This is a genomic window from Pseudoalteromonas sp. NZS11, assembly GCF_015864765.1.
Taxonomy (GTDB): Bacteria; Pseudomonadota; Gammaproteobacteria; order Enterobacterales; family Alteromonadaceae; genus Pseudoalteromonas; species Pseudoalteromonas arctica.
On the sequence record NZ_JADYWP010000004.1, the window covers coordinates 230,686 to 461,371 of the forward strand.

Annotated in this window: 201 protein-coding genes, 1 tRNA gene, 1 other RNA gene, 1 pseudogene and 1 other annotated feature (1 of these 205 cut by a window edge); of the genes and pseudogenes, 128 read left to right on the forward strand and 76 right to left on the reverse strand. The window is 38.4% G+C overall.

Annotated features, from left to right (window positions below; translation table 11 throughout):
* Positions 1-40: 40 nt before the first annotated feature.
* From I6E82_RS10650 to bcsR, 6 genes are read right to left on the reverse strand one after another with little or no spacing between them, the layout of a single operon-like run.
* On the reverse strand, positions 41-3,859 hold the full coding sequence (locus I6E82_RS10650; protein ID WP_197117860.1) for a cellulose synthase subunit BcsC-related outer membrane protein: 3,819 nt from the start codon (positions 3,857-3,859) through the stop codon (positions 41-43).
* Positions 3,850-4,980, reverse strand: coding sequence for a cellulose synthase complex periplasmic endoglucanase BcsZ (bcsZ, locus tag I6E82_RS10655; protein WP_010555125.1), 1,131 nt, complete (start codon positions 4,978-4,980; stop codon positions 3,850-3,852). Before bcsZ ends, I6E82_RS10650 begins: the two co-directional genes overlap by 10 nt.
* The gene (bcsB, locus tag I6E82_RS10660; RefSeq protein ID WP_182682245.1) at positions 4,980-7,226 is read right to left on the reverse strand and encodes a cellulose biosynthesis cyclic di-GMP-binding regulatory protein BcsB; all 2,247 of its coding nucleotides are present in this window, start codon (positions 7,224-7,226) and stop codon (positions 4,980-4,982) included. Before bcsB ends, bcsZ begins: the two co-directional genes overlap by 1 nt.
* Positions 7,219-9,888 carry a UDP-forming cellulose synthase catalytic subunit gene (gene bcsA, locus I6E82_RS10665; RefSeq protein ID WP_101217796.1) on the reverse strand — a complete coding sequence of 890 codons (2,670 nt, stop codon included), beginning with the start codon at positions 9,886-9,888 and terminating at the stop codon, positions 7,219-7,221. The genes bcsB and bcsA overlap by 8 nt, the downstream gene beginning before the upstream one ends.
* A 1-nt stretch (position 9,889) precedes the next feature.
* Positions 9,890-10,606 (reverse strand): cellulose biosynthesis protein BcsQ, encoded by a 717-nt coding sequence (gene bcsQ / locus I6E82_RS10670; RefSeq protein ID WP_165721319.1) that lies wholly within the window; start codon positions 10,604-10,606, stop codon positions 9,890-9,892.
* A 20-nt stretch (positions 10,607-10,626) separates the two neighbouring features.
* Complete coding sequence (gene bcsR / locus I6E82_RS10675) at positions 10,627-10,815, reverse strand: BcsR/BcsP family cellulose biosynthesis protein (RefSeq protein ID WP_007581346.1); 189 nt, start codon at positions 10,813-10,815, stop codon at positions 10,627-10,629.
* A gap of 114 nt (positions 10,816-10,929) precedes the next feature.
* On the opposite strand from bcsR, the gene bcsE reads away from it, so the two are divergent.
* The 3 genes from bcsE to tyrR all read left to right on the forward strand — a co-directional run bounded on the left by bcsE (position 10,930) and on the right by tyrR (position 16,052).
* Complete coding sequence (gene bcsE / locus I6E82_RS10680; RefSeq protein ID WP_024589431.1) at positions 10,930-12,552, forward strand: cellulose biosynthesis protein BcsE; 1,623 nt, start codon at positions 10,930-10,932, stop codon at positions 12,550-12,552.
* A gap of 169 nt (positions 12,553-12,721) precedes the next feature.
* A complete protein-coding gene (bcsG, locus tag I6E82_RS10685) occupies positions 12,722-14,302 on the forward strand; it encodes a cellulose biosynthesis protein BcsG (protein ID WP_024607285.1) in 1,581 nt (526 codons plus the stop codon).
* Between the two features lie 193 nt (positions 14,303-14,495).
* Positions 14,496-16,052: a transcriptional regulator TyrR gene (gene tyrR, locus I6E82_RS10690; protein WP_010555118.1), complete on the forward strand. Its 1,557-nt coding sequence runs from the start codon at positions 14,496-14,498 to the stop codon at positions 16,050-16,052.
* 28 nt (positions 16,053-16,080) lie between these two features.
* On the opposite strand, the gene I6E82_RS10695 is transcribed toward tyrR, so the two are convergent.
* The gene (locus I6E82_RS10695; RefSeq protein ID WP_197117861.1) at positions 16,081-16,575 is read right to left on the reverse strand and encodes a hypothetical protein; all 495 of its coding nucleotides are present in this window, start codon (positions 16,573-16,575) and stop codon (positions 16,081-16,083) included.
* Positions 16,576-16,680: 105 nt separating this feature from the next.
* Between I6E82_RS10695 and I6E82_RS10700 the strand changes: the two genes are divergently transcribed.
* Positions 16,681-17,214 carry a thioesterase family protein gene (locus I6E82_RS10700; RefSeq protein WP_002958217.1) on the forward strand — a complete coding sequence of 178 codons (534 nt, stop codon included), beginning with the start codon at positions 16,681-16,683 and terminating at the stop codon, positions 17,212-17,214.
* An 80-nt stretch (positions 17,215-17,294) separates the two neighbouring features.
* Here I6E82_RS10700 and I6E82_RS10705 read toward each other — a convergent pair whose 3' ends face one another.
* Positions 17,295-17,948, reverse strand: a complete 654-nt coding sequence (locus I6E82_RS10705; protein WP_002958218.1) for an OmpW/AlkL family protein — start codon at positions 17,946-17,948, stop codon at positions 17,295-17,297.
* Positions 17,949-18,211: 263 nt separating this feature from the next.
* On the opposite strand from I6E82_RS10705, the gene dapE reads away from it, so the two are divergent.
* Positions 18,212-19,396, forward strand: a complete 1,185-nt coding sequence (gene dapE, locus I6E82_RS10710) for a succinyl-diaminopimelate desuccinylase (protein WP_197117862.1) — start codon at positions 18,212-18,214, stop codon at positions 19,394-19,396.
* A gap of 69 nt (positions 19,397-19,465) precedes the next feature.
* Here the strand turns inward: dapE and I6E82_RS10715 are convergent, their stop codons facing one another.
* The gene (locus I6E82_RS10715; protein ID WP_197117863.1) at positions 19,466-21,172 is read right to left on the reverse strand and encodes a GNAT family N-acyltransferase; all 1,707 of its coding nucleotides are present in this window, start codon (positions 21,170-21,172) and stop codon (positions 19,466-19,468) included.
* A 129-nt stretch (positions 21,173-21,301) separates the two neighbouring features.
* On the opposite strand from I6E82_RS10715, the gene I6E82_RS10720 reads away from it, so the two are divergent.
* Both I6E82_RS10720 and I6E82_RS10725 read left to right on the forward strand, forming a co-directional pair.
* The gene (locus I6E82_RS10720; RefSeq protein WP_197117864.1) at positions 21,302-22,222 is read left to right on the forward strand and encodes a 2-hydroxyacid dehydrogenase; all 921 of its coding nucleotides are present in this window, start codon (positions 21,302-21,304) and stop codon (positions 22,220-22,222) included.
* 97 nt (positions 22,223-22,319) lie between these two features.
* Positions 22,320-22,466, forward strand: coding sequence for a hypothetical protein (locus I6E82_RS10725; RefSeq protein WP_197117865.1), 147 nt, complete (start codon positions 22,320-22,322; stop codon positions 22,464-22,466).
* 178 nt (positions 22,467-22,644) lie between these two features.
* Here the strand turns inward: I6E82_RS10725 and I6E82_RS10730 are convergent, their stop codons facing one another.
* Together I6E82_RS10730 and I6E82_RS10735 are read right to left on the reverse strand one after the other, a co-directional pair.
* The gene (locus I6E82_RS10730) at positions 22,645-22,890 is read right to left on the reverse strand and encodes a hypothetical protein (protein ID WP_002958222.1); all 246 of its coding nucleotides are present in this window, start codon (positions 22,888-22,890) and stop codon (positions 22,645-22,647) included.
* Between the two features lie 106 nt (positions 22,891-22,996).
* Entirely contained in the window at positions 22,997-23,440 is a 444-nt protein-coding gene (locus I6E82_RS10735; RefSeq protein WP_121954439.1) for a hypothetical protein, read from the reverse strand.
* Between the two features lie 113 nt (positions 23,441-23,553).
* Here I6E82_RS10735 and I6E82_RS10740 point away from each other — a divergent pair, with 113 nt between their 5' ends.
* Positions 23,554-23,937 carry a response regulator gene (locus tag I6E82_RS10740; RefSeq protein WP_002958224.1) on the forward strand — a complete coding sequence of 128 codons (384 nt, stop codon included), beginning with the start codon at positions 23,554-23,556 and terminating at the stop codon, positions 23,935-23,937.
* A gap of 75 nt (positions 23,938-24,012) precedes the next feature.
* Here the strand turns inward: I6E82_RS10740 and rpsT are convergent, their stop codons facing one another.
* On the reverse strand, positions 24,013-24,273 hold the full coding sequence (rpsT, locus tag I6E82_RS10745; RefSeq protein ID WP_002958225.1) for a 30S ribosomal protein S20: 261 nt from the start codon (positions 24,271-24,273) through the stop codon (positions 24,013-24,015).
* Positions 24,274-24,568: 295 nt separating this feature from the next.
* Here rpsT and murJ point away from each other — a divergent pair, with 295 nt between their 5' ends.
* The 13 genes from murJ to I6E82_RS10810 all read left to right on the forward strand — a co-directional run bounded on the left by murJ (position 24,569) and on the right by I6E82_RS10810 (position 39,469).
* Positions 24,569-26,107: a murein biosynthesis integral membrane protein MurJ gene (gene murJ / locus I6E82_RS10750; protein WP_033012718.1), complete on the forward strand. Its 1,539-nt coding sequence runs from the start codon at positions 24,569-24,571 to the stop codon at positions 26,105-26,107.
* A gap of 84 nt (positions 26,108-26,191) precedes the next feature.
* Positions 26,192-27,142 (forward strand): bifunctional riboflavin kinase/FAD synthetase, encoded by a 951-nt coding sequence (gene ribF, locus I6E82_RS10755; protein ID WP_197117867.1) that lies wholly within the window; start codon positions 26,192-26,194, stop codon positions 27,140-27,142.
* Positions 27,143-27,147: 5 nt separating this feature from the next.
* Positions 27,148-29,976, forward strand: coding sequence for an isoleucine--tRNA ligase (gene ileS, locus I6E82_RS10760; protein ID WP_024589422.1), 2,829 nt, complete (start codon positions 27,148-27,150; stop codon positions 29,974-29,976).
* Between the two features lie 12 nt (positions 29,977-29,988).
* On the forward strand, positions 29,989-30,489 hold the full coding sequence (lspA, locus tag I6E82_RS10765) for a signal peptidase II (protein ID WP_197117869.1): 501 nt from the start codon (positions 29,989-29,991) through the stop codon (positions 30,487-30,489).
* Positions 30,486-30,926, forward strand: coding sequence for an FKBP-type peptidyl-prolyl cis-trans isomerase (fkpB, locus tag I6E82_RS10770; RefSeq protein ID WP_002958231.1), 441 nt, complete (start codon positions 30,486-30,488; stop codon positions 30,924-30,926). The genes lspA and fkpB overlap by 4 nt, the downstream gene beginning before the upstream one ends.
* Entirely contained in the window at positions 30,926-31,855 is a 930-nt protein-coding gene (gene ispH / locus I6E82_RS10775; protein ID WP_007581370.1) for a 4-hydroxy-3-methylbut-2-enyl diphosphate reductase, read from the forward strand. The genes fkpB and ispH overlap by 1 nt, the downstream gene beginning before the upstream one ends.
* Positions 31,856-31,894: 39 nt before the next feature.
* On the forward strand, positions 31,895-32,929 hold the full coding sequence (locus tag I6E82_RS10780; RefSeq protein ID WP_197117871.1) for a sensor histidine kinase: 1,035 nt from the start codon (positions 31,895-31,897) through the stop codon (positions 32,927-32,929).
* Positions 32,926-33,627 carry a LytR/AlgR family response regulator transcription factor gene (locus tag I6E82_RS10785; RefSeq protein ID WP_197117873.1) on the forward strand — a complete coding sequence of 234 codons (702 nt, stop codon included), beginning with the start codon at positions 32,926-32,928 and terminating at the stop codon, positions 33,625-33,627. The genes I6E82_RS10780 and I6E82_RS10785 overlap by 4 nt, the downstream gene beginning before the upstream one ends.
* 183 nt (positions 33,628-33,810) lie before the next feature.
* Positions 33,811-34,371: a type IV pilus modification protein PilV gene (gene pilV / locus I6E82_RS10790; protein ID WP_197101531.1), complete on the forward strand. Its 561-nt coding sequence runs from the start codon at positions 33,811-33,813 to the stop codon at positions 34,369-34,371.
* 1 nt (position 34,372) lies between these two features.
* Positions 34,373-35,368 carry a PilW family protein gene (locus I6E82_RS10795; RefSeq protein WP_007581375.1) on the forward strand — a complete coding sequence of 332 codons (996 nt, stop codon included), beginning with the start codon at positions 34,373-34,375 and terminating at the stop codon, positions 35,366-35,368.
* Entirely contained in the window at positions 35,356-35,859 is a 504-nt protein-coding gene (locus I6E82_RS10800; protein ID WP_007581376.1) for a hypothetical protein, read from the forward strand. The genes I6E82_RS10795 and I6E82_RS10800 overlap by 13 nt, the downstream gene beginning before the upstream one ends.
* Before the next feature lies 1 nt (position 35,860).
* Positions 35,861-39,043, forward strand: coding sequence for a pilus assembly protein (locus tag I6E82_RS10805; RefSeq protein WP_197117875.1), 3,183 nt, complete (start codon positions 35,861-35,863; stop codon positions 39,041-39,043).
* Between the two features lie 9 nt (positions 39,044-39,052).
* Positions 39,053-39,469, forward strand: a complete 417-nt coding sequence (locus tag I6E82_RS10810; RefSeq protein ID WP_024607276.1) for a type IV pilin protein — start codon at positions 39,053-39,055, stop codon at positions 39,467-39,469.
* 6 nt (positions 39,470-39,475) lie between these two features.
* Here I6E82_RS10810 and I6E82_RS10815 read toward each other — a convergent pair whose 3' ends face one another.
* Positions 39,476-40,006 carry a GspH/FimT family pseudopilin gene (locus I6E82_RS10815; RefSeq protein WP_024589415.1) on the reverse strand — a complete coding sequence of 177 codons (531 nt, stop codon included), beginning with the start codon at positions 40,004-40,006 and terminating at the stop codon, positions 39,476-39,478.
* Positions 40,007-40,085: 79 nt separating this feature from the next.
* Entirely contained in the window at positions 40,086-40,637 is a 552-nt protein-coding gene (locus tag I6E82_RS10820; RefSeq protein ID WP_121954429.1) for a GspH/FimT family pseudopilin, read from the reverse strand.
* Between the two features lie 160 nt (positions 40,638-40,797).
* Here I6E82_RS10820 and glnB point away from each other — a divergent pair, with 160 nt between their 5' ends.
* Entirely contained in the window at positions 40,798-41,136 is a 339-nt protein-coding gene (gene glnB / locus I6E82_RS10825) for a nitrogen regulatory protein P-II (protein WP_002962211.1), read from the forward strand.
* Positions 41,137-41,183: 47 nt separating this feature from the next.
* Here glnB and I6E82_RS10830 read toward each other — a convergent pair whose 3' ends face one another.
* On the reverse strand, positions 41,184-41,948 hold the full coding sequence (locus tag I6E82_RS10830; protein ID WP_007581382.1) for an outer membrane protein assembly factor BamD: 765 nt from the start codon (positions 41,946-41,948) through the stop codon (positions 41,184-41,186).
* Positions 41,949-42,089: 141 nt separating this feature from the next.
* Here I6E82_RS10830 and rluD point away from each other — a divergent pair, with 141 nt between their 5' ends.
* The 3 genes from rluD (at position 42,090) to clpB (ending at position 46,471) form a co-directional block, all read left to right on the forward strand.
* Positions 42,090-43,067, forward strand: coding sequence for a 23S rRNA pseudouridine(1911/1915/1917) synthase RluD (gene rluD, locus I6E82_RS10835; protein WP_007581384.1), 978 nt, complete (start codon positions 42,090-42,092; stop codon positions 43,065-43,067).
* Positions 43,067-43,798 carry a peptidoglycan editing factor PgeF gene (gene pgeF / locus I6E82_RS10840; protein ID WP_197117877.1) on the forward strand — a complete coding sequence of 244 codons (732 nt, stop codon included), beginning with the start codon at positions 43,067-43,069 and terminating at the stop codon, positions 43,796-43,798. The genes rluD and pgeF overlap by 1 nt, the downstream gene beginning before the upstream one ends.
* A 96-nt stretch (positions 43,799-43,894) precedes the next feature.
* The gene (gene clpB / locus I6E82_RS10845) at positions 43,895-46,471 is read left to right on the forward strand and encodes an ATP-dependent chaperone ClpB (protein WP_101164058.1); all 2,577 of its coding nucleotides are present in this window, start codon (positions 43,895-43,897) and stop codon (positions 46,469-46,471) included.
* A 52-nt stretch (positions 46,472-46,523) separates the two neighbouring features.
* Here clpB and I6E82_RS10850 read toward each other — a convergent pair whose 3' ends face one another.
* A complete protein-coding gene (locus I6E82_RS10850) occupies positions 46,524-48,071 on the reverse strand; it encodes a methyl-accepting chemotaxis protein (RefSeq protein ID WP_197117879.1) in 1,548 nt (515 codons plus the stop codon).
* A gap of 587 nt (positions 48,072-48,658) precedes the next feature.
* Between I6E82_RS10850 and gshA the strand changes: the two genes are divergently transcribed.
* Together gshA and I6E82_RS10860 are read left to right on the forward strand one after the other, a co-directional pair.
* On the forward strand, positions 48,659-50,236 hold the full coding sequence (gene gshA, locus I6E82_RS10855) for a glutamate--cysteine ligase (protein ID WP_010554628.1): 1,578 nt from the start codon (positions 48,659-48,661) through the stop codon (positions 50,234-50,236).
* Between the two features lie 144 nt (positions 50,237-50,380).
* Positions 50,381-50,992, forward strand: a complete 612-nt coding sequence (locus I6E82_RS10860; protein WP_010554629.1) for a transglycosylase SLT domain-containing protein — start codon at positions 50,381-50,383, stop codon at positions 50,990-50,992.
* A 48-nt stretch (positions 50,993-51,040) separates the two neighbouring features.
* Here I6E82_RS10860 and I6E82_RS10865 read toward each other — a convergent pair whose 3' ends face one another.
* Entirely contained in the window at positions 51,041-52,309 is a 1,269-nt protein-coding gene (locus I6E82_RS10865; RefSeq protein ID WP_007581396.1) for an HlyC/CorC family transporter, read from the reverse strand.
* 61 nt (positions 52,310-52,370) lie between these two features.
* Complete coding sequence (locus I6E82_RS10870) at positions 52,371-53,177, reverse strand: cytochrome C assembly family protein (RefSeq protein WP_007581398.1); 807 nt, start codon at positions 53,175-53,177, stop codon at positions 52,371-52,373.
* A 253-nt stretch (positions 53,178-53,430) separates the two neighbouring features.
* Here I6E82_RS10870 and ffh point away from each other — a divergent pair, with 253 nt between their 5' ends.
* The 6 genes from ffh (at position 53,431) to tyrA (ending at position 58,437) form a co-directional block, all read left to right on the forward strand.
* Complete coding sequence (ffh, locus tag I6E82_RS10875; protein WP_007581399.1) at positions 53,431-54,810, forward strand: signal recognition particle protein; 1,380 nt, start codon at positions 53,431-53,433, stop codon at positions 54,808-54,810.
* A gap of 260 nt (positions 54,811-55,070) precedes the next feature.
* The gene (gene rpsP, locus I6E82_RS10880; RefSeq protein WP_002962192.1) at positions 55,071-55,319 is read left to right on the forward strand and encodes a 30S ribosomal protein S16; all 249 of its coding nucleotides are present in this window, start codon (positions 55,071-55,073) and stop codon (positions 55,317-55,319) included.
* Positions 55,320-55,336: 17 nt separating this feature from the next.
* On the forward strand, positions 55,337-55,873 hold the full coding sequence (gene rimM, locus I6E82_RS10885) for a ribosome maturation factor RimM (RefSeq protein WP_010554631.1): 537 nt from the start codon (positions 55,337-55,339) through the stop codon (positions 55,871-55,873).
* Complete coding sequence (gene trmD, locus I6E82_RS10890; RefSeq protein WP_007581405.1) at positions 55,873-56,640, forward strand: tRNA (guanosine(37)-N1)-methyltransferase TrmD; 768 nt, start codon at positions 55,873-55,875, stop codon at positions 56,638-56,640. Before rimM ends, trmD begins: the two co-directional genes overlap by 1 nt.
* Before the next feature lie 33 nt (positions 56,641-56,673).
* A complete protein-coding gene (gene rplS / locus I6E82_RS10895) occupies positions 56,674-57,033 on the forward strand; it encodes a 50S ribosomal protein L19 (RefSeq protein WP_007581406.1) in 360 nt (119 codons plus the stop codon).
* A gap of 270 nt (positions 57,034-57,303) precedes the next feature.
* Positions 57,304-58,437, forward strand: a complete 1,134-nt coding sequence (tyrA, locus tag I6E82_RS10900) for a bifunctional chorismate mutase/prephenate dehydrogenase (protein ID WP_197117881.1) — start codon at positions 57,304-57,306, stop codon at positions 58,435-58,437.
* A 127-nt stretch (positions 58,438-58,564) separates the two neighbouring features.
* On the opposite strand, the gene I6E82_RS10905 is transcribed toward tyrA, so the two are convergent.
* Positions 58,565-59,722: a chorismate mutase gene (locus I6E82_RS10905; RefSeq protein ID WP_007581410.1), complete on the reverse strand. Its 1,158-nt coding sequence runs from the start codon at positions 59,720-59,722 to the stop codon at positions 58,565-58,567.
* Between the two features lie 44 nt (positions 59,723-59,766).
* Positions 59,767-59,884, reverse strand: a sequence feature (Phe leader region).
* 192 nt (positions 59,885-60,076) lie between these two features.
* Here I6E82_RS10905 and I6E82_RS10910 point away from each other — a divergent pair.
* On the forward strand, positions 60,077-63,091 hold the full coding sequence (locus tag I6E82_RS10910) for a bifunctional diguanylate cyclase/phosphodiesterase (RefSeq protein ID WP_024589409.1): 3,015 nt from the start codon (positions 60,077-60,079) through the stop codon (positions 63,089-63,091).
* A 12-nt stretch (positions 63,092-63,103) separates the two neighbouring features.
* Here I6E82_RS10910 and I6E82_RS10915 read toward each other — a convergent pair whose 3' ends face one another.
* Positions 63,104-63,433: a translation initiation factor gene (locus I6E82_RS10915; RefSeq protein ID WP_007581414.1), complete on the reverse strand. Its 330-nt coding sequence runs from the start codon at positions 63,431-63,433 to the stop codon at positions 63,104-63,106.
* A 135-nt stretch (positions 63,434-63,568) separates the two neighbouring features.
* Here I6E82_RS10915 and I6E82_RS10920 point away from each other — a divergent pair, with 135 nt between their 5' ends.
* From I6E82_RS10920 to I6E82_RS10935, 4 genes are all read left to right on the forward strand, one after another.
* Entirely contained in the window at positions 63,569-63,874 is a 306-nt protein-coding gene (locus I6E82_RS10920; RefSeq protein ID WP_002962948.1) for an STAS domain-containing protein, read from the forward strand.
* A complete protein-coding gene (locus I6E82_RS10925; protein ID WP_197101543.1) occupies positions 63,874-65,523 on the forward strand; it encodes a SpoIIE family protein phosphatase in 1,650 nt (549 codons plus the stop codon). Before I6E82_RS10920 ends, I6E82_RS10925 begins: the two co-directional genes overlap by 1 nt.
* Positions 65,524-65,579: 56 nt before the next feature.
* Positions 65,580-66,239, forward strand: coding sequence for a GAF domain-containing protein (locus tag I6E82_RS10930; protein ID WP_197111200.1), 660 nt, complete (start codon positions 65,580-65,582; stop codon positions 66,237-66,239).
* Between the two features lie 80 nt (positions 66,240-66,319).
* The gene (locus tag I6E82_RS10935; protein WP_010554636.1) at positions 66,320-67,510 is read left to right on the forward strand and encodes an amino acid aminotransferase; all 1,191 of its coding nucleotides are present in this window, start codon (positions 66,320-66,322) and stop codon (positions 67,508-67,510) included.
* A gap of 80 nt (positions 67,511-67,590) precedes the next feature.
* On the opposite strand, the gene I6E82_RS10940 is transcribed toward I6E82_RS10935, so the two are convergent.
* The gene (locus tag I6E82_RS10940) at positions 67,591-68,793 is read right to left on the reverse strand and encodes an aromatic amino acid transport family protein (protein ID WP_197117882.1); all 1,203 of its coding nucleotides are present in this window, start codon (positions 68,791-68,793) and stop codon (positions 67,591-67,593) included.
* A gap of 215 nt (positions 68,794-69,008) precedes the next feature.
* On the opposite strand from I6E82_RS10940, the gene I6E82_RS10945 reads away from it, so the two are divergent.
* Entirely contained in the window at positions 69,009-69,902 is an 894-nt protein-coding gene (locus tag I6E82_RS10945; RefSeq protein WP_101216606.1) for a DMT family transporter, read from the forward strand.
* Positions 69,903-69,970: 68 nt separating this feature from the next.
* Here I6E82_RS10945 and I6E82_RS10950 read toward each other — a convergent pair whose 3' ends face one another.
* Positions 69,971-70,849, reverse strand: a complete 879-nt coding sequence (locus I6E82_RS10950) for a flagellar protein MotY (protein WP_197117883.1) — start codon at positions 70,847-70,849, stop codon at positions 69,971-69,973.
* A gap of 202 nt (positions 70,850-71,051) precedes the next feature.
* Between I6E82_RS10950 and rnt the strand changes: the two genes are divergently transcribed.
* On the forward strand, positions 71,052-71,738 hold the full coding sequence (gene rnt, locus I6E82_RS10955) for a ribonuclease T (RefSeq protein ID WP_197117884.1): 687 nt from the start codon (positions 71,052-71,054) through the stop codon (positions 71,736-71,738).
* Here the strand turns inward: rnt and I6E82_RS10960 are convergent.
* A complete protein-coding gene (locus I6E82_RS10960) occupies positions 71,722-73,347 on the reverse strand; it encodes a DUF342 domain-containing protein (protein ID WP_197117885.1) in 1,626 nt (541 codons plus the stop codon). The genes rnt and I6E82_RS10960 overlap by 17 nt on opposite strands.
* Before the next feature lie 263 nt (positions 73,348-73,610).
* On the opposite strand from I6E82_RS10960, the gene ssrA reads away from it, so the two are divergent.
* Both ssrA and I6E82_RS10970 read left to right on the forward strand, forming a co-directional pair.
* Positions 73,611-73,967: a transfer-messenger RNA gene (ssrA, locus tag I6E82_RS10965) on the forward strand.
* Positions 73,968-74,114: 147 nt separating this feature from the next.
* A pseudogene (locus I6E82_RS10970) lies at positions 74,115-74,339 on the forward strand (tyrosine-type recombinase/integrase); the annotation flags it as partial.
* 122 nt (positions 74,340-74,461) lie between these two features.
* Here I6E82_RS10970 and I6E82_RS10975 read toward each other — a convergent pair.
* From I6E82_RS10975 to I6E82_RS10985, 3 genes are all read right to left on the reverse strand, one after another.
* Positions 74,462-75,250: a hypothetical protein gene (locus I6E82_RS10975; protein WP_197117886.1), complete on the reverse strand. Its 789-nt coding sequence runs from the start codon at positions 75,248-75,250 to the stop codon at positions 74,462-74,464.
* 108 nt (positions 75,251-75,358) lie between these two features.
* Complete coding sequence (locus tag I6E82_RS10980; protein ID WP_197117887.1) at positions 75,359-75,949, reverse strand: imm11 family protein; 591 nt, start codon at positions 75,947-75,949, stop codon at positions 75,359-75,361.
* 4 nt (positions 75,950-75,953) lie between these two features.
* On the reverse strand, positions 75,954-76,562 hold the full coding sequence (locus I6E82_RS10985; RefSeq protein WP_197117889.1) for an AHH domain-containing protein: 609 nt from the start codon (positions 76,560-76,562) through the stop codon (positions 75,954-75,956).
* Positions 76,563-77,579: 1,017 nt separating this feature from the next.
* Here I6E82_RS10985 and I6E82_RS10990 point away from each other — a divergent pair.
* Positions 77,580-78,395: a hypothetical protein gene (locus tag I6E82_RS10990; RefSeq protein WP_197117891.1), complete on the forward strand. Its 816-nt coding sequence runs from the start codon at positions 77,580-77,582 to the stop codon at positions 78,393-78,395.
* A gap of 157 nt (positions 78,396-78,552) precedes the next feature.
* On the opposite strand, the gene I6E82_RS10995 is transcribed toward I6E82_RS10990, so the two are convergent.
* Both I6E82_RS10995 and I6E82_RS11000 read right to left on the reverse strand, forming a co-directional pair.
* Positions 78,553-79,704: a site-specific integrase gene (locus tag I6E82_RS10995; RefSeq protein ID WP_197117893.1), complete on the reverse strand. Its 1,152-nt coding sequence runs from the start codon at positions 79,702-79,704 to the stop codon at positions 78,553-78,555.
* 104 nt (positions 79,705-79,808) lie between these two features.
* On the reverse strand, positions 79,809-80,000 hold the full coding sequence (locus I6E82_RS11000) for a hypothetical protein (protein WP_197117895.1): 192 nt from the start codon (positions 79,998-80,000) through the stop codon (positions 79,809-79,811).
* Positions 80,001-80,647: 647 nt separating this feature from the next.
* On the opposite strand from I6E82_RS11000, the gene I6E82_RS11005 reads away from it, so the two are divergent.
* The 3 genes from I6E82_RS11005 to I6E82_RS11015 all read left to right on the forward strand — a co-directional run bounded on the left by I6E82_RS11005 (position 80,648) and on the right by I6E82_RS11015 (position 83,155).
* A complete protein-coding gene (locus I6E82_RS11005) occupies positions 80,648-81,040 on the forward strand; it encodes a hypothetical protein (protein ID WP_197117897.1) in 393 nt (130 codons plus the stop codon).
* Positions 81,041-81,171: 131 nt separating this feature from the next.
* Positions 81,172-81,456: a hypothetical protein gene (locus tag I6E82_RS11010; RefSeq protein ID WP_197098563.1), complete on the forward strand. Its 285-nt coding sequence runs from the start codon at positions 81,172-81,174 to the stop codon at positions 81,454-81,456.
* A 736-nt stretch (positions 81,457-82,192) separates the two neighbouring features.
* On the forward strand, positions 82,193-83,155 hold the full coding sequence (locus tag I6E82_RS11015; RefSeq protein ID WP_197117899.1) for a replication initiation protein: 963 nt from the start codon (positions 82,193-82,195) through the stop codon (positions 83,153-83,155).
* A gap of 24 nt (positions 83,156-83,179) precedes the next feature.
* Here the strand turns inward: I6E82_RS11015 and I6E82_RS11020 are convergent, their stop codons facing one another.
* The gene (locus tag I6E82_RS11020) at positions 83,180-84,058 is read right to left on the reverse strand and encodes a hypothetical protein (protein ID WP_197117901.1); all 879 of its coding nucleotides are present in this window, start codon (positions 84,056-84,058) and stop codon (positions 83,180-83,182) included.
* 812 nt (positions 84,059-84,870) lie between these two features.
* Between I6E82_RS11020 and I6E82_RS11025 the strand changes: the two genes are divergently transcribed.
* Entirely contained in the window at positions 84,871-85,080 is a 210-nt protein-coding gene (locus tag I6E82_RS11025) for a hypothetical protein (protein WP_024601272.1), read from the forward strand.
* Between the two features lie 330 nt (positions 85,081-85,410).
* Here I6E82_RS11025 and I6E82_RS11030 read toward each other — a convergent pair whose 3' ends face one another.
* Together I6E82_RS11030 and I6E82_RS11035 are read right to left on the reverse strand one after the other, a co-directional pair.
* On the reverse strand, positions 85,411-86,160 hold the full coding sequence (locus I6E82_RS11030; protein ID WP_024601274.1) for a hypothetical protein: 750 nt from the start codon (positions 86,158-86,160) through the stop codon (positions 85,411-85,413).
* On the reverse strand, positions 86,157-86,996 hold the full coding sequence (locus I6E82_RS11035) for a hypothetical protein (RefSeq protein WP_024601275.1): 840 nt from the start codon (positions 86,994-86,996) through the stop codon (positions 86,157-86,159). Before I6E82_RS11035 ends, I6E82_RS11030 begins: the two co-directional genes overlap by 4 nt.
* 467 nt (positions 86,997-87,463) lie before the next feature.
* Here I6E82_RS11035 and I6E82_RS11040 point away from each other — a divergent pair, with 467 nt between their 5' ends.
* The 15 genes from I6E82_RS11040 (at position 87,464) to brxL (ending at position 117,342) form a co-directional block, all read left to right on the forward strand.
* Complete coding sequence (locus tag I6E82_RS11040) at positions 87,464-88,075, forward strand: DUF1819 family protein (protein ID WP_197117902.1); 612 nt, start codon at positions 87,464-87,466, stop codon at positions 88,073-88,075.
* Positions 88,075-88,680: a DUF1788 domain-containing protein gene (locus I6E82_RS11045; protein WP_197117903.1), complete on the forward strand. Its 606-nt coding sequence runs from the start codon at positions 88,075-88,077 to the stop codon at positions 88,678-88,680. The genes I6E82_RS11040 and I6E82_RS11045 overlap by 1 nt, the downstream gene beginning before the upstream one ends.
* 35 nt (positions 88,681-88,715) lie before the next feature.
* Positions 88,716-92,405 (forward strand): BREX system P-loop protein BrxC, encoded by a 3,690-nt coding sequence (brxC, locus tag I6E82_RS11050; RefSeq protein WP_197117904.1) that lies wholly within the window; start codon positions 88,716-88,718, stop codon positions 92,403-92,405.
* 135 nt (positions 92,406-92,540) lie between these two features.
* Complete coding sequence (locus tag I6E82_RS11055; protein ID WP_197117905.1) at positions 92,541-93,782, forward strand: hypothetical protein; 1,242 nt, start codon at positions 92,541-92,543, stop codon at positions 93,780-93,782.
* Entirely contained in the window at positions 93,779-95,881 is a 2,103-nt protein-coding gene (locus I6E82_RS11060) for a RecQ family ATP-dependent DNA helicase (protein WP_197117906.1), read from the forward strand. The genes I6E82_RS11055 and I6E82_RS11060 overlap by 4 nt, the downstream gene beginning before the upstream one ends.
* An 85-nt stretch (positions 95,882-95,966) precedes the next feature.
* Positions 95,967-97,706, forward strand: a complete 1,740-nt coding sequence (locus tag I6E82_RS11065; protein ID WP_197117907.1) for a DNA-processing protein DprA — start codon at positions 95,967-95,969, stop codon at positions 97,704-97,706.
* A gap of 83 nt (positions 97,707-97,789) precedes the next feature.
* The gene (gene pglX / locus I6E82_RS11070; protein ID WP_197117908.1) at positions 97,790-101,434 is read left to right on the forward strand and encodes a BREX-1 system adenine-specific DNA-methyltransferase PglX; all 3,645 of its coding nucleotides are present in this window, start codon (positions 97,790-97,792) and stop codon (positions 101,432-101,434) included.
* Between the two features lie 23 nt (positions 101,435-101,457).
* Positions 101,458-103,584, forward strand: a complete 2,127-nt coding sequence (locus I6E82_RS11075) for an McrB family protein (protein ID WP_197117910.1) — start codon at positions 101,458-101,460, stop codon at positions 103,582-103,584.
* A gap of 2 nt (positions 103,585-103,586) precedes the next feature.
* Entirely contained in the window at positions 103,587-106,160 is a 2,574-nt protein-coding gene (locus tag I6E82_RS11080; protein WP_197117912.1) for a nuclease domain-containing protein, read from the forward strand.
* A gap of 215 nt (positions 106,161-106,375) precedes the next feature.
* Positions 106,376-108,307: a DUF262 domain-containing protein gene (locus I6E82_RS11085; protein ID WP_197117913.1), complete on the forward strand. Its 1,932-nt coding sequence runs from the start codon at positions 106,376-106,378 to the stop codon at positions 108,305-108,307.
* Positions 108,308-109,393: a hypothetical protein gene (locus tag I6E82_RS11090; RefSeq protein WP_197117914.1), complete on the forward strand. Its 1,086-nt coding sequence runs from the start codon at positions 108,308-108,310 to the stop codon at positions 109,391-109,393.
* On the forward strand, positions 109,393-110,604 hold the full coding sequence (locus tag I6E82_RS11095; protein WP_197117915.1) for a hypothetical protein: 1,212 nt from the start codon (positions 109,393-109,395) through the stop codon (positions 110,602-110,604). Before I6E82_RS11090 ends, I6E82_RS11095 begins: the two co-directional genes overlap by 1 nt.
* A complete protein-coding gene (locus tag I6E82_RS11100; protein WP_197117916.1) occupies positions 110,589-112,361 on the forward strand; it encodes an Hsp70 family protein in 1,773 nt (590 codons plus the stop codon). Before I6E82_RS11095 ends, I6E82_RS11100 begins: the two co-directional genes overlap by 16 nt.
* A gap of 43 nt (positions 112,362-112,404) precedes the next feature.
* Positions 112,405-115,143: a BREX-1 system phosphatase PglZ type A gene (gene pglZ / locus I6E82_RS11105; RefSeq protein WP_197117917.1), complete on the forward strand. Its 2,739-nt coding sequence runs from the start codon at positions 112,405-112,407 to the stop codon at positions 115,141-115,143.
* Positions 115,144-115,155: 12 nt separating this feature from the next.
* Complete coding sequence (gene brxL, locus I6E82_RS11110) at positions 115,156-117,342, forward strand: protease Lon-related BREX system protein BrxL (RefSeq protein ID WP_231616923.1); 2,187 nt, start codon at positions 115,156-115,158, stop codon at positions 117,340-117,342.
* A 347-nt stretch (positions 117,343-117,689) separates the two neighbouring features.
* Here brxL and I6E82_RS11115 read toward each other — a convergent pair whose 3' ends face one another.
* The 3 genes from I6E82_RS11115 to I6E82_RS11125 form a co-directional block, all read right to left on the reverse strand.
* Positions 117,690-118,796: a hypothetical protein gene (locus I6E82_RS11115; protein ID WP_331459159.1), complete on the reverse strand. Its 1,107-nt coding sequence runs from the start codon at positions 118,794-118,796 to the stop codon at positions 117,690-117,692.
* Positions 118,797-118,952: 156 nt separating this feature from the next.
* Complete coding sequence (locus I6E82_RS11120) at positions 118,953-119,249, reverse strand: hypothetical protein (RefSeq protein ID WP_169043866.1); 297 nt, start codon at positions 119,247-119,249, stop codon at positions 118,953-118,955.
* A gap of 35 nt (positions 119,250-119,284) precedes the next feature.
* On the reverse strand, positions 119,285-120,289 hold the full coding sequence (locus tag I6E82_RS11125; protein ID WP_197101547.1) for a YHYH protein: 1,005 nt from the start codon (positions 120,287-120,289) through the stop codon (positions 119,285-119,287).
* A 186-nt stretch (positions 120,290-120,475) separates the two neighbouring features.
* Here I6E82_RS11125 and I6E82_RS11130 point away from each other — a divergent pair, with 186 nt between their 5' ends.
* Positions 120,476-121,234 (forward strand): sulfite exporter TauE/SafE family protein, encoded by a 759-nt coding sequence (locus I6E82_RS11130; protein ID WP_197117919.1) that lies wholly within the window; start codon positions 120,476-120,478, stop codon positions 121,232-121,234.
* 179 nt (positions 121,235-121,413) lie between these two features.
* Here I6E82_RS11130 and I6E82_RS11135 read toward each other — a convergent pair whose 3' ends face one another.
* The 3 genes from I6E82_RS11135 to mnmC all read right to left on the reverse strand — a co-directional run bounded on the left by I6E82_RS11135 (position 121,414) and on the right by mnmC (position 124,632).
* On the reverse strand, positions 121,414-122,049 hold the full coding sequence (locus I6E82_RS11135; protein ID WP_007581997.1) for an NAD(P)-binding oxidoreductase: 636 nt from the start codon (positions 122,047-122,049) through the stop codon (positions 121,414-121,416).
* A gap of 182 nt (positions 122,050-122,231) precedes the next feature.
* A complete protein-coding gene (locus tag I6E82_RS11140; protein ID WP_165721355.1) occupies positions 122,232-122,555 on the reverse strand; it encodes a hypothetical protein in 324 nt (107 codons plus the stop codon).
* A gap of 67 nt (positions 122,556-122,622) precedes the next feature.
* Positions 122,623-124,632, reverse strand: a complete 2,010-nt coding sequence (mnmC, locus tag I6E82_RS11145) for a bifunctional tRNA (5-methylaminomethyl-2-thiouridine)(34)-methyltransferase MnmD/FAD-dependent 5-carboxymethylaminomethyl-2-thiouridine(34) oxidoreductase MnmC (RefSeq protein ID WP_197117920.1) — start codon at positions 124,630-124,632, stop codon at positions 122,623-122,625.
* Positions 124,633-124,810: 178 nt separating this feature from the next.
* Here mnmC and fabB point away from each other — a divergent pair, with 178 nt between their 5' ends.
* Positions 124,811-126,022: a beta-ketoacyl-ACP synthase I gene (fabB, locus tag I6E82_RS11150; RefSeq protein WP_007582000.1), complete on the forward strand. Its 1,212-nt coding sequence runs from the start codon at positions 124,811-124,813 to the stop codon at positions 126,020-126,022.
* A 103-nt stretch (positions 126,023-126,125) separates the two neighbouring features.
* On the opposite strand, the gene I6E82_RS11155 is transcribed toward fabB, so the two are convergent.
* Entirely contained in the window at positions 126,126-126,491 is a 366-nt protein-coding gene (locus I6E82_RS11155; RefSeq protein ID WP_008169794.1) for a hypothetical protein, read from the reverse strand.
* 51 nt (positions 126,492-126,542) lie between these two features.
* Between I6E82_RS11155 and I6E82_RS11160 the strand changes: the two genes are divergently transcribed.
* A complete protein-coding gene (locus tag I6E82_RS11160) occupies positions 126,543-127,091 on the forward strand; it encodes a GNAT family N-acetyltransferase (protein WP_197117922.1) in 549 nt (182 codons plus the stop codon).
* Between the two features lie 86 nt (positions 127,092-127,177).
* Positions 127,178-128,851 carry a gamma-glutamyltransferase gene (ggt, locus tag I6E82_RS11165; RefSeq protein ID WP_197117924.1) on the forward strand — a complete coding sequence of 558 codons (1,674 nt, stop codon included), beginning with the start codon at positions 127,178-127,180 and terminating at the stop codon, positions 128,849-128,851.
* A gap of 48 nt (positions 128,852-128,899) precedes the next feature.
* Here the strand turns inward: ggt and I6E82_RS11170 are convergent, their stop codons facing one another.
* From I6E82_RS11170 to I6E82_RS11210, 9 genes are all read right to left on the reverse strand, one after another.
* The gene (locus I6E82_RS11170; RefSeq protein ID WP_197117926.1) at positions 128,900-129,760 is read right to left on the reverse strand and encodes a Tim44 domain-containing protein; all 861 of its coding nucleotides are present in this window, start codon (positions 129,758-129,760) and stop codon (positions 128,900-128,902) included.
* Between the two features lie 164 nt (positions 129,761-129,924).
* Positions 129,925-130,677, reverse strand: a complete 753-nt coding sequence (locus I6E82_RS11175; RefSeq protein ID WP_007582005.1) for a DUF3379 family protein — start codon at positions 130,675-130,677, stop codon at positions 129,925-129,927.
* Entirely contained in the window at positions 130,677-131,234 is a 558-nt protein-coding gene (locus I6E82_RS11180; RefSeq protein ID WP_032827217.1) for a sigma-70 family RNA polymerase sigma factor, read from the reverse strand. Before I6E82_RS11180 ends, I6E82_RS11175 begins: the two co-directional genes overlap by 1 nt.
* A 61-nt stretch (positions 131,235-131,295) precedes the next feature.
* Entirely contained in the window at positions 131,296-132,954 is a 1,659-nt protein-coding gene (locus tag I6E82_RS11185; protein ID WP_197117928.1) for a BatD family protein, read from the reverse strand.
* On the reverse strand, positions 132,948-134,870 hold the full coding sequence (locus tag I6E82_RS11190; protein WP_197117930.1) for a VWA domain-containing protein: 1,923 nt from the start codon (positions 134,868-134,870) through the stop codon (positions 132,948-132,950). Before I6E82_RS11190 ends, I6E82_RS11185 begins: the two co-directional genes overlap by 7 nt.
* Positions 134,870-135,856 (reverse strand): vWA domain-containing protein, encoded by a 987-nt coding sequence (locus I6E82_RS11195; RefSeq protein WP_024604469.1) that lies wholly within the window; start codon positions 135,854-135,856, stop codon positions 134,870-134,872. Before I6E82_RS11195 ends, I6E82_RS11190 begins: the two co-directional genes overlap by 1 nt.
* Positions 135,849-136,283: a DUF4381 domain-containing protein gene (locus I6E82_RS11200; protein WP_004335624.1), complete on the reverse strand. Its 435-nt coding sequence runs from the start codon at positions 136,281-136,283 to the stop codon at positions 135,849-135,851. The genes I6E82_RS11195 and I6E82_RS11200 overlap by 8 nt, the downstream gene beginning before the upstream one ends.
* A gap of 2 nt (positions 136,284-136,285) precedes the next feature.
* Entirely contained in the window at positions 136,286-137,230 is a 945-nt protein-coding gene (locus I6E82_RS11205) for a DUF58 domain-containing protein (RefSeq protein WP_010554656.1), read from the reverse strand.
* Between the two features lie 3 nt (positions 137,231-137,233).
* Positions 137,234-138,190, reverse strand: coding sequence for an AAA family ATPase (locus I6E82_RS11210; protein ID WP_004335627.1), 957 nt, complete (start codon positions 138,188-138,190; stop codon positions 137,234-137,236).
* 306 nt (positions 138,191-138,496) lie between these two features.
* Between I6E82_RS11210 and fadI the strand changes: the two genes are divergently transcribed.
* The 3 genes from fadI (at position 138,497) to I6E82_RS11225 (ending at position 142,597) form a co-directional block, all read left to right on the forward strand.
* The gene (gene fadI / locus I6E82_RS11215) at positions 138,497-139,807 is read left to right on the forward strand and encodes an acetyl-CoA C-acyltransferase FadI (protein WP_004335629.1); all 1,311 of its coding nucleotides are present in this window, start codon (positions 138,497-138,499) and stop codon (positions 139,805-139,807) included.
* Positions 139,807-142,014, forward strand: coding sequence for a fatty acid oxidation complex subunit alpha FadJ (fadJ, locus tag I6E82_RS11220; protein WP_197117932.1), 2,208 nt, complete (start codon positions 139,807-139,809; stop codon positions 142,012-142,014). The genes fadI and fadJ overlap by 1 nt, the downstream gene beginning before the upstream one ends.
* A 73-nt stretch (positions 142,015-142,087) precedes the next feature.
* Positions 142,088-142,597 carry a GNAT family N-acetyltransferase gene (locus I6E82_RS11225; protein ID WP_197117934.1) on the forward strand — a complete coding sequence of 170 codons (510 nt, stop codon included), beginning with the start codon at positions 142,088-142,090 and terminating at the stop codon, positions 142,595-142,597.
* Between the two features lie 36 nt (positions 142,598-142,633).
* Here I6E82_RS11225 and I6E82_RS11230 read toward each other — a convergent pair whose 3' ends face one another.
* Positions 142,634-143,020, reverse strand: a complete 387-nt coding sequence (locus I6E82_RS11230; protein ID WP_007580596.1) for an MmcQ/YjbR family DNA-binding protein — start codon at positions 143,018-143,020, stop codon at positions 142,634-142,636.
* A gap of 194 nt (positions 143,021-143,214) precedes the next feature.
* On the opposite strand from I6E82_RS11230, the gene efpL reads away from it, so the two are divergent.
* A complete protein-coding gene (gene efpL / locus I6E82_RS11235; protein WP_007580599.1) occupies positions 143,215-143,787 on the forward strand; it encodes an elongation factor P-like protein EfpL in 573 nt (190 codons plus the stop codon).
* Positions 143,788-143,929: 142 nt separating this feature from the next.
* The gene (locus I6E82_RS11240; RefSeq protein ID WP_007580601.1) at positions 143,930-144,124 is read left to right on the forward strand and encodes a hypothetical protein; all 195 of its coding nucleotides are present in this window, start codon (positions 143,930-143,932) and stop codon (positions 144,122-144,124) included.
* On the opposite strand, the gene I6E82_RS11245 is transcribed toward I6E82_RS11240, so the two are convergent.
* Both I6E82_RS11245 and I6E82_RS11250 read right to left on the reverse strand, forming a co-directional pair.
* A complete protein-coding gene (locus I6E82_RS11245; RefSeq protein ID WP_007580604.1) occupies positions 144,121-146,373 on the reverse strand; it encodes a sensor domain-containing protein in 2,253 nt (750 codons plus the stop codon). The two genes, I6E82_RS11240 and I6E82_RS11245, sit on opposite strands and share 4 nt — an antisense overlap.
* A 54-nt stretch (positions 146,374-146,427) precedes the next feature.
* Positions 146,428-149,151, reverse strand: coding sequence for an insulinase family protein (locus I6E82_RS11250; protein WP_010554661.1), 2,724 nt, complete (start codon positions 149,149-149,151; stop codon positions 146,428-146,430).
* Positions 149,152-149,343: 192 nt separating this feature from the next.
* Between I6E82_RS11250 and sixA the strand changes: the two genes are divergently transcribed.
* On the forward strand, positions 149,344-149,814 hold the full coding sequence (gene sixA, locus I6E82_RS11255) for a phosphohistidine phosphatase SixA (RefSeq protein WP_024608902.1): 471 nt from the start codon (positions 149,344-149,346) through the stop codon (positions 149,812-149,814).
* A gap of 24 nt (positions 149,815-149,838) precedes the next feature.
* Entirely contained in the window at positions 149,839-150,189 is a 351-nt protein-coding gene (locus I6E82_RS11260; RefSeq protein ID WP_197117936.1) for a RidA family protein, read from the forward strand.
* A 52-nt stretch (positions 150,190-150,241) separates the two neighbouring features.
* Here the strand turns inward: I6E82_RS11260 and I6E82_RS11265 are convergent, their stop codons facing one another.
* Together I6E82_RS11265 and smrB are read right to left on the reverse strand one after the other, a co-directional pair.
* Entirely contained in the window at positions 150,242-151,183 is a 942-nt protein-coding gene (locus I6E82_RS11265) for an AEC family transporter (RefSeq protein ID WP_197117938.1), read from the reverse strand.
* 27 nt (positions 151,184-151,210) lie between these two features.
* Positions 151,211-151,768 carry an endonuclease SmrB gene (smrB, locus tag I6E82_RS11270; protein WP_007377742.1) on the reverse strand — a complete coding sequence of 186 codons (558 nt, stop codon included), beginning with the start codon at positions 151,766-151,768 and terminating at the stop codon, positions 151,211-151,213.
* 152 nt (positions 151,769-151,920) lie between these two features.
* Between smrB and prmB the strand changes: the two genes are divergently transcribed.
* From prmB to I6E82_RS11315, 9 genes are all read left to right on the forward strand, one after another.
* Entirely contained in the window at positions 151,921-152,856 is a 936-nt protein-coding gene (gene prmB / locus I6E82_RS11275; RefSeq protein ID WP_007377743.1) for a 50S ribosomal protein L3 N(5)-glutamine methyltransferase, read from the forward strand.
* 65 nt (positions 152,857-152,921) lie between these two features.
* Positions 152,922-154,019 carry a chorismate synthase gene (aroC, locus tag I6E82_RS11280; protein ID WP_008138551.1) on the forward strand — a complete coding sequence of 366 codons (1,098 nt, stop codon included), beginning with the start codon at positions 152,922-152,924 and terminating at the stop codon, positions 154,017-154,019.
* A gap of 120 nt (positions 154,020-154,139) precedes the next feature.
* Complete coding sequence (locus tag I6E82_RS11285; RefSeq protein ID WP_024591638.1) at positions 154,140-154,517, forward strand: DUF4112 domain-containing protein; 378 nt, start codon at positions 154,140-154,142, stop codon at positions 154,515-154,517.
* 106 nt (positions 154,518-154,623) lie between these two features.
* Positions 154,624-155,271 (forward strand): glutathione S-transferase family protein, encoded by a 648-nt coding sequence (locus I6E82_RS11290; protein ID WP_197117940.1) that lies wholly within the window; start codon positions 154,624-154,626, stop codon positions 155,269-155,271.
* A 61-nt stretch (positions 155,272-155,332) separates the two neighbouring features.
* Positions 155,333-155,794 carry a zinc-ribbon domain containing protein gene (locus I6E82_RS11295; protein WP_010554668.1) on the forward strand — a complete coding sequence of 154 codons (462 nt, stop codon included), beginning with the start codon at positions 155,333-155,335 and terminating at the stop codon, positions 155,792-155,794.
* Positions 155,795-155,911: 117 nt separating this feature from the next.
* On the forward strand, positions 155,912-156,466 hold the full coding sequence (locus tag I6E82_RS11300) for an elongation factor P hydroxylase (RefSeq protein WP_010554670.1): 555 nt from the start codon (positions 155,912-155,914) through the stop codon (positions 156,464-156,466).
* Positions 156,456-157,619, forward strand: coding sequence for an ATP-NAD kinase family protein (locus I6E82_RS11305; protein ID WP_197117942.1), 1,164 nt, complete (start codon positions 156,456-156,458; stop codon positions 157,617-157,619). The genes I6E82_RS11300 and I6E82_RS11305 overlap by 11 nt, the downstream gene beginning before the upstream one ends.
* The gene (locus tag I6E82_RS11310) at positions 157,616-157,891 is read left to right on the forward strand and encodes a YfcL family protein (RefSeq protein ID WP_002962183.1); all 276 of its coding nucleotides are present in this window, start codon (positions 157,616-157,618) and stop codon (positions 157,889-157,891) included. The genes I6E82_RS11305 and I6E82_RS11310 overlap by 4 nt, the downstream gene beginning before the upstream one ends.
* Positions 157,892-158,035: 144 nt before the next feature.
* Entirely contained in the window at positions 158,036-159,592 is a 1,557-nt protein-coding gene (locus tag I6E82_RS11315; protein WP_197117944.1) for an AbgT family transporter, read from the forward strand.
* A 92-nt stretch (positions 159,593-159,684) separates the two neighbouring features.
* On the opposite strand, the gene I6E82_RS11320 is transcribed toward I6E82_RS11315, so the two are convergent.
* Together I6E82_RS11320 and I6E82_RS11325 are read right to left on the reverse strand one after the other, a co-directional pair.
* Positions 159,685-160,272, reverse strand: a complete 588-nt coding sequence (locus I6E82_RS11320; protein WP_197117946.1) for a hypothetical protein — start codon at positions 160,270-160,272, stop codon at positions 159,685-159,687.
* 26 nt (positions 160,273-160,298) lie between these two features.
* Positions 160,299-160,715 (reverse strand): hypothetical protein, encoded by a 417-nt coding sequence (locus tag I6E82_RS11325; RefSeq protein WP_197117948.1) that lies wholly within the window; start codon positions 160,713-160,715, stop codon positions 160,299-160,301.
* 175 nt (positions 160,716-160,890) lie between these two features.
* On the opposite strand from I6E82_RS11325, the gene I6E82_RS11330 reads away from it, so the two are divergent.
* Positions 160,891-161,904, forward strand: coding sequence for an IS110 family transposase (locus I6E82_RS11330; protein WP_197117950.1), 1,014 nt, complete (start codon positions 160,891-160,893; stop codon positions 161,902-161,904).
* A gap of 353 nt (positions 161,905-162,257) precedes the next feature.
* Here the strand turns inward: I6E82_RS11330 and I6E82_RS11335 are convergent, their stop codons facing one another.
* Together I6E82_RS11335 and I6E82_RS11340 are read right to left on the reverse strand one after the other, a co-directional pair.
* The gene (locus I6E82_RS11335) at positions 162,258-164,123 is read right to left on the reverse strand and encodes a DEAD/DEAH box helicase (protein WP_007585469.1); all 1,866 of its coding nucleotides are present in this window, start codon (positions 164,121-164,123) and stop codon (positions 162,258-162,260) included.
* 160 nt (positions 164,124-164,283) lie between these two features.
* Entirely contained in the window at positions 164,284-164,547 is a 264-nt protein-coding gene (locus I6E82_RS11340; protein ID WP_007585470.1) for a GrxA family glutaredoxin, read from the reverse strand.
* 257 nt (positions 164,548-164,804) lie between these two features.
* Between I6E82_RS11340 and I6E82_RS11345 the strand changes: the two genes are divergently transcribed.
* The 9 genes from I6E82_RS11345 (at position 164,805) to I6E82_RS11385 (ending at position 174,352) form a co-directional block, all read left to right on the forward strand.
* Complete coding sequence (locus tag I6E82_RS11345) at positions 164,805-165,842, forward strand: response regulator (RefSeq protein ID WP_165721375.1); 1,038 nt, start codon at positions 164,805-164,807, stop codon at positions 165,840-165,842.
* Between the two features lie 22 nt (positions 165,843-165,864).
* On the forward strand, positions 165,865-166,473 hold the full coding sequence (locus I6E82_RS11350) for a cysteine hydrolase family protein (protein WP_197117952.1): 609 nt from the start codon (positions 165,865-165,867) through the stop codon (positions 166,471-166,473).
* Complete coding sequence (locus I6E82_RS11355) at positions 166,466-169,276, forward strand: PAS domain-containing hybrid sensor histidine kinase/response regulator (RefSeq protein ID WP_197117954.1); 2,811 nt, start codon at positions 166,466-166,468, stop codon at positions 169,274-169,276. Before I6E82_RS11350 ends, I6E82_RS11355 begins: the two co-directional genes overlap by 8 nt.
* A gap of 336 nt (positions 169,277-169,612) precedes the next feature.
* The gene (locus I6E82_RS11360) at positions 169,613-169,903 is read left to right on the forward strand and encodes a hypothetical protein (RefSeq protein WP_007585474.1); all 291 of its coding nucleotides are present in this window, start codon (positions 169,613-169,615) and stop codon (positions 169,901-169,903) included.
* Between the two features lie 427 nt (positions 169,904-170,330).
* Positions 170,331-171,143: a putative bifunctional diguanylate cyclase/phosphodiesterase gene (locus I6E82_RS11365; protein ID WP_139016253.1), complete on the forward strand. Its 813-nt coding sequence runs from the start codon at positions 170,331-170,333 to the stop codon at positions 171,141-171,143.
* A 108-nt stretch (positions 171,144-171,251) separates the two neighbouring features.
* Entirely contained in the window at positions 171,252-171,626 is a 375-nt protein-coding gene (locus I6E82_RS11370) for an Hpt domain-containing protein (RefSeq protein ID WP_101216632.1), read from the forward strand.
* Between the two features lie 9 nt (positions 171,627-171,635).
* The gene (locus I6E82_RS11375; protein WP_197101590.1) at positions 171,636-173,033 is read left to right on the forward strand and encodes a sigma-54-dependent transcriptional regulator; all 1,398 of its coding nucleotides are present in this window, start codon (positions 171,636-171,638) and stop codon (positions 173,031-173,033) included.
* A 112-nt stretch (positions 173,034-173,145) separates the two neighbouring features.
* Positions 173,146-173,676 (forward strand): peroxiredoxin-like family protein, encoded by a 531-nt coding sequence (locus I6E82_RS11380; protein WP_007585494.1) that lies wholly within the window; start codon positions 173,146-173,148, stop codon positions 173,674-173,676.
* A gap of 229 nt (positions 173,677-173,905) precedes the next feature.
* Complete coding sequence (locus I6E82_RS11385) at positions 173,906-174,352, forward strand: Hsp20 family protein (protein ID WP_007585496.1); 447 nt, start codon at positions 173,906-173,908, stop codon at positions 174,350-174,352.
* Positions 174,353-174,412: 60 nt separating this feature from the next.
* On the opposite strand, the gene I6E82_RS11390 is transcribed toward I6E82_RS11385, so the two are convergent.
* Both I6E82_RS11390 and I6E82_RS11395 read right to left on the reverse strand, forming a co-directional pair.
* Complete coding sequence (locus tag I6E82_RS11390; RefSeq protein ID WP_197117956.1) at positions 174,413-175,969, reverse strand: cryptochrome/photolyase family protein; 1,557 nt, start codon at positions 175,967-175,969, stop codon at positions 174,413-174,415.
* A gap of 191 nt (positions 175,970-176,160) precedes the next feature.
* The gene (locus I6E82_RS11395; protein WP_007585499.1) at positions 176,161-176,622 is read right to left on the reverse strand and encodes a globin domain-containing protein; all 462 of its coding nucleotides are present in this window, start codon (positions 176,620-176,622) and stop codon (positions 176,161-176,163) included.
* Between the two features lie 430 nt (positions 176,623-177,052).
* Here I6E82_RS11395 and I6E82_RS11400 point away from each other — a divergent pair.
* The 25 genes from I6E82_RS11400 (at position 177,053) to I6E82_RS11520 (ending at position 202,215) form a co-directional block, all read left to right on the forward strand.
* Positions 177,053-177,129 (forward strand) — tRNA-Met (locus tag I6E82_RS11400).
* A gap of 281 nt (positions 177,130-177,410) precedes the next feature.
* Positions 177,411-177,866, forward strand: coding sequence for a ribosome maturation factor RimP (gene rimP, locus I6E82_RS11405; RefSeq protein ID WP_002958482.1), 456 nt, complete (start codon positions 177,411-177,413; stop codon positions 177,864-177,866).
* Between the two features lie 39 nt (positions 177,867-177,905).
* A complete protein-coding gene (nusA, locus tag I6E82_RS11410; protein ID WP_007585502.1) occupies positions 177,906-179,405 on the forward strand; it encodes a transcription termination factor NusA in 1,500 nt (499 codons plus the stop codon).
* Positions 179,406-179,430: 25 nt separating this feature from the next.
* Positions 179,431-182,091, forward strand: a complete 2,661-nt coding sequence (gene infB, locus I6E82_RS11415) for a translation initiation factor IF-2 (protein WP_007585504.1) — start codon at positions 179,431-179,433, stop codon at positions 182,089-182,091.
* 156 nt (positions 182,092-182,247) lie between these two features.
* Positions 182,248-182,733, forward strand: a complete 486-nt coding sequence (gene rbfA / locus I6E82_RS11420) for a 30S ribosome-binding factor RbfA (protein WP_007585506.1) — start codon at positions 182,248-182,250, stop codon at positions 182,731-182,733.
* A complete protein-coding gene (gene truB, locus I6E82_RS11425) occupies positions 182,717-183,676 on the forward strand; it encodes a tRNA pseudouridine(55) synthase TruB (protein ID WP_007585508.1) in 960 nt (319 codons plus the stop codon). Before rbfA ends, truB begins: the two co-directional genes overlap by 17 nt.
* 154 nt (positions 183,677-183,830) lie before the next feature.
* On the forward strand, positions 183,831-184,100 hold the full coding sequence (gene rpsO, locus I6E82_RS11430) for a 30S ribosomal protein S15 (protein WP_007585509.1): 270 nt from the start codon (positions 183,831-183,833) through the stop codon (positions 184,098-184,100).
* A 620-nt stretch (positions 184,101-184,720) separates the two neighbouring features.
* Positions 184,721-186,847: a polyribonucleotide nucleotidyltransferase gene (gene pnp / locus I6E82_RS11435; protein ID WP_007585511.1), complete on the forward strand. Its 2,127-nt coding sequence runs from the start codon at positions 184,721-184,723 to the stop codon at positions 186,845-186,847.
* 141 nt (positions 186,848-186,988) lie between these two features.
* Entirely contained in the window at positions 186,989-187,867 is an 879-nt protein-coding gene (nlpI, locus tag I6E82_RS11440) for a lipoprotein NlpI (protein ID WP_197117957.1), read from the forward strand.
* A complete protein-coding gene (locus I6E82_RS11445) occupies positions 187,854-189,029 on the forward strand; it encodes a hypothetical protein (protein ID WP_197117959.1) in 1,176 nt (391 codons plus the stop codon). Before nlpI ends, I6E82_RS11445 begins: the two co-directional genes overlap by 14 nt.
* A gap of 215 nt (positions 189,030-189,244) precedes the next feature.
* Positions 189,245-192,037 (forward strand): monovalent cation/H+ antiporter subunit A, encoded by a 2,793-nt coding sequence (locus tag I6E82_RS11450; protein ID WP_033012429.1) that lies wholly within the window; start codon positions 189,245-189,247, stop codon positions 192,035-192,037.
* A complete protein-coding gene (locus I6E82_RS11455) occupies positions 192,037-192,390 on the forward strand; it encodes a Na+/H+ antiporter subunit C (protein ID WP_010554685.1) in 354 nt (117 codons plus the stop codon). The genes I6E82_RS11450 and I6E82_RS11455 overlap by 1 nt, the downstream gene beginning before the upstream one ends.
* Positions 192,387-193,904 (forward strand): monovalent cation/H+ antiporter subunit D, encoded by a 1,518-nt coding sequence (locus I6E82_RS11460; protein ID WP_010554686.1) that lies wholly within the window; start codon positions 192,387-192,389, stop codon positions 193,902-193,904. The genes I6E82_RS11455 and I6E82_RS11460 overlap by 4 nt, the downstream gene beginning before the upstream one ends.
* Complete coding sequence (locus I6E82_RS11465; RefSeq protein ID WP_197117961.1) at positions 193,904-194,440, forward strand: Na+/H+ antiporter subunit E; 537 nt, start codon at positions 193,904-193,906, stop codon at positions 194,438-194,440. Before I6E82_RS11460 ends, I6E82_RS11465 begins: the two co-directional genes overlap by 1 nt.
* Positions 194,434-194,703, forward strand: a complete 270-nt coding sequence (locus tag I6E82_RS11470) for a K+/H+ antiporter subunit F (protein WP_007378493.1) — start codon at positions 194,434-194,436, stop codon at positions 194,701-194,703. Before I6E82_RS11465 ends, I6E82_RS11470 begins: the two co-directional genes overlap by 7 nt.
* A gap of 9 nt (positions 194,704-194,712) precedes the next feature.
* Positions 194,713-195,045 (forward strand): Na+/H+ antiporter subunit G, encoded by a 333-nt coding sequence (locus I6E82_RS11475; RefSeq protein WP_007585525.1) that lies wholly within the window; start codon positions 194,713-194,715, stop codon positions 195,043-195,045.
* A gap of 130 nt (positions 195,046-195,175) precedes the next feature.
* Positions 195,176-195,673, forward strand: coding sequence for a DUF2059 domain-containing protein (locus tag I6E82_RS11480; protein ID WP_010554687.1), 498 nt, complete (start codon positions 195,176-195,178; stop codon positions 195,671-195,673).
* Between the two features lie 510 nt (positions 195,674-196,183).
* Positions 196,184-196,627, forward strand: coding sequence for a MerR family transcriptional regulator (locus I6E82_RS11485; RefSeq protein WP_010554688.1), 444 nt, complete (start codon positions 196,184-196,186; stop codon positions 196,625-196,627).
* Positions 196,617-198,863 carry a heavy metal translocating P-type ATPase gene (locus I6E82_RS11490; RefSeq protein ID WP_197117963.1) on the forward strand — a complete coding sequence of 749 codons (2,247 nt, stop codon included), beginning with the start codon at positions 196,617-196,619 and terminating at the stop codon, positions 198,861-198,863. Before I6E82_RS11485 ends, I6E82_RS11490 begins: the two co-directional genes overlap by 11 nt.
* Before the next feature lie 20 nt (positions 198,864-198,883).
* Complete coding sequence (locus I6E82_RS11495) at positions 198,884-199,237, forward strand: cupredoxin domain-containing protein (protein ID WP_007378488.1); 354 nt, start codon at positions 198,884-198,886, stop codon at positions 199,235-199,237.
* A 70-nt stretch (positions 199,238-199,307) separates the two neighbouring features.
* A complete protein-coding gene (locus tag I6E82_RS11500; RefSeq protein WP_197117965.1) occupies positions 199,308-199,523 on the forward strand; it encodes a TIGR02450 family Trp-rich protein in 216 nt (71 codons plus the stop codon).
* A gap of 615 nt (positions 199,524-200,138) precedes the next feature.
* On the forward strand, positions 200,139-200,351 hold the full coding sequence (locus I6E82_RS11505) for a calmodulin (protein ID WP_007585535.1): 213 nt from the start codon (positions 200,139-200,141) through the stop codon (positions 200,349-200,351).
* A 178-nt stretch (positions 200,352-200,529) separates the two neighbouring features.
* The gene (locus tag I6E82_RS11510; protein WP_169059900.1) at positions 200,530-200,736 is read left to right on the forward strand and encodes a calmodulin; all 207 of its coding nucleotides are present in this window, start codon (positions 200,530-200,532) and stop codon (positions 200,734-200,736) included.
* 95 nt (positions 200,737-200,831) lie between these two features.
* Positions 200,832-201,047, forward strand: coding sequence for an EF-hand domain-containing protein (locus I6E82_RS11515; RefSeq protein ID WP_002958509.1), 216 nt, complete (start codon positions 200,832-200,834; stop codon positions 201,045-201,047).
* Positions 201,048-201,267: 220 nt separating this feature from the next.
* A complete protein-coding gene (locus tag I6E82_RS11520) occupies positions 201,268-202,215 on the forward strand; it encodes a PDC sensor domain-containing protein (protein ID WP_197117967.1) in 948 nt (315 codons plus the stop codon).
* Between the two features lie 35 nt (positions 202,216-202,250).
* Here I6E82_RS11520 and I6E82_RS11525 read toward each other — a convergent pair whose 3' ends face one another.
* Positions 202,251-203,870: a M28 family metallopeptidase gene (locus I6E82_RS11525; RefSeq protein WP_197117969.1), complete on the reverse strand. Its 1,620-nt coding sequence runs from the start codon at positions 203,868-203,870 to the stop codon at positions 202,251-202,253.
* 142 nt (positions 203,871-204,012) lie between these two features.
* Between I6E82_RS11525 and I6E82_RS11530 the strand changes: the two genes are divergently transcribed.
* Positions 204,013-204,162, forward strand: coding sequence for a hypothetical protein (locus I6E82_RS11530; RefSeq protein ID WP_165783596.1), 150 nt, complete (start codon positions 204,013-204,015; stop codon positions 204,160-204,162).
* Between the two features lie 106 nt (positions 204,163-204,268).
* On the opposite strand, the gene I6E82_RS11535 is transcribed toward I6E82_RS11530, so the two are convergent.
* Complete coding sequence (locus I6E82_RS11535; RefSeq protein WP_007585551.1) at positions 204,269-204,508, reverse strand: RNA recognition motif domain-containing protein; 240 nt, start codon at positions 204,506-204,508, stop codon at positions 204,269-204,271.
* Between the two features lie 256 nt (positions 204,509-204,764).
* On the opposite strand from I6E82_RS11535, the gene I6E82_RS11540 reads away from it, so the two are divergent.
* Positions 204,765-206,051 (forward strand): VCBS domain-containing protein, encoded by a 1,287-nt coding sequence (locus I6E82_RS11540; RefSeq protein ID WP_101216166.1) that lies wholly within the window; start codon positions 204,765-204,767, stop codon positions 206,049-206,051.
* An 80-nt stretch (positions 206,052-206,131) separates the two neighbouring features.
* On the opposite strand, the gene lipA is transcribed toward I6E82_RS11540, so the two are convergent.
* The 13 genes from lipA to leuS form a co-directional block, all read right to left on the reverse strand.
* Positions 206,132-207,097 (reverse strand): lipoyl synthase, encoded by a 966-nt coding sequence (gene lipA, locus I6E82_RS11545; protein WP_002958515.1) that lies wholly within the window; start codon positions 207,095-207,097, stop codon positions 206,132-206,134.
* Positions 207,094-207,747 (reverse strand): lipoyl(octanoyl) transferase LipB, encoded by a 654-nt coding sequence (gene lipB / locus I6E82_RS11550; protein ID WP_010554695.1) that lies wholly within the window; start codon positions 207,745-207,747, stop codon positions 207,094-207,096. Before lipB ends, lipA begins: the two co-directional genes overlap by 4 nt.
* A gap of 19 nt (positions 207,748-207,766) precedes the next feature.
* Positions 207,767-208,045, reverse strand: a complete 279-nt coding sequence (gene ybeD / locus I6E82_RS11555; protein WP_002958517.1) for a DUF493 family protein YbeD — start codon at positions 208,043-208,045, stop codon at positions 207,767-207,769.
* A 175-nt stretch (positions 208,046-208,220) separates the two neighbouring features.
* Positions 208,221-209,384 (reverse strand): serine hydrolase, encoded by a 1,164-nt coding sequence (locus tag I6E82_RS11560; RefSeq protein ID WP_010554697.1) that lies wholly within the window; start codon positions 209,382-209,384, stop codon positions 208,221-208,223.
* 99 nt (positions 209,385-209,483) lie between these two features.
* Positions 209,484-210,248: a septal ring lytic transglycosylase RlpA family protein gene (locus I6E82_RS11565; protein WP_101216138.1), complete on the reverse strand. Its 765-nt coding sequence runs from the start codon at positions 210,246-210,248 to the stop codon at positions 209,484-209,486.
* Entirely contained in the window at positions 210,248-211,354 is a 1,107-nt protein-coding gene (gene rodA, locus I6E82_RS11570; RefSeq protein ID WP_197117971.1) for a rod shape-determining protein RodA, read from the reverse strand. Before rodA ends, I6E82_RS11565 begins: the two co-directional genes overlap by 1 nt.
* The gene (gene mrdA / locus I6E82_RS11575; protein WP_033012431.1) at positions 211,351-213,219 is read right to left on the reverse strand and encodes a penicillin-binding protein 2; all 1,869 of its coding nucleotides are present in this window, start codon (positions 213,217-213,219) and stop codon (positions 211,351-211,353) included. The genes rodA and mrdA overlap by 4 nt, the downstream gene beginning before the upstream one ends.
* Positions 213,220-213,228: 9 nt before the next feature.
* A complete protein-coding gene (gene rlmH / locus I6E82_RS11580; protein WP_007585562.1) occupies positions 213,229-213,699 on the reverse strand; it encodes a 23S rRNA (pseudouridine(1915)-N(3))-methyltransferase RlmH in 471 nt (156 codons plus the stop codon).
* A 37-nt stretch (positions 213,700-213,736) separates the two neighbouring features.
* Positions 213,737-214,054, reverse strand: coding sequence for a ribosome silencing factor (rsfS, locus tag I6E82_RS11585; protein ID WP_007585564.1), 318 nt, complete (start codon positions 214,052-214,054; stop codon positions 213,737-213,739).
* A 55-nt stretch (positions 214,055-214,109) separates the two neighbouring features.
* Positions 214,110-214,745, reverse strand: a complete 636-nt coding sequence (nadD, locus tag I6E82_RS11590; RefSeq protein ID WP_165721389.1) for a nicotinate-nucleotide adenylyltransferase — start codon at positions 214,743-214,745, stop codon at positions 214,110-214,112.
* A 21-nt stretch (positions 214,746-214,766) separates the two neighbouring features.
* The gene (holA, locus tag I6E82_RS11595; RefSeq protein ID WP_165721390.1) at positions 214,767-215,804 is read right to left on the reverse strand and encodes a DNA polymerase III subunit delta; all 1,038 of its coding nucleotides are present in this window, start codon (positions 215,802-215,804) and stop codon (positions 214,767-214,769) included.
* Positions 215,804-216,295, reverse strand: a complete 492-nt coding sequence (locus I6E82_RS11600; protein ID WP_101164089.1) for an LPS-assembly lipoprotein LptE — start codon at positions 216,293-216,295, stop codon at positions 215,804-215,806. The genes holA and I6E82_RS11600 overlap by 1 nt, the downstream gene beginning before the upstream one ends.
* Position 216,296: 1 nt before the next feature.
* Positions 216,297-218,885, reverse strand: coding sequence for a leucine--tRNA ligase (gene leuS, locus I6E82_RS11605; RefSeq protein ID WP_165721391.1), 2,589 nt, complete (start codon positions 218,883-218,885; stop codon positions 216,297-216,299).
* 196 nt (positions 218,886-219,081) lie between these two features.
* On the opposite strand from leuS, the gene I6E82_RS11610 reads away from it, so the two are divergent.
* The 5 genes from I6E82_RS11610 (at position 219,082) to I6E82_RS11630 (ending at position 223,495) form a co-directional block, all read left to right on the forward strand.
* The gene (locus I6E82_RS11610; RefSeq protein WP_007585575.1) at positions 219,082-219,540 is read left to right on the forward strand and encodes a zinc ribbon-containing protein; all 459 of its coding nucleotides are present in this window, start codon (positions 219,082-219,084) and stop codon (positions 219,538-219,540) included.
* A gap of 77 nt (positions 219,541-219,617) precedes the next feature.
* Positions 219,618-222,053, forward strand: a complete 2,436-nt coding sequence (locus tag I6E82_RS11615; protein ID WP_197117973.1) for a Lon protease family protein — start codon at positions 219,618-219,620, stop codon at positions 222,051-222,053.
* A 2-nt stretch (positions 222,054-222,055) separates the two neighbouring features.
* Positions 222,056-222,532 (forward strand): FKBP-type peptidyl-prolyl cis-trans isomerase, encoded by a 477-nt coding sequence (locus I6E82_RS11620; RefSeq protein WP_007585579.1) that lies wholly within the window; start codon positions 222,056-222,058, stop codon positions 222,530-222,532.
* Between the two features lie 25 nt (positions 222,533-222,557).
* Positions 222,558-222,812, forward strand: a complete 255-nt coding sequence (locus I6E82_RS11625) for a hypothetical protein (RefSeq protein WP_101164092.1) — start codon at positions 222,558-222,560, stop codon at positions 222,810-222,812.
* A 146-nt stretch (positions 222,813-222,958) separates the two neighbouring features.
* The gene (locus tag I6E82_RS11630) at positions 222,959-223,495 is read left to right on the forward strand and encodes a hypothetical protein (RefSeq protein WP_197117975.1); all 537 of its coding nucleotides are present in this window, start codon (positions 222,959-222,961) and stop codon (positions 223,493-223,495) included.
* A 21-nt stretch (positions 223,496-223,516) separates the two neighbouring features.
* Here the strand turns inward: I6E82_RS11630 and I6E82_RS11635 are convergent, their stop codons facing one another.
* Entirely contained in the window at positions 223,517-224,041 is a 525-nt protein-coding gene (locus I6E82_RS11635; RefSeq protein ID WP_197117977.1) for a CIA30 family protein, read from the reverse strand.
* A gap of 82 nt (positions 224,042-224,123) precedes the next feature.
* Positions 224,124-224,891: a hypothetical protein gene (locus I6E82_RS11640; RefSeq protein ID WP_197117979.1), complete on the reverse strand. Its 768-nt coding sequence runs from the start codon at positions 224,889-224,891 to the stop codon at positions 224,124-224,126.
* 180 nt (positions 224,892-225,071) lie between these two features.
* On the opposite strand from I6E82_RS11640, the gene I6E82_RS11645 reads away from it, so the two are divergent.
* The 4 genes from I6E82_RS11645 to I6E82_RS11660 all read left to right on the forward strand — a co-directional run bounded on the left by I6E82_RS11645 (position 225,072) and on the right by I6E82_RS11660 (position 230,125).
* A complete protein-coding gene (locus I6E82_RS11645) occupies positions 225,072-226,157 on the forward strand; it encodes an alkene reductase (RefSeq protein WP_197117981.1) in 1,086 nt (361 codons plus the stop codon).
* A 152-nt stretch (positions 226,158-226,309) separates the two neighbouring features.
* Positions 226,310-227,320, forward strand: coding sequence for an RDD family protein (locus tag I6E82_RS11650; RefSeq protein ID WP_197117982.1), 1,011 nt, complete (start codon positions 226,310-226,312; stop codon positions 227,318-227,320).
* 74 nt (positions 227,321-227,394) lie between these two features.
* Positions 227,395-227,646 (forward strand): type II toxin-antitoxin system Phd/YefM family antitoxin, encoded by a 252-nt coding sequence (locus I6E82_RS11655; protein WP_076924822.1) that lies wholly within the window; start codon positions 227,395-227,397, stop codon positions 227,644-227,646.
* A gap of 133 nt (positions 227,647-227,779) precedes the next feature.
* A complete protein-coding gene (locus I6E82_RS11660) occupies positions 227,780-230,125 on the forward strand; it encodes a P-loop NTPase fold protein (RefSeq protein ID WP_197117983.1) in 2,346 nt (781 codons plus the stop codon).
* Positions 230,126-230,195: 70 nt separating this feature from the next.
* On the opposite strand, the gene lnt is transcribed toward I6E82_RS11660, so the two are convergent.
* Positions 230,196-230,686, reverse strand: the end of a protein-coding gene (lnt, locus tag I6E82_RS11665) for an apolipoprotein N-acyltransferase (protein ID WP_197117984.1). The gene runs 1,072 nt beyond the window's last position; the window shows 491 of its 1,563 coding nt (coding positions 1,073-1,563); its start codon lies off the right edge, out of view — the gene reads right to left on this strand; its stop codon occupies positions 230,196-230,198.

Here is a 230,686-nt window from a genome sequence, read left to right on the forward strand (position 1 = left end):
TGCTAGGGGAAGTGTTCGCGGTGTATCACCTTATGCCAAGTTAAAACTCAGCATAAGGAACAATAGGGGTGCCTGGAAACTCAAGTGTTCCGTACACAGGATTAAAGTAGTAACGTATATAAAGCTGACCAAAATTTGGTTCGTAAAAGTCAGAACGATCGATGGCTAAGTAACCACCAAAGAACCAATTCGGCGTTATTCTATACTCAAAACTACCTTCAAGATTATATGAAACACCAGAACTTGTTTCACCTTCAAATACAGGATCAACACCTGTTATTGACTCTCTATCATATGCAGCTATTTGCAAATCGCCATCATTAGGGAAGAAATCAATAGATTGAGTTTTTGTTTGCGAGTACGAAACACCGGTTTTTAATCGATAAACAAAATCATCTCCCCAACGCGCGTCATAAGTGAGTGGCACAGATAAACCTACATAGTTTTGTGGGCTGTAATAACCACCATGACCCCATGTTTCTTCACTTAAATTATACTTGTATGCCCAATGTAATAAGCTAGCGCCTGCGGTGAATTCACGCTCTTGATTGCTAATTACACGGTAATAAGTACCGCCCATCATACGATAGCGTTGGTTGTCTTTTACATTTTGGCCTTTATATAGGGTAAAGTCGGCGCTTGACCAAAAACCCCATTTTCCGCCTAAGTCGTGTGATACATTAGCAGTTAGGCCTGTAGAGCGAACACCACCCCAAACTTCACCTGTTTTTACATCTTTAAGACCTGCATAAGAAAGTACTGAGCTCGTAACTGGGCGTTTTTCAAGTTCTAGGCTGTATCCAAAGTCGCCAAAACTGTCTGCGTAATTTACACCCCATACAATGTCTTCAATTAAAAAGCCAAGTGGGGTAGTGCCTACATCTACACGCCAGTTTTCATTTTGCCAACCAATACCTATATCTACACCACTTTCCTCAGGTGTTACTTCATCGATTGAACAGGTAAAAATACACAGTGCACCTTGTCCATAGCGGCTGCCAGCAAATTGCTCATCAAAGCGCGTTGTTTGTGCGCTAATAGTAGTTGGGTCTACTTTAATAAACCCTTGGCCTTGCCAAAGCGGAAAGTAAGCTTCAATCGGGACTAAGCCCGCACCAAGTGTTGCTTCGCTTTCGGTGCTTGTTTGCCCACTAAAGTTAACACCAATAGCAATGTATGCTTGGTTTTTGTTTTGCTCGTTTATTAGCTCTCTTTTAGCACCGTTTACATACCATTCATCGTTTTCATCTATTTTTGAAAGCGCTCCGTAAAGCTCTTTTTCATTTAATGTACGATTAGGAAATAGGGTTTGCGTGTACCAAGATTGTGCTTGTTCGGTTTCGTTGAATTTGCTGGCTACTTGAGCGCCTAAATAACGTAGTTCTTGATCGTTGGGTGACTTTTCAACAAGTTGCTTAGCTAAGTAAAGTGCATCCCCTGAGTAATTAAACTCATTGAGAGATGACATGATTTGGCGTTGCAAATAACCTTCTTGCGATGTGGTTTGCGTAATCGCTTTTTGCGTAACTTCTTTTGCTTGAAAGTCGTCCCCAAGTTCTATGTATGCATTAGCAATAGCGAGTAGTGCTTGAGGCTCAATGGTTTGTTTATTTTGTACTTTTTGCTGGTACAAAATAACGGCCGCTTCGCGTTGTTCAAGTGCTAAATTTGCATTAATAAGGGCAGTAGTTGTTGCTGGAGTATGTTTATATTTTTGATCCAGCTGGTTAAGCTTAGCGATTAAATCACTACCATTGTAATACTGAGTAATATAGCTATTTTGTAGCTGTACATATTGAGTTGTTTCGTTTTCAGTTGCGCTCTCTGGTAATACGTACTTTTCAAACCATTGCTTCGTTTTATTTTCATCACCTTGCTCTAAAAGCCACTCACCATAAAGTGTATGCCAATAAGCAGAAAGAGAAGGCTCAGCTTCCAGTGCTTTGTTTATAAGTTTTATAGCGTGTTTTTTTTCATTAATTCGATACCAGCTTCGCGATAACTCTGCCTGCATAGCGGGTGTTAAATTTTGTGCCTCTAGGTTGCTTAAATGATAGATTGCAGTGGCTTTATCTTTAGCATCAAGGTGGCGCTCACTTTGTGTTAAAGACTCATTAAGTTGCAGCTGCTGTTCAAGCGCAATAATGTCTTTATCTCTGGATTTAAATGGAATGTACTGCAATGTTTTAATAGCACCTTGATAGTCATCAAGAGAGCGTAAAAAAAGCGCGTGGCTGTAACGAATCTGAGGGTTTAACGGAAATTGCCACAGCACATTATTAAATAAAGCGCGGGCCTCTTCTGTCAGCCCCTTTTGTTGGTATATAAAGGCTAAATCGTAGTATAACCAAGGCTGTTCTGGCGCTATTTCAATAGCGTCTTTTAGTACTTTTTCGGCTTGCTCTAAATCTCCCGACTGTGCAAACGTATTTGCCTTTGCGCGGTACTGACTACTTAAAGATACAGAATAAGATTCTTTAATTAGTTTCTTTTGATTAAACGATAAACTGTTGTAAAAAGAGGTTAGGGCTTTTTCATTCTGCTCTAATTCAGCTATTTCAAGTAGACCTATTAAAGCGCTGCTATTAAGTGGATCACTTCTTAGAACAATTTGATATGTAAGTGCAGCCTGTGAATATTGCCCTTGAGCAAATTGTAATAAACCTTTGTTATATATTACTGTATTAGTTTCTTGTTCTAAGGTGGCTGCTAAATCAAGCTTAAGCTTAGCCGTTTTAAATTCTTTATTATTAATGGCATTTTTAGCTTCGCGTATATAAAGCCAAAGCTTAGCTGTTTTTGCTAATTCTTGTAGTGTTTCACGTTCAGCGAACTCAGTTGTGTACTTTTGTGCACGAGTAAAATATTGATACGACTTTTGGTTTTCACCAAGGCGTAAATAGAGTGTGCCAAGGCTTCGCATTATAGCGCCGTCTTGCGGTCGGCCTCTTAAAGCTTTTAAAAGTAAAGGCTCTGCGGCAGCAAGTTTATTTTTCTCAAGTAATCTATCGCCCCTAACCCAAAGCTGATAGGCGGGGTCGGCAAGAAGTGTTTGACGTTTTTTATAATCTTTTAGAAAATCTTGGTATTGTAATTCACCTTTACTACTAAAGGGATAAAGAGTGAAATAGCGCTGATACTGCTTAACTGTATCATCCGTTAAGGGCATTTCTAGCAAAGCACTAAGCCAAATATATTCTACTTCATTAATAAAAGTAGGGCCTGCGCCATATTTACTTAAAATATCAATCGCTTTTTTATCTGTCAGATTACGTCTAAGTAGGTGACGGGCATAAGCAATTTCTATCTGCGCAATACTTGGGTAGCTTTGAGCTAATTTATTATAGCCTTTTTTAACACTTTCCCATTGGGAGCTATCTTGTCCATACCAGCTTAAATGCTCAAGCTCGTAATCTAATGTAGGGTAGACGTTTTTAAAAATATTATTATAGATTTCGCGAGCTTGTTCATAACGACCCGCGCGAGCCAATAATTTAGCTTGCTGAATTGAAGATTTGTCTTTTCCTTCAGTACGAGAAAGGACTTTTAGCTTTTCAACGCACGGAGCTTGTTTGGTAAGCCCATTATCTATTTTACTTAGTAATTGGTTGGCTTTCGCTGATTCGCCATTGGCAAAATCATAACGCGCTACCGCGCACTGTGTTTCTATGCGGGCAGGGGCAATAGCGACTAGCTTTCGTAAGCTATCTTCAACTAGTTTTTTATTTTGCTGTGCTTCACCAATACCTATTTGGCTTAGTAACCAATCAACAGATTGCGTATCAATATCGTTGACTGTGTTAGCGCTTAATCCAGAGCTAAGCGCTAATGTGCAAGCGAGGGCAAACCTTAACGGCATTCAGTGCTCCATACCGGTTGTAGCGTCCCATCTGCTGTAATTGAAAAACGCTTATTTAAAGCACTTGTACCAAACAAGTTAAGTACGCTGTCGTAATAACGAGTCTGGGTAAATGATTTATCAATCATTAGTTTTTGCTGGATCGCCATTACTGTAGAATTATCGTTATTAGTCGCTAGTAAAGGTAATAGAGCTGAGTTAAAGCCTAGAGGGCCTCTTTTTTCAGATTTTCCTGATTTAGCAAAAGTATTTAAAGGCACGTAACCACGTTTATTAATTGTTTCTATAAAAGGGTTAAATTGCGCTAATAGCTCTTTTTTATAAGGTGCGTTGTCTGCCATCATACTTGCCCATAAATACACTCTAATAGCGTTGTAACTGCCCAAGTCGCTCGTTTTTTTATCGTAATAAAAGCCGTTATTTGCATCAAACATTACCCAGTCAGGGCTAACACCTTGCTTTGCTGTATCTAAAATCAACTTTGCTGAGCCTTCGTGCAGTTGATGCCAAGGCGAGTGTGGATAAAGCTTTTTAAACTGCTGATAAATAAATAACGGTGAGTAGCTTGGGTTTAACTTAAAACGCTCATTATCAAATTCAAAACCAGTAGGGGCGGGTAGTAATGATAAACCTAAGCCCGAAATATAGGCGGTTTCTTCACGCATTATCCGCTGTGCAAGTACGGCTGCTAATATGCTGTAGCGGCGGTCATCCCAAAGAATAGCAGCTTGCGATAAACTGTATGCTATCCATAAGTCAGAATCAGACGCTGGATTTGAATCTAAAATTCCGCCAACATTTTGATTGTTAACACCCCATTGCCATGCCGGTAAACGAGTGCTTAAATCACCTTCTGATAAATGTTCTTGCGTCCAATCAAGCACTAAGTCAAACATTGCTTTGTCATTTGCTACAACAGCAAAAAATAAGGCATAAGATTGGCCTTCAGAGGTTGTGACTTTTTGCTCACTCCCCAAATCAATAACGCGACCATCTTGGCTTATAAAGTTACTTTTAAACGTTTGCCATGCATCCCATGGTTGGCATTGCTCTATTTGTGCATTGGCATTAAAGGTAAATAATGCAATCACGGTAAAAAATACATTAATGAGTGACTTCATTACTTATCTCCTTCAGCTAATCGCTTGTATGTTAATGCTTGCAGTAATCGCCATATTATAAATGAGATCAACAGTAGTGTTAAAATAGACAATAGTGCCAGTACAAATGGGTGATCCGATAAATGGAACCAAATTAGGGTATGCACAGGAATGTGACCAACAAAATATTGCTCATCAGTTTTAATTGTTTTAATGCCTTGAGAATTTATGACCGCAGCACTGCCTTTAATTTGCGCAAGAGCTTCTGAACTCATTAACGCATCATCAAGTAGAGTAAAGGCTTTTTGTGATGTTGCACTAAGCGATACAATTGAACGCTCTGAATCAAACGGTGATTGAAAGCCAGTAATAACGGCCATATCACCACTACTTTTTATACTTACTTGGACTTTATCTGTTGTCTGCTCATCGTAAGCACCATTGTATATGGCTTGTTTTATAGCGCGCTGATTATTATCAAGCAGGATATTGGTTTGCGCATCTTCATCTAAGTTATTAGCAATGCTATTAGGTTTTGCGATTACTAAGATGTCTTTATCATCTAAGTTGGCATCTTCGTTTAAATGAGCAACACTTATTCTATGAGCGGGGTAGCCTGTAATAGCACCAAAGTGGCCTGTTAAATTAAACAATACAGATAGTGCTTTAGGTGATGGAACTTCATCTATCAATACTAAAGTTTGTTGTAAGTCTGCGTATTTTGTAAATGGGAATCCGCTGTTTGCAAATACATTTAAATCAGGTAAAGCCATGTAATGATCAAACCCACTTACATCAATGTTAGAGTTTCCATCAATTACCCCGTACTCGCCACCAGGTGGAGCAACGGCACATTCGCCTTTTTTAAGTACTGCAAATCTAAAGTCAAAATTTAACTCATTTCGGCTGGCAAGATTAATACCGTCTAATGAAAAGTCTTCAGCGCTTTGCGTTGTGTCTGTATTAGCAATTAAAGGCAGCAACGTTTTAGCGGTAGTTAACGATGTGTCTTTTTTATCAAGTAAAAAACCACTTATAAATTCTTGGTTTATTAACATGTTTAAACGTGAATTTAATGTTTCGCTCTCTGGCGTATTACGGTATTGCAAAGTAATAGGAATACCTTTTTCACGCCAAGTAAATAAATCAGGTGCAAAACGAACATTTAATTTTATAGGGCCGTTGTTAAGACCCTCAGCTTGTAACTGAGTTGGGTAGTCAATAAGCTCGTCAAAGTGCACGGGACGATCGTTTCTTAGCCATCTCGGCGCATCATAAGCTTTACGCAGTGGGAGTTTGTTAATTGCTTCGATGCTTGCACTTCGGCCAGTCATAATTTTATGACCAAACACAAGACCAGTGACCGCTGTTTTTAAGTCTTTTTCATCACGCCCCAAAATTAACAGCATTTTATTGTATCTGTGAATAGGGCTTGAAATTAGCTCGACGGTTGGCTTTTCAACATCTGGATAATCTTTTAAAAAATCAGGTTTTGAGTCATTAGTAATAAACACCACACTATGCTGCTCTGGTGCTTTATTTAAAACGACTGGAAAGTTAGCGCCACGCCAGTCAGCTTGTGCGCCAAACCAACTAGATAAAGTGGCTGCAGCTTCTATTGCTTGTGTATTAGGTGTACTTGCAAATACAAAAGGTAAGTTTAATTTGTTGTAATCTTTAGCATCAAAAAATGGTTCTGGTAAATATTCAAGGCGGCTATCAATTGCTAACTGTTTTTGATCAAGCGTGATGTGGCTTGATTTGTTTATTTCAGTCCAAATTGAGCGGCTAAAGTAATCTTGGCATCGTAAGTCGTAGTAGCCAACTAGTTCAAAGCGAATTTGGTTGTAGTCTTGAATGTATTTAGCATTTAGGTCTAGGCTATGACTTACCGTATTTTTTACAATACTTAATTGCTCATTAATAGGTAAAACAGTAACTAAGTTATCGTTAAAATAAACTTTTAAATGCGATACATTAGCCAGCAATGAAGGTGAGTTGGTGTACGAAAAGTTAAGCTTTAGATTAGTGCTTAATTTATCAATTCTATTTGTGAAATCGACTCGAGAATTATTATTCACGCCGTCGAGTTTATAGTCGTTGAACCCTAACTTTTCAAAGCTAAGACGTAAACTAGAAACCTGAGCGCTCTCAGGGTAGCCATTTACAAACATAGTTTTGTCGTGCATAGGCTCGATAGCGAGCACTTGATATGCGCTACTAATAAGTAACAATGTTAGAAATGTATTAAGTAACTTTTTAATCATAATTATTATGCACTATCGGTTTTTTTGGAGTAAATGAATTTATGTAAATGACAGTATTAGTCATAAACTTAATTATAGGTTGTAACGCTCTTGGGGCATGAAACAATAAATTACTAAAGCCCCGTAAACTGGTTTTTTGCACTTCTTTGAAGCTATACGATGGACGGTCATGTCTAAAGTTATTTTGCCAATCTAGCCAAGCATCTGCTCTGGAGAAAGTACATTGTATAAAAGCTCTTTGCTTTTCGAGAGATAAATCTTTAAGTGTAAGGCCAATTTGTTTTTTACGGGTATTACATACATAAGTTGTAAACGAAAATTGCTTGTTACCGCGACTCATTAATAATTCGATTTTATCGTTAACGCGGCATAAATGTGCGTGTTCAGTCTCTATACCTACACCGTTATCTGAATAATCCGTTATTTTTACTTTTAAAGTATGACCATTTGCTAAACGAACGCCGGCAGGAAAGTTTGCCTTTATACGATGCGAGTGCCTCACTTGGCGAGCCTCAGCAGCAACCGCAACCGCAGCACCCAAAATAATAATATTATAAAAAGCCCAACCCATACTTATTATAAGTACGCCAATCTGGCTTGAATCACCTAAAAACAGACGTAATACACCCACTATTATTCCAAGTAAGTTAATAAGTAAGAGAATTAAATACGGTTTAGAAATCCCCCAGTCATAATGCTCTTCATCATTTAAACCGCCTTTTTCGGTTACGTTAAATTTACCTTTATTAGGATTAAATAAAGCAACGGTAGTTGGTTTTAGTATGTACCAAGCAAGTACTGACTCATACACTTCACCCCAGAAAGAGTAACGGTATTTACCTTGAATACGTGAGTTAGTCGCTTTTATTTGAATTAGTGTCGGTACCACATAGATAAAAATAGCAATAAAAGGAGCATAAATTATGTAGGCATTAAAATATATTAGCGCTAAAGGAGCTGTTAAAAATACAATACGAGGAATACCCGAAAGGAAATGCAACATTGCGTTTATATAGCATAATCGTTGAGGAATGCTTAAACCTTTACCCATCAATGGATTATCAAGCCTAAATATTTGTGCCATACCACGCGCCCAGCGAATACGTTGGCCTATATGCGCTGACAAGCTGTCGGTTGCAAGGCCTGCGGCTTGTGGGATGTTTATATATGCAGTTTTATAACCTGCGCGCTGCATACGAAGGGCCGTGTGAGCATCCTCAGTTACTGTTTCAAATGCAAAACCACCAATATTATCAAGCGCTTCTCGTTTTAATACGGCGCAAGAACCACAAAAGAAGGTTGCATCCCACATGTCGTTACCATCTTGAATCAGTCCATAAAACAACATGTTTTCGTTAGGGATTTGACTGTGATTATTAAGATTTCGCTCAAATGGATCGGCAGAAAAAAAGTGATGCGGTGTTTGGACCAAACACACTTTACTGTCTTTTAAAAACTGTCCCATTGTCATTTGTAAGAACGAGCGAGCAGGAACGTGGTCACAATCAAAAATTGCGATATATTCGCCATCGGTATAACGCATAGCGCTATTCATATTACCGGCTTTAGCATGATTGTTATCCGAACGCGCTAAATAACCCACTCCAATCTCGGCTGCAAAATCCTTAAACTCTGAGCGCTTACCATCATCTAATATATAAACATTTAGCTTGTCTGCAGGCCAATCGATACTTAAAGCAGCGAGAGTAGTAGGTCTTACAACGCTTAACGGCTCGTTATAAGTTGGAATATATACATCAACAGTTGGCCATAGGTCAGTGTCTTTAGGTAAAGGCACTGGTTTTCGCTCAAGCGGATTAACTGTTTGAAAAAAACCTAAAATCAGTACAAGCCATGCATATGTTTCAGCAAGTAGTAAACCGCCACCTAGTGCAAGTGCAAGCGGATCATCCCAGTTTAAAGTCTCAGTGTAACGCCACCATAAGTAACGAGAAGAGGTAGTTACTGACAAGGTGATCATGACAATGGTTGCCATTTGGCCTTTTACTCGTTTAAGTGCATACGCAACTAATAAAATAAAGCTTATAAATACGGCTTGAGCTTCCAAGCTAAAAGGAATTGTAATGAATATTGCTAATAAAAATAAAATAAACGCGAGGATGACGTATTTAACTAATTTATTTTGCCATACACGTGCATCAGCCATGGCTTTAAATGCACTTTTTTTAGGGCCTTTTTTGTTTTTTGATAGTAGGCGTTTTAATAATTTACCTAACTTTAAATCAAACCAACGTAATTGCCTTAAAAGGTAGCTAACGCCATCATAGAAATAATTAACTGCATCTTCTTTTACTGAACTAGATTTAAGCTGGTTTTTGAAAAACACTAAAAATACACTTTGAATAATAAAGCGTAATATATTTGAGTAAATATAGGTTCGGTAAGGCAACCTTAAATGAGGGTAGTAGTCATAAAGGGTAAACTCAAAGCTGATTTTATGCTGTTTAATGTTTATAAATAGCGAGCTTAAAAGCGTAATAAAAGGCATTGAGAAAGCTTCAATTACATTTACTTTATGTTGATTAAAGTAGCTATGAAACTTGAATAAAATGTACCGAACTAACTTATCAGTAAATAAAATGCTCAGCAGCAAGTATAAAGTGCTGTGAATAGGGCGCTGATAAAATAGTGTAATGCTCATTTTATAAGGCCGCTTTACTAACTAGCCAACCAGCTAGTGTTTCAAAGTCATCGTTTGCGACACTATATGGCGCGCAATTAAGTGCTACATTTCTGTATGCGGTTGACTCTTTAATAACTTCGTCACTATTAATAAAAAAGGGAGCCATAAGGGGAAGTGTCGATTGCCATAGGGAAAATAAGTCAAATTCTAGCGTTGATGCAGAGTTATAGCGGTTAACTAAAAAGTAATGTTTCCAATTGGTATCTGAATTTTTAAGTCTTTGCAGGCGCCTATAAATTAAGCTGTGACAAATAGCGTCGCAATTAACAAGTTCAATTACAATATCGTCTTTCTCTAATGGGTAGTGAGAAAGGTTAATATGTGAAGGGCAGTCAAAAAGTATCCAGGCTTCGTTGTTATAATTTAGGTTTTTGCATTTATTGACCATTTTAGTGATGTTATCGGTGCTAGTGTCGTCGTTATCACCAAATGGTAAAAATATAATGCCATCGTTATCTTGGTGAAAATGCGTAAGTGCATCTTCAAAGCGCACTTCATTACTCCAGCCTTTGGTGTATTTCCACGGTAAACCAAAATGTAAACCTAAGTCACTTTTTGCATCTAAATCGATAGCAACAACGTCAACGTCAGACTTTTTTAGCACGCATGCAAGATTGGCAACTACAGAAGTACTGCCTAAACCGCCTTTGATACCTTTAATGAAAACTCTTTGCAACGGGGTTACCTATCCTTAGTTTAACTAGTGTATGTGTTTAGTTCGTTGTTTATCTCTTTAAGCAATGCATATTTATTAATTGTATTATTATTTTGCTGCTTGTTTACTATTTCTATGTAGTCATCACTCTTTCCACCAAAACGCAGTGTAAGGTTTTCTATATCACTCGATGTTAACGTTTGTGAGTTTTTAGATGTTAAGTTGTTCATCTTTACCTTTACAGTTACTTTAATTATTTTGATTAAAAGTGGACAATATTTGGCTATTATATATAGAATAACGGTTAAAACTAGTAAAAAAGTATTTTTTATAGGGCATTTTAAGTGCATAACTTTAACATAACGGGATTAGAGCCTGCTGCAAAAGAGTTAAAATCGGCTTCAAGTTATGCTGTTTTAGCCCCTTTAGACAATTTTGCAATCGAATTAGCGTTACATTCAATTAACCAAAGTTTGGCTAATGATATATATATAGTTTCTCAAGAGGCTGAATCATTTTTTGATTCTTCTTTTTCTGCATCGTTAAATTATGCTTATGAACATAATCGAGTACATCCTTTTTCGTTGGCCCCAGAAACACAACACTATTCAATTGAGCGAATCAATTCAGGTATTATAAAAGAGATAAGTGCTTATAAACGTCTAAACGAAGCGCTCATTTTTGTCCATTTTAATACAACACAGTTAAACAGCGCTGGCGAAAAAAGCTTGAAACTGATGATGAATGAGTACAACGATTTTGTTCGTCGTACCGGAGCTACATTACTATTTTTAATATCTGGGCCTGATATTGCTAACTACCGTTTTTTAGTTAGACGATTAAATAATGTATTTGATGGGCTGGTTTTTGTTGATAATGATTCTGCAATGCGAGTTCTTGAATATGATTATTGGCGCCATAGCACGGGTGTTATTGCTGGTGAACATTACCCGTTATTATTAAGTAATAATCAGTTTGTTGTTCAAAAGGGAATAATAAGCGAGAGCAAAGCACCTAAAAGTTCAGACTTTTCCGATGAAGACGATGTTTGGCTTGTGCAAAGTGCGGTGCCCGAAGGTACTAAATTACCAATGCACTATAAAAGTGTAAAAGATAATAATGACTTATTTAATAAAGGACCAAAGGTAGAAGCAGCCACCTTAATTTTTGCAGTAACGCGCTACACTGATTTAGCGTTATTAGGTAAGCAGTGTTTTGAACTTAGAAAAAACTGTGGGCGCTGGTTAAAGCTTGTTATTCAAAATGTTGATGGTGTTATTCGCCATCAAGATGAATGTTTATTTTTAACATTGGGTGTAAACCTTATTCTATATAGCTTTTCAGAGCCTTCTCGGTTGCTCTCACAAATTCAATCTATTCAAGGTTTTCAGTTTTCTAGGCCTTTACCTCCCTCAGTTGAGGACGTATTGAAATACACTGAAAACACTTTTTCGAAAGGATATTTACCTTTCATTGAGTTTACAAAACAAGTAGAAATTCATAGTGACTCAGCCGTTAATTTAGGTGTGAGTGGTGTGCTAGTAAAGCTTGAATTACTGCCACGAATCGACCCAATACACCCTTTGCATTTATTTCATATTAAACGCGAAGGTGATGTATTTAGTATTGCAGATAATACAGTTTATTTATATTTGCATGCTTGTAGAGAGAATGACGTTGATAATGCGATTAAGCATTTGTTTAAATTAAAAACAAGCGATTTTTTTGTACAGCAAAATGTAATTTCTGATCACTTTTACATTCAACAAGAATGTAAACAATTAAGGCGTTTTTATAAAGGTAAGAGTGTTGTAGATTTCTCGCAAAAACTTGCCGAGAATGATAGCTATAAATTTGCACCTGATATAGCAAACAGCGTTACTGAAAATATTAACACACCTGAATTTTCTAGCAAAAGCCGCCCAGATGCTAAGCCTTTTATAATGAAATTAAGAGATAACTTATGAGTATGAATCAGCTTTTAATTACCGTGTTTCTTGCAATGGTGCTTGGCGCGGTGCTTTGTATGCTAGGCAAATACATTTTATCTCAAATAACAAAATATTATTATAAGCTTACTTTTAAACATGAAGTACTAGAGCCTTATACACCAAATACAGTAAAAAAGGATAAGAAGTGAAATTATCAGGTTTAGGGGTTTGGAACCTTTATTTTTTAGTTAAGTTTGCTCTGTTTTATTATGGTGCAATTGATTTTAACGTATTAACTAATGCGGCTTTTGCTGCATTGCTTGCGATTAAATTTAAACAGCCATTAATAGAGAAGGCAAAACATATAGTAGGTGCTGTGTTTGCTGTGGTATTACTTTACCAAGACTCATGGTTGCCACCAATAAACAGGTTGACTAAACAAGCGGGTAACGTTCAAGATTTTAGTTTTGGTTACTTTATTGAGTTATTAACCCGTGTTATTAACATTGATATGTTATTGGCTTTGTTCGTAATTAGTGTGTGTTTTTGGTATACATCGCAATGGATACGCTTTACAACAGTCACTATCGTTGGGCTGTTAGTTGTAGGATGGCAAGGGGGTAACTCTCAATCACAATTTGTTAATAATGTGGCTAACCCTGAGCCGGTTACACAGAGTCAAAGTAATCCTCAAACACAAGTGATCACTCAGGCAGCACAATCTCCTGATCAAAAATTAGCTGATTTTTATCAACAACAAAGCTTATTAATGAGTCACTTTCCGAACCAAGTAAATGGTGAACTGTTTGATGTAATTATTTTGAACATATGCTCAATGGCTGTTGCTGATTTAAATGCCATTGGTGTAAGTGTTACTGATATGTATAAAGACTTTGATGTGGTGTTTTCAGACTTTAACTCGGCTACATCATACAGTGGACCAGCTGCGGTAAGACTGCTGCGCGCTAGTTGTGGGCAAACTAGTCAAACAGCATTATTTAAAGAGGCACCTGAACAATGCCACTTGTTTAAAAACCTTGAGAAACTAGGTTATCAAAATAATGTTGTGATGAATCACGACGGACATTTTGATGAGTTTAAAGGTTTAATAAATAAGTACGGTGGCCTAGATAGCACGCCATTTAATATCGATTCAATGCCAGTGGCGCTTCGAGGTTTTGATAATAGCCCTATTTACTCAGATGAAGCTGTGCTGGATGGTTGGTTAGAGCAAGCTGATGATTGTAAGCCGTGTGCAATGTATTACAACACCACAAGTTTACATGACGGTAATCAGCTAGAGAATCAACCAAGGGTGAATAGTAAAGAGACATACCCAATCAGACATAAAAACTTGTTTGCTGATATTAACCAATTTGTAAAAAAATTAGAAAAGCGTGGTCGCAACGTTATGTTAATGATAGTGCCTGAACACGGCGCTAATTTAAAAGGTGATAAAGTACAGTTTGCAGGATTACGTGAAATCCCTAGTCCAGCAATTGTGTCGGTACCTGTAGCAATTAAATTTATAGGTCCTGATGTACAAAACTACTCGCAAATTGTGGTTGATGATTCAACAAGTTACTTTGCGCTTTCAGAGCTGGTAAGTAAGGCACTGCAAACTGATGTGTTTGGTGGGAATAATAGTGTTGCTAATTTACTTGAAAACCTACCTAAAGCACCTAAAGTTGCTGAAAATGAAGGCACAATAATGATGTATGTTAACCAACGACCATTCATACAATTAGATGGTGGTGATTGGTCAGCTTACCCACAAGGTAAGTAGTCTCATAATAAGATTTAATAAACAGCACTGGTATAGTTAAATATAGATATCAGTGCTGTTTTTCTTCGTTTAATTACATCCCACCCTTTGGCTCTAAAAGCTATTTTGTCCAAAAATGTTTACAATAAACTACCTTCTCAAAGCGACTTAGCGTATTATTCGGCTAATATAGTTTTTCCTTCTTTGAGGATGTATGCGTCTAGATATTCACTGTGCTGATCGAATTGGTATTGCTCAAGAAATCCTTAATATATTAGTTAACTACAGCGTTGATTTGAAAGGAATTGAAGTCGATTCTGTAAATTGTCGTATGTACGTTAGTTTTCCCGAAATTGAATTTGAACAATTCCAAAAAATTATGCCATCGATACGTTTAATCGACGGTGTACATGATGTGCGTACCACTGCATTTTTACCATCTGAGCGCGAACACAACGAATTAAATACTTTACTACGTGCATTGCCTGATGGGGTTATCTCTATTGATGCCAAAGGTTGGGTGCGTTTATGTAACGATGCAGCATGTAAAGACTTACAGCTAATTGAAAAAGACGTGATTGGTGCAAATATTAATAACCTGCTTAAAGGCTTTAACTTTACACGCTGGTTAGAAGGTAAAGAAGTACTCGGACAAACCACTCGCGTTGAAGTTGCTGGTGAGGATTTTATTGCAGACATTTTGCCAATTGCAGTGCCTCAAGGTAGTGAAGGTGATGTGCTTGCTGGTGCGGTTATTAACATTAAATCGCAAAGTAGGTTAGGGCAGCAAGTCAGTGCATTTAGACGTTACGGGCAAGAAAGCTTCGCTACTATTCATAACTTTAGTACGGCAATGCGCCGAGTTGTGCGCGAAGCACGCAAAATGGCGCAACTAGAAGCCCCTATTTTGATTACTGGTGAAACAGGAACAGGTAAAGAGTTATTAGCTAGAGCTTGCCATTATGCATCTAATCGTTCTGTTAAACCTTTTATTGCACTGTCGTGTGCTTCACTTCCTGATGATGTTGCTGAGTCTGAGTTATTTGGTTATGCCGGGTACGAAGAAAATGCAGCGCCCAAGCGCGGTGTATTAGAGCAAGCCGATGGTGGAACTGTATTTTTAGATGAAGTTGGCGAAATGTCGACTCAACTACAAACTAAGTTACTGCGTTTTTTACAAGATGGTACGTTTAGAAAAGTAGGCGATGAGAACGAAGTTAAAGTAAATGTACGTATTGTTGCCGCTACTCAAAAAGACTTACCTGCAATGGTACAAGAAGGGGTTTTTAGAGAAGACTTATATTACCGTATAAACGTGCTTACTTTAGAAATAGCACCACTAAGAGATAGAAAAGCAGATGTAGGACCACTTGCAGAGCATTTTATTCAAAAATATGCGCAACAAAATGGTCATGCAATTCCTGTTTTATCACAAGAGTGTTTGAGCTTTTTACAAGAGTATCCGTGGCCAGGAAATGTTCGTCAGCTGGAAAATGCAATTTACCGTGCAGTGTCGTTACTAGATGATAGCGAGCTTCGCGTAGAGCATTTACAGTTACCAACTTTTACCCATGATTTAGGGTATTTAGAGTCTGATTTTGAAGGCTCACTAGATCAAGCTGTTAAACGTTTTGAAGCGACCTTACTTCGCAAACTCTACCCAGCTTATCCAAGCTCACGTCAGTTAGCTAAGCGATTGGGTCTAAGTCACACCGCGGTAGCTAATAAATTACGTGATTACGGGATTAACCGAAAAACAGTAAAAGTGTAATTGACATAAAGAAATTAAAATATGGGGACTAATTTTTAGTGCCCATATTTTTTGTTACCCCATCAACTGCAATCGTCTCAATACCTTCTTCGTTAAAGTTCATTACGATACTGGCGTTATTACGAGTGAAAAAATAGCTACGGCCATTTAGCTCAATAACATAGTCACCTTTTACCGGATCGCTAAACTGCTGCTTTTTTAAAGTGATCTTATGTTCGCCAATTAGCCATTCAAACTCTTCAATAAACCCATTATTAAATTCTTGCACCCATATTTGGCTGTCATCCTTTGAAAGCGTTATAGCTACCGAGTAAGAGCTAGGGATCTGCTCCATATTGTAACTTTTAGAGCCAATAGTGAATTTTTCAGCTTTTTGCTGCCATTCAAAACCAAATTTAAATTCTTTAACTACACCAGTAGGGTAAGTAACAGAGCCTTTACCCGGTAATGAAAAATCGGCAAAAGCATTATAACTAGGCGCTAATAGAGTTAGCGCAGTAATAATTTTTAGTTTTGACTTCATGAGTTATCTTTTTATTGTAATAGTGATTTAAGATTAAAGTAGAATATTCGTCTTCGCAAGGGGCTATGCTACACTCGAATAAATTTAACTGGTAAGACCTTTTTTGTGAACTTATATATTCGACTTTTATTATTGTTTTTTAAAATTAAACGTAACAAGCAATATCAAAATTTACTTGATACGGTAGATATTGATTACAAAGCTCTACCTACTGATTGTGACATTAATTTACATTTAACAAACTCACGTTACCTCGCGATGATGGATTTATCTCGCACGTGGATGACGGAGCGTGTTGGCTTACTAAAACAAATAATGAAGCGTCGTTGGTTTCCGATTGTTAACGCAACTGCTATTACTTATATCCGCGATATTAAACCTATGCAGCGATATACAATAAGTACTAAGTTAGTTGGCTGGGATCATAAATACTTTTATATTGAGCAAAAATTTCACTCAGAGCGAGGCTTACATGCTATTGCTTATGTACGCGGTGTATTTAAGAGTAAAAAGGGTATTATAAGTATTGAAGAAATGCTTGAAGTGGCTGGTTTTGATGGGCAAACACCTATATTGCCAAGTGAAGTAATGCACTGGAAAGAAATGTTAGAGCAGAAAAAGTTAAGTAACCTGCCCTAATCTCTACAAATGAAAAAAAGGCCTTTCGGCCTTTTAACACACATTGTAATTGGGTAACTACGTACTACTTTATATATGCTTTAAAAGCTGTATCTAACACCGAACATAGCAACAACGGGGTCAAGCTCAACAGTTGATGTAAGTGCTTTTGCACCATTAGCATAAACAGTGGCATCGGTATCAATATCCATAATTGATACCATAGCGTGTAAACCCCAGTTTGCATCAATTTTATAGTTAGCGCCTACCTGAGCCATAAAGCCAAACGAATCATCTAATTTTACTTCTACATCGTCTGTTCCTAGTGTTGCTTTAAGTGCTTGAGAGGGTTGCTCATCAAAAAATGCAGTGTAGTTTATGCCTACGCCTATAAAAGGTCTTAGCGCATAGCTTGTATCTAAAAAGTGGTATTGCGCAACTAAAGAAGGAGGAAGCTGTTTTATATCTGCAATTTTGTTGCCTGCTAAGCCGCCTGCGCCATTTACATCGTGTGAAAAAGGTGTTGCTGCTATTAGTTCTAACACCCATTGATCGTTAAATGCATAATCTACAGTGATACCTAGTTGAGTATCTGAATCACCTTTAAGGCCCAGCGTAGGTGCTTCATTAATTGCTGAGCTACTATTATCAGGGTTTACGTTAATAGCGCCAACATTTACGCTAAAGTTAGCGTGTGCAGCTGGAGAGAGTGCTAATAAAGAGGTTAATAATGCGATGCTAATTTGAGTTTTCATGTTGTTCTCCAAGAACTACTGTTTGATTGGCGCTATTATTACCGAGCAATAAAAAAGAAAACTTGTTCTAGATCAAAGTTTAAAAAACATTTTAACCTTGTGGAATGCTTTATTGATTTAGATTAAATTTAGCGTCGTTCTGCTTTTGAAAAGATTGACATATTTATTTCATCAACAGTCATATGAATGTATTAAGGCTGACATCGCTTAGTCATAAACTCACGTTTTAATAAAGGCACATTAAATAATAAAGTGTGTTTAACATGTTTTTAGAAGCATTCGAAAAAAAATCAAAAACAACGGATATTCAAAAAGAAGTTGTAGAGCACTTACAAACACTAATTCGCTTTGAATCAGTAACCCCTAACCAAGCGGGTGCAATTGATTGGCTTGCAGATAAATTGGTGGATTTAGGGTTAAGTTGCGAGCAATTTACTATAAATGGTGTAACCAATTTAATTGCCTGCATAAAATTCAAAGATGGCCCATGTGTTGCTTTTTCAGGGCACATTGATGTAGTACCAGCAACAAGTAGCGGTTGGTTAAGTCCTCCTTTTGAAGGGCGAGTGCGCAATGATGCAATATACGGTAGAGGGGCGGCCGATATGAAAGGGGGTGTTGCCGCCATGCTTAGCGCCACAAAACAGTTAATTAATAGTGAATCCGCTAAAGCAGGGACACTTTACTGGCTTATCACGTCAGATGAAGAGGGAGAAGCTGAATTTGGTTCTCAAGAAATAGTTAATAAGCTTGCCAAGCAAGGTGTTGTATTAGATGGCTGTATTGTAGGGGAGCCATCAAGTGTGGCACAAGTTGGCGATACGGTTAAGAATGGCCGTCGTGGTGCGCTTTCAGCTCGGATTTTAGTTACTGGTAAGGCAGGTCATGTAGCTTATCCTCAAAACACAGTCAATGCTGCTCATATTGCTGCAAAAATAGTAAATAGCTTGAGTGATCAGATCTGGTTACTCGATGTGGCTAGCTCAAAAACCACACTGCAAGTGACTGGAATTAACATAAATAATGTGGTCGATAATTTAGTGCCAAGTCATTGTGAGATTACATTTAATGTACGTTATAGCCACGGTTACAGTAGCGCAGCAGTTAAAATGCAATTAATGAATACCCTAAACAAGTTTGCTGAGCATTTTACAATTGAGTGGGAACGCCCATGCGAGCCTTATTATACAAGCCATAATACGGGTTGGAGTTTACTTACTCATATTGAGCAGGCTATTTACAAAAACACTTCAAGTTACCCATTACTAAGTACAAATGGAGGGACATCAGATGGACGATTTTTTGCCAGCCCCCATACTCAAGTTATTGAATGTGGTGTGCGAAACAATACGATTCATCAAGCTAATGAACACGTATCTATTAGTGATTTACTTAAAATTGAAGCTATTTATACAACTTTACTAGAGCAGATATTTATAAATAATTAAATATAAATCGAGTACTTTATAAATATAAATCGAGTACTTTATAAATATAAAGCACTCTCTTATTATTGGTTATTCTAAATAACGTTTGGCTTTGTTTTCTTTTACATTTTCAAGATCGACCAATACCAATCCATCAATACAATTATTAAAATCGGGATCAATACTAAAGCTTAAAAATTGCACGCCACCTGGTTTACAAAGTTCAGTGTATTGTTTAAATAAAGTAGGGACTTGAGCCCCCATATTAGCTAACACATGCTTTAACTCTACAAAATCTTCTTTTACGTCATTGCCGCAAAAAAGAGTATTGCACTGGGTTAGCTGTTGCTCAGTTAATTTAAATTCATTATTAGGCGTAGCTAATTCAATACCACTTTTATAGTAATGCTGATAGTAATAAACGAGCATGGCTTTTGCTTGCTCGGGTAGAGCATTTGATACACTTACAGCACCAAACAAGTACCTGTACTGTGGATAGCTTTTTATAAAAGCGCCAATGCCATACCATAAATAGTCGAGGCTCTTACGTCCCCAATATTTAGGCTGTACAAAGCTTCTACCAAGCTCAATTCCTTGTTTTAGATAGGGCGTCATAGCGTCGGTATAAGAAAATAAGCTATCAGTATACAAACCTTCGCGGCCATGTTTTTGTATTATCTGTTGTGCACAGGCTAATCGATAAGCACCTACCAGCTCTAGCTGCATTGGGTCCCACAGTACAAGGTGTTGGTAATCCATATCGTATTTATCTATATCACGACGCTTACCACTACCTTCACCGACTGCTCTAAATGCTATTTCTCTCAGACGCCCTAACTCTCTAAAAATAGGTGAGCTACCTGCATATTGGTATAGATGAATATGCATACCGTCTTGCGTTTTACCAAGTAGTTGGCATTGCTCAATTGCTTTTTTTAGCTCTTTTCTGCACTCGGGAACAGCGATAGGTGTTTGTGTTTTTAGCGGCAGTGCTTTTTTTGTTGTAAGCCTATAAAGCTGTTTACGGATGAGGTTTACAACTTCTTTATCTTTAAGATTTTCTATTAAGTAAGATTCAGGAGGGATAGAGGCGCCAATCTCAAACTCTAAAGATTTTTGGCGCTGCTTAAACATTTCGGCCACTAATAGTAAACTTGCCAAAGGTTTATAAATCATTGATGTGCCATAAAAAAGTGGACTGTTTTTGGCTTTAATATAAATAGGTAAAATAGGGCAGTTAGCTTTTTTTGCCATACGTAAAAAGCCACTATTCCATTTGCAGTCTTTAATACCTGTTGGCCCTAATCGCGATACTTCTCCTGCCGGAAATATAAGTAATGCGCCTTCATCCTTTAAATGGTTTTGTATATTACTAAGCTCTTGTTTCTTACTCATGCCTGATAAGTTATCTACGGGGAGTAAAAGTGAGTGCATTGGAGTAACCGACATCAACATGCGGTTTGCCACTACTTTTAAATCCTGTCTTACAGTTGAAAGTACTTTGATAAGTGCTAAAGCATCTAATGAACCAATAGGATGGTTAGCAACGATAACAAGTTTACCCTCATTAGGAATATGTTCTATCTGCTTAGGTTTATAGCGCGTATCAAAATTGAGCTCATCGAGCACTTGTTCAACAAATTCTAATCCTTGTAGGTGAGGGTAGGCATTACCAAAAGTAACAAACTCTTGTTCATGTAATAAGTAGCCTAGGCCTTTTTTTACTAAACCTTTTACTTTTGGAGAGTTCTCTAGTTGTGGTAAATTTGCAGCAATTACTTTATCAACACTTATCATATTAACCTCATATTCCGTTTGGCCTATTCGCCATACATGTAAGATTAAAAAAAGGGTGTGACAGTTACTTTGCAGTAGTGTGACTTTTTAAAGTGCTAACTTATAAACTGTGTATTGTTAGGAGAATTTATGTCGGTATTGGTTGCTATAACTGGGCGTGACAACACAAAACTAATAACGAAGTTACAAGAGCGATTACCAAATACGCTGATAGAGCAATGGCCTGATTGCAAAAACGCACATGATGTGGATTTTGTACTTGCGTGGAAAGCGCCAGAATCTATGTGGCCACAGCTACCTAACTTAAAGGCTGTGTCGTCATTTGGTGCTGGCGTAGACAGTATCGATTTAACATTACTCGACGAAAGTGTTGAAGTAGTACGTATTGTTGACATGCAACTAGCTGAAGATATGGCGGAATATGTACTGACACATGTGTTAGCTCAAAAGTTACGTTTAAAAGAGTATTACATTAAACAAACACAGCAAACATGGAAGCCAAAGCGGGCGCATAGTAATAAACATGTCGGCATACTTGGGTTTGGTGAATTAGGTAAAGCATGCGCGCAAAAGCTTATAAATAATGGCTTTAAGGTAAGTGCCTGGGCGCAAAGTAATAAAAGCGCGGCTAATGTCGAAATTTTTTATGGCGAGGAAGGCCTCAATAGTATGCTTTCTGATGTTGACTATCTTGTATGTCTATTACCCCTTACGCAAGCAACGACAGGCATTATTAATCACTCAATGCTCGCAAAGCTACCTAAACATGCTGTTGTTATTAATGTGGCTCGCGGTGCTCATGTTGTTGAGCAAGACTTACTAAGTGCATTAAATAACGATAGCTTACGCGCAGCTACACTCGACGTATTTGATCAAGAACCTTTAGCGTCGAATCACCCTTACTGGGGAAACCCCAAAATAACGCTTACATCACATTGCGCGGCGATTTCTGATTTAAATAGTGTTCTAGAGCAAATAGCCGATAATATTGAATGCTTGAATAAGGGGTTAGTACTTAATAATCCAATAGATAGAACTAAAGGTTATTAGCTGATAGCTAATTAGTTTAAAAAACAGCTTGTTAACATTTGTAATTTTCATTAGTGTAAAAGGTATTCTCACTAATAAAAAATACAAAGAGGGTGTTATGAAATCGAGTCAAAGTGGCGTTAAATTAAGCCTAGTTATTGTTTCAATTATTATACTTGGTGTTTCAGCTTGGTTTAATCAGGCTAATGCAGAGGATACTCCTTCTAAAATACAAACCCAAAGCGAGTTAATAATAGCGGACTAGCCTACTTACTATGTATTCCTCTTTTTAGCAGTACACAAGCATTATTTTCACAGTAGTGCTTGTGTGCCCCTGAAGCTCTAATTTTCATCTTGATTGAAAGTGCTTTTTAATATTTTTAAATTCTTAACAAAAAAAAGCCCAGCAATGCTGGGCTATTAAATATTCTAGGGAAAAGTTGTTAACTTTGGGTTACATTAAACTGCCCAAATGTATAAACTTTAAACAAGTAAAAAGTATTGATCAACACTAAACTCATATTTGAAATAACACTCGACGACATAAGATCTAAGCTAAATGATAAGAATAATAAACCACACGCACTAATGGCGGCAACGCGCAGCAGTGTTATCTGGTTAATAAAGAATGCACCTAAACCTAGTGCAAGTAGTGTAGTATTTAAAAGCCAATCTAGCTCGTTTAGCATGGTCGTTTCAATAGTTCAGTTGTTGAAAAAAGGAGCGCCATTATGTTGATCTTTTGCGCACCTTTCAACCAAGTAATTTTAAATTTTCAGATTAGTTTTTTTAATGCTAAAAGTAGCTACCGATTGCTGAAAATAAACCATTATCAGCAATTACTTGATACTTTTGGCAGCTCTGCGGTTTTTGTAAGTCACTGCATAAATAAAGGGACTCACGGCTAGAATCATAGGTGGGGTGTAGGTTTGAATCAATTAAAGTAGCCCCCTTGCCAAAGAATCCGGGCCAGTAAACACTCTCACTTACCATCCCTAATTTTTTATAGGTGAGTAAGGTAGGTTTTGGAAAAGCTAAAATTATTACAGCAACGACAGCGAGTGATATAAACAGTCCTTTTTTTTGCGTTGTTTTTTGGCTTATATCATTCTTTGCACTGGAATTTAACTCGCTAGGTGAAGGGCGCTGAGTAGAACGCTGAGGTTTTCTTTTTTGCGCTGTTTTTTTTCTTGCCGGTGCTTTACCTAGCAACGATTGTTTATTTGGGGTTTTAGACATAAAGCAAATCTGGCCTTTTTTCCGTAGGTCTCTATAATTAAATGAGTAAATTTATATACTAAGCTAATTATTATGATAACTTAAAGTTAGCTTATAGCCTACGAGGAATAAAGATGAATACGCAGCTATCAATTTTAATTGTAGATGACGTTAGCACAGTGCGTAGTTTTTTGAGCCAAACGCTCATGCACTTAGGGATAGATAACGTAAAGGAAGCATCTACTGCCTCACAATGTATTAGTGAGTGCCAAGCTGCAAATTATAATATCATTTTTTTAGACATTGAATTGCCAGACGGTGATGGTAAAGATTTGATTGCACAAATCAATGAATTAAGCCCAGAGACAAATGTGGTTATGGTGTCGGCACATTCAGGTATTGAGAATGTTAAGGATGCAATTGATAAAGGCGCTAAAGGGTTTGTAGTAAAGCCATTTACACCTAAAAAAATAGCGGCAATGCTTAAGAAGTTTTATCCAGATTTAGAAAATGTCTAATAAAGTAAGTACATTTAAAATTTAAACAAAAAAAAACCGGCAAAAGCCGGTTTTTTATATTCTATCAAAAACAAATTATAGAGCTTTAATCTTAGCTGCTATACGGCTCTTATGACGAGCTGCTTTGTTTTTGTGAATTAGACCCTTAGTTGCGTAACGGTCTAGGATAGGTGTAGCAACAGAAAAAGCTTGCTGTGCAGCTTCTTTATCGCCCGCTTCAATAGCAACAATTACTTTTTTGAAGTAAGTGCGCATCATTGAACGACGGCTTGCGTTGTGCTGACGGTTTTTTTCGCTTGTGATAGCGCGTTTTTTTGCAGACTTGATGTTAGCCAAGGTTTGCTCCTAACAATCTTAAAATAAAGCTTAAATTAAAGGCCGTGGAATATGCCTGTTTCTATCATGAATGTCAATTTAAATTTAACAATCCAAGAAAAACTGCACCATATAACGAGCATCAATTTGCCGCTTTAGCAGTTAATACCGACATTGTAACAAAGCACAGACCCCCAGCCTAGTGCTTTAAAGCGATTTATAAAAAAGACTGTGGCATAATCGCCTATCTTGAGGATTTTTGAGTAGGTTTAAGGTGTCAAAAGGTTTATTTCGCTCCGGTATGATTGTTAGTTGTATGACTATGATATCGCGTATTTTAGGGCTCGTTCGAGATGCAGTCGTTGCCAATTTATTAGGCGCAAGTGCGGCGGCTGATGTTTTTTTATTTGCTAACCGTATTCCTAATTTTTTACGTCGTTTATTTGCAGAAGGTGCCTTCGCACAAGCATTTGTACCCGTGCTGAGTGAAATTAAAGAACAGCAAGGCGACGACAAGGTCAGACTTTTTGTTGCACAAGCAGCTGGCACATTAGGAACCATTTTACTGATTGTCACTATTATAGGTGTTGTTGCTTCACCCGTTATTGCAGCATTGTTTGGCACCGGTTGGTTTATAGATTGGTGGCAAGGCGGACCCAATGCCGAAAAGTTTGAACTTGCAAGTTCATTACTTAAATTTACATTCCCTTATTTGTTTTTTGTAAGCTTAGTTGCGCTTAGTGGTGCGGTAATGAACGTGTATAACCGTTTTGCTGTTGCTGCATTTACACCTGTTCTACTCAATGTTTCTATTATTACGTGTGCAATTTTTTTACATGATAAATTTAGTGTCGGGGCTTATTCACTCGCAATTGGCGTATTTATTGGTGGCGTTGTGCAGTTATTGTTTCAACTTCCATTTTTATACCGTGCAAAAATGTTGGCGCGTCCACGCTGGGCATGGCAAGACGAAAACGTAAAAAAAGTACGTAAACTTATGCTTCCTGCTTTGTTTGGTGTATCTATTAGCCAAATTAATTTGTTGCTTGATACCATGATTGCTTCATTACTGATGACAGGCTCGATTGCATGGCTTTATTATTCAGACCGTTTAATTGAATTTCCGTTGGGCTTATTTGGTATTGGTATTGCGACAGTTATTTTACCGGCGCTCTCTAGGTTACATAGCAGTAAAAAAAGTAGTGACTTTCAGCATACCCTCGACTGGGGGGTGCGTTTTGTTATATTTTTAGGCCTACCAGCAATGATAGGTCTAATGATCATCAGCCCGCTTATTATCACCGTATTGTTCGACCACGGTGCGTTTAAAGAAGACAGTGTTGATCATGTTAAAGCAGTTAGTTTAGGCGTAGTCGCATATTCAGTAGGGCTTGTAAGCTTTATGCTGATTAAAGTACTTGCTCCTGGCTTTTATGCTCGTCAAGACACAAAAACGCCGGTGCGTATTGGTATTATTACCTTAGTGTTGAATATGGTATTTAATATTATGCTGGCTCCTTTCATTGGTTATTTAGGATTAGCACTCGCTACTTCGCTATCGGCTAGTTGTAATGCATTTTTGCTGTATAGGCAGCTTAAAAAAGAAAATGTGTATCAATTTTCATCAATGAGTATGCGCTTTACACTAAAATGTGTTGTTGCAAGTATGGTTATGGGAGCTGTTACATGGTTTGTGAGCAGTTACTATTACTGGGCTACATGGGCTTTTACACAGCAGGTAGTCTTATTAATAGCACTCGTGGCTTTGGCAGGTATTAGTTACTTTGCAATGCTATTTTTGATGGGCGTTAGATTAAATACGATAAAAAGTGTAGCAATTACTGAATCAAACTAAAAAAAAGATTATAATCGGCAACTCTGCGGCTTTAATTAATTTTCAGTCGTAATTAATAGCTCGCTAAACAAGGCATTAGGTGGCATGGAGTTAATTAGAGGTATACACAATATTCGCCCACACCACTTTGGTTGTGTGTTAACTATTGGTAATTTTGACGGTGTTCATTTAGGCCACGCAGAAGTACTAAAAGGCTTACTTACTGATGCTAAAGCGCATAGTTTGTCTAGCACTGTAATGCTATTTGAACCCCAGCCACAAGAATTTTTTGCTAAAAACAATGCCCCAGCACGGCTAACGCGCTTACGAGATAAGCTACGTTTGCTTAGTGATTTGGGTATTGAGCGAGTTATTTGCATTAGCTTTAATCAGCAATTTGCAAACATGCATGCTGAGCAATTTGTTAATGATATTTTGATTAAAAAGTTAGGTGTTAAAGCTCTCACTGTTGGCGATGATTTTAAGTTTGGAAAGCAGCGCCAAGGTAACTTTGACTTACTTGCTAGCATGGGCAGGCAAGCGGGCATGGACGTAAAAAGCACCGCGAGTTTTCGTCAATTAAATGCTAGAGTAAGCAGCACTTTAATACGAGATGCTTTGGCATCTGGTGACTTAGCAAGTGCTAAAACAATGCTTGGTCACGATTATGCTATTTCTGGGCGTGTTATACACGGCTGGAAAAGAGGACGTGAACTCGGTTTTAGAACGGCAAATATTGCCCTAAAACGCCAAGTGTGTCCTGTCAACGGGGTGTTTGCAGTGCAAGCAACGATTGCAGGAAAACAGATTTTTGGAGTTGCAAATGTAGGCAATAAGCCGACATTTAATGGAACTCGTGCATTATTAGAAGTTCATCTTTTTGATTTTGCACAGGATATTTACGGACAATTTATGCATGTGGAGTTAATAAAAAAACTTCGCAATGAAAAAAAATTCGAGACATTAACACAATTAACGGCGCAAATAGCAACTGATGTTGCTGCCGCTAAGCAGTGTTTTGGTTTAAATCAGGTAGCCGATAGAGACGGAATGTAGGATAAATGAGCGACTATAAACATACTTTGAACTTACCGGAAACACCGTTTCCAATGCGTGGCAATTTGGCACAACGTGAACCAAAAATGCTTAAAGCATGGTATGAAGACGACCTGTACGGTCAAATTCGCAGCGCTAAGAAAGGTAAAAAGACCTTTATTTTGCATGACGGCCCTCCGTATGCAAATGGCGACATCCATTTAGGCCACTCAGTTAATAAAATATTAAAAGACATTATTGTTAAGTCTAAAACATTATCTGACTTTGATTCACCATTAGTCCCAGGTTGGGATTGTCATGGTTTACCAATCGAGTTAATGGTTGAGAAAAAAGTAGGCAAGCCGGGCGTAAAAGTAACCGCGAGCGAGTTTCGTGAAAAATGCCGTGCATACGCTAAAAAACAAGTTGAAGGTCAAAAAGTTGATTTTAAACGTTTAGGCGTATTTGCAGATTGGGATAAGCCTTACTTAACAATGAACTTTGACTTTGAAGCGAATGCAATTCGTGTACTTGGTCGTATTATTGAAAAAGGCCATTTGCATAAAGGTGCTAAGCCTGTGCATTGGTGTACAGATTGTGGTTCTGCATTAGCAGAAGCTGAAGTTGAGTACCAAGATAAGCAATCACCAGCGATTGATGTACGTTTTACATTTGTTGATCAAGATGCTGTTGTTAGTGCATTTGATTTGGCTGATGGTCATAAAGGTGAAGGCAGTGTTGGTACTGTTATTTGGACAACAACACCGTGGACGCTTCCAGCAAACCGCGCGGTAGCTGTGCATGCCGATTTAGAATATGCATTGGTGCAGGTTGAAGATGAAGGCGTACAACAACGTCTAATTTTAGGCTCTGAGCTTGTTAAAGATGCAATGGACCGCTTTGGTTTTAATCACTTCCACGTATTAGGTTATGTAAAAGGTGCTGCACTTGAAAACTTACAAGTAGCCCATCCTTTTTATGATTTTAATGTACCAGTGATTGTTGCAGAACACGTAACGACTGACTCAGGTACCGGTGTTGTACATACAGCACCAGGGCATGGTCAAGAAGATTTCGTGGCTGGTTTAAATTACAACCTTGAAGTAGCTAACCCTGTTGGCGCTAATGGCGTTTATTTACCAGATACTGAACTTTTTGCAGGTCAGCATGTATTTAAAGCAAATGCGAGCGTAATTGAAGTATTAAAAGAGCACGGTGCATTAATGCATCATCATGCTATAACTCATAGTTACCCACATTGTTGGCGCCATAAAACACCGATTATTTTCCGTGCTACACCGCAATGGTTCGTAAGTATGGATCAGGCTAACTTGCGTGAAGATTCTTTAAAAGAAATTAAAAACACGCAGTGGTTGCCAGAGTGGGGCGAAAGCCGTATTTCGAACATGGTTGAAAGCCGCCCAGATTGGTGTATATCTCGCCAACGTACTTGGGGTGTGCCAATTGCATTGTTTGCAGATAAAGATACCGGTGCACTTCATCCAAACACTCAAGAACTCATTGAGCAAGCTGCACAGCTAGTTGAAAAATCTGGTATTCAGGCATGGTACGATTTAGAACCAGCCACATTACTTGGTGAAGAAGATGCCAAGCAATATATGAAAGTGCAAGATACGCTAGATGTATGGTTTGACTCAGGTGTTTCACACGCATGTGTTGTAGACGCACGTGAAGACTTGGTTGGTCCAGCTGATTTATACCTTGAAGGTTCTGATCAGCACCGTGGTTGGTTTATGTCATCAATGATGACATCAGTGGCTATTAATGGTCATGCACCATACCGCCAAGTATTGACTCATGGTTTTACTGTTGATGAAAACGGCCGCAAGATGTCTAAGTCACTAGGTAATGTTATTTCACCACAAAATGTGATGAATAAACTAGGTGCCGACATTCTACGTTTATGGGTTGCCTCTACCGATTACACGGCAGAAATGACTGTGTCGGATGAAATATTTAAACGCTCTGCCGATCGCTACCGCCGTATTCGTAACACTAGCCGTTACTTACTAGCTAACCTAAATGGTTTTGATCCAAAAACAGATCAAGTTGCTGTTGATGATATGGTTGAGCTTGATAAGTGGATTGTTGGTCGTGCTGCTCAGTTGCAAGACGAAATTTTAGCCGCATACGATAGCTACCAAATGCTATTAGTAACGCAAAAGCTAATGAACTTCTGTACGGGTGAGCTTGGTTCGTTCTATTTAGACGTCATTAAAGATCGTCAGTACACAGCTAAGAGTGACAGCCATGCACGTCGTTCTTGTCAAACAGCGCTTTATCATATTGCAGAAGCAATGACGCGTTGGATGGCACCTATTATGAGCTTTACCGCACAAGAAATTTGGGAAGCTTTACCGGGTGAGCGTAGTGACTACGTATTTACATCTGTTTGGTATGATGGCTTACAAGCGCCAACAAATAGCCAATTTAGTAACGATGACTGGTTAGAAATTCTAACAGTACGCGACGAAGTAAACCGCTTATTAGAAGCTGCACGTAAAGAAGAAGTCATTGGTGCAACGCTTCAAGCAACGGTTAATTTATTTACTGGTAAAGAGCTTGCCGCTAAATTAAATGCGCTTGGTGATGAACTGCGTTTTGTATTATTAACATCGGCCGTAAATGTTTCTGAAGTTGATAGTCAGCCAGCTGATACACAAGCTACCGAAATTGAAGGTTTATTCATTAGTGTTGCTGCAACAGATGCTGCTAAATGTGAGCGTTGTTGGCATTACAGCGAAGATGTAGGTGTTAACCCTGCTCATCCTGAAATTTGTGGTCGTTGTGTAAGTAATGTTGACGGCGAAGGCGAAAAGCGTCAATTCGCTTAGGAGTTATTCTTAGTGAACAAACTAGCCCAAAAAAGTGGTTTAGTGTGGCTTTGGTTGAGTCTATTACTATTAGTAATAGACTTTGCCAGTAAAACACTTGTTGTAGGGACTATGGCTTATCAAGAGTCGATAAACTTACTCCCTGTTTTTAGTATTACTTATGTGCATAACTATGGTGCTGCTTATAGCTTTTTAAGTGAAGCGGGTGGTTGGCAGCGTTGGTTTTTAAGTGCGATTGCTATTGCTATTAGTGCTTTGCTTGTGTGGTGGCTAAAACGCTTACCTGCAACAAACAAAGTACTATGCGGTGCTTATGCACTGGTACTTGCAGGCGCTATTGGTAATTTATACGATCGTATTGCGTATGGTTATGTAATCGACTTTATTCACGTATTTTATAAAGACTCACATTTTCCTGTATTTAATATTGCTGATTGCGCTATTTGTATTGGCGCAGCATTATTGTTATTTGATGCCTTTACCGGCGAGAGTCCGAAGGAGCATAAAGCATGAGCCAAGCTGTAATTGGTGAAAACTCGCAAGTTATTTTCCATTTTTCTATTAAATTAGAAGATGGCTCTGCCGCCGATTCTACCAAGGTGCACAACAAACCTGCTAAATTAACAATGGGCGATGGCAGTTTAACGGCAAACTTCGAAAAGTGTTTATTAGGTTTAACTGCAGGCGAAAGTAAAACGTTTGAATTAGAACCTGAAGATGCGTTTGGTCAGCCAAATCCAGATAATATTTACTACGTTGACCGTAGTAAATTTGGCCCAGAAACACCAGCCAAAGTAGGTGCAATTATTGCGTTTACTCAACCTGACGGTACTGAGCTTCCTGGATTAGTTCGCGAAGTGCAAGGTGAGTCGGTAACGATTGATTTTAATCACCCTTTATCTGGCCAACGTTTAACGTTTGAAGTTGATATTATTGAGGTGGAAGGTTAATGGAAATATTACTAGCTAATCCACGCGGCTTTTGCGCTGGTGTTGACCGTGCTATTAGTATTGTTGAGCGCGCCCTAGATATTTTTGAAAAGCCAATTTATGTGCGCCACGAAGTAGTACATAACCGCTATGTGGTTGATGGATTAAAAAGTCGTGGTGCGGTATTTGTTGAAGAGCTTGATCAAGTACCTGACGACAGCATTGTTATTTTTAGTGCACATGGTGTTTCGCAAGCTGTTCGCTCAGAGGCTAAACGTCGTGATTTAAAAGTATTTGATGCAACGTGTCCGCTTGTAACTAAAGTACATATGGAAGTTACACGTGCGAGTCGTAAAGGTATTGAGTGTATTTTAATTGGACACCATGGCCACCCTGAAGTAGAGGGAACAATGGGACAATATGATAACTCAGCCGGTGGCATTTATCTTGTTGAAACCGTTGATGATGTTGTTGCGCTTAATGTAAAAAATGCTGAAAATCTTTTTTATTGCAGCCAAACAACACTCTCAGTTGATGACACAGCAGATGTTATTGATGCACTACGCAATAAATTCCCATCAATTGACGGACCTCGTAAAGATGACATTTGTTATGCAACGCAAAATCGTCAAGACGCTGTTCGTGACTTAGCTGATAAAGTTGATGTGCTATTAGTTGTTGGCGCTAAAAATAGCTCTAACTCTAATCGCTTACGTGAACTTGCAGATAAAATGGGCACAGTTGCTTATTTAATTGATGACGCAACTGATGTACAAGAACAGTGGGTTTCAGGCTCTAAATCAGTTGGCGTAACTGCGGGAGCATCTGCGCCAGAAGTACTTGTACAACAAGTAATAAGCCGATTAAAAGAGCTAGGTGGCACACAGGTTGTTGAGAACCCAGGTGAAGTAGAAAATATAGTATTTGCTGTTCCTGTAGAGCTACGTTAATTTAAATATATTAAACATTTAGATTAAAGGAGAGTCGTTATGAGCAAGTCACTTCAAAATGATGGTTTGCTTTTTTCGGCTCTTTTTAATGAGCGAGGCGTATTAGCCACGCTTATTGTTTCTCAAGTTATTGCTATTGTTTTAGCTTTTGCACCTAATGTAGAAGGAGATATTTGGCTACGACTTGGGATCATTAGTTTGTTTATGCATTTAATTGTTTTAGTCGGTACCTCTTCTTTATACTTCTGTAGATTTTTCTTACAAAAACGTACTCAAACTTTTCAATTAAGTCTATTTTTTGCCTTTTTTTTATTATCTACCTGTATTTTTAGTATTTTATTTTCTCATTTTGCTTTTGATATAGATGATACAAATAACCTAATTTATTTCACACTTCGCAATTGCATTATAGTGGCTTTACTGGCGGCTTTATTCGTCCAGTTTTTATTAATTCATTTTGAAAAAGAGCAGCAAACTAAAGCGCTTTCTCGTGCTGAGCTTGATGCCCTACAAGCTAGAATACGTCCTCATTTTTTATATAATAGTTTAAACACTGCTGCAGAGCTTACTCATCATGATGCCGATGCTGCAGAACAGGCTATTTTAGCATTAGCCGCCTTATCGCAGGCTGCAATGCACTCGGGGAAGAATGTATCTCTTGAAGATGAAATAACGTTGAGTAAGCAATATATCGCACTTGAAACGTGGCGTTTTGGTAATCGCTTAAGAGTTGATTGGCAAATACCTAATGAACTACCCGCATTGAGCATTCCTTGCTTAACCCTGCAGCCATTAATTGAAAATGCGGTATGCCACGGCGTTGAAACAAGTGAGCATGGTGCAGAAATAAAAGTAGAGCTACATATCACTACCGGCTATATAACCATGATTGTTTCTAACCCTATAACAATTTCTAATGCTCAAACTAGGCCTAATAACGGAATGGCGCTTGAAAATATTCGCCAGCGATTAAATATTTATTATAAAAATAAAGCGCAGCTAACAATTACTAATAAAAATGATGTGTTTAGGGTCAAGGTCGTTATCCCTAAGCTAATTGAGGGCCGCGTATGAATGTGCTCATTGTTGATGATGAACCTCTTGCGAGATCTCGCTTAATCCGTTTGTTAGCACACGATAAAAGTATAGTTGTACAAGGTGAGGCAAGTAATGGTAATGAAGCCCTAGTACTTGCTAAAAAGCAAACGCCAGATTTGATTTTTTTAGATGTTGATATGCCTGGTATGAATGGTTTACAAGTTGCTAATGAGCTCAATAGTTTAACTCTACCTCCTGCTATTGTTTTTATAACTGCCCACCCTGAGCATGCCTTCGATGCTTTACAATTAAGCGCTGCAGGTTATTTAGTTAAACCTATTTCAGAGCAATCATTGCAAAAGGTGCTTAAGCAAGTCGGGCGTTTAAATAAAGTACATATTCAAAAACAACAAAATGTAAAAATCTCTTATCAGCTAGCAGGTACCCTACGTAGTGTTGATATAAATGATGTTTTGTATTTTAGTGCCGAAGAAAAGTATACCAAAATGATATTCTCGGGTGGAGAGGCTTTACTTGAGCAAAGCCTAAAGCAATTAGAGCTGCAATATCCCACATATGTTTTACGAATTCACCGCAATACATTGGTGAATAAACAAAAAGTAATAGCCTTGCATTCAAAAGGGAATGGCAATCATATGATTGAGCTACAAGGGTGCAGTGAGTTATTGCCAGTGAGCCGCCGCGAGCTTAAATTAGTTAAAAATACGCTTTAGACTTATTTCGCAATTAAGTTGCCTCTGACTTAAATGCATTTACACTTAATTACTACTGTTTTGTTGAATGAGCCGATTTAATTAACCGTTTATCAACAAATATAACCGCTTGTCTTAGTCCTCATTGATTCCTCAAATAAATAGCATAAACTTATAATCAGATAATTTTTATTTGGTTCTACTATGCAGTCATCTCAAACAAAAGTGCAAAGAGGCTTCACTCTAATTGAAGTGTTAATTGCATTTATTATTCTTAGTTTTGGCCTTTTAGGCGCAGTTGCCCTGCAAGCAAAAGCAAAGCAAGCAAGCTTTGATTCTATGCAACGTGCTGCTGCAGTTGCACTTGGTAATGATATTGTGCAGCGTATCCGTGCTAACGATACCCCTCAAATAGCCGGACTGTACACACAAACATTTGATAGTGAAACTGCAACGACAACCTCGCAAACGTGCTTTACAAATACTTGTAGCGCAGCGCAAGTTGCGGCCTTAGATCTTGAGCAGTGGAAAAGAGCTATAAGAGCTCGAGAAAATACGGGGTCTTTAGATGGTGCTACCGTATGTATTGCACCTACAGTAGTTGCTGGCTCGGGTGGTAAGGCATTTAATTTAGAAGTAATTGTTTCGTGGCAAGGTCGACAAGAGTTTAATGCAAATGATGCTACTGGCGCAATAAAGTGTGGAACGGCTGACAAAAAGCGCCGCTTAGTTGTATTAACTAGTTACATTTACCTTAGGAGCTAACATGAAGCAAAAAGGTTTTACACTTGTAGAAATGATGATTTCATTATTTATTGGTGGATTAATACTAGGTGGCGTTATGTTCACCTATATAGGTATGAAAGTAACCACTAAAGATACGATGACTATTGGTGAACTTCAAGAATCAGGGCGCCTTGCAATTAACATAATGCAACGTGATATTGAACAAATTGGCTTTTGGGGAACTTATTATGACGATTCGTTCACTGCAGTAAATACAGATACACTAGCAAACCCTGGAACAGACTGCTTTGAAGGATTAAATAATGGGAGTTTTCCTGATTTTGCTACAGCTAGTAATTTTAGAACTATTTACGCAAAGGTTGCTGGAGAATCAAAAGAGCTTAACTGCCTAAATAATCCGATTAAAAGCACTGACATTATTCAATTAAAATTTTTACAAGGTAAGAGCTTAACAGTTAATACAGTAACTAATGAGACTCAGGCTGATGAAAACTACTTTGTAGCTGAGCAAGAAAAAGCTCAATTTTTCCGTGGAACGGTTAACGCTGCGACTCTTAATGTTAATGCAACCGTTTGGCCTTACAGCCATCATGTTTATTATCTATCAGAACAAACTTATAAAGTTAATAATAAAAATTTAACTGTACCTGCATTAATGAGAAAGCGCCTGGTTGGTGGAAGCATCAACACAGAAACTATTATGGAAGGTGTTGAGAACATGCGGTTTGTTTTTGGTCTTGATACTAACAGTGATAATCGTGTAGATACCTACCGAAGTATTCAAGATATGAAGTATACAGATTGGGAAAATCGTAAAGGTATTTTAACTGTTCAGGTTTTTTTATTAATACGCGCATTACAGCCAGACCCAGGAGTTAAAATTAAAAACCAAACTTATACGTTAGGTGAGGATGAAGATAAGCGTGTATTAACATTTACCGATAATTTCAGACGTACTGTGTTTACTACTACTATTCGATTAAATAATGTTGGATCAAATTTATGGCGTATTTAAAACAATCACGAAAAAAACAGCAAGGTGTAGTTCTAATTACAGCTTTAATAATGGTTATTGCAGTGACCGGTATTGCTGTAACGCTTATGAGCAGTAGTAGTATTGATATTAAAATTACCAATGCAGCACAAGAGCGCGAAGTGGCCGAAAATGAACTCATTGGTGAAGTGCAGCGCATGATCTCTGATGAGGCAAATCAAGGCGCTAATAATCAGTTCTTCCTGACTCCCGATGAAGTAACTGCAATCGCGGATGGTGATGACAAAGGTATGGTGATTGCAAATCATGCAGATATGCAAAGCAAAATGACTAACCTGAACAAGGGGGCGTTAGATTTAGAATGTCCTCGACGCTTTAATTTTACTGCAGGTATATCGTGCAATATGTTACAGGTTGCCACCACAATAGAATATGGATCTAAAAGTAAGCATGAACTAACTATTGTTACAGGTATAGCACAAGAAATGGCCAGCGTAAGCAAGGGGATTTAAGATGAAATTTAAATTAAACAAAGTGTTAGCCTCTTTGCTTGGCTTAACAATAAGTATGTCGGTATTCGCTGAGGATATTGAGCTTTATGTAAATCATGATGTAGAGACAGACGAAAATCCAAGAGTGTTAATGATATTTGATACCTCTGGGAGTATGGCCTGGGATGTTGTAGATGGAGGCCAGTGTTATCGTCGATATCAAAATGGACAGTTTTATACATCAGATTGTTTTAAAAGTCAGACTTACTTTAGTTACACACAGCAATGTTACAAGTCTGTAAACGGATATGCACAAGCTGTTTGTGAAGATAGCCGCTTATTAGTAGCAAAAAACGCTGTTAGCCAACTTATTACCGATAATGATGATATTGATTTTGGTTTAATGAGATTTAGAGAAAGTTCAGGTGGCTATGTACTAGCAAGGCTTGGTGCTAACAAAAACACTTTACTTAATGAAGTTGACGATTTGCCTGCAAGTGGTGCAACTCCTTTAACTGAAACATTATGGGAGGCGTATAGGTATATTACTGGGCAAAGCCTTTATTATGGGTATGGTATTAACAGCAGAGATAAAGCAGCCGATGCTAATGGAACTTATAAGTCACCATTTAAAAAGGAATCAGGAGATCCTCTCAGGTGCGATAACTCAATTAATATTATTTTGATGACTGATGGAGACCCTACTAACGATGATGGTCGTGATGATCAGATTAAAAGTGTACATAATAATTTATTTAATGATTCAATCCCTTTTGTGAGCGGTGATTATTCTAATAGCTATTTAGTTGCTCTATCAAAAATAATACATGGAACAAATAATACAAAAGTAGATTTATACTCTGATACAAGTGATGTGCTAGATACTGGTAGAGTTTTTACCATTGGCTTTGGCACAGGAATGAGCGAGGGCGGTATCGACTTACTAGAGAAAGCTGCATCAGTTGGTGGAGGCCAGTACTTAGAGGCGCGAACTTCAGAAGCTTTATCTGAAGCATTAAAAAATACTATTTCAAGAATTAGAGAAGTAAATGATAGTTTTTCATCGCCTTCAGTTGCGAGTAATAATGTAGATCAAACTCGTAGCCGGGATGCTGTTTATTTTGCCATGTTTTACCCTGAAACCGGTGCTCGTTGGCGTGGAAACTTAAAAAAACTGAAAGTATCAGGGAATCAAATTGTTGATTCAAAAGGATTGTCGGCACTTGATGAGAATGGCTTAATTGACGAAAATGCAGAAACATTTTGGTTGCCAAGTGGGGAGCCAGCAGATGGTAACTTAGTTGCACAAGGTGGTGTGAACCTTCATTTAACGACATTAGATTCAGATAGCCGTAATTTATACACTGACAATCAGGGAGCTATAGTAAATTTTAATACCTCAGTTGTGAGTGATATTCTCAATTTAGTCGATAACAATCCGCTAAGCTTATCGAGTAATGATATCAAATGGGCAATGGGTATAGACGTTGATGATGAAGATGGCGATGGGTCTAGCGTTGACCAGCGCAAAGATATTTTTGGTGACCCTCTGCATTCTAAACCTGTTGCAATCGATTATGGTAATGATGATATTCGAGTTTTGATAGGAACTAATGCTGGCTTTTTACATATGTTTAAGGATTCAGATGATAGTGTAAGTGAAAGTTGGGCATTTATACCGTCTGCTTTATACAACATTATTGAACCTCTACGTGAAAATCAAGCCGATACGAAAGTATATGGTGTGGACGGTCCTATTAGTATTTATTTTGATAATAAAAACTTAAATAGTGATGGTTTAAATGACGGTATTATTGATGCGAGTGGCGACGATAAAGTGTGGGCTTTTGCGGGGATGCGTCGCGGTGGTAAAAATTACTACGGACTTGATATAACAAATCCGAACATACCGAAAAAATTATGGGACGCTCCAATCGAAGGTGGTAAAGGTGATTTTAAAGAGCTTGCACAAACCTGGTCAAAGCCACAAATAGCCTACATTAAAGCATTTGGGGATAAACCCTTATTAGTTTTTGGTGCTGGTTATGATACTAATAAAGACGCAGCTATCCGTAGTGAAGATAGTACAGGGCGAGGTATCTATATTGTTGAAGCCGAAACAGGTAAAAGAGTATGGGCATTAACACCCGATATTAATGGCTTTAAAGGTAAGCATAGTATTGCTGCAGATATAACCACGCTTGACTCAGATTATGATGGATATATAGACCGAATTTATGCGGCAGATACAGGTGGAGATATTTGGCGTATAGATATGCCTGGTAGTAATACTAGCGAGTTTAGCCACTTTAAATTAGCTGAGCTTGGTAGTAATAAAGCAACTGAGGACCGACGCTTTTTCTATAAACCACTCGTAGCACGTACAATTTATAGTAAAGTAAGCGAGTCAACAGTTAATGGTAGCACCGTTATAACACGCTTAGATACACCGTATGATGCGATAGTTATCGGCAGTGGTAATCGCTCAAAACCAACCGGCACCAATGAAAAAGATCAATTGTTTATGATCAGAGATGAAAATACGGTTACTAAATCGTATAAAACGAATGCACCAGATACTATTGTGCCTGCTGATTTGATGCAAATGAATTCAGACCCATTTGGCAATGCTCTAGATGACGTTGATGATTTTGTTGACTTAGAAGTAGACTTGGCTAAATTTAATGGCTGGAGATATGAGTTAGGAACGGGTGAAAAGTCGCTAGCTGCTGCCACAGTTGTTGGAGGTGTTGCCTATTTTACAAGCTTCACACCTGCATCAGATACATCGACTGAAAATCAATGTTCGCTAAGTGGTGGTGGTGGTTCTTTATACGCTTTTCACTTACATTACGGTACTAAGGTGTATGACGACCTTAAATTTACAACCAGCTATGATGTACCAGACACACCTCAGTTATACTTTGGTGAAAGCCCTTCATGTGTAGATGGTAATGGCGATGGTAAATGTGATGACGACCCAACAGTTGACGTAATACAAGAAAGTCAGTTTTATTTAATTGGGCCTGGTATTAAAGGTGAAAATGCGGAAAATCCAATGAAACCTGTAGAAATAAAAGGTCCTGGTTTAACTGTTGTCGATGGTAAAGTTGTGTTGGTTAATGACAATACAGTAGGGTTTGGCTTTAAAACCCAACAAACATATATCTATAAACGTGAAGAAAATGACGAAGTTAATAATTAAGGAAATTAGATGAAAAAACAACACGGGTTTACCTTAATTGAGCTGATGATAGCCGTTGCTATCGTCGGCATACTCGCTTCAATTGCGCTGCCTAACTATACTGAATATGTAAAGCGTGCTTCGCGCGCTGAAGCTGCTGCAGCATTGTTAGATGCTGCAAACAAGGAAGAGCAATATTTTGTCGATAATAGGGAATATACAGAGACATTTACTGATTTAGGATTGCAAAGTAAAACCGAAAATGGCCATTTTGAGCTATCCATAAAGGTAGTCGATAGCAATACCTTCACTATTACAGCTAAACCTATAGACGGTGCTGTAAAAGGCGATAATGATTGTAAAGAGCTTACAATTACTGACACAGGCCTCAAAGGTGCAAAAGGGTCTAAAGGAGACTCAGATGTTGACTATTGCTGGGGTCGATAGCCTAGATTACTTCTTCTGACACTTATCAGTTGATTTGATGCGAATTCTACCCGTTTGACTTACAGATAAAGCCAATCCTTCGAGATTGGCTTTATCGCTATTGGGGCAATATATAAAAGTCCCATTTTGAAAACCATTTAAAGAACCATCTGGACGAAATGTAATGGCGTTGCGCGGATACTCTAAAGTATCAGCATCATGAACATCCTCGAAAGTGCTTAAGAGTAACTCATCATCATCTAGAGTCGTTGATTTATCTTTGTCGATAAATAGTGACATTTGACCATCCCACTCGTCCTTTGTGCATTGACTGCCTTTTAGTGCGCAAAGCGTGACGTAAGTACCATTTTCAATTGCGTAAAGACGGCCATAATTTATATTTCGGTGTAGTAGATTCACATGGTTATCTAATCGGTTTTTAGCCAAGAAGTCTGGATAAAACCACATCGATAATTGACTGATTACACTGACAACAGCAATTGAAACCATTAATTCAAGAAGTGTCACTCCCTTGTTTTTTGATATTGATAATCTCATCCTTGAAGACCTGAGTTAATAAATGATTAACTCAGTCTAGTAAATGATACAAATATGACAAGATTAATTTGTATGTTTTTTAACCGCAAGTCTGAGCTGTATCACCAGTATAAAAAGAAGTACCAGATTGAGATACTGTTAAAGCTTTGTTATTTTCATTATCACTATTAGGGCAATAGATAAAGTCTCCCGGATTTGTTGTAATACGACCACTGGTATTAAAACGAAGACTTGTCTCGTTACCACTATAACTAAGGCTATCAGTTGCAGGAATATCCTCTATAACTCTCAACAAGGCATCGTTAGCTACGTTATAACTTCCATTGTTATCAGCATCAACAAAAACAACAATGATTTTATTCGTGTCCCATTCTGGTTCACATTCAAACTCATCTTTAGCTTGTTTAATAGCGCCTTCTTGTGCGGGACATAAAATAACTATTTCATCCGTACTTGCCGCTTGAGAGCGTGCATAAGTAATGCTTCTTTTTAATTCCAACAAAAAATTCTCAGCTCTATTTTCTTCTAGCATATCGCTGCTATTCCAGATCGCAATGGATGCAATGATCCCAACGATAGCAACGGTTACCATGAGTTCTAAAAGAGTGAATCCGTTTTGTTTATTTTTCATATTAATCTCATTTACTGCTAGTCATTTAAGTATCGCTATTTTTATACAATAAATTATACCATGATCGGTTGTTTTATCACCGTAATTCAATCGCTTTGTTTGCTATGAGCATCATGATTGTCTAAAATCGAGGCAACTGGAGCTTTCAAAAGTAATTAATATGAAAAAAATAGAAGCAATTATCAAACCTTTTAAGTTAGACGATGTGCGTGAAGCGTTGTCGGATGTAGGTATTACAGGTATGACGGTAAGCGAAGTTAAAGGCTTTGGACGTCAAAAAGGTCACACTGAGTTATATCGTGGCGCAGAGTATATGGTTGATTTTTTACCTAAAGTAAAACTTGATATTGTATTGACTGATGAAGATGTAGACCGTGCAATTGAAGTTATTGTAAAAACGGCACAAACAGGAAAAATCGGTGACGGTAAAATATTTGTCACTGATGTTGAGCGTGTAATACGTATTCGTACTGCTGAGGAAGATGAAGAGGCGATTTAAGATTTTCTTCTACGCAGTAAAAAGGCGCTTACTAAGCGCCTTTTTGTTTATTTAGTTCTTTTATTTAGTCTTCGTGTTTGCTTTGCGTGCTCACTAAGCTCAGTTAAACCTAATTGGTCGTAACTTTTTTCCATCATTTCAAGCGCGGGATCCAAGTAACTGCTTTGTGAGTAGTGTTCAACAACAAACTTACCTCTATTAGCAGCAGCTAAATAAGCTTCACGCTCATAATAGTAAGTGGCTACTTTTAATTCATAACGTGCCATACGATTTAAAAGCCATACTAAACGACGCTTAGCTTCAGGCGCGTAATCACTTTTCGGAAAGCGTTTTACTAGTGTCGATAAATCGGTAAATGCAACACGTGTACGGTTAGCATCTCTATCAGCTCTATCTACACCAAAGTACTCTTGGAACGCATTTTTATCTGCTTTAATGTTTACTAAACCACGCATGTAATACATGTAATCTAGGTCTTTATGGTTTGGATTTAAGCGGATAAAGCGGTCAATGGTTGCAAGTGCTTGTTCAGTATTACCTGATTGGTAATGTGCATACACTAAGTCCATTTGTACTTGTTTAGAGAATGGGCCAAACGGGTAGCGAGAATCTATTGCACTCAAAAGTTCAATTGCGCGAGCATATAAACCAGAATCTAGTGTTTCTTTTGCGTCTTCATATAAAGCGTGTGCAGACTTATTCGGTACACGTTGAATGTCTTCTTGGTCTGGAGCAGACGAACAAGCGCCTAAACTAAGTACAGAAACTGAAAAAACAATGGCAAATGCACGTTTCCCTATTTTATTTATCATTTTATTTGTTACCTTCGATGTCTTCGGCTAGGCCAAGTCGGTAAAACCGAGTAAACTATGCGTATTATATTATGCTTTTATTAAAAGCGATTCTAACCCAGTCGAGCAAAGCTTGCACTGGTAAATTGGGTAAAGTTACTAATGTCAGAGCAAATTTCTCTTCAAGCCGACGTTCCAACCGAATTAGGTGGTAAACGTCTAGACCAAGTATTAGCACAATTGTTCCCTGATTATTCACGTTCTCGTATAAAAACGTGGATATTGGATGATAAAATCACCGTAGACGGTGAAATTTTCAACACTCCACGCGAAAAGCTACTAGGTGGTGAAGTTGTAAGTGTTGAAACAACAATTGAAGCACCACGCGAATACGAAGCACAAGATATCAAATTAAACATTGTTTATGAAGACGATGATATTTTGGTAATTAATAAACCAATGGGCCTAGTGGTTCACCCTGGTGCGGGTAATCCTAATGGAACAGTGCTAAACGCATTACTACATTACTACCCTGAAATAATTAACGTACCACGCGCGGGTATTGTGCATCGTTTAGATAAAGACACGACCGGTTTAATGGTTGTAGCTAAAACGATTCCAGCACAAACGCATTTAGTGACAGCGCTGCAAAAGCGTGAAAACTTTACGCGTGAATATGAAGCACTGTGTAATGGTACTATGACCGCAGGTGGTATGGTTGAAAAAGCAATTGGCCGCCATCCGACTCAGCGTACGCATATGGCAGTACATGAACTGGGTAAACCGGCAATTACACATTACCGTGTTGCTGAAAAATTCCGTGCTCATACTCGTTTACGCCTGCGCTTAGAAACAGGTCGTACGCATCAAATTCGCGTGCACATGGCACATTTAAATCATCCGCTAATTGGCGATCAATCTTATGGCGGCCGTCCGCGTCCACCTAAAGGTGCAACACCTGAGTTATTTGAGTTACTTCGTAGCTTTAGACGCCAAGCACTACATGCTGTAAAATTGAGTATTGCGCATCCAATCACGGGTGAAATGATGACATGGCAAGCACCTATCCCAGACGATATGGTTGCTATGACACTCGCATTACGTGAAGATACCAAAGCTAATCCTGATATCGATAGATAATGCACTTATTGTCAGCGACATGGCAAAACCTTCATAAAGTAGGAACGTTAAGTACTACTTGTGGAGGTGGTGTTTCAAAAATCCCATTTAAAAGTTTTAATTTGGGATTCCATGTTGGTGATAATCAAAGTCATGTATCAAAAAACCGCTCATTATTAACAAATCTCCTACCTAAACCTGCCGTGTGGCTAAATCAAATTCATAGCTCTAATGTTGTTATTGTTGATGAACATTTTGATTTTGATGAGTTACACGATGCTGATGCGCTTTATACTCAGTTATTAAATCAGCCTTTGGCTATAATGACCGCCGATTGTTTACCTATTTTATTAGTCAGTGATGATGAAAAAGAAGTTGCAGCTATACATGGCGGCTGGCGAGGGCTTGAGCAGGGAATTATTAAAAATACATTAGAGTGCTTTAGTACAAAGTGTGAAAATATAAATGCGTGGCTAGGGCCTGCAATTGGGCCAACTCGATTTGAGGTTGGGGCTGAAGTGTTTGAGTTATTTCAAAAAAGGTCCCCTTTATTTATTCACGCATTTACACCACAAACTAATGGTAAATATCTTGCTGATATTTATGGTATTGCGCGTACTTTACTTACCCAGCAAGGCGTTAAAAATATTACGGGTGGCGACTACTGCACAGTCTCTCAAAGTGACTTATTTTTTTCTTATCGACGAGATGGACAAACTGGACGCATGGCTAGTTTGATCTGGCGCAAGTAATTCACATCTTTAATCATTATATTTCCCCCTACACCTTGAACAAACACCTAAACATACCCATTAATTAAGCAATTAGATTATTTAATAGGTAACACCATGCGTTTAGATAGATTTACAAGTAAATTTCAATCTGCGCTTTCTGATGCGCAATCGCTAGCCCTTGGTCGCGATCATCAATTTATTGAACCCGTACATTTAATGTATTCATTGCTAAAGCAAAGTGGCTCTAGTGTACGTGCATTATTTGCACAAACGGGTGTCAGCGCTGACGAACTCAACACCAAGCTTTCACAAGAAATAGAAAAATTATTTAAAGTAGAAGGTGTAGGTGGCGACGTCCAGCTATCAAACAATATGGCATCACTTATTAATCTATGTGATAAGTACGCGCAAAAACGCAAAGACAAATATATTTCAAGTGAATTATTTGTACTGGCGGCATGCGATGATAAAGGTCCACTTGGCGATATATTTAGGTCGTTAAATATTACCGCAACTAAAATTGAAACTGCAATTAAAGCGATTCGCGGCGGTCAAAAAGTTGATGACCCAAATGCCGAAGAAACACGTCAAGCGCTTGAAAAATTCACGATTGATCTAACTGAGCGAGCAGAGCAAGGTAAGCTTGACCCCGTTATTGGTCGCGATGACGAAATTCGCCGCACGATTCAGGTACTACAACGCCGCACTAAAAATAACCCTGTATTAATCGGTGAACCAGGTGTTGGTAAAACAGCAATTGCCGAGGGGTTAGCACAGCGTATTATTAATGGTGAAGTACCTGAAGGATTAAAAAATAAACGCGTACTATCACTTGATTTAGGGGCGTTAGTTGCGGGTGCTAAATACCGTGGCGAATTTGAAGAACGTTTAAAATCAGTATTAAACGAATTGGCTAAAGAAGAAGGCCAAGTCATTTTATTTATTGATGAAATACATACTATTGTAGGTGCAGGAAAAAGTGACGGTGCCATGGATGCAGGCAATATGTTAAAGCCAGCATTAGCACGCGGTGAATTACACTGTGTTGGCGCAACCACGCTTGATGAATACCGTAAATATATAGAAAAAGACGCAGCTCTTGAGCGTCGATTCCAAAAGGTACTTATTGAAGAGCCATCTGTTGAAGATACCATTGCAATATTACGTGGCTTAAAAGAGCGATATGAGTTACATCATTCAGTAGAAATTACTGATCCCGCGATTGTTGCTGCGGCGCAGTTATCTCATCGTTACATTAGTGACCGTCAGTTACCCGATAAAGCGATTGATTTAATAGATGAAGCGGGTTCTTCGATTCGATTACAAATTGACTCCAAACCAGAATCGTTAGACAAGCTTGAACGCCGTATCATCCAGCTAAAGTTAGAAGATAATGCGCTAGCGAAAGAAAAAGACGAAGCAAGTCAAAAACGCCGAGCTGAAATGCAAGAGTTGATCACCGACCTTGATGGGCAATATCGTGAGCTAGACGAGATATGGAATGCTGAAAAAGCATCACTTCAAGGCACGCAAGTAATTAAAGCCGAGCTTGAACAAGCAAGATTAGATTTAGATGTAGCGCGAAGAGCAAGTGATTTACAGCGTATGTCAGAGCTGCAATATGGGCGAATTCCAGAACTTGAACGAAAACTTGATTTAGCCTCACAAGCCGAAATGCAAGAAATGACTCTGCTTAAAAACCAAGTAGGTGAGGATGAAATTGCTGAAATACTGTCTCGCTGGACAGGAATTCCTGTTGCAAGAATGCTACAAGGTGAGCGTGAAAAGCTGCTGCAAATGGAAGATAAGTTACACAGTAAAGTAATAGGGCAAGATGAAGCGGTTGTTGCTGTTTCTAACGCAATACGACGCTCACGTGCCGGGCTTGCAGATCCTAATCGTCCTATTGGTTCTTTCTTATTTTTAGGTCCAACTGGTGTGGGTAAAACCGAGCTGACAAAAGCACTGGCTGGTTTTATGTTTGATACCGAAGATGCCATGGTGCGTATCGACATGTCTGAGTTTATGGAAAAACATTCAGTCGCACGTCTAGTAGGGGCTCCTCCAGGTTACGTGGGTTACGAAGAGGGCGGTTATTTAACAGAAGCTGTTCGTCGTAAACCTTACTCAGTGATATTGCTTGATGAAATAGAAAAGGCGCATCCTGATGTGTTTAATATTTTACTGCAAGTATTAGATGATGGCCGATTAACTGACGGGCAGGGTAGAACCGTTGATTTTAAAAATACCGTTATTATCATGACCTCAAATCTAGGCTCAGATATTATCCAAGAGCAAGCGGGTAATAATGATTACACGACCCTTAAAGCTAAAGTAATGGAAGTATTAATTAATGAGTTTAGGCCTGAATTTATTAACCGTATAGACGAGACTGTCGTGTTCCACCCGTTAGCAAACGAGCATATAAAAGAAATAGCTGATATTCAGTTAATGAAATTACGTGAGCGTTTAACAGAGATGGGGTATCTGCTTGAAATAAGCGATGCTGCTCTTGAGCGAATTGCAGAAAGTGGGTTTGATCCTGTGTACGGTGCACGTCCGCTTAAGCGTGCTATTCAACAAACGATTGAAAACCCGCTGGCACAAAAGTTACTTAATGGAGACTACTTACCAGGTTGCGTGATCGTTATTGATGCAAATGACGACTCTCTGGTATTTTCCAAACGCTAATTGTAAATAATTAAACTCAAAAGCCGCTAAAATAGCGGCTTTTTTATGTTTGTTAAACTTTAAAAGTTAGTAATAAATCGTTCACCCTACGTGAACCTTCAACAAGTTCAGCTGCTCCTTTTGCCACATTAAAGCTTAAGCTTAAGTTGTTATCTCCAAAGTCTTTAATTTGCGAAACATTATTACTAATATCATTACTAACCATTTGTTGCTCTTCTGCAGCAGATGATATTTGTATTGCTAAATGAGATATTTCACTGATTTGGATAAAAATCCCCTCTAATTCAACTTGAGTTTTATCGGTTGTCAGCACACAATTATCGGCTTGTGCTTTAGTGCTTTGCATTACTTTGGACCAGCTAAATAAAGTGTCTTGTATTTCTTTAATAGAACTATGGATTTGTGTCGTAGCATTTTGAGTGCGTGACGAAAGAGTCCTTACCTCGTCGGCGACTACAGCAAAGCCTCGACCATGTTCTCCCGCTCTAGCTGCTTCAATCGCTGCATTAAGAGCAAGTAAGTTAGTTTGATCGGCAATTCCCTCTATTTCACTCATTACCTTACCAATCTTATCTGCTTCAGAGGCTAAGCTGGTGGCTGTGGTTGCAGCCTTTTCTACTTGAAAAGCTAAATCAGATACCATTTTACTATTATCTGCAATATGGTCTTTTATCTCAGAGCAACTTTGATGAGTGTTATTCACTTTATCAGCTGTTTGAGCCGTGTTTACTGATATTTCACCAATGGTAGAGCTCATTTGAGTCATCGCTGATGCAATTTGTTCTAAACGCTCACCTTGCGAAGAAATGCCTTTTTCAGTAAGTGCTGATTGTTTATCTAGATCAGTCGCGATCCCATTAAAGCTTAATGTAGAGTCTTTCATACGGCCAAGAACCGTGCGCAATTTTGCGCTTAGCATTTGCTCTCTATAATCACTTACGCTATGCGGTGTATGGCCGCTGTAAATATAGCGAGAGATTGAATCGGCTTTTGCTTTTTGTTCGCGTAATATTTTAGGGGTAACAATCAGTTCGTCATAATTTAGCGCAATAACTAAGGCGCACATCAATAGGCTAATTACAGCTAAAGAGATTGATCCCGTAACAGCAATAAAAATCAGCCAAAGTAATAGGCATATAAAAGTAACGCCTTGTCTTATTGTGGTGTGTTCTCGTAGTTTAAATGATGACTTATTGGCATTTATTTTGTTGTAAAGAGCGTGTGCACGTTGCTTAAGTTGAGAGCTTGCTTTAGTTCTTACTGATTGATAACCAACAAGTCGGCTATGTTCAAAAATAGGGGTTACAAAGGCATCTACCCAATAATAACGGCCATCTTTACAACGGTTTTTAACCATACCGCGCCACGAGTGTTCTTGTTTTAATGTTGCCCACATTTCTTTAAAGGCCGCTTTTGGCATATCAGGGTGACGAACAATATTATGATGCTGACCGATAAGCTCTTGTGCGCTATAACCTGCTACAGAGCAAAACTCTTGATTGACGTATGTTATTACACCCTTGAGGTCGGTAGTAGAAACAAGCTCTTGTGACTCATCAAAGTATACTTCTTCATTTTTTAAGCTTTTATCATTGTGCATTATGTTTATTATCATCCTTTATTGTTGCTGTCATTATATTGGTTACACACTACAAAGCAAAAAATAGCGTCTTTCCTTTTATGCTCATAAGGCAAATAATTGTTTTTATTGATCTAGATCAAATTTAAATATCGAGTAGCTAAATTGAACTCATTTTAAATAAGTTCCGGTCTATTATTTTAGGCTTATATTTTGCGTATTTAATTTATACTTAAATACGCATTTAAAGCATTTGTATAATGCCCAGAGCAATGGCAATATTACGACTTAATATAATGATGTTGGTCATATTGAGCGCATGTATAGAGTGGGTAAATAATTATTAACTTAGAAAAATTATATTGTTCTAGCAATTTATACCAGTTGCATTAAATAAGTGATCAATTATAGCGCTAAGAAAATAGCACAATAACAAGGCGAAAATTATGACATATAGTTGTTCTATATGAATAATTTTTAACGCAGTGAGTGCGCTATTTAATGCGATAGAATGATCATATTTTCAATAAAATTGGTATTAATCTTGAGTCTAAGTAATTAGCCCCCATAACCTTATGATTAAGCCACGTGGCCCGAGGAAAGATTTTTTGACAACACATGATTTAGCTAACGCACTTGAAGCGTTATCAGTAAATGAGCACCAACATGCAGTTAAAGGCATTAAACGTGGCATAGAGCGAGAGTCGCTAAGAATACAAGATAATGGTGCAATATCACCTCAAGGTCACCCAAAAGGTGTGGGCAGTGCGTTAACTAACGGCCATATCACAACTGATTTTTCTGAGTCTTTACTTGAATTTATTACTCCAGTTAGTGAATCGTCAACGCAAACGCTTAAGCAATTAAAAGACCTTCAAAAGTTCACTCTAGAAAAAATGGGCGATGAACTACTTTGGCCCATTAGCATGCCGTGTTTTATTGAGCACCAAGACGATATAGTGCTAGCTCAGTTTGGTAGTTCAAATACTGGTCAAATGAAAACACTATACCGTGAAGGATTAAAAAATCGCTACGGTAGTATGATGCAAGCAATTGCAGGTGTTCACTTTAATATTTCATTCCCAGATACGCTTTGGCAGTCACTTCATTCTTTACAAAAAAGCAATGCAAGCCTTCAAGATTTTATTTCAGAAGGCTACTTATCGCTTATTCGTAACTTTAAACGCGAACTATGGCTAATAAGTTACATGTTTGGCGCATCGCCAGCATTGTGTAACTCATTTTTGCAAGGTCGAAAAACTGACTTACCATTTAAAAAACTAGGTAAAGGCACGCTTTACTTAGAAGTTGGTACAGCACTGCGTTTAGGTAATTTAGGTTATACAAATAGCGCTCAGTCGTCACTACGCGTAATGTATAACTCGTTAGATGAATATGTAGCGGGCCTTAAAAAAGCAATCAATACACCATCAGAAATTTATGGTGATCTTGATGACTACAAGAGTGAAAACCCTAAGCAGTTAAATAAAAATATTCTGCAGATTGAAAACGAATTTTACTCGCCAATTCGTCCTAAGCGCAATGCGAAAAGTGGCGAAACGCCAACGGATGCATTGCTTCGAGCAGGCATTGAATACGTAGAAATTCGCGCATTAGACGTTAACCCGTTTAGCGAAGTTGGTATTGATATTGAGCAAATTCACTTTTTAGATGTGTTTTTAACGTATTGTTTATTAAAAGATTCAGCTCCAATGGATTGGAAAGAACAAGCACGTAGTACTGAAAATCTCGACACAGTAGTAAACCAAGGTCGAGAAGAAGGGCTAATGCTTAACTTTAATAACACACAGCGTAGCCTTCAGTCGTGGGGCGATGAAATATTTACCCAGCTTACAGATGTCGCTAAATGGATGGATAATGCTTATGGTGTTAACTATTACTCAGATACTATAAAGCGCATGGCAACGTGGATACATAATCCAGAGCTTACTTACTCTGGACGTTACGTGTCACAATTAAAAGAGTCTGGTTTAGACAACGGTCACTTTGCACTAGCATTGGCTAGTAAATATAAGCAAAGCCACGCAGATACTGACTACAGCGAGTTTTTAAAGCCTTGGCTGGAACAACAAGTTGTAGAGTCTAACGAAGCACAAGCTGCAATTGAGCAAGCAGATACCCAGTCATTTACCGCGTTTTTAGATGCGTATTTTGACGGTAAATAACCTTGGTACTTAGCAAAATTTAAGCAAAAAAACGCAGCCTAAGTTGGCTGCGTAAATATATTCAGGGATGAATTAATGCTGTACTGCTGCATTCATTGAGTCAGACCCACACTCTATAAAAAAGTTCTGTGAGATCTTAGAAAAATGAAAAAAAATGCAATTATCCTATCTCTCGCCATTACTTTAGCCGGTTGTGCTACAGCACCTCCAAAGCAACCTAACGATTTATGTAAAATCTTTGAAGAAAAGCCAGATTGGTATTTCGACGCAAAAGATGCACAAGAAAAATGGGGTTCTCCCAAGCATGTACTCATGAGTATGATGTACCAAGAAAGCTCATTTAAGCATGATGCCGCTCCGCCTATGGAGTACTTCTTATGGATAATTCCTACCGGTCGCGCAAGTGATGCCTATGGTTACTCGCAAGCTAAAACACCAACATGGTCTGATTATATTCGTGAAACAGGCAACAACGGTGCTGATAGAGACGACTTTGACGATGCAATCGACTTTATGGCGTGGTTTGTTTATAAAACGCATAAAGTAAATAAAATATCTAAATGGGATGCTTACGCACAATACCTTAATTATCATGAAGGTTGGGGTGGGTATAAGCGTGGCACGTACAAAAAGAAAAAGTGGCTAATGGGTGTTGCGAACAAAGTTAAGCACAGAGCGAGCCGTTATGGTGCGCAATTAAAACACTGCGAAGAAGAGCTTGATAAAGGTTGGTTTGAACGTCTTATATTTGGCTAGATAGTTATTAATGGATATAAAAAAGGAGCCAATTGGCTCCTTTTTTATTTAGCGAGAACGCTTATTCGGCAGTATCTTCACTTGTTTTATCATATTTTCTTTAACTTCGAGTACTTCAATAGGATATCCCGCGATACGCAAACTAATATTTGCATCAGGAATATTCTCCAAGTATTCAACAATTAAACCACTCAAAGTTTTAGGTCCATCGAGCGGGAAATCCCAACCCATTTCTTTATTTAAATCGCGTACGTTAGCGCCGCCATCCACAATACATGAGCCATCAGTTTGTGTTTCTACTTCTTCGCTCGGCGTACGAGTTTGCGTAGTTGTGAAATCGCCAACAACTTCTTCTAAAATATCTTCTAGGGTCACTAGGCCTTGGATGTCGCCATACTCATCTACCACTAAGCCTATGCGTTCTTTAGATTGCTGAAACTTTAATAGCTGAGTATTTAGTGAGGTTCCTTCAGGGATAAAGTAAATTTCACGTACAGCTCGTAGCAAAGATGGTTTATCAAATTGCTCTTTTGTAAGTAGACGAAGCGCATCACGTGAGTGAATAAAACCTACTGCATCATCTATATTATCGCGATACAACAACACACGAGTATGTTGTGCATGGGTAAGTTGGCGACTAATTAGCTTCCAATCGTCATTAATATCAATGGCCACAATTTCGTTTCGTGGGATCATAATATCTTCAACGGTTACTTGTTCTAAATCTAAAATTGAAGTCAGCATACTTTGATGACGAGCAGGAATAAGTGCGCCTGACTCATTGAGTACTGTTTTTAATTCTTCTTTACTCATGCTGTGTTCGTCGATTTGTGCGGCACTAATACCAAATAATCGCAATATTCCGTTGGTCATCCAGTTAATAACAACCACAAAAGGGAACATTATTTTAAGTAGCCCTTTTAAAATAATAGAGCTTGGAAAGGCAACTTTTTCAGGATAAAGAGCAGCAAGGGTTTTAGGGGTTACTTCAGCAAATATAAGCACGACTAAAGTTAACACACCTGTAGCTATTGCAATACCGAGGTCACCGTAAAGGCGAATACCTATAATGGTTGCAACTTGGGCTGCTGCAATATTAACAAGGTTATTACCGATTAAGATTAAACCGATGAGCCTATCTGGACGGCTAAGTAATTTACTGACTCGTTTAGCTGCACGATGATCCTCTTTAGCAAGGTGTCGCAGGCGTATACGATTGATTGACATAATTCCGGTTTCTGAACCAGAAAAATAAGCAGAAAAAAGCACCAAAAAACCTAAAATGATAAATAGGGTACTTGTCGATATGTCGTCCAACGATGGATCCTTTTCTTATAAATCAATGCGTATTAAGCTAGAGTGAGCAAGCAGAGTCAAGTTAAAACTTATTTAGTATCACTTCTTGTATGAAACGGCTGCCAAAATAAGCGAGTGTGAGGACAAATGCAGCGACCATGATTGTAATAACCACCGGTTTACCGCGCCAACCCTTTTTCATATGACCAATAGCAACAACGGCAAAAATAGCCCACGCAACTAACGACAATATTGTTTTATGAATGAACTCTTTAGCGAACATTCCATCAAGAAATACAAACCCTGAAAGTAATGCAAATGTGAGTAATATAGTGCCTAAATTAAGAAGTTGGTAAAGCTGGCGCTCCACAACCATTAAAGGCGGAAGATGGCTATGCACAATTGCTAAATCTTTACGTTTTAAACGTTTATCAATAAAGTAAAACTGTACACCATATAAAGTAGCGATAATTAAAATACAGTAGGCTAACAAAGATAAAGAGATGTGCGTTACTAAACCCACCTCAATATTAATACTTTGCAATAAAATATGATGAGGTATAAATAAACTGGCAATGGTTAGTAAGGCACCAAAACCATAAACAACGGGCAACAATAAAGTAGCAGGGAATTTTAGCGAGACAGTCGTCACCGAGACCACAATCACCCAGCACGTCAAAAGAGCGACGTTTACGATACTTAAATCTTGACCGTCGGCTCTAAAAACAGAGTTAACTAACAGCAGCATGTGCGCCACTATAGCAACCGTGCTTAAAATAACGGTTACTTTTTGGCTTGGGCCTTGTTGATGAAACAGGCGTGAAAGCACGTGAGACGTTGCTAACACATAAAATAAACTGGCAATAATAGTTAAACTAATAATCAGCATTGTGCTTGGGCCACTTAATTTGAGACAAAATAATCCTTGTTGTTATATAGCCATTGTATTTTATAGCAAAGCAAATGCATAGACCTTAAAAAAAGAAACTCATCAAGGTACACTTGAACACTATATTGTAAGACGCCATATACGGTATACTACTTTTAATTGAAACTTAATAAGTCAATCTAGGTTAATTGAAAAATCAAATTAATCGTAAAATTTAAATGGATTGATATAAACGTCTTATCGGAACCGTTACATGTTTGAGAACCTCCAAGAACGATTAGGTAAAACCTTAAAAAATATCAGTGGCCGTGGCCGTCTGACGGAAGACAACATAAAAGACACACTTCGCGAAGTGCGTATGGCATTTTTAGAAGCCGATGTGGCATTGCCTGTTGTTCGCGACTTTGTAAAACAAGTTAAAGAACGTGCAGTTGGGGTTGAAGTTACAAAAAGCTTAAGCCCAGGCCAAGTATTTATAAAAATAGTGCGTGAAGAACTAGAAAAAGCAATGGGCGAGGCTAATGAAGAGCTAAGTCTAAATGCGCAACCGCCAGCCGTTGTAATGGTAGCGGGTCTACAAGGTGCGGGTAAAACCACCAGTGTAGCTAAGCTTGCTAAGTTTTTAAAAGAGCGAAAAAAGAAATCAGTACTTGTAGTAAGTGCCGATGTTTATCGCCCTGCGGCTATTAAACAGCTAGAAACGCTTGCAGCAGAAGTTGATGTTGATTTCTTCCCAAGTGATATTTCGCAAAAGCCTGTTGATATTGCAACCGCTGCAATTTCTCATGCTAAAAAGAAATTTATAGATGTAGTACTTGTTGATACTGCAGGTCGTCTACATGTTGATAGCAACATGATGGATGAAATTAAAGATCTTCATAAAGCAATCAATCCAATTGAAACCTTGTTCGTTGTTGATGCAATGACAGGTCAAGATGCGGCGAATACAGCTAAAGCATTCGACGAAGCATTACCACTTACCGGTGTTATATTAACAAAAACCGATGGTGATGCGCGTGGTGGTGCTGCTTTATCTATTCGTCACATCACTGGCAAGCCTATTAAGTTTATGGGTGTGGGTGAGCGCACTGACGCACTTGAACCTTTCCACCCAGACCGTATAGCGTCGCGTATTTTAGGTATGGGTGACGTACTTTCATTAATCGAAGAAGTCGAGATGAAAGTAGATAAAGAGCAAGCTGCTAGAGTTGCTGAAAAAGTATTTAAAGGCGCAGGTTTTACTCTTGATGATTTTGCTGACCAATTAAAGCAAATGAAAAGCATGGGTGGCATGATGTCAATGCTTGATAAGCTCCCTGGTATGTCTAACTTACCAGATGCTGTTAAAGGTCAAATGGGTGATAAAACATTTATCCAAATGGAAGCTATTATTAGCTCTATGACTAAAAAAGAGCGTGCACGCCCAGAAATCATTAAAGGTTCGCGTAAAAAACGCATAGCAGCTGGCTCTGGTACACAAGTACAAGAGATTAATAAGTTGCTTAAGCAGTTTACGCAAATGCAAAAAATGATGAAAAAAATGAAAGGTAAAGGCGGCATGACTAAAATGATGCGCGGTATGAAAGGCATGTTACCACCTGGAATGATGGGCGGCGGCGGTCCTAAATTTTAAAAAGTACCATTAAGTTACTTTTTAAAATAATAGCGAATCATATTGAAAGGAGCAAATAGCTCCTTTTTTGTTGAATAAATTATGCATGTAATACACCTTTAACTCTTATTTGTCGTTGAGATCACGGTTTAACCTACTAAACTGCCTTTTTGGTTCACTTCTTACTTGCGTTATTGCCAAAAACTCGTACAATTCCCCAGCTCCCCATTCTGGGGAGTAAATCTTATTAATGAAAACAGTCAATCTTTATAGAGGACGGTATGGTAACTATTCGTTTGCAACGTGGTGGCGCTAAAAAACGCCCTTTCTATCAAATTGTGGTTGCGGATAGCCGTTTCTCGCGTGACGGTCGCTTCATCGAGAAAGTAGGCTTTTTTAACCCAATTGCTTCAGGTCAAGAAGAAAAAATTCGTTTAGATTTACCACGTGTTGAACACTGGGTAGGTCAGGGCGCATCTCTTTCAGATCGCGTAGCTAAGTTAGTAAAAGACGCTCGTAAAGCGGCTTAATAGGCGTAAGTGTAACCATGAGTCAAGAGAACACCTCATCAATAATTGTCGTAGGAAAGCTCGGTGCCCCATATGGTATAAAGGGCTGGCTTAAGGTACATTCATTTACTGATGATCCCGTAGGGATCTTCGATTTCAGCCCGTGGTTGATAGGGCAGCAAGGTAAATGGCAGTCCTTAGAAGTGGTCGACTGGCGTCGCCACAACAAAGGCTTTATCGCTAAATTTGCGCAGGTAAACGACCGAGACGAAGCAATGGCTTATACCCATGCTGAAATCTCAATGGATGCAGCGCATTTACCAGAACTCCCGCAAGGTGAGTTCTATTGGCGAGATCTCATTGGCATGTCTGTTGTAACCGATAAAGGTTATAGCTTAGGCATTGTTGATGACCTGATGGAGACAGGGTCAAATGACGTACTGGTTGTTAAAGCAAACAGTAAAGACGCATTTGGTCAAGCTGAGCGTTTGATTCCTTTTTTAACTGATTCAGTTATTAAAGAAGTTAAATACGACGCAAGAGAAATTACCGTAGACTGGGATCCTGGTTTTTAATGACGCAAACTAGTTCATTATGGGTAGGGGTGATAAGCCTTTTTCCAGACATGTTTGACGCTATTACAGACCAAGGTGTTACCGGTCGCGCAGTAAAAAATGGCTTAATTGATTTTAACTGCTGGAATCCGCGAGACTACGCTTTAGATAAGCATAGAACCGTAGATGACCGTCCTTACGGGGGCGGACCTGGTATGTTAATGATGGTTGAGCCATTAAAAAAAGCGATTGCCGAAGCTAAAAAAGCAGCTGGTGATGGTGCTAAAGTAATTTATATGTCCCCGCAAGGGCGCAAACTTGATCAGCAAGGTGCTAGCGAACTCGCTAACTCTAAAAAACTGATTTTGATTGCCGGTCGCTATGAAGGTATAGATGAGAGAATAATAGAATCATATGTTGACGAAGAATGGTCAATTGGTGATTTTATTTTGAGTGGTGGTGAACTACCTGCCATGACATTAATTGACGCAGTAGCGCGATTAGTGCCAGGTGTGTTAGGTCATAATCAGTCAGCAGAACAAGATTCGTTTTCGGATGGCTTGTTAGATTGTCCACACTATACACGACCAGAAACATTGGACGACAAACAGGTTCCTGCTGTATTACTCAGTGGTAACCACCAAGAGATAGCAAAATGGCGGCTTATGCAGTCATTAGGCAGAACTTGGTTACGACGTCCTGACTTGTTGCATAACCTAGCTCTGACTGAGGAGCAAGCGGTATTACTCGCGAAATTTCAGCAAGAGTACCAAAAAGCTTGTGGCTAGAAGACAGTTACACCTAGGAAAGTGAGAAACATAATGGCAAAAGTAAACCAAAATATTATTAAAGCGCTTGAAGATGAGCAGCTTAAAACAGACGTACCTGCATTTGGCCCTGGTGATACAGTGGTTGTACAGGTAAAAGTAAAAGAAGGTGCTAAAGAGCGTCTACAGGCCTTTGAAGGTGTTGTAATCGCTAAGCGTAATCGTGGTCTTCACTCAGCATTCACAGTTCGTAAAATCTCGAACGGTGAAGGCGTTGAGCGTGTATTCCAAACGCACAGCCCTCTTATTGATAGCGTAACAGTTAAGCGTCGCGGTGCAGTTCGCCGTGCTAAGCTTTACTATCTACGTGAGCGTTCTGGTAAATCTGCACGTATTAGAGAAAAACTTAACTAATACGCGCTGTTTATCAACGCAAAAAAACGGGTTGCATCCTTCGGGTTGCAACCCGTTTTGGTTTTAGAATATTATTTTCTCAATTCTCAATTCTCAATTCTCAATTCTCAATTCTCAATTCTTAATTCTTAATTCTCAATTCCTCATTAGTAAAATTTCCGCTTTAGCCTTTTCTCAGTTAGCTGATCCTGTTAGTATTTATCGTATTGATTAGTTTACTTTTATGTAAATTTATATTTACGTTATTTGGTTTTTTAAGGTGGGACGAACGTGGCTGACATAAGTGATTTAGCACAGCTAAGAGAAGGTATAGATGAATGCGATGCACAACTTGTTGCCTTACTCGCTAAACGTAATAGTATTACGCAAAAAATTGGTGAGATAAAACAACAAACAGGCGCACCTTTACATGCACCTGCCCGTGAAGCAGAGCTATTAGCGGCAAGACGACAAGAAGCAATAAATCAAAATGTAAGCCCAGATCTCGTTGAAGATATACTAAGACGTATGATGCGAGAAGCCTATCAAAACCAACAAGCAAAACTTGCATGCGCAGCGCCAGAGCTTTCGCCAATTGTAATTGTGGGTGGTCAAGGCGCCATGGGCCAGTTATTTGCACAGCAGTTTATTCGCTCAGGTTACGAAGTTAAAATTTTAGATAAAGATCAGCAAAACGATGCTAAAAGTATTTTAAAAGGTGCCAAGCTGGTAATGATTAGCGTACCTATTAATGCATTGGACGCTGTCGTTGCTAAGTTACCTAAACTAGATGAAGACTGTTTACTAGTTGATATTACATCGGTAAAGCAATCGCCTATTAAAGCACTAAAAACTGCGCACAGTGGCCCTGTGGTTGGTTTACATCCTATGTTTGGGCCTGATATATCACACTGGGTAAAACAAACAGTTGTTGTATGTGAAGGGCGAGAACACCAAGCGGCAAAAGGTTTGTTACAGCAGTTACAAGTATGGGGTTGTCAGCTTGTTGAGCTTGATGCTAAAAAGCATGATGAAGCAATGCAAATTATTCAGGTAATGCGCCATTTAACGACATTTGTGTACGGACAATTTCTAGCAAAACAAAGTCATACACTAGAAGAATTACGTAGCTGCTCGTCACCTATATATCAATTAGAACTGATGATGGTAGGGCGTTTATTTGCGCAGTCGCCTGAGCTTTACTCAGATATTATGCTAGCACAATTCGATGATGTAGAAACCTTACTTGCACAGTACCAAGATACCTTCGCAAGTACGTTAGCAAAATTAAAAGCGGGAGATAAAGCAGCGCTTATTGATTCTTTTGCTGAGGCTAAAGTTTACTTTTCTGACTCGACAGAACACTTTTTAACGCAAAGCAGAAGCTTATTAAATAAAGCGAATGATTCAAAAGTTTTAGATTAATATTTGTTATACCGTTTGCTTAAGTATGGGGATTTAATTCGTTAAATTGCTAAAATATTTATGCAGACGGGTACTAGTTAACGAAAAAGGGCCGATATCGGCCCTTTTTGATTTGTAAAATTGCTTATTAAGTATTAACGCTTACTGCCTGTAGTGACTCGCTTTGGTAGCATCCTAAAATACGTACATATTGGGTGTGCTCTTTAAGTTCTTCTAGCGCTTCTTTTACTTGGCTTTCAGCTAAGTTTGCTTCTAGGTCAACATAAAAAACTTCTTCCCACGGATTGCCCGGAGTAGGGCGAGATTCAAGTTTTACTAAATTAATCTTATGCTGCTTAAAAATCATTAACGCATCGGCTAGTGAGCCCGCTTGTTGTTTTGTCGACATGATCAAACTAGTTTTAGTTGGAATTTGGTTAGACACTTGTAGAGGCTTACGTGCAACAACAATAAAGCGGCTATGGTTTTCGCTTTGATTAGCTAGGTTTGATTTAATAACCTCAAGCCCTACGTTTTTCCCCGCTTGTGCAGAGCCAATTGCAGCACTGTATGGAGTGTTCAGAGCTGATTGTAGCGCGCTTGATGTTGAGTCACATGTTTCGTGTTGTAAATCACCTAAGCCCTGTAAAAAACGGCTGCACTGCGCAAATGGTTGTGGGTGTGCAAATATTTTTGTTAGTTGACTAAGTTCAGTATCAGGGTTGGCGAGTAAGCAATGCTCTACACTGTGAGTTACTTCTCCAACAATAGACACTTGCGCGTGCTGTAATAAGTCAAACACCTCGTTAATACTGCCAGAGCTTGTGTTTTCAATGGGTAATAAACCAAAATCAGCTTGTCCGTTTTCTACTTTACCTGTTATTTCGTCAAACGATGTACAGCCAATTTCAACTAATTTCCCCGGGCGGCGGCTAAAATATTTATGGCATGCTAGTTGGCTATAAGAACCCTGACCACCTAAGTAAGTTACACGGTGTGTTTCACTAAGGGCATCTGGATTCAGGTTTTTTTGTAGCATTGCTTGTTGGTGTAAAACTGAGTCTTCCAAAATAGTTTGAAAAACATTATTCACGTAGTAAGCATCCAAACCTAGTGATTTACCATAACCAATCAGTTTCTCTAAAAGTGCGAGTTCACGTGCTTCATCGCGAATTGGCTTGTTGTTAGCAATTTTATACTCAACCACACCGTGGCTAATACGACGACGTTTAGCTAATAACACGAGTAAATCGGAGTCTATTTCATTTATATCGTGTCTTAGTGCATTTAATACATCATTTGTCATTTTGGTATCCTCATTCCAAAAGTAGGCTGTTATTACACAGCAAAAACAAAAAAGCCTCCCGGTTGGGAGGCTTTACTATTCGATTGATTTTATCTCACAAACAGGGAAGCCTCTTCTATATAAAGAAGCTAAAAAACGAAAAAAAAGTGCGAGAGATAAATATGTTCATGCAGTTAATGTATGGAGAGTTGCTACCAATGTCAATAAAGATCTAAATAAGCTTAGAGTACTATTTATTTCCCTATATTAGTTTTTATAGAAAGTTTACAAATAATTTATAAATATGAATGCGGATCTGGTATATTTCGTTAACTGGTTCAAATAATAACAATTATTAATAATTAAGGTTGACCCGTGGTTTACAGACGCCCTCCATCGCGTTTTGGATTGAATTCTTTAAGTGTAAAACTATCGCTACTCATATCTGCTATTTGCTTAATAGCTGGGGTATGTGCGGCTGCCTTAATGCTTAAATCTGAAGAGAAACAACTCGTTTTTGAAGAACACGAAGTTTTAAAAAGCTCGACAGATTTATTAGTGAAGCAATTTAATGAGCGCATTAAAACAAAAGTAAATATTGCTCAGCAAGCTAATAACGTAGTAACACAACAACTTTTTCAACCCAATTCACCAATTAATTTAAGCAATAAATCACAGTTACAATTTAATAGTGACGGTACGATTCGAAGTGCCTCTGCTGATGGTTTATCAGCAGCATTTTTACCACAGCAAAATTACTCTCCTTTTTATAAACGCCTATTTAATGATTCTGAGATGCTGTGGCGCATAATTTCTCCTACACTGGTACACGACTTTTTTAACTTTTATTTAATAACAGATGATGATTTTATTCGTGTTTCTCCCCCTAATTGGGCATTAAACGCACCTGCCGACTTTAGAGCAACGAATGGCTCAACTTATAAATCGATTAAAAGCACGCTTGAAACAGTAAGAGAGCCTGCATGGTCAAAAGTCTATTACGATACAGTATGGCGCAAATGGGTTATTAGCTTACTAGTGCCTGTTTATGTCGATAATGAGTTTTTAGGTGTGACGGGGAGCGATATTTCCCTCAACAAACTTATTTCGTTTTTACCTGTTGGTGATAAAGAAAAACACCTACTTGTGTTTGATAGTAAAGGGCAATTGTTAGCACACCCAGATTTAAATCCGACCTTACTAGCTGACTATGGTAGCGATAATAAAGCACTTGCTACTAACGAATTTGTAAACCCAGCGCTGCAGTCGATTATTGACGATGTAATTGCGGTGAAGTTACCTGAATACGCAAATTCGTTTGAAAAAAATGACGAAGCTCATATTATCAATATTCGTAAGATTGATGACTTAGATTGGTACATAGGGGTATATAAAAAGCGTTCATCGACGTTATCTGCATTACAAGATTTAAAACTGAAGTTTTTTGGTCTCTTTATTTTATACGCAATATTAGTTGCCTTATTGCTGCATCAAGCGCTTTATCAACTAGTCCTTCGCCGTTTACATACTTTGGTTTATGCAGTTACAAGTTTTGGCAAAGGTCAATTAACTACAGAATTCCCACCAGAAAACAAAGATGAAATTGGCACGCTTAATGGCTCATTTAGAGACATGACGGTAGAAATTCGCAAACTTATCGATGGCTTAAACCAGAGAATTACAGAAAAAGAAATTGCTGAAAAAGCAGCTAACCGTTTATCTAAAGCGGTAGCATTCTCGGGCACTGGGGTTGTGATCACCGATGAGAAATTTGTAATTGAATACGTAAATCCAAAAATGCTCGAAATGACAGGCTACCCAGAAAGTCATTTTAATAGAGCACCATTACTTAATATTATTGCCTCAGAAATGTCTATTTTAGTTGAAGATATAGACATAGATCTACGCAGCCGTAATTACTGGCGCGGTGATACATTAATTCAAGGCTTGAATAAAGAGCCAATTTGGGTGTCTTTAAGTGTTTCGCCAATTCGTGAAGAGGGCGGTGAAATAACCAGCTATGTAGCATCTGCACAAGACATTTCGTTTGTAAAAGAAAGCCAGCGTAAAATGGAGCAGCTTGCTTACTTTGACACCCTTACGGGCCTTGCCAACAGAACGTTTTTTAGAATGCAATTGCGTAAATCAATGGCATTAGCAGAACGCGGGCATTATGCATTTGCATTGTTTTACTTTGATTTAGACGAATTTAAACGTATTAACGATACATTAGGTCACGATGCAGGCGATCAATTATTAATTGAAGTGGCAAACAGACTTAAAAAACGTTTACGAGCCGAGGACACCATAGCGCGCTTAGGTGGTGATGAATTTGCCGTATTACTCAGTGGTATAGAAAGCCAAGCTCACGCGACTGATGTTGCCAATACAATTCAAAAAACACTGAATGTGCCTATAAAACTAGGTAGTAATGAAGTTATTGTGAGCGCGAGTATTGGTATTACAATGGCTCCGTACGATAGCCTAGAAGAGGATCAGTTATTAAAACATGCTGACTTAGCAATGTATGAGGCAAAAGCAAAAGGGCGTAATACATTCCATTTTTATAGCCAAGAATTGAACGCAGCTGCTAATGAGCGTTTATTTATTGAAAATGAGCTACGTATAGGACTAAAAGAAAAACAGTTTGTAGTTTACTACCAACCTCAAGTTGATAGTCGTACTCATCAGGTCATTGGCTATGAAGCGTTATTAAGATGGTTCCACCCAACTGAAGGCGCAATCCCTCCAGATAAATTTATCCCTATTGCAGAAGCGACAGGCCTTATAGTTGAATTAGGCGAATGGGTGCTTCAAGAGTCTTGTGATTTTGCCGTAAGATTAACAAAGCAAGGCTTAGAAAATAATATATCGATAAACTTATCGGCTCGCCAGTTCAAAGACTCAAGCTTAGTCTCAACACTGAGTAAAATGATAATTAGGACGGGTGTTTCGGCTAAGCGCCTTCATTTAGAGCTGACTGAAAGTATGCTAATGGGAAATGTAGAAGCTGCAATTACACAACTCCACGAGCTTAAAGCCTTAGGTATATCTATTTCTATTGATGATTTTGGTACTGGCTATTCGTCACTCAGTTACTTAAAACGATTCCCGGTTGATATATTGAAAATTGACCGTTCATTTGTAAAAGATATCCCTGAGGATACAAATGATATGGAAATCACTGCCGCTATTATTGCCATGGCGCAAAAGTTAAAGCTAGACGTGGTCGCAGAAGGGGTTGAGACAATAGAGCAGATGCAGTTTTTACAAAATAATAACTGCTTCATTGTACAAGGCTATTATTTTAGTAAACCAATTGCTGAGCACGAACTGCCAAAATTGTATGAAAGGTTAAATGAACTCTCAAATAGCGAAGTAAGTAGTTAATAAAATAGCGGGTTAACCACCCGCAATTTTAACTTTAAATTTTAACGCTTCTAAAATGGCTTTTAGTTTATCGCGGTCATCACCTTGCACTTCAATAATGCCTTCTTTTACTGCGCCGCCTTGGCCCATTTTGCTTTTTATAGTTTTAGCTAACTTTTTTAAATCATGATCTTTTGGATCAATGCCTACAACTAACATTACGCCTTTGCCTTTGCGTCCTTTTGTTTGACGCTCAATGCGAATAAAACCATCTTTAAAAAGCTTAGCTTCTAACTCTTTTTCTGGTTTTGGCTGGTCAATGCGCCCCGTACTTGTTGAATATACTAAGTGACTATCACTCATACCTTACCTTTATGGATAAAAATTAATTAAATATTGGCGTAAATGATAGCAAATTTGAAGTTGTGTGTTTTTCTTTTTGCTAAATACTTTTAACAGGTTATATTTAGTTCAAAGGAAATATTATTGGAGTTTAATATGAGTTTAACTAAGAATGAATCAGTCGATGGCACTACATTAACAATACAAATCAAAGGTAAATTTGACTTTAATTTAGTGCAATCTTTTCGCCAAGCTTATGCTCAAATGAGCGAAAAAACAGTAAAGGTTATTATCGATTTAAGAGAGACTGACTACATGGATAGCTCAGCACTTGGCATGTTACTTAACATGAAAAAAACAATTGATAGCCAAGTGAAAACTATTGAAATAAGCAATTGCCAACCTCAGCTTAGAAAAATTCTACAAATTTCACGTTTTGATAAAAAGTTTGATATTAGCTAATGATACATGTGTTAATTGTAGATGATCAGGCGCTCAATCGCATTTTACTAAGTAAAATGCTTGAGCAAGAGGGTTATAAAATATCAGTGGCTTATAACGGGCTAGATGCACTTAATGTACTTAAAAGAGAGCAAATAGACGTTGTTTTACTTGATGTTTTAATGCCTGTAATGGATGGTTTTGAAGCTGCTGAAAAAATAAAGCAGCAGTATAGTGAAGTTTACTTACCGATTATTTTTATAACCTCCTTAGAAGATCAAGCAAGTTTTGAGCGCTGCCTCGAAGTGGGTGGCGATGACTTTATTCATAAACCATTTGAAAAAGTTATTCTGCATGCAAAAATTAAAGCACATATTCGCACCAGAGAGCTGAGTAAAAAAGCAAACCAACAAAAGAAATTGCTTGAATATCATCATAATCAAATTGAACGTGAACACGAAATAATTGAGCATATTTTTAATAACTCATTAGAAAACCAAGGTAAGTTTAGAGAGTATTTAGATTTTAATTTATCACCGGCCTCTATGTTTAACGGCGATATGTTTTTAGTAGCGCAAAGCCCAATCGGTAATTTGTATTGCATGTTGGGAGATTTTACGGGCCATGGCCTTGCAGCAGCTATTGGTGCATTACCAACTTCTCGTGTGTTTTATACTATGGTACAAAAAGGCATGGCGGTTAACGATATTGCCTGTGAGCTAAATACACTACTGTACAACCTACTACCTGGGCATATGTTTTGTGCTGCAACCATTATAGAGCTTAGTGCATCAGGTAAAAGTGTTTCTGCATGGATGGGCGGCTTACCCGATGCCTACCTAATAGATAAAGACGGTAATGTAAAACAAACATTAGAATCGCAGCATATGGCGCTGGGGATTTTAGATGAACAAGAATTTGAATATGAAGTTATTCATTTTGAAACAAATAGTAATACACGCCTAGTATTAGCAACCGACGGTATTATAGAAACGGCAAACAAAGAGGATATATTTTTTGGGGAAGAGCGTTTTTTACAAACCTTAAAAAGTAAATCGATGATTAGTAGTGAAGACATAGTTGCTAATGTTACTAAGTTTGCAGATGGTACTAAGCAGCAAGACGATTTAAGCATTGTTTTACTAAACTGCCTGCCTTTAATTCCTGAGGAACAAGAGCGAGAAGCATTTTCTACTTTAGCTTTTAATTTGTCTTTGAGCTTAAACTCAGAGCAAATAAAAAAAACAGACCCCGTTTACGACGTCGTTAATATTTTAAGCAGTGTTGAGGGGCTAAATACTCATCGTTCTAATATATTTTTACTGTTGTCTGAGGCTTATAACAATGCGCTTGATCATGGTGTATTAGGACTTAACTCAGAAATTAAAAAACAAGAAGACGGCTTTTTTCGATATTACGAGTTGAGAGAGGCAGCCCTTGCTAAACTTACAGATGCCATGATTATTATTGATATGCGCTATTGCCCCGACACGCTCAGTTTATATTTTATTATTTGTGATTCAGGCCGAGGGTTTAGTAGTAAGCACGATGAGTTGGCAAAGGCTAATAACGAATTTGGCAGAGGGGTGTCTTTATTAGAAGAAATAGCCGAAAAAGTCACTTATAACGCCAGTGGTAACCAAGTTGAAATGTGCTACAAGTTGAGCTAGCTCTGTAAAAATATCCATGCTATTATTCTCGAAACTTTAGATGTATGGATGGCCAAATGATTTCTTCTTACTTAAAACAAGCACAACTTAGTGCTAATCCAGCTTTGATTTCAACAGAGCTTGAAAAGCTTGATCTACATTTAGCAAACACTGCTTTGCCTGATGTGTGTTGGGAGTATCAAATACCAGAGCTTGGCGAGGGCGGTGCATGTAGTTTATTTGGTTACTTACAAGATGAGCCATTCAAATTAACTGACTATATTAAAAATGATGAGCAAACACAGTTTAAGCTGGCTAATTTACAAAGTATTGTAAGCTACATTGAGCAGCAAACGGGCGTTGATTGGTATGGTATTTATCAATCAACTAATACCCCTGAAGGTAATCAACTATTAAAATTGGCTTATCATGGAGCGCCTAGTCGTCCGTTGTTTCCTTTAACGCAAGCATTTGCAGCTGGCAGTAACAACGTACAGGTTGCGCTATCTCACAAGGGCCGCATTATTAATAACGTTGAGGCGTATTTATCACAAGGTGGTGAATACTACACATGCGATCCTAAAGTTAAATCAGAAACCTGCCTACCTTTATTTAATGCACAAAATGAATGCGTTGGTATTGTAGATGCAGAAGCCTTTAAAAATGATTTTTTTGATGAAAAGACACTTGCCGTTTTAATTGCATGTTGTATTAAAATTCCTCACTTTCTAGTGTAAATAACGCTAGTCAATATGATGTGCTTTTATGTTAAGCTTAGCTTAACAGCTAACCCCTAAATAACGATAAGAGATAGCCAATGTTCTCAGTATTAAAACCATTACCAACAGATCCTATTCTTGGCCTTATGGCGGCCTATAAACAAGATACAAACCCTAATAAAATTGATTTAGGTGTAGGTGTCTACAAAGATGAGCAAGGCAATACACCGGTTCTTAAAGCGGTTAAAAAAGCTGAAGCGTTTCGTCTTGAAAACGAAATGAGCAAATCTTACATTGGTTTAGCGGGTAATTTAGATTACTGCCAAAAAATGGAGCAGTTACTATTAGGTGAGCATCAAGTATTACTAGCTAACCGCGTACGTACTGCGCAAGCTCCTGGTGGTACGGGTGCACTTCGTGTTGCAGCTGAATTTATTAAGCGTTGTAATACAGACGCGACTGTTTGGGTAACTAACCCAACATGGGCTAACCATATTAGCTTGTTTGAAGCTGCAGGCTTAACAGTAAAAGAATACCCATATTACGATTACGAAAATAAAGATTTATTGTTTGATGAAATGATCAACACACTTAAACAAGTGCCTAAAGGTGATGTGGTTTTACTGCATGCATGTTGTCATAACCCAAGCGGTATGGATTTAAACGAAACACAGTGGAACACGGTTGCCGAACTGGCAAAAGAAGTTGGCTTTACACCACTTGTTGATATTGCATACCAAGGCTTTGGTGCCTCACTTGAAGAAGATGCACGTGGCTTACGTATTTTAGCTGATGCAGTAGAAGAGCTAATTATTTGTTCTTCATGTTCTAAAAACTTTGGCTTATACCGCGAGCGTATTGGTGCATGTTCACTAATTGCAAAAGACAGCGCAACAGCAGATATTTCAAATTCTGTAATGCTAAGCGTTGTACGTAGTATTTACTCAATGCCGCCAGCGCATGGTGCTGACATTGTTAATACTATTTTAAGCAGTACAGAGCTTACACAATTGTGGCACTCTGAGCTTGATGAAATGCGTAGTCGTATAAATGGCTTACGTAGCTTAATTAAAGAAAGCTTAGCAACTAAAGATATTGCTCAAGACTTCTCATTTATTGAACGTCAAAACGGTATGTTTTCTTTCTTAGGTATTAATAAAGAGCAAATTGCTCGCCTACAAAAAGAATACGGCATTTACATTGTTGGCTCTAGCCGCGTAAATGTTGCAGGTGTTAGTCATTCAAATATTGAATACTTTTCAAATGCTGTAGCTGACGTTTGTAAATAAACGCAGTTAATATAAAAAACCGCACATCATAATGATGTGCGGTTTTTTATTATCTAAATTAAAACAAAAAGCAGCAACCTTTAACCGATAGCAGGAATAAGCCCCGCCATTTGCATAAACTGCGCAGCAATAATAGTTATGCCACATATAGCTGCTATACCAAGCCCAACATTTACACTTTTAACTTGGTAGCCTGTTTTATTTGATGTTGTACGCTGTTTATAAACCATTGCTACAGGCAAAAATATTGCCAGTACAACAAGTGCTATTGCAGCGTACCCTAAGGCCATAATAAAGCCTTGAGGATAAAACAATGCAAAGCCAAGTGGCGGAATAAACGTAATTAAGGCCGTTTTAATTCGGTCTGTTTTATTGTCACCCTTTTTAAATGCATCAGCAAAAAAATCAAATAACCCTAAACTTACTCCTAAAAATGATGTCGCAAGTGCTAAATCAGCAAATAACTTAACGGCCGTTGCCACACTTGGGTTATGCGCAATACTTGCCACGCTAGATACAAACCCATTAAGACCTTGGCTGTTGAGTAAATCAGCTTGGCTCATAATACCTTGGCTAAGTAGTTGCCAAAAAATATAAATGACTAAAGGTAGGGCGGCTCCAGCAATCATTACTTTGCGCAGTACTTTTATTTCAACACCAACATACTTAACAATAGAGGGGATAGATCCATGAAAGCCAAACGAAGTAAATATAACCGGTATAGCTGAAAGGATTAATCCTTGCTCTACGGGCATTTCTAATAAGTGCTTACCTTGTACATAAGGGGTAAGCATGTAAAACAAACTAGCTAACACAATAATTTTTATTGTAAATAACACTCTATTTAGTTTATCTACCTTGCTAGTGCCTAGCGTTACTACACTTGCAATAATAACAGCAAGGATTACAGAGCCAAACTGTGGGGCTATATCTACATCAAAGCCTATATTTATACGCGCTTGGAGTTGTGCACCACCACCTGCAATATAAGCAGCGCATAAAGCGTAAAATAAAAAAACCATCGAAAAATTCGCAATATATTGTCCGCGTTTTCCAAGCCATAATTTAGCCAATGTATTTAATGTAGCATCGCGTGGTGCATATTGGTGTAGCTCTAACATGAGTAGTGCGGTGTAGGTCATTAGTAACCAGCTAGCAATTATTAATGCAAGTGCAGTACTAAACCCAAGCCCGGCAGATGCAATTGGCAATGCCAACATACCCGCACCAATAGTGGTGCCTGCAACAATTAACATGCTTCCAGTTGTTTTATTTTTAAGCACTTAATTACCTTAATTATTATTAATATTGATGCACCATATAACTAGTTGCTCAAATCTCAAATAGTTTTGTAATAAAAGAGCGGTATTAAAATGTAACTTACAATTTACAACTGTATTTATTAAGGACTTTAGTGTTTAAAAAGTACTAAAACACAGTAGTGAGCGTATAATTTATTCTTTGTTTTATTGATTCATATAAAGCGTAGGGATGGCACGTGCCAGTTAAAGTATCGTATTTTTTAATGGTTCTTATATGGTCCACTACACCACTGGGTATCGTGTGGAGTAGTGAAACTGTATCGCCAACACTTGCTGTGTTAATGCGGATGCTGGTGGGACTATTGTTAGGTGGCTTAATTGTTGCCATTACAAATATTAGAGTGCCTTGGAGCAAAAATGCATGCTTACTTTATTTTTATTCGAGTATAGGTATTTTTGGCGGTATGTTGTTGAGCTATATGGCAGCTAAAACAGTCCCTTCTGGTATTATTTCGCTTATGTTTGGCCTTGCACCTATTTTGTCGGGGTTGCTTGCTCAGCAATTATTAAATGAACCTAAATTTAGCCCGATTAAATTAGTTGCGTTAGCGTGCGCCTTAATTGGCTTATATTTTGTTAGTTATAACCAAGTACAAAACTCGCAAACTCAAGGGCTCGGGTTGCTTTATGTGTTTATGGCTGTCTGCTTTTTTAGTTTAAGTGGTGTGATGATCAAACGTGTACAGATTGCGATTCATCCTATGGCAACAACATTTGGTGCCTTAGTTTTTGTAACCCCACTCTTTTTTATTGCTTGGTGGTTATTAGATGGTGAGTTGCATATACAAAACTGGAGTGCAAAATCATTGTGGGCTATTGGTTATCTAGGAATATTTGGATCTTTAGTAGGGGCTTTGGCGTATTTTCATGTGCTGCAAAACCTAAATGCAAGCACGGTATCACTTACTACACTTATAACTCCTAGCTTTGCGTTAGGCTTGGGAGCTTGGCTAAATAATGAGTCATTAAGCCAAGAACTAATAATTGGTGCGGTTATTATTTTAATTAGTCTAGGTTTTTTCCAATTTGGTGATAAGTTTTTAAAGCGAAAGAAAGTAAACACAAATTAGCTTTACTACATTTTTTCAATTTAGTGATAAGTTTTAAAGCGAAAGAAAGTAAGCGCAAATTAGCTTTACTACATTTTTTCAATTTGAATAATTAAACGACGGTTTTTGTCTCGGCTTAAAATGTTATCGTTATTATCAACAAAGCGTTTTTCGCCTAAACCGGTGGTTTGTACTTTTGTTTCATCAACACCCAAGCTCACCATATAATCTTTTATAGTTTTGGCGCGCTTGCGCGATAAATCTAAGTTATTCCAGCGTCCGCCATAACTATCGGTGTATGAGTCAATACTAATGGACTCTATGCTTGCATCATTTTTTAAATACTCAGCAATCTTATCAAGACGCTGTTGCGAGGATTTAGTTAATTTACTGCTGTTAGATTGATAGTTCATTACAGTAAACGAAATATCTTCAAAGCTGTAAGGGAGTAGCTCATCACGGCATTGTAAAAAAGCCCAGTAAGCTTGTTTAAAGTTTACGCTCGATATACCAACGGCAATTTTATCGGCACTGTTTTGCCAGTCTTGATAATAAAAAGTAGGGTAGTAGCCTTTTTCAAGCTCGGTAAGCATTTCCCATGCGGTTTTATTGCCTAGCTCGCCATCAAACTTTTTAAGTAATTTCATATTTGCAATATCGCGAGCGGGCAATCCTGCACGCCATGTAGGTGGCACTGCTTTTAAACCTGCAATTGCATAGTTATCTGGGCGTACAACCATATCTAAATTAAATGTTAAGTTTTTATTTTTACTTGCAGAAGCTTTAAATATAGCTTCACCGTAATAAGGAACTTCATGATTTAATTGGCATTGTAAGCGCGTTGTTTTAACGACTTCCCAGTTGGAGTTGTCTTGGGTTGCTGTGTATTGGCGCATAGCAGCTTGCGAGTGAGTACTGCAAAACACCGCACTTATACTAAGGCTAATAAATAACAACTTATACTTCATGGTGCTCTCCAGCTATCCGGGAATGCCAATAATTTGGCAAATTAACGACTGCAATGATTAGTTTGTTCTCTGTATAACTAACTTATAAGTTAAAGCAAGTTATGTGCCTACAATTTTAAAGCAATAAATACTTAAATCCCCTAGCCTAGGGGGCATCAATTTTGACATAATAGTCAGCTTACACGTATAAACAAAGAAGACTATGGCAAATACTGAGCAAACACCTTTCGCAAAACGCTTTCGTGGATTTTTTCCTGTTGTTATTGATGTTGAAACTGCAGGTTTTAACAAAGAAACAGATGCCTTGTTAGAAATAGCAGCCTCTGTTTTAAAAATGGATGACGAAGGACTGCTCAGCATAGATCATACTGTTCATTTTCATGTTCAGCCATTCGAAGGCGCTAATATAGAACAAGCAGCCATCGACTTTAACGGTATAGACCCGTTTTCACCATTACGTGGCGCAGTACCTGAAGATGAAGTAATTAAAGAAATATGTAAAGTAGTACGCAAAGCGCAAAAGGCTGCTGGGTGCCAACGCTCAGTTATTGTGGCGCATAATGCCGCATTCGATCATGGCTTTTTAAATGCAGCAATAGAGCGTAATAACATTAAGCGTACGCCATTTCATCCCTTCGTAAGCTTTGATACAACATCTTTAGCGGGTTTAGCGTTAGGGCAAACTGTATTAGCAAAAGCATGTAGAGCGGCTGGTATCGAGTTTGATAACAGCCAAGCGCACTCAGCGCTTTACGACACAGAACGTACAGCTGAGCTTTATTGTTTAATAGTAAACCGCTGGCAGCAATTAGGTGGTTGGCCATTAGCGCCACTAGATGACGCTGATGTTGAAACTGAAAATGACGAAGAAACTAAAACGTCTGAGTAATTTTACCCTCAGTTAGCTTAACTAGGTGGGGCGGGTAAATACGCGAAAATTGTTTAGAATCTTTCGCTATTTTAAGCTCCACACCAGGGTGCATTAATTCATTTACTTTTAAACGACTGCTGGCAAGTAATTGCACTATTTTTTGCTTAATAAGTAGTTTTTGACGATGAATATGCGTAGAGCGTATTTTTATATGCTTTTCATTTTCAGTTATCTTATTCATGAATTGCTGACGCTGAGCAGCCCCCGCAATTTTACTTGCTTTTTCACGAGCCTGTTGTAAAGCGGTTACTTTAGTCGCAAGTACTTTTTCAAAATCGGTTATTTGTGTTTGCTTTTGGCGAAGCTCAAACCAGAGCTGCGCTAAAAATACGCGTGTTTTAGTACCGGCTGGCGCGCCTAGTTCACCCGTTTCAATGCGCATAGCATCTAAAATATTACCGCCAATAATTTTACCTCGCGGGTCATTTGCTTTGCCTACACGTATTAATCGCCTAGCACTTAAATCACAATGTAGAGCTTGGCGTTCAATAAATAAATCTTGTTCGGATTTAATATTGCAGTACTGGGCATAACCAATCGAAATAGTTCGTTGAGCGGTTATACAGCACGTAAATGCTTCCTCGCCTTCACGTTTTCGGCCAATTGCGCCAAGCATAATGGTTACCGCACTTTTACTTTCAACAGTTCCTGATTCTACAAAACCAAGTACCGTAATATCACCGTTGGCTTTTACACGCATGCCGTCTTTAATATCGCCAGTAATAATTACGCTACCATCAAAATCAACATGGCCTGTACTTACATCTACGTTATCAAAGCATAAAACGTCATCTACACGCATACCACGGGGTAGGGCAACGGGCACACCTTTGCAGTCGGCAATAAGCATATTAGGATTATTAGGATCTACTTTTGTACCTTCGAAAGGCTGGAGTTGGTGATCTTTACCTGGTTTTGCACTAATTGAATCGCCAAATACCGTATAGCCTTCTTCTCCAGGTGTAGCTGCAATACGCTGCATTAAGGGAGTGCCAGGTTTTACGGTGATAATAGCGCCAAGGTTTTTCATATCAACCTTACCGCCTTCTTTAGCTTGTGGGCTAAGTACTCGGTCTTGAGCTGTTGAGCATAAACGTACAAATTTGGCATCGCTGCCTTCTTTTGGATTGCGCCCATGTGCAATTATGGCACTGTAAGAGCTTCCTGCTGTTTGCTCAAACTGCTGGCCTAAAAAGGTATCAAGCGCACGAGGGCTTATTCCTTTTTTAACACCTGCATCAGCAAGTGCTTTTTGCGCGCCTTCCATAGACATAAGTGCGCCACCTTTAGCGGTAGTTAATGTTGCTTCTGCGACCATGTTTTTTTCATCAATATTAATGATAAGCGACGCATCTACAGCTCTAGCAACGACAAGCGATACTTCCTGATAATTTTTAGTTGGCGCAAAAAGCTTTCCAATATTGGCAATGACAGCTTCGTACTCACTAAACTCAGATTGCTCTAGCATTTGCGTTAACTGAGTACTTGTAACAGGAAAACCACTATCAATAGGGTGACTTTCTAAAGAGACAAACCCTGTACTTTTATCAAATGAAAAAACCGACATTTATTAATTCCCTACTCTATGCCTGTTATTATTTTTATTTTTTACAACTAAAGGTTTAGAAATAGCAAAAACCTTAACTCCTCATTTTAACACAGGTTAAACACATTGTTAAGTAAATGTTTATATAGGCTTGCATAAACTAAATTTTGGTTACTTAACACGCGATTGGCACATACAATTAAAATAAAGCGTTACTAGGCCTTGAGTATCAGTACTTTACTCAGTTATACTGTTTGCACGCTCTGAATTGAGTTACTAATTCAGGGGCTGATTAGGATTCGACGGAATTCAAGAAGCCCAAGGTGCATGTCGAGGTGCGGTTTGCCTCGTTAAACAGCCGCAACCTAAAGTAATCGCAAACGACGATAACTACTCTCTAGCAGCTTAGGCTGGCTAGCGCTCCTTCCATGTATTCTTGTGGACTGGATTTTGGAGTGTCACCCTAACACCTGATCGCGACGGAAACCCTGGCCGGGGTTGAAGCGCTAAAACTAAGCGGCCTCGCCTTTATTTACCGTGTTTGTCCGGGACTTAAAGGTTAATTAAATGACAATACTAAACATGTAGTACCGACGGTCGAGGCTTTTCGGACGGGGGTTCAAATCCCCCCAGCTCCACCAATAAAGGTTTTTGAAATCGTTATTCGAAAACCATAAGAAACCCGCAAATTTGTTAACCCAAATTTGCGGGTTTTTTTATGCTTATAATTTAATTATTAATGATCGTTTAACGTTTGTGGCAACTAAGCTTTAGCTGTTATTTCAGCGTTTTACAGTGCAGTAAATAAAACAGATATTAACTTGCCAAAAGGGCAGTGTAGCCATGTTCTAAGGCATACTTTCGCAAGTCATTTTATGATGAACGGAGGTAATATTTTGGTACTACAGCAAATACTGGGTCATGCAAAGATTGAGCAAACCATGGTTTACGCGCACTTTGCACCAAGTCATTTAGAAGATGCAATTAGGTTAGGGCCTAAAGTTGGCTTTTAAAATAGATATAACAATAACTTGACAGTACTTTGTATTGAAAGCTAAATAAAATTGTGATCATTTTTAAAAGACAGGCCACTGCATAGAAGTTATATAAGAGCTTCTATGCATAATGTTTGTAGCTATTTTTCAAGTACTACAGGACCAAAATTTCTATAGCCAAATGAATACGAACGAATATTATCGAGAAGCAATTTAGCATTAGGTGGAAGGTCTTCTCTAAAAATACATTCTATAAGTTCCTTTATCAAATCCATATAATGATATGCGAAACATGGGTGTGTGAAAGCTGTGAGTACGTCTGACCGAAATATTTTTTGTGTGTAAACGGTTAATGATTGAGTCTTCGATTGCCATTTAAAGGGGTAAGTTCCTTTATCATCGTCAGTTAAAGTATCTTTGGGGATAATGTAACTGGTTCCATGAGCTGCGACATTCCTAAGTATAAAAATAGAGTTTATTCCCGACGTTTTTTCTTTATCTAGGATGCCATCGAGGTTGATCCCTAAATATTCTTTATACTGACGTTTTAGCTTTTCCCACCCACCTTGAAATTCGACCTCTTCTTGAAAACGCTTAAGTAAGTCATATGAACGAGTTAATACTAAATATTCAGACTTAGTAGCATTAGCTCTGGAATGCTCTCCTAAGGATTCGGAGTTACGTTGGATCATTTCACAAAGTAGAGAGCGAAGGCTCCCTTCTAAAATTGCTGCATTCATATTCATTAAAGCCAAATTTAGCCCTATAAATGCCCCATTAAGCTCATGTTTGTCATAAGAAACAGAGAAAATATCGTCCACATCAGGCATTCGTGCTTTTTTCTTAATTGTGAGTGCAAGCTCATCATATGCATATAGTAGATGAGAAGGTGTGTTCATCTGCATGAAAGTAAATTGATTTTTTTCCATTTTAACGCCTAGGTATATGAGGAGTTAGATTTAGCAGTTAGCATTATTAAATCGACAAGATTAAATATATGCCCCATGAATTAGAATAATTGACCATTAGTTGTGATATCAAACAACTTCTATCTCATGAAATTCAATTCCAGTAAAATTATGTTTTTTAACTAGAGAGTAAAAACTATTTTTTGCATCTGTAGTTATATAACTCAAACCAGTTTCTTTTGTGCGAAACAAAGCCGAATTTTCTACTTTCGACTTGTCTATAACTAACCGCTTAAACGGCTTTATCATTTTGATTTCACCCCGTTTATTATAATTATGCTCAGTAAGCTCATGGTTTATAGCATCTTCAAAGCCAATGAGGTTTAGCGCGTACCAAGTTTCACCATTTAAATCGCAATTAAGATACTCAATATTGTCTCCTAAACTAGGTTCCATTATTGCTTTAACTTCTTTTGATAAAACATAAGAAGTAGAGCCTAATCCAGCAATATCTGGTATTTGAAGTGCTGCATTTTTATTATGTTCATCAATAAGCCAATTAACTCCCAGAGTGCGCCAATTATTTTTCATGGAATGACCATCAAAAAGTAATATTTGACCTTCGGTTAATTGCATCGTTTGCTCGAAACCTGTTTCATTGAGGTAAAGATATAAATCAGGATTTATATTAAAACCATATGCTTTATTAAAACTTTTCATATTATTAAACCTGAGTTCCACTTAGTTTTGTATGGATTGGGAATTCACTATCTTCAAGGCCATCTGAAATTTGACGTAATGCTTCAATTATCCCTCTATGGCCCATTCCTTTGTTTATTGACTGGTCAAGAAGAAACTCTACATTCAAATAATATTTTGTCGTATGGACGGTAGTGTGTGCATATGCGTCAGGCATTGATTCCATAGGTACGTGAGCTTTATGTAAGGGTAAGTATACGCCATTAGCTTCATGATCAATGTCAATGCCAAATGCTGCTAACCTCATACGTGAACGAGCTGCACGCATAGCATTCCAAGAGACAATATGGTGTGCTGCTGTATTTTTGGGAAGCTTTCCTCTACCAGCTTTAGCCATATTCTCAGCTAGCTTTTTGGAGTGGCTTCTCATGTGCTCCCATTGAATATGACGAGAATACTTCAATTCATCTTCTGTAATTATACCTTTTTGATAGCGGGTAGAGTCAGTGACTACATTACGATAATAAATTGCAAAAGCTTGTGATTTAGCTTTTGCTTGGACGGGGTCGCCTGTAACAGCTAGTATGTCTTGCTCTAACTCTTGGACAGTAACTTCTTCATACTCTTGACGCATTACAAATTCCTTTTAAAAAATAGTTGTTGAATTTAATAAAGTAAATACTAAAAACAATGTCCATATGATGCCCAAATACAATAGATTAGACAAGACTATATAAGGTACTATAAGTAATTAACATCTTGATTATCAATTAAGTTGTTGTTTTTATTGGTTGCATGTAACAATCGAGGCTTTTCGGACGGGGGTTCAAATCCCCCCAGCTCCACCACTTTAAAACCGCTGAAAGCTAGTAAATACGTAGCTTTCAGCGGTTTTTTCACATCTACAACCCTCTATAACACTCTACAAAATACACAAACTCTACACACCAGTAAATACGGGCTATTTGGCTCAATTGTACATCTTATGTTTTCACTGCTTTTTCACAAAAATACACAAAATATACACACGGTTTTTGTGTGATAAACCATTAAATAATTTTATATAACAGCCTTTTATTAGGTCTAGGTAGCACCATTTTAGATAGAATTTCGTACGAGCTAATAAATGAAGGTTTATTGATTGCCACCTCATCATTAATTTTGATTAGGGCGAGTTTTTGAAAATACTTAAAGTAATTAGGCTAAGAATTTAAAACCCTAATTAATAAAGTAGTTAATTTTAAAGCTCAAAATTTATCGCTTATAAAGCCTCTTATAATCAAACATTATTAAGATTTGTACTGGAAAGCCATCTTTGCTCACAATTATTAAGAAGAGAGCTGTTTGAAAAACCTTTACTATGCTTAGAGTGAGATTTTAAGCTGCAGCTTAGTAGCTCTTGATGCCACTAAAGCGAACTTCTGCTTGGAGCGATATATAGTCATTCAGGTGAGTCGTCATTAACTTAGTAAGAATAAGAGGAAATTTTCCTCTTTTTTACATTTTTATATAAGCTACAGGAAGCTTAATATTTATAGTTGGCAATAACTTAAACTGTTTTTTATTAATATTATTTCATAAAATAAGGACGCTTTTGCGCTAAAATGGGGAAAGTGTCCTTTGATAAGTTGTCAGTTTATTAAGGGATAGCATGATAGTCGAGGTTACTAAAGGAATAGACCACTACAAAATAAATTTGAATGAATTAATTTGTTCATGTGGTTCTAGTTATTTGAATGAAAAAGTATCAAATTTATCGTGGATGTGTCCGCACATAGCATTAGCAATTAAAAAAAATACATCTACACTTCAAAGTCTTCACCCTAAGTTTAACGCTTATATCCCTATTATTAATCAACATGCGCAATCTAATACAGATTATGACTTACCTAATATCAAACACCTTTATAGTTTTATTGATGAAGTTCCTATTACTTTATTTGAAAGCTGTTATGATTTGGATAGTAGGGCGCATGAATTTTTACGTGTATGTATAAATGACTTTGTTTATACTGTTTTTTTGCCAGAAATGAAGTGGTGTATCAATGCGGATATGATTGACAACCCAATTTCCGAAACTGACAAAACTAAAGTTGAATTGTATATTTTTGAGAACATTCAAACTAAATATTATTCTCAATTGAAAAGAATTGTACTAAAAAACACTGACGTTCTTACCAGCATTAAAGTAAATAAAAGTGGAATAAAGTTTTTAGGAGTCAGTGAAAATCACCACGATGACTTCAATGTAAGTACAATTATTAGAGAACCTTCCATAAAAATAAGGTTGAACTTAAATATTAAAGGGTGGGAATTATTAAAAGGAAGTAAAGTTGCTTATTATAGCCCAGTTGAGAATAAACTTGAATTTAATCATAGAGCTTTAAGTATATTTGAGAAACCACTTTTAGAATGGTGTAAGATGGTTTCTTCTAACTTTAATAGAATCTATAATCTCGAAAACTAACAGAACTTCAAACGGAAAAAATACACGTTACTAATGTTCGCTGATGGCACTTTCCTGAAGTTTGACTTGGGCTAAATAGCCCTTATTAAGTAGCAGGGGTAGGTTAGCTGAGTAGAAAACGTATCAAGCCCATATCCACCCCTTCAGCTGTATTTAACTATGCATTGTGCTCTCTTTCATACTCATCGATAAAATTACCATAATGCTGATAGAGTGTATTGGGTGAAGAGTGCCCCATAAGTTTCGATACCTTCCAGTGGTTTGCACCTTCAGAAATCAACTGAGATGCAAACGTGTGCCTCATCTGGTAGGGGTAACGGTACTGTACACCACAAGAGTCTAGTAATTTTATCCATCTATTTTTTCTAAACGAATCTTGGTTCCAAACCCTTTGCCGAGAATTTAAAAATAGGTATTCAGAGTTATGTTTTTTCATTTCTATCGCTAATAGATCACAAACATCTTCTGAAATAGGAATTTTTCTTCGGCCGGCTTTTGTTTTGGTTGCCTTAACTATACCGTCAACAATAGCTTCGTAAATTGACACCTGTTTTGTTTTTAAACATACGTCAGCTTTTTTTAATGCAACCCACTCACTAGAGCGAATGCCTGTGTTGAATACAAGGCTTACAATTGCTCGTATTGTCCCAGATGAACCGTTTATTATCCTAGCCTTTTCTTGAGGTGTGAATGGAATTACATTTTTATGTGCACCTCTTAAATCTATGTTGTTTATTTTAGGTAAATATTCCCCTATGCGGATATTTTTAACAGGGTTTGATTTTATTAATTTATCGATCACAGCTCGATCTAGGCAACAACGTAAAAGTGAAATCCGGTTTGATAATGTTTTTCTCGATACAGTTGATGTTTCGATTAAATTTACAACATCAATGCTCTCCAATTCGGAGACATTACAATCCCATAATGCTTTTAATCCGTTTTTAGCTTTCTTATACCCAGTAATTGTTGATTTTTCTAATCCCCTGACTATTCCCCTTTCAATATATAGGTCCATGTACTCAACAACTTTTGCGTCGTTTGGGGTAGTTGTAAAAAGCTTTACTTTGTTAGATTTTGGAAAATGTGTGGAATAATCAAAAGTGTCATGCGCTATTTCATTTTTGATTTGGCCCAAAAAAAATCCTGCAGATTTTAGGCCTTGCTTATTAGGTATGAATGGTACTTTTTCTCTACATAAAACACCTTTGTAGGTGAAGGTGAGTTGGAATGATGTTGCTTCACCTTTTGAGTTGTAACGAATTACCACGCCCGAAGGGGGCTTAATTTTTTGAGTTTTTAATAGCATTTTAGAGTTATCACTTTAATATTTTAATCTTATATATTTTATCCATAAAATACTGTATTTTAAGGATTCTTTGCTGCGAAGTTCAGCCCAAAATCCTTTAGTAACTAAATCAACCCCCCTTGATTCTTAACCCATTCAGTTACACTATTTAGATCAACCCAACGTTCTCTAACGCCTTCAACTTTATAAAAATGTTTGCCTTCTATCCACGCACCTCTCTGGATTCGAGATTCTACGGCTTTTTTACTTTCACCTGACTCTTCGCAATATTTGCTGATTAGTACTACGTCTATCATTTAAACCTCTTAGAAATGTATTTGATTTTTTAAAAAATTCTCAACCTTTCTATCTACATATCGACATTTGAAAATTTTTTTTAAGTAGTTGAAGCAGTAAAAAACGAGGGAAAGTAAAAAAACAATAAAAATAAAATAACAATCACTTTAAAATCAATGCATTGTATGTTTTAAAAATATTTTGATTTTTTATCGATGCTATTAAAGTTTTCGGCGTTTCTAAGATCTATTGTGTGTGATTTGACCTTGATTAGGTGTGTATAGTTTAAAATATAACTCTGAGAAGATGCGGGAGGGTACGGGTAAAAGCTTATTATTGAGTTGAGTGTCTATGCAGTGACATAGTTAATTTAGCCACCCACTAAGAAAGCAATATTGCTTTCTTACAAATGAATAGGGGGGTTTTATGTAACCTACTAACTTTCTTTATTGTGTGACAGAACAAGTCTTATTAAAATTAGTGTCAGTACTATCGCTGGTATTATCCAAATATATTCCGCCATATATTCATCCTCAAGGTTGTACAGTCATATTCCAACATTAATGATTTTTATTATTTTTGCAAATTTAGCCAACATAAACGCAACTCTTCATTTTACCCACCGCATGGCCCTAGTTAAGTTCAGGACAATTAACGAGGACAAATCATGAAAAACACTAAATCTCAATTTATTCGCCAATACGTTCGAGCCAGTAAATCTCCGTGGGATGACTGTTCTACAATTTTATTGCTAGCAGATGTAGTTAACGAACAAGCGATGGAGCTAAATTTCAATAAATACATATATCTACATAGAGATAGCGTTGGAAAAATACTTGGTATTAGTATTTCAAATAGTATGTTAGAAAAAAATCCGAGTTTTGAGAATAGGTATTTAGAAGGGCACGATATGACGTTGTTTTTACTTATCTACATAGAGCAAATAACACAGTTTTGTGCGCTGTTCTCTGAGGAGTTCGAGCAAATATTTATGCAAACGCCAACGACATTTTTTGCAGCAGCAGAGAGTGATTGGGTCGATATTATCGACAATGCATAACCCTCCTAAGCAGACTTCGGTCTGCTTTTTTTATAAGAATTTTTCGTAAACCGATTTAAATACCCATGTCTGATTTTACTTAATAATGAGTTATCGATTTTGATAACAAACCACACAAGGATAGTGAAAACATGAAACATGCATACGTATCAACATTAGATTTTTTAAATTTATTACACACATTTAGCCGAGTAATCACCGCTAATGACCACCAGATTAACTTATTAGAATTACGCAGTGATAATGCGAATTTAGATGAGCTTTGGGAGGTTGTTGGCTCTGAAATTACAGCGAATAAAGAGCTAAATCAGTACGCTATGCGAAAACTCACCTACGAGCTTATGCATGCTCTGATCAGCGACCCAGTAGAGCGTGTGGAGCTGCCATGTGACTTCGAGGATGATGTTTATCCCTAGGGTCTAATTGAAAAAATTAACGATTGAAACTGAGGTCATAATGGTTATTTTCAAAATCAAAATAACAGCCTAATCATATCTCCCAAAATATGCCTGAATCATTATTTGCTGATTCGTTGCCCTAACTGCAATAGCGTTTAATAGGGCATTTTACTCAGTTACTGAGTATCAAACCTGGGAGGGGGTCCTGCGCAAATACAGGGTTTCGTTACGATGCCTCAAAAGCGAGGTCATTGTAATCATGTTTGGCAAGGCGTAGAGGTCAAATGCACAAGGGAGGTAGATTTATGTCTATCTCCCTTTTGCGTATTTCAGTAAGTCAGTTCACTCAGTAGTTTTATTACAAATGATAGTGGCGGGGTAAAAAAATAAAAAATAAAAAATAAAAAATAAAAAATAAAAAATAAAAAAATAATTAATTTATTTTTTAACCGTCAGAAATAAATTAATAAAAAATAGAAAGTGGCAAATGTGCCTTTATTTTTATTTTTTCTATTTTAATACTTTTAGAGGGTGTTATCTTATTGAAATTAAATGAAATATTTACTGTGTTTGTGGGCAATTTATATGTTTGTTGTGGCGCTTTATACGAAATGAGTGGGCAATTTATACGGTTTAGGAGGACACTTTACCGTGAATAAATAAAAATTTTATTTACCAAAAAACTTACCGAAATTTCTTTTATTGGTTGAGCCGCGGTTAGCATAACTGCATCAACTAGAAATAAGGTAGTGACATGAGCAGTAAAAATTCTCCAAAAATTGTTTTCGCCAATAAGCTATTACATGCGGGATATTCGCTAGAGATTAATGAGCAGCGATTAATAAATCTCGCGCTGTCTAAGGTTAATTCAAAAAAGCCTAACCCAGGAAAAATTGTGATTTATCCAACGGAATATGCCAAGTGTTTCGGCCTCAATAAAAGCAGTGTCTATGAGCAGCTGAGCGCAGCTGCAGAGTCACTAAGAGATAAATTTGTCACTATTTTAGATGATAAAGATGAAGCGTTTTCAATCCCTTGGGTGAGCAATACCACATACGAAAAGCTGAAAAACCAAGGGTCGTTTATTACACTGGAGTTTTCAGAAGCCATCGAGCCGTATATTTTTAATATAAAGGGTGATTTCACAGAGTTATTTTTTCATAACACAGTAAAATTAAACAACCTAGCATCATTTCGGCTCTACGCACTTCTAAATAGGGTGCGAAATTATAAAAATTACAAACGGAAGGGCGAGGTAGTTGTGAATTTTCAGTTGCCAGAGATGAAACAGAAATTATTTTTATCCGAATCATATGGAGCATGGCGGGATTTTAAAAATCGCGTACTGCTACCTGCTATTGAAAAAATCAATGCCCACACAGATATATGCGTAAAGTTTAAGCCAAAAAAAATGGGCAATTGTATTACTGCGATTGAGTTTGCGTACAGCACTCAATGCCCTAGTAAAAGTGAACATATAGCTAGGCCAAATCTATTTCGCCGCCCTAGAGTTAAAAAAGGGTCAGCTAAAGAGGGCGAGTGGGCTTGTGCAAACCTCACGTTATTAAGAACTTATGAGTTGTTAAAACAGAATCAAAATCCTACTTTTAAGCTGAAAAAAGCAGATGTAAGGCGTTGCGTGGAATATGCAAAAATCCTTGGTGACGATGAATCTAAGATTTTTTACTCTAAACAATTGAATAAAAAACAACCATAACGCCTTAATGTTTATACTACTGCATTACGAGTAAAACATTTTTTCAATTTCAGAGCATAGTTTAGTTCGGTATATTATTGAGGCACGCAGCAGCTCAGCATCACTTTCACTGAGAAGTGGTGCTCGTGTTTTTTTGTCAAAACGTTGCGGCATTTCCTCAAATAGCTGTTCGTGGAGTCGCTTAATGTCATCAAAAATTTTGACTGATTGGGAGAACAAAAAAATCTTACTGTAATCACGATTTTTTAACGAGGCCAAATATTTTAGCAAAATGGCCTGTCGTGCAGTTTTGTTTTTAAAAGAGTGCTCCACCTCAATAGCGGCTATTAAGCCATCAGGAAGTAACACAGCGCCATCCACAGTTCTTGCTGCGGATAGGCTGTTAATTCGTTGAAATTCAGGCTCGGTAATAAACCCCGTCCACATAGGTGCGTACGTTTCATCACTGTGATAATTATGTATACCGCGCAGCATGACAAATGCGTTAATCAGGTTATGCATTACATTATTTTGATTGAACTGCAGAGCAGGGTTTTTATTACTCCTAAAATGCACGTCAATGCCCATTAACTCCTCGGCAAATTTGGCAGCAGTATAGGTAGGCACATAGACGCGTCCGTCTGGACTGCGGTGTGTTTTTACCACACGCAATAGCCCATCTTTTTCTAGCCGGTTTAAATGCTCTAATGCGAGGCGATGATTGATGCCATATAACCAACGAACAATGCTTGGTGTAACGATAGAAAATCGTATCGCAATAAGCACCGAAAGCTTGGTTCTGTTAACCCCTTTTTGATGGTTATTTGCGCCTGCAAAATACCGCATATCAATATCAAAATAGCGAGGGTAGTGAGTATGAAGAGTGTTGTTCGTTTCCAAATTTATTGATGGTTGTTGTGTCATTTTCTAAAATCTTTCTGGCTAGTTAATTAGTAAAATTAACTAGTACCGCAACACAAAAATTATCATCATTTTAAAATTAAATTGCCGTTTTTCATTCCGAGAAGCTTTAACAGCATGCACGTAATGATTGCTGCGATAATAATCGCAACAAAAGCCGCTGTCAGCGGATGGCCTCGTCGCTGTGCTACTCAACCATAGGGTCTAAAACGCCCGCCAGCTCTGGTGTTGCTCCGCAACGAGCTGACTCGACGCGCTATCGCGCTAGCGTTTTAGACCCTGCGCGAATGCACCGAGCTACGCTCTGTACTAACCGCCATACTGCCGCGCCTGACAATGCAATGGGTGCCCCATAATTTGCATTTTTCATCTGCTGTAATTTTCTGCGAAAATAGATGGTTCGATATCAATTTGTGCCAAAATGATATCGAATTTCGCTGATGCGAAACACTATCGCGGTTAGTACAGACCAGCTGTACATTCGCGCTGTCTCCATGTGTCTACGGCTTCGCCTACAACACATTACGCGCTTGTTGGCCTCATTCTGAGACGCTTTTTTTTTGCAGTTTTTCGTGCCGAAAAATGCGTTTTATAAGAGCGTCTTTTAGACAAAAGCGCCTTCAAAATAAACTTATTAATGAACTTTTTAGATAAAGAGGAAAGGGTTTTTACTAAAAAAATTAAGTGAAAATAGAAGAAAAGTGAATGCCTTATTCAAACTTTTTGCGCTGAGCTGCGCAGTCAAACAAGTTTGTTTTTTATCACGAAATCATTAAATTTGAAAGCATAAATTAATAATTAAGAAGGTTTAAAAAATGAAAAATAATGACGCTAATGATATTGCTATTAATCCAACAACAGGATTACCTATCACAAATGCGAGCGCTAATATTGTAGATGTTGGCGGCAATGTAGTGGGCCAATCTAATCGAGTAATGACCGTTCATGAAATTGAAGAGTCGATAGGAGACTCTATAGAGCACGATTGTTTTGATGCTTTTGACTCGTTTGATGATGGTTTTTAATGCCCAAAATATTGAAAGCAATTAGTCGGTATCGAATAGAAGCTGTCTATTCGATTATCGCATTTAGTGGCTCAGCTATACTGTTTTTACAGTACCAACTAACTCAAAATTTTGCCTGGTTTATAGCTTTGAGTTTGTTTTGCACTAAAATGATTATCGGCATTATTAATTATGAAAAATATTGCCAGAGTGATAAACGTGCGATAAAAATCATGCTCAGATATTTGCTATTTAAATTTGTATAACCCTTGTTTATTTGTCCTAAACGCAAAGTGCTCTGAGTTAATCAGGGCGCTTTTTTAGTTTTATAAGTATTTAAGTGTTTTTAAATTATTCAGGTTCACAAACTATGGGTGGTAAAAGGGATCTTAAAAACACAACTTCTTTATCATTCAACTGAAAAGTTCTGCTTTTTATTGGGTATTGGGTTTGTGCTGTTATTTGATTTTCCATTAACTCAACTTTCCACCTCCTCATAGAATTGAGTATTACTGAAGAGATGCTGTAAAACTGCGAATTAATACCAAATTTTGCAGCACCATAATGTAACGCCGCCAGTAAATCATCGTCAGATAAGCTAAATTTTTCAACTTGTAAGCCTGAGCTACTATAACTTTTAATCTTAATAAGCATGTCTAAGTGTAGGGCAGTAGCAAGTTTTTCAGCAGAGTCACAGTCTGTATTAAAAGGTATGTCCTTCCACTTAGTACTATTTCGGTGAGCTCTTAAACTTACTGTGTAATAAGGGGTTGCCGTTGCCAGCCTTAAAGTAATGAAATCTTGCTCTCTCATTAAAGTGTGTACATCGTGCATTTCAACATTTACTAATTTGTAGCCAAGTGCTAACTCAAATGCAGTGTTGCTATTTTCAGGGGTAACGAATATTTGGCCCCACCAGGTAATTGTAATAGAACAGTTATTTGCTTTAAATGACTTAAACAAGCTTTGTAATAGCACCAAGCTTGGTTTCCAATCTTTTACCATTACATCTGCACCGCTAACTGGTGATGGGTGATAATCAAAAATTACCCTGCGCTTTTTAGCCTGTTTGATTTCTGATAGCAAAGTTTGAATATTCATACAGACTCACGCTCAGCCATAATCTTTATGCTAAAAGACTGATGTCGCTTACCAATCTTTCCCTGCTTTGTAATGCCTGTACCACTAAATGTAATTTCTTTATCGTAGTAATAAGCATGTTCAAACCGTAAGCTAGCGGTTCTATTTTTAGTGTCAATATGAGTAATTAAGTCACCATAAACCACACCAAAAATACGCTTAATGACTCTTAATACTATTTGCTCAATCTCAAGTTCAAGCCGTTCAGTTTGTACACTTAGTGTGTTCGACTCTTCATTTAACTTAGATAATAGTTCATCACAACCTGTCGTTAGCACATTGGTGCACTTGTCATCTAAATCTCGAATTGGCGAAACTATATTTTCAAGCTGCCAGTATAGGTCAGAGGTTTTTTCAAACGCCTGTTGTTTAGCTTCCAGTTCACGAATTAATGATAAAACTAATGGCACACACTTTTTATCTAATATAACGTTTATAATATTTCGCTCAGGTAGCGCTATATCGTTAATATCTACATATGCGGTAATGAAGTGAGGTTCTTTATTTGGGGGTAAAAGCCCTGAAAACGCAATTTTTGTGCTAGTTACATGTAGGTGTGAAGTCATCGAATGATGATACCGATTGGTTAGCTCATAAAACCAATTGACCTCTGCGGTTTTTACAACCACCTCATAAAGATTATTTTCTTCTAGAAGCTGACGAGCCCTACGTACTTCATTAATCAGTATTTCGGAAAATTCAACTAAGCAATAAGTAGGCAAGGTTAATCTGTAATGCTCATTATATTGTTCTTTATTAAGTAATTGCACAGCTAAACAAATAACTTGATGGGACATAGCAAAACCCTCCTCCATATTTAGGTTAGTCTACGAGTTATGCTATCGCCTTAATAAAAGTGCTTGTATCAAAAGTACTCTTGATTCATACCATTGATTTATAAATGGGAAAAACATTTTATAATCTTAGCTAATAGCAATGAGTTATTATTTCAGCTCAGCTATCAGAATAACTAAGAGAAGCAATTCTCGCGTCATATCAAAAGCTAATACAGCAAAGTAATCAGTTCAGGGATCTTACTAAATCAAGTATAATTTCAAGATGATTTGTGTATATTTCAATGAGCAAACAATGTCTCTTTAAAAATAGTACAAATGAAAAAGGCATGTATATTATGCTAATAAGTGTTGCTTTAGCTGCTTATTTATTAAGACATTAGAATATCGATGATACTCTAATGCAGTATCACTGCTTGCTATAAAAACTTGTTTTTTGCTCCTCGTTACATTGCAGAATTGGAAATTTAATGCCTAAAGAAATGAATTCATACAAAGACTACCTTGGCGATCTTATTGGCGGCAGCTTAATGATTAAAGAAAGTCAGACCGTAGCTGAGCTGTTGCTTAAAAAACCGTCACAAGAAGAATGGCTAGAAGCCATTGTAAATCAGAATGTTTTACAAAAACGGTCAGACGCTTCAGCAAAGAGGAATGCGGCTACTATCAAAAAGCGTTTAGAAGGTATGTCATACAAATACCTAGAACTTATCGCATTTGGTAGCACTGAGCTATCAACTCAGTTAATGTTCGCAGCTACGTTAATTAATTGCACATTACTAGCTGATTTCATGCGCAATGTAGTGTTAGATGCTAAACGTATGTTCCGTGAAAGTTTAGATGTAGCTGATTGGGAGTCTTTTTGGGATGAACGCATTAGGTTATTCCCTGAATTAGCTCAAATGTCAGAATCATCGACTTACAAAATTTCTCAAGTAGCTTTTAAAGCTATAGCTGACGCTGGTTATATAGAAACAACACGGAATAAAAAAATACAAAATGTATATTTGTTACCTGAAGTTAGAGACTTACTTCTAGAGATCAACAGAGACGATATTATTTCAGCGATGGAGTTGCATTAATGGTTGAGCTTAAAACCAAACAACAAAAACGACTTCACGAGCGGCTTGATGAGATTCAGCCCAGGATTGAAAGCGAAGATTTTTTAAAAAACCAAGGTTTAGGAAACGAGATTGGCTTTTACGTGTTCGACTACCCACCAGAGGCAGAATTGACAGTAAGAGAGCATTTAGAATACATGACAGAACGCCTTGATAAACGTGGGCGTAATTTTAAAAGCATCAACTTATTTGAAGCCATTATTGAATTGCTCGATTCCCGCAAACTTACTGAAAGAGCATTTAAAGTACAAAAAGAGCGCGGTGATGATGCGCTGTTCAATGCGTTGAAAGGGCCTTTAGAGCAAAACAGAGTAGCCGACTTTATCGCCTCTAGAATCGACTTCGGCTCTTGTGAAAATAATAAGACTGAATTCATTTTACTTCATGGGCTTGGGAGCGCGTGGCCTATTATTCGTGGTCACGGCTTGTTAAACGCTCTACATGCTAAGGTAGGCAACGTACCAACGGTGCTCTTCTATCCTGGTGAGTACGACGGTACAGCGTTAAAACCCTTTGGCAGAATCGAATCAAATAACTATTACCGTGCATTTAAATTAGTACCGTAAACGGACTTGCAATCAAACAACAAGGATAAAATAACATGCAAATTAAAGACTTATTTACTAAAGATATAAACCGACCAATTAATGGCGTTGTAAAAGCTGACCAATTAGAAAACAGCACTGTTTTTACCGAACTAGATGAATATGTAATCACCACCGAATTAGCAAAACACTTCGAAGAGTTCTTCGATGCGTATATGCCTTCAGTACGCGACCCAAAAGCAAAAGCTGCATCAGGCAAATTAGGGATTTGGGTGAGTGGATTTTTTGGCTCAGGTAAATCTCACTTCATCAAAATATTGTCTTACCTTTTACAAAACATTCAAGCGACAAACGGTCAGTTTGATAAATCAGCTATCGATTTTTTCAAAGATAAAAACCTAGATGGCTTTTTACTCGGTGAAATAGATACTGCGGTTACCAAAGATAATACCGTTATCCTTTTTAATATCGACAGCCGTGCCAACACCGATGACGGTGATGATGCAATTTTAAAAGTGTTCCTAAAAGTTTTTAACGAGCAAATGGGCTTCAGTGGTGATCACCCTCATATTGCGCACCTTGAACGCGAGTTAGACCAACGAGGTGTATTTGAACAGTTCAAACAAGAGTTCAATGCATTAGCGTCTGCTAACTGGATTGAAGAAAGAGATGCTTACGATTTTTACCGCGATGACATGGCTGATGCGCTTGGTAAGGTAACTAATCAATCAACTGAATCAGCAAGGCAGTGGGTTGAGCAACTTGAAAACAACTTCACCTTAGACGTTAGCAACTTTTGTAAATGGGTAAAAGAATACCTAGATGTAAGCTCAGACCGCCGAGTGTTGTTTTTTGTGGATGAAGTAGGTCAGTTCATTGGTAACAACACCCAGATGATGCTCAAATTACAAACAATCACTGAAAACCTCGGTACTATTTGTGAAGGCCGTGCTTGGGTGGTAGTTACTTCTCAAGAAGACATCGATGCAGTTATAGGGCAAATGACAGGCTCAAAAGGTCACGACTTCTCAAAAATCCAAGGTCGCTTTGAACGCCTATCTCTTTCAAGTTCAAATACTAGTGAGGTGATAGAGAAACGACTGCTATCAAAAGAAGATGCAGCCCGTATTGAGCTCCAAGACTTGTATGATCAAAAAGGTGATATTCTAAGAAATCAGTTAGCTTTTGACAGCACAACAACCGCTGAGTTAGCGAACTATAAAGATGCAAGTAGCTTTATTAACAGCTATCCATTTGTGCCATACCACTACACGCTAGTTCAGAAAATATTTGAAGCTATTCGTAAAGCGGGTGCAACAGGCTTACATTTAAGTCGTGGTGAACGTTCTTTGTTAGATGCATTCCAAAGCGCTGCCAAACAAGTCCGAAATGAAAATGTCGGAGTTCTAATCCCGTTATATTTTTTCTATCCAGCTATCGAAAGCTTCCTCGATACATCTGTTAAAAAAGATATAGATCAGGCATCTGTTAAAGAATCTATATCACCGTTTGCGCTGAATATATTAAAAACCCTGTTTTTAATTCGTTATGTCGATGTAATTAAGTCAACGTTAGATAACTTAGTAACCCTGTGTGTAAGCAAAGTCGATGAAGACCGCCTAGCGTTAAGGCGCGAAATTGAGCAGGCTTTGAATGCCCTAGAGCTAAACATGCTTATCGCTCGTCAAGGTGACGAGTACATCTTCCTTACTAACGAAGAGAAAGAAATCGAGCAAGAAATTCAAAAAACTGAAATTGAATTATCTGATCAGACTAAAAAGATAAGCGATCTAATTTTCGATGATGTACTGCGTCGTGAAGCGAACTATCGCTACCCAGAAAACAAACAAGATTTCCCTATTAGCCGTTTTTGTAATGGTAGCCCAAGAGATGGCTCTCAAGAAAACGACTTAGTAGTAAAAGTGATCACACCAAGAGATCCAAACTACGATGAATATACCCCAACCGTGTGTGCTAATCGTTCAATGGATGGCGATAGTGGCTCGATAATCATCAAACTGGCTGAAAGCAACAGAGTATTCAGAGACATTGAAACGTTTATTCGAACAAGTAAGTTTTTACGTGGTAACTCTGGTAAACGCCCAGAACAACAACAGTTACTCCATCAAAAAGCGACAGAAAACCAAGATCGAAATCGCCGATTAATTTCAGAGGTAGAAGAGTTACTAAAAGATGCTGAATTTTACGCATTAGGCTCTAAACAAAATCCAAAAGGTGGAGCGGTAAGCTCAATACTTCAAGAGCTTTATCGTTACGTAATTGAAAACACATTCAGCAAGTTAAAATTAGTAAAACCATTTCCAGGTGATATTCGTCGCGAAATACAAAATACCTTAGTTGCAGACGACGTTAGTCAAATTGGTCTCGATTTAAATGCTGACGAAATAAACCCGTTAGCCTCTTTAGAGGTAGAAAAGTTTATAACCCTTGGCGATGACACTGGCAGAGCAATTACCGCAGAAGACATTGTAAAACGCTTTTCAAAACGACCGTTTGGCTGGAACGATGAAGAAATAATTTTAATTATTTCGCGTTTAGCACTCGCTAACAAAATTTGCTTTCAAATGCGACAGCAAGAAGTACCTTTAAAAAGTGCCTACGACAATCTTACACAAGTTAGAAAACGTGCAGAGCTTCGCGTTCGGCGCATTAAACAGCAGTCTGAAGCAAACTTAAATCGTGCGGCTAAATTGTTTAAAAACGTGTTTGGTAAAAATGCCCCAGACAGTGAAAAAGAGCTGTTCAACATTGCTCAAACTAATATAAACACCATGAAAAAGAAACTTGATGGCTTTGCTAACAAAGCATCAACGGGGCATTACCCTGGTGTGAAAGATATTGATAATGGACGAGTGTTGTTAGCTGGTTTAATTGAAGCGCAATCAAGCTATCAGTTTATTGAATCATTCCTGGCTAATGGTGATGATCTACTTGATTTTGAAGAAGACTACCAAGATCTTGAAAACTTCTACGAAACTCAGTTTTCAACTTGGCAAAAGTTGTACAAAGCACTCACTATCGACTTTGACCGTAATCGCATAGCACTCGAAAAAGAGACAAACGCAATAGCGGCACTGCAAAAGTTGGAATCTATTTTTAATAAAGAGCGCCCATACCGCGACATACGCGACGTAGAACCGCTTATTGAAAGTGTAAACAAAGTTAACGAGGCTTTGTTAACTGACAAGCGCACTCATGCTAAGGCAAGAATCGATATTCGTATCGAGCATGTAACTGAGCAAATTAAAGCCGCAGGCGCAGTAAATAGCGATATTAGCAATAAAGCGCTTTACCCACTTCAAAACGCTAAAAAACGTGTTGATACGCTGCAAGGTATTGCTGAAATACATCAAGAGATTACTGAGGCTGCCACACTTGAAGAAGATGCCTACGAACTAATCAATAAGTTCATTGAACAACAAGAAGCACTTGCAGAGCAAAAAGCCAAAGAAGCAGTGCAAAAGGCTAAACAAGCCCCCGAATCGGTTTCAGACTCAGGTATAGACTCAGAAAGTGGTGACTACAAACCAACAAAAACTGAGCCAAAAAAAGTAGCAGAGCCAATACCGAAAAAAATAGTTTCTGTTGATACATCTAGTGTAATGCGAGAGGTAAATAGCGCAGGAATAATTGAAACTGAAGATGATATCAATAATTACCTTGCAGCGCTTAAAGGGAAACTCACAACATTAGTAAACAGCAACAATAAAGTACGGATTAGATAAAGATAATTACCAATTGAGATGCCAATAAAGCCACCTCAGTTGGTAATTTAGTCATAAACTCTTTCAAAAGTATAAATAGATTTTGATAATGACATCTCTTCTAAGGATAGTAGCAAGGCTAAGGGATTAAAATAAATGAGCTTTTTTAATAATTTATTTAAGAGTAAAAAACAAATTCTTGGCGAAAAACAAAGAGAGTTAACTCGCCAGAAAAACGTGATAAAGCAAAGTAATACTAAACAATTAGCGAAGAAGAAAAATGCGATTCCAATTATAACGGCTAGAAATAAATTAGTTACCACCTTGTCAACATTTGAGTTTCAGCGAACTCAGCTAAACCTGCAGTGGCAGCAAGCCTATGCTGATTTTTCATTGTGGAATAAATTTAAATATGATGAAAATTTAGATCTCAGTTCATTAGACAAAGAAATAAAAAAATTTAAAGCAGCATTAAAGGAGTTTGACAAAAAATATGGCAGCGATTGCAAAGCAATAGATGAGCACTTTCTGTTATTAGCGTTTTTAAGTGAGAAAAGAATTGATAGGGCACACAAAACACTAAAAGATGCTGTTGATAAAAGACTAGTGAAGAATATTAGTAACACTTCGGTTGCTGCTACTTGGTTTGCTGGATTATCTATACCTGTATCTATTACTGACGACCTATATAATGCCAACCAAGTTTATGACTCACTTAGAGCAGTTAATGGCAACTTTGCAAATATGTCTAATACCGAGATTTGGTTTGAAACACTTTGGTTGTCACCAGAAAGTTATGCAGGCTTAGTTAGTTTAACAAAAGGTGCATATTTTGAGCAACTTGTAGCAGGCGATACAGGGGGCGAATTATTTGAGCACTTTAATAACCCTGGTACAGATATCACAATTGATGGCATAGAGATGCAAATCAAAGCAACAGATAGTGTTCCTTATATTGCCTCAGTTGATGATGAAATTCCTGTAATAGCAACGAGTGAGGTTGCAGTAAAAACTGGTGCAATTGATGGAGGTTATACCAATGAAGAGCTTAACAATACCGTAGAGCAAGCACTCGGCGGTGGAGTGATTGACGCCAAAGACACTGCTATTGATGCCATTCTCTCAGGTGTTGGTACACTAGGTATATTCGCTACCATTAGCGGAATTAACCACGCTTCTGAACGCTATAATAAGGGCGTTGATGGAGTAGAGGCAATTTTTGAAGGTGCAGGTGTTGCTATTGAAGGAACTGCCAAAGGTCTGGTTGATGCCAGTGAAATGGTTTATAAAGCAGCAATGTCAAAACCAAGCAGGTTTATTGGTCGCACATTAGTTAAAGGATTAAAAAAGCTCGACGACAAATTGTTCGAAGAGCCATCTAAGGAAGAGAAACGATGAAAGAAATAGCACAAGCATATCTAAATCAAATGACGGGAAACCCAATAGCATCTTTTCATGAAGACCAGTGGGAATCCATCGATGGACTGGTGAATAAACAAAATCAGTTACTAGTCGTTCAGCGTACTGGTTGGGGTAAAAGTGCCGTATATTTTATCGCCACAAAAATTCGTCGTTCTCAAAATTTTGGTCCAACATTAATCATATCGCCTTTGTTGTCACTGATTCGCAATCAAATAGACTCAGCAGCAAAGTTAGGGTTAAAAGTGGTTTCATATAATTCATCAATGGACAAAAATGAGCGCCAAACTGCCGAAAATCAAATACTCGCTAGCCAAGTTGACGCAATCATAGTTGCTCCTGAACAATTAGGGCAAACTTATTTTGCCGAGAAAATATTGAGCCGCATTAGTGGTAATATAGGTTTGTTTGTAGTCGATGAAGCGCACTGTATATCAGACTGGGGGCACGACTTCAGGCCAGACTATGGCCGTATTGTTCGAGTACTACAAAATATGCCGAAGAATATGCCTGTATTAGCCACAACCGCTACAGCGAATAACCGCGTTGTTGATGACATTAAAAATCAGTTAGGTGAGCGTTTATCAATAATCAGAGGTTCACTTACGCGTAAAAGCTTACAATTGCAAAATATCGATATTTCAAATAAATCAGAGCGCCTAGCTTGGTTAGCTCAATATTTAAATTACATTTCAGGCACTGGGATCATTTATACGAAAACAACTAAAGACTGTGAAATAGTCGCCGGCTTTTTGCAAACACAAGGTATTAACGCTCATGCTTATCATAGTCAATTAGAAACTAACGAGATGAAAGAACAGCTTGAGCAAGCGCTAATAAATAATACAATTAAAGCACTTGTTTCTACTTCTGCATTAGGCATGGGGTTCGATAAGCCCGATTTAGGATTTGTCATTCATTACCAATCACCAGGAAACGTTGTTGAATATTACCAACAAGTAGGTCGTGCAGGGCGTGGAATAGACAAAGCAATCGGTATAATGATGCTAGGCAAAGAAGATGGCACAATACAGCAATACTTTATCGAAAGTGCTTTCCCTAAAGAGCAACAAATTAATCAATTATTAGAAGTCATTGAAAATGCAGATGGCCTCAAAGTAACAGAGCTAGAGCCGCTCGTTAACTTCTCAAAAGGTACAATAGAAGACATTTTAAAGTTTTTAAGCATTGAGCAGCCATCACCTATTTTGAAAGACGGCTCTCAATATTTTAGAACACAGTTTGATTACCAAATACCAGAAGAAAAAATTGAGCGTTTGAATATTATTAAGCAAGGTGAGTGGGAAGTCTTAAATAATTATCATAAATCTAATACTTGCCTAATGCAGTTTTTGTCAAAAGAATTAGACGATCCTGATTCACAGCCTTGCGGTAAATGTGAAAATTGCAATCCAGCAAATAAACTACCAGATAAAGTCGATAGTGAGCTGGTATTAAAAGCGAATGATTACTTAAGGCACAGATACATTACTATTAAACCAAGAGCAACATTTGCTAGTTCAGGCAATAATGCCCGCTTAGCATTTGCTAAATATGGCCTTCCATATAGCGCTAATAAAGCTAATTTAAATATTGAAAAAGGGATGGCGCTTTCATCATGGAAAGATGGCGGCTGGGGTGACCTCGTTGCAGAGGGTAAAGCTTCAGGCGTGTTTAGTCATGACTTAATTCCGCCAATGGTCAAAATGATCAACAGCATCCCTTACGAACAAAGGCCCAGTTGGCTTACTTACATTCCATCTCCTAGGCACCCTAACTTAGTTAAAAACTTTGCACATGCGTTAGCGGCTGCATTAAATGTTGAATGTAAAGACACTATTAATATTGCTGAATTAAGACCACCCCAAAAAACGATGGAGAATAGCTTTCACCAAAGTAAAAACTTAGATGGCGCTTTTAGTTTAGATACTTCACAAGGGTATTCTTCACCTGTTTGGTTATTAGATGACGCGGTAGATTCAAGGTGGACGTTTACCATTGCAGGAGCCTTATTAAGGCAAAATGGTGTAACCAGCGTAGTGCCTATAGCACTAACAAGTACCAGTAAAAATAACTAAGTAAATTAAGACAAAAAATGGCAAGGTAAAATTAAGAAACAAGTAAAGCAACCTAATTATAAAATCGATAATAGTAGATACTTAAATGATAACTGAAAATACAAAAGCAATACTTTTACTCACGAGCTTTTTTAACGCGAATGAAGTCAAAGAATATAAAACGCTGACAGTCAATGAGTACGGTTACTTCGCATGCTGGTTACATCAAAATGGTTTTAAGCCAGTAGACTTATTAAATGAAGAAACGTTTGACAGTATTTGGGTATCTTGGGATGAACCATTAAGTCATATTAAAGCGAAACAAATTATCGATTTTGCTCGTTTAGATAATACAATTGAAAAATTAACGTATGAGCGTATTAAAACCCTACTTAATCGAGGTGCAAGTTTAAGCTTAGCGCTCGATAAATGGCAGAGTGCGGGGGTATGGATCATGGACCGACAACACGAGCACTACCCTAAGGCGATTAAAAAGCAGCTTAAGCATCAAAGCCCAGCTTTATTATTTGGTGTTGGCAACCCTGAATTACTCTCAAAGCAAGCAATTGGCTTTGTTGGCTCCAGAGATTGTGATGGGCAAGATGAACAAGCAACCAATCAATACGTTTCACAAATTAACCAATTAAATTACCAAGTCGTTTCGGGTGCAGCAAAAGGCGTAGACTCTCATGCAATGCTTGCATCCCTCAACAGTGGCAATACAGCAATAGGCATATTGGCTGATAGCCTGTTCAAAGCAAGCGCATCAAGACAATGGCGTCAGCATTTAAAAGCCAATAACTTAGTGCTTATAAGTCCATTTTACCCTGAAGGGCGCTTTACACCTGCCAATGCTATGGCGCGTAATAAGTTTATTTACCTCTTATCCAGTGCAACGGTAGTTGTTACTTCAAGTGAGAAAGGCGGTACGTGGGAAGGCGCTAAAGAGAACCTTAAAAAAGGGTGGGTACCACTTTTAGTTTCAGCGCATAAACAGCCTTTACAAGCGGGTAATCAAGCAGTAATTAATGGCGTAGGCTTAGGTAAAGTTCTGGCTAATGCATGTTCAATTTCGCCTGATAACACTGCAGAACAACTGTTAGGGTTATTCTCAACTTCAGAAAATGCAACCTCTCAACAATCAAATAAGCTAGCCAACGAATCAATTAAAAACCTTGAAAAAGAGCATGTAAGCACTACAAATGATCAGGGTTCATTGCTAAGCGGGTTAGATACTTCAACCACTAGCGCTAGCTATACAGAAAACTCTATAAATAATATTCAGACCCAAGACGATCTATTTTCTATGGCAGAAAATGTACCTGAAAGTAAACCAGAACCATCTGCTACACCCAATAAAGACTTGGAGATAGAAAGTGTTGAGGGTAAAAGTGTTGAGGCTAAAAGTAATCAGCTTGAAGCAGGCGAAAATATAGAGCTCAACACAACCTCGCCATCAGAACTGCAAGAGCAGACCAAAAATGAACAGGTTAATTTAAGTAATCAAACACAAAGCAAGAAGTGTGATAACACTGAATTGCTAAATGTTAAGCCAGAGCAACCCACAGGTGATGTGCAAAAAACAGAACAAGCACCAGAGCAATCACCTGAGCATTCAACAACACCTTTGCTGGATAGCTTTTATCTTCAATTGTGCAAATTAATTGAGCAGCAACCACAGCATCTCATTGATAAAACAACTCTCGACAGTCATTTTCCCGAGTTTGAAATTATGGGCAAGCAGGCATTAGATAAGTGGTTAAAGCACTTAGTTGAGCAAGGCAAACTAATACGCCCGTCAGCTAAGAAAAAGCAATTTACATTACCGGCAACATTGCCAACATAAAGTAACAAGCAAGACTGCGAAACAAATTAACGTCAGGGATTAGATACAGAGGCCAAATATAGCGGCCCAGTACAGAGAAAATTATGAACACTAAAAACTTAAAATCATACGCACCTAAAGCGCGTAAACAGTTTATTGAAGCCGTTAAAAAACGTGCGGCTCACTATGGTATATATGACGACCGAATAGCAGAAGTTCGTATTGAAGGCGGTGCTGCCATAATCGAAGGCCGTGCTTTTACTCGTAAAGAAGGTGAGCAACGTAAGCGTTTAGAAAGTAAGTTGGCTGAGCGAGCGTCTGCAACCTACCAAGAAAAGTACGACATGTTCACGCGTGAAATTGCCTACACGTGGTTTAACCGTCTCGCTGCGCTGCGTTATATGGAAATACACGATTACTTTGATCATGGCTTTCGTGTGCTCTCTCATCCCACTAATCAAGGTAGCCTACCTGAAATCTTAAATCATGCATCTGAAGTGGCGGACGGTTTAAATTTAGATAAAGACCATATTATTGAGCTACAGCTTGCGGGTGATAAAGAAGAAGAGCTGTATCGTGAATTGCTACTAGGCCAATGTCACCAACTAGCTAAAATTATGCCTCAGATCTTTAAAGGCTTAGCGTTTGAGACTATTGATGACGCAACAGAATTATTATTACCTAATAATCTGACTAAAACAGACTCTATTCTTAAAGGGCTAATCAACGATATTCCTGAGGAAGACTGGCAAGATATCGAAGTTATCGGTTGGCTTTATCAATTTTACATTTCAGAGCACAAAGACTCAGTCATGGGTAAGGTAGTAAAGTCAGAAGATATCCCAGCAGCAACTCAGTTATTTACCCCAAATTGGATTGTTAAATACCTAGTACAAAATTCGGTGGGCAGGCAATGGCTTGCCACATACCCCGACTCAGACCTTAAAGACAAAATGGAATACTACATTGAGCCTGCTGAGCAATCAGAGGAAGTGATAGAACAGCTAAAAGCTATCACGCCAACAAGTATCGACCCAGAAGAAATCAAAGTGCTAGACCCTGCATGTGGTTCAGGGCATATATTGGTTGAAGTATATGAAGTATTGCGTGAAATCTATTTAGAGCGTGGTTACCGCCTTCGTGAAATACCCGAACTAATCCTTACAAAAAATATTTATGGATTAGATATTGACGACCGTGCAGCACAGCTTGCTGGTTTTGCCTTAATGATGAAGGCGCGTGAAGATGACAGACGCATCTTTCAACGAGTTGAAGAGGGTGACGTAACCCTTAATGTTTATTCATTACAATCATCAGAGCACCTTGATATACACAAACTTTGGAATGCACTTGATTTAGAGGAAAAACATCTAAGCGGCACAACCGCAGGGTTATTTGATGAGGTAGTACAGCCAAGCGACTTTGCTTACAACGAACTGAGCAAAAAAACGATACCTGCGCAAGCTGGTATTTATGCCGATTATTACCAGTTATTACAATTATTGAAAACAGCATTCTTACAAGCTAAAACATTTGGCTCGTTAATACATATCGATAACCAGCATTTACAAAAATTAATAGCTTTGAAAGAATTATTGCGAGCAAAAGAGAGAGGTTCAGATCCTACTGCCAAACAAGCTGCGTTGGAGGTTTTGCCTGTTGTAAATCAGTCAATATTAATAGCTCAGCAATATGACTCGGTTGTAGCGAATCCTCCTTACATGGGAAACAAGGGGATGAATCCTGAACTTAAGTCGTTTGTAGAAAAAAATTATAAAGAAGCGAAATATGATTTATATGCTTGTTTTATTGAACAGTCTGTTCAATTAACAAAACATGGACATTTCTCTGGGTTAATAACAATTCCCAATTGGATGTTTTTATCATCATTTGAATCATTTCGGAGATCATTGGTTGAAGATAAAATTATTTCTAGCTTAATTCATAATGGACGCGGGGTATGGGGGTCAGATTTTGGAAGCGTTTCGTTTGTAATTCAAAATATGAGTTGTGATAACTATAAAGCTAAATACTTTAAATTGTTTGAAGAACAAGGAGACGTTAATTCAAATCAAGAGCTTATAGAAACATTTCGAGGGTCAGAGCCATATTCAGTAACATTAGCTCAACTATCGAAAATATCAGGATTTCCACTTTCATATTGGGCATTGCCTGAAGTCATACAACTATTTTCAAGATCTTCATTAGCAGAAACTTTTGAATCAGGGGGTAGGTGTAAAACTACTAACGATGAAGTTTATATGAGACGTTTATGGGAAGTTTCAAACCATTCGATTGGTGTTGAAGGAGCATGGGTTTTAACGGCTAAAGGTGGAGCCTTTAGGCGCTATTTTGGAAATGTTGATACAGTAATAAAATGGGATAAACCAGCTAAAGATTTTTATAGATCTGTTGGAGGTATAACCAACTCTAGATTTTGGGAAAAGCCTGGAATAACGTGGTCAATTGTATCGGCAAAGGGGGGAGCTGCGTTTAGGTATAAAGACTCTGGTGTCCAATACAATTCTGTAGCGCCAACTATATTTCTAAAAGAAGATGAAAAAGAATTTTACAAAACATTAGTCTTTTTAAACTCAAATATTGTAAATGAGTTCGTTGGAGCGCTTTCTCCAACCTTTGCTGTAAACGTTGGTGAAGTTTTAAAAATTCCTTATATAGACAGCCTAGATGATGAAGTGGAGGACTTAGGTAAAAAATTAGTTACAGCATTTAGAAGTGATTGGGATTCTCAAGAGGTATCGATAGACTATAAGCGTAATTTACTAGTATCTAAAAAACAAACCTCAATAAAGGCAAGCTTTGAAAAGCTATGTACTTCGAGACAACAGCATGAAAAGGAGGTTAATAATTGTCAAATCAAAATTGATAATTTAATTGAGAATTCGTTAGGTATAACTTTAAGTAGCAATATTGCTGAACTTAGAAATAACCTGATATTTAATACTAGTTATGCTTCTGATATTCCCGACTTATTAAGTTACCATGTTGGTTGCATGATGGGACGATATTCATTAGACCGCGATGGCCTTGTTTATGCTCATTCAGCCAACGAAGGCTTTAAAGAGTTAGTTTCTGAAGAAGCTTACAGAACATTCCCAGCCGATGACGATGGAATTATACCTCTAGCCTCTGAAGAATGGTTATTTGATGATGATGCCTCCACCCGCTTTAAAGAGTTTGTTAAGACTGTTTGGGGTGACGAGAACTTATCTGAAAACCTAGAGTTTGTTGCTGAAAGCTTATGTTTACATGCATTGAAGCCTAAGAAGGGAGAAAGTGTAATGGAGACCGTTCGTCGTTACTTCTCTACGCAATTCTTTAAAGATCATTGCAAGACATACAAAAAACGTCCTATCTATTGGTTATTTAGCTCTGGTAAAGAAAAAGCCTTTGAATGCTTAGTTTACTTGCACCGCTATAACGAAGGTACGTTATCACGTATGCGTACCGAGTATGTTACGCCTCTAATGGGGAAATACGAGGCTCAGCATACACTGCTGTCAGAGCAACAACTGCAAGCCACAGGCACCGAATCTCGTGGTATCGAAAAAGACTTAAAGTCACTCGAGAAGAAACAAGCCGAACTTCGCACCTTCGATGAACAACTTAAACATTACGCTGAAAAACGCATTACGCTCGATTTAGACGACGGTGTAAAAGCTAACTATGGAAAATTTGGTAACTTATTAGCCGATGTAAAAGCCATCCACGGAAAAGCGGTGAAGTAATATGATGGGGCTATTTAAATAAGATGGAAACAGACAATACACAACCATTGTTGACAATTGCTGAAGCTCAAGCGCTTTCTGACGATGATTTGCTGCAAGTGTTAAAAGCACATTGGCAAATTGAAAGCGATGAATTGCTCGTTTGGGGCGAGTTAATTGAGATTAATACTGCTGAAGACACTTTTATTAAATTGACGAATGTAAAAGCGGTTAATCAAACGCAGTTATTAACCTATCCAGTCGATATACCCACTCAACATGATATTCCAAGGCGAGGGGTATTTCTGAGTAGTAAAGTTGCAAGGGAATTTTACACGGAAAAAGGCGTTAGATGGATAGCCTGTGCTGTTGAGTTATCAGAAGCTAAAGAAAGAGAAAAGCATAATAATCCTTTTATATTAAAGGTTCAGCCTTCGAGCATTAAACCTTTAATTGAGCTGTCAGAATTAAAAGATGAGCAACATCAGTGGGGCTATATTACTGAGGGGATCATCGAACATGTTTCTAATATAAATAAAGATTTGTTAGATCAAAAAAACGCCTCATTAATTGAGGACGTTAATATTAAAGAACAGCAAATAAAAGCGATTGAAAGTGGTATTGCATCAGTTCAGCAACAAAAAGACTCGGCTACGGAACAACTGATTAAAGCACAAAAAGCGCTAGAAAGCGTTAAGGGAAAAGAAATTGAAATGAAACAGTCCTTATCTGAACTTACACGCTATATAGAACAAAAAACGAGAGTTTTAGAGCAATTAGACTTGATTGATAAGGTAGATGAGTCATCTAAAGTTGAAGAAGAGGATGAAGGTGAGCATTTGAATTTCTCATCTGATTTTAACAGTGATTACTCGTTGGTTTCGCAATATATTCAAGCTAATTTGGCAGAGAATGGTTTTTTGTACCCTAAGGAAATTGTTGATAACTTTATTACCTTATTGCGATGTAATGATTTAATTGTGTTAGCAGGTGATTCTGGCGCAGGTAAAACAAGTTTGGTTAAGGCATTTGCTAAAGCCATAGGAGGCGTTGCTAAGATTATTCCTGTTAAACCTAATTGGACGGGCTCAGAAGATTTAGTGGGTTATTATAATCCGATTGAAAAAAAGTATATTTCGACCCCATTTTTAGATGCGTTAATTGAAGCGAGAGATAACCCTACAAAACCTTATTTAATCTGTTTAGACGAAATGAATTTAGCCAAGGTGGAATATTATTTTGCTGACTTTTTGTCAAAAATGGAAGAGCGCAACGGCGCGCCTAAAATAAACCTCTACAGTGATGATTCTGTTGGGCATACCCTTTCAGAAATTAAAACAGTACTGACTATATTGCAGGATGCTCGCACTAACAGTCAAAACGGCGAATCAATGAGTTTTGTTGAATTGATACAAGATGAAGCTATTAATAAAAAGCTTCGTTTAGCGTTTGGCATGAGCGATCAGGAGTCGTTAGTTAAATACCACGGTGATATTCGTCGATTAATTGCTGAACGCACCAACAAGCCTTCTGTATTAACGTTGCCTGAGAATGTTCGTATTGTTGGCTCTGTTAATATTGATGATACAACGCATTTTTTGTCGCCAAAAATACTTGATCGTGTTCATGTGATGCAGTTTCAAAGCCCTTTGTTAATGGATTTAGCGGGGATTAAAGCAGAGATTGAGTTGAATAAAGAGAAAGGATTATTTGAATTAGGTGTTTCTCGCTTTGATTTACCAGTCATGTTTTCTAGTGCAGAAATGGGTAGAAGGCATGAGTATCCTGCATTTGATGCTTCGTCTCCCTTTTGTGAATTAATGACAAAATACGTTAAAGAATTTTTTCATCCACTCGGTTTAGACTTTGGTATGCGACCGGTTAGACAAGGCTTGAATTACCAGCATTATTTTAAGGATGTAAACACTAGTGAGCAAGAGTCATTAAATAACTTTTTTCTTTTTAAGGTGTTACCAAAGCTTAACTTTGATGGCACAGTAAAAGTTGGCGAATACCATAAACATGAATTGCTATTACAAATGCATGGGGAGCTTAGGCAAGATATTGGTGATGACATAAAGATTAATGAGTCTTTTTCTTCAGTTAAATTACTGGGTGCATTGTTGAAAAAAGCAGAGGAAAACGGTTGGAATGTTAATTTTTGGCTGTAAATATGAACTTTGAAGCCCGTTTTATTAATATTCGTTGGCGTGACAAAACCCATGTTGGATCTGTAAAACTATCGGCTCAACCGATAGATGTAGAGTCTGTTGGTAAAGGTGAATATTGTGCTGATATTATTAGCTACTCAACTTTAAACGATGACAAAAGTGAATTTGGGCAGTTTGCTGTTAGGCCGCTCAATAATGTTGAGTTTACCCCTTTTATTATTAATGGAACCGATAAGCTACCGCTACAGCCTGTTGTTGATTTTAAAACAGGGTTAACGTGGTGGGTTGAAAAAGACAAATGGGATAAAGACCGAAACCAATGGCAGTCGAGAATGCTGACGGGTGTTGGTTCGGTTATTTTAAGTTTAGGCTCTGAAGAGTTAGAGCTAAGAGTTGCAGCCTCTACTTTTACTTATGAACAGCTTGACCGATATTTATCTGATTTTAAGCTCGATTTTTCAGAGTTATTACTCGATGATGAAAGCTATCTTACCAGCAGAGGTAAACTTGATAATTTAGTTTTAAATGAAGATATTTTTAAAACGTTAGATACCTTTGTTGAGTCTATCACCGCGATTGTGGCGAATCCTAAAGTCGATTTAATTGAAACACTATCCCCGCAGCCAAGGGGAAGAGTTAGGCCAACTAATAAAACCTTTATTGAATACATAAAAAACCCCTACGCTAAAAGTTATAGTGGCCGAGTGGCAACACCAACTACTGATAATGCAGAGAATCGGTATGCACACTTTATGTTAAAGCAAACCGTATTTATGCTAGGGGTTATTAAGAATATTGCTCAACAACAATATGATACTGACTCTCGAAAAGTAACAAGTTATCAATCTCGTATTGATGGGGTTAGTCCGTATGTTTTGGTTAATGCTGAAGCGGTAGTAAATGCTATAAGTCGATTAAAAGAGCAACGCAATCAGATGGAGTCAAGGTTAGGTAATTTTAATAAAAGCCTTTCAAAGAATAATTTAACTGCTAATAAGGAGTTGTTTGTTCATTTAACAGGTCAGTTTGGTGATAGTAAAAATCTTTTTTTTGCAAAGATTAAAAGTTCTGCGAATAAGCCTTGGCATGATGGGAAGTTAAACGGCTTAGATGGTTATAATCTGGTTTTATTTAGTGTCAAGGTTCCTGTTGAGATTGGCTGTGTATATCGGATTGTGGGTAATTGGCAATATGATAAGAGAACCCGAAGAGGGAAGTCTGTTATCGAAATAAACATAAGAGGGCTAAACCGCATAGATTTACTTGGAAGCGATAAACTTGAAAAGCTCACCAATAAAATTAATAGCATGGAAGCAGAGGCAGAAACGTTAGCGAAAAACGGTTGGAAGAGGCCACTGCGACAAAATGAAAAAACAGCTCAGCAGCGTGAACTTGCCTCACTACAGGAAATGCATACTAGACTCAGAGCAAAAGTAGGTATGGCTGATCGTTTAACCCAATATTTTGTGCCATTTATTCAAGCTTTAAAATCGTTACAAGTAAAATTTGAACGATTAGGAATAGGCGTGACGGGTAATTTCCCTTCATCTATGACTTACATTCAAAACCGAATTTACAGCAACGCTAATAAAGCATATAAGAGCATAATTAATTTTTCTGGTTTTAATGAAGATAATGTATTTGAGGCAATTCAAAAGTCTGACAATCTAAAGTTAATAAATATATCGTCTCTTTACGAAAGATGGTGCTTATTGCAGTTTTTTAAAGTGTTGATATTTAAATTTAGATATCAGCCAGAAAAAGGCTGGAAAGAAAAACTTATTGCATCAGTATTAAATAATGAAAAAGACATTTCTATATCTTTTACAAATAAAGCCGCAGGTCGAGATATTACCTTATGGTACGAGAAAATATTAAGTAATAGACGTACGCCAGACTTTTTACTTGAAGTTAATGCACAAGGCGATAACGGGCAAGTTTATACTCGGTCTTTTGTATTTGACGCAAAGTTTTATCAAGACATTAATGACCCCAAACATGGTGGTATTAGCCAAGTTATAAAGCATCTTTATTTTGATAAAGATTATTCAGAGAAGGGTCAAAATGGCGTTTTTGTATTACACCCTTCAAATGACGCTGTACCTGTCGCAATTAACCCGCAATCTTGGGCACAGCATAGCTTTTTAGGTGAGATAACCATGTTTGATTGGGACAATGCTATGCGTGAGCAACAGTATCATAAATATGGTGCAATTAAGCTTTCTCCTATCGATACGGCCAGTTACCTGGATGAATTACAAAGGCTTGTAGGTATGTGTTTACAATATGGGGTTGAGAATAACAAACTTAATAAACAGCATCCTATTACACTTACGGATTCAACCGAGTTTTGTATTCAATGTGGTGGCACCGATTTAAATTATTCGCAAGGTAACAATGATAAAGTATGGTGGGCGACTTGTAATGATTGTAAGCATTTCACCATTTATAGTTATTGCTCTAATAGCGAATGTAGAACTAGATTAGTTAAAAACGGCGATTATTGGAATTATCATTCAATTGAAGCTTTAGAACCTATAAATGTTCAATGTCCTGCCTGTTCGGAGCATTTTTGATGATAAATGGTTACAAGTTTCAAGAAGTTTTATATCAAGATGAGTTATTGTTTGGTAATCCCTCTAAAAAAACAATAGCATTTATCAGTACTTGCAATAATTTATATGCAAAGCTAGTAAAGTTTTGCGACGAGCAATTAAATCATTGTGTGGAAAGCGTATAGCTATTGCTTTCGGCGATGTAAAAACTATCCACGGAAAGGCAGTTAAATAATATGAAATTACAAAGTTTAAGCGATATTTTTGAAAAACGAATACTGCGTATACCAGATTATCAGCGGGGCTATGCTTGGTTAGAGCATCAATACAGTGACTTTTGGGAGGATATTCTTCACCTTAATGTTGAGCGTGTTCACTATACAGGAGTTATTACTTTAGAGCCTGTACCTAAAGAGCTGTGGCAAAGATGGGATAATGATGAGTGGATTATTGAAGGTGTAGGCTTTAAACCGTTTTATGTTGTCGATGGCCAACAAAGACTAACAACATCAATGTTATTAATGCAGGCTATTTTAGAGACGGTAAAAGACGACACTCAGCTTAACTATCAATCTTTGGGTACTATCAGAAAGCAATATATTTTAAACAGAGCGGATGATGGACAAAGAGAAAGCTTTATTTTTGGCTACGAGAAAGATAACCCGAGCGATGAGTATTTAAAAACTAAAGTTTTTGGTGTTCATTCTCATAGTAACCAATATCAAGAAACGCTATACACGCAAAACTTATCGAAAGCTAAAGCATTTTTTAAAGATAAGCTTAAAGAACTCAGTACAGATGAGATTGCGTTAATTTATAAAAAACTAACACAAAAATTCAAATTCAATTTATATGAAATTGATGACGAAATTGATGTATTTGTAACCTTTGAGACCATGAACAACCGTGGTAAGCCTTTAACAAGTTTAGAGCTACTGAAGAACCGCCTAATATATTTATCAACTTTATTCAAAGAACATGAAGGTCATGCGGTACTCAGAACGAAGATTAATAACGCGTGGAAAACCATTTATGAGTATCTTGGAAAAAACCCAAATGCTCCGCTAAGTGAACACCTATTCTTGCGTAATCATTGGACGATGTATTTTAAATATACACGTCGTAAAGGTGACGATTACATTAAGTTTTTATTGGATGAAAAGTTCACTGCAAGAAATGTTACGCATCCTAAAAAGTCAGATGACATGATCACAGTTGAAGAAGTTGATAGGTATGTTACAAGCCTTCAGCAGTCTATTCGCCCTTGGTTCTACATGCACAACCCTTATTTCCCTTTACCAGAATATACTGACGAAACTAATAAAAAATTACTTGATAGACTACATCGGCTGAGTTTTAGAGCGTTTAAACCGTTATTACTTGCAGCATACGTATCTAAACAAACTACAGAGCAAATTAATACACTTATTACTTCTGCTGAGCGATATAACTTTTCAATTTTCACATTAAGTCAGCGTCGTTCAAACACAAAAGATACAGAGTTTTTCTTTATGGCAAGAGAGTTACTAGTTGGTGCAACTAATATTGACTCTATTGTTGATAAAACAAAAGACTGGATTGAACAATATTACGACCCACAAAGATTCTATTCACATATAGCTGAGAAGTATGAATTAGGGTTAGGCGGTTTTTTTAAATGGGAAGGTTTAAGGTACTTTTTGTATGAGCATGAACAATGGTTACGTTCACGAGGAAAACAGTCTTCAAATAAACTGTCATGGGAAAAACTAACCGCGAGTAAAAAAGATAACGTCACTGTTGAGCATGTATTCCCGCAAACGCCAAAAGATGAGTATTGGCTATCACGATTTGGTTGTCTGGATAGAGAGCAGACTCAATTTGTAGCGCACTCTATTGGTAATTTAGTCCCTCTGAGTAGAGCGAAAAATTCAAGCCTTCAAAATGATAGTTTTGATTTGAAAAAGAACAATGGCAATGGAGTAGGTTTTTATAATGGTTCAGCTTCTGAAAATGAAATATCTCAAGAATCTGAGTGGTTGCCAGAAACTATTTTGAGTCGTGGCCTTCAATTATTGGCATTTATGGAAGAAAGGTGGCAAATAGTCATTGGCGATGATGAGTTTAAGACTCAGTTATTGCATATGGATTCTGTAATAGAGCAAGCCAACCTTCAGGAAGAAAGTTAAATGCTTTATTCAACAACCTTTGTATATAAAGGAAACACGGGCGGATCTGCTGTTATATTTGATAGTCGAATTAAAACTGAGTTAGAACCTGTTGTTTTTTCTTGTAGGTATTGTGACTCTAGTTTCTCTAGCGATGACTTAAGAGTTAGGCATGAGTGGGAAGAGCACCCAACTAAAAACCCAACCTTTAGGATTAAAGGAAGTGAAATTACTTCTAGTAGGTTTTATATCAGAGACCAAGTATCAATTGATGAGATTGAACTGAGTAATGTGCAAAAGGTGTTTATCAATGATGTTGAGACTGACATTGAAGACCTCCATTCGTGTATTTTTGAAAAACCAAGTAAATTCTTAAAAGTAGAGCTTGTTAACCGACAAGTTCAGAAGACATTTGAACTTGAAGTATCGATTCCAAAGCTTGATGAGATAGAGAAAGTAGATGAATATTTTTGGTTGTTTTTAAGTAGAGATGACTTTACAGAAGAGTTAATAGATCAGTTTATTAAAAGTACATCCGAACTTAAATCTGTTACTTGGTATGTCGACGGTTTAGTTAAATACCTCCAGGGTATAATGGCGAAAGATGGAAAGACTAAGTTTATTACTTTCGAAGACCATGAAATACGCTTTAATCAAGCTCGAAATATTTTATCAACATACGCTTCATCATTGGCCCATGCCGTTGTTGCATTAATTGATTTTAACCAAAACTATTTTAGTGATAATACCTCAAAAAGGACATTGCCCTATTTAGATAGAGCTTTGATTTTTTTTACGGGGAACGATTGCAATAATAGTTTGAATAAAATTCCAGATTCAGTAAAGAGCATTCCAACTGATAGAATAACATCTCTGATATTAGAATGCGTTTGCAATGAATTTACAGGCTCAAGTTTAGAGTTTATTCAGCAACAAGTGTTAAGGTTGAGAAGCCAAACCTTAACAGTGCAAGATAGAAGTAAGCTTGATTATATTTTGTTCAGGAAGGCCACGTTAGAAGGTGATACCACTGAGGCTGAAAAGTGTAGAAAGAAGCTAAAATATAACGAAGTGTTTGATTTAAGTGAATTTGATGAGAATTGCTAATGAAAGATAAACTAAGCCTACAACAGGCTAAACCGAGTTTGGTAGAAAAAACAATTAAGCCTATTAAAGTTTTCAATTCAATGAAAGAAATATTATTTGATATTTTTAGCCTCGATATTGATAAAAAAACTAATAAAGCTAAACCTTTAAAGTTATTAGCAAGTCATGAAACAGCAATTAAAAACATTAAGTTAAATGATCAGTTAACAGAAGTTGAATTAAAAACACTTACTAATTTAGTAAGAGAAAATGATGTTGAATTTAAGGTATTACTTCAATTAGCTATCTCAGCTGAAATGTGTAATTACTCAGAAATAAAGCGAAAGCTCATTATTATTTGTGTGAGTATCGTTAGTAGTTTGGAGTTTTTGAATCCTTTAAACGCTGTAGATAACATTTTTGAAGGAATGTTGTCTGAATACATAGATCATAAAGACTCGGTTGGTATTTTGAATGCTCAGCTTAAGAAAAAATTTGAGTCTAGAGCTGAAGGTATTAAAAAGAGGATTCAGGGTAATAAGGCGAAAGAATCTCGTAATGTTGTAACAGGTGAAGATGGAAATAGTGATAAACCAAAAGGAATGACGCTAGTCCAATTAGAATCATTAAGGAAGAACATACAGGTATTGAGTTGCTTATGGTGTCTTGAGTTTGGAAAATCTAAGCCGGATTTAATATTAGACTGGCTTTATAAAATTTTATCTGAAGATAATAATACAAAAGAATACCAAAGCGTTCCATATTTTTTAGCAAAACAGTTATCGGCTTCTAACAGACATTCACTAGTGGAAAGTATTTCCCATTTTCGGGAAAAAGAATTATCAGCGGAAAAGTTATACTGGAATGAACAGCAGAAAGCGCATCAACTATCTGAAAAAAATATAGAATTGACGTCAAAATTTTCATCATTAAAAGAAAGTATTGCGCTTAAAGAGACTCAAATAATTGAGTTAACTAAAAAAATTGAGTTTCTAAAAAAACAATCTGAAACTGACGTTTTGCATGTTAAAGCTGAACGCGTGCATTTAAAAGATGATACAGGGAAAGTGAAATCTAAGGCTATTAATCTACTCGAAGAAGACGTTTTACCCACATTAAAGACTTCACTTAAAGGGCTTAGAAAGGATGAGCCCAAAGTTAGTTTCGCTGTTGATAAAATAGATTTAGTAATTGAAGATATAGAGGGAGCTTTACAATGGTTCAAAAAATAGGAATCGATTTTGGTACTACAAATAGCTTAATTTCAGTAGTCACGTTAAAAGGAAAAGTAAAGTCATTTACGGTAAGAGACCGCCCACACCCATCAGTTGTACATTATGAAGGAGCTGACGTTGTTTGTGGCACTAAAGCAAAGAATAAGCTTCAACAAAAGACTATCGGAGTTCAGGGAAGTACAGTTAGAGGACCTAAGAAATTTATAGGTGGTAGTGACTTATCTGTTGGTGGTGTAATGAAAAACCCAAAAGAAGTCGTTACTGATTTAATGAATTTTCTAATAGAAGATGCAAGAGATCAAGATGATGATGGTGTAGCGGACCTTAAGCATGCTGTAGTTACTATCCCTGTGGCAATGGATGGTAGGGGGCGGCAAGCGCTTCGAGAAGCGTTATTGGATGCTGGTATATATATCGAAATGTTTATTCATGAACCTTTAGCTGCGTTGTATGGTTACTTTAAAAGTTTACCTGATAGCCAAAATGAATTGTCCAAAAATGAAGGTCGAATGATTTTAGTTTTTGATTGGGGTGGAGGAACATTAGATTTGACTCTCTGCCAAGTTCGTAACGGTTCTATTGTTCAGATCATGAATAGAGGTAATAACAAAGTTGGTGGTGATTATTTAGATGAGGCTATTTTAAATTACATAGAAGAAAAACATGCACAGAAGTATGGCTGGGATGTTGATACAAATAAGCCTAGAAACCCTGGCATGAGAGCAAAATTACTTGAAGAGTGTGAGAAGGCAAAAATTGATTTGTCTAGACGTGCAAAAATTGATATCTGGATTGATGACTACTTTAATGCGGAAGGAGAGGAAGCAGAAATAGAGCACTCATTAACTAGAAACGAACTTGATGCTATTTCTAAGTCTATTGTGGAGGCTGGAATTGGCGAAATTGAGTTTTTATTATCCCAAGAGCAAGCACATGTAGATATACAGACGATAGCTTTATGCCTAGCTACTGGCGGTATGGTTAATATGCCAATTATTCGACAGCATCTGCGTGAATTATTTGGTGTAGCTACATTAGAAGTTTCAGATATAGGCGATCGTATTATTTCAGAGGGAGCAGCTTGGGTTGCTCACGATGATTTGTGTTTAACTTTAGCCAAACCTTTCGAATTGGTAGAAGCTAGAAACTCATTACTTACCGTTATTCCCGAGGGGACAAAGCTACCTTCGAGGGGATATACTCCAGACCCTTTTAATCAGTCTATGTATTGTGCTGACCCAAGAGATGGAAAGGCTGTATTTACATTTAAAAGACCTCAAATGGTTGGTAAAACCGCGTCTAGTGATAGAAGAACGACATACGAAAATATGGTCGTTCCGGTAAACAAAGATTTTCCACCAATGAAAGAAAGAATAGATGTTAGCTATGAGATAGATGAAAATTTAATCATTAAAATTAATGCTCAATCATTAGACGAGAGAGTTCCTCAAGAACTACAAATTTTTGACCTTGAATTTGCTTTACAAATATCGAGTATCCCACCGATAAAAAAGCCTTTACGCCTAGTTAACTTTAAAGGAGAGCAACTAGGCTTAACGGTAAGAGCAAATATATCTAATGACGCTAATGCTTGGGAGCTTGTTCCTGGAGAACTATTACAAGAATATAATAGAAAAGATGAGAATGCTTATTTAAAAAAACAACTAACTCAACTTCAAAAAGATGAGAATAGTTTTTACCAATTGTGTAGTCGTTGTCATCAAAGATATAAGATCGGTTGTTGTTCAACTTAGCATTGACCTACATTAAATCACTAAGGCTTTATTAAATATCACTATGAACCTAGAACAAATAAAACAAGGCATTTTAGCCAAATTTGATAAGTGCCGATTGGTATTCTGGCAAGATGAAGATGTCGAATTTAAAGAACAGCTGGCATCAGTTAGAGATGAGCTGAATGGCAGTGATGTAGAGCTTATTGAGCTTGATGAGTGTTCACATTTTGAAATAAAGCAGCGTATTGAGTTAAAAGAAACAAGCTCAAAGTTCTTGTTGTATAGCAATAAACCGCAAAACGAGCCAGCACGTGATTGGCTGTATGATATTCGCTTATACGCAGAGCAGTTTTATGCTGATTCAAGCTCGATGATCTTGAATGAGCTAGGTATGAGAATGGAGTTTCGCCAAGATATAGGCCGCTATAAGAAGTTTTTTGGGAACCAGCAGCGATATAACAAGCTAAAGCGGTTACTACCAGAGAGCGCAGATAAACAAACATTAGAGCTTTCGATAATTGCTGTTATTACTAAGGTGGAAACGGTTTCTTTTACTGCGGCTTTTTATCAATTAATTAAGTTGTATGCCGAGCAGCCAGAAAAAGCAGATGAGTTGCTATCGGAATTAAATAAATTTGAGCTTAATAAAGTGTTTTGGCTGTTAGCAGTTGAAGAGTTTGGCTTTGTTGCTAATTGTTTGTGGATTGATGATAAAGGTACTAGTGCTCAACTCGTTTTACTTAAAGACTTATTAACTAAGTTATTAGTGACTGATTGCTACCAAGCGTTGCAGTCGTCTGGCGTTACTGTTCATACGACTAGTTTTGCTTCAAGCCTTTCAGCACATACATTACCTATGAGCTTAAGCGACGAAGAGACAACGACACTGCCAAAGAGCGTAAAAGAATTGCTACTGAACGCGGCTTCTAAACGTGCATCTGTTGTTAACTTTGTCTCGTCTTGGCGAGAAAGCAGAACGTTATCGGATTCATATAATGTTGTGGCATTTGAGGTTGCTCAAGAGCTAGAAATTAAAAATAAACTTGCCGAGTTTAAACATCCGTCGGAACTAATGCATGTTGAAACCTTTGTTGAAGCGGATCAGCAGTTAATTAAATCGTTAGCAACGAACTTACCTGCCTATAACGCCTTAGAAATTAATGACTGGGTTTCGAAAAAGTTACGCAGCCATTGGTGCTCTTTAGGGTCACATAAAGATAGTGCTAATTATGCTGCTATTTATACGGCACTAAGAGCTGCCAAAGAGTTTTATGACTTAAAAGAAAAGCATATTGATGGTTTGGCCTTTGAAAGTGCTAGGAGTCTTTACAAGGCATATGAAACGGAGCTTTATAAGTTTGACCATGCGTATCGTATTTTTAGTGAAAACTCGATTGAAATAAGTAAAAACGGCTCTGATATTTTAAAAGCAACGGGTCTTGTTGAAGATATTGAGCACTTATATGTTGATTGGTACTTGCATGATTTAGCGATTGTTTGGGGTAAGTTAGTTGATGATGAAAACTTACTTGATAATTGGAGCTTAGCTGGAATAAACAATCAGCAAGACTTCTACCGTGAAGAAGTAAAAGGTGTACTAAGCAAAACTCAAACTAAACGGGTTTTTGTGATTATTTCCGATGCACTTCGATACGAGGTAGCGCATGATATTCACCAGCAGATTAATGATGAAAAACGCTTTAAGTCTGAGATTAAGTCTCAGCTAGGCGTTGTGCCTTCTTATACTCAACTGGGTATGGGTAGTTTGCTGCCTCATCAGAAACTTACAGCTCACCTTGGCACCAAGCCGGAATATAAAGCGGATGGCATGTCTGTGCATGGGCATGACAACCGCCATAAAATCCTTGAAAAGCACGGGGGGGTAGCATTTAAAGCTGATGAGGTTCTTAACTGGACAAATCAAGAAGGCCGAGAGAAAGTACGTGATACTCAGGTGGTTTATATTTATCACGATGAGATTGATGCAATAGGTGATAAGCAAGCGACAGAGAACCAAACGTTTGAAGCCGCACGTGATGCAGTTGATGAAATTAAACAATTGATTGGTCGTATCATTAATCGCTTAAACGGTAGTAGAGTGCTTGTTACCGCTGATCATGGTTTCCTGTTTAAAATGACGGACGTGACAGATTCAGATAAAACTTCGCTTAAATCAAAACCAGCAGGCACAACCGAAGCGAAAAAGCGTTATGTAATAGGCTCAAACTTACCTACAGACAGCTATTACTGGACTGGCAAATTGGCTAACACTGCTGGCGTAAATGTTGAAGGTGGTGATGATGCTGAGTTTATGATCCCTAGGGGAAGTAACCGCTTTAACTTTGTTGGTGGGGCCAAGTTTATTCATGGTGGCATTATGCCACAGGAAATTTGTGTTCCTGTTCTTCAAATTAGAGAGTTAGATACAAAGGCTCAAACGAAACACGCAAAGCAGAAAGTAAATGCTGTTCCGCTCAATAACCCTGTGAAAATAGTATCTAATATCGATAGGATTAAATTCCTTCAAACCGATCCGGTAGGCGAGAAATTTAAAGCGCGTGAGTTAGAAATATGGATTGAAGACCCTGATGGTAAAAAAGTAAGTTCATGTGAGAAAGTCTTATTTGAATCGACTTCACAGAAAATGGACGATCGCAAACGCAACGTACAAGTAAAATTAGAAGGTAGCGGCTTTGATCGCACCGTTAGCTATAAGTTAATGATGGAAGATACAGAGAGCAAAGTAAAAACAACACACTCTGTGATTATTGATTTAGCTTTTGAAGATGATTTTTTTTAGGGAATGGCTGAGATGACAGTTGGAAATGATAATGAAGAAAACAGAAGCACTGAAAATAAGAATGCTAGCCAAGAACGTGAAATTAATGTGCATGTTCATATGCATGAAAATGACGCGACTATAGATCCAATAACCGATATAGCAACTGAACTTGATGAGCGTGGGGAGCTAAGAAGTATTGATCTAGACGAGCTAATGATAAACGAATTTAAAGGTCGTGTTGTACGTAAAGATTTAACAAAACAGTTGAAAGAAGGTGCTAACGTTCCTGTTTATGTATTGGAATATTTGTTGGGCATGTATTGCTCTGCTGCTGAAGATGATTTAATTGAAGAGGGCATGAAAAACGTTAAGAAAATCTTAACGGAAAACTATGTTAGACCAGATGAGGCCGAAAAAGCCAAGTCGCTTATTCGTGAAAAAGGCACACATAAAGTTATTGATAAGGTGACGGTTAAGCTAAATCAGAAAAAAGATATTTACGAAGCAAGCCTATCTAATATCGGTATAAAAGATGCGGTTGTTCCAAATAAAATAGTTAAAGAAAACGAGAAACTCTTAACGGGTGGCATTTGGTGCATTATTACGGTTAGCTATTACTATGAAGAAGGTCAGAAGGTATCACCTTTTAGTGTATTTAGTTTAAAGCCAATTCAAATGCCTTCTATGAATATGGAAGAGATATACCAAGCTCGACGTAAATTTACAATGGATCAGTGGATCGATATGTTACTGCGCTCCATTGGAATGGAACCTGCTAATTTAGATCACCGAACTAAATGGCACTTAATTGCTCGTATGATCCCATTTGTTGAAAATAACTATAATGTATGTGAACTTGGGCCTCGTGGTACGGGTAAATCGCATGTATATAAAGAGTGCTCTCCTAACTCGCTCTTAGTATCGGGTGGACAAACTACAGTTGCTAACCTTTTCTATAATATGTCTTCTCGCCAAATAGGTTTAGTGGGTATGTGGGATGTTGTTGCCTTTGATGAAGTGGCCGGAATCCGTTTTAAAGATAAAGACGGTATTCAGATTATGAAAGATTATATGGCTTCAGGTTCATTCTCTCGTGGTCGTGATTCGATTGAAGCTAAAGCTTCAATGGTTTTCGTAGGTAATATAGATCACAGCGTTGAAACTTTAGTAAAAACTAGCCACCTTTTAGCGCCGTTCCCAGATGACATGATTGATTCTGCATTTTTTGACCGCTTTCATGGTTATATCCCTGGTTGGGAAATACCTAAGATGCGCCCTGAGTTCTTCACAGATCGCTTTGGTTTAATAACTGATTACTTAGCTGAATACATGCGTGAAATGCGCAAGACGACGTTCTCAGACTCTATTGATAAGTTCTTTAAGCTAGGAAATAACTTAAATCAGCGAGATGTAATTGGTGTACGTCGAACTACGTCTGGTTTATTAAAGTTATTAGTACCGCATGGTGAGTATACTAAAGAAGATGTAAGAACTTGTTTAACCTATGCTTTAGAAGTTCGCCGGCGAATTAAAGAACAGTTGAAAAAAATAGGCGGCATGGAATTTTTTGATGTTAACTTTAGCTATATTGATAATGAAACACTCGAGGAATTTTTTGTCAACGTTCCAGAACAAGGTGGTTCAAACCTAATACCTGCTGGAATAGCAAACCCTGGGGTACTGCATTTTGTCAGTGAAGGCGCAGCTGGCAAGTTAGGACTATACAGAGTTGAAACTCAAATGACACCTGGTAATGGTAAGCACTCTACTTCAGGTTTTGGCTCTGATACGTCAGCAAAAGAACAGGTTAGGGTGGGTTTTGAATATTTCAAAGGTAATTTAAATCGTATAGCAGCGACTTCACGATTTTCTGAACACGAATTTCACTTGCACTTTGTTGATTTACAAAACTCTGGCAATAGTCATACAGCAAGTTTAGCTTCTTTAATTGCTAGTTGTTCAGTTCTAATGAATAAACCAATACAAGAGTCTATGGTTGTGCTTGGCAGCATTACATTAGGTGGTGTGGTAAATCCAGTGCAAGACCTGGCGTCTAGTATGCAAATAGCGCTAGAAGGTGGAGCAACCAAGGTACTTCTTCCAATGGCATCAGCCAGTGACATCCCATCAGTCCCAGCAGAGACGTTTACTAAGTTTCAGGTAAGCTTTTACAGTGACCCTGTGGATGCTGTTTATAAGGCGCTTGGGGTGAATTAATCTAAGTGCGGTAATACCTAGGTTGATTGAAACTAGTACTTTTTACTTGCAAATTAGTTCGAATAAAAGCCGATGCTGTGATGTTTAATTTTCAAATGCTACACAGTTGGTTTTATCAAAGTTATGCGCGATGACTATAAATATGGGGAATAGAAATTAAAAAATACACCATTTATGCACAAATGATTTTAAGTTGTTGTTTTTAAAGAACTAGGCGGGGGTTCAAATCCCCCCAGCCCACCAATAAAGGTTTTTGAACTCGTTATTCGAAAACCATAAGAAACCCGCAAATTTGTTAATCCAAATTTGCGGGTTTTTTTATGGAATTTATAAAGTAAAAATAAAGTTTAAGAATGTCTTATAGTGCGTAGCTTCATTCTTATTGCAATCACAAGCAGGCTAAACAATGACAGCATACTTATTAACAACGTTAGGTTAAGTATAGGGTTACTTGGCTCATCGGTAGTGACAGGAGAGTTGTTTACAGTTTGCGAGTTTTGCTGTTGCCTAATATAGCTTTGGCTGATCCAATCTACTGCGTTTATCCATTGTACTTTGGCGGGGTCAGTGTTGTTTAGCATCCCTATTGCGTGCTTATCGTTATCTAAGCTTTTTGAAAGTTGTATCAGTTGCTGCCAAAATTCATTTTTAGGGCCTAGGTCGTCTATTTCTTGTAGGTGCTGTTGTAATTTATCACCCCCCATCGTTTTTATATCAGCTTGTCCTGTACTTTGCGCGTAGCTATTTATTAGCGATGAAAAGCGACTAAAGTACTCATTACTTTTTTGCTGTGTAGGGTTAGCTGTTCGCTCGTTTGTTACTTTTTGTGTTGGTTGATTTAGGCTATTTTGATCAATCAAATATTGTTTATAGTTTTGGTAACTTAAGTTGTTTGTAGTTGTGTTATTTGTAGTTGTGTTATTTAGAGTGCCAAAGTTGTTTTTAAGTGCATTAACACTGATCACTACACCTACTAAGGTAATAATACAAAGTGCGCAATAGCAAAAGTACAATGCGCTTTTTAAAGTGTTACGCAGTAGTTTATATTTATTATAACTTTGCTTAATAGCTGCAGCTGTATTTGGGGCTTCGTCTGTATCTAGGCGTTCATTTTGTATTGAGGTACTTTTGTCGTTAGTACTTTCACTAATGTGTTTATCTGTATTTTTGTTGTGCTCAGTGAGTGCTATTTGATTATTTTGAGATTGAGAGATTACAGTAATGAGTTGAGGTTCTACTTTAGTAATCAAACCTAGCTTTTTAAGTGAGGATTCTGTTTTAACAGCATCAATACTCGATAAGTCTTTTTTTAAAGCGTAAGCTTTTCCATCAAACAACTGAATAACAATATTATGAGGAATATTAAGAAGTTGGCTGAGTTGTTCTTGGGCAGAGGTAAGGTCAGTATTTTGATATAACTGACCATTAAAAACAATTTTAAATGTAGCGCTCACGTTAGTACCTTGCTTGTGTAATTCCATTTTTGGAATTTTATTTTTATTATTTGATACACAAAACTAACTTAACAGATAAAGGGTATGCTTTCTAATGATTTGCGATTAAAAAAGCCTTAACAAACAGCGTTAAGGCTTTGGCGTGTAGCTGTTACTTTATCGTTTAGCGAGTGATTTTACAGATTGCTTTTGATCACTTGCTGGTTGGGTTGCTTTGTCTATTAATGTTTCAAGTGGTTTATTTCGAACGCACATAAGCACATTGTTCATTGCTTGGCATGTGCCTGTCGCTTTTTTATCATGGCTTGTGTAGCTGCAATCTTCATTAATGGCTTTTGCTTCACATGCTTCCCAAGGCGCGTTTGAACCATGACCTGAATGGCTTAGCGCTGAGCATGAGGCAGCAAGTAAAAAGCCAGTGGTTAGTGCTTTTATCACGTTAAATATTTTCATTAGTATCTCAGTTAATTATTTGGCCAGAATGCGAGTTATCTTGCGGTAGCACCTTTAAAACAACCAATAAACATGTTTTCAGATACATCGGCTGCATGGTAGTGGTATCCGCGTGTATCGTCGGTGTGGCCTCTACATTCGTCTAAATCAGTGGGTTCTAATCCATCTTCGTTAAGCATGCCAAATATACCAAATCCATCGAGTGCATAACCCATCATGGCGGCATGACCGTCTGATTGAATTTGTGTTTGGCTACAACCTGCTTCACCGTGGTAGTGATAGCCTGCTACTAAGTTAATATGGCCAGCGCAATCATCAAAGGCTGCAATAGTGTATGCGCCTAAAATAGCCTCAACAGGCGCGGGTGCAGCAAGTACAACACCATTGAGAGCAACACCTACATTGGCGTTACCAATACTGCTATTTTGAGTGGTTGCAACAGGTGTTATTGGAATTAAAAATGATTCTGATATACCGCCATCAACATAATCAATAGAGCATTCTACGCAGTGGTTTTGGTATTGTTCTTCTACGTTTGGACGTGCAGCGCCATCACACGATTCTTGTGTGTCGGTTACATTTACAAGGCCTGTACCTTCGTCGTATAGCTGCCAATGACTATCGTTATATAATGTAGGTAGATTTAAAATAAAGTCTCCGGTTATATCGTAAACCTCACCGGTGCCATCAAACCAAATACCGGCTTCGTCTGCTGTTGAGGTGATATTTTGAGGGCAAAATACACCAATCTCGTAATTTGAAGGCGCACCGGCAATATCAATTTTGTAGCATGAGGCTTCATCGCCATTACTTAGCGTACATGTTTGAGTGGTAATTGATGAAATGAGCGCATCGCTTTCAAAGTTAAAAGGGTCAACTTCTACAACAAAATCGGTTGAAGTATCTGTTGTAGTTCCCTCATCGGTGGTTGTTTCAGTTACAACTGTACTTTCAGCATCGCTACCGTTACAGGCAGTTAAACCCAGTGCAAGTATACACACTGCAAGCGGTGTCAAAATTGGTGTGTTAAATCTTCTCATCAAAAATATCCGGTAATGAAGTTGAATGTATAATATTTGTTAAATGTGCAAACAAAGTGCAAAAACAACGCAACATAGTACATAGCACGAGATAGAAGCTGATAAAGTTGCTATAAATGTGTTTAGTACCTTTTTTACTATTTAAATACTGCGACTTAAAAGTACTTAAATAGGCAGTGGAGTTTTATGGATTTTTTATTTCCTGACAGCATGTCTTTATTTTTGTTTTTATTGTTAATGATCACCGCTGGCTTTACTTCTTTTATATCTGCTGCATTTGGTGCTGGTGGCGGATTAATGCTGCTTGTTGTTATGGCGTCGTTTATGCCAATGGCAGTTGTTGTGCCTGTGCATGGTTTAGTACAGCTTGGCTCTAATGCAAATAGGTTTTTACTCAGTTTTAAGCATATTGATAAAAGCATGTTTGTATATTTTGCGTTAGGCGGCTTAGTAGGGGCGGGGTTATCAAGTTTTGTTATTGATGATATACCGCTTGATGCTATGAAGTTAGTGGTCGCTATTTTTGTTATTTATTTACTGTGGGGTAAAACGCCACCTATAAAATTAACCTCTAAGGTGTGGCGTATGGTCGCCGGTGGAATAACTACTTTTATTTCTATGTTTGTGGGGGCAAGTGGTCCATTAGTTGGTAGCTGTTTATATATAAATAATTACGAAAAGTTAAAATTTACGGCAACGTTTTCGAGCATTATGAGTGTGCAGCATTTATTAAAAGCGATAATTTATGGCGCTGTTGGCTTTAGTTTTTGGCAATGGATACCGCTTGTAATTGCCATGGTAATAAGTGGCGCTGTAGGAACTTGGTTCGGAATTAAATTACTTAAAAGGATGTCTGGGGATAAATTTAAGCATATTTTTAGGATAGTTTTAACGTTATTAACGCTACAACTTGGTTGGCAAGGTATAAAAATATTACTCCACTAATTTGCTTAGTGGAGTAAATTTAATTTTATTAAACATAAATTATTTAAGAGGATTAAATAATTCATTGCGCCAAAAAGTTACTGATATAGAGCGACTATACTGTAATTTTTTGCCTTATCGATGAATTACATATTCTTTGTAATAATTGTTCATACGTTTAATTAAATTGGTATTAAAGCCTATTTAACAGCGGCTTTAATTGGCTTATCGCCATCAAACAACTTAAAAATGCGGTTACTAATAAATGAGTTGGTCGCAATATGTAATAATGCATTGGCTACGTTTTCGCGGCTAATTTTAGCTTCTGAACGATCACTTGGTTGCTGCGTAGTTACTTGCATTGAAGCACTATCGTCAGTCAATGTACCAGGGCGAACAATGGTATAATTTAAACCACTGTTTATTAGGTGCTCGTCAGCCATATGCTTAGCAACTAAGTAAGGTTTTAAATCACCTTGAATCGAATCTGGATCGTCAGCACCAATTGAACTGACCATAATAAAGTGATTAACGCCGTGCTCTTTAGCGAATGTAGCTGCTTTTGTTGCAGCCCATAAATCAATGAGTACAGTTTTATCATCGCCTGTACTTCCACCAGAACCAGCAGCAAAAATCACTTGGTCACAGCCTTTCATTGCATCACCAAAATCGCCTTCAAGATCTTGCTCAACAATAGTTAAAAAAGAGCTGTTTAAATCGCTTAACTTATTTTTGTCACGCACTAATGCCACAACATTTTGCTCATTTTCTAAAAGTAGCTCAGTTGTCATTTTACCTATTTGTCCGCTTGCGCCAATAATTAGGGTCTTACTCATAATTAACTCCTTCCAATAAATAGTAAAAGTAATGTGCTTACAAACAGACCTTGGGGTAGGGGATTATTTTTAAAGGGTAAAAAAGAGTTTAAATGAGCTAATTTCAAAAAATACTTTAATTAAAATTCAATACTTAACTGAGCATTAAAATTAGCTGCTTTTGGCGTGTTTTTTAGAACTTTTTATTCAACCATTATACTCACTTCGGTCACATAACTACGGCGGTATAGACTAATACGGACTTTATGTTCTTGGTAATTATAAAACAAAGTGCGATATGTACTATTGCCATTTGTTTTTGAAGGTTCACCTAATTTTTGCTGATAAAAGCGAGTGATATCAGAAATTGAATCGGTTAAATAACCAGTACGTACCATTGGGTATTCGCTGGCTACGTCCATCGTTGTAACAAACTCTTCAGGAAGTGGGATTTCAGTGACGTTTTGGCTAAGTGCGTTAAACGATAGAGTGCATAGCAACATTATTAAAAATGCTAAAGTTTTCATTAGAGTCCTTTGAGTAATAAATTCCTTTTATTGGTACTTATTTTACCTCAATAAGCACCTTTGTCATTTAAATTTTATTACGAATTAAATCTCGCACTATAAACCGGGCAGGGTGAATAGCTTGGCTTACACGTTCGCTTAATGGGCGGGGTTCGTTATTTAAACAACTTACGAGGTGGTCTGCACTTAGCGGTGCGCTGCATAAAGCGCGTGCGCCAAAACCGGTGAAAATATGTAGGCCTTGTTGTGGTTTATTAAGTTGCTCATATTGGTAGCGTTTACCTAAACGTAGATTAGCAAAAGCCATTATATAATCACTTTGCTCGCACCATTGCCCTGCCATTGGTAGGTGATCTATAAATGTGCAGCGAACAGCCGCTTTTGCCGAGGTTATATTGCCAAGGGTGGAGGCAAATTCACTTTGCTGATAAAAGCTAAGTAGTTGCTCTTGGTTTAATTGGTTGTCGAGCGCTGTAACTTGGCGGCTTTTAGTGTTTTTTTCAAATGTGGCACCCATGCAGTGATGATCTAAATAAGCCGGGGTAAAATACCCTTTATGGCATAGCACTGTTTTAAGTTTGCGTGATTGCTCACTTGCCTCAATATGTGAAACCTGACCGCGCACGCCTACTATAGGTAGCGCTTTTGTTTGCTCAAATGCATCGCTGTGCTCACCTGCACAAATAATTACATCGCTAAAAGGGCCTAGCTGCTCATCATTCGTTAATAAAAACCAACCGCTATCAGTTTTTTTAAGCTGCTTTATATTGCAGTTAAATAGGCTTTTAAATGGGCTTATGCTATTTGCAGCGCTTAGCATAGCGTTTACTAATTGTGGCGGGTTAACCCAGCCGCCTTGTTCAAAAAACACGCCTGAATAACCTGTCGTTACGCCGGCTATTTCATCGCCTTGCTCTGCGGTTACGTTGTGCATTAGCTGGATTGGCCACAGTTGCTTTTGTGCTAAGTTTTCGTGCTTATCAGCGAGAGGTTTTTTCACTGCGTGTTGTAATACGCCGCACCAATCGTAATCAAAGCTAAAGCCGTTTTCGAGTAACTGGTTATACAAACGTTTTGCGTATAAAAAGCTATGTGCAAACAATTCACTGTGTGGCGAGTTTTTAGCTTGTAGGTGAGGGTAAATAGCGCCTTGCACATTGTGCGATGCCCCCATTGCAGGCTTTTCATCTTGGCAGAATAATTGGCTGGTTATGCCTCGTTTAGCCAAGCTGTATAAAATACAGCTACTGGCAATACCACCGCCAATGACCGCTACATTTTTTAAAGTACTGCTATCTTGATTAAAATAAGCGGGGGTTGATTGAGCGTTATTAACATGTTTAAGTTGGCCAGTAAGCATATCTTCTTTTTGATTAAAATTTTTGGCTTTTTTAGTACTAAAGCCAGCCTCTATTAATCCTCGTTGAACAAAGTCAGCGGCAGTAAAAGTCGATAAGGTTGCATTAGCTCTTGTTATATCAGCCATGGAGTTAAATAAACTTTGCTGCCACATATCAGGATTTTTACTTGGCTCAAGCCCATTTAAATACCAAGCATCAACAATTCCTGTTTGCGGATAGCTCATTGCTTGTATTGATTCAAGCGCATCACCAAAGTATAAATCGAGAACAACACTACCATTATTAAATTCGAGCCGGTGGCATCCTTCTAAATTAATTGGGTAGTTTACTGTTAATTGCTCACTAAAATAACTTAAGGTAGGCCAAGCGGTTAATGCTTGTTTTAAGTCTGTTAATGTTAAGGGATACTTTTCAAACGAAATATAGTGTAGGCGTTTTACGCTTTTTTCACATTCATTTTGAACTTGCATCCGCTCAAGGTGGTCTTTAAAGCGTTGCCACGTATTTAAAAAGTTTAAACCGGTGCCAAAACCGGTTTCGGCAATAACAAAATGTGATTGGTCATGATTTTGTAATCGTACATCTATATTATTTTGCTCATAGTACACATAATGCGATTGAGCTAAGCCATCGTCATTAGAAAAATAAATATCACCGGAGTCATTAGTCAAAGGTGTACCTAAATTATTAATGTGACTATGTGCGTTCTTAATCATAATTTTTTAAATTTATAGATATATTTTTAATTATTTTACGGGTTTTCTTTGTAATAGTCTGGCGTTATTTATAAGCTAGCAGTTCAGAGTACAAGTGTACGCTAGAAAGCTGACCACTTAGGTGATTAAATTCGCGTAAAATAGAATGCAATTAAGTATTAAGCTAAGGGAATTACCCATGAGAAGAGCTGTAATTACAGGTATCGGTGTTGTATCAAGCATTGGTAACAACAAAGAAGAAGTATTAGAATCGTTAAAAACGGGCAAAAGCGGTATCGCTTTTAACCAAGAATTTGCCGATTATAAGTTACGTAGTAACGTATCGGGTAAAATTGATATTGACGTTAAAGCACATGTTGACCGCAAAGCAATGCGCTTTATGGGTGATGCTGCTGCATATTCTTATATTTCGATGACTCAAGCAATTGAAGACTCAGGTTTGTCTGACGACCAAGTATCAAATGAGCGCACGGGTATTATTGTTGGCTCTGGCGGTGGTTCGTCTAAATGGCAGGTAGAAGCTGCTGATATTTTACGTGAAAAAGGCGTAAAACGTGTAGGGCCTTATATGGTTCCACGTACTATGGCGAGCACTACATCTGCTTGTTTAGCAACACCCTTTAAAATTAAAGGTGTTAACTATTCAATTAGCTCTGCATGTGCAACATCTGCGCATTGTATTGGTAATGCAGTAGAACAAATTCAATTAGGTAAGCAAGATGTTGTTTTTGCTGGTGGCGGTGAAGAACTACACTGGACATTGGCAATGGAATTTGACGCTATGGGCGCACTTTCTACTAAGTACAACGAAACACCAGAAAAAGCGTCTCGTACATACGATGCAAACCGCGATGGTTTTGTTATATCTGGCGGCGGCGGTATTGTTGTAGTTGAAGAACTTGAACATGCACTTGCACGTGGCGCGCACATTTACGCTGAAATAGTTGGTTACGGTGCAACATCAGATGGCTACGACATGGTTGCTCCATCTGGCGAAGGTGCAGCACGTTGTATGCGCCAAGCTATGCAAGATGTAGACAGTATTGATTACTTAAACACGCATGGTACATCTACACCTGTAGGCGACGTTAAAGAGCTTGGTGCGATTCAAGAAGTGTTTGGTGGTAAGTCACCAATGATCAGCGCAACTAAAGCAATGACGGGTCATGCCCTCGGTGCTGCAGGTGTTCACGAAGCTATCTTCTCATTATTGATGCTAGAGCACAGCTTTGTAGCGCCTTCAATTAATATTGATGAGCTAGATGAGCAAGCGGCAGGTTTAGATATTATTACTGAACGTCGTGACGTTGAGTTAAATACTGTAATGTCTAATAGCTTTGGCTTTGGTGGCACAAACGCTACTTTAGTTATGAGTAAGTACAAAGGTTAATTTGAGCTTATAAGCCCTAAATATGTAAACACATGTCAGGGCTAAACTGCTTAAAACAAAAAAGGAAAGCCGAGGCTTTCCTTTTTTATTATCGAAAGTTAAATTAACCTTCGTTATGTTCTTTACGCGCTTGCTCAATTTCGTCAGCAATTTCTTGCGCTTTCTGCTTAGTTTTTTCAGTTAACTCGCCAGCAGCTTCTTTGCTTTTAATCCATGCATCAACCGCAATCTCTTTGCCGTCGTCGTACATGTCTAAGCCCATTGTTTTACTTTGCTCTAATAGCTCGTTTAAAGACTCATCATTTTTAAGATCGTTAGTTGTCTCTTTAACGTCGTTCCATGCATCACCAAGCTTTTCTTGCATTTGTGCGCTTTTATCTTTTGCATCTTCTTTTACTTCGTTGGCATCTTCACAACCAGTTAATGTAATTAAAGTGCCTAATAAAGCTAAACCTGCTAATTTATTCATGTGCTATCTCCTTTAGAGACTGATAATTAATTCGAGGCAGACTATACAACAATGAAAATGAACGCCCCCGTAACAAAACGATTAAATTTTAAATTAATGAATGAGCACGATTGGCCTCAATTATTTGAACTCGACCAAGACCCCGCCGTAATGCAGTATTTAACGCGAGGTGTACCTACCTCTTTAGAGCAAATAAAAAATGAGGGAGTGCCTCGTATGCTCGCATATAGAAATGAGCTAAAAGGCTGGGGGCTGTGGAGTATCACTCTAAAGCAAACCAATACATTTATTGGCTGGGTATTAATAAGACCTATGAATTTCTTTAGTGATGCACCAAATTACAGCGATATTGAAATAGGTTGGCGCTTTAAACAAGCGAGTTGGGGGCATGGTTATGCAACCGAGGCGGCTTTAGCATTATGTGATGAACTCATTAAGCAAGATGACGTTAAGGCGATAAGCGCAACTGCACTAAAAGATAATACGGCCTCTATAACAATAATGAAAAAGTTAGGCCTGCAATTTATAAAAAATTATACACATACAGATGAGCAAGGCGACTTACCCGCAGTACTTTATTCAAAAAACGTTTTAAGATGATTAAATATCAACAGTATAAAGATTGACCTGCCCTTAAATGACGTGCATTAATATGGGCAACAAAAATAATAAATTAAGGATGTTGTATGGGATTGTTTTTTTCACCACGTAAATTAATCGTCAAAAGTGTACTGGTTTTACAGTTCACTACTTTTAGTGTTTTGGCGCAGCCTTTAGCGCAAAGCGCGGTCGCAATGCCTGACTCGTTCAGTGCCGATGCTGCTAAAAGTATATTAGAGCAAGGCGGTAATGCTGTTGATGCGGCTATTACGGCACAATTTGTACTTGCAGTGACGCTTCCTGAAGCCGGAAATATTGGCGGCGGGGGATTTATGCTTATTCAAAAAGATGGCAAAGGCGATTTTATAGATTATCGCGAAACAGCGCCAACAGCGGCTCATCGTGATATGTATTTAGATAAGCAAGGTAATGTTATTGCAAACAAATCAATATATGGCATTCACGCAAGCGGTGTACCTGGCAGTGTAGCGGGTATGTGGCTTGCTCATCAAAAGCATGGCACTTTAAAGTGGGAAGCACTAGTACAGCCTGCTGTAACGTTAGCTGAGCAAGGGTTTGTTGTTCCGCCTAAGTTAGCAAAAGGTGTGAGCAATTATATAGCCCATCTAAAAGAGCAAAAAATAAATGTAAACTTTGAAAAATATTTTGCTGATGTAAAAGCCAATAAAGTCTTTAAGCAACCAGAGCTAGCGGCAACGCTAAAGCGTATTCGTGATAACGGCCAAGATGGATTTTATAAAGGCGAAACTGCAAATATTATTGCTAAATTTATGCACCAGCATGGTGGTATTATTAATCAAGATGATTTAAAAAATTATACCGCTAAATCACGTACGCCTATTAAAGCTAGTTGGAATGGTTATGAAGTACTTACTTCGCCACCGCCGAGTTCAGGTGGTATTGCTATTTTACAGTGGCTCAAAATGTATGAGTTACAAAAACCAAATGCAGGCTTAGCGCATAACTCGACTCAGTATGTGCACTTATTTTCTGAAATAGGTAAACGTGTATTTGCAGATAGAGCGGAGTATTTAGGCGACCCTGATTTTTTTGATGTTCCAGTAAACGCGTTAACTAATATTAACTACCTCAAAGAGCGCAGTAATGGCATTTCGTTAACCGCTATCTCGACTACCGAAAATATTAAACCGGGCCTTAAAGAAAGTGAGCAAACTACGCACTTTTCAATCGTTGATAAAATGGGTAACGCTGTAGCAAATACCACCACAATAAACTTAGGGTTTGGTAGCGGTGTAGTTGTTGAAGGTGCAGGATTTATTTTAAATGATGAAATGGACGACTTTAGCGCCAAACCAGGCGTTATGAATGTGTTTGGTGCAATAGGCGGTAAAGCTAATGAAATACAGCCACACAAGCGTATGTTGAGTTCTATGACACCTACAATATTACTTAAAGACAACACCGTTAAAATGGTGACAGGTTCGCCTGGTGGCACAACCATTATTAGCTCTGTGTACGAATCTATCTTAAATGCGATAGAGTTTGATATGAGTGCAGAGCAGGTTGTAAATAGCCCTCGTTTTCATCATCAATTGTGGCCTAAAAATATAATTAGAACGCACATAGGTTTAACCGATAGCGTGAAAGCAGAGCTTACAAAAATGGGTTACACCATAGACGAGAGACACTTTGGTGACTTACACGTTATTATTAATAAAGAGGGTCAATTAGATGCTGCTTCTGAAGCATCAGGGCGCGGTAAATCAATTGTTTTTTAAATAAAAAAACACCGCGCTAAAAAGCGCGGTGTTTAAAATAATAAAAGCTTATTGAGTATCAATTAAATCTTCAACACCCACTATTAGCCATGGAGCATCGTCTGAAATTAGACGCTCTAAGTGCCAAATTTCTAAAATAGGCTGTTCTTTTCTATCGCCTAAATCACGGTACTTACCTTTAAAGCGAACACTAACCTGCCACGATTGCGCATTTGTATCTGCACGCACAAGTTCGGCATCAATAAACATTACTTCTGTTTCTACACTCTGTATAGCTTCACGTTCAGCTTTAAACTCGGCAACAAGCGCAGGGCTTAAGTATTCAGCCATTGTGGTGTAATCGGCATTATTCCATGCAGTTTGTAGCGTATGGTAATGACTACGGGCACCTTGCAAAAAGCCATTAACGTCAAAGTTAGGTGGTAAATTAAAAGGGACACTTTCATCTTGTGGGGCGCTGTTAGCAAAGCCTGTACTTGTTGGTTGCTCGATAGGTGCTTGTTTAAAAGCATTTTGCTGAGCACTTGTACCTGCACTGGCATTTGCAAGTTGTGGGGCACGATTAGTACGTAAAAAGCCTGTTACTAGCTTAAATAAAATAAATAGTCCGCCAGCTAATAAAATCATTTCTAATAGCTTAAAACCTTCAAAATCGTCGCCTAACATTGCTGCAATTAAGCCACCCGCTAAAAGACCACCCAAAACGCCAGCCATAATGCCTTTTTTATTTGATGTGGCTTTAGGTGCTGCTGTTGGGGTTGTTGTATCTGCTTTTTGTTTTTGTGCTGTTTGTTGTGTTGCAGGAGTTTGTCCACGTTTACTACTGCCAAACTTTTTACGTGCGTGTGCATCAAAACTGGCAGTACATAATAATGCCAATAATGAAAAAATAACGATGATGTTCTTCATGAAATTCCCTAATTAAAATCGAGCCGCGATTATAATTTACTTTCTTTAGGAATTTAATTAATTACTTTAAAAATCAGAGGTTTTGGGTATAAAAGAAAAGGTTTGTTGGTGAGTATACAATCAAAAAACCGCTCAGTAGAAACTAAGCGGTAAATTTGTTTATTTTAAAGCCAACGAATAGCGCCAGTAACGCGTTCGTTATAAGTATTTAGAGGTGCTCCAACACTTGCCACTAAAATAGTATCTGCTTGTGAGCCTCGGTTAATATGACCTTCAAAGCGCTCGTCTTTGAAATTATCATCGCCAAAACCAAATGATTTATTTTCAGAAGGCACTATAAATACCGTCATAGGACCAAAGTCAGACTCAAATATCAAATGTAGCCCTTTTTCGCCTTTAAAATCACAAAACATAGCGTAAGTTACATCACCAGGAAGCTCATCAAGATGACCACCTAATACTGCAAGCTTGTCGTTAACGCTTTGTAGGCTAATGGGCTCTTTTTTATCAAGCGCACTAATTTCGTAGTACACATGGGCAAGCGCATGCTCACCCGCTTCGTGTGCAATATTTTGCTCTGTACTAAAAAAGAAAGCACTAATAGCCACTACAAAAGATGCAGCTAATGCAAGATGCACGCGGTCAAGCTTAAAACGCGAGCGGGCATCAACTACATTTTTTCCTGTTGCTTGCTCTTCTTGTAGTGCTTTTTCTTTTAACGATGTGTTTAAAAGAATGCGGTCTGCAAGGTTTTCAGGCACAGGTATATCTAAAGAGTCTTGAATAAATTTATCAAAATCTTTCATATCGTTAATAAAACTTTGTCGCTCTGGGTTATTGTTAGCAAACTCCATGAGCTCCTTGTCAATGTCGTTTGGCTGCGCAATAGTGCGGCGACGAAACTCAAGTTCATCCATTATTTTGATGCCCCTTTAAGTTGTTCATCATCACGGCTTAAAGCCTCTTTAAGTTGATTTCGGGCACGGTATAAACGAGTCATTACCGTGTTTTTATTTAAATTAAGTATGCCTGCGATCTCTTCGCCAGAGCAGCCCATTACAACTTGTAGTAATAATGGCTCTCGGTATTCATCAGATAGCAGGGCAATCTGGCGTTGGATAACCGTTTGCTCCATTTCATCATCTAATGAGTGGCTGGTTTCATCAACAAGCGTATCGTTTTCTACGTCGCTGTAATCAAACTGTTTACGTTCAAATCGGCGCGCATTTTCTCTTCGTAATATAGTAAGCAGCCAAGGTTTAGCTGCCTTTTGATCAAGTAAAGAGTCGAGAGAACGCCACGCGCGTAAAAACGTTTCTTGTACTAAATCATCTGCTATGTGCGGATCACGGCATAACCAATAAGCAAAGCGATAAAGCTCTTTATTGTAAACGTGGACCAAGGCTTCATAACGCTTTTGTTTCTCTGCCATATCGATTAAGACCTGATTGTTTGATTTTTTCTTTCCAAGCATAAGCACTTTTTTAATTAAAAATTATTATTTATTGCAAAAAAAGACCTGAGTATCGTAGTTATTAATCATAAAGGTCTTTTAATACAGCTTGTTGCGACTTTGATGCTTGAGTTTGATAGTTCTCAAGAATTTTAATAATAGCATTAAGATCCGTGTTTGCGCCTTTATTACTATAAAGTTGTGCCTGCAATTGGCTAATGAGGCCATTAAGCTCGCTGCTGTTTACGCGGATGCAAAGCTCATCAATAGCGCCAACATTTTTGTGAGTCACCTTTACAGAAAAACTATTTAATGCGGTGTAAAAAGCTTTCACATCGTGTGTTTTAGCGAGCGTTTTAAGCTCATTTAAGCTCGGCTGAGAAATATCACGGTTGTTTGGTTGTAATTTCTCAGTCGTATTTTTAGTAGAACGGGTCATTAAGTAAAAAATTACAGTACCAATCCATAAAATATACCCTAAAGCGGCAACAACTATTAACCAAAGAGGAGTATCACTTTTAGTTTCAATACGTTGTGTGCTTGTCGCTTCATTCGAAATATTTTCAATAGCAGGTAAATTGTTTGGGTTTGATTGTGGGTTGGCCACGGCGGTATTAGGTGCGGTACTACTTGGCGTTACCGTTATAGTGCGCTTTGGTAATGTAGCTACGCTAATACGGTTCATTTTAGTATTAAACCAAGGCAGCTGTATTTCAGGTAAAGTGTAAGTACCTGGTTTTTGCGGCAGTAATGCATACGATGCAGTTTGCTGCGATACAACGCGTCCGTCACGTACTGCATTGTTATTTTCTTTTTTATCAGGGTAGCTGCGTATGCCATCAATGGTAGGCATAGAGATTTCAGGTAATTGCTCTTTTGTAACCCCAAGCGCAGTAAGTGTAATAGTACGTGTTATAGGCGTACCGACTTCTACGGTGTTGTCGTTAGGTTGCCATTCTTCATCAAGACTAACCAGCTCGCTTGGTAACCATGCACCTTTATAATCACTCGGAATTGGTTTGATTTCTACTTGCTGATCGTCGCCAAGAGCTGATACTTCTAATTGACGATAATTTTGTTGTACTCGTCCTTGAAAAGCGGGGCCTGCAATAGTGTACGCACCACTTTTTTGTGGCTGAATCAAATACTCGCGAGTAATAACAAGGTAGCGTTTACCATCAACAAGCTCATAGCTTTCAGTTTGTTTACCCAATTGGGTTAGCTGAGCATCTTCCATACTTGGTGTGCTTAAGCTGCCATCAAGTAGTTCTTTCGCAAGGTAAAGCTTAATAGTGTAAACACCGGCTTCTTGCACAAATAATGAATTACTTGAGAGCGACGTTTTTAAAAATATTTCGTTATTTTTATCTGCATCAACTGAGCGTTTTGCCACTTTTAATTTAATAGGCTGTGAGGTTAACCCTGCAACGCTAAATGCCGGAATAGTGTAATCGCCCTCTGCACGGGTCATTAATTTAACTGACCACGTGGTTTGTTTATTAATGCTGCCATTAATAATGTTGGTACGAGAACTTAAGCTTGTTGGGCCTACCACAAAGTCTTTTAACAGCGATGAGGTGTCTGGTTGCTCGCCTTTAACTGTATCGTCTACGGATATATTAAGCATAAAAAATTCACCCGCTAAAACAGGGTTTTTATCTACGCTGGCTTCTAATTTGGTGGCAGCCCACGAAGGCATCGCACTTAATAGCAATAAACAGCAAAATAATCGCATTACCATGATTTTTCGACTCCTGTAGGGCGACGTTTATATTGTCTTTTTTGGGCTTCTAATTGCATTTTATTCCGTAATAAAATAGCCGGATCGTCCGGGACTTTTCTAAGTAGTTGATTAAGCTGTTGTGCTTTTTCTTTTTCTTCATTAGTGAGCTCACTTGCTTGGGCTTGCATAGCTTGTTGCTGAGCATTCTGTTTTTGCTCATCAGTAGCAGGTTGCTCACTCATTGTTTGTGGCTTACTTTGTTGCTGCTCGTCTTTAGGTTGGTCAGCGTCTTTATTTTGCCCTTGCTCACTTTGTGGCTGGGCTTGCATATCAGGTTCATTTTGCTTGTCTGATTGCTCGCCAGGCTCACCTTGTTGATCTTTTGATTGTTCAGACTCTTTATCTGATTCTTTATCAGATTTTTCATCGCTTGAGCTTTGACTTTCGTTTTCGCCTTTTTCAGAATCGCTTTTATCACCATTTTGTTGCTTATCCTGTTTTGACTCATCAGAATTTTGCCCTTGGTTTTGCTCATCTTTTTTCTGGCTATCATCTTGGTCTTGAGAGTCGTCGCCGTCGCTTTGCTGATCTTGTTGATTGAGTAATTGTTCAACTAAAGCTTGGTTGTCAGTTGCTTGTGTAAAGTCGTCTTGTAAGGTTTGGGCTTGTTTGTAGGCTTCAATGGCGTCCTCAAGCTTGCCAGCTTTGGCGAGGGCATTACCGTAGTTGTATAAACCGGTAGCCGACTTATCACTACTAAACTCATTAAGTGCAGCATCAAAATCACCTTGCTGGTAAAGCGCCGCGCCTTTTAACTCACTCGATTGAGCCTGTGTTGCTGCATCGTATTCTTTATTTTTGTAAGCCTCTAATGCACGTTGATCTGCATTTTGCAAAAGAGTAGGAAGCTCTACGGCATACGCATTTTGCTGCGGTAAAAAGCTAAAGGCTAAAAAAGCCCCCAGCAAGGCAGCGCGTCTAAATAAATACAAACCAAATGGCAGTAATAACAAGAGTCCGTATATACCTGCATCTATTCGCCAAAGTGCGTGGCTTTGTTTTTCGTCTTTCAATAATTCACTCTGTGCATTTGGGGCAAACGTATTTATGTCGTTATTACTAGGCTGGTAACTAGCAAATTTACCACCACTGCTCGATGCTAAATTTTTAAGCTGACTGGCATTGAGAGTAGGTACTACAATTTGGCCGTATCTGTCTTTCAAAAAACCACCTTCAGGTAACTTAATTGGAGCGCCTTGAGCGGTACCCACGCCATATATATTTAATCTATATTGGGTGTTACTGGTAAAGCTACTCACGTCGCTTTGTTCTTGCTGGTCAATACCGTCGGTCACTAAAATAATGTCGCCATCAATATAACCCGCTTGCGTTAATAGCTCTTTGGCCATATCAAGACCCGCTAAAACGTTTGAGCCTTTGTCTGGCATTATTTCAGGGCTTAAGCTTGGAATTAAATTACTAAGTGTTGTGGCGTCGTTTGTTAGTGGCGATATTATATAGGCTGTGCCTGCGTAAGCTACAAGCGCGGTATCACCTTCTCTAAATAGCTCAATCATATCAAGCGCTTTAAAGCGTGATTGCATTAAACGATTTGGTAAAATATCGGTGCTGTACATTGAGTACGACATATCCATAACAATTACACGGGCACTTTTACTTTGAAATACAGGAACTTGTTTTTTCTCAAAGCTAGGCCCAGCACTAAATAAAATGCCAAGGCTGCAAAACAAAGCAACTAACCAAAGTGGCTGGCTGGCTTTAGTGTTTGCTTCGCTCATAATAAATTGTGCTAAATGCGGTGCAATTAGCTGCTCACTAGTCGTTTTTTTATGCTTAATTAAGGCGACAAAAAATAATGCCACAGCAGGTATGAGTAACCATAAAAGAGCGGGGCGAATAAATTCAAAATCCATTAGTTTGGCTCCTTTAATGCACGCAGTGTACTAAGCATTACTTTTAAGCTAATAAGTAAAATAGCGATAAGTAACGGGTAGTAAAATAATGAGCTTTGTGGGCGAAATGTTTGTTCATCAGCGCTAATAGGTTCAAGTTTATCAAGCTCTGCGTAAATTTGTTGAAGGCCTGCTACATCTTTGGCCCTAAAGTATAATCCGCCAGTTTGCTCGGCAATCTTTTTAAGTAAGCTTTCATCTAAACTACTGCCACTAGAGCCACCCATGTTAAAGAGGCTAAAGCCGCGCGGATTATCTGAGCCAACGCCAATAGTGTACACTTTAATACCTTCTTCGCGAGCTAGCAGTAGTGCATCTTCTGGGTTTAAATTGCCCGCTGTATTTTGTCCGTCAGTTAATAGCACCACAATACGGTTACTTTCATCTTTATTGGCAAAGCGTTTTACCGAAAGACCCAATGCATCACCAATGGCTGTTGCGCGTCCCACTAAACCAATTTGCGCTTCACTGAGCATTTTACTTACTGTTTTAACGTCGCGCGTGAGGGGGGTTTGTAAAAATGCGGTGTCGCCAAATAATATCAGCCCAAGCCTGTCGCCTTGACGCTGCTCTATAAAATCACTGAGTACGGCTTTTACCATGGTAAGGCGGTCAACATATTGGCCATTGTAAGCCATGTCTTGTTCGGTCATCGAGCCTGATAAGTCAACTGCTAACATTATATCGCGCCCTTCATTTGGTAATGAGATTGGCTCATCTAACCATGTTGGATTGGCAGCGGCAGTAACAAGTAATAACCAAATTATCCATTCGAAAGGATTTAAACGTCGTGCGTGTGGCTCAATGCTTTGGCTGGTTAAATTGTGCTTTGCAAAACTGGGTATACGTAAACGCGTACTGGCATTACTTGCCGCGGGTTTTAATAGTAAAAGTAATAAAGGCAAGGGCAGTAATAAAAATAACCATGGCCAGCTAAATTCAAACATTTACTGACTCCTTTATTTTAAATTGCTTAATACCTTGGCGAAATTTTTCGCACAGTGTTGTATCTTTTTGGCTGGGGTTATACAAGCTTAGTATTTCTTGTTCTGTAAAGCTCAAACCGGTAAGCGTATTAAGTGTTGTGCACCATTTAGAGGTAGATTGCGCAGCAAGGCGCTTGTCGTAATATTCAATCACTAAACGTTTTAAAATAATATGCAGTTGCTGAGGATTTTGCTCACTTTGGCTCAATTGTATTGCGTAGCGTTTAGGCTTTTTAAATTTATGTTTTTTGTAAAATATATAAATAGCTGCGCACAGTGCTAAAAACAGCAGTGCAATAATAACCCACCAAGCAGGGGCGAGTGGCCACCAATTAACTTGGCTTGGCGCTATTATATCGTGCAGGCCATCGAGTGGATTGGTTTGCATGGTTATTTTCTCACTAATTGCAGCTCAAGCGGTGTTGCTGCATTGAATGATATTAAATTAAGACCCGATTTAGTTAAGCGATTAAAGCGCGTACTAAATGCTTGCTCAGCATTTTTAGCAAAGCGTTCTCTAAAGCTGTTATCCATTAATGGTAGGGCAAAGTCTTGACCATTTGCATTAACGGTGACTGCTTGCTTAAACGCAGGTAACTGATGCTCAAACGGATCGCTTATGTGGCAACCAATCAGCTCGCAGTGGCGGCTTAATATTTCGAGTTGCTTAAAGCTGGCATCATCCAGAGCATTAAAATCAGACACTAAATACACTAAGCTGCCTGGTTTTGCTAAATGGTTAAGGCGCTTTAGGTTATCGCTAAAGTTGTTAGGGGCTGTTTTATCAATGTTGTTGAGTGCTTGCTGGTGGTTGTCGCATAAATTATGACAAAGCTTAAGCACGGCTTTTTCACGGGCGCTGGGCTTTAGCTCCAAATGCGAGTGCTGATTAAACACAATACCGCCAATTCTATCGCCGCGCTGACACGCCGACCATGCAACAAGAGCGCTTATATGCGCAGCTTGCACCGACTTTAATAGTAACTTTGAACCAAACAGCATTGAGTTAGAAAAATCAGTAAATACAAACACAGGGCGCTCTTTTTCTTCTTGAAAGAGCTTTGTGTGAGTCTCGCCGGTACGCGCAGTAACTCGCCAATCAATAGAGCGAATATCGTCACCTTGCTGATAATGTCGCACTTCGGCAAATTCCATTCCTCGGCCTTTGTGCGGTGCAAGGTATTGCCCTGTTAAGGTGTTTTTTATTTTCACCTTAGGGGCAAGTTCGAGCAATTGCGCTTTGGCTTTGTAATACATCAGCTCTTTGAGTGCTAAATTAACACCGTGGCTATGGCTCTGTTTGAGCCATGCTTGGGATTCTAATTGTTTTTGCATAACTTATGGTACGGCTACAAGTTCAACTATACGGCTTATTACTTGATCTTTAGTAATGCCATCGGCTTGGGCTTCGTAACTTAAAATAATGCGGTGACGCAGTACGTTATGCACAACAGCTTGAATGTCATCAGGTGCTACAAAGTCACGGCCTTGAAGCCATGCATGAGCACGAGCACATTTATCAAGTGCTATTGTTGCACGCGGACTTGCACCAAACTCAATCCAGCTACCTAGTTGCGCATCTAATTTAGCGCCTTCACGGGTGGCAATAATAAGTTGTACTAAATATTGCTCAAGCGGCTCTGCTAAATAAAGGCCTAATATTTCTTTACGAGCTGCAAATAAATCGCTTTGACTAATTTTTTGCATTACTGGTTGTTGCTCGTTAAGCGCTTCGCCACGTGTTAAACGTAGTATATCAAGCTCATGCTCAGCGCCAGGGTAGCCAATACTTAGGTGCAGTAAAAAGCGATCCAGCTGGGCTTCTGGTAACGGGTAAGTCCCTTCTTGCTCTAGCGGGTTTTGTGTTGCCATAACTAAAAATAGTTCGCTAAGCGGATAAGTGTTTTTACCCACGGTCACTTGTCGCTCTGCCATGGCTTCTAATAGTGCTGATTGTACTTTGGCTGGTGCACGGTTAATTTCGTCAGCTAAAATTAGGTTGTGAAAAAGAGGGCCTTTTTCAAATACAAACTCGCTAGTTTGTTGGCGATAAATATCGGTACCTGTTACATCAGCCGGTAATAAGTCTGGCGTAAACTGTACGCGCTGAAACGATCCTTCAATACCTTTAGCAAGTGCATTAACTGCACGTGTTTTTGCAAGCCCAGGAGGGCCTTCTACTAATAAGTGACCATCAGCTAAAATAGCAATAAGTAGCGCTTGTGTAAGCTCTGGCTGGCCAATGATTTGTGTATCTAAGTACGTTTTTAATTGTGAAAATGCGTTAGCTGCCATAATAAGTGGACTGTCCTCGTCAGCTGGGTTTGTACCTAATAGTGTTAGGTGATAAATACTGACCTATTTATAAGGTTTATAATTGGGTAACTCAAGAGTTAGACTGTATTTTTTAAAATAGTTCGTTATTTATTAACGATTTTTAGCGTACCACAAAACTTTGTAAATGCGTCTAAAAAAGCCTATTGTGATAGTCGTAATTAAACACTATTTATATAAATTTGTGTTTATCTATTGGCTTTAGTACACGGGTTGTTTAGAATCGAGGAAAACAAACAGGTCAGACCTGTCAGCGGGAGAGCATAAATGTCTGAGCAAAACATACTAAAAACACCAAAGGGCGACCGTATTGCCATAGTTAGCGGCTTACGTACACCTTTTGCAAAGCAAGCAACAGCGTTTCACCATGTACCTGCACTTGATATGGGTAAATTGGTGGTTAACGAAATGCTTGAACGATTAAATTTCAACAAGTCAGAAATTGATCAACTTGTATTTGGTCAAGTAGTACAAATGCCAGAAGCGCCAAATATTGCACGTGAAATTGTATTGGGCACAGGTATGCCGGTATCGGTTGATGCATATTCTGTATCGCGCGCATGTGCTACCAGCTTTCAGGCTATTGCTAATGTAGCTGAGTCTATTATGGCGGGATCTGTAAGTGTAGGTATTGCAGGTGGCGCAGATTCGTCATCAGTACTGCCAATTGGTGTTAGTAAAAAGCTAGCAGGCAGCTTAGTTGATTTAAATAAAGCGCGTACGCTTGGTCAACGCTTAAAAATATTTTCAAAACTGCGTTTAAAAGATTTATTACCAGTGCCTCCTGCTGTTGCAGAGTACTCAACAGGCCTTTCAATGGGGCAAACTGCTGAGCAAATGGCTAAAACACATAATATTAGCCGTGAAGATCAAGATGCGTTAGCGCATCGTTCTCACTCACTTGCAACGCAAGCATGGGCTGATGGAAAGTTAAAAGATGAAGTAATGACGGCGCATTTACCGCCATATAAAAGCTTTATTTCAGAAGATAACAACATTCGTAAAAACTCAACGGTTGAAGGCTACGCCAAGCTTAAACCTGTTTTTGACCGTCAGCACGGTACTGTTACCGCCGCAAATGCAACACCATTAACTGATGGTGCAGCGGCCGTACTTATGATGAGCGAAAGCAAAGCAAAAGCACTAGGCTATGAAATACTAGGTTACGTACGTAGCTTTGCATTTTCGGCAATTGGTGTAGAAAAAGACATGTTAATGGGCCCAGCTCATTCAACGCCTATTGCACTAGATAGAGCGGGTATTACGCTTGCTGATTTAGATTTAATTGAAATGCACGAAGCGTTTGCATCGCAAACACTTGCCAATATGAAAATGTTTGCTTCAGACAAATTTGCACAAGAGCATTTAGGTCGCAGCAAAGCAATTGGCGAAATTAACATGGATAAGTTTAACGTTAACGGCGGCTCTTTAGCATATGGTCACCCATTTGCAGCAACAGGTGCACGCTTAATTACGCAAAGCTTACACGAGCTTAAACGTCGTGGTGGCGGTTTAGCATTAACAACAGCGTGTGCTGCTGGTGGTTTAGGTGCAGCCTTTGTATTGGAGAGCGCGTAATGACTGATTCAGTATTTAATTTAGCGGTAGATGAAAACAAAATTGCCGTAGTAACGATTGATGTGCCGGGTGAGAAAATGAATACCCTGCGCAGCAGTTTTGCCGATGATTTAAAAGCATTACTAGAAGACGCTAAGTCGCAAAATGTAAAAGGCATGGTATTTATAAGCGGAAAAAGCGATAACTTTATTGCTGGCGCCGATGTAAAAATGCTCGATAGTGTTCAAAAGCGTGAAGATGCATTAGCTATTAGTGAGCTATGTCATCAAGCGTTTTTTGATATGACAAAACTGCCATACACAACAGTAAGTGCGATTCATGGCGCTGCATTAGGTGGTGGTTTAGAGTTTGCTTTAGCATGTGATTACCGTGTTGGTACCGACAGTGATTTAACAAAAATTGGCTTACCAGAAGTACAACTTGGTTTACTTCCTGGTGGCGGCGGCACCCAACGCTTAACTAAAATTGTTGGTATTCAAAAAGCACTAGAGTGGATGCTAACAGGTAAACAAATTCGTCCTACGCAAGCTAAAAAAGCAGGCGTGCTTGATGATTGTGTACCGCACAGTGTGCTGTTAAAAGTTGCAAAAGAATTTGCGACTAAGAAAAAGCCACAAGCAAAAGAGCCAAGGCTCGACAATATTAGTAAATTATTAGAGTCAAACCCGTTTGGTCGTAACTTTATCTTTAAAAAAGCAAAAGAAAACGTACTTAAAAAAACGGGCGGGCACTACCCAGCACCACTAGCTATTATTAAAGCAGTGCGAGCTAGTGTAGAGCTTGATGAGCTAAAAGCGTATAAAACAGAAGCTGAAAGCTTTGCTACACTTGTAATGAGTGACGAATCTAAAGCGCTTCGCGGTATTTTCTTTGCAACCACTGAAATGAAAAAAGAGTGGCGCAATGATGACGCACCCGCAATAAGCAAAACTGCTGTTTTAGGTGGTGGACTAATGGGCGCAGGCATTGCGCACGTAAGTGCTGTTAAAGCTAAAGTACCGGTACGTATTAAAGATGTAGCAGAGCAGGGCATTAGTAATGCAATGAGCTACACCTATAAAATTTTAGACAAGCGCCTTAAGCGTCGTATTATGTCTAAAGCTGATGTGCAGTTAACGATGAACCGTATTACAGGTACAACTGACTACAGTGGCTTTAAACACATTGATTTAGTAATAGAAGCGGTGTTTGAAGATCTTGCACTTAAGCAAGGTATGGTTGCAGACGTAGAGCAGCAATGCCAAGCAAATACAATTTTTGCAAGTAACACGTCATCATTACCAATATCGCAAATTGCAGCGCAGGCAGCACGTCCTGAAAATGTAATTGGCTTGCATTACTTTTCACCAGTGGAAAAAATGCCATTAGTGGAAATTATTCCACACGAAGGTACGTCTCAAGAGACCATTGCCCGCGTTGTTAACTTTGCACGTAAGCAAGGTAAAACGCCAATTGTTGTAAAAGACATGGCCGGTTTTTACGTCAACCGTATTTTAGCGCCTTACTTAAACGAAGCTGCTAACTTAATGTTAGCAGGCGAGCCAATTGAAAAGATTGATGCGGCGCTTGTTGAGTTTGGTTTTCCGGTAGGCCCGCTGGCTCTACTTGATGAAGTAGGTATTGATATTGGCTCTAAAATTGCCCCAATCCTTGAAAAAGAATTAGGCGAGCGTTTTAAAGGCCCTGATGCATTTATGCGTATGATTGATTCAAAACGCCTTGGCCGTAAGTCTGGTCGTGGTTTTTATGAATACGATAAAAAAGGCAAAAAGGTTGATGAGTCAGTTTACGAACTATTGGGTGTTACCCCGGCTCCACGTTTAAACAAGAGCGAAATTGCTAAGCGTTGTGTATCGCAAATGCTTAACGAAGCAGTACGCTGTTTAGATGATGGCATTATTGCCAGCCCACGTGATGGCGATATCGGTGCAATATTTGGTATTGGTTTTCCACCATTTTTAGGTGGCCCGTTTAGCTATATGGATAAATTAGGCGCAAGTAAAATAAGCTCTGATATGTCTACATTAGCTAACAGCGATGCTAACTTTGCACCATGTGAATCACTGGTAACAATGGCAAGCTCTGGTGCTACTTTTTATAACGCAACACATGTTGAGGTTGTAGCTCCTGAAGTACAAAGCACTGAGTCACAAGAGCAAAGTGTAGCTGAGCCTGAAGTTATTAAAGAGATTGAAACGAAAGAATAAAGTTTCTGCTATCTAAAAAAACCGCATTTAAATGCGGTTTTTTTATAGTTTTTATAAATAAATGAGGAGCTTAATGACATTATTTACACAAAGATTGAGCATGTACCAAATGGAAGAATCTGATTGGCCTCTTTTTCTAGCGCTTCATCGCGATCCTCAAGTCCTTAAGTATTGTTTTGATATGCCAATGGAGTCACTGGTAAGAAACCGCTTTGAGATACGCTTGCCTAATTGGAATGCTAAATCACGTCATCCCCTGTGTTTACTCATTATTAATAATCAAACAAAACAACCTGTGGGTGTTACAGGTTTTGCCTATGACGGAGAAACCGCAGAGCTTGGTTATTTATTGTTGCCAGAGTATTTTAATAAAGGCTACGCGACAGAATCCCTAAGAGCTGTGATTGACTGGGCTTGGAAAGAATGTGGTATTAGGCAGTTTAAAGCAGTCGTAACGCGTGGCAATATTGGTTCTGAAAAGGTGCTTGGTAAGTGCGGTTTAACCCATACCGATACACTTTTTAAAGTGCATACAATAGGCGAAAAGTTATATGACGATTTAATTTATACGCTTAAGGTGTAGGGTTTTAATGGGCTAGTAGCCTAGCCCAAAAAGTGTTTACAAGTGAAGTGAAATAGCTTTTCGGTCTTTTTCTGGCATGTTTTCTACGACTAAATTAAATGAGTTATCAATCATTCTCTCAATTTCACCTTGTGGAATTGTGCCGTCTAAAATTACTGTGTTCCATAAGCGTTTATTCATATGGTAACCAGGGATCACTGCCGGGAAAATATCACGCAATGATATTGCTTCATCAGGATCGCACTTTAAGTTAAGCCACCAAATAACCTCACCATCATCATTAGTTTGACCGTCATTGCCAATAGCAAGAGTCGCAAACATTTTATGATTCACTTTATATACATCAACCTCTTGCGCAAATGGTTTTGTAACCTGAACAAGTGGTTTTTTAACTAAATACTCATGTACTTTTTTCTGGTCCATGATCCATTCCTTGAAGTCATACTCGGTAAAGCTACCATAGCAGTTTTTTTCACATTTGATTATATGTATTTTAGTATAAATTAAAATTTTACAAGCTAATACAACATGTAGCGTAAAACCAACGTAATTTTAGTTGAACAAAATCCAGTTCGTGGTATGTTTCTGGCAATCAAAAAAATAATAGGAATTCACACATGCCAAAGGCGAGTGATGTTAAAAAAGGTACTGCTATTGACTTCAATGGCCGCGTTTTAGTTGTAAAAGATATTGTGCGCTCTGTGCCGCAAGGTCGTGCTGGTGGTAGTTTATACCGTATGCGTTTATACGATGTGGTAACCGGTGGTAAAGTTGACGAAACATTCAAAGACAGTGACATGCTAACGCTGGCTGATTTAACACGCCGTGAAGTAATGCTATCGTACATTGATGGTGACGAGTATGTGTTCATGGATAATGAAGATTACACGCCTTATAACTTAAGCAAAGATGCTATTAGCGAAGAAATTTTATTTGTTAATGAAGAAACACAAGGCGTACACGTAATTGTTATTGATGGCGCGCCAGTAGGGCTTGATTTACCGTCAAGTGTTGAACTTGTTGTTGAAGAAACAGACCCATCTATTAAAGGTGCATCTGCGAGTGCTCGTTCAAAACCTGCACGTATGTCTACTGGCTTAAATATTTCTGTGCCAGAGCATATTTCAACAGGTGACCGTATCCGTATTAATACTGTTGAACACAAATTTATGGGTCGTGCTGAAAAGTAACCCTTAAATTATAATTTTAAAAGCCGAACCTGTATTTAACAGCTTCGGCTTTTTTGTGCGCGCGGGGGATTTGTTGCTTTAAATTTAATCACGTTAGCGTTAGAATAAGCGCCGTATTTTTGAGCAACTTTAAAGGGTAATTTTGTTTATAGTTTTACTAAGCAGTGCATTTATAGCTTTAATGTATTTAGAAGCCATTAAAAAAGGTATGCCAATTAAGCGATGGCTTATTTTAGGCGGTTTACTTGGCCCTGTGGCCTGGTGCTTGTTTAATCTACATTATCGTCGTGCTTTAGTAAGAAATGTAGGTATAAATGCATGTATATGGCGCCCTTAATTTATTGACGCCACATTTTTATTTTTTCTAATTAAGCTTGGGGCTGCTTTAGTTTGTTGCTGCTTTAAAAATTCAGTAAATTCACTTTTTGATAGTGGCTTAGAATAGTAATAACCTTGTACTGTTTCGCAATTAAGCTTTTTAAGTATATCAATTTGATGAGCTTGTTCTACACCTTCAGCAACTACATGCAAATCAAGGTTATGCGCAATAGTGACTATTGAGTCGACCATATTACGCCCACGTTCGTTGGTCATGTCATCTATAAATGCTTTATCTACTTTAAGTGTATTAAGCGGAAATTGCTTTAAATACGCTAATGATGAATAACCAGTACCAAAATCATCCATTGCTAAATGAATACCTCGGGCACTTAACGAACGCATAATTGCAATGGCTTCTTTAGGGTCGTCCATTACAGTACCTTCTGTTATTTCAAGCTCTAAAAAGTAAGAAGGTAATTCGTTTTTTTGCAAAATAACGTCAATACGAGAAGTTAAATCGGGGAGGCTAAATTGCTTTGCTGATAAGTTGACAGCTACTCGGCCGCTAAATAAACCGCTATCTAGCCATTCTTTTACGTCTCTGCAGGCTTTGTTTAATACCACTTCACCAATTTCAATTATTTGGCCCGTTTCCTCGGCTATGGGTATAAACACGCCTGGGCTAATAATACCTTTTTTGGGTGTAATAAAGCGTACTAATGCTTCCATTCCGGTTAGCTTGCCTGTGCGAATATTCATTTTTGGTTGGTAGTACACTTCAAAATGATCTTCTTTTAAACCAAAGCGCATAAGGTTTTCTATTTGCAGTCGTTTAACGGCTTGGCGATTCATCGTGTCGTTAAAAAATAGGTAGCTGTTACCTTTCTTTTTAGCATGATACATCGCGGTATCTGCATTTTTTAGGAGCAGTTCAGGCGTATTACCGTCTTCTGGAAATAATACAATGCCTACACTTGAGGTGATTGCCAGTTCGTGGCCAGCCATTTTAAATGGTGTAGCAATGGCTGCTAAAAACTGTTTTGCCATACGTGTAATTACATGTATGTCGTTAGTGTCAGACATTACAAGAGCAAACTCATCGCCGCCTAAACGATAAAATACATCATTTTCGCGGGTTAGTTTATTTAAGCGCATTGCTAATTTAGCTAATAAGCTGTCACCTAGTTGATGCCCTAACGAGTCATTTATTTTTTTAAAGTTATCTAAATCGAATACAAGCAAGGCGTGATGCGAGTTGAGCTTTACTAGCTTTTGCAAATCAGTAAAAAATAAATTTCGGTTAGGCAGACTAGTTGTGCGATCTCGATTCGATAAGTTATGTAACTGCGATTCGGCTTTTTTACGCTCTGTTAAATCTGAATAAACAACGACATAATTAGTTATTTGATTTTGATCGTTTTTAATTTCATCTATCGATATTTCTATAGGCAATAAAACACGCTCACTATTACGAAGCTTCACTTCTTGTTGGATATGTTCGCGCTCTTTTACTATTTCAATAATTCTGTTTGTGTAGCTTGGCTCATACCCAGATAGGTTGAAATCTTTTCCTAAGTATTGCTCGCGTACGCCACCAAACAAGGTTAAAAAACTCGGGTTTATATCAACCAGTTTAAAGTTTTTATCGTAAATTGCTAAGGCGTCAGTGAGTGATTCAACACATTTAGCAAAAAGGTTTAAGCGCTCTTCCGTTGATTTTAACTGTGATATATCGCGAACGGTACCTGTCATTCTAAGGGGTGATAAGTTGGCGTCTTTTTCAATTATTTTTCCGCGATCGAGTACCCAATGCCAACGACCAAATGTATCTTTGATTCGGTAGGTGGCTTCAAAAAAAGCAGACTGCTCTGCAAAGTGTACTTTTAACAAGTGCTCAACGTTATTAATATCGTGAGGGTGAATAAGGCCTTTGTTTGGCGGAAACCCCATTAAGGTAGTCGAATCCATTAAGTACTTATCGTTAATACGAATAACTTCGCCTGTTTTTATGTTCCAGTCCCAAAGTGTATCGCCGCTACCTTCTACAGTACTTTTAAGGCGTTTTTCCGAAAGACGGAGTTGACGGCGTGAGCGTCTAAGTTTGTGGATTACAAATAACAGGTAGGGCAAAGCAAGCGCTATAATGGCGCTTGCTAGTATAAGTATATTGTCGGAGTTGTAATTAAATGATGACTCAAAGGCAAAAAGCTCAAATGAGTAAGCAAGTACTACAAGCATGCTTAGTTTTATTATTATTTTTATCATTTTTTTATTACTTCTAATTTACAAATGATAATTTAAAACAAGCTAAACCTAGTGTCAAAGAGATTGAGAGTAAACGGGCATATTTTGAGATTTATTGACTTTTGCCGAGCTTAAAAGCTCATATCTTGGTCTATTATCATCAAATAGGCTTAGTGCATAAACTTTTAGTTCTTTTAGGGTTAGCGCATTTAAGGCATCTAAAAGTCGTTGTTGCATATGAAATTCATGATCTCTATTACCTATAGCAAGCCATAACCGTTGTGAGCGTAGGCGCAGGTTTTTATCTTTTTCTGCAATATGAGTACTAAGGCCGTGTTTTTGCTGTTGCCAATCGTTTTCATCAAGTGCATCAATGTTATCAAGGTAGTTTTTAATAAAACGGTTATGTCGATGCAATAAAGTTTTTGCATCAAACTTAGGTGACTGCACATAAAATGCTATACCAGCACGCGTATTAAATGGTGCATAACCTGCGCCTACTAAGTAGCCAAGTTGCTGTGTAGTTCGTAATTCATTAAAGTAATCTTGATTAATTAAATGATTTAACGCCATCATTTTTACTTTTTCGGCCACGCAATCCGTTTGCGCTTGATAGTAAATAACCATTGCATGGTCGTTACAAGGAAGCTCTAGCTCGTAGCGAGTTACTTTTTTAATTTCAAAAAGAGGGCGTCTTAAATCTTCAATTATGGTTGCGTTTTTTAAGTGATTTGCGACCTTTTTTTGAAAGGCTATTGCATCACTTTGCTGCCAGTTACCATGTAAAAATGATTCAACATGTAGTGCTTTAAAAAAGTCTGTTCTGAACTCATTAAATTGCTGAAAACAGGTGTTTTTTAATGCCGATGCAAGCTCCCCAGGTTGTGGGTTCCAAGGCATTATTTTTGCGCCTAAAATGCTAAATAACTCACTGACTGGTTTGTTTTGGTTGCTATTGCGCCAATGCCTTACAAGCTGTTTTTTATATTCAGCAAAGCGTTTTGCACAGATCTCTACATTAAATAAAGCATCTATTAATTGATCAACAAGCTCTAACTGGCTAGATGAAAGCCCCGCGGTATGTAGAGTTAATCCACCTTGATGCGAGGTTAAGTGGTAGCTAAGTCCCGCAAGTTCTGCTGGATAAAATTGCTCGCCCACACTATCCATAAATAAATCTGTAAATAAGCGGGTGAGTGCCATATGTTTTACATCTTTTACGGCAAAATCAGAATCCATGGCCAAATAAAAATGGCCTTTAGCAACACGAAATGTGTTGTCTTGTTTAAACCAAAAGTCAAAACCGGGTTCTTTTACTAATAACTCGGGTTTTGTTTGTGGTTTTACGACATCAAATAACACCACTTCTTTTGTTAAATAAGGATTAGCTGTAGGTAGCAGCATTTCGCTCAACGGCTTATTTATCTCGCTAAGGGCATCAAGCCAACTAGGTGAAATATGTTCTACTTTATATGGTGTGTTGTACCATGCCGTTTTATGTTCAGGCTCTACATCTGGATGTATAAGTACGATGCGCATATTATGTGGCGTTAACCACTGCATGGCCATTTCGTGGGTCGCTTTTTTAAAGCCTTCCATTAAATAGTCGCCTTGCACGTAGTTTGCTTCATCGTAATGCTGCATATTAATGCTTAAATTACTGACCCAATCAATCAGGCGTGACTTTTCTTGGTTATCGAATGCTATTTGTAATAGATTTTTTTTATCTTGGTATAAGCGTGGCAATTTTTCGGTGTTATCGTTAATTAAGCAAATGTATTCAAACACCATTTCAATAATGTCTTCGAAGTATTCAATACCTTCATCGGTAAGCGCTAAGCTAATATTAAAATCTTTAAAGTTGCTGCCATTAATACCACCGCCAGCAGAAAGTGCATTGATCCAGCCTTGCTCTTTTAAAATAGAATAAAGAGAACCCGCGCCTTCATAGCCAAGTAAGTGGGCAATAAAACTTACTGTTTTATGGCGATAAAAGTCGTCAATATTAGGCATAGCAAAACTTATAATAAGTTTTTGCATATGCTTATGTGGCTCAATATGGAGTATTTTTCCTATGTCTTGTTTGCGATAAAGTGGCTCACTGATCTCTGGCTTTTTAAGGTTTTTGTTGCCGTTAATTGCGCCAAAGTAAGTTTGAGTCCAGCTTTGTAGTGTGTCTAGTGTTTCGTTTGCGCAAATAACTAAAGTCATCCACTGAGCTTGGTACTGGCTATTAAAAAAGTCACGAAGCTCATCACTAATACAGCGCTCTCTGTCAGCTAAGGTTTGTAGGTTTCCTACAGAAAATTTAGCAAATGGATGAGCTGGATTTACCGTTTCTTTATGGGCTTGATAAATACGGCGACCGTCGTCTTTTATTTTTAGTTTAAACTCGGCTTCAATTGCGTTGCGTTCTTTTTCTGTTTCGGCTGAATTTAAAAGTGGCGCAATAAAAAAACGGCTAAATTGGGTAAGCGCTTGTTCAAATTCTTGATTGTTAATATCAAAAAAGTAACAGGTATGCTCAGTGCCGGTCCACGCATTGGTGTTGCCGCCAGCTTGCGAAACAAAATTATTAAAACTGCCTGAATCTGGGTATTGGTCAGTGCCTAAAAAAAGCATGTGCTCTAAAAAGTGTGCTAGGCCTTGCCTATCAAGAGGGTCGTCAAAATGTCCGGCGTTAACTGCCATTGATGCTGCCGCTTTTGTAGAATCTTTATCTTGCACTAATAGTACTTTTAGACCATTGTCCAGTGTAAAGGCGCGGTATGCTCTGTTATCATTGCGGCTGATATTCAAATGATGCTCCTGAAACTAAACGTTTACTTGTTAACAACAGATGATGGCTTCAGGAAAGCGAAGTACAGCTTAAAGATTTACCTGAATCTCATGAAAGAACTATTTTAGAAATAAATAGATTTATATTGTTAATATAGCTGACAAACGGGCAAACTGGCTACTGTTTTATATTCTTTAATCGGTTGATTTTTTATGAAAACAATCCTAATAATGCGCCACGGCGAAGCAACACCCATGCAGGCTGATGATGCAGGTAGAAATTTAACCCAAGCAGGGCACGATGAAGCTGAAAAAATGGGCCTTTGGCTCAGTAAAGCACATTACCCTGATGCACTGTTAGTTAGTCCTTACATTCGAGCACAGCAAACAGCTGCAGGTGTGGCTAAAAATAACGTATTTAAATTTAGCGAAACCACGTCTGATATAATTCCCGAAGGCAAACCTCAAATTGCTGCTGACTACATCGAAACACTTATTGCTACTCACCCCCAATGCAATACATGGCTTGTTGTATCACATATGCCTATTGTAAGTTATTTAGTGGACCAGTTAAGCCCTGGCAATATGCCCATTTTTAATACGGGTGCTGTTGCTGTTATTAGTTACGATGAGCAAACCCAGCGTAGTAGTTATTTAAGTATAAATGCCCCAGAAAACGTTTAAATATAAATAATTGAGTAAAGTAAAATGACAATAGAACGTTTACAAACAGGTGCGCGCATGAGCCGCATTGTAAAACATAACGGCACTGTGTATTTATGTGGGCAGGTATGCGCCGACGCACAAAAAGATATCAAAGAACAAACTCAAACTATGCTTGATAAAGTAGAGGCATTGCTTGATGAAGCGGGAAGTTCAAAAGAACATATGCTTAGCGCGACTATTTATGTAAAGAGCATGGAATACTTTGCTGATATGAATGCAGTATGGGATGCGTGGGTAACCGAGGGTTATGCACCAGCACGTGCCTGTGTGGAAGCTAAAATGGCACGTGATGCACTACTCGTAGAAATATCTGTTGTTGCAGCCTTAAAGTAGTTTGATTAAACAATTATATAGCTCATGGCAGTTTTGTTAGTTATATAGTTGTTTAAAGTAAAATAGCCAACCAAAAGCTAAAACTCAACATACACAATATAGTAGAAAGTACTACCGTCCCGGCAAGCGTTGCTTGATGCTGTTTTAACTGACACGCAATTAAGTAAGCATTTACCCCTACAGGTGATGCACTCAATAGAACTAGCACATTTCTTATTTGCTCATCTAACTCAAACACATAAGTTGCTGCAACAAATACCCCAGCCGGTAATATAATAATTTTTAATAATGAAGATATAAGCGCGGGCTGCCAGTTTGAGGCTATTTTATAAAATACTAAGTTTGCGCCTAGTACAAATAAAGCACACGGAATAGCGGGTTTGGCGAGTAAATCTATACTGCTTACTAAATTGTCATATAAGCTAAGCCCAGATACATTAATGATCAACCCGCAACCAATACTCAGTACGATAGGGTTTAGCACCATGCTCTTGCTAAAGTTATACCATGAGAAGTTTTCAGCATTTCCTTTTGCCCCAATTAAAAAGGTCAGGGCAAATAGCAATGTGCTATGAAAGGTGATGATCATAAATGCAATAGCAATCATCTCTTTACCCAGTGACGCTATAACAATTGGGATACCTACCAACACCATATTTGAATAACTACCTGCCAAACCAAATACGCTGTGTTGTTGATAATTTATTGCTTTATTATTGAGACATGGCTTATTTAAGTAAAAGCGGTCAATTAAAATGCCTAATCCAAACACACACAAAACCGGTATGTAAAAGCTCATAAATGCAAAAAGGCTGATGCTTTGCTGCAGGTTTATTTGCGACATATTTAGTACTAAAAAGGCTGGTAAACTCACATAAAAAGTAAATTTACTTAGACCCGCAATGTGTTGTTCGTTAAAAAATTTTAACTTACAACAGCCATAACCCAGTGCCACAATAAAAATGAGCGGAAAAATAATTGAAAAAATATGCACGAAGTTACATCCTAGTAATAGCTAAAGTTAGCGTCTAAATTCATCACTTTGCGGTAAATTAATTAGTATGAGTACAGCGCCTCTACCACCATATTCGAGAGGGGCTTGGTGCATCGCTATTACGTCAGGGTGCTGTACTAAGTACTGGGGCACTTTGTGCTTTAGTACGCCGCCGCCAATACCGTGCACTACACACGCACAATAGTAATGCTGCTTTTTACATTCGTGAATGAGTCCAGCGAGTTCGTCTTTAGCAAGTTCTTTATTTAAGCCATGTAAATCTAGCGTCAAATCGGGTGCAAAGTCACCACGGCGAAGCTGTTTAGCTAGGAAAGTATCTTGGCCTGGTTTTACATATTTAACCGTGCCGTGGGTGTCTATATCGGGAATATAAACGTCTGAGAAGAAAAATTCAGATTGAGCCTGCTTTTTTTGCTGGGCAAATTGCTTAGCTTGTGACACCTTAGGCTTTGTATCAAAACGATGAGTATCTTGTTTAAATACTTTGGCGCCTGTGATCGTTTGACGAAATAAGCTTATGTCGTCATTGCTTAGGGACGAATGTGATGGAGTGTCTTTTTTCATAACTATTACCTAAACAAAAAAACGTAAAAACGCAGCGCAAAAGGCGGTACAATACTTAAATGAGGGGCAATTGTAATTTGCCCAGCGCAGATAGGCAATGCAATCGTCTTAAAGACTCAAAACAGTCAGTAAGCTAATACAGGTAAAAATATATGAGCGATTTACAAATAGAAGAAGCAACACTCGAAGAAGCCGTTGCAGAACTGTCAACTTTACATGACTGGTTACGTTGGACTACAAGCCAATTTGCAAGTAGTAGTATATTTTTTGGACACGGTACAGATAACGCATGGGATGAAGCTGTAAGCTTATTACTGCCTGCGCTTAGCTTGCCTGTTGATGCGCCAAAAGAATTAATGCACGCGCGTTTAACAAGCACAGAAAAAAACCGACTTGCGGGTCTTATTGCAGAACGTATTAACGACTGCACACCAGTACCTTACTTAACAAACATTGCATGGTTTGCGGGTATGCCATTTTATGTGGATGAACGTGTACTTATACCTCGCTCACCGTTTGCTGAGCTTATCAGCAACCGCTTTACACCCTGGCTTGAAGAGCCACAATCGGTAAACCGTATATTAGATTTATGTACGGGTTCGGGTTGTATCGCAATTGCACTTGCGCAAGCTTTTGAGCAGGCACAAGTTGATGCGGTAGATATATCGTATGAAGCGCTTGAAGTGACAGACATTAACATTAACGATTACATGTTGAGTGATCGCGTGTTACCGATTCAGTCTGATGTATTTAGCGGTGTACCAGGTCAAAAATACGACCTAATAGTAGCAAACCCACCGTATGTTGATGCAGAAGATATGGCTGACTTACCACGCGAATTTCATCATGAGCCAGAGCTTGGGCTTGCATCAGGCCACGATGGTTTAGATGTAACCCGTACTATATTGAGCGAAGCGAGTGAACATCTAACTGATAACGGTTTGTTATTTGTAGAAGTTGGTAACTCTATGGTACATATGGATGCACTGTATCCGGGCGCGCCGTTTGAGTGGATTGAATTTGAACAAGGCGGCTTAGGTGTATTTGTAATTAGCAAAAAGCAGCTAGACGAGTATTTTGCAAAATAAGTAAAAAAATGAATAGCCAAGCCCTGTGCTTGGCTATTGGTAGTCATTAGGAATGAGGAAAGTTAATGGCAGGTAATAGCATTGGGCAGTTATTTAAAGTGTCCACCTTTGGTGAGAGCCACGGCGTTGCATTAGGCGGCGTTGTTGATGGTACTCCCGCAGGTCTTGAAATCACAGAGGCCGACTTACAAATTGATTTAGATCGCCGAAAACCAGGCCAAAGCCGTTATACAACGCAGCGCCGTGAAAGCGATCAAATAAAAATATTAGCAGGCGTTTTTGAAGGTAAAACCACAGGTACCAGCATTGGTTTATTGATTGAAAACACCGATCAACGCTCGCAAGATTACGGCAAAATTAAAGATGTATTTCGCCCAGGTCATGGCGATTACACGTATTGGCATAAGTACGGCTTGCGCGATTATCGCGGTGGCGGTCGTTCATCTGCACGCGAAACCGCGATACGCGTAGCGGCAGGTGCTATTGCTAAAAAATACTTAAAGCAATTTCATGGTATTGAAGTTAAAGCATGTTTAAGTCAGCTTGGCCCTATTAAGGCGGAAACGTTTGACTGGGATGAAGTGGAAAATAACTTATTCTTCTTCCCTGATGCAAGTAAGCTTGAAGCGCTTGACGAATATATGCGTGACCTTAAAAAGCAAGGTGACTCAGTTGGCGCTAAAGTAAAAGTAGTGGCAAGCAATGTACCTGTTGGTCTTGGAGAGCCAGTATTTGACCGTCTTGACGCCGAACTTGCACATTCATTAATGAGTATTAACGCTGTTAAAGGCGTTGAAATTGGTGATGGCTTTGATGTAGTTGAGCAAAAAGGCTCTGAGCATCGCGACGAGCTAACCCCTGAAGGTTTTACATCAAACCATGCAGGTGGCGTACTTGCGGGTATTTCGACAGGGCAAGATATTATTGCTTCTATTGCGCTAAAACCAACGTCGAGCATTACTATTCCGGGTAACAGCATTAATACAAGCAACGAAGCGGTAGAGATGATCACCAAAGGTCGTCACGATCCGTGTGTGGGTATTCGTGCAATCCCGATTGCGGAGGCAATGATGGCTATTACCTTAATGGACCACTTACTGCGTCAACGCGGACAAAATCCGCATGTAAATCACGAACACGGGCCAATTAATGGCTCTGTGTAAGTATTTATAATTATAAAAAAACGCGGATTACCGCGTTTTTTTATGTCTGTAATTTAGTTTAAAGCCTTTCAGGAGTTGTTCAAGTAGGCCCTATATACTGCAAGAAGGAGGGTAGTAATCATGAACGATAATATTAATGAACACTCACAAATAAAAGCCCAAGCTGCAATAGCCCGCTTAGAGCGATTCAGTAAGTTAACTGATAGCAGCATTGGCATTCCTTTTACTAAATTTAATATAGGGTTGGAGGCTGTGATTGGTTTAATTCCCGTTATAGGTGATGCCGCAGGGCTAATTTTATCAAGTTATGTGCTGATAGAAGCCCAGCGTTTAGGTGTGAGTAAACGTATAAAAACTAAGATGATTATCAATATGCTCATAGACTTTGTGGGCGGTTTAGTGCCATTTTTTGGTGATATTTTTGATGCCTTTTTTAAAGCTAACACGCGTAATACACAACTATTAAAAAAGCATTTAAACAAGCAGTTGAGTGAGTAATTAATAGCTTTAAGTAACCGTTAGCAAAGAGACTTTAAACAAAATGTTGTTGGTTGTTAAATCACCTAGTAAGGTAGGAACGTCTATTCACTTTGGTATCTACAATATGCAATTATTTATCGGTAATAAAAACTACTCTAGCTGGTCATTACGCGCATGGTATTTAATGAGTAAATTTGATGTTGAGTTTAGTGAAACCCAGCTGGTACTCGACACCCCCGACTTTTACAATGAACTAAAAAAGACCTTTGCTTTGCAAAAAGTCCCAGCGTTAATTGATGGCGATTTACAGGTATGGGATTCGCTAGCAATTTGTGAATATATTAACGATGCTTACTTATCAGGCGCTGCATGGCCAAAATATATTACCCAAAGAGCTAAAGCGCGTGCACTAAGCGCTGAAATGCATTCAGGCTTTATGGCACTGCGCAGCGAAATGCCAATGAATATAAGAGCAACCCGTAAAGTAGACCTATCGAGCGAAGCACTAAAAGACATAGCCCGTATAGACGAGATATTTGCACAGCAACAAGATGTGTTTCCAAATGAGTGGTTTTTTGGTGACTTTAGTATTGCTGATGCCATGTATGCGCCTGTTGTACTGCGCTTAAAAACCTATCAAATTACGTTATCGCCAGAGGCGCAGCAATATTGTGACTTTGTTATGCGTTGCCCAGTATTGCAAGTATGGATCACTCAGGCATTAACCGAAACCGACATAGTAGAGTGTGATGAAGCAGGAACGCCTGTATAATTATTGTTTTTTATATGGCATGTTTTATGCCTTAAAATCATAAGTTTAAACTAGGCAGCTCATGTATCTAAATCACCCAAGGTATGGCAATACACCAATAACTACCAATACCCCAGTGACAATAGAGGCGATAGAGAATGCGCACTGGCGTTACTCGAGCCTTAAATACTTCCCTAATACGGTAATATTGGCTGATATAAAAAAGCAAAACTATGCCATTTATCCTCGGGCACTTTATGTTGATATTGAAGAGAAGTGCGGGACTTGCTCTAAGGCATTTATTTTTTTTGCTCAAGAGCAGCAATATTGGTTTGAAACATTAAGATTTTGGGTCGATTCACACTGTACTCATTGCTTTGAATGCCGTAGACATGCCAGATATATACTAACTCTACGTAAACGGTACGATATGTTAACTAGCTTAGCCAATAAAACCTCAGGTGAAAAAACACAGCGTAAAGAACTTGGTAATACTCTTTACTGTTTAGGTATTATTAAAAATATCAATAAAGTGAAAGATTAGTCCGCTTATATTTTACTATCACGCCTTATTTTTACTTTAGTTGTAAAAGCCCGTACAATTCGTCTCGTTTTTACTGCGCAAAATAGCGCTGCAACCGAGAAAAATTAGCCTAATTTTATGCATCAAATAGCTGATCTAATTTCAATTTTTGAACGCACTTTTTATCAAAGTCATAATACATGTCTGATAAAAGGCGATTTTGAACCTGTGTATTTACCAGCAACAGAGCACGTGCCATATCACCAAGTTGTATTTGCGCATGGTTTTTATGCTAGTGCATTACATGAGGTTGCACACTGGTTGGTTGCAGGCGATGAACGTCGTTTATTAGAAGATTACGGCTATTGGTATTGTCCTGATGGGCGCGACAAACAAAAACAAGCTGAGTTTGAAAACGTAGAAGTAAAGCCTCAGGCTATAGAGTGGTTATTAAGCACCGCAGCAGGGTTTAATTTTAATGTGTCGGTGGATAACTTAAACGGCGAGCAAACATGTCGGTTTGATTTTCAGCAGCGAGTACATGCACGCGTATTATCGTTAATCGAAAATGGCTTTAACTCTCGTACAGAGTCACTTTTAAAAGCACTCTCTGATTTTTATAATACACAGTGGCCATTAACAGCGCAGCAATTTAATTGGCAACATCCGAAGGAGCTTTGTAATGGCGTTTAAATTAGGTTTAATTGTAAACCCAGTAGCGGGTTTAGGCGGCACAGTTGCTTTAAAAGGTAGTGATGGCGCGCACACAGCCGCTAAAGCAATCGAATTAGGTGCAGAACCCAAAGCAAATAGCCGCACAAAAGCAGCGCTTGAAGTGCTATTGCCTTATAAAGAACGCTTAATCATTTACACCGTTAACGGTGACATGGGTGAGCAAACAGCAAAAGCCTTGGGCTTTAATGTAGAGGTTGTATACAACTCTGCAGTAATAACAACCCCAGATGACACAGAACAAGCAGCAAAAGTACTTAAAGACTCAGGTGTTGATTTAGTTTTATTTGCTGGAGGCGATGGTACAGCGCGTAATATTTGCCATGCAATAGAGGATACCGTTCCGGTACTTGGTATTCCTGCAGGCTGTAAAATTCATTCTGGTGTATACGCTATTACACCAAAAGCTGCAGGGCGCGTAGTCGAAATGCTGGTTAAGGGGGAGTTAGTTACCTTAGCTGATGCAGATGTAATGGATATAGATGAAGATGCCTTTAGACAAGGCACAGTAAAAGCAAAGCGCTACGGCGAAATGCAAACACCTAGCGAAGTACGCTATATGCAAGCGGTTAAAAATGGCGGCAAAGAAACCGACGAACTCGTACTTGCCGACATTGCTGCGCATGTTGTATCGCAAATGGATGAAGACACATTTTATATAATGGGTAGCGGCTCAACGGTTGAGGCCATAATGGAAGAAATGGGACTTGAGAATACGTTGCTTGGCGTTGATTTAATAAAAGATCAAACCTTAGTTGCTCAAGATTTAACGGCTAAGCAATTACTTGAGCTTACTCATGATCAAAGTACTAAGTTAGTCATTACGCTCATTGGCGGGCAAGGGCATATATTTGGCCGTGGTAATCAGCAATTGAGCCCTGCGCTTATACGTGCAATTGGCAAAGAAAACATTATTGTAGTAGCAACAAAAACAAAACTACAAGCGCTTAATAGCCGCCCCCTTATTTGTGACACCGGCGATGGCGAATTAGATGATGAATTAACGGGTTATATTAAAGTAACCACCGGATTTAATGACCATATTATGTATGCAGTAGGGCACCAAAACCTTGAAAATACAGGTGCTTTGCAAAACCAGGAGATTAATAAATGAGTTTAGTGAACTATATCGATGCAGCCCAGCAGTACTTCGATGATTTAGTAATAAAAGCAACTGACGATGAGTTATTTGCAGGCGGCTATTTACGAGGTCATTTTGATCTTGCAGTTGGTTATGCCGAAGTAGAAAAGCTGACAATCAGTATAGATGAACTAAACGAAACTGTAGAGCAAAGCTTAGTTAAAGCATATCGCAACGGCGAGCTTAACGAAGAAGACAAGACATTAGTTGCACGCTTGTGGGAAGAAGTTAAAGCCCTCGCTTAAAAGTAAGTGATACAAAAAACACGATTTGTTTATCACTATCGTGTTTTTTTGTGTCCAAAACTTTTAAAGCAGATTTTTATGTTAATTTACTGTTTTGTTTTTATGCGATATTGTTACTAAAAATAAATTTTAGGAACAATAAAAATGAATAATAATCAAGACGCTTTACCTTCAGGGGTTGTTGCGCGTTTTTTAAATTTTGTTGAGCGGGTTGGCAATAAGCTTCCAGATCCAGCCGTAATATTTCTGTTTGCAATGTTATTAATTTGGTTTTTGTCGTGGTGGTTTTCAGGTGTAAGCTTTGATGCAATAGACCCACGTACCGGTGAAGCGATTATTATTAATAATATGCTGGCAAGTGATTCGCTCGCTACTTTTTTATCCTCTATGGTAAAAACCTTTACTGGCTTTGCTCCCTTAGGTGTCGTTTTAGTAGCTATGTTAGGTGTCGGTGTTGCAGAGCATTCGGGCTTTATTAATACCGGTCTTAAGTTAATGCTTAAAGTTACTCCTAAAAAGCTATTAACGCCTTCAATCATTTTAGTGGCTATTGTGAGCCATACCGCTACTGACGCAGGTTATGTATTAGTTATTCCACTTGCCGGTGTTATATTTTATGCTGCAGGACGCCATCCGCTTGCGGGTATTGCAGCTGCATTTGCAGGAGTCAGTGGTGGTTTTGGGGCTAACTTTATTCCATCAGGGATTGATCCATTACTACAAAGCTTTACCCAAAGTGCGGCGCAAATAATTAATCCTGCAATAACAATTAACCCGTTAAATAACTGGGCATTTGCTTCAGCATCTAGCTTATTTATTGTGGCATTAGGCTGGTACATTACCGATAAAATTATTGAACCACGTTTACAAAAAACAGCAGTTGATGGTGCTAAAGAGGATTTACCTGTATTTGAAGATGCACGTAGTGATGAAAAACGTGCCTTTTATATAGCCAGTACCGTGATGATTGCAGGACTTGCGTTATTAGCATTTGTCTCTGCTCCAGACGATTCTGCAATGCGCAGTAGTGACGGATCCCTTACTAATTTTAGCTCTCCTTTAATGCAATCAATTGTACCACTAATATTTTTACTTTTTTGGCTACCTGGCACAGTATATGGTTTTACGGTAGGTACCTTTAAAACTTCAAAAGATATGATTGATGCAATGAGTAAAGCGATGAGCGGCATGGCATATTATATCGTTATGGCGTTTTTTTGTTCGCTATTTATTGCTGCATTTAGTAAATCAAATTTAGGTGCATTACTCGCAATCGAAGGTGCGCAGTTATTAAAGGCAATGGAATTGCCAAGTGCAGTAACGGTTGTGGGCATTATCTTTTTAACTGGCTTTGTTAACTTGTTTGTAGGTTCAAGTTCAGCAAAATGGGCGTTACTTGGCCCTATTTTTGTACCGATGTTAATGCAACTTGGCATTTCGCCAGACTTAACTCAAGCCGCTTATCGTGTAGGTGACTCAAGTTCTAATATTATTACACCGTTAATGCCTTATTTCCCATTAGTGGTGGTGTACTGTCAAAAGTATGTGAAAGGCACAGGTATAGGTACTTTAATTGCTATTATGCTACCGTACTCAATCGCCTTTATGATTGGCTGGAGTATCTTTTTATTAGGTTACTGGGCACTTGGTATTCCACTAGGGCTTGATGCCAGCTATGTTTACCCGGCGCTAGCGCCTTAATAAAGTATAAATATTAAGAGCTTATATTAGCCCTGCCACGAAAATGACAGGGCTTTTTTATAAGCTTTAACTTTGTAAGCCAATGAAGGCTATCATTCTAGCCCTCTGACAATATAACCAAAATAGCTAGCTTCACCGATTACATAAACATAGTGCCCTTTACTATTGATAATGGATGATTTCTCTTCATACCACCGAAGCTCGTGTATTTGCTTTGTTTTAGGATCTAAAAAAGATAAACGTGTACAACTATTTTCATAATCACTGCCGCACTCTTCAACGTCTGTCAGGATATATTCTTTATACCAATAATCACTTTCAGTGAAATAAGCAAACAGCTTTATTGGAAGGGCTAAATAGATATAAAATATTGCGTATATTAAAAATGGAGCTGCCAAATAGCCTAAATTAAATGAAGCTAGGTTCTTTATTCCTGAAATATTATGCTTAAATGATTCTCTATATTTACTGCATTGCTTATATTTTTTGAATACAAGCATATTCAAATAGATAAATAGTGCACCTGAAATAATAGGGATAATCCAAAAAATAGTAATGTCATATTTTTTATTTGCAATAAATGGAGGGTCTGTAAAGTCTATTACAATTGGAATAGCCATGAATAAAATAAGAGGGCTTAGTAGCGCTATGATTGGTAGGTATTCATATAATTTTTTCATATCAGTGATCCTTACTGTCAAAAATATTATCTTTTTACAAAGCTTGGCGCATTATTTAGTAAATGTTGATGACTAGCTTGGTAGTCTGCATAAAAAATGACTGCTTCATCCTCAGCTAGTGAGTTAACAACAGTTGAGTACCAATCTATGTATTGAAGTTGCTCTTTTGTAGGAGAATATTTTTCAAGTTTGAAGTAGTTAATAAAGTCATTGCATAAATCTTCAGTTGTATTCTTCTCAGACCATGTCAGTTTGCTGCTAGAGTTGATGCTACCATAAGTAATTAGATCGTTAGTTGGCCACTTCCCATCTTTAGTGTGACCAATTATATAGCGCCAATCACAACCGCTGGGCGATAATCCAGCATATAGGTATATGTGAAAAAAACCTTTATTATGAAGTAGGGCTACCATTCGGGTTATTTGGCTTGTTAAAAGTTTCATTTATTTACATCTCTCCCTGAAAGTAATACAGCTGCTTATTCCTATTACGGCAGCCATTTTAATAGCGAGCTTCTGAATTTTTCCTCTAACTAACCTGATGTAATGGTCTCCTCCCTATACGGCATCTATGTGCCATGATTAAAGTGGTTACAATAATCAAAGGGAGAAGACCAAAATGAAGATTACAACAATTGGTTTAGATATAGCAAAAAGATTTTTCCATGTGGTGTGCTGCAATGAACAAGGGCGCTTAGTTAAAAAGAAAATGTTAAAGCGTGCGCAAGTGTTATCTTTTTTCCAACAACACACTACGTGTTTAGTTGCTTTAGAGGCCTGTGCAACTTCTCATTTTTGGGCTCGAGAAATCAGAAAATGTGGTCATGAGATAAAGCTTATTCCACTTCAGCATGTAAAAGCCTTCTTAGTTGGCAATAAAAATGATTATAACGATGCTTTAGCAATTAGCATTGCTTCAAAGCAACATCATATTAAGAGTGTCTGTATAAAATCAGTTGAGCAACAAGATAACCAAGCACAGCACAAAGCGAGAGAATTAGCGGTCAGACAAAGAACGGCACTATGCAATCAAATCCGAGGCTTAACTGCTGAATACGGAATTATTTTAAATCAGGGTGTAAACACAATACGCAAAAGTATCCCCCTAATTTTAGAAGATGAAAATACCGGATTATCAGGCGCATTTAAAGCGGTACTAAAGCAGTTAGAAACACAATTGAGTAACTTAGACAGCTGCATTGAAACTTACAGTACATTAATAGTTGAAACAGCAAAAAATAATGATATTTGCCAACGGATCCAAACAATACCTGGATTTGGTCCTATGGTATCAAGCGCCTATTTCAATGAAGTTGGAAATGGCAGTAACTATAAAAGAGGCCGCGATGTTTCAGCGTCTTTAGGTATCGTTCCGCGTCAACACAGTAGTGGCGGAAAAGATACTTTACTTGGGATAAGTAAGCGAGGAAATAGCTACTTAAGGTGCCTGTTGATCCAAGGAGCAAAAGCTGTTGTCTCAAGAGCAAAAACGAAGAATGATAAATTAAGTCAATGGATAAACCGACTGGTTCAAACTCGAGGGCATAATCGAGCATGTGTAGCTTATGCCAACAAGATGGCGAGAATGGCTTGGGCTATTAGCGCTTCAGGTGAGAGTTACTCACCCGTATAAATACTCTTCAAAGAATTGCGTAAGTGGCTAAAACGATGACATAACAGGTCAAACCTGCATATTGAAAACCTATAGAGTTCAGTGGTAGTAAATACCGATAACCTGATCAGGACAATATGCGCGGATTACATCAAGGTCAGAAGTAATAATCTTCACTAAAAGACCGTATATATGACAGCAAACCTGTCCCTGCTATCGTTGAATGACACCTTGCAATACTGGAGGAGACCATATATGAACTCTGGTTAAGAGATTTATTATTCAGAGTTCAGGTTAACTAGTTTTCTCATGTTACAGACACAAAAAAACCTTGTCACTTTCGTGGCAAGGTTTTTTTATTAAAGAGTCGTTGCTTATTTAGCTGTGAAGCTTACTGGGCGACGTTCTTTACGAGGGCCAGTACGCTTATCACCGCGTTGGCTATCGTCTTTATCTTTACTAAAGGTGCGCTTTTTGTCACCAGCTGGACGCTCAGAGCGTTCTGCACGTGGCTCAGCAGGGCCTTGATCTTGTGTAATTGTTAAGCCCATAGGACGTTTACAAATAAACACTTTTTGGAAATGATCAAGTACATCTTTAGGCATGTTTTGCGGTAATTGAACCGTACTGTGATTGTCGTGTAAACGAATATCACCAATAAACTTGCTTGAGATGTCAGCTTCGTTAGCGATAGCGCCAACAATGTTCTTAACCTGAACACCATGTTCACGACCTACTTCGATACGGTAAGTATCCATAGGGCCTGCATCACGGCTGTTACGTTCGCGAGGTTTACGCTCAGCGCGTTCACCACCACGTTCGCCGCCACGTTCGTTACGACGTCCACGGTCACCACCGCGATCATTGCGGTCGTTACTACGTGGGTTGCGATCGTTACGCTCGTTACGTTCACGAGGTTGAATCTTAACTTCTTCAACTTTAATTGGAGACTGTTGCTGTGCTAAACACAGTAACGCACCCGCTAAGCTTTCAAGAGGAAGTTCAAGTTTTTCAGCCATGTTAGTAGCTATCTCGTTAAAGAATGTAATATCTTTGTTTTCAAGCGCAATAGTTAATTTTGCTTGTAACGCTTCAATACGTTTTTCTTCAACGATTTTTGCAGTTGGTAATTCAACTTGTGCAATTTCAGACTTCGTATGACGAATGATATTTTTAAGTAAATAACGTTCGTTATGTTTTACGAATAAAATTGCTTTACCAGTACGACCAGCACGACCTGTACGGCCGATACGGTGAACGTAGGCTTCAGAATCTTGTGGTATATCGTAGTTGATAACTAAGCTTAAGCGGTCAACATCTAGACCACGAGCAGCAACGTCTGTTGCAATAACAACATTTAGCATGCCGCTTTTTAAGCGTTCTACAGTGCGTTCACGTGCTTGCTGGTTCATATCACCATTAAGTGGAGCAGCAGAGAAACCTTCGCGCTCTAATAACTCAGCAAGTTGTACTGTATCGTTACGCGTACGTACGAAAACAATAGCACCTTCATACTGTTCAGCTTCTAAGAAGCGAACAATAGCTTTATTTTTATGTACGCTTGCATTCCAAAACACTTGCTCAACAGATGATACTGTAGAGTTACGCGCAGAAATATGAACCTGTTCAGGATTGTTCATATACTTGCTGCTGATGTTTTGAATTTGCTTAGGCATAGTCGCAGAGAAAAGACATGTTTGCTTTTCGCGCGGTGTTTTTTCCATGATGCTTTCTACATCATCGATAAAGCCCATACGTAACATTTCATCGGCTTCATCAAGTACAAGTGCTTGTAGAGCATCAAACTTGATAGTGCCACGGTTAATGTGATCGATTAAACGACCTGGAGTTGCAACAATAACCTGAGCGCCACGACGAAGTGCGCTTAATTGGATACTGTAGCTTTGGCCACCATATAGTGCCAATACTTCAATACCACGAACATGTTTAGCATATTGTTCGAATGCCTCAGCAACTTGGATCGCAAGCTCACGTGTTGGTGTGAGTACAAGGATCTGTGGCTGTTTCACAGACGGGTCAATATTATTTAGTAATGGCAGTGCAAATGCTGCGGTTTTACCTGTACCCGTTTGAGCTAGTCCCAGTACGTCCTTTCTTTCTAGCAATAACGGTATACATTGAGCTTGGATTTCAGATGGTGTCTTGTAACCCAACTCTTCAACTGCCTTCAAAATTGCAGGAGAAAGATTTAGAGATTCAAACGTGACTGGTTCTGACATTAATACGCCTCAACGAATTTAAAGAGGCGCGCATTATATAGGATTCGCGAGGCAAATGCTTGTATAAATTGAAACTAATTTGTATGTGTTTGATGTTGGTCGAAATTTAACCAGCTCAATATAGGGTTTATTAAACTGGTTAACATATTTAATACAAAGCTTATTTATACAAGCCTAGGTTTTCTTTTGCATAAGCTTCAAATTCTGTAAATCCACCAATGTGATTTTGGTCTACAAAAATTTGTGGAACAGTAGGGCAAGGCTTACCCGCTGACTTTTCAAGGTCGGCTTTACTAATGCCTTCTTTAATTATGTCGATGTAACGAAATTTAAAGTCATCACGTTCATTTGATAATTGCTCAGCAACATCTTTCGCACGAACACAAAATGGACAGCCTTCACGGCCAAAAATTACGGTTAACATAGCTTTCTCCTCAATTTGATTAATATCAGTTTAAATGAATGGAAAATTATTTAAAGAGAAAAAAATCGATTGCACCATTCTAATAAAAGCATAAATCATATTATGCATAGCAATATGATTTGCAAAATGCGAATGAAAAACCAGAGCCCTGTTTGTCTAATACTTAAGTCTATGAATGCAAGTGTGTTTACAAGAATTAATTTATGGCACATAACTTGATGATGTAGAGCTATACATTGGGTTAACGAGAATGCTTTATGAATATTAATAGTCACGTTTTAGAAATTATCCAAGGGGTAATAGGTAAATATTGTGAAACCCAAAGTCAAAAATTCTCTATTACCTTAATCAACAAGTTGCAATGTAACTACGTTTGTTTGCAAATGCCGCCAGAGCAAATGATTGCACAATGCGAGGCGTTTCTTACTCCGGCGCTAGCAGCAGTAAAGCAGTGCTTTTTACTTAACCTCGAAGCAAATATTCAGGGAGTTAGTATTCACTATCAGATTGATGATTCTGAACAAGTAAACACGTTGGATTTTCACGGGCTCTTAGCAACTAAAGAGTCTGTTAGTTTAGCGCTTGATGTTAGACAAAATGTAGACGTTTTAACTGATTGCGAAGCGTTACTCAAAAGCTGTTTAAAAATGTCAGCTAATACTCACGATCGTTTTGGTTTAAATTTTAAATTATTTAATAGCACGCTTAGAGAGTCTGCACAGCTAGAGGATTTACGCCATCTTAGTGGTAACGCATTAATTGATAAATTAAATAGTGACAGCTTAAATACACACATAAAGTTGTGCTCTATTAACGACATTTACGAGCTGAGCCAAGCTCATAAACTATCTAAAAAAATATTAGGCTGGCCATTTTTTGATACCGACTTAATTACTATTTTAACAACATTTCACACACAAACACGTTTATCGGTATTAGTAGCAGACGACAGCTTACCGAGCCAAATTGCTACAAAAGTAATGCTTGAAATGCTGGGCTGCTTAGTAACGTGTGCAGAAAATGGTGCCAGTGCATTAACGCTTGCTCAAAATGAACCATTTGACTTGCTACTTTTAGATGAGCGTATGCCAGGAATGTTTGGTAGCGATGTGGCGCAGCAATTAGTTAGGCAAAATACACCTAATAACAATACTCCTAAAGTTATTTTAACGGGGTTAACAGGCGATGAGCAAATAGCTGAGTTGTTTGATAAAGGAATTACTCACTATTTACAGAAGCCAGTGACAAAAGCGGTACTTGAGAAATTTATTAAACCTTGGCAGTTAGCCTCTTAAATTGATTAATAAGGAGAGAGTTATGGATGATTTCTCTAAGACAGCACCTATTTTAATTGGTTTTCAAAACAATTACTTTTTGCCAAAAGGCATTTTGTATGACGAGGTTGAAGAGTCATCAAGAATTACTGGCGTGGGGGAAAATACACTCTATTTATTGACCTTCTGCGCAGAGCAATTTGCTTTAGTTATTAATACACCCATTCACTTTACGCAAAACTATAGCGAGCTTAAAAATCCGATTGGTATATTAAAAGTCATTGCGGTGGGGGCATTTAAAGCAGGTTCGTACGGTGCTCAAACCATTAAGCAGCTAGACCTTTTTAGTAATATTATAGAGGTGGTATTTGGGAAAAGAAGTTTAAATGCTTTTACACATATAGGTTTAGCCGAAAACATCAAAAAACATGGGGCCACTAATATAATTTTAGCGGGTACTGTGTCTTCTATCTGTATTGATTCAACTGCGCGCACTGCTGTTGCACGTGGTTCTAATGCCACTATTTTAAGTGACTGCACACCGAGACGCACTTCTTTTGAACAAGCATTCTACCGTGAAAAGGTTTCCCTTCTTTATGCACGAGTTTGTGAGAGTAATACTTTTATAAAGTATTGGAGAGATCATGAATAATAATGATGAGCTACAAGTTCAAATCCAATATGCACTAGTTGAAAAACTTTCCAATAGTAATCGACGTCAAGCAAAGCTATTAGCTATTTTAGATGAGTGTATTTTTGAGTGTGATAAACATTTGAATTTTACTTATATTAATGAAGCTTGGGAGAAGAAGTTAGGTTACTCAACCGATTCATTAATTGGCTCCAATATTACTAAGTTAATGAATTGCGATGATATTATGCATTTTGTCGCATACAGCTGTTGTTTACTAGAAGGGAAGCAGGCTCCCAGTGTAGAAATACAAATTAAAAGCAGCATCGGGCTCATGAACTGGTTTGAGTTAAGGTTAGTTTATGATGAAAAAAGCGGCTTTATAGGCTCGTTCTATGACATTCAACGTCATAAAGATTCTCAATTATTGCTCACACAACAACAAAAATATGTAAAACGCTTATCGCTTGTTGCGAGCCATACAAATAACTTAGTAATAATTACAGATAAATTTGGCGTAATTGAGTGGGTTAACAATAGTTTTGAAGTACTTACAGGTTACACCTGTGATGAGGTTATAGGCACTAGCCCTGGTCAATTACTGCAAGGGCCAAAAACATGTGAAAAAAGCCGTAAGGTTATGTCTCATGCCGTAAAAAATGGACTTCCTTTTCAAGTTGAAACTACAAATTACGATAAAAACGGTAATATTTATTGGGTTGCTATTGATGCAAACCCAGTGCGAGATGATGAAGGTCAAGTAAAGCACTTTATCGCTATAGAAACTAATATCACGCAGCGAGTTAAAGCTGAACAAGCAATGGCAGAGATAGAATATAACTATCACTCTGTCGTAGATAATATTCCTGATATTGTTTTACGCCTTGATACATTTGGCAACCTATTATTTATAAATCAAGCATGGCAACGCGTCTTACACAGCAATGTAGATGAGAGCCTTGGCTTACCTATAATTAAGTTTATAGCAAAAGAAGATGTAGAAAAAATTAGTAGCACTTTGCTTGATTATAAACATGGTAAGCGTGATATACGTCGCTTTGATATACGTTTGATTAATGCACAAGGGATAAATAATTGGGTTGAAATGACACTTACTCCCATTGTGGGTGGCTACGAAAGCGATTTGTTATCTATTGCCGCAACACTTGTTGATATACAAGAACGTATTGAAAGCGAGCAAATATTGCTTGAAGCTAAACATCAGGCAGAAACATTAGCTGAGTCTAAAAGCCGATTTATGGCAAATATTAGCCATGAAATTCGCACGCCATTAAATGCCGTTATTGGCTCTGCAGATATTTTGCATCATACCGGTTTAACTTCTGAGCAAATGCGTTACACACAAATGATTAAAACAAGCTCTGATGCATTACTGAGTGTATTGGATGATGTATTAACGTATTCGCGTTTTGAAGCACAAGCTATAACACTCGATAATCAGCCATTTAGTATTGATACGTGTATTGAAGAAGCAATAGGTATAATTTCCCAAAGCGCTTTGCAAAAAGGGCTTGAGGTTGTTTTTGATTTTTATCCTGATGTCCCCGCTCAAGTAATTGGTGATCATGCACGTATAAGGCAAATAGCCATTAATTTATTAGCCAATGCGATTAAGTTTACTCAGCAAGGCGTAATAACGGTGACCGTTAGATGTACTTACATTGGAGCCAATAATTTAAATCTTCATTTATCAGTAAAAGACACTGGAATGGGAATCGCAAAAAATAAAATAGAAAGTATGTTTATGCCTTTTATTCAATCAGATAATTCAATTACCCGAAAACATGGTGGTAGTGGCTTAGGCCTTGCTATATGTAAGCAAATTTGTGATGTAGTAGGGGGAGATATTTCGGTTAACTCTGAGCTCAATAAAGGGAGTGAGTTTATCGTTAATTACCCGTTACAAATAGACACAACCGACTCAATATTGCGAGAGGGGTTTGCAGCACGAAGTAAAAAGCCAAGAGTATGGATTGTAGGACATAACCAAATTTTAAAAACCGCGTTGGAGCACACACTCACTCGGTTTTCTATCGCTTTTGAGCACTATGAAATATGCCCAGATATCCCTGAGTATGATAGTTTTCCTGATGCAATTGTATTAACTGATCCTCCAATGCTAGCCCAAACACGCGAGTGTATAAATACATATAACTCCCTTAATTCACCGTGTTTACTTATCTTAGACTTACTAGGTGAAAGCTTATTACCGCAAAATCTTAACGACAGAGAGCTTAGGTTAAATGGCCCTTTTAAAGTATCGCATGTACCGCGAGCAATTAGTTTATTGGAAGAGCAGTTATTTCATTTAGATATTATATTTACTAATCGTGAACAAAAAGAAGCCTTAGAAAGCTCTTCAGGGTTAACTCAGTTGAATGGGACCAATGTATTGGTTGCTGAAGATAATACTAATAATCAAATAGTAATAAGACAGTTTTTAGAGCAAAAAGGTTGTCGGGTATATGTTGCTAGCGATGGGCAGGAGGCAATAACCAAGGCTAAAAACAATAAACTTGATATTATTTTTATGGATATCCAGATGCCAATACTAGATGGGATCTCTGCAACTAAAGCAATCAGAAAGTTAGGTATAGTCACCCCTATAATAGCGCTCACAGCAAATGCAATTCATGGTGATAAAGAGCGATTTATTGAAGTGGGGATGAATGATTATTTAGCTAAACCAATTGTAAGTGAAACACTTTATTTATTGCTTGATAAATATGCACCAAAGCAGGCTATTGAATCTAAGCATTTAAAGCTTACTCGTTTAGTGCAAGTGTGGGAAAAGCTGAGCTGAGCAATGAAGGGCAATATAAAAAGTGGGTTTGTGTTGCATAAAACTTGATAAACGAAGAAATTAACCTAGTATTTTAGGAGTAAGTTAAATTTATTTTTTAGTATTTAATGAGTGTTTTTATTGTAGTTTTTCAATTTGATTCGCAAATTGCAATTCAAAATAAAAATACAACGTTACGAATTGTTTTTGGATTCTAAATTACATTTTTAATTTTTTTAATACTTTGATTTTGTTGTTTATTTTATCTTTCGTTTGTTTTTGTTTAGTTGGCACGGCTTTCGCAACATATTAAATATGAAATCAAGACAATTTAGTTAAATTTTTAAGAGGTGCAATATGCAAACAAATACAAAAGCCAAACAACAACCTAAAAGTAATAATTGGGTACTTACACCTGAAATCATGGTTTTGTCTATTTTGCTTGTAGCTACCTTAGTAATAGGTATTACAGTTCTGCGCGGTAGCGATTCTGTAGAGCCGTTAACGGACATACAGCCGATTACTTTTACACAAGCTGATGTTGAAAATGCACAGTCGATGAGTAATACGTTTGACTCGCAAAATACTAACTATGCACAACATGTAACAGCCCCTAAAAACGAAAATAACGACACTCTTTCAAACTAGAGACTTTTGCGCAGGTAACTATTTATTGTTGCCTGCGTTTTTTTTATGTTTCCTATCACCGTTTTAACTTTTTCTCCCTAGCTTTAAAATTACGTGTACGCTTTTTAATTCAAGCTGTGCGTAACTAAATTAGTTTTATCCAGCCTTTCTTTATACTCATCTTCAATTACTAATCCTTACTTTTAGCCAACAATTACTAACTGGTTTCTCTGTGCTGTTTGGGCTTGAGTAAGCTCTTATTTATTAATTTAGGTGCATTGCAAATTGAATTGCAAAATGCAAATAAAATAGAAAAATTTAAATACTCAAATAACTAAACTTAACCTTTTGAATTTGCTGTTTTTATTTTTGTTTTATTCACTTTCTAAATGGTCTGTAACTTGCTCTTGATTACATAAGTCACTAAGAGTGAAAATCGGAGCAAAACATGAATGCATTTAAGTACCTAGAAGCAGAAAGCCCAGTCAATCTCGCAAGATGGCATGAGTTAGAGAGAATCATGTCGGATGCAATGCAAAATAATTATTTTAAAATGGTTTATCAACCGCTTGTATCATTAGGAACGGGAAAGTTGGTCGGCTTTGAATCGCTAGTAAGGTGCCAATCACCCCGCTTTGGTATTGTAGGCCCTGATGAGTTTATCCCTCATGTAGAGCAATCGGGAATGATTTTAGAATTAGGTGACTGGATTTTTGAGCAATGTTTGTCTGATTTAAAACAGATGCGACATTTTGGTATGACAGATATTGCTGTTTCTTTAAATATTTCACCGGTACAAATTTTAGATGGTGATGTGTTTTCAAAAGTAATGGCTTTGCTAGAAAAGCACCAAATACCACCACAAGCCATTAAAGTTGAATTAACGGAAACAGCGCTAATTCATAGTCCTGATAAAATAGCTAAGGCGTTTGAAAACTTCCATAAAGAAGGCGTAAAGGTGTGGATTGATGATTTTGGCACTGGGTACGCGTCTTTAGGTCTACTTCGTCAATTTGATATCGATGGTTTAAAAATTGATCGCAGTTTTGTAAGTGGTATTGCAACTAATAACGAAGACTTTACGTTATGTAGCGCAATTATTGCGATGGCTCAACGATTGGGCTTACAAACTGTAGCAGAAGGCATTGAAGAGAATGAGCAATTACAAATATTAGAACAACTTGGTTGTGATATTGCTCAGGGGTACTTGCTCGATAAGCCGCAAACATTAACAAAAAGTATTGATACCTGGGCTCTGTAATTGTTTATATTCATTTTGATTTGCAAAATGCAAAAAACAAATTACTCTTAAACTACAATTCTTACATTTTATTAGTGTACGAAGCTTTAACTTACACAAAGGTTATCTATGCCTATATCAGAGCAGTTTATCGATAAAAGTATTACGGAGCTAAATGTTTTAATTCAACTTGAAAAGGATGTTGGAATAAGCGTTTTAGCTCGATTAGTAAACTTATTTATCGATGAATTAGTTACTATGGCTAACCAATTAGATACGGCAATTAATAATGCAGATATTATAAAAATTAGAGAAATAATGCATGTTTTGAAAAACTCGGCTGCCTTATATGGAGCCGCTCCTTTAGCTGCATTGGCAACACAGTTACACGATTCACCACCACCAACCACAGAAGAAAATTTGCACGCAGCGCTTGTTATTAAGCATAACTTGGATAAAACCAGAGATGCATATCAAATAATGAGTAAGAGTATAGCTATCTAGGAGAAAGCCGTGTCAGATATAATGGGTAAAGGCCTTGTTTATATTGTTGAAGATAGCATCGCAAGTGGTGCTTTGTACGCCAGTCAGCTAGAGCAAGTAGGTTTTGAATGTAAGCATTTCGCAGATGGATATTCTGCTTTGGTCGGTATTAAAGAAAAAATGCCTGCGGTGATAGTACAAGATGTATGCTTGCCTGATATAAGTGGGCTTGAAGTTTTACAATTTGTAAATAAACAAAAAAATCCTGCTAATGTAGTCATGATCACCTCAAATAGTTCTATTGATATTGCAGTGGAAGCTATGCGTTTAGGTGGCTTCGATTTTTTAGAAAAACCCTTCACAAGTCAGCGACTTATTAGCTCAGTAGAAAGTGCGTTAACACCCAAAGAGCAAGCTAAAGTACAACCTTTGGTTCAAAGCAGTGATAAAAGCCAAGATTTTGTTGGTGAATCTCTCGCAATGAAAACCGTTTTTAGATTGCTAGATAGCGCAGCTAGAAGCAAAGCATGCGTATTTATTACAGGTGAAAGTGGAACCGGTAAAGAAGTATGCGCACAAACCCTTCATGATTCGAGCCCTCGCAGCCAAGGCCCTTTTATTGCTATAAACTGTGCTGCGATCCCTGCTGAGTTATTTGAATCAGAATTTTTTGGGCATGTTAAAGGGGCATTTAGTGGCGCTTTAAGCGATCGTAAAGGCGCAGTTGAAGTGGCCAACGGCGGTACGTTATTTCTAGATGAACTATGTGAAATGGAGCTTAACTTACAAGCTAAGTTATTGCGCTTTTTACAAACCGGCATATTTAGCAAGGTTGGTAGCAGCGAGGTATTACACAGCGATGTTCGCTTGGTATGTGCAACCAACAGAAATCCAATAATAGAGGTAGCAGAGGGGCGCTTTAGAGAAGATTTATATTATCGTTTAAATGTTATCCCCGTAAAGCTCCCGCCTTTAAGGGAGCGCGGAAACGATATTTTACTGCTCGCTGAGTATATTTTAAAACAAAAAAGCGATAGCAACGCTAAACATTTTATTGGCTTTTCTGATGAAGTTAAGGCGCTTTTTTGTAATTACGATTGGCCAGGTAATATACGCGAACTGCAAAATGTAATTGAAAATACAGTCGTTATTAATGATGGCGATGTAATAGAAAGAGATATGCTACCAAATTCATTTGGTCTAGGCGCTGTAAAACACTCAAGCTCAGCTAAGTCAATTCACAATACAAACGATCAGAGTGTTCAATTATCTCCTATGTCGGTTCACGATATAGAACCATTATGGCAAGTTGAAAAAAGGGCTATTGAAAACGCAATCAAAAGCTGCGAAGACAACATTCCTCTTGCTGCTGCTTATTTAGGGGTAAGTGCATCTACCATTTATAGAAAAATAAAGGGATGGTCTTAAAGCTTTAATAGATTTTAATTGCAATTTTAGGTTGAATTAATAAAAGTTACCCTAAACTCTATGTGTGAGAGCAAAATTAATTTTTAATCTGAAATAGTAAAAGGAGATCGCAATGAGTAACACTAGTTTAAAACCTGCGGATATTATGCCATCACTAGTAGTGAGTGATGTTGATGAGAAAAAGGTAGATTTAGTTGATAGAATAAGTGACTCTCCGTGGAAAATGATTGTTGTTTATCGAGGCCAGCACTGCCCTAAATGTACTGCGCAACTCAACGAGCTTGCTAAAGTTCATAAAGACTTTAAAGAGGCTGGAGTTGAAGTGGTTGCAGTAAGTGGTGATAGCCATGAGCAGCTTAATAAACATCTTGAAAAAATAGATATTAACTTCCCAATTTACTATGGTTTAACAATCGAACAAATGACTGATTTAGGGCTACATATTAGCGAGCCTCGCAGTGGTGCAGAAACTGATCATCCATTTGCTGAACCAGGAATTTATGTGCTTAATGAAAAAAATCAGCTTCAAATGGTAGATATATCAAACAGCCCGTTTGTTCGTCCTGATTTAGAGCAACTGCTAGGTGGGATTAAGTTTTCAAGAGAAAACGACTATCCAATCCGGGGCACATTTATTAAATAGTATTCATTTTAAATGGTTTCAAAAAAGGCACTCTTCAGTGCCTTTTTTATTTATTTTTAATAAATTTACTTGAAAACAATTTTACCGTCCATATATAGTTAAGTAGGACGCCTGATGGGTCCTAAATTAAACTTAAACAATTGAAATTTATATTATTAATTAAACTTTGCTTGAGCTTGTTCAATAGAAAAGCACATGCAAAATATCGCTTAAATATGAGGATATTATTATGCGTACAGTAGACTTATCACCACTTTATCGTTCATTTATCGGCTTCGAACATTTAGCATCACTTATGGATGCGGCAGCTAATACAGACAAGCAGCCGAGTTTTCCTCCTTACAATATAGAAGCACTCGATAAAGACAAATACAGAATCACTATGGCCGTTGCCGGTTTTAGTGATAGTGAATTAACCATTGAGTCAGAAAACAACACATTAAAAGTTGCAGGTATTAAAGCTAATAAAGATGAAAATAATGAACGTAAGTTTATTCATCAAGGTATAGCAGAGCGTAACTTTGAACGTAAATTTCAGCTTGGAGACCATGTAAAAGTACTTGGTGCCGATTTAGCTAACGGCTTATTAAGCATAGAGTTACAGCGTGAAATTCCTGAAGCACTTAAACCACGTAAAATAGAAATTGGTAATAGTAATCTAATAGAAGGTAAATAGTCTTCTAAAGTACATATTCCCCTGATTATTTAGCCGCCTCATTTGAGGCGGTTTTTTTACTTAAAGCGCTTCTAAATTATTAAGGTAGTAGGTTGCTTGTTGCAGCGTTTGTTCTTGAAGTGTTTCATCTTGTTTATCCCAGTTTTTATATACCATACCAATACGTGGGTTCTTCTCTAGCCTGTCTCTGTGTCTATTCATGAAATGCCAATACAAGCTATTTAGCGGGCAAGCTTTATCTACTACTTTTTGTTTAACATCGTACTGACAGCTTTTGCAATAATCGCTCATTTTATTAATGTAGTTACCGCTTGCAGCATAAGGCTTTGTTGCAATTATTCCATCATCGGCAAACTGACTCATGCCTCGGGTGTTGGGCATTTCTACCCATTCTATGGCATCTATATAAACGCCTAAGTACCAGTTGTCTACGTCATCAGGGTTTATTCCTGTGAGCATGCAAAAGTTCCCAATAACCATTAGGCGCTGAATATGATGAGCATAAGCGGTTTCAAGGCTTTGCTTGAGTGAGTGGCTTAGACAATTCATTTTTGTAGAGCTGTTCCAAAAATAAGATGGCAGTTTATTTTTGGCTTGTAATTGATTTTTAACTGCGTAGTCGGGCATGTTAATCCAATAAATGGCACGTACATACTCTCTCCAGCCTAATATTTGCCTAGTAAAGCCCTCTACTTGCGAGAGGGATATTTCATTGGGTCTTTGTTCGTATTCGCTTATTACACGTTTGATTACATATAACGGGTGGAGTATTTTTGCGTTTAGGGCAAACGATAAACGGCTATGGTACAGGCTGGTATTGTTTTTACTTTGATCTGTCATCGCATCTTGAAAGTGACCAAAGCGACTAAGTAAGTGCTCACAAAAGTATTCAAGAGATTCAATCGCTTGTTTACGCGTTGTTGGCCACTCCAGTGAATGTTCATTTATTTCACCCAAATAAGCGACGTTGTGTTTATTTAAACGAGAAATAATGCTGCTAACATCAGTATTGAATAACTTAGGCTCTGGGATGTCGGCTAAGTCTTTTTTAGAAAATTTATTACGATTATTACTATCAAAATTCCATTTGCCACCAGTTGGCTTTGCATCATCAATTAATATATTAAATTGCTTACGCATAGCACGATAAAAGTGCTCCATTGTTACATGTTTGTTTTTTGTAAAGCGTGTTTTTATATCGGTGAACGGTAATAAAAAGTGTTCAGTATCTGTAGCAATTACATTTAATGAGCTATCACTCTTAAACTTAGCTAATTGAGATTTTAGCCTAAACTCGTCAGGGTATTGATATTCAATAGAGTCGCATTGGTATTTATCGGCAACTCGCTTGAGTAATTCAATCAAGTCCTTGTCGTCATCGGTATCATCAAGTGTTAAATGTAAAACATTAAAACCTGCCGTGTTTAATGCAGTTGCAAAGTTTTCCATAGCATTAAAAAAAGCACACAGTTTTTGAATGTGATGTTTAACGTAGTCAGTTTCTTGTTTTAGTTCTGCGATGAGGTAAAGCGTGTCGTCGTCTTTTTGCTTGTACCATGAATGAGATGGGTTTAGCTGATCGCCTAGTATTAGTCTGAGTGTTTTGTGATGGGTCATAGTAAAGCCAAATTTTTTTATACGGACGTATTTAATTAAAGGATCGTTTTACTATTTAACTACGAGTGAATAGAGCAAAAAGGCTTAACCGATTATCAAGGCAATAAAGGCGTGTTGGATCATGGTGTGCAAATGAGTTTAATTAATGGGGAGGTTAAGTAAGTTAAATTGCCACCCCTAAAATTTTATATTTAAATTTTATTACTTTGCTTTTGCTGCATTTTTTGTTGTAACGAAACCACATTAGATACATTAAATAGAATATTGCTGGCAAAGTTTTCAAAATATTTAAGGGCTTTTTTCCAAGCGAGCTGGCTCTCAGGAGTAAAGTGTTTACCAAGGTGCTCTTTAAGGGTTTCGTAAAACGCATCAGATAATAGTGCAATGTCACTTTGCGAAACACTGCTTTTTTTTAGGTACATTAAATGATGTGCTAAAAAAGGAGCTACCGATGCTGGCTTATCTAAATGTTTAACAATTCGTTCTAACACACAAAAAAGGGTAAAACTCTTTTCGTTAAATTGTAAGGCTGTTGGGTAATTCATTTCAATGCTAGATTCAGCCAATTTACTGTGAAATCGAGCCGTGAATGCATGAAAATTTGGCTTAATAATTGTTAAGTTATTTAACAATGCTGATTGTTGTTGGTTCATTTTTATCTCGCTGCAGTGAGTAATAACTATTATTATTAAGTGGCATAAAATTGATTATAGCGGGCAGATAAAATTCTGCACGTTTTTTTAGTGTTAAAGTATGGGTTTTAGTTATATCAATTTATTTTCTAGTAAATTGTAAGCATCTAGAAGGTACTAAGGTAGCTCAAATTTAGTTTGTTTGATTTTCACTCAAAAATAATAAGCTGTAATATTTAATAATTTAGAGACAGCATTTTATAAAATTGATTGATTACTTATGTTACTTATATATACATTAAATTAGCATCTTGACGAATTGGAAATTTTACAAACTAATTGCGTATTATAGTTGCTAATCATCCCGTACATCCTTATAATAGTGGCCATTGTTTAGCATGTTGTAAAACAGCTAACAGCGATATTAAATTTAAAGTTTGATATCTATTGGCGCGGGATGGAGCAGTCTGGTAGCTCGTCGGGCTCATAACCCGAAGGTCGTCGGTTCAAATCCGGCTCCCGCAACCAATTCTACTAGTAGGTATTACCTTACTAATTTATATCGCGCATTCTAAGTAATGCGCGTTTTGCGTTTTAGACTATGTAGTTTAATTAGGTCAGTTTACTGACTCGCAACCAAGCTTGGCCCTAGGCCACACAGTTTTATGCTTTATTGGTGTGACGCCCCGCTTGGTTCGGGGCGTTGTTGTATCTGCACCTTGCGATTTGTGGCAATTGTCATCAAATTAAAACTTAAACTCAGTATTTTAGGGCTATAAGCCCTTTTTTTGTTTGTATGGAGGATTTTCGTGACAAAACTTGAACAAGATTTAGTAACCATGTTAACGCCTGCGGTAGAAATGTTAGGCTTTGAATTGCATGGTCTTGAATTTGTGCAAGCGGGTCGCCATTCTACCTTAAGAGTATATATTGCTCATGAGGATGGGATCTCAGTTGATAACTGTGCGGATGCAAGTCGCCAAATTAGTGCGATTTTAGACGTCGAAGACCCAATTACAAATGAATATGATTTGGAAGTATCGTCTCCTGGTGTTGATCGTCTATTATTCAAACAAGATCACTACGAGCAGGCGCAAGGAGAGGAAGTACGCGTGCGTACTAAACTTCCACAGGATGGTCGTCGTAATTTTAAAGGCGACTTAGTAGCAGTTAGCAGCGATATGATCACACTATCTAGCGATGGTGCAGAGCATCTGATCATGCTTAGTAACATCGAACGTGCGAATTTAATCGCGAAGTTTTAAATTCGAGTGCGAAGGAATAGGGCAAGCGAGGCATTACCCATGGCAAAAGAGATATTATTGGTTGCTGAAGCCGTTTCCAATGAGAAAGCGGTTCCAAAAGAAAAGATTTTTGAAGCTCTAGAGTTCGCTTTAGCGACAGCTACAAAGAAAAAACACGATGGCGAAATTGAAGTACGCGTAGCAATTGACCGTAAAACCGGTGATTACGATACGTTCCGTCGTTGGCAGATTGCCGCTGTATTAGAAGATGGTTCTTTAGAGAATCCATACAGCGAAATCACTCTAGAAGCAGCACAGGTTGAAGAACCTGATTTGCAAATGGGTGATTATGTTGAAGAGCAAATCGACTCAATCAAATTTGACCGTATTACAACACAAATGGCTAAGCAAGTTATCGTACAAAAAGTACGTGAAGCTGAGCGCGCTTTAGTTGTTGAAGCATACAAAGATCAAGAAGGCGAGCTGGTAACGGGTGTTGTTAAAAAAGCAACTCGCGATGCAATCGTGCTTGATTTAGGTAACAACGCAGAAGCGGTAATTTACCGTGATGACATGTTACCACGTGAAAACTTCCGCCCGGGTGACCGTATCCGTGGTCTTTTATATGAAGTTAAGCCTGAAGCACGCGGTGCACAATTATTTGTAACGCGCTCTAAACCTGAAATGCTAATGGAATTATTCCGCATTGAGGTGCCAGAAATTGGCGAAGAGATGATTGAATTACGTGCAGCAGCACGTGATCCAGGTTCACGCGCTAAAATTGCTGTTAAATCTAACGACAAACGCATAGACCCAATTGGTGCATGTGTTGGTATGCGTGGGGCACGAGTTCAGGCTGTATCGTCAGAACTTGGCGGTGAGCGTGTTGATATCGTACTTTACGATGACAACCCGGCACAATTTGTTATCAATGCAATGGCGCCAGCAGAAGTTGCTTCAATCGTAATGGATGAAGACACTCACTCAATGGATATCGCTGTAGAAGCAGATAACCTAGCGCAAGCAATTGGTCGTAATGGTCAAAACGTTCGTTTAGCAAGTCAGTTAACTGGCTGGGAACTAAACGTAATGACTGTTGAAGACATGCGTACTAAAAATGAAGCTGAATCTGATAAGTTACTTAACTTATTCACTGAAAATTTAGAAATTGATGATGAGTTTGCATCATTACTTATCAACGAAGGTTTCTCGACACTTGAAGAAGTGGCGTATGTACCAGCGTCTGAATTTTTAGAAATTGATGGTCTTGATGAAGAGACTGTAGATTTACTGCGCTCACGCGCAAAAGATGCATTGACAACTAAAGCACTTAAAACGGAAGAAAGCTTAGATGGCGCAGAGCCAGCTGAAGACTTACTTGCGCTTGAAGGTTTAGAGCGTCACTTAGCATTTGTTATGGCAAGCAAGGGTGTTGTTACACTTGAAGACTTGGCAGAGCAAGGTATTGACGAATTAGTTGATATCACAGAACTTTCATCTGAAAAAGCGGGTGAACTGATTATGGCTGCACGAAACATTTGTTGGTTTGCAGACGAGTAATTTATTAACGGAGGTATTACACACTATGGCAGAAGTAAATGTTGAAAAACTAGCCGGCGATATAGGTACGACTGTTGATAAATTGCTACAGCAGTTTTCACAAGCAGGTATCACTAAGCAAGCAACTGATAACGTAACAGAAGCTGAAAAAGCAACGTTACTTGATCATTTAAGCAAGCATCATGGCGGTACAGGTTCAGATGGCCCAGCGCGTATGACTTTACAACGTAAGAGCAAAAGCACTTTAAGTGTTACGGGCTCTACTGGTAAAGCAAAAGATGTTCAAGTTGAAGTTCGCAAAACACGTACTTACGTGAAGAAAAGCGCAATGGAACAAGAACAAGAGCAAGCTCGCTTAGCTGCTGAAGAAAAAGTGCGTCTTGAAGAGCAGCAAAAAGCTGACCAAGAAGCCGCAGAATTAAAAGCGAAACAAGAGGCAGAACGCAAAGCTAAAGAAGAAGCCGACCGTAAAGCCAAAGAAGAAGCTAAACGCAAAGCTGATGCAGAGCGTAAAGCGAAACAAAAGCAGATGACCCCAGAGCAAAGTGCTAAGTCTGAGAAAGATCGCATAGAAGCTGAGCGTCTGCAAAAAGAAGCAGAAGAGGCCGCATTGAAGAAAGCTGAAGAAGAAGCGAAACGTCAAGCAGAAGAAGCAAGAAAGCTAGCTGAAGAAAACTCGGCACGCTGGAAGAAAGAAGAAGAAGAACGTAAGAAACGCGAAGAAACAGCGGATCACCATCTTACGACTTCTACTTATGCACGTGAAGCAGAAGATGTTGCCGATGCTCGTGATGAGCAAGGTACACGCCGTGCTAAGAAAAAGAAAAAAGCGCCAGCAAAAGATAAATTTGCAGCGTCAAGAGGCCGTAACAAGTCTAAGTTAAAAGCACCTGCATCATTACAACATGGTTTCCAAAAACCAACTGTTGATGTTAAAAACGAAGTGCGTATTAGCGAAACAATTACAGTAGCTGAGCTTGCATCACGCATGGCCGTTAAAGGCGCTGAAGTTGTTAAAACAATGATGAAAATGGGTGACATGGTTACTATTAACCAAGTGATTGACCAAGAAGCTGCACAATTAGTTGCAGAAGAAATGGGTCACAAGGTTATCATTGTTAAAGAAAACGAATTAGAGCAAACAGTACTTAATGACCGCCACGAAGATGGTAAGTCAGAGCCACGTGCTCCAGTAGTAACTGTAATGGGTCACGTTGACCATGGTAAAACATCAACTCTTGATTACATTCGTTCTGCGAAGGTTGCTTCTGGCGAAGCCGGTGGTATTACACAGCATATTGGTGCATACCATGTTGATGTAAACGGTCACATGATCACCTTCTTAGATACACCAGGACATGCTGCATTTACTTCAATGCGTGCTCGTGGTGCTAAAGCGACTGATATCGTAATCCTAGTAGTTGCAGCAGATGATGGCGTTATGCCACAAACTAAAGAAGCGGTACAGCATGCTCGTGCAGCTGGCGTTCCTTTAATCATCGCAGTAAACAAAATGGATAAAGAAGGCGCAGATCCAGATCGTGTTAAAAACGAACTTGCTGTACTAGACGTTATTCCAGAAGAATGGGGCGGCGATACACAGTACGTTCATATCTCAGCTAAAACTGGCTTAGGTATTGACGACCTTCTTGAAGCAGTATTGAACCAATCTGAACTTTTAGAGCTTTCTGCACCTACTGAAGGTATGGCGGCTGGTGTTGTTATTGAATCTCGTCTTGATAAAGGCCGTGGTCCAGTAGCATCAGTACTTGTTCAATCTGGTACGCTTAACCAAGGTGACATTGTATTATGTGGTCTTGAGTATGGCCGTGTTCGTGCAATGCGCGATGAAAACGGTAAAGACATTAAGTCAGCTGGTCCATCTATCCCAGTTGAGATTTTAGGTCTTTCTGGTATTCCTGCTGCAGGCGACGAAGCGACTGTAGTTAAAGATGAGCGTAAAGCGCGTGAAGTTGCTTTATACCGTCAAGGTAAGTTCCGCGATGTTAAACTAGCACGTCAGCAAAAAGCTAAGCTTGAAAACATGTTTACTAACATGACTGAAGGCGATGTTTCTGAAGTTAACGTGGTACTTAAAGCAGACGTTCAAGGTTCTATCGAAGCAATCTCTGATTCACTAACTAAACTTTCTACTGATGAAGTGAAAGTGAAGATTGTTGGTTCAGGTGTTGGTGGTATTACCGAAACTGATGCAACACTAGCTGCAGCGTCTAACGCAATTGTAGTTGGCTTTAACGTTCGTGCTGATGCTTCAGCTCGTAAAGTTATCGAGACTGAAAACTTAGACCTACGTTACTACAGCGTAATCTACAGCTTGATTGACGAAGTTAAACAAGCAATGTCAGGTATGCTAGCGCCAGAGTTTAAACAAGAAATCATTGGTCTTGCTCAAGTTCGTGACGTATTCAAGTCTCCAAAAATTGGCGCAATCGCTGGTTGTATGGTTACTGAAGGTGTTATTAAACGTAGCGCTCCAATCCGTGTACTACGTGAAAACGTTGTTATCTATGAAGGTGAACTTGAGTCACTTCGTCGCTTTAAAGACGATGTTGCTGATGTTCGTAACGGCATGGAATGTGGTATCGGCGTTAAGAACTACAATGACGTACGTGTTGGTGACCAAATCGAAGTATTCGAAACAGTTGAAGTACAACGTACTCTATAATTGTTACTAGGGAGTATTGAACGCTCAGGTTAACGCCGGACGTTCTACACACCCTACGCTAAGATTTTAAATGGGGGCTTAGCCCCCATTTGCATATCCATTATTTAGTTAACTTATTATTTAATTTCAATAAGTTATTATTTTAGGACAAGTATAATGAGAGAATTTTCTCGCACTGATCGTGTTGCACAGCAAATCCAAAAAGAGATTGCTGTAATTTTACAACGCGAAATTAAAGATCCACGCTTAGGTATGGTGACAGTGTCAGCGGTAGAAGTATCGCGCGATTTATCTTATGCCAAAATTTTCATTACTGTGTTTAACACACAAGATGAAGACGCAGCAAAGCAAAGCGCAAAAGTACTTAATGAAGCAACGGGCTATATTCGCTCGTTACTTGGTAAGCGTATCCGTGCACGTATAATGCCTGAGTTAAAGTTTGTAGTTGATAACTCATTAATGGAAGGTATGCGTATTTCTAATTTAGTGGATTCTATTATCCGCGAAGATAACGCAAAGCATGTAGATGAAGACGTAGAAAGTGTTGATGCTGCTGATGTTTCAGATAGCGAAGAAGGTACTGATCACGTAGACGATACAGATAGCGAAGAAGGCACTGATACAGATGGCAAAGCGCAGTAAAGGCCGTGCAGTTGACGGTATTTTGTTGTTAAACAAACCTGAAGGCATTTCATCAAATAAAGCATTACAGCAAGCAAAAAGTGTTTATTTTGCGCAAAAAGCTGGGCACACAGGTGCTTTAGATCCACTTGCCACAGGTATGCTGCCAATTTGTTTTGGTGAAGCGACTAAGTTTACGCAGTTTTTACTCGATACAGATAAAACCTATATCGTTCGTGCACAACTGGGTGAGCGTACAACAACATCAGATTCTGATGGCGAAATTGTTAGCACTAAAGATGTGAACGTTACACGTGAACAGCTAACAAAAGAAATAGCTGCTTTTGTTGGTGAGTCTGAACAATATCCGTCAATGTACTCAGCTCTTAAGTACCAAGGTAGACCGTTATATAAGTACGCGCGCGAAGGTATTGAAGTTCCTCGTAAATGCAGAAAAATAAACGTGTTTAGCTTATCGTTTGACGAATTTGATGAACAAAGCAACGTATTACAAATGACGGCCCATGTATCTAAAGGGACCTACATTCGTACAATCGTTGATGATTTAGGCGAAAACCTAGGCTGTGGCGCACACGTTATTATGCTCCACAGAACCGCTGTTGGTCAGTATCCGGCAGATAAAATGGTCTCGCTTGATGAGATTGAAGCGTTGCTTGCTAAAGCGAAAGAAGAAGAGCTTGCGCCTTCAACTTATTTAGACTCGCTATTGCTACCAATTGATACTGCTTTAACTGATTTACCCGTTGTTGAAATTACAAAAGAACAAGGGGGAATTTTTAGTCACGGGCAAGCTGTAGAATTATCAATCGCTTTACCTGATGGTGCAATTAAAGTTGTTGCGGATAATATATTTATTGGTACTGGTGAGCGTAACTCAAACGGTCATTTAAAGGTTAAACGTGGTCTTGCTAGTCAGCAAGACGATTACGTGAAGCCTGAATAAGCAACTAATGTGCCTAACGGTGGCTTATTAGTTGTAGTTGGGGAAAATTAGCTTGTAGTTATTCCTACAGTTGGTAGAATACGCCCGCTTAATCGTTTTGGCTGAATTAGTGATCGGCTAAGACACCTTTTAAATTTAATTTTTTGGAGTTACTATGTCACTAAGCAATCAAGAAAAAATCGATATCATTGCTAAATTTGCACGTGCAGAAGGCGATACAGGTTCATCAGAAGTACAAGTAGCATTACTTACTTTTGACATCAACAAGCTTCAAGGTCACTTTGCTGATCACAAGCATGACTTCCACTCACGTCGTGGTCTGCTTCGTAAAGTAAGCACTCGCCGTAAACTACTTGATTACCTTAAAGGTAAAGACATCACTAGTTATACTGCGTTAATCAAAGAACTTGGCCTACGTCGCTAAGAACTAGATTATAGAAAAAGGAGCTTTTTAGCTCCTTTTTTTGTGCCTGAAATTTGTGTTTCCAAATTAAGAAAATTCTTAAACCTATTGAATTATAATATAAAACCCCCATTTCATAGCCTACCAATAGCTGTTGTATTTACCCGCTAATTAGCCCAGTTTAAATCTAGTAGCTAGTGTGTGTTGACCTTTCGTGATTAATTTTGCAGCTGTATGTTTGGTCTTTAGGCAAGGCAGCGCCTATGTAGTGTGGTTATTCCCCATAAATAGGCGATAACGCAGCATAAATGCCAAACATGCGCTGCCCTGCGGGTTCATCCTAGGGGCGATTAACTCCTTGTTGCTCGATTTTTACTTAGCCCACTAGGTTACAAATCTCGCGCCGTGATTAAATCGACCCTAGATTGAACAAATTTCAATCCACAAAGATCAACACACCCTAGACTCGCATTTTGAAGCAGCTTTGGTATATACTATGCGCGTAGGTAAAAAGGTTTATCTACGCTTATTCACATCATTGCCAATTGTAGTACTTAATTGATTTCCAACTGAATACAATTATGTACTGTAATTGGTACTTTGATGACAACTTATTAGAATACATTTAAGGAATATTTTAAGTGCAAGCAATTATTAAAGAATTCAAACTAGGTCAACATACAGTGACTCTAGAAACTGGTGCAATCGCTCGTCAAGCAGACGGCGCTGTACTTGCAAGCATTGGCGACACTTCAGTTTTAGTAACTGTTGTTGGTAAGCGTGAAGCACAACCTGGCCAAGACTTTTTCCCACTAACAGTTAACTACCAAGAGCGTATGTACGCTGCTGGTCGTATCCCAGGTGGTTTCTTAAAGCGTGAAGGTCGTCCTAACGATGGCGAAACACTTATTGCACGTCTTATTGACCGTCCAATTCGTCCACTTTTCCCAAGCGGTTTTGTAAACGAAGTACAAGTTATTGCTACTGTTGTTTCTGTTAACCCTGAAATCCAACCTGATATGGTTGCGATGATTGGTACTTCAGCAGCACTTGCTATCTCTGGTATCCCGTTCAGTGGTCCAATTGGTGCATCTCGCGTTGGTTACATCAACGGCGAATATGTACTTAACCCTACATTAAAAGAGCTTGAAGAAAGCCAACTTGATTTAGTGGTAGCCGGTACTGATAAAGCGGTACTTATGGTTGAATCAGAAGCTAACGTACTTGCAGAAGACGTAATGCTTGGCGCTGTTGTATATGGTCATGAGCAATCTCAAGCGATCATCACTGCAATCGAAGAATTTAAAGCAGAAGCAGGCAAGCCTACTTGGGATTGGACTGCACCAGCTAAAAACGTTGCACTAGAAGATAAAGTTGCAGCAATTGCTGCTGATAAAGTAGGCGCAGCTTACTTAATCACTGATAAAGTAGCGCGTAAAGAAGCACTTGGCGTAGCTAAAGATGAAGTTGTTGCAGTGTTAACAGCTGAACTTGCTGAAGGCGAGTCTTTAGATAAGCAAGAAATTGGTAAAATATTCGGTTCACTTGAGAAGAAAATCGTTCGTGGCCGTATCGCTTCTGGCGAAAAACGTATCGATGGTCGTGAACCAGATATGATTCGTGCACTAGATGTAATGACTGGCGTATTACCGCGTACTCACGGTTCTGCTATCTTTACTCGTGGCGAAACTCAAGCGTTAGTAACAGCTACACTTGGTACAGAACGTGATTCACAGTTAATCGACGATTTAACTGGTACTCATAAAAACCACTTTATGCTTAACTACAACTTCCCTCCATTCTGTGTCGGTGAAACTGGTTTTGTTGGTTCTCCTAAGCGTCGTGAAATCGGCCATGGTAACCTTGCTAAGCGTGGTATTGCTGCTGTAATGCCAACATTGACTGAATTCCCATATTCAATCCGTGTAGTATCTGAAATCACTGAATCAAACGGTTCATCTTCAATGGCTTCTGTATGTGGTACTTCACTTGCACTTATGAATGCCGGTGTACCAATTAAAGCGTCTGTTGCAGGTATTGCGATGGGTCTAGTTAAAGAAGACGATAAATTCGTTGTTCTTTCTGACATCTTAGGTGATGAAGATCACTTAGGTGACATGGACTTTAAAGTTGCTGGTACAGCTGCAGGTATCACTGCACTTCAAATGGATATCAAAATCGAAGGTATCACTCAAGAAATCATGCAAATTGCGCTTAAACAAGCAAAAGCTGCACGTTTACATATCTTAGAAGTGATGGACGAAGCAATTTCTGCTCCTTCTGAAGAGCTATCAATGTTTGCTCCTCGCATATACACAATGAAAATCCCACAGAAGAAAATCGCTGAAGTTATTGGTAAAGGTGGCGCAACTATTCGTCAGCTTACTGAAGAAACTGGTACAACGATTGAAATCGGTGACGACGGTACAATTAAAATTGCCGCTACAGATGGCGAAAGTGCAGCTAATGCAATTAGCCGTATTGAGCAATTAACAGCTGAACTTGAAGTAGGTACTATCTACGAAGGTAAAGTTGTACGTATTGTTGATTTCGGTGCGTTTGTAAACATTCTTCCTGGTAAAGATGGTCTAGTACATATTTCTCAAATTAGTACTGAGCGCGTTAATAACGTGGCTGATCACCTTTCTGAAGGTCAAGAAGTTAAAGTTAAAGTACTAGAAGTAGATCGCCAAGGCCGTGTACGTCTAAGTATTAAAGAAGCAATGGAATCAGCAGCACCTGCAGCTGACGCGCCAACTGACGCGTAATTGTTAACTTATTAATCTAGTTATATTAGCTAGATGATAAAAAAGGGGCTGTTTAGCCCCTTTTTTTATGCTTTAATGAAACCTTATTGGACAAGGTCTGTCTTATATTAATCGCGATATATCTTGGTATTAAGGATTTTAATGATACTCAAACATTTAGCTTTGGCATCTTTTGCTATTTTGTCTTTAAGCGCTTGCCAAACTACAACAGATTCAGAATCAACCCCGATTGTTAATGTGCCATTTACTGCACCTTTAGCCTCTGACTTTAGAAGTGAAATTGCTATTGCACGCTACTCAGAGTTATTGAATAGGGCTGACTTAAGCGAAGAGCAACAAGCTAAGCTTTATTACGACCGTGGTGTACTTTTCGATAGTCTAGGTATGACCACTCTTTCGCGTATTGATTTTAACCGCGCAGTAAAACTTAAGCCTGATTTAGCTGAAGTGTATAATTTTTTAGGTATTCAACATACGCTTATGCAGCAGTACGAAAAAGCCTATGAGTTTTTCGATTCAGCTCTAGAACTTGATGAAGAGCATGAATACGCCTATTTAAATCGAGGAATTGCACTGTATTACGGCGATAGAGCTGGCCTTGCTAAAAATGACTTTAACGAGTTTTTAGCCCGTTCTCCTAACGATCCGTACCGTGTTTTATGGGTTTATTTAGCCCAGGCACAAGAGGATAAAGTAATCGCACTTGATGCCCTTAAACAAAATGCGACTGCGCTTGATGATTCGCAATGGGCGTATCAGTTAATCTCTCTTTATACGGGCGATATGAGTGAACATGCATTTTTATCAGGCATTAGTGATGGTGTTAGAACTGAGCAAGAATATGCGCAACGTTTATGTGAAGCTTATTTTTACTTAGCCAAAATGCATCAAGCAGCGGGTGAGCTGTACTTAGCATCAGACTATTTTAGGCTTGCGCTAGCAACCAATGTACATGAGTTTATTGAGTACAAATATGCGCGTTTAGAACTTGAGTTGATGGAAGGTGTTGACGCAAGTTAAGCGTTTTAAATTAATAGGTGTATTACTATGTTGTTTGTTAATTACAGGCTCGAGTAATCACCTTGGCGCTATTGGCTTTTGGCATGTTTTAAATACAAAAGCCAATGTTCTACAAAGTTATTGGAATTCACCAGCTTATTTTTCTGATCACCTAGAGCAGTTACCAAAGACCTCTTTAGCTATACTTGCTCGCAGTAAAATTTCCTCAGCACAATATATGTATTCTCTTAAGCTTATTAAAAGCAGTCAGAGTGATACTGCAAAACAATTTTGGCTCTCCGCTATAAATGACTTAACAATCCCAGAGCGTAAAATATTAGCAACAAAGTTACTTGAGCAATCACGTTGGAGCGATTTAGAGTTACTCGCTAGTAAAAACAAATTACCAGCAGGGGATGTGCTAAATCATCTAAAACTTCAGTTAAAAACACCACAGAGTAAAATATCTACCGCGTTTATCCACGATCTTGGTTTTTCATCTTTAAAAAATATAAGTAAGCCTAATAAGCAATGTATGTTTAACGTTCTGACTATGAGCGATCATCGTAGTGGCTTATATAAACTTACAGAGTTTATTAATGCTTATAATAAACAACCAGAGCCCCGTGAAAATATTTTTTGCTTTTCAAAACCAGTTTACGTTGCAGGTATGCTTGAGTGCAAAAGTAGTACTAGTCAAATAGCAAAGTGTGACTGGCAATCATCTAAACTTAATAGCCAGCTTCCTAACAATTTTGATTTTATAGTGATGATGCCTAAAGATGGAACGGCTAATGTCACGAAGGGAACAATGCTAATAAACTCAAAAGCAAAATACAGTATATTTTTGCATGAGCTGATGCATTTTAACGGTTTTGAAGATGAATACGCTTTGCCTAAAACTAAGCAAGCATGGTTGTGTGCAAAAACGGGTTTTGTTGCACCTAATTTATTTATTTCTCATGGTGAGTCACCGCCAACAGGTTGGCATAAAGCAAAGAGTTGCCAGGTAGGAGGTATTGCTTATAAACCTAGTGAAAATTGGTCTATTATGCAATATCAGCAGTTAGGGCTCTCAGCGCAGTATAGACAACTTTGGTTGAAACATTTAGATATGACCAATGGTAACTTTCATCGTCACCCTGGCGCGCTTACATTTGCAAATAAGGCCATATTAAATTAACAATTATCAGTATTAATTAATTGTTTTTTTAGGCTTAATAAATTGTTAGTTCTTGTTTAAAAAACACCCATACAGAACCGCTTTTTATAGACAAAATCAGTGTTTTTCAGTATAACTATAGTCATTAATGTCGTTTAAAAACAGGCAGTAAAAGCATCACTTAGTATTAAAAAGAGATGCCCTGATAAACTTATGATAATAAAAGGCCCTACATTATGACTTTGCTCTGGATACCCTTGTTATCCTTAATTGGCAGTGTTATTTCTGCATGCACAGGTAAGTTATCCCGCAATTTAAGCACTAGTTTAACGGCTCTTGCGCCTTTGACGGCTTTGGGGATTACTCTATACCATGCACCTGCCGTTTTAGCGGGCGAAACCATTCGTTATTCTTTAGCTTGGATCCCGTCAATAGGACTCGATTTGTCTCTGCGGTTAGACGGCCTCAGTTTATTGTTTATGTTTATGATTTTAGGCATAGGCTTGCTCGTTATCCTCTACACGCGTTACTACCTAAGCGCTAATGACTCAATGGCTAAGTTATATAGTTACTTAATGCTATTTATGACTGCAATGCTTGGTATTGTTATGTCTAACAACGTCATTCAACTGTGGTTGTTTTGGGAATTAACGAGCATCAGCTCATTTTTATTAATTAGTTTTTGGTGGCATAAATCAGAAGCGCGAAAAGGCGCACGTATGGCGCTTGCTGTAACAGGCGCGGGCGGCTTAGCGTTACTTGCTGGATTGATGCTATTAGGTGATATTGTTGGTAGTTACGACCTAGATGTTATTCTAGCGAGTAAAGCAATAATTCAATCTCATGATTTATACGAAGTAGCATTGGTATTGGTGTTACTGGGTGCGTTTACTAAATCGGCACAATTTCCATTTCACTTTTGGCTTCCTCATGCAATGGCAGCGCCTACGCCAGTAAGCGCGTATTTACATTCTGCGACGATGGTAAAAGCCGGTATATTTTTGTTAGCACGTTTTCATCCTGCTTTGGCAGGCACCGATACTTGGTTCTTGCTCGTTGGGTTAACGGGTTTAGCTACGCTGTTGTTTGGCGCTTATATAGCACTATTCAAACACGACTTAAAAGGCTTGTTAGCCTATTCAACAATAAGCCATTTGGGTTTAATAACGCTATTACTCGGACTTGATACTGAGCTTGCGACTGTTGCTGCTATTTTTCACATAATTAACCATGCAACGTTTAAAGCGTCATTATTTATGGCCGTTGGTATTATTGATCACGAAACGGGCACGCGCGATATGCGTAAATTAAATGGTATGTGGCGATACTTACCATACACTGCAACGCTTGCGATGGTCGCGGCGGCTGCAATGGCAGGAGTTCCTTTACTAAATGGCTTCTTGTCTAAAGAAATGTTTTTTGCAGAAACGCTACACCAGCAAGTGCTTGGTTCTATGTCGTGGTTAATTCCAGTACTGGCAACTGTTGCAGGTGCATTAGCTGTTGCGTACTCAGCACGCTTTATTCATGACGTGTTTTTTAATGGTGAACCAATTGATTTACCTCGTACGCCGCATGAGCCACCGCGCTATATGCGTGTACCAATAGAAATACTCGTTGTGATTTGTTTGTTAGTGGGTATGTTCCCGCACTTTACAATTGATGGCATTTTATCTGCGGCGTCTTTAGCTGTACTTGGAAAAGAAATGCCGGTGTACGAATTGGCTATCTGGCATGGGTTTAACTTGCCTCTACTAATGAGTGCGATGGCGATTGCTGGCGGCTTATTTATTTATATTAATCGTAAATATCTATTTCAATTTCAAGCATCGTTACCACCTCTAAACGCTAAAAAAACGTTTGAACGTGTGATATTAAGCGTTATTGCTTGGTGTCAGTCAAAGGTAAGCAGTATCGAAAATGGGTCACTACAGCGCTACCTTGTAATTATGCTAGCGGTAGTATTACTGTGTGCGGGTTGGCCATTATTTGAAATGCAACAACTTGCCGGAAGCATGCCACTTACGCCTGTTGATGTGCACAATGCAATTGGTGCAGGCTTATTGATTATTGGTGCTCTTGCCACCGTTATTTGGCATCGCTCTCGAATGGTATCGCTATTAATGCTCTCAATTGTAGGATTAATGGTGTCGGTTGTATTTACACGCTTTTCTGCTCCAGATTTAGCGCTTACGCAGCTAACTGTTGAGGTTGTTACTATTATTTTACTTATGCTGGCATTGTTTTTCTTGCCGCAGCATACGCCAAAAGAATCAAGTTCATTACGCGTACTTCGAGACTTAGCAATAGCCTCTACATTAGGTGTAGTTATCGCGAGTATTTGTTATGCATTACTTACACGCCCGCTAGATTCAATCTCAGACTTCTTTATTGCTAACGCTAAAATTGGTGGCGGTGGTACTAACGTAGTTAACGTTATTTTAGTCGACTTTAGGGGCTTTGATACGCTTGGTGAAATTACCGTATTAGGCATTGCCGCATTAGGTATATTTAAAGTACTTTCTCGAATTCCATTATTTATGCCAGCAAGCGACAGCGAAGGGCGCCCATGGGCACGAGAGCGCCATCCAATATTACTGGCGAGTATTTCACAAAGTTTATTACCGCTTGCGTTATTAGTTTCTGCATATATTTTCTTACGTGGGCATAACTTACCTGGTGGTGGCTTTATTGCAGGACTGGTAACGTCAATCGCGTTTATTTTGCAATACATGGCGCATGGTACAGCATGGATAAACGAACGTTTTGATGTTAATTATCGCAAAATTATAGCTTCAGGCATTGGTATTTCTTTGTTTACAGGTGTGGGTAGTTGGTTCTTCGATAAGCCATTTTTAACAACTTGGTTTGACTACTTTGATATTCCGTTTGTCGGTAAAACAGAGCTTGCCAGCGCGATTGCATTTGACCTAGGTGTTTACTTAACCGTTGTAGGCGCTACGTTAATGATTTTAGCAAGCTTAGGTAATATGACAGCAGATACCCAGAAAAAAGAGGTAAATATTTAATGGAATTATTGTACGCATCTTGCGTTGGAGTATTGGTCAGTTGCGGTGTGTTTTTACTGCTAAGAGCTCGTACGTTCCCTGTAGTACTTGGGCTTACTATGATTTCATATGCTGTTAACTTATTTTTGTTTTCAGCAGGTCGCCTTACTATTAATAAAGCGGTAGTACTTGGTACTGGCACAGAATACGCCGATCCTCTACCTCAAGCATTAGTACTAACTGCAATAGTGATTGGTTTTGCGATGACCGCATTTGTGGTTATTTTGGCAATACGTGGGCGCGCCGATTTAGGTAGTGACCATGTTGATGGTTATGTGCCTAACACCTCTGCAGATAATAAGGAGCAAAAATGATCCAACATTTAGCTTCGCTACCTATTTTATTACCTATGTTGACGGCAGTTATTTTATTGCTGCCGCCATGTGGTAAAAGCGTCAAAATTCGCCGTTTAGTTTCAATTGTAATGGCAATAGCTACTTTTGCCATTAGTGTGCTTTTACTTGTACATATTAATAATACAGGTATTAATGTTTACGCTATTGGTAGTTGGTCTGCACCATTTGGGATAGTCTTAGTCGCTGACATGTTATCTACCTTATTGGTTACGTTAACTTCACTTTTAGGTTTGGGCGCTATTTTATATGGTAGTGCTGGCGATGATGAAAAGGGCAGCTTTTATCATCCACTTGTTCATTTTTTAATATTGGGTGTAAATGGCGCGTTTTTAACTGGCGATTTATTTAACCTATTTGTATTTTTTGAAGTGTTACTGATTGCATCATATGCACTGTTAATGCATGCAGGTGATAAACAAAACACTCGTGCGGCACTGCAATATGTAATATTAAATTTAGTTGGCTCAAGCGTATTTTTAATCGGTTTGGGTATTTTGTACGGTGTACTTGGTACGCTTAATATTGCAGATATGGCGCAAAAAGTATCACAGCTTTCGGGCGATGATGTATACCTAGCAAAAGCAGGTGGTTTATTACTATTAATTGTATTTGCTTTAAAGGCCGCACTATTACCTCTGCATTTATGGCTTCCAAATACGTATTCAAGCGCTAAACCTGTAGTTGCAGCATTGTTTGCGATTATGACCAAAGTAGGCGTTTACGCCATGCTTCGTGTTTACACGGTGATATTTGGCGAACAAGCAGGAGCGCTTGAACATATGGCGCAGCCTTGGCTTTGGGGCTTAGCAATTGCCACCATTATAGTGGGTGCCATTGGCGTTATGGCAGCGCAAGACTTACGTAAACTCACCTCTAACTTAGTATTAGTATCGGTAGGTACGTTGGTTGCGCTAATTGCATTGCAAAATGTAAATGCCACTGCTGCACTTTTATATTATTTAGTGCATTCAACACTTGTTAGTGCCGCACTGTTTTTACTAGCAGACTTAGTTTCAATCCAGCGCGGTAAAGTTGGTGATAGGCTAGTAGCGGGTCGCTCTGTTAAACAACCATTTTTATTAGGTGTGTGCTTTATTGTTGCAGCTTTAACTGTAGTTGGTATGCCGCCACTATCAGGCTTTGTAGGTAAAATTTGGATACTTAAAGCCACATTAAATAGTGAGCAAGCTTTACTATTTTGGCCTGTATATTTAGTAACAAGCTTTGCGTTGTTGGTAGCGCTTTCGCGTGCTGGCACGACCTTGTTTTGGGAGCATAAAAGTAAAAATAGCGAAAACGCAGATTGTGCAAATGCACACCCGTTGCAGGTAATTGTAATTATAGGTTTACTTGCGTGTTCGCCATTGCTCGTTATTTTTGGCGGACCAATAAGTGAATACATGCTAGGTGCTGCTACTCAGTTACATGATATAAGCGGCGGTATTAATGCTGTACTTAAAGGAGGCATGTGATGAGATTACAAGCCCGTTTTCGTTGGTTACCAACGCCATTTCGTAGCTTATTTTTGTTTATGGTTTGGCTATTGTTAAATAATAGCGTGTCGGTAGGGCACTTAGTATTAGCGACTATTTTTGCAATACTTATCCCAGTATTAAGTTTTTCGCTTCGCGAGCCTCAGCCACTAATTTTAAAGCCGGGCTTGGCTCTTAAGCAGTTGCTTATTGTGCTGTACGATATTGTCGTAGCAAATTTACAAGTGGCTTTACTTATACTTGGGCCATCTAAAAATTTGCGTCCGGCATTTATAAAAGTACCGATAGATTTAACTCATGATATGCCAATTACCATATTGGCCAGTAGTGTATCGCTTACACCCGGTACAGTGAGTGCAGAGGTTTACCCAATTGCTGAATCGTTACCTGAGGGTGAAGAGCCAACACAACGCTACTTATTAATACATGTGCTTGACCTTAAAGATGAAGAAGCACTTATCAAACAAATAAAACAACGCTACGAAGCTCCACTAAAGGAGATATTTCAATGTTAGACACCGTATTACTCATTGTTTTTTCGATGATTGGCTTATCATTATTGCTTAATTTATGGCGATTGATCATTGGTCCATCAGTGCCTGATCGTGTTTTAGCGCTCGATACAATGTACATTAACGTCATTGCACTGATTATTTTATATAGCATTAGTATGGATACAGGGCTTTATTTTGAAGCTGCACTGCTTATTGCCATGCTAGGTTTCATAAGTACAGTTGCAGTGTGTAAGTATTTATTACGTGGCGATATAATTGAATAAGGTGAAAACATGATCAGCGAATGGGTTGTATCAATATTATTGTTATTTGGTGGTACGTTTATTTTAATTGGCTCAATAGGCTTAGTTAAACTACCTGACTTTTTTATGCGTTTGCATGGGCCAACTAAAGCAACAACGTTGGGCATGGCAAGTATGCTAATTGCAGCTATGGTTTATTTTGCAAATTCAGGACATGGCCTAAGTGTTAAAGAAATACTCATTACTATATTTTTACTAATTACGGCACCGATTAGTGGTTACATGCTAATAAAGTCAGCTATTCATCATAAGCTAAAAGCCAAAGAAGGCACTAAAGGCCTAGATAATGTAGAAGACGATTAACATAAAAATATATTTATAAAAGGCCGAATAAATTCATTTTATTCGGCCTTTTTAGTGACTGCTTGTACCCTTTACAAGACTAATTAATAATGTAACTATAAAACGATTATTTATATGAAAGGATATTATTATGGGTAAGGTACTACTTTTATCATTACTGATTTTTTCTAGTAGTTTGTATGCTGAACAAAATACTAAGCAGCAAAAAATAGATGAACTTATTAGTGTAATGAATTTAGATTCAATGGTTGACTCTATGTACGGCCAGGTTGAAGGTATGATGAAAGGCATGTCAGACCAAATGGGCGTTAAGCCTTCTGAACAGGCAATTTTTGATAAATACTACAGCGACATGACGACGGTATTAAAAACTGAAATGAGCTGGGCCAAAATGCAGCCGATGATGATTAGCGTGTACGACAAACATTTTAGTGAGCAAGAAATTGCCGATATGTTAGCGTTTTATAAAACAGATACAGGGCAAAAAATACTTGAAAAAATGCCTGTTGTAATGCAAGAGTCTATGCAAATGTCACAAAGCTTAATGAAAGATGCTATGCCTAAAATACAAACTTTAGCGCAGCAACTAAGCGACGAATTAGAGCAAAGCCGTAGCGAATCAAACTAGGGCAGCGCATGTTTGGTATTTATGCTGCGTTATCGCCTATTTATGGGGAATAACCACACTACATAGGCTCTGCCTTGCCTATAGACCAAACAGTCTGCTGTAAATTAAACCACCAATGATCAACACGCCCTTAGATTAATACGCGCCTTACTTAGGCGCTTCTCTCCTGAATTACACCCCCTCCAGATAATACACGCCCGATATCAGCTTAAGTTAATTATGTTTGTGTCACTATACCAATGAGCAACAATACTTAATCAATTTGAGGGATTAAATTCGGCGCTAACTGCGTTAAACATTTTTGATATACAACTGCATGGATGCAGAGGCAATTAGTGATAACAACTAAATAACGAAACCTTTGCCTTGTTATCAACACGATTTTCTTGTCTTAAATAGGTTACTTAGTTAAGCGAATTGGTATTATTTTATTAGTTTTAAAATAGTCATTGACCTATGTGTTGCACCTAGGTTTATTATGAAGCTACTGAAACACGACGGAGCTAAATTATGTATGTTAAACAACTCGCCAAGTTAATGGGCGTGACTGCCGATACTGTTCGTCATTACACACGTGTTGGGTTACTTAACCCAATACGCAGTGAAGAAAATGGCTATCAAGAGTATACAAAGCAAGACCAGCAGCGTTTAAAGTTTATTATTAGCTCTCGTCAACTTGGTTTTTCACTCAAAGATATTCAACACATTATAGGCGAGTCAGAGCAGGGGAATTGTCCTTGTCCGTTAACGCGTAAACTCATTACTAAACGCCTAGAAGAAACCGAAGCACTATTTCAAGAAACATTAAAATTACGAAACAGAATGCATGCAGCTCTGGCGCAATGGGATACATCAGCCGATGGTGCAAATGCCAGTGACGTGTGTAGTTTAATAGAATCTTTTGTTGATCCAATAAACGATTCTGCAAATAAGGAGCAGCGTAATGACGACTAATACAAAAGACACCGCGCAAAACTTTATTATTGAAGGCGCTAATTGCGGCAGTTGTGTGGCTAAAATTGAAAAAGCCCTTAATAGCGTGCAAGGCGCGCAAAACGTGGAAATGAACTTTGCACAGCGTACTGTCCGTGTAGAAGGTAAAGCTTGCGAAAGCACGCTTATTAAAGCAGTCGAAAACATTGGTTATTCAGCTAAGCCAATGAGTAACGAGTCTGATCAAGATGCACTTGATGAAAAAGCAAAGTCGGATGAGGCACATTATAAAAAGCTAATGCGTAATATGATATTAGCGTTAGGGGTCGGTGCGCCGTTAATGATATACGGGCTTATTTTTGACATGAGTGTGACCACCGACACACAACGAATAGCATGGTTTTTAGTGGGTATAGTCACGCTTGTGGTTATGGCTATATCAGGTAAACAATTTTACAACGGTGCATGGCAGGCATTCAAAAACCATGCTGCCAATATGGATACATTAATAGCGCTTGGTACAGGTACTGCGTGGTTGTATTCAATGTTTGTGGTAATAGCACCAAACTTATTACCGGAAGTTGCAAGACACGTATATTTTGAAGCATCATCGATGATCATCGGTTTAATTAGTTTAGGGCTCGCTTTTGAAGTAAAAGCACGTGGGCGCACCTCACAAGCAATTAAACGCTTAATTGGCCTGCAACCAAAAACTGCACGCGTAATTCGCGATGGGCAAGAGCAAGACATCGACATTAGTGATGTTGTAAAAAATGATGAAGTACGCGTACGCCCGGGTGAAAAAATCCCTGTGGATGGCGATGTTATTGAAGGCAGCAGTACGGTTGATGAGTCAATGCTTACTGGTGAGCCAATGGCTGTAAGCAAAAAAACGGGCGACAAAGTCGTTGCCGGAAGTATTAATAAAAGTGGTACTTTATTATTTAAAGCCACGCACATTGGTAGCGAAACCACACTTGCCAATATTATCAATATGGTAAAGCGTGCACAAAACTCTAAGCCATCAATAGGGCGCTTAGCTGATGTTATATCAGGAATATTTGTACCAACAGTCATGATTATTGCAGTACTTGCGGGCCTTGCATGGTTAAACTTTGGACCTGAGCCATCAATTGCTTATGCCGTTGTTGCAATAACCACTGTACTTATTATTGCGTGTCCTTGTGCGCTAGGACTCGCAACCCCTATGTCGGTTATGGTGGGTATTGGTAAAGCTGCAGAGTCAGGAATATTAATTCGAAATGGTGAGTCGCTGCAAACAACATCTAAAATCACCACCATGATTTTAGATAAAACAGGCACTATTACTCAAGGTACACCGCAAGTTACCGATGTAGTTACGTTTAATAACAGTGATGAAAATACAGTAATGCAACGTGTTGCAAGCCTTGAAAGTAGCTCAGAGCATCCACTGGCAGAAGCAATTACGGCACACGCTAAAAAGCAGGGCTTAGCTTTAAGTAAAGTAGCCGACTTTAACGCAATTACAGGTAAAGGTGTAACCGGCAGTGTTGACGGGCAAACATTGTTGTTTGGTAATAAAGCGCTAATGGATAAATACGATGTAGCCGTTGATGATGCAACCGAGCAAGCTCAAACACTTGCCAGTGATGCTAAAACGCCCATGTATTTTGCAAGTAATAATAAGCTCCAAGCTATTATTGCAGTAGCAGATCCTATTAAAGAGGATTCAGTTGAAGCTATTAAACGCCTGCAAGATAAAGGTATTCACCTAGTTATGCTAACAGGTGACAACAAAGCCACTGCACAAGCCGTTGCTAAGCAAGTTGGTATTGATGACTTTATTGCAGAAGTAATGCCCGATGATAAAGTAAACGAAGTAACAAAACGTCAAGCAAACGGTGAAATAGTGGGTATGACAGGTGACGGTATTAACGATGCCCCCGCACTTGCGCAAGCCGATGTAGGGTTTGCAATTGGCACAGGTACCGATGTTGCAATAGAAAGTGCAGACATTACCTTAATGCGTGGTTCGTTACATGGCCTTGCTGATGCAATTGCAGTGAGTAGTGCAACTATTTTAAATATTAAACAGAACCTATTTGGTGCCTTTATTTATAACGTGGCGGGTATTCCGATTGCAGCCGGCGTGTTGTATCCATTTTTTGGAATACTACTTAACCCTGTTGTTGCAGGTGCAGCTATGGCACTTTCATCGCTTACAGTGGTAAGTAACGCTAATCGCTTACGTTTTTTCAAACCAAATAAATCGTAATTTAAGCTAAGGAGTACATTATGTTGATGATTAATATAGGTGGTGCACTGTTAATAGCCGCAATTATTTATTGGTTTTGGCTATACAAACCAGAGCAAACACAAAGTGATGACAACAAAGTAACGATAGTCGTTGATAACGGTGTTTATAAGCCAGGACACATTAAAGTGGCAGCCAACAAAGAGGTTGTACTTACCTTTGATAGAAAAGACAGCGCGCCGTGCGCCGAAACCGTGGTATTTCCACAGCTTGATATAAGTAAAACGCTGGCAATGGGTGATGGCAACACAGTTAAACTACCCGCGCTTGAAGCCGGTGAGTATGACTTTCATTGCCAAATGCAAATGTATAAGGGCAAGCTAGTTGCTCAGTAACCTGAACTAAGTAGGTGTTGGGGTCGTATAGTTGCCTTATAAAAGTTACGAGTAAGAGTCGCTATATTAAATGAATAAATTAAACCCTAAAAAATTATTGAATAGTAAATGGACCGCAACACCTTCTATAAATAAAGAAAAACACTTCATTATTGTTGAGGTGGAATTTGATGAAGATGGTAATGTAATTGAGTGTATTACCGAGGCTGTTATGTCAAAAAATCAATACCTAATTAGTTGGCGAGATTTAAAAGATAACCAAAAGTGGCTACAAGGGTGGAAGTAGTTTAAATCTACATAATTTACCTCACTCCAATAGCGGCACATTTGCAGATAGCTGGAACACGATATAGGTTTGCTTAACTCAAGCGAACCTATATTTTACGGCGCATTAAGTTATGAACTCAATGCTATAACTTAGCTCATATATCACATTCTTTCTGAGTAATTCGCCATTTGGCAACAAAACAGTTAATTTCAAAGTATCCTTCCAAAATTTTTATAACAAATCTCAAAAACAATGTAACTTACTGATTATAAGTAAATTAATTTTTTAATAGCCGCGAATAAATCCTATGTTACTTCCATGTTCATATTCAGTTTATTTTGAAGACTAACCCGAACGCCCCCGTTATTGGCTTTTTAGCTAAAGTGTGTCTTTTTAATTAAACTTAACCAATTGATTTATAGTGGTTTATTATTTTTAGTTAAATGGCTGTTGCTAAATAGCAACAATAACACCTCCCCAAATTAAGTATCTTTTGCTTTATATCGTTTAACTCATTGTTTTTAAGTAATAAATAAAAAGTGGCACCGAAGTTGTAGTACCTAGAGTGTATCAAGCAAAACGTGATGAAAGCCAAAGGCCTTAATCGCAACAACCCAATGAAGGAATACTATTATGAAAACATTTCAATCAACATTAGTACTAATGGCGCTAGCTTCTTCATCAGCGGCTTTTGCAGCAACAGATTTTGATACGCTAGACGTAGATGGTAATGGCGCAATCAGCCAAGCCGAAGCATCAGTTGATGCTGAGCTTTTAAGCAAATTTGAAGAACTCGATACAAACCAAGATGGTGAGCTATCTGAAGATGAGTTTTCTAAGGCCTAAAATTAAAGCCTTAAGCAGTTTAAGCAGTTAATGCTCTGTAATGTTATCTAAATTCTGAGTTGCCAAAGACAACCTAAGTAGGCAAGGGAGCCTACTAAAAAGAATAACCAGGAAGTGACTAGAGAGCACTATAGAGCAAATTTATTTAGGACACCGCATACTTTTGAAGGATTAAATTATGAAAAAGCTACAATCAACATTTGTACTTATGGCTATTGTTTCTTCGTCAGTAGTATTTGCAAACACACACTTTGAAACACTCGATGCAGACGACAACGCTTCAATTAGCCAAGCTGAAGAATCGGCGCAAGTGATAAAGCAATTTGACGAGCTGAATGTTCAAAGTAGCGGTGGTCCGACAGAAAATGATTTTTTTGAATATTAATTTATAAACACTTTACTCCTAAAGGATCTTTGAAAAGGACTTCTTACCTCTAATCAGGTCACCCCTAATCAGGCTCAAAGCCTAAGGAAACGATTATGAAAACATTACACAAAACTCTAGCTCTTGTAGCCCTAGCTTCTTCTTCAGCGGCGTTTGCTGCGGTAGATTTTGATTCTTTTGATACAGATGGCGACGGCGTAATTAGTAAAACAGAAGCCCAAGTAAACTCGCAACTAGTACAGCTTTTTGATCAATTAGATGCAGATGGAAATGGCGAATTATCTAAAGAAGAGTTTTCGAAGGTTCAGTAATAAGCTCTATGTAGAACCTTACCAGTCATACTCAAAAAGCAGCTAAGTAATTAATACTTAGCTGCTTTTTTGTGCATTTAATTTAATATATTACTGTTTAGTCACCAAAGTAGTGCAAAACTTGAGTTTGAATAGAGTCAAGTTACTGATTATTAAGTTATTTTATTATTGGTTTTAAACTTGCAAATCTATTTATAACTTAGGTTAATGAGTATTTAAAATGGCGCGAATGAGTTATATCAGTAGTGTTGAGCGCTACCACGAATATGAGCATGTAATACACAGCTTACTTGAATCTATTTTGATGAGTATTGAGGATGGGTTAACTAAAGAGCGTGATACCCGCTACCTGATTAAGCAGTACCCATTTTTAGAATTACAATATTGTTTAAATGCAGAAGGTTTGCAGCAGGGTAATAATGTCTGCTTTAAACGCGCATATAGCAAAAAACTAGGTGAAAGTGGTAATCAACAAGATTTAAGCGAGCGCCCCTATTTTTTGAACGCTAAAGCAAGTGATAAAGTGTGCTTTACTGATCCCTACATTTCTATAGCGACTAACCATTTATGTATATCGGCGATTAAAGAACTAAAAAAACCAATTAATAATCAACATTACTTGGTCGTTGATGTGAGCTTAACGCAGCTTATTGAGTTTGTAATGGGTGATACTGCGCGCGCTAATATGTCGCCTTACTTTAAAGCGGGTTACGGTATTATTGTTGCGTGCTTATTTTGCTTAGTATTATTTTTACTAAATATCGTGTTTAATGATATATACGCGCTATTAACCCATGTAGATACCTCATCAGACCCACTTGAACCCTTTAGTATCATTATTTACATCACCCTAGCATTAGCAGTATTCGATTTAGGTAAAACAATACTCGAAGAAGAAATCCTTATGCATAAGGATATTTTTAGGCACTCATCTACGCGGCGCACTATTACACGGTTTATATCTACCGTGTTGATTGCTATATCAATTGAGGCGCTGTTAACTATGTTTAAAGCGGCGCTGGGGCAATCGGAATATTTAATGCCTGCAATAGCGATGATGCTGGCAGTAGTGGGGCTTTTAATTGCACTGGCTATCTATGTTTATTTAGGAGCAAAGGCCGAAACGCTATTAATGCAGGCTCGTTTAAAACAAAAATCCTCCAAGTAGGAGGATTTTTATATTACATAACTATTAATTGTTATTTATTGTTTATCGTGCGCGCGTTTGGCTTTAAAGTCAGACTCGCTCGTCCACTTTGGCCAATCGCCATTGTTTGCAAGTTGAGTGGCTATATCAACAATAAGATCTATATCTTGCTTAACGCCACCTAACGACCAATCAGCTGAGTAGTCGTCTGCTTCTTTATGGTATTTATGCGCAATGTACTCAGGATCGGTATCGCCCAGGCTCATAAATAATAGACTAGGCACACCTTGCTTAGAAAGTGAGAAATGATCAGATCTAAAAAATAAGCCATTTTGCGGGCGAGGATCCATTTTAACAACACGGCCTTGTGATTTTGCAGCCTTTGCTAAATAGTTTTCCATTGTCGATAAATCTTTACCGTATTGTAAAATGTAGTCAGTGCCATCAAGCACGTTCATGCCATCAATATTTAATAGACCGACCATTTTTTTTGTAGGTACAACCGCACCCGATGCAAATTCTTCAGAACCAATTAACCCCGTTTCTTCTGCTGTAAAGTTAGCAAAAATAATTGAGCGTTTAAATGGTTTTTGCTTGTTCATTTTGCTCATGATGCGTGCTATTTCAAGCGTGGCTGCAGTGCCTGAAGCGTTATCTACTGCGCCGTTATAAATCTTAGGGCCAGTATCAGTTTGTTTAGTACCAAAGTGGTCCCAGTGAGCGCTAATAACAACGTATTCGTCAGGTGATTCGCTACCTGTAATTTGTGCAACTACGTTATGCGATTTTGCATGAGATACTTCGTTTTTAAAGGCAAGGTTTGCTTTTAAGTTAAGTGGCGTCGCTTTAAAGTCATCATTTAATGCTGCTTGTTTTAAATCTTGATAGTTAAGCTTTGCGGCGTTAAACATTTTCTCAGTCGCATCAAGTGTTAGCCAGCCCATAACCGGTAATTTAGACGCGTTTAAATTGTTATCCATTAACGTGTATTTAGTGCCGGTGTTTGAACTTTCAACTACGCCCCAAGGGTATGCCGCAGGTGCTGTTTCATGAACAATAAATACAGCCTTTGCACCTTGGCGAGCGGCTTCTTCATATTTATAAGTCCAGCGACCGTAGTAGGTCATTGCATTGCCAGTAAAAAGGGCATCGTTTTGAGTAGCAAAGCCTGGATCGTTAACGAGCACAACCACTGTTTTACCAGTTACATCAATATTTTTATAGTCATTCCAGCTATATTCTGGCGCATTAATACCGTAGCCCGCAAATACAACGTCAGAGCTTCTTACATCAATTAATGGCTGAAGTTGCTCGGTACGTGCGGTAAAGTCTTTGCCTGATTCAAAGCTCAAATCACCTACCTTTAACTGCATGTCCTGATTAGCTGTCACCATTGCCATTTTTACAGGCTGTAAGTATTTACCTTTATAAGCACCGGTTAAACCCAGCGCTTTATATTGCTCGCTTAAGTAGCCTACCGTTTTCACTTCCCCATGAGTAAGCGGGCCTCGGCCTTGAAAGTCATCAGAGGCTAGCGTTTTAATATGCTGTTTAATATTGCTAAGGCTTACACCTGCTGTATTTTCTAATGGGGTTTGTTGGCTTGCAGGCTCTGAGCAGCCAAAGAGTGCAACTAGCAGGCTTAGGCTAGCGCTTTTTAAAAGAGTAGATGCCATAGTCTTCATATTGTTATTTAAATAGGCTTTCAATATAAAGGAAGCACCGCAGCGATGTCGAATTTTTATAGAGAACTTTTCATTCAATTGCAGATTGATTTTATAAGGTGTATAAATAACGAACAACCTAAAGGAGCACATAATGAACCAATGTAAAAAAAGTGGGTATTTATTTATAGCTAGTGGCATTGCATTTTTTGCTGCTGCAATATTAGCTGAGCAGGAGACATTTTTTGTGCTGTCTGCTTCTTTTATAATATTGGGCACTATAAGTATAAAAAAAGCGGCTTAATAACCGCTTAGTTTTTTTAGCTAAATATAAAGCTTAAATACAATACTTGGCACTAAAAGCAAAAAACCAGCATTAGCTGGTTTTTTAGTATAAGTTGCAGTTAGCTTTATGCGTCTGCAAGCTTTACGCGGATCTTACTTTTATCAACAGTAGATTGGTTAAGTGCTTTAATGGCGCTTTTACTTTCTATGTCGTTTGGCATTTCTAAAAAGGCAAAGCCTTTAGATTGGCCAGTTTCTTTATCAAGTACCAAGTTGCAGGTAGTCACTTTACCGTGCTCTGCAAATAAAGTACGAAGCTCATGCTCAGTGGTAGCACGAGACAAGTTACGAACTAATAGTTTCATAATGAACCTAAATAATTATGTCAGTACTAATTATCTCAAGTAACTCAGCTTTAACCTAATTTTATTTTAAAACATATATAAATAAACGTTCTATAGGAATAATTGTTTGTATCACACTGAAAAAACATAGCTTTTATAATTTTAAATGGATTGCCATTAAATTGGTCATGTTAATTGGTAATTGAGTTGTGGTTATTTGCATAGTTAATTGGTAAGTTTATGTTTTATTAACTTACTATTAACTATAAAGCTAACAATGCCTAAATATAATCTTAAACTGCGTAATGTAATTACAACCGCACTTCTATCTTGTTTAGTTGTTGGTTGTGGCAGCTCTGGCTCTGATTCTACGGTGCAAAATAATGAAGCGATTACTTTAAAAACTCCAGCAATAATTGGTGGTAATAGCCGAGGCGAAGTTATTAGTGATAGTAATGATGCAATAACAGGCTCATTAACCATTACTGATCAACAATCCGGTGAGGCTGCTTTTATAGCACAAGAAAATAGCGCTACAAGCTATGGTTTTTTTAGCTTAAATGCTGGTGGAAATTGGTCATATACACTTGATGATTTAAACGCTTCAATAACATCTTTAAGTGAAGACGAAACACTGCAAGACACAATAACAGTAAACTCTTTAGATGGTACTGGCGCACAAATTATCATAACAATTGTTGGTGCACCAATAACTCAAGCTGATGGCTTTGAGAGCATCTCGCACGTGTTATTGCAATCAGATGGCGTAGATTCGGGACTTGACGCATACACACTTATTGAAAATGCATTCGGCGAAGGGTCAATTGAATCTCCAGACTTATACGCTAGCAATCATGAAAGTGTTGTCCATATTATCGAAGATACCGATACGATAATTGGTAACCATTTTGTATTTTTAGCCCACCGAGATGATGACCAAGATAAAGACAAAGGTGCAAGTGACAGGCAACGCAACGAAATAAAAACCTACGATAAATCACCGCAAGAAACACTGGCGTTTGAGGGTGAGACATTTCAATACAGCTGGAAATTTAAAGTAAGTAGCGAGCTTGAGCTTACGAGTAAGTTTAGCCATTTTTTTCAAATAAAAGCCCGTAACGAGAGTAACGACAACACCAATGGTAATGACGATCAGCCTATTATCACTCTCTCAGGAGCGCAAAAAAATAGTACAGGCAATCAACTGCAAGTGCGGTATAGCGCAGGCTTTGACGAAAACGGTAACAGCACGGGTCTTGATAAAAACTTAATTGAAACCGACTGGTCTTTAATTACAGATGAATGGGTCGAGGTATTTGTACAAGCTACATTTAGTGAAAGTGGTAAGCTTGATATGACATTAACGCGCTTAAGCGACAACGCAGAGATATTTAATATAAGCGAGCAAAACATAGATATGTGGCGTGGCTTTAATGATGATGATTTTGCTCGTCCTAAGTGGGGAATATACCGCTCAATTGTTGAAACCGACAGCCTTCGAGTTGATGAAGAACGTGTTAGGTTTGCTGATTTTTCTATCACAAGAGGTAAGTTAGCGCAGTAAGCTATTTTATCAATTAGCATGAAAAAGCCGTTAATAATTATGCATTATTAACGGCTTTTTTTATTCTTTGATAAAAGTGGTTATTTTACTTCTTTGCCCGCTGCTTGTTGATCAGCATGGTAGCTTGAGCGTACAAACGGACCTGAAGCCGCGTGAGTAAAGCCAATTTCGTCTGCATACGCTTTTAAGCCGTCAAACTCTACTGGTGGCACGTAGCGTTTAACCGGTAAGTGATGCTTAGAAGGTTGTAGATATTGGCCTACAGTTAGCATGTCAACGTTGTGTGCACGTAAATCGCGAAGTACTTCTTCAATTTCGCTAATTTCTTCACCTAAACCTACCATTAAGCCTGATTTAGTTTTAACTTCTGGGTGAGCTTCTTTAAAGCGACGAAGTAATTCTAATGACCATTTGTAGTCAGCACCTGGGCGAGCTAGTTTGTATAAACGTGGCGCAGTTTCAAGATTGTGGTTAAACACATCTGGTGGCGTCTCGATTAATATTTCTAATGCGCGGTCCATACGACCACGAAAATCAGGTACTAAAATTTCGATAGTGATAGTTGGATTATGTTTACGAATCTCGCGAATACAATCGGCAAAATGCTGAGCACCGCCATCTCGTAAATCATCACGGTCAACTGAAGTGATTACAACGTAGCTTAGCTTCATATCTTTTATAGTAAGTGCTAGCTTTTCAGGTTCAGTGGCATCAGGTTTTAATGGGCGACCATGGGCAACATCACAAAATGGGCAACGACGAGTACAAATAGCACCTAAAATCATAAAGGTAGCTGTACCGTGGTTAAAGCATTCAGATAGGTTAGGGCACGAAGCCTCTTCACATACCGAGTGTAAGCCATGCTTACGTAGCGCTTTTTTAATGCCGTCAATGCGATCGGTTGATTTAGGTAAGCGAATTTTTAACCATTCTGGCTTACGCAACATTTCAGTTTTTTCTGTAGGTAAAACTTTTACTGGGATCAACGCCATTTTTTCTGCGTCGCGTAGTTTTACACCTGGTTCCATTTTGACTGGTTTATTCATTCGTTTTCAAACCCTTCAGTATGCTTAACCTGTGTTGCATTAAGCTTCTTGATCATGTGTTTCACCAATCCTTCACCTGCACTTTCTAGGTTTTGAGGACCATCTAATTCTTTAGTTTGCACCATATTCATGCCCGCATAACCACATGGGTTAATGCGTAAAAATGGACTTAGGTCCATGTTAACATTTAATGCTAAGCCATGAAACGAGCAACCACGACGAACTCGTAATCCAAGGGATGCAATTTTGCTGTCGTTAACGTAAACACCGGGTGCATCAGCTTTAGCATAAGCTTCAATACCATACTCGGCGAGTGATTCAATAATGCACTCTTCAAGCCATGTAACCAATTCACGTACACCAATCTTTAAACGACGTAGATTAAATAATACATACATCATTTGCTGGCCAGGGCCGTGATAAGTTACTTGTCCACCACGGTCAACTTTAATCACCTCAATGTCGCCAGGAGCTAGTAAGTGTTCGTCCTTACCAGCCTGACCTTGGGTGAATACACTCTCGTGCTCTACAAGCCAAATTTCATCTGGCGTATTTTCATCACGGGTGTCGGTAAAGTCCTGCATTTTTTGCCAAATTGGCATATAACGCTGACGACCCAGTTGGCGTACGATCAAAGTGTTTTCGTTCACAACAAATCTCAACTATGGCTTAAAGCATGTGGCGTACGTCATCAATATTGCTGATCACGTTGTAAATTTCTTCAATGTGTTTGCCACTGGTAACCGTTGCTACAAGGCTTACTGACTCGTAATTACCTTTGCTGCTTGGTTTTACTTTAGGGGCGTAATCGCCAGGTGCTATTGGTTGTAACTTAGCTAAAATTTGATCAGTTAAGTTTACATTAGCTAAACCCATTATTCTGAATGTAAATGGGCAAGGGTACTCTAGGTACTCATCAAATTTAGTATCTTTAACAGGTTGAACCACGACGGTGACTCCTCATACAAAAGTGTGGACTCTATGCAAGCTCGAAGCTTAATACAGATAGGCAATTAGCAGTCTTGCTTATATGGGGCGCATTCTAACATTTTTCAAGTAAAAAAAAACGCCTCACAGTGGAGACGTTTAAATTAGTTACCCTAGTTAATAGGGGAGCTATAAATTACTGCATGATCTGTAAACGTAAGTAATCATAAATTTTGCTAAAGAAGCTGCCTTCTTCCACTTCTTCAAGTGTTACCAGTGGGTATTGAGCAATATCTTCGCCCTCTAGTTGTAAGAATAACGTACCTACTTTAGTACCTTTAGCAAGTGGTGCTTCAAGTGTGTTATCTAGCTCAAAGTTAGCTTTAAGGTTTTTATGCTGACCACGTGGGATAGTAATCGGTGTATCTTCTAAAATACCTAAAGATACATTTTCTTTGTTACCCATCCAAATACGTTGTTCTGCAAAGCTATCGCCTGCTTTGTACGGAGTAATTGTTTCATAAAAACGAAAACCATAGTTAAGTAGTTTTTTACTTTCTACTTTACGAGCTCGTTCGCTGGTAGTACCCATAACAACAGCAATTAAACGCATATCGTTTTTAGTTGCTGAGGTAACTAGGCTGTAGCCAGCTTCTGATGTATGACCAGTTTTAATACCGTCAACATCTAAGCTTTCGTCCCACAATAATGAGTTACGGTTATATTGCTTAATGCCGTTATAAGTAAACGATTTTTGCTTATAAAGTGCATATTCATCTGGCACATCACGAATAAGTGCAGCACCAAGTGTCGCCATATCGCGAGGCGTTGTGAAGTGCTCGTCAGTATCAAGGCCGTGGCTGTTGATAAAGTGGCTGTTGCTCATACCTAATTTAGCAGCATGGGCATTCATTAAATCAGCAAATGCGCTTTCGCTTCCAGCAATATGCTCAGCCATTGCAACACATGCATCATTACCTGATTGGATAATAATACCGTGGTTAAGCTGATCAACACTAATTTGCTTACCTACTTCAATAAACATCTTTGAAGATTCTGGGAAGTTTTTAGCCCATGCTTTTTCGCTTACCGTTACCATATCGGTAGTGGCAATATTACCTGCTTTAATTTCAGTACCAATTACATAACTGGTCATCATTTTAGTTAAACTTGCAGGTGCTAGCTGTGTATCGGCTTCACCTTCAGCAATAACTTTACCTGTTGTAAAGTCGACCAAAAAATAACCTTTTGCATTAACTTGAGGTGGTGCCGGAATAATTTGGGCGCTGGCTGAAAATACGGCGGCTGTACAAACTAGGCCGCATACACCTTTGAGGATTTTATGTTTAATAGATTTCATCATACTCATTAATGGTTAAAGTTAAAGATTCGCGTTACGCCATTTTATACCCAAACCACCCCAAGATGCGAGCATCCTGGGGTAGTTTGGGTATTAGTCTTACTGAGTGTAAAGCAAGAACGCGTTTTGAAATTGATTTTGTTTTAATTTTTTTAATACTTCGTCTGCATGAGGGGTGTCTTTTATTGGCCCTAAATGCAGTCTGTAAATGTCGTCTTTTTGAACGATATTTGTTGGTAATTTGTATTGCTCTCGCAATGTGCTGGCAAGCGCTTCAATATTAGCAAGTGTACTACCTGCAGCTACCTGAATATAGGTTTGACGCGCAGTTGCGCCCGCAAGCGTAACGGCTTCTAGCTTAACCTTTGCTGTACCATGGGTGTAATAGCCAAGCTTGTAAGCGGCTGCGTACGAAAGGTCAATTATTCTATCGTCATGAAACGGGCCCCGATCGTTCACGCGAACGATTACCGATTTACCATTTGCTGTATTGGTTACTTTAACAAAGCTAGGTAGTGGCAGCGTTTTATGCGCTGCGGTCATGGCAAACATATCATACGTTTCACCATTTGAAGTGTGATAACCATGAAATTTACGACCATACCAAGAGGCAATGCCTTCTTCACTAAAGCCTGTTTCATCAAGCATGGGTGAATAACTTTTACCAAGCACTGTATATGGGCGACTAGCGCTGGCGCTTTTAGTTACTTCGGTAACTATAGCGTCTTGCATCTCAAGTGTAGTCGGGGCTCTAAGTGGTGCTGCATCATGGCGCATGCTATAGCGGCTACTAGAGCCGCTACTACATGCATTTAAAAGCAAAATTAATAACGTGGTAAATATAAGCTGATTAGTGTGTCGCATTATTTTAAAAGCATCCTTTTATCTGTTGCGATTGACATAATAATGCCAAATCCTGCCATTAACGTCACCATCGATGTACCACCATAACTAATCAGTGGTAAAGGTACGCCTACAACAGGTAATAAACCCGATACCATGCCTATGTTTACAAATACGTACACAAAAAAGGTGAGGGTGAGTGCGCCTGCGAGCAATTTACCAAATGCATCTTGTGCATTAACAGCAATGTATAAACCACGGCCAATAATAAATAAATAGAGACTAAGTAAAACACATACGCCAAATAAACCAAATTCTTCGCTTAAAACCGAAAATATAAAGTCGGTGTGGCGCTCTGGCAAAAATTCTAGTTGCGATTGCGTACCAAGCAGCCAGCCTTTACCTTCTATACCGCCTGAGCCAATAGCAATTTTAGATTGAATAATATGATAACCCGAACCGAGCGGATCGCTCTCAGGGTCTAAAAAGGTGAGTACACGCTGCTTTTGATAATCGTGCATACCGTAGTGCCAAAATGGCCATGCGGCAAGCGCTACAATAGAGCTTAAAAAGCCGATTAAACGCCAACTTAATCCAGACAAAAACAAAACAAATATACCTGAACTTGCAATAAGTATAGCGGTACCTAAATCGGGTTGTTCTTTAATTAATAATGTAGGGAGCATTACAATCATAAAGCCAATAATTAAGTGCATTGGCCGAGGAGGTAAGTGGTTACGCCCTATATACCAAGCTACCATCATCGGGACTGCCAACTTCATTAATTCTGCAGGTTGAAACCGTGTCACCCCTAAATCGAGCCATCGCTGTGCGCCTTTTGAGCTTACGCCAAATAAAAGTACACCCACTAGCATTAATAAACCAACGCAATAAAGTGGGATCACTAAACGCTTTAATGTGGCAGGCGTAAACTGGGCCAAAACAACCATAGCAACAACCGCGCCGCCCATACGAGTCATGTGCCTAATCATCATTGAAGAGTCTTGGCCGCTTGCGCTGTAAACAACCATTATGCTACCAGCCATCATTATGAGTAATGCAATAAGCAGTGGTAGGTCTAGATGCATACGCATCCAAATAGAGCGTTTATCGTGCAAAGCGGTCATGGTGTATCGTTCCTTGCAAGATTAACTGGATTAGCTGCAAAGTAGTAATCCATAAGTTGGCGAGCAATTTGAATACCGCCGTGGTTGTTTTCTAATACAACAGAAACCACAATTTTAGGATCGTTGTAAGGTGCAAACCCTACGTAAATTGTGTTGTCACGCTGGCGCTCTTTAAGCGATTCTGCATCGTAGCGTTCACCTTGGGCAATACTAACTACCTGTGCAGTACCCGTTTTACCAGCCGAGTCGTAGTTAGTGCCTTTAAATGCTTTGTGCGCTGTGCCTGATATTTTTTGAACTGTATTATGCATTGCATCTAACGATACCTGCCAATGGCGTGGATCTTTTAAAATAACAGGGGGTTTTTCTTCGTTGTTAATTTGCGTTATGTCGCTATCTTTTTTTATTACTTGCACCAAATGAGGTGGATGATTAATACCACGATTAACTAATATGTTAGTCGCATTTGCAATTTGAATTGGTGTAGCAGTCCAGTAACCTTGACCAATACCTACCGAAATAGTATCACCACGCCACCAAGACTCTTTAAAGCGTCCTTCTTTCCATTCTTTTGAAGGTAGAATAGCAGTAGTTTCTTCATGAATATCAATACCTGACAAATCGCCGTAGCCAAAACGGGCCATAAAATCACTGATTTTAGTAATGCCTAATCGATAAGCCGCATCGTAAAAATAGGTATCGCACGACTCTTCAATCGCCTTGTATACATCCACATGACCATGGCCCCAACGTTTCCAATCTCGCCATTTGTGTTCAACATTTGGAATTTGAAAAAAACCAGGATCCCACATTGATGTTGATTCATTTACTATATTTTCTTCAAGTGCTAATACAGCCATTAAGGGCTTTACCGTAGAGGCAGGCGCATAACGACCTTGCGTAGTACGGTTTATTAACGGACGGTCTTGGTTAAGTAACGCTTTATAGTTTTTGCTGCTAATGCCGTGTACAAATAAATTTGGGTCGTAACTTGGGTTTGAATAAAGTGCCAGCACGCCACCATCTTTTGCATCCATAACTACAACAGCGCCACGCATATCTTTAAGCCCATGCTGTGCAATTTGTTGCAAGCCAATGTCTAAGGTAAGCACTAAATCGCTACCAGGTTGTGGCTGGGTCATGCTTAGAGTGCGAATTACACGGCCACGGTTATTAACTTCTACCCGTTGTGAGCCCACTTTACCGTGCAATGTCTCTTCATAGTATTTTTCTAATCCGAGCTTGCCAATATCATATGTAGCACGGTAATTGGTTGCACGATCTTCTTGTTCTAATTGGTTTAGCTCTTTTCTATTAAGCTTGGCAACATATCCAAGCGCATGCGTTAGCGTGTCACCAAATGGGTAGTAGCGAGCCAGACGTGCCTCAATACTAAAACCAGGGAATTTATGTTGATTAACCGAAAATTTCGCCACTTCAGTTTCGTCTAAGCGGGCTTTTAATACTTGTGATTTAAAACGACGGGTGTGTTTTATATCTTTTAAAAAGTCTTGTTTATCTTGCTCTGTAATCGCAATTATTTTACTTATTTGATCAAGCGATTCGTCAAGGTCATCTACCTCTTCGGGGATGACTTCAAGGTTGTAAACAGGTTTGTTTTCAGCAAGTAGCACACCGTTACGGTCGTAAATTAAACCACGGTTGGGTGCAATAGGAATAACTTTAATGCGGTTATCGTTGGAGCGGGTTTGGTAGTCTTGGTGATCTTCTACCTGAATAGTATAAAGATTAGAAAGCAATACAGCGACTAATCCTAATACAAAAACAAAACCCACGAATGCTCGCCTAGCAAATAAGTTTGCTTCTGCGGAGTGGTCACGAATAGTGGGTCTATGTTTTAGCATGGCAAGGGGTTACTCGCGATGATAAGGATGGTTGTTATTTAAGCTCCAGCCTCGGTAAAGGCTCTCTGCAACAATTATACGCACCAAAGGGTGCGGCAATGTTAAATTAGATAACGACCATTTTTGCTCAGAAGCTGCAATGCACTCTGGAGCAAGTCCTTCAGGTCCGCCAATAAGTAAACTTACATCGCGGCCATCGAGTTGCCATTTTTCCATATTTTTAGCAAGTTGGTGAGTATCCAGCGCTTTCCCTGTTACCTCTAACGTTACAATACGATTGCCTTTTGGAATAGCCGCTAATGTTTTTTCACCTTCAATGTGTAAAATACGTTTTATATCTGCATTTTTACCACGTTTTCCGGCTTGAATTTCAATTAACTCTAGGGCCATATCTTTAGGGAAACGTCGCTGATATTCTGCAAATCCCGTTTCTACCCATGCTGGCATTTTAGTACCAACAGCAATCATTTGTATTTTCACGTATTACTTCCAAGCATTGTCTAAAATGAGTGAGCGTTTAGCCCCACAGTTTTTCTAGATCGTAATAGCTACGTGCTTCGTTTTGCATCACGTGTACAACCACATCACCTAAATCAACCAGTGCCCATTCGCCGTCGCCTTCACCTTCATAACCTAATGGCTCTGAATCTGCATGACGCGCTTCTTTTGCTAAGTGATCGGCAATTGACTGTACGTGGCGTTTAGAAGTACCAGAACAAATTACCATGTAATCTGTGATATCTGATGTTCCAGTAACGTCAATATGAACGATGTCACGCGCTTTCATATCGTCAATTTTGTCCATAGCAAAGGCGAGTAGTTGTTTTGAATCCAAGGTTTTGTCTCAATTTAAAAATTTAATGGCGCGCATTTTAACACGCTAGGAGTTTTTAAGCATCAATTTGATAGAGCTGATGCACTTCTATGTAATGACTCACTGCATCGGGCAATAGTTCATTCTTTTTATTACTTTTTTTCAGTTGTTCGCGAATGGTGCTTGAGGCCGCATCGAGCATTTCGCCCGGTAAAAAATAAAGTTTACCTGCAAGTGAGTGTTTAAGTGCCGCTACTTCGCCGGCATTTGCGCGTTGCATATAGCTTTTGAGCTCACCTGTTACAGTGCAATGTTGAGCAGGGCGCTGGTACACCACAATATGGCAAAGCTGCGTTATTGCCTTCCACTCAAACCACTTATCTAGGTTGTTAAATGAGTCCATACCAATTAAAAATAAAATAGGTGTAGTGGGGTGCTCTTTACGAAGTTCTTGTAAGCTCAGCAACGAATACGATGGACCGGTTCGATTAAGTTCTCTTAAATCGAGTTCAAAATGAGGGTAAGGAGCAATAGCTGCGTTGAGCATATTAATTCGGTGCTCTGCACTAATACCCGGAGCTGCTTTATGTGCAGGTAATGCACAGGGCATAAAATAAAGCGTATTTAAATTAAACGCATTTACGCATTGCTGCGCCATATTTAGATGGCCTAAATGGACTGGGTCGAAAGTGCCACCAAAAATTGCGATCATTTTACACCCATTAGCTATTTATTAATTAACCGCGTGGTACGGCATAGGAATGTTGAGCGGCTGGCAAAATTTAATACAAATATGAGCAAGCGCTTGGTAAGGTGCAATTAAATTACCTTGCTTGTAACTGGCATCAAACAACGCAACATCACTATTTATTTGTTCTAGTGTGTGCATGTTTAAACGGTTAATAGCATTTTGAACTGGACCTTGTTGGTTTTTCCAAATTGCTTTTTGTTTAAATAAATTAGCGATAGGTTCGCCATTCAGTAAACCAAGTTGCACACTTATAAGTGTATTAAGCTCTTTGGTTATAGCCCACAAAATACTTACCACTTCGGTGTTATCGCTGGCAAGTTTGTTTAATACTTTTATAGCTTGTTTGGCGTGGCCATTTAATAGCGCATCGCTTAAATCAAAAATATCAAACTTGGCTTGGTTTAACAGACCTTGCATTACTAATTGCTGAGTAATTAATGCATTGCCGTGCAGTAGCGAGAGCTTCTCAAGTTCCTGAAAACAGGCTAACAAGTTGCCTTCGGTGGCATTTATTAAGCTTACTTTGGCGTCGCTTTGCATATTAAGTGATAAACGTTGGCATTGCTCATCAAGCCATCGTTTTACATGAGAGCCCGTAAGCGGGTAGCAAGGTACAAATACACCTTGCTTATCAAGAGCTTTAAACCATGCTCCACGTTGTACTTCTTGGCTGGCTTTAGCGCCTTTAACAATTAAAATAGTATCGGGATTAACCAGCTCAACTACTTTTTTAAAGGTGTTGCTGCCAATAACGCCTGGCTTTTGTTGGTTTAAATCAAGCTCAATAATAGTGCGGGCGCTAAACAGCGACATACTTTGGTACTGGGCTATAATTTCTTGCCAATCGAATCCTTGCATTAAAGTAAACTTAATTACTTCATCAAAACCTTGTTGCTTAGCACTGTCGCGAATTTGTTGTACGCACTGCGCTTCTTGAAAAGGCTCTTCTCCAAATACTAAATAAAAGGGCTTTAGCCCTTTATTTAATTCACTCGGTAGTTGATTAGCGTAGCAGCGCATTATAGTTGCGACAGCTCTCTAACAATACGACGACTGGCTTGCTCACGAATTTCGCTAATAAGTAGCTCAAGCTCTTTTGCTTTTGCTAATGCATGATCCGGATCATCTTGGTAATTACGATAAAGCTCAAAACGTTTTTCTATCGCTTTTTCACCTGGGCGTTTAACTACATACGATACGCCATAAGCGAGCTCATATTCAGCAACTTGGCCGTTTTGGAACAGCGAAAGTGTTTGGCGTTCAATGCTTTCTTTGCGTAAATACAATTGGGCTTTATCTTTAGCTGACGATACTAACTCTACGTTACTCGCTTTAAGCTCTTTTTTAAGCTCAGTGAATAAAGTCGATTTTTCGTCATCGCCTACAAGTGTTAGCTGTTTTAAGCTATCAGGCAGGCTAGAGGCTTTTTTTAAATGAAAGCCACAGCTTGATAACAAAAAACAGACTAGCACTAAGGCTAGTCCATTTTTAATGGCGTTAAATGCAGCCATATTAGTTAGCTACCACGTTAAGTAGCTTGCCTGGTACGTAAATGATTTTACGAATGGTTGAGCCATCAGTAAATTTAGTTACGTTAGATTCTGCAAATGCAAGGGCTTCTACTTGCTCTTGAGTTGCATCAGCTGCCACTGTTAACTTAGCGCGAAGCTTGCCGTTTACTTGTACGATGATTAGTTTTTCATCTTCAACAAGTGCAGACTCGTCAACTTTTGGCCATGCAGCATCTAAAATCTCACCTTTTTTACCAAGCTCTTTCCAAAGCTCATGCGATAAATGCGGAGTAATAGGTGCAAGCATAATAACTAATGCTTCAAGTGCTTCGTTAGCAATCGCTACATCTTGTTTGTCACTCAGTGGTGCTTTTAATAACTTATTAGAAAGCTCCATAATGGCTGCAATAGCGGTGTTAAAGGTTTGACGGCGTTCAACATCATCAGTCACTTTAGCAATTGCTTTGTGTAAGTCGCGACGTAGTACTTTTTGCGGGTTAGTTAGCGCTGATTTATCAAGTGCTTGGTAACCTACTGTTTTAACGTCTACCGCGTATTTCCATACACGTTTTAAGAAACGATGTGCGCCTTCAACGCCTGAGTCTGACCATTCAAGCGTTTGCTCTGGTGGTGCAGTAAACATCATGAATAAACGCACTGTATCTGCACCATACTGGGCAATTACATGTTGTGGGTCTATACCATTGTTTTTAGACTTAGACATTTTGCTCATGCCTGATGAGAATACCGGCTCGCCGTCTTCCTTATGCCATGCTTTAGTAACGCGGCCTTTTTCGTCGGTTTCGGTATTAACATCAGTTGGCGAAATCCAAATGTCGCCGCCTTTTTCATCTTTACGATAAAATGTTTCAGCAAGTACCATACCTTGACAAAGTAAGCGGTCAAACGGCTCGTCTGAATTAACTAAACCAAAGTCACGTAATAATTTATGGAAAAAGCGCGAGTACAATAAATGTAAAATTGCATGCTCAATACCACCAATGTATTGGTTTACTGGTAACCAGTAGTTAGCAGCCGCTGGATCTAGCATGCCTTCGTCGTAGCGTGGGCTACAGTAGCGTGCGTAGTACCAAGACGATTCCATAAAGGTGTCAAACGTATCAGTTTCGTGAAACGCAGGTGCGCCATTTACTGTTGTTTTAGCCCACTCTGGGTCTGCTTTAAGTGGTGAAGTTACACCGTTCATCACTACATCTTCTGGTAAGCGAACTGGTAGCATATCTTCTGTTGCGGCAAGTTCTTTACCGTCTTCATCGCTAAGCATTGGAATTGGAGAACCCCAATAGCGCTGACGGCTCACACCCCAGTCACGCAGGCGGAAGTTTACTTTACGCTCACCAACACCGAGTGCTTCTAATTTATCGGCAATCGCTTTAAAACCAGCTTCAAAATCAAGGCCGTTAAATTCACCCGAATTTACAAGTACGCCTTTATCAGTAAATGCTGATTCTTTTAGGTTTACTTCAAGATCTGAACCTTCAGCAGGCGCAATGACTTGTTTTATATCTAGGCCGTACGCTGTTGCAAACTCAAAGTCGCGTTGATCGTGTGCAGGTACTGCCATTACAGCGCCTGAGCCATAATGCATTAATACAAAGTTAGCAACCCAAATTGGTACTTGCTCGCCCGTTAATGGGTGAGTGGCGTAAAAGCCTGTTGCTATACCTTTTTTCTCCATTGTTGCCATGTCTGCTTCGGCAACTTTGGTGTTTTTGCATTCTTCAACAAACATTGCAATAGCGTCGCTATTTTTAGCGGCTTCTTGTGCGATAGGGTGACCACCAGCAACAGCAACATACGTAACACCCATAAAGGTATCTGGACGTGTTGTGTATACGCTGAAAGTTTCGTCGTTATCGGTGCGTTTAAATTCAATATCACACCCTTCAGAGCGGCCAATCCAGTTGCGCTGCATTGTTTTAACTTGCTCTGGCCAATCTTCTAACTTGTCTAAATCGTCAAGTAGCTCTTGTGCGTAGTCGGTAATTTTAATAAACCACTGTGGAATTTCTTTTTGCTCAACCACAGCGCCTGAACGCCAACCGCGACCGTCAATAACTTGTTCGTTAGCAAGTACTGTTTGATCCACTGGATCCCAGTTAACTGTCGACATTTTTTTATACACTAGGCCTTTTTCGTAAAGCTTAGTGAAAAACCACTGCTCCCACTTGTAGTATTCTGGATGACATGTCGCAATTTCGCGATCCCAGTCATAACCAAAACCTAATTGCTTAAGTTGAGTACGCATGTAATCAATATTTTCGTATGTCCACTTAGCTGGTGCTGTTTTGTTTTTAATAGCAGCGTTTTCTGCAGGTAAACCAAACGCATCCCAACCCATAGGTTGCATTACGTTTTTGCCTTGCAGGCGCTGGAAACGAGAAACAACATCACCAATGGTGTAGTTACGCACATGACCCATATGCAGTCGACCACTCGGATAAGGGAACATAGAAAGGCAGTAATACTTTTCTTTGCTCTCATCTTCAGTGACTTTAAATACCTGGTTTTCTTCCCAGTAGCTTTGTACTTTTGACTCTATATCTTGCGGGTTATATTGCTCTTGCATCTATGGTTCCAGACTTCTTGCAAACTAATAAAAAATTGCCGTTAGGATACCCCAAATAAAACACTATTCACAGCGTCAAAAACATGCTTTTATTAAATTGTAACTTTCAGTGCAGGTTAACCTGCCTTTTTATAGTGTGGTTAGCTAAAGACATAAGTTACAGACTGATTTAACAGCAATTTTGAAGGAGTAAAAAATGACTGATTACAAAACATGGCTTAGCAGTTTTACCCATTGGATAAAAGATGTGAAAGAGCATGGTTTAAAAGATGTGGTTTCTGGGTTTGTTGAATCTGAGCAGGCGCTTAAAGATTTAAGTCAAGAAAGATATGAGCTCTACAAAAGTTATTTAAAGAATGATATTGAACATATAGTAGAGAACGAATCACACTATAATTCGCTTGCATGGCAAGAGCTTAAAGAGTCTCTTTGGTTTGAACTGTCGCACATAGAAGATAAAACTCAACTTGAGTGGCAATCTCTTAGCCAAGATTTTAAGCACAATGGTGTGTATCACGCAGGCGAATGGATAGCCATGGGCACATTAGTATGTAAGAATTGCACCCATAGTTACGATGTTTATCACGCTACACAAATTACACCGTGTATTGAATGTGATGGAATCTATTTTAGTCGTAAGGCACTGCACCCTTAAATATAAGTATTAAGTGGCTGCGGGCCACTTAATACGCCCAAAGGCCAGCGAATATGCTGGTAAAAAAAGAAGTTAGAATGACGAAAAAATTGCTGCCACTATCTGTTTCAAAACTCGCACCGAGTATTTCTACTAATCACGTAAACACGTGTATGAACAATCCATACCCAGAGCAACTTACGTTTATAGGCCAACAACGCGCCCAAAGTGCTTTAGATTTTTCATTAGGGATGGAACTGCCGGGTTACAACGTTTATGTAATGGGCGAGGCCGCTCACGGGCGCTTTACGCTTGTTAAAGATAAACTTAAACAACACGCAAAAGACCGCTCAACGCCAAACGAATGGTTATACGTAAACAATTACGATGACCACAGAGAACCTATTGCGCTGTTTATGCAACCAGGTCAAAGCAAGCAACTTAGTGACGATATAGATTCATTTTTAGATGAAGTACTCGACACCTTTCCTGCGGCATTTGATAACCCAGCGTATCAGCGTAAGAAAAAATCAATCGATCGTGAATTTAACGATGCCTACGACAGTGCTATTACCGCAGTAGAAATTGCGGCGTTTGAGCAAAGCGTTGCATTAGTTGAAGAAAAAAATTCAGTAGGGTTTGCACCACTTGTAGATGGTAAACAATTGAGCGACAGCGAATTTGGCGAACTTGAAGAAACGTTACGTGAAGAGTTTTTTGAAAAAATTGAAAAGCTAGAAGATGCATTAATAGAAGCGTTAATAGAGCTGCCACGTTGGAAACGCGAATCAAAAGAAAAACAACGCAATCTTAAAAAGTCGACTGCAGAGCAAGCCACTAAACCACTTTTAAAAGACTTAGAACATAAATATGCCACGCATATTGGTGTACTGCGCTATTTAAAAGATATACGCGTTGAAATTATAGACGCGGTACTTGAATGGCTAGATGACGAAGATGAAAGTGAAGAAAGCAAAGAAGACTTTGATCGCAAAGGCATGCTTACCGACTTTTTTTCACCTAACATTCTAGTTGAGTTTAAAGAGGACGACGCAGCACCAGTTGTGTACGAGCCCAACCCAACGTTTGGTAATATATTTGGCAAAATTGAGTACTCAACTTCGCAAGGCTCTTTAATTACCTGTTATCGCTCAATTCAGGCTGGTGCATTGCACCGTGCTAATGGCGGCTATTTAATTATGGACGCTGAAAAAATCATGGCAAATCCACAAGTGTGGGATGGTTTAAAACTCGCGTTAAAAACACATCAAATTAAAAACGATTTACCGTATCAAGACAGCACAGTAGGGACGAGCTTTACACTTCGCCCGCAGCTTATACCGCTCGATGTTAAAATTATTTTATTAGGTTCGCGCGAGTTGTACTACACCATAGGTGAGTACGATGAAGAATTTGCAGAGCTATTTAGAGTATTAGCCGATTTTGATTACTACTTGCCAAGTAGCGATAAATTGCAATACCAGTTTATTACTAAAGTAACCGAGTATTGCGAGCAAACATTAAAGTGCACTGCAACGCAAGCTGCTATGGTGCGTTTACTTAAATTTAGTTACCGCCAAGCTGAGCATCAAAATAAATTATCAGCGCGTTTTGCTGATGTACTTGAACTTATTGCAGAGGCCAGTTACTACGCAAAACAAGACAAATTAGCCGTTATTGACGCGCACCATATTGACGAAGCCATTGAAGGCAAGCAATACCGTACCGGCCAAATTAGCGAAAATATGCTCAGTGATATAAAAGAAGGTCACACACTTATTGCAACCGACGGCCAAGCCATTGGTAAAGTAAATGGCTTAACCGTATTACACATTGGCGATACCTCATTTGGTACCCCTGCGCGTATTACGGCAACTGTTTATGCTGGCGCCGATGGCGTAATAGATGTTGAACGCGAAGCTGAGCTTGGTAAAGCAATTCACTCAAAAGGTGTAATGTTGCTTACCGGTTATTTAGGTAATAAATATGCGCAGCACTTTAGCTTAACGCTTAGCGCTAATATTGCCATTGAGCAAAGCTATGGTTACATAGATGGCGATAGCGCATCTTTAGCAGAGCTGTGTGCACTTATTTCGTCTATTACAAGCCTACCTATTAGCCAATCAATTGCGCTTACAGGCTCTATAAACCAACACGGTGATGTACAAGCCATTGGTGGCGTAAACGAAAAAATAGAAGGCTTTTTTAAACTGTGTAAAATGCGTGGTTTAACAGGTTCGCAAGGCGTTATCATTCCTAAATCAAACCAAGTTAACTTAGTGCTTGATGACGAAATACTTAATGCAGTTGAAGCGGGTAAATTTAATATTTACGCAGTTGAAACCGTAGACCAAGCGCTTAACTTGTTAATGGATATAGAAGCTGGCGATATTATTGATGACCAGTATCCAGAAAACTCAGTAAACGGTATTGCACTTGCTCGCCTTAAAGAGATTGCCGACATAGTAAACGGCGATGATGACGAAAAAGACGAAGAGCCAAATAATGAAAAGCTAGACAACGAAAAAGGTTAATGATGATTAATATAATTTTGGCGGTAGTTATCGCCATTTTTTGTTTTTTAATATTTCAAAATAGTAAAAAAGCAAAACAACAAGCAGGCATAAATGCACAAATAGGTGCAGACTATTTAGCCGCTAACGCAAAGGTAGAAGGCGTAGTAGAAACGACTTCTGGCTTGCAGTATAAAGTAATCCATAAAAGCGAAAACGAAAACACACCAACCCCAAAAAGTATGGTTAACGTGCATTACCACGGTACACTAATCGACGGCACTGTGTTTGACAGTTCAGTAGAGCGTAAAACACCGATTAGCTTTGGTTTACACCAAGTTATTAAAGGTTGGACTGAGGGTTTACAACTTATGAGCCCCGGCGATAAATACACGCTATATGTACCGCACCAATTAGCGTACGGCGAAAAACGTGTAGGGAGTATTCCTCCTGCCTCAGTACTTATATTTGAAGTAGAGTTACTGGCAATTGAGTCTTAGTGATCAAATAACAAGGAAGTAAATTATGAATAAAGACGAATTACTTAAAATAGCTAGGGGGGATATTAACTTTACCTTTCAATCTATTATTTATGCATTAGCGCTATGCTTACTAGTTGCAGCTGTTTTTTTACTAGAAATGAGCGTTAACCTACAAATGGGTTTAATAGTTTGTATTATCGGTGTGTTTGGAATGACTATTTATAATAATTTAAATACTCGCCTAAATGCGGCGCTTGCACTTATTGCGCTCTCACAAGATAACCAAAGCACTAAGTAAGCAACGAGTTAGTTTGATAAATTGGTATAAGCCCTACTTTAATAAAGTGGGGCTTTTTGCTTTTAGCTAACATTAAAATTTACTCAAGAATTTTAATGCGAGGTCGATACCTATAAAAGAGACAAAGCTATTTTAGGGATAAAATAATGAAGATTTCACCGGCTCCCACCCCATACCAAGTACACAGCTCAAATACTCAAACTTTAGCGCAATCAGATAAACTACCTGTTGAAAAAGCGAGTGAAGAAAAGAGCGAGGAAGAAAATGAGGAAGAGCCAAAATATGTGTTATCAAAGTTTCTAGATACCAAAGCGCAAGAATATAGTGAAGATAACGCTACGTTTGGCAATCAATATAAAAACCTAGAAAAAGTATACAAGCACTTCGCTGGGCGAGTTATTGCGCTGCAAGAGCAAATTAATAAACTTAAACAAAGCCCCGTACAACGTAGTTTAACTATAAATACTTCTGCAAGTGAGTTAGATAAAAGTGATGCAAATTCAGTTTTAGATGCTGACCACCTAGGTGCAAAAAAATATAAAAACACACAGCAACAAGAGCAGATAGATATGTTAGAGCTGCAATTAGGGGAGTTAAAGTCAGAGCAAGCAGCAATAAAACAACAAATGGTTGAGCTGGTTATTAGTGAAATGAAGAGACGGGGCGACGACTATACTATTTAGCGCCGCCAACATGCTGGTGGGCTAGCTTTTAAACTCAATTTTACCCACTTCAAGTTTAAACCTACCTTCTTGCTTGCCTGCAATCATAAAGCCTAGCTGTTTTATATCGTCAAAATCAATAATCGGTTGTTGCTCAAGCACGCGGCCGCGATACGTTAAAGTAAAATCACTCGGAGCAAAGTTTATATCTACCCATTCATTTTTTACTGTTTTAAATGAGTGGGTGTACGCTGCGCCATCAAGGTAATTGGTAGTTCTGAGTCTAAGCTGATAGGTTTGTCCATCCCCTTTAACGCGCAGTGCTATAGCTTTAGTATTTTGGCTTTGTGTATTTAGCTCTGTACGTATTGATGCAAAACCGCCGTTATTATCAAGCGAAACATTGCCTGTAAAAAGCAAATTTTCTTGAGTTTGTGTTACTTGGCTATTAGATAGACCGCCCATTACTGAGTCGTTAACAACGTACCAGCGCTGGTTTGCATTCGCTTGTGCACTTACAACTAATAAATTAAATACAAAAAGTGATGATAGTTGCTTTGTTGTCATACGTGTTTCCTAATTGGCATTAAGTAAGTGGAGTGCTTATAGCTAATACGCTTTAACAACGTATTTGTTCACTAATTTAAAACTAATTATTTTTACGAGCCCACTTATCCATTATTTTATTAAATAATATTTCATCATCAGTTTGCTCACCAGGGCAGTGTTGCGCGCTACCTTGAGGCATGCCATTACTACCAAATATGGTTGAAGTATCAATTAAATAGCATTTACCGTTAAATTTTTCTAATCGTCGTGTGCCTATTGTATTTTGGCTAATAACTTCCGATTTTTGTGATTTAACCGGTGATTTAATTGTGGGCGTGGCAGCTATTGCATCATCAGTACTATCTGAGTTATCTGCTTCGCCAAACGTGACCATTTTTTTATGCGTTAAGTTATTTATAGGTGCGCCATAAATAGGCGCATACGGGTTAAGTTTTTTAAACGTTTGCGTGTTGGTATTAATGGTGTGGGCAGGGGGTTGAGGTTTATTTGTAATAGTGGGCTTTGTTACTGTTGCTGTTTTTGGTTTTTCGTCACGTTGTTTGGGTGTTTTAGTAGCTTGTGTTTGAGTTGTAGGTATTTTATTAGTGCTTACAGATTCAGGTACTTTTTTTACCTCTAACTTTGCAGGCTCAGCAATCGGTGCGTTAGTGGTGGTGTTAACGGTGCTTAACTTAGGTTGGGTTGATAAGTTAACCATTACATAAGCGTTTATTACGGTGTCTTTTTTTGTTTGAGGTTCTTCAACCTTTATTTTTTGCGAAAGTAATTTATGTGAAAGTAATAAGTACAGCAACACGCCATGTATACATAACGAGATAACCCACGGCCACGCATTCCCTTTATTCACATCAAACCCTCAACTTAATAGTGCTGTTAAGAGTCAATGAAATACATTTAGTTCACCTAAAGTTAATGTGTTTTACTTTGTAGCTTTATTGCAGATACAACAAAACTATTTTGCAGTTTTTGTTGTTTTTGCATGTGCTTGGTTACGTTATTATGAGCGCAATCAAACTTAGGAGGCATTATGACATTACTTTTTGAACCAATAGAACTTGCAGGTAAAACATTAAAAAACCGTATTGTTATGCCCCCAATGACTCGCTCGCGTTCAACACAGCCTGGCGATATAGCTAACGACTTAATGGCAACATATTACGCACAGCGCGCAAGTGCCGGGCTAATTGTAAGCGAAGGCACACAAATTAGTGAACTTGGTAAAGGTTACGCTTGGACTCCGGGTATTTATTCAAATGAGCAAGTTGTAGGTTGGAGTAAAGTAACCAACGCAGTACATAGCGCTGGTGGCGTGATGTTTGCTCAGCTTTGGCATGTTGGCCGTGTAACTCATAGTGACAACACCGGTGGCGTGCAGCCTATTTCAGCCTCGGCCATTGCTGCAAAAGACGTAAAAGTATTTGTAGATACAAACGGTGCACCGGGGTTTGTAGACACCCAACTCCCACGAGAAATGAGCAAACAAGATATTACGCATGTCATAGGCGAATTTCGCCAAGCTGCTAAAAATGCAGTTAATGCAGGATTTGATGGCATAGAGCTTCATGCTGCTAATGGTTACCTTATTAACCAATTTTTAGACTCAGAATCAAATGCTCGCACCGATGAATATGGTGGCAGCGTGCAAAACCGAATACGTTTCTTAATTGAAGTGGTAAATGCTGTTAGCGACGAAATTGGTAGCAGCAAAGTAGGTGTAAGACTTGCCCCGTTAACAACCCTTAATGGCACAGTAGACGAAAACCCTGAGGAAACTTACTTAGCGGTTTCTGAGGCATTAAATAAAGCCGGTGTAGGTTACATGCATATAGCTGAAGCCGATTGGGATGATGCACCTTTAATGAGTGTTGAGTTTAAACACGCTATTCGTAAAGCCTACAGCGGTATATTAATTTACGCAGGCAAGTACACCAAAGAACGTGCAGACAAAGCACTTAGCGAAGGCTGGGCCGATATGATTGGCTTTGGTCGCCCGTTTGTATCAAACCCAGACTTACCAGCACGCTTAAAGCAAGGCAAGCCTCTTAACAGCCACAACCCAGACACCTTATTTGGTGGCGCAGAACAAGGCTACACCGATTATCCAACGGTATAATTGCTAGTAAGTAATAAACATTGAGTAAAAACATGAAGGGCTGCATTTTATGCAGCCCTTTTTTGTGCACTGATTCTATTAGCTTTATCTTGAGCAAAAAATAAAAAACGCGTAAGTTAACCGGGTTACCTATTTTAATAACAAGAAAATAAATGAAAGCCAAAGAGATAGAACAATTAGAATTATCAAATTCTGAAACCCGAGAAGTTGTTACCCCCTACGCCTTTAAAATTGACAGTGCTTTACTGGGCTTGCCTTTAGCTACACCAAGTAGGCGTGCATTAGCGATAATAATTGATGTTGCACTTATATTTTTAGCAGCCAAACTCAGCGCGGCTTTAATAGCGTTTGTCGCTGCCATGGCTTTTTATAAAGGCACTGCTCGACAGTACTTACCTAAAATGTCATCATTTTGGCGAAGAACCCTAAAAATTTTTGCAGCAAGTTTTTTATTTGTAAGCGCACTTACCGTGCTTTCAATTGGCATAGATTACCTAGAAGGCGATAACGCAGATCAAAATTTGGCTGTTCAGGGCGTAAAAATACAAGATGAAATTCAGCTTACCGCCACAGAAAAACAACGGGTAAATACTTATTTAGCAAAAACAGCCGATGACAGCTGTAAGCAACCTTGCCAACAAAACGCGCTTGATAATTTAATAGGGGAAGTTCCCAAATTAGCAGAAATGGATGACCTACAAAACCCACAACTTGCTACCGTACTTTTACAACTTTTAGTACTCAGTGAAAATAACGAAATAAAGCCTGCACAGTTAATAGAAGAAAAACCTGCACAAACAACCACAAATAGTATTTTGCAGTGGAGCAAAGGCATTATTCAAGACTTAGGCTTAGGTTTTGGTTGGGCTGCTGTTTACTTTACGTTGTTCTCGTTGCTTTGGCGCGGCCAAACACCGGGTAAAAAGGTTTGTAATATCCGTGTTGTCGCCCTAAGCGGTGAGCCATTAGGTTTATTAGACTGTTTTGGTCGCTACGGCGGCTACGGTGCAGGTTTTGCTACGGGTTTATTGGGGTTTTTACAGATATATTGGGACCCAAACAGACAAGCAATTCAAGATAAAATATCAGCGACGGTGGTGATTCGAGGTAGCTTGAATCAACCGGTGAATGTTGAAACGGTTGTAGATGTAGTGAAAGAGTAAAGTAATTATAAGAATATACAGATTGAGTTAAAAAACTTAAAATTAAGTACAGGTTTAACTTTATCAGGTGTTTTATGAAAGCGTTATTAGCTGATTGTTCAGCAAGTATTTCAGAACTGAGAAAAAATCCAATTGCGCTCTTAAATAAAGCTGGTGGAAAGAGCATCGAAATTTCGAAATATAATAAGACAGTTGCTTATTTAGTTCCTGCACAAATGTATGAATTGATAATGGATCAGCTTGATGACTATGAATTAGCTAAAATTATTGAAAGTCGTAGAGCTGACTTATCTCAGGAGGTTGAAGTTAGCATTGATGACTTATAGCTCTTATCAATTGAATTACATTAATTAGAAAAAGCTAATGCTTAAAGTGACATAAAGTAGCTCAGACTATTTTTCTGTTTATATTAGGGCGTGTTAGCATACAAAAAAGTAAATATTGAGTACATGGATGAATATGGTAACTTTTTCTCGTTATACGACATTAATTTTATATGGTGTTATTACCTATATTTTGTTTTTAATTATGTCTTCGGTAACGATTAATCAAGGATTGTGGCTCGCTTGGACTAATCTTCTTCACAAAACATTTAATACTTCAAATTTCACACCTTCGTATGGTTACGCTACATTATTATTTTTAGCAGGCTTAGCCGTAAATAAAATAGCAGATAGCTTTTCTATCTATAATTCAAAAAGATATTGGCAATTTAATTGGCGATACCCTTCTCTCATACTATCAGTAACATGCACTATTGCTATTTGGTTGTTTTTTGAATCTAGAGCAACCGGTTCTTTGATTAGTTTAGAGTTAGTACTTTTATATTTACCTCTTATAGTCGGATTAGTATTTTTACCTGCACTTGAGTTTTTAAAAGTTCGTATTACGCAAAAAATAACTCCTCTATGTATTGATGACCCAAAAAACAACGATTCAACGCGGCATATCGCTAAACAAATTGAAGAAACTTTATGCGATGAGAAAAATCAAGCAAAGAGTATACGCATTTTAATATGTGGACCGTTTGGTGTGGGGAAGACAACGGCAATAAATTTAGCAGTTGATAAACTAAAAAATAAAAAAGAACTGCCTAAATTAGTTCACTGCAATATTGATCTGTGGGGTGTTGAAGCTGAATCTATTATCCAATATGTATTAGATGAAGTGCTAATAGGACTAGGTACAGAAATAGATATGTGTAAATTCCGCTCTTTACCGTCGCACTATATTTCAGCTATGAATGCAGGTAATACGTCTTCTAAAATATTTGCAGCGTTTATGCATAAACCTACATCTCCAGATGCACTTTTAAAAAACTTAGGTGATGCCATTAATGCAGCAAATTTAAGATTATTAGTCACAATTCAAGATCTCGATCGTAATCAAAAGGCGCTAGACAGCCTCCATGCGCTTGCTGGCCTGTTAGATAGATTAGAAGAACTGCAAGGTATTGATTATATTTTTGCAGGTGAAAACCGCCCAGAGTTTTCTGATACTTTACTGCGTATTTGCCCAATACGATTTGATTTTTCTAAACCAAATTTTATTAAAGAAATAACCGAGTTAGAAAATAAGTTAATAGATAATGATACGCAAGTGTATTATCAAAAAGTTCTTTTAAAGCCAGGTGTATCTAGGCGCCCACTACAACTTGTAAATAAATTATTACCTTCATTTAGAGCATTGCATACTCTTGAAGAGCAAATTAAATCTGCTTGGCTGGCATTGTGCGGTGAAGTGTTATTTTACGATCTTGTATTACTTCAGGTATTGAAAAATAATAACCCACCTATTTACGATGCACTGATAGTGTTACTAAATAATACAGCCTTTAAAAGCCAACCATTAGATGAGTTTATTACAGATAACTTTTCTCGGGAAGATAATTTAGATAAAGAACTTATAAAAGCTTGTTTAGAGCACTTTCGCTTAATTGATCTTTTGTTAGGTATAAAAAGTAAAGAAACGAATATTTCAAAAGATAGAGTGCCAAATCATGTTTTATCATTTTATAAACACGAGCATATAAGTAGATCCTTAATAGGAGGCAGACTTGAAAATAGTAAGCTTAAACAAAGGCACGTTTTTAAAACGTTAAATAAAATAGCGAATGGTGGTAGCCGTCATATTAAAAACCAAGCAATTACTGACTTATGTGCTGCTGTGGAAAATGATGAGACTTCTAGCTTTTGGCTTGATTCCATTGAGCGCTATGGCTGGTGTATTCTTTACAATGAAATTGAAGATGAAACGACCGCTAAACAATTATTTGAAAAAGCGATTAATGTCCAATCATCAAGAAAGTCTTTTGACCTTTTAACATCATTTGCAGTAAGGGATTACAAAGTAAACCCAAGTAGTGCATTTATGAACTATCTTTTTTCAGAAAGAATAATAAACGACTTATTTGAGCAACGTACCTGTTTTACATATGGTACTTTGTTTGCGCTATTGAAAATTTATAGTAATTTTAGCTCATTTGGACGTTTTGGTAGTGAGCCCCAAAATTATAAAGCTCCTATGAACAATCTTATTTTACAATTTATTGATGGCAATGATTCTGTCAGCGACGCTAATTTGTTGTATTTGTTTTCAAGTAATGCCGATGATATCCCTGATTTATTACTTGCTCTAAATAAATCGACTCTAAATAAAGTACAGTCTTTGATTAAAAATATTAAATCAGAAAATACCCGTGTGATTTATAGTCAAATAGCTGAAGCACTAGAAGCAAATGATGATGAATTTGAAGGTATAAGAAGTGATGCATTAAAATTGATATCGCAAATGTTAAAGCTTTAGTTTCAATTAATTGAGGCAGTTATTATAGCTTGAAATTAAAGCGCGATAATTATCTTACCGCGCTTTAATTTTAAATATTTATTTTATCTTTCAGCTTTACCCCAAAACCAACAAAACCTAGCAATAACACAAATCCCCATACAAACACATTGCCGTATTGGCTGTACACGCTGTCGCCTTTTATAAGCTTAATGTTGGCTTTCAATATGGTAGCTTCAAACTGAGGCATAGTTTGTTGTGTGTGGCTTATAGGGTCGTATACGGCGCTTACCCCATTGTTGGTAACACGTACCAGCGGGCGCTGTAGCTCTAATGCGCGCATGCGGGCTATTTGCATGTGTTGCAATGGCCCAATAGAGTCACCAAACCAGGCATCGTTACTTACTGTAAAAAGTAGGTCAGAATCACTTTTGTAATTACCACGCACTAAATCGGCAAAAACAATTTCGTAGCAAATAGCGGGGAGTAAGTTGTAGCCGTTGGCGCGTAAGTTGTTTTGCACTTTGTCGCCACGCGTAAACGATGACATAGGTAAATCGAATAACGGGGCAATAGGGCGCA

Coding starts and splice junctions, on each gene's coding strand:
- I6E82_RS10650 (WP_197117860.1), bottom strand. CDS start 3,859: ATGCCGTTAAGGTTTGCCCTCGCTTGCACATTAGCGCTTAGCTCTGGA.
- bcsZ (WP_010555125.1), bottom strand. CDS start 4,980: ATGAAGTCACTCATTAATGTATTTTTTACCGTGATTGCATTATTTACC.
- bcsB (WP_182682245.1), bottom strand. CDS start 7,226: ATGATTAAAAAGTTACTTAATACATTTCTAACATTGTTACTTATTAGT.
- bcsA (WP_101217796.1), bottom strand. CDS start 9,888: ATGAGCATTACACTATTTTATCAGCGCCCTATTCACAGCACTTTATAC.
- bcsR (WP_007581346.1), bottom strand. CDS start 10,815: ATGAACAACTTAACATCTAAAAACTCACAAACGTTAACATCGAGTGAT.
- tyrR (WP_010555118.1), top strand. CDS start 14,496: ATGCGTCTAGATATTCACTGTGCTGATCGAATTGGTATTGCTCAAGAA.
- I6E82_RS10695 (WP_197117861.1), bottom strand. CDS start 16,575: ATGAAGTCAAAACTAAAAATTATTACTGCGCTAACTCTATTAGCGCCT.
- I6E82_RS10705 (WP_002958218.1), bottom strand. CDS start 17,948: ATGAAAACTCAAATTAGCATCGCATTATTAACCTCTTTATTAGCACTC.
- dapE (WP_197117862.1), top strand. CDS start 18,212: ATGTTTTTAGAAGCATTCGAAAAAAAATCAAAAACAACGGATATTCAA.
- I6E82_RS10715 (WP_197117863.1), bottom strand. CDS start 21,172: ATGATAAGTGTTGATAAAGTAATTGCTGCAAATTTACCACAACTAGAG.
- I6E82_RS10720 (WP_197117864.1), top strand. CDS start 21,302: ATGTCGGTATTGGTTGCTATAACTGGGCGTGACAACACAAAACTAATA.
- I6E82_RS10725 (WP_197117865.1), top strand. CDS start 22,320: ATGAAATCGAGTCAAAGTGGCGTTAAATTAAGCCTAGTTATTGTTTCA.
- I6E82_RS10730 (WP_002958222.1), bottom strand. CDS start 22,890: ATGCTAAACGAGCTAGATTGGCTTTTAAATACTACACTACTTGCACTA.
- I6E82_RS10735 (WP_121954439.1), bottom strand. CDS start 23,440: ATGTCTAAAACCCCAAATAAACAATCGTTGCTAGGTAAAGCACCGGCA.
- I6E82_RS10740 (WP_002958224.1), top strand. CDS start 23,554: ATGAATACGCAGCTATCAATTTTAATTGTAGATGACGTTAGCACAGTG.
- murJ (WP_033012718.1), top strand. CDS start 24,569: ATGACTATGATATCGCGTATTTTAGGGCTCGTTCGAGATGCAGTCGTT.
- ribF (WP_197117867.1), top strand. CDS start 26,192: ATGGAGTTAATTAGAGGTATACACAATATTCGCCCACACCACTTTGGT.
- ileS (WP_024589422.1), top strand. CDS start 27,148: ATGAGCGACTATAAACATACTTTGAACTTACCGGAAACACCGTTTCCA.
- fkpB (WP_002958231.1), top strand. CDS start 30,486: ATGAGCCAAGCTGTAATTGGTGAAAACTCGCAAGTTATTTTCCATTTT.
- ispH (WP_007581370.1), top strand. CDS start 30,926: ATGGAAATATTACTAGCTAATCCACGCGGCTTTTGCGCTGGTGTTGAC.
- I6E82_RS10780 (WP_197117871.1), top strand. CDS start 31,895: ATGAGCAAGTCACTTCAAAATGATGGTTTGCTTTTTTCGGCTCTTTTT.
- I6E82_RS10785 (WP_197117873.1), top strand. CDS start 32,926: ATGAATGTGCTCATTGTTGATGATGAACCTCTTGCGAGATCTCGCTTA.
- pilV (WP_197101531.1), top strand. CDS start 33,811: ATGCAGTCATCTCAAACAAAAGTGCAAAGAGGCTTCACTCTAATTGAA.
- I6E82_RS10795 (WP_007581375.1), top strand. CDS start 34,373: ATGAAGCAAAAAGGTTTTACACTTGTAGAAATGATGATTTCATTATTT.
- I6E82_RS10800 (WP_007581376.1), top strand. CDS start 35,356: ATGGCGTATTTAAAACAATCACGAAAAAAACAGCAAGGTGTAGTTCTA.
- I6E82_RS10805 (WP_197117875.1), top strand. CDS start 35,861: ATGAAATTTAAATTAAACAAAGTGTTAGCCTCTTTGCTTGGCTTAACA.
- I6E82_RS10810 (WP_024607276.1), top strand. CDS start 39,053: ATGAAAAAACAACACGGGTTTACCTTAATTGAGCTGATGATAGCCGTT.
- I6E82_RS10815 (WP_024589415.1), bottom strand. CDS start 40,006: ATGAGATTATCAATATCAAAAAACAAGGGAGTGACACTTCTTGAATTA.
- I6E82_RS10820 (WP_121954429.1), bottom strand. CDS start 40,637: ATGAAAAATAAACAAAACGGATTCACTCTTTTAGAACTCATGGTAACC.
- glnB (WP_002962211.1), top strand. CDS start 40,798: ATGAAAAAAATAGAAGCAATTATCAAACCTTTTAAGTTAGACGATGTG.
- I6E82_RS10830 (WP_007581382.1), bottom strand. CDS start 41,948: ATGATAAATAAAATAGGGAAACGTGCATTTGCCATTGTTTTTTCAGTT.
- rluD (WP_007581384.1), top strand. CDS start 42,090: ATGTCAGAGCAAATTTCTCTTCAAGCCGACGTTCCAACCGAATTAGGT.
- pgeF (WP_197117877.1), top strand. CDS start 43,067: ATGCACTTATTGTCAGCGACATGGCAAAACCTTCATAAAGTAGGAACG.
- clpB (WP_101164058.1), top strand. CDS start 43,895: ATGCGTTTAGATAGATTTACAAGTAAATTTCAATCTGCGCTTTCTGAT.
- I6E82_RS10850 (WP_197117879.1), bottom strand. CDS start 48,071: ATGCACAATGATAAAAGCTTAAAAAATGAAGAAGTATACTTTGATGAG.
- I6E82_RS10860 (WP_010554629.1), top strand. CDS start 50,381: ATGAAAAAAAATGCAATTATCCTATCTCTCGCCATTACTTTAGCCGGT.
- I6E82_RS10870 (WP_007581398.1), bottom strand. CDS start 53,177: ATGCTGATTATTAGTTTAACTATTATTGCCAGTTTATTTTATGTGTTA.
- ffh (WP_007581399.1), top strand. CDS start 53,431: ATGTTTGAGAACCTCCAAGAACGATTAGGTAAAACCTTAAAAAATATC.
- rpsP (WP_002962192.1), top strand. CDS start 55,071: ATGGTAACTATTCGTTTGCAACGTGGTGGCGCTAAAAAACGCCCTTTC.
- rimM (WP_010554631.1), top strand. CDS start 55,337: ATGAGTCAAGAGAACACCTCATCAATAATTGTCGTAGGAAAGCTCGGT.
- trmD (WP_007581405.1), top strand. CDS start 55,873: ATGACGCAAACTAGTTCATTATGGGTAGGGGTGATAAGCCTTTTTCCA.
- rplS (WP_007581406.1), top strand. CDS start 56,674: ATGGCAAAAGTAAACCAAAATATTATTAAAGCGCTTGAAGATGAGCAG.
- I6E82_RS10905 (WP_007581410.1), bottom strand. CDS start 59,722: ATGACAAATGATGTATTAAATGCACTAAGACACGATATAAATGAAATA.
- I6E82_RS10915 (WP_007581414.1), bottom strand. CDS start 63,433: ATGAGTGATAGTCACTTAGTATATTCAACAAGTACGGGGCGCATTGAC.
- I6E82_RS10920 (WP_002962948.1), top strand. CDS start 63,569: ATGAGTTTAACTAAGAATGAATCAGTCGATGGCACTACATTAACAATA.
- I6E82_RS10925 (WP_197101543.1), top strand. CDS start 63,874: ATGATACATGTGTTAATTGTAGATGATCAGGCGCTCAATCGCATTTTA.
- I6E82_RS10930 (WP_197111200.1), top strand. CDS start 65,580: ATGATTTCTTCTTACTTAAAACAAGCACAACTTAGTGCTAATCCAGCT.
- I6E82_RS10935 (WP_010554636.1), top strand. CDS start 66,320: ATGTTCTCAGTATTAAAACCATTACCAACAGATCCTATTCTTGGCCTT.
- I6E82_RS10950 (WP_197117883.1), bottom strand. CDS start 70,849: ATGAAGTATAAGTTGTTATTTATTAGCCTTAGTATAAGTGCGGTGTTT.
- rnt (WP_197117884.1), top strand. CDS start 71,052: ATGGCAAATACTGAGCAAACACCTTTCGCAAAACGCTTTCGTGGATTT.
- I6E82_RS10960 (WP_197117885.1), bottom strand. CDS start 73,347: ATGTCGGTTTTTTCATTTGATAAAAGTACAGGGTTTGTCTCTTTAGAA.
- I6E82_RS10975 (WP_197117886.1), bottom strand. CDS start 75,250: ATGGAAAAAAATCAATTTACTTTCATGCAGATGAACACACCTTCTCAT.
- I6E82_RS10980 (WP_197117887.1), bottom strand. CDS start 75,949: ATGAAAAGTTTTAATAAAGCATATGGTTTTAATATAAATCCTGATTTA.
- I6E82_RS10985 (WP_197117889.1), bottom strand. CDS start 76,562: ATGCGTCAAGAGTATGAAGAAGTTACTGTCCAAGAGTTAGAGCAAGAC.
- I6E82_RS10990 (WP_197117891.1), top strand. CDS start 77,580: ATGATAGTCGAGGTTACTAAAGGAATAGACCACTACAAAATAAATTTG.
- I6E82_RS10995 (WP_197117893.1), bottom strand. CDS start 79,704: ATGCTATTAAAAACTCAAAAAATTAAGCCCCCTTCGGGCGTGGTAATT.
- I6E82_RS11000 (WP_197117895.1), bottom strand. CDS start 80,000: ATGATAGACGTAGTACTAATCAGCAAATATTGCGAAGAGTCAGGTGAA.
- I6E82_RS11005 (WP_197117897.1), top strand. CDS start 80,648: ATGAAAAACACTAAATCTCAATTTATTCGCCAATACGTTCGAGCCAGT.
- I6E82_RS11010 (WP_197098563.1), top strand. CDS start 81,172: ATGAAACATGCATACGTATCAACATTAGATTTTTTAAATTTATTACAC.
- I6E82_RS11015 (WP_197117899.1), top strand. CDS start 82,193: ATGAGCAGTAAAAATTCTCCAAAAATTGTTTTCGCCAATAAGCTATTA.
- I6E82_RS11020 (WP_197117901.1), bottom strand. CDS start 84,058: ATGACACAACAACCATCAATAAATTTGGAAACGAACAACACTCTTCAT.
- I6E82_RS11025 (WP_024601272.1), top strand. CDS start 84,871: ATGAAAAATAATGACGCTAATGATATTGCTATTAATCCAACAACAGGA.
- I6E82_RS11030 (WP_024601274.1), bottom strand. CDS start 86,160: ATGAATATTCAAACTTTGCTATCAGAAATCAAACAGGCTAAAAAGCGC.
- I6E82_RS11035 (WP_024601275.1), bottom strand. CDS start 86,996: ATGTCCCATCAAGTTATTTGTTTAGCTGTGCAATTACTTAATAAAGAA.
- I6E82_RS11040 (WP_197117902.1), top strand. CDS start 87,464: ATGCCTAAAGAAATGAATTCATACAAAGACTACCTTGGCGATCTTATT.
- I6E82_RS11045 (WP_197117903.1), top strand. CDS start 88,075: ATGGTTGAGCTTAAAACCAAACAACAAAAACGACTTCACGAGCGGCTT.
- brxC (WP_197117904.1), top strand. CDS start 88,716: ATGCAAATTAAAGACTTATTTACTAAAGATATAAACCGACCAATTAAT.
- I6E82_RS11055 (WP_197117905.1), top strand. CDS start 92,541: ATGAGCTTTTTTAATAATTTATTTAAGAGTAAAAAACAAATTCTTGGC.
- I6E82_RS11060 (WP_197117906.1), top strand. CDS start 93,779: ATGAAAGAAATAGCACAAGCATATCTAAATCAAATGACGGGAAACCCA.
- I6E82_RS11065 (WP_197117907.1), top strand. CDS start 95,967: ATGATAACTGAAAATACAAAAGCAATACTTTTACTCACGAGCTTTTTT.
- pglX (WP_197117908.1), top strand. CDS start 97,790: ATGAACACTAAAAACTTAAAATCATACGCACCTAAAGCGCGTAAACAG.
- I6E82_RS11075 (WP_197117910.1), top strand. CDS start 101,458: ATGGAAACAGACAATACACAACCATTGTTGACAATTGCTGAAGCTCAA.
- I6E82_RS11080 (WP_197117912.1), top strand. CDS start 103,587: ATGAACTTTGAAGCCCGTTTTATTAATATTCGTTGGCGTGACAAAACC.
- I6E82_RS11085 (WP_197117913.1), top strand. CDS start 106,376: ATGAAATTACAAAGTTTAAGCGATATTTTTGAAAAACGAATACTGCGT.
- I6E82_RS11090 (WP_197117914.1), top strand. CDS start 108,308: ATGCTTTATTCAACAACCTTTGTATATAAAGGAAACACGGGCGGATCT.
- I6E82_RS11095 (WP_197117915.1), top strand. CDS start 109,393: ATGAAAGATAAACTAAGCCTACAACAGGCTAAACCGAGTTTGGTAGAA.
- I6E82_RS11100 (WP_197117916.1), top strand. CDS start 110,589: ATGGTTCAAAAAATAGGAATCGATTTTGGTACTACAAATAGCTTAATT.
- pglZ (WP_197117917.1), top strand. CDS start 112,405: ATGAACCTAGAACAAATAAAACAAGGCATTTTAGCCAAATTTGATAAG.
- brxL (WP_231616923.1), top strand. CDS start 115,156: ATGACAGTTGGAAATGATAATGAAGAAAACAGAAGCACTGAAAATAAG.
- I6E82_RS11120 (WP_169043866.1), bottom strand. CDS start 119,249: ATGAAAATATTTAACGTGATAAAAGCACTAACCACTGGCTTTTTACTT.
- I6E82_RS11125 (WP_197101547.1), bottom strand. CDS start 120,289: ATGAGAAGATTTAACACACCAATTTTGACACCGCTTGCAGTGTGTATA.
- I6E82_RS11130 (WP_197117919.1), top strand. CDS start 120,476: ATGGATTTTTTATTTCCTGACAGCATGTCTTTATTTTTGTTTTTATTG.
- I6E82_RS11135 (WP_007581997.1), bottom strand. CDS start 122,049: ATGAGTAAGACCCTAATTATTGGCGCAAGCGGACAAATAGGTAAAATG.
- I6E82_RS11140 (WP_165721355.1), bottom strand. CDS start 122,555: ATGAAAACTTTAGCATTTTTAATAATGTTGCTATGCACTCTATCGTTT.
- mnmC (WP_197117920.1), bottom strand. CDS start 124,632: ATGATTAAGAACGCACATAGTCACATTAATAATTTAGGTACACCTTTG.
- fabB (WP_007582000.1), top strand. CDS start 124,811: ATGAGAAGAGCTGTAATTACAGGTATCGGTGTTGTATCAAGCATTGGT.
- I6E82_RS11155 (WP_008169794.1), bottom strand. CDS start 126,491: ATGAATAAATTAGCAGGTTTAGCTTTATTAGGCACTTTAATTACATTA.
- I6E82_RS11160 (WP_197117922.1), top strand. CDS start 126,543: ATGAAAATGAACGCCCCCGTAACAAAACGATTAAATTTTAAATTAATG.
- ggt (WP_197117924.1), top strand. CDS start 127,178: ATGGGATTGTTTTTTTCACCACGTAAATTAATCGTCAAAAGTGTACTG.
- I6E82_RS11170 (WP_197117926.1), bottom strand. CDS start 129,760: ATGAAGAACATCATCGTTATTTTTTCATTATTGGCATTATTATGTACT.
- I6E82_RS11175 (WP_007582005.1), bottom strand. CDS start 130,677: ATGGATGAACTTGAGTTTCGTCGCCGCACTATTGCGCAGCCAAACGAC.
- I6E82_RS11180 (WP_032827217.1), bottom strand. CDS start 131,234: ATGCTTGGAAAGAAAAAATCAAACAATCAGGTCTTAATCGATATGGCA.
- I6E82_RS11185 (WP_197117928.1), bottom strand. CDS start 132,954: ATGGTAATGCGATTATTTTGCTGTTTATTGCTATTAAGTGCGATGCCT.
- I6E82_RS11190 (WP_197117930.1), bottom strand. CDS start 134,870: ATGGATTTTGAATTTATTCGCCCCGCTCTTTTATGGTTACTCATACCT.
- I6E82_RS11195 (WP_024604469.1), bottom strand. CDS start 135,856: ATGTTTGAATTTAGCTGGCCATGGTTATTTTTATTACTGCCCTTGCCT.
- I6E82_RS11200 (WP_004335624.1), bottom strand. CDS start 136,283: ATGCAAACCAATCCACTCGATGGCCTGCACGATATAATAGCGCCAAGC.
- I6E82_RS11205 (WP_010554656.1), bottom strand. CDS start 137,230: ATGCAAAAACAATTAGAATCCCAAGCATGGCTCAAACAGAGCCATAGC.
- I6E82_RS11210 (WP_004335627.1), bottom strand. CDS start 138,190: ATGGCAGCTAACGCATTTTCACAATTAAAAACGTACTTAGATACACAA.
- fadI (WP_004335629.1), top strand. CDS start 138,497: ATGTCTGAGCAAAACATACTAAAAACACCAAAGGGCGACCGTATTGCC.
- fadJ (WP_197117932.1), top strand. CDS start 139,807: ATGACTGATTCAGTATTTAATTTAGCGGTAGATGAAAACAAAATTGCC.
- I6E82_RS11225 (WP_197117934.1), top strand. CDS start 142,088: ATGACATTATTTACACAAAGATTGAGCATGTACCAAATGGAAGAATCT.
- I6E82_RS11230 (WP_007580596.1), bottom strand. CDS start 143,020: ATGGACCAGAAAAAAGTACATGAGTATTTAGTTAAAAAACCACTTGTT.
- efpL (WP_007580599.1), top strand. CDS start 143,215: ATGCCAAAGGCGAGTGATGTTAAAAAAGGTACTGCTATTGACTTCAAT.
- I6E82_RS11245 (WP_007580604.1), bottom strand. CDS start 146,373: ATGATAAAAATAATAATAAAACTAAGCATGCTTGTAGTACTTGCTTAC.
- sixA (WP_024608902.1), top strand. CDS start 149,344: ATGAAAACAATCCTAATAATGCGCCACGGCGAAGCAACACCCATGCAG.
- I6E82_RS11260 (WP_197117936.1), top strand. CDS start 149,839: ATGACAATAGAACGTTTACAAACAGGTGCGCGCATGAGCCGCATTGTA.
- smrB (WP_007377742.1), bottom strand. CDS start 151,768: ATGAAAAAAGACACTCCATCACATTCGTCCCTAAGCAATGACGACATA.
- prmB (WP_007377743.1), top strand. CDS start 151,921: ATGAGCGATTTACAAATAGAAGAAGCAACACTCGAAGAAGCCGTTGCA.
- aroC (WP_008138551.1), top strand. CDS start 152,922: ATGGCAGGTAATAGCATTGGGCAGTTATTTAAAGTGTCCACCTTTGGT.
- I6E82_RS11285 (WP_024591638.1), top strand. CDS start 154,140: ATGAACGATAATATTAATGAACACTCACAAATAAAAGCCCAAGCTGCA.
- I6E82_RS11290 (WP_197117940.1), top strand. CDS start 154,624: ATGCAATTATTTATCGGTAATAAAAACTACTCTAGCTGGTCATTACGC.
- I6E82_RS11295 (WP_010554668.1), top strand. CDS start 155,333: ATGTATCTAAATCACCCAAGGTATGGCAATACACCAATAACTACCAAT.
- I6E82_RS11300 (WP_010554670.1), top strand. CDS start 155,912: ATGCATCAAATAGCTGATCTAATTTCAATTTTTGAACGCACTTTTTAT.
- I6E82_RS11305 (WP_197117942.1), top strand. CDS start 156,456: ATGGCGTTTAAATTAGGTTTAATTGTAAACCCAGTAGCGGGTTTAGGC.
- I6E82_RS11310 (WP_002962183.1), top strand. CDS start 157,616: ATGAGTTTAGTGAACTATATCGATGCAGCCCAGCAGTACTTCGATGAT.
- I6E82_RS11315 (WP_197117944.1), top strand. CDS start 158,036: ATGAATAATAATCAAGACGCTTTACCTTCAGGGGTTGTTGCGCGTTTT.
- I6E82_RS11320 (WP_197117946.1), bottom strand. CDS start 160,272: ATGAAAAAATTATATGAATACCTACCAATCATAGCGCTACTAAGCCCT.
- I6E82_RS11325 (WP_197117948.1), bottom strand. CDS start 160,715: ATGAAACTTTTAACAAGCCAAATAACCCGAATGGTAGCCCTACTTCAT.
- I6E82_RS11330 (WP_197117950.1), top strand. CDS start 160,891: ATGAAGATTACAACAATTGGTTTAGATATAGCAAAAAGATTTTTCCAT.
- I6E82_RS11335 (WP_007585469.1), bottom strand. CDS start 164,123: ATGTCAGAACCAGTCACGTTTGAATCTCTAAATCTTTCTCCTGCAATT.
- I6E82_RS11340 (WP_007585470.1), bottom strand. CDS start 164,547: ATGTTAACCGTAATTTTTGGCCGTGAAGGCTGTCCATTTTGTGTTCGT.
- I6E82_RS11345 (WP_165721375.1), top strand. CDS start 164,805: ATGAATATTAATAGTCACGTTTTAGAAATTATCCAAGGGGTAATAGGT.
- I6E82_RS11350 (WP_197117952.1), top strand. CDS start 165,865: ATGGATGATTTCTCTAAGACAGCACCTATTTTAATTGGTTTTCAAAAC.
- I6E82_RS11355 (WP_197117954.1), top strand. CDS start 166,466: ATGAATAATAATGATGAGCTACAAGTTCAAATCCAATATGCACTAGTT.
- I6E82_RS11360 (WP_007585474.1), top strand. CDS start 169,613: ATGCAAACAAATACAAAAGCCAAACAACAACCTAAAAGTAATAATTGG.
- I6E82_RS11365 (WP_139016253.1), top strand. CDS start 170,331: ATGAATGCATTTAAGTACCTAGAAGCAGAAAGCCCAGTCAATCTCGCA.
- I6E82_RS11370 (WP_101216632.1), top strand. CDS start 171,252: ATGCCTATATCAGAGCAGTTTATCGATAAAAGTATTACGGAGCTAAAT.
- I6E82_RS11380 (WP_007585494.1), top strand. CDS start 173,146: ATGAGTAACACTAGTTTAAAACCTGCGGATATTATGCCATCACTAGTA.
- I6E82_RS11385 (WP_007585496.1), top strand. CDS start 173,906: ATGCGTACAGTAGACTTATCACCACTTTATCGTTCATTTATCGGCTTC.
- I6E82_RS11390 (WP_197117956.1), bottom strand. CDS start 175,969: ATGACCCATCACAAAACACTCAGACTAATACTAGGCGATCAGCTAAAC.
- I6E82_RS11395 (WP_007585499.1), bottom strand. CDS start 176,622: ATGAACCAACAACAATCAGCATTGTTAAATAACTTAACAATTATTAAG.
- nusA (WP_007585502.1), top strand. CDS start 177,906: ATGGCAAAAGAGATATTATTGGTTGCTGAAGCCGTTTCCAATGAGAAA.
- infB (WP_007585504.1), top strand. CDS start 179,431: ATGGCAGAAGTAAATGTTGAAAAACTAGCCGGCGATATAGGTACGACT.
- rbfA (WP_007585506.1), top strand. CDS start 182,248: ATGAGAGAATTTTCTCGCACTGATCGTGTTGCACAGCAAATCCAAAAA.
- truB (WP_007585508.1), top strand. CDS start 182,717: ATGGCAAAGCGCAGTAAAGGCCGTGCAGTTGACGGTATTTTGTTGTTA.
- rpsO (WP_007585509.1), top strand. CDS start 183,831: ATGTCACTAAGCAATCAAGAAAAAATCGATATCATTGCTAAATTTGCA.
- nlpI (WP_197117957.1), top strand. CDS start 186,989: ATGATACTCAAACATTTAGCTTTGGCATCTTTTGCTATTTTGTCTTTA.
- I6E82_RS11450 (WP_033012429.1), top strand. CDS start 189,245: ATGACTTTGCTCTGGATACCCTTGTTATCCTTAATTGGCAGTGTTATT.
- I6E82_RS11455 (WP_010554685.1), top strand. CDS start 192,037: ATGGAATTATTGTACGCATCTTGCGTTGGAGTATTGGTCAGTTGCGGT.
- I6E82_RS11460 (WP_010554686.1), top strand. CDS start 192,387: ATGATCCAACATTTAGCTTCGCTACCTATTTTATTACCTATGTTGACG.
- I6E82_RS11465 (WP_197117961.1), top strand. CDS start 193,904: ATGAGATTACAAGCCCGTTTTCGTTGGTTACCAACGCCATTTCGTAGC.
- I6E82_RS11470 (WP_007378493.1), top strand. CDS start 194,434: ATGTTAGACACCGTATTACTCATTGTTTTTTCGATGATTGGCTTATCA.
- I6E82_RS11475 (WP_007585525.1), top strand. CDS start 194,713: ATGATCAGCGAATGGGTTGTATCAATATTATTGTTATTTGGTGGTACG.
- I6E82_RS11480 (WP_010554687.1), top strand. CDS start 195,176: ATGGGTAAGGTACTACTTTTATCATTACTGATTTTTTCTAGTAGTTTG.
- I6E82_RS11485 (WP_010554688.1), top strand. CDS start 196,184: ATGTATGTTAAACAACTCGCCAAGTTAATGGGCGTGACTGCCGATACT.
- I6E82_RS11490 (WP_197117963.1), top strand. CDS start 196,617: ATGACGACTAATACAAAAGACACCGCGCAAAACTTTATTATTGAAGGC.
- I6E82_RS11495 (WP_007378488.1), top strand. CDS start 198,884: ATGTTGATGATTAATATAGGTGGTGCACTGTTAATAGCCGCAATTATT.
- I6E82_RS11500 (WP_197117965.1), top strand. CDS start 199,308: ATGAATAAATTAAACCCTAAAAAATTATTGAATAGTAAATGGACCGCA.
- I6E82_RS11505 (WP_007585535.1), top strand. CDS start 200,139: ATGAAAACATTTCAATCAACATTAGTACTAATGGCGCTAGCTTCTTCA.
- I6E82_RS11510 (WP_169059900.1), top strand. CDS start 200,530: ATGAAAAAGCTACAATCAACATTTGTACTTATGGCTATTGTTTCTTCG.
- I6E82_RS11515 (WP_002958509.1), top strand. CDS start 200,832: ATGAAAACATTACACAAAACTCTAGCTCTTGTAGCCCTAGCTTCTTCT.
- I6E82_RS11520 (WP_197117967.1), top strand. CDS start 201,268: ATGGCGCGAATGAGTTATATCAGTAGTGTTGAGCGCTACCACGAATAT.
- I6E82_RS11525 (WP_197117969.1), bottom strand. CDS start 203,870: ATGGCATCTACTCTTTTAAAAAGCGCTAGCCTAAGCCTGCTAGTTGCA.
- I6E82_RS11530 (WP_165783596.1), top strand. CDS start 204,013: ATGAACCAATGTAAAAAAAGTGGGTATTTATTTATAGCTAGTGGCATT.
- I6E82_RS11535 (WP_007585551.1), bottom strand. CDS start 204,508: ATGAAACTATTAGTTCGTAACTTGTCTCGTGCTACCACTGAGCATGAG.
- I6E82_RS11540 (WP_101216166.1), top strand. CDS start 204,765: ATGCCTAAATATAATCTTAAACTGCGTAATGTAATTACAACCGCACTT.
- lipA (WP_002958515.1), bottom strand. CDS start 207,097: ATGAATAAACCAGTCAAAATGGAACCAGGTGTAAAACTACGCGACGCA.
- I6E82_RS11560 (WP_010554697.1), bottom strand. CDS start 209,384: ATGAAATCTATTAAACATAAAATCCTCAAAGGTGTATGCGGCCTAGTT.
- I6E82_RS11565 (WP_101216138.1), bottom strand. CDS start 210,248: ATGCGACACACTAATCAGCTTATATTTACCACGTTATTAATTTTGCTT.
- rodA (WP_197117971.1), bottom strand. CDS start 211,354: ATGACCGCTTTGCACGATAAACGCTCTATTTGGATGCGTATGCATCTA.
- mrdA (WP_033012431.1), bottom strand. CDS start 213,219: ATGCTAAAACATAGACCCACTATTCGTGACCACTCCGCAGAAGCAAAC.
- nadD (WP_165721389.1), bottom strand. CDS start 214,745: ATGATCGCAATTTTTGGTGGCACTTTCGACCCAGTCCATTTAGGCCAT.
- holA (WP_165721390.1), bottom strand. CDS start 215,804: ATGCGCTGCTACGCTAATCAACTACCGAGTGAATTAAATAAAGGGCTA.
- I6E82_RS11600 (WP_101164089.1), bottom strand. CDS start 216,295: ATGGCTGCATTTAACGCCATTAAAAATGGACTAGCCTTAGTGCTAGTC.
- leuS (WP_165721391.1), bottom strand. CDS start 218,885: ATGCAAGAGCAATATAACCCGCAAGATATAGAGTCAAAAGTACAAAGC.
- I6E82_RS11610 (WP_007585575.1), top strand. CDS start 219,082: ATGACTGATTACAAAACATGGCTTAGCAGTTTTACCCATTGGATAAAA.
- I6E82_RS11615 (WP_197117973.1), top strand. CDS start 219,618: ATGACGAAAAAATTGCTGCCACTATCTGTTTCAAAACTCGCACCGAGT.
- I6E82_RS11620 (WP_007585579.1), top strand. CDS start 222,056: ATGATTAATATAATTTTGGCGGTAGTTATCGCCATTTTTTGTTTTTTA.
- I6E82_RS11625 (WP_101164092.1), top strand. CDS start 222,558: ATGAATAAAGACGAATTACTTAAAATAGCTAGGGGGGATATTAACTTT.
- I6E82_RS11630 (WP_197117975.1), top strand. CDS start 222,959: ATGAAGATTTCACCGGCTCCCACCCCATACCAAGTACACAGCTCAAAT.
- I6E82_RS11635 (WP_197117977.1), bottom strand. CDS start 224,041: ATGACAACAAAGCAACTATCATCACTTTTTGTATTTAATTTATTAGTT.
- I6E82_RS11645 (WP_197117981.1), top strand. CDS start 225,072: ATGACATTACTTTTTGAACCAATAGAACTTGCAGGTAAAACATTAAAA.
- I6E82_RS11650 (WP_197117982.1), top strand. CDS start 226,310: ATGAAAGCCAAAGAGATAGAACAATTAGAATTATCAAATTCTGAAACC.
- I6E82_RS11655 (WP_076924822.1), top strand. CDS start 227,395: ATGAAAGCGTTATTAGCTGATTGTTCAGCAAGTATTTCAGAACTGAGA.
- I6E82_RS11660 (WP_197117983.1), top strand. CDS start 227,780: ATGGTAACTTTTTCTCGTTATACGACATTAATTTTATATGGTGTTATT.